This window comes from Streptomyces sp. HB132 (assembly GCF_016909575.1).
Lineage (GTDB): Bacteria > Actinomycetota > Actinomycetes > Streptomycetales > Streptomycetaceae > Streptomyces.
The window spans coordinates 560,205-785,600 of record NZ_JAFBGA010000001.1; the positions used below are offsets into that span (position 1 = coordinate 560,205).

A 225,396-nucleotide genomic window follows, 5' to 3' on the forward strand; every position below is an offset into this window, starting at 1 on the left:
AGCTCGCCAACCCGACCGTCGCCGGGTACGAACGCTACGGCGACACGCAGTTGTACGTCTCGCGCGGTGCGGGGGCCTGGGGGCCGCCCGTGCGCGTCGGTGCCCCCTCCGACATCACCGTGGTGGAGCTCGCTTCCCCGCAGGCCTGAACCGAAACCTGTGAGCCCCATTACCAGCCTTCCAAATGTGAATATCGTGTGATTGGGTGAGGCTCAACATGCGGCGGTGATGTGCCTCTCTGTGCACGCGAGCCGGGGTGGGGTTGGCAAGGGAGCACGGCACATGCGCTTCATCCGTCTGCGGATTCTCGCGATTCTGGCGGTACTGGTCATGGTGGGAGCAGGCGCCTGGCAACTGCTCCCCTCGGATGAGGTGAACGAGTCCCCGATCACGGTCGGCACGTCCGACGAGGTCACCTCGCTCGACCCGGCCGGCGCGTACGACGCCGGTTCCTGGGCGATATACAGCAACCTCTACCAGTCCCTGATGACCTTCAGGCCCGGGGCGGTCGTACCGGAACCGGACGCGGCCGAGAGCTGCGACTTCATCGGCCAGAAGCTCCAGACGTACCAGTGCCGGCTGCGTGACGACCTGACCTTCTCGAACGGCCGCAAGATCACGGCCGCGGACGTCGAGTACTCCTTCGAGCGCATGCTCAGGATCAAGGCGGACGTCGGCCCCGCGGTGCTGTTCCCCGGCCTCGACACCATCGTGTCCGAGGGCCGCACGATCACCTTCAACCTCTCGGCCCGGGACGCGACGTTCCCCCAGAAGCTCGCCACGGGCGCCGGATCCATCGTCGACCCGGACCGGTACCCGAAGGACAGGCTCCGCACGGACGACCAGGTCGACGGCTCGGGCCCGTACACCCTGAAGTCCTACGAGCCCGGGGTCGCCGCCCAACTGGTGCCCAACCCGGCGTACAAGGGCGCGCTGAAGAAGACGGGTGTCGCGGTCGGCATCCGGTACTTCGACGGGTCCGAGGCGCTCCAGGCCGCATGGGCGGCCGGAGGCGTCGATGTCACGCATCGCCAGCTCCCGGCCGCGCAGCTCTCCGAGCTCGACCCCGGCGCCGGTGAACAGCGCGTGACCGAGGCGGACAGCGCCGAGATCCGCAACCTCGTCTTCAACGTCCGCGAGGGCGCGCCGCTCGCGGACAGGAAGGTCCGCCAGGCCGTCGCCTGGATCATCGACCGGGGGCCGCTGGTCACCAAGGTCTACCGGAACACCGTCGAGCCGCTCTACTCGCTGATCCCGCAGGGTTACATCGGGCACAGCACCCCCTTCTTCGACTCGTATCCGCAGTCGGACCCGAAGCGGGCCAGGGCGCTGATGGAGGAGGCGGGTGTGGATCTTCCGATGCGCATCACCTTCGCCCACCGCGACGACGACGCCAACAAGGAGGAGTCCGCCGAACTGGTCCGCCAGCTCGAGAAGGACGGACTGTTCGAGGTCACGGAGAAGGCCGTGGAGTGGCAGGACTTCCAGAAGGGGTACGCGGCCGGGAAGTACGACGTGTACACCATCGGCTGGCTTCCCGACTTCCCGGACCCCGACACCTTCAGCCAGCCGCTGGTCGGCCGTGAGAACTCCCTCCACAACGGCTACACCAGCGAGAAGATGGACGCGCTGATCGCGGCCACCCAGCAGTACAGCGACCGGGGCCGGACCTCCGCCGACTTCAAGGAACTGCAGCGGCTGGTCGGCGAGGACGTTCCGCTGATCCCCCTGTGGCAGAAGAAGGACTACGTCGTCAGCAAGCAGTCGGTGTCCGGATCCCAGTACCTCTCCGACGGCACGGGGATCTGGCGGCTGTGGGAACTCAGCTGGATCTGATGTCCGAGGCGCCGGGCGTGTCCGGGGAGTCGGGCGTGTCCCGGGCGGGGAGCTTGTCCGAGGCGCCGGGCGCACCCTGTTCCGGCCCTTTCGCCGCGCCGGGCATGAATTCCACCAGGACGTCGCTGAGTTGACGTACGAGCGGTCGCAGTACCCGGAAGCGGGAGAGTGCGATCGCCCGTGCGGCGATCGGTGCGGTGCGCTCGACGAGCCGTCGGCTGCGTTCGGTGCCCTCGGTCCGGTCGTAGACCCAGAACAGCACCAGCCCCATCTGCATCAGCCACATCAACTGCGGCAGCAGATCGGCCAGTTCCGGGTCGTGCTTGGTGCTGGATCCGGCCAGGCACCGCTGGTGCACCGAGATCGCGGCCTCGCGGGCGGCCACGGACTCCTCCGAGAAGGGGGAGAGCGGACTGTCCGGGTCGGCGGCGTTCTTGAAGAACTGGGCGGCGAAGCGGTGGTACTGCTCGGCCACGTCCAGCCAGCAGAGCAGCACACCGCGGATGCGGACGCCGAGATCCGCGTCGCCTGCCAGGACCGGCCGGACCGCTGCCTCGTGCTCGGCGGCGATCCGGTCGTAGAACCCCTGGACCAGGTGTTCCTTCGAGGAGAAGTAGTAGTAGGCGTTCCCGACGGAGACGCCGGCCTCCTGGGCGACGGCCCGCATCGTCGTCCGGTCGTACCCCCGCTCCTCGAACAGCCGGAGCGCGGTCTCCAGGATCAGCGTGCGGGTCTGCTCGCTCTTCGGGGCTTTGGCGGACCTTTCGGCTCTGCCTGCTCCGGCCGGCTTCGCCGCGTTCGCGTCAGCCACGTTCTTCTCTTCCTTCACCACGGTCCCCAGGCTATCCGGGAGTTCCGCCCGCAGGATCCGGCAGTCGGCAGGCTCCGTCGGCGGAGCCGCACGGCTCCGCCGTGACGGACCGGTACTTCGCCGCGGCGAGCACCGTCGCACGGGCGAACGGACGGCCCAGGGGAGTGGTCAGCCAGTGGGCCCGGGGCCGGTGTTCGGCCAGGGCCCAGAGGCAGACGATCCAGGCCGCGGTCCCCCGGTAGACCTGCCCGCGGTCCCCGACCACCGTGATCTCCTCCAGTGTCCCCGCGTGGTCGAGCCCGGGGAAGCGGTCCCTCGCCTCCCGGCCACCCGCCGGGACGAGATCGAGCGGTACGAGCTGGCGCTGCTTGCGCAGCCAGTGCCGCAGATGGAGGCAGAGCGGGCACCCGTCGTCGTAGAGCACCGTGAGCCGGGTGACCGGAGGGTACGTGTAGGGGGCGGACGCGCGGTCCTGCGTCAGGCCGGCCGTGTCCTGGGCGTCCCGGGTGCCCTGTGTGCTCTGAGTGCCCTGAGCGGCTTGGGTGCCCTGGGTGTCCGTCACGGCCCGCTCACCTCCCGGTGGCGGGTGCTGCCCAGGGGCCCTGGTTGCCGGGGCCGGTCCAGCCCTGCGGCGGCACGGGCGGGGTCTGCTCGCGCTCCATCAGTCCGCGGCGGCGGATCTTGTTGAGCACGTAGACGTTGCCCAGGTGCATCACGCCGAGGACCAGCAGGACGACCCCGATCTTCACCGACAGTGCCTCGAAGAGCTGCCGGGCGTCGGCCACCCCGTCGGCGTTCTTCAGGTACAGGGTCACGAAGCCCAGGTTGACCAGGTAGAAGCCGACCACCAGCAGGTGGTTCACGGCATCCGCGAGCTTGTCGTTCCCGTGGAGCACGTCGGCGAGGAAGACCTTGCCGTTGCGGCTGAGCGTGCGGGCGACCCAGATGGTGAGCGCGACGCTGATGAGCAGATAGATGACGTAGGCGAGCACAGTGAGGTCCATGCCCCACCCTCCCTTGAACGTGTTCAAAATGCTGATGTCATGACTGTAGGCCTGTCTTTGAACATGTTCAAGTGGCGTCCCGGGGCATGCCGGAACGCTGGATCGCCGCCAGTGCGGGAGAGGGTGACGTGAAATCAGTCCGTGAGGGCCTTGACGAGCTCGGCCCGCAGTTCGTCCGGGTCGGGCAGCGGGGCGGAGGCCAGCGCCTCGTTCCACCCGGCGGCGGCCTGGTCGACGCCGGAGCGGAAGGCGCGCCGCAGCGGAACCCGCCCGAAGAGCAGCGCGAGCGCCGCCACCGGGCGCAGCAGCGACCGCCCGCGCACGGTCAGCGTGACGCCGACCTCCCAGGAGCCGTCGTCGGCCGGGCGCGGCGTGATGGTGAGGCGCGCGCGTCCCAGCCGGTGCTTGGCGCGGGCCGTGAGCGGCGCGCGGGCCGGCGGGAGGGATCCGGCACGGGCCGCCGCGGCCGCCCACCAGGCGGCCAGGTCGAGCCTCGCCCGGCCGGAGGCGCGGTGCAGCGACCCTCCGACGGGACTGCGCACGTCGAAGCCCACGTCCAGCGTCCCGGGCCGGTCCGGGGTACGCAGCCGCCCGGCCAGCCGCACGGCCAGGTCGGCGGAGTCCATGCGGAGCTCGACGGCGATCGCGTTGGAGCGCCGCCATTCCCGCACGGTCATCACGACCGGGTCGTGCACGGGGCTCACGCCGGGGGTGCCGGCCTCCTCGTCGGCGTCCGAGGCGATCTCGTAGCGGGCCCCCGCGCGCAGGTGACGGCCCTTCAGCAGGCGTATGCCGGGGACCAGCGGCCCGCCGTCGCCCAGCACGATGTCGCCGCCGCGGCGCGTCCGTGTGGACTCGGACGTGTCCAGGGCGAACCGCGCGCACTCCTCGAACCAGGCGCGGTCCAGGGGTGTGACGGTGACCGTGTGGTCGAAGCGGGCCATGCGGAGGTCGTGCCCGGTCTCAGACGCTCATCGAACGGGCGGTGTTGACCTGGGACATGACCCAGTGGAACGTCTCCGGTGCCGTCGCGGGGATCATCGTCTGGTGGTGCCGCCCGCCGCTGGTGACCGTGATCTGCACGAAGCCGGTCGTGCGCTTCTCCTTCATCAGGAGGAACAGCAGACCGATCAGGCAGAACAGCGCGAAGACGATCGCCAGCACGATGCCCACGGTCGGGATCTTCTCTTCCGTGCGCGACATGTCGGTCGCCGTCCACACCGCGCCCTTCAGCGGCAGGGTGCCGGACGGGGTCACGATGCTGTCGTTCATCACCGTGATGTCACCGAGCGAGAGCACCGGCATGCTGCCGCCCTGCTGCACCGGCAGGTTGAAGCCGGTCTCCGTCGGCTGACCGGGGCCCGGGTAGCCGTAGCCGGGGCCGGGCTGCGCCGCGCCCTCGGGCAGCGGCTGCGGATAGCCGTACGCGGGCGGGGCGCCGGCTGCCGGATAGCCGTAGCCCGGACCGTCCGGCATGGTGGGCGGATTGCCCTGCGACTGGGGCGGGCCCCACTTGTATGAGTCGTCCGCATACGGATTCGGATCGCTCACGACGTTCCCCGTTCTCCATCAAGCCATCCGCTCCCGTGCTGTGCTGCTGCGGGAGAGGCGAGCCGGTCACCGGCTCCGGATGACCGTACCGTTCCGGCCCGCCCGATGCACGAAGAGGCCCCGCTTCGCGCACGGTCCGTGTGCGAAGCGGGGCCTTTCGGATCAACGCGTGTGTCAGAAGCGGCGGGTGATGAGCGCGCGCTTCACTTCCTGGATCGCCTTGGTGACCTCGATGCCACGAGGGCAGGCGTCCGTGCAGTTGAACGTCGTGCGGCAACGCCACACACCGTCACGGTCGTTGAGGATCTCCAGACGCTGCTCACCGGCCTCGTCACGCGAGTCGAAGATGAAGCGGTGCGCGTTGACGATCGCCGCCGGGCCGAAGTACTGGCCGTCGTTCCAGAACACCGGGCACGAGGACGTGCACGCGGCGCACAGGATGCACTTGGTGGTGTCGTCGAAACGCTCGCGGTCCTCGGGGGACTGCAGGCGCTCACGCGTCGGCTCGTTCCCCTTGGTGACGAGGAACGGCATGACATCGCGGTAGGCCTGGAAGAACGGGTCCATGTCGACCACGAGGTCCTTCAGGACCGTGAGGCCCTTGATGGCCTCGACCGTGATCGGCTTCTCCGGGTTGATGTCCTTGATCAGCGTCTTGCAGGCGAGCCTGTTCTTGCCGTTGATCCGCATCGCGTCGGAGCCGCAGATGCCGTGCGCGCAGGAGCGACGGAACGTCAGGGTGCCGTCCTGCTCCCACTTGATCTTGTGAAGGGCGTCGAGCACACGCTCCTTCGGGTCGATCGAGAGCTGGAAGTCCTGCCACTCGACCTCGTCGGAGACCTCGGGGTTGAAGCGGCGGATCCGGAACGTCGCCGTGATGTACGGGGTGTCGGCGAAGCCGGCCTCGGGCTCGGGGGCCTTGTCCGACTTCTCCAGGGTGGGGGTAGCCATCAGTACTTACGCTCCATCGGCTGGTAGCGGGTCGTGACGACCGGCTTGTAGTCGAGCCGGATCGACTCGGTGCCGTCGTCCGCGACCTCGCGGTACGCCATGGTGTGGCGCATGAAGTTGACGTCGTCGCGGTTCGGGAAGTCCTCGCGGTAGTGACCGCCGCGGGACTCCTTGCGGGCCAGCGCGGAGGTCGCCATGACCTCGGCCAGGTCGAGCAGGTTACCCAGCTCGACGGCCTCCAGCAGGTCGGTGTTGAACCGCTTGCCCTTGTCCTGGATGGACACGTTGAGGTAGCGCGCCCGCAGCTCGGCGATCTTGTCGACCGCCGTCTTGATCGTCTGCTCGGTGCGGAACACCATCACGTTGGCGTCCATGCACTCCTGCAGCTCCGTGCGGAGCGCGTGGACCCGCTCGGTGCCCGTGGAGTTGCGCAGCCGCTCGACCTGGTCGACGACCAGCTGGGCCGGGTTCTCGGGAAGCTCGACGAAGTCGTTCTTCGCGGAGTACTCGGCGGCGGCGATGCCCGAGCGGCGGCCGAAGACGTTGATGTCGAGCAGCGAGTTGGTGCCCAGACGGTTGGCGCCGTGCACGGAGACACAGGCGACCTCGCCGGCGGCGTACAGGCCCGGGACGACGGTGGTGTTGTCGGCCAGCACCTCGCCCTCGACGTTGGTCGGGATGCCGCCCATGGCGTAGTGCGCGGTCGGCTGGATCGGGATCGGGTCCGTGTAGGGCTCGATCCCGAGGTACGTACGCGCGAACTCCGTGATGTCCGGGAGCTTCGCGTCCAGCTGCTCCGGCGGGAGGTGCGTGAGGTCGAGGTAGACGTGGTCGCCCTCGGGACCGCAGCCGCGGCCCTCACGGATCTCCGTGTAGATGGAGCGGGACACGACGTCACGGGACGCGAGGTCCTTCATGACCGGCGCGTACTTCTCCATGAAGCGCTCGCCGTCCTTGTTGCGGAGGATGCCGCCCTCACCGCGGGCGCCCTCCGTCAGCAGGATGCCCATGCGCCAGATGCCCGTCGGGTGGAACTGGAAGAACTCCATGTCCTCCAGCGGCAGACCCCGGCGGTAGCAGGCGGCCTGACCGTCACCGGTCAGGGTGTGCGCGTTCGACGTCACCTTGAAGAACTTGCCGGTGCCGCCCGAGGCGTAGATGACCGACTTCGCCTGGAAGACGTGGATCTCGCCGGTGGCCAGCTCGTAGGCGACGACGCCGGCGGACTTCTTGACGCCGTTCTCCTCGACGACCAGCTGGTCCAGGACGTAGAACTCGTTGAAGAATTCCACGCCCTCCTTGACGCAGTTCTGGTACAGCGTCTGGAGGATCATGTGGCCGGTGCGGTCGCCCGAGTAGCAGGCGCGGCGGACCGGGGCCTCGCCGTGGTTGCGGGAGTGACCGCCGAACCGGCGCTGGTCGATCTTGCCCTCGGGCGTACGGCCGAACGGCAGGCCCATCTTCTCGAGGTCGAGGACCGCGTCGATGGCCTCCTTCGCCAGGATCTCGGCGGCGTCCTGGTCGACCAGGTAGTCGCCGCCCTTGATCGTGTCGAAGGTGTGCCACTCCCAGTTGTCCTCCTCCACGTTGGCGAGCGCGGCGGCCATGCCGCCCTGCGCGGCGCCCGTGTGGGAGCGGGTGGGGTAGAGCTTCGTCAGCACGGCGGTGCGGCTGCGCTTCGTCGACTCGATGGCCGCGCGCATACCGGCGCCGCCGGCGCCGACGATGACGGTGTCGTACTTGTGGATCTGCATGGTTTTCCTCTGGTCCCTCTGTCCCGGCGCCTAGCGGATGTTCGGGTCGAAGGTGAAGATCACCAGCGTGCCCAGCAGGACGGTGAACACCGTGGCGGTGTACAGGAGCATCTTCAGCCAGAAACGGGTGTTGTCCCGTTCGGCGTAGTCGTTGATGACCGTACGGAGGCCGTTGGCGCCGTGCAGCATGGCGAGCCACAGCATCGCCAGGTCCCAGACCTGCCAGAACGGCGAGGCCCAGCGGCCCGCGACGAAGGCGAAGCCGATCTTGGACACGCCGCCGTCGAGCACCAGCTGGATCAGCAGGTGACCGATGACGAGGACGACCAGCACGATGCCCGACAGGCGCATGAAGAGCCAGGCGTACATCTCGAAGTTCGTGCGCGAACCCTTGGGGGTCTTGCCCGTGCGCTTGCGCGGGGGCTCGATCACCGGGGCCGGGTTGTCGACGTCGTAGAGGCTCACGCCCTCGACGTCACCGATCGCGGAAGAAGAAGGTGTCTCGGTGGACATCGGCGTCAGCTCCCGAAGACTTCGCGTACGGCGTGACCGAGGACGGGGTACAGGGCCCCGACCATCAGCACGATCCAGATACCCAGGACGGTCCAGAGCATCTGCTTCTGGTAGCGCGGGCCCTTGGCCCAGAAGTCCACGGCGACGATCCGGAGACCGTTCAGCGCGTGGAAGAGGATTGCGGCCACCAGGCCGTACTCGAGCAGCGCGACGAGCGGGGTCTTGTAGGTGGCCACGACGTCGTCGTACGCCTCGGGGGAGACACGCACGAGAGCGGTGTCCAGGACGTGTACGAACAGGAAGAAGAAAATGAGGACACCGGTGACTCGATGAGCCACCCAGGACCACATGCCTTCCCGGCCGCGGTACAGCGTTCCAGCCGGCACGGAAGAACCCTCCGGGAGCGGGGATTGGGGCCGCCGGCTTGACTGTCGGTCTGACCCGGCCGGGTACGGTCCACCGGCCCCGGCCATCGTAGCGACGCTTTGTCGGTTCCATGGCGGCGGGGGCTCCGGTGTGATCAAAGCGGCAGTCAAACTGGCACGGACGGGCTACCGGGGGTCATATGCCACCGGGGGGAACGGCCCTGGTGCCAGGCCCGCCTCCGTCACCAGGTCGATGATGCGGCCCCGGGCGAGTCGGCGCATCTCCTCCGCGGTCAGGGACCGCTCCTCGTCCGGTTCGTGCGCCAGACGGGTGCGGATGGCGGCCAGGACCTGGTCGACGTGCTGCGAGGGGTGCACGCCGTCGAGGCAGATCACGAAGGCGTGGCCGAACCGGCTCTCGTACGCGGCGTGCGCGGCGCGCAGCGCCAGATGGGCGGCGCGGGGCGCGTCGTGGTGCAGGCAGGGGGCGTACTCGGCGGCGAGCGCCTCGGTGAGATCGGCGGGCCCGAGGTCGTAGCCCGCCTCGTCGGACGCGGCCAGCAGCGTGTCCAGGCCGGGGTAGGGGCGGTGAGCGGCCATCCGGTGCGCCCAGCGGCGACTGCCGCAGCACTCCAGCAGAGCGGCTTCGGCCGCCTCGCGGGACCACGTGTTGAAGCGGGCGAGGCCGCTCGAGTGGGCATTCGGGCGGGTGCTCACGGACACTGGTTGCGGAACGGGGACGGCCACCGGGGCCGCCCGGAGCATCGGGGCGGCGCCCCCGTACTGGACGGGTACGGCCGTCCGCACGGCCTGCTGCGGCGGTTTCGGCAGGTCGGCGTGGGGCTCGCTGGACCTGGACAGCGGGACTCCTCGAATGAATGACATCTGTGACCCTGGAGAGGGATCTGAGAGCCACGAGGTTGCGCGGGGCGGGAGTGAGGACTGTTTCCTGTGTTCCATCACGCTAGCGAGACGGAACGGCGCGCAGGCGAATGATGCGCGAAATTCACCCGCACGGGAGAGTTTCGGAACGCGTGATGGACGAAAAACCGGGGGAAATGCCCGGCTTTCTCATCTTGCTTTGAACTTTTTCTCCCCTGATCCGGAGGTTTCTGACCGATGTCGCCCTCACGTGCACCTCTGGTGGCCGGCGCCGCCGTCGCGGTGGCAGCCGCCGTCACCCTCACCGTCGTTGTCTGGCCCGAGGACTCCGGCCCCGGCTCCGGGAACGGCGCGTCGGCGTCGTCCCGCACCTCCGCCTCACCCTCGCCCAGCCGGAGCTACCCACTCTCCACGACGCCGCGGACGATACCCGCCGTCCGGGAGCACACCGCCGCGCGCGGGCCCGGCTGGAAGCCCGCCAAGGACAGCACCGTCGTCGCCGCCGACCCCGAGCTCGCCGACGAGGCGAAGCTGCTCGCGACGGAGCTGAAGATCGTTTACCGGGGCGAGAAGGCCCCCCGGTCCGGTGACGTCGAACTGGCGATCGCGGCCCCGGGCAAGGGTGACCCGGAGTCGTACACCCTGAAGACGGAGAACAACCAGGTCACGATCAGCGGGCCCGGCCAGGCGGGAGTCTTCTACGGGACCCGGACCCTCAAGCAGTCGTTGAACGCCGACGACACCGTGCCCGAGGGCGTCGTGCGCGACACCCCGGACCGGCCCCAGCGAGGGCTCAACCTCGACATAGCCCGCAAGCACTACTCCGCGGACTGGATCGAGGACCGGCTGCGCGAGATGGGCGACCTCAAGCTCAACCAGCTGGGTCTGCACTTCTCCGACGACCAGGCCTTCCGGATCGAGTCCGACTCGCACCCCGAGGTGGTCTCCGAGGAGCACCTGACCAAGGCGGAGGTCCGCCGGATCCTGAAGCTCGCCCAGAGCCTCCACATCACGGTCGTCGGCGAGATCGACTCCCCCGGACACCTCGGCGCCGTCCTGCGCGCGCACCCTGACCTCCAGCTGCGCAACACGCAGGGCGTGGCCAGGCAGGGCGCGATCGACATCTCGCAGCCGGAGTCGGCGAAGATCGTCGACGACCTGCTGAAGGAGTACGCGGAGCTCTTCCCCGGCGACTGGTTCCACGTGGGGGCGGACGAGTACCAGGCGCTCACGGTCAGCAGCCCGCAGGCCTCCTACCCGCAGCTCGCCGCGGCCGCGCGGGAGAAGTACGGCGCCGACGCCACGGTCCAGGACCTCACGGAGGGCTGGCTGAACGACCGCGCCGCGGTCATCCGCAAGGCGGAGAAGATCCCCAAGGCGTGGAACGACGGCTTCTTCAGCGGCGGGCAGGTCACCGCCCACGAGGGCATCGAGGTCGAGTACTGGACGGGCAAGGAGATCGGCGCCCGGCCGCCCCAGGAGTACCTGGCCGAGGGCCGCAAGGTGGTCAACCTCAACGACGAGTTCCTCTACTACGTGCTCGGTGAGCCCAACGACTTCGTCTACCCGACCGGCGAGCGGATCTACGAGCGGTGGACCCCGTTCGTCCTGCGCGGCACCGAGCCGGTGGCCGAGCGCTACTCGAAGCAGATCCTGGGCGGCCGGTTCGCGGTCTGGGGCGACCTGCCGAACGCGCAGACGCAGGCGCAGGTCGCGGAAGGCATCCGGATGCCGCTCAACGCCGTCTCCCAGAAACTGTGGGACCCGCGGGAGCCGAAGCTGACCTGGGCGCAGTTCCAGGAACTGGCGGACGAGACCCGCTGAACCGCCCCCGGGCACTCCCCGCCCCCTGGGCTCGGAACTGCCGCGTGTCCCTCCCGGGAGGGACACGCGGCAGTCCTCCATCGGGAGGGGCCCGGTGCCGACTCGTTCTCGCGCTCCCGCATCGCCGGGGAGGGAAGAACGGCAGCCCGGACCACGGGGGGAGCACGGCGTGGGTTTCTGGGGCTGTCATCCGGTCGGCCGCAGCGGCGAGCCGCTCATCGGCCACCCCGCGCTGAGGGACTCGCATGAGCGGCTGACGCTGCGGGAGTACCGTGCCGACCGCCGGCAGGTCCGGTCCCGTCCCACGCAGCCCCCGCTCGGCAGCATGACCGCTCTGGCGGACGCCGCGCGGGCTCCGGTCCTCCTCGGCTTCGTCATGGACGGCGCATGCGTGGCCGTCGAGGTGGCGGCTCCGTGCAGCGGGTCCTGGTACGCCTGCCTGGCAGGGCGCCCATGACGGCGCTCCTCGGCCGGGACGGCGTGACGGTCGAGGATCTCTTCCTGCCGCCCGAGGACGCGGCGGCCCGAGCCGTCCACTGGGCGGCCGAAACCGGCCAGGACGTCCGGGAGGGGCCCCTGCTCGAACTGCTGCGGATCGAGCGGCCGGAGCGGTCCGCAGAGGAACTATTCTTCGCTTTCCTGGACCGATTGGGCGTCGAGAGCCTGCCGGCTGAGCCGTGCCGTGATCTCTCATACCGGGAGAGTGACGCTTTTCAGCCATCTGGCGCTGTATGCGGTAAGCGGTGACGGGAGCGGTGTGCTCCGGGGACCGATGGGCCGATATGCCGATGGGGTGGCGTCGATGAGCCTGCTGGAGCTGATCGCTCGTGCCGACGAGAGGGGTCTGGCGGCAAGCGCGGTCGCCTGTCTGGACCGCTGTCTTCCGCCGCCGGACGACAGGGACGATCCGGAGCCGTTGCGCACTCTCTGGGCGGGCTGCGAGAACGGTGCGCAGTGGGCCGGCCGGCTCGACGCCGTGCAGGCGGCGCTGGAGAGCGCCGCCGGGACGGACGCCACGACGGCCCGCGTCCGTGCGCTGCTCGGCGGGGCGCCCAGGGACTTCGCGGCAGGACCGCTGCGCGCGTGGGCGGACGCCTGCTCGCTCCTCGCGGTGGACGTCCACCGCGAGTTCGACTTCCCGGCCGTCGACGGCACCGCGGAGTCCCTGCGCCTCCGGGCCGGCGGGACCGACGAGGCGGGGCCGCTGGTGACGGGAGAACTCCGCCGTCAGGCCGAGATCCTGGAGAGTCTCGCCGGTGCCCCCGGACCCGTGGGCGGCGGAACGGGGCTGCGGCGGGTCCTGGACCTGTCGACCGAGGGCCGTCGGGTGCTGCGCGCGGTGATGTCCCGCCGCGCACGAGGCCGTGGCCGGCCCGGCGACGTGGCCCCGCAGTGACTCAGGGGCAGCCCGGTCCGCCCTGTGCCCCGCTGTCCCGTGCCACCGCGTCGACGGCGGGAGCGCAGCCTCCAGCACTTCGATCCTCGGCATGTCGTCCCTGCGAGGTGCCTTCGGCCGGGCATCCGCCGAGGAGCTCTTGCGTGAGCGTCGCGAAGAGGAGTCGGAGACCGTGGGAGCCTGCGCCCGGCCACGTACGGTCACACGGCGTCGAGGTGGCCCGCGATCAGTTCCCGCAGCCGGTCGCAATCCTGCGGAGCGCTCAATCCCCGTTTGGGCAGGACCATCACGCCGGCCCCCCACACGTCCGGGGTGAGCAGCACGAAGATCCGCCGGCCCTCGACGCAGCGCCCGTAGAACTGCCAGCCGATCTCATTGGTGTTCCGCTCGGTGACGATCCTGAAGCCGGACGCGCCGACCGTCACGCGGTGTTCGCCCATGTGCCGGGCATAGCCCAGCACGGCCAGAGCCATCAGCCAGTGGAAGGCGACCCCGAGGAGGCAGACCGTCAGGAGGAACCTCAACACCCCCCAGCCGGCGGCGCTGACGCCTCCGGTCAGCAGGTCGGCCAGGATCACGAGGCCGAGGAGGGCACCCAGCCCGCACAGGACGCTGTGAGCCCACCGCCCGACCGTGCTGTGGCGGAGCTGCATCCGCAGTCCGTCGGAGACCTCCCGCCAGGTGACGACGTACGTCAGCTGCACCGACACGTCAACAGCCATGCGCTCTCTCCGGATCTGATGGGCGGGTGCGTACCGGTGGGTGATCGGCGGAGGCGGACCTCGACGGGATCGGGTGCCCGTGCACGGCTCCGACCGACCGGGCCCCGTGTCCCCACGGCAGACGCCGAGCCATGGACGGACCCCGCTACCCGGGTACCGGGCGGAGCCGGGAAGAAGAGGGGCGACGGCCGGGGCCGCCACCCCCCACAGGAGAGGCCCCGGCCGTCTTCCACGGGGCCGCGGAGCGACCCCGTACTCATGTCAGCGCCGTGGGTGCGTTTTCTGTCACACCGCTGTACGTCAGGAAACAGTTGCAGGTTGTACAAGTCATGGACGAGGCACAGTCCGACCACGTAGCGTGCTGAGTCGCGCAAAGTGGCGCAGTAGTGGTGACCAGCTACGATTCGGATCAGCAGGACGGGTTGAGGGAGTGCTGGGGGACGACGCGGAGCTGACCGCCGCGGTGCTCGCGGCACAGGACGGGGACGAGGACGCCTTCCGGACTGTGTACCGCGCCGTGCACCCACGGCTGCTGGGCTACATACGGACGCTGGTCGGTGAACCGGACTCCGAGGACGTGGCGTCCGAGTCCTGGCTGCAGATAACGCGTGACCTCGACCGGTTCAGCGGGGACGCCGACCGCTTCCGCGGCTGGGCGGCCCGCATAGCGCGCAACCGCTCGCTCGACCACATACGGATGCGGGGCAGGCGCCCCGCGATCGGCGGTGACGAGACCGAACTGGCCGACGAGGCGGCCGAGTCCGACACGGCGGGAGAGGCGCTGGAATCGCTGGCCACCGGGCGGGCCATGTCCCTCATCGCGCAACTGCCCCAGGACCAGGCCGAGGCGGTCGTGCTCCGCGTGGTGATCGGACTCGACGCGAAGAGCGCGGCCCGGACCCTGGGCAAGCGCCCCGGCGCGGTGCGCACCGCCGCCCACCGGGGGCTGAAGAGGCTGGCGGAGCTGGTCGGAGCCGACCAGGGCCCGGACGGCGGCATTCCGGCGGTCGCCGCGGAGCTCGGCGCCGTACCCCCGCAACGTCCCGGCCGCCAGGGCACGGTGACGCCCGCCGGTGTGACGCATTCGCGTCCTTGGACGCAGAAGGACATGTGATGGCCGACGAGCAGCACGAGTGGCTTGACGCGGACGCGGCGGAGCTGTTGCTCCGTGGCGAGGCCGTCGAGGCCGTCGACGATCACGCGAGGACCGAGGCCCGCCGGCTGGAGGCCGCCCTGCTCGCACTGCGGGCCCCGCGCCCGTCCGGTGACGAACTGCCCGGCGAGGCGGCCGTGCTGGCGGCCTTCCGCGAGACGTCCCGGGGCGCGAGGCGGGCAGGCGCGGTCGGCCGCGGCGGCGAGGGCGAGCAGCAGGACGCGTTGCACACCGTACGGATCGCAACGGAGCACACGGCCCCGCGCCGGCGTCCGCGCTGGACCCGACCGGTGCGCTACGGCCTCGCCGTCTCGCTCGCCGGGTGCGCACTCGGCGGGGTGGCGGTCGCTGGGGGCACCGGAATCCTGCCCGCACCGTTCGGTGGCGTCGGCTCGCCGGTCCCGGCGTCCTCCGTCTCGGCCGCCGCGTCTCCCGACGAGCTGGACGCCGAGGTGCCCGACACCGGTGCGCCCTCGCCGGCGCCCTCCGTCACTCCTGCTCCGCCCAGTCCGCCGGTGGCTCCGGACGTGCCGGACCCGCGGCCCGAGGGGAGCGGTGGGCACACCGGGCAGGGCGGCGGCGGCGCCGAGGAATCCGAGGACGGAGACCGGGAGACCGGGACCGGCGGCGCGCAGGACGGCACGGAGGGGCGCGAGGTTCCCGAACGCTCGGCGGCCGAGGTGTACAAGAGATCGGTCAAGGCCTGCCTCGCCTACCGCAAGGACGCCCTGAGCCAGAAGGACGAGCGCCGGCTCGTCGAACTGGCGGACGGCGAGGACAACCTGGAGCGCTTCTGCGACCGCCTTCTGGATCCGCAGGGCCGTGCCGGCGACAGCGGCGGTGACGGCCCGGTCGGCGACCGGGGCCTCGGCGGCGGGAGCGGGATGGACGGCGGGGGCTCCACTCCCTCGGTCGTCTTCCGTACGCCGTCCGCGGTGAGCACCCGGGCCGGCGCGCCGCAGGTCGGCGCGACCCCGCGGCCGACGGCCGCACCCACGGCGAACCCCTTGTTCGGCCGCTTCCCGGCAACGCGCTGACCTGCGACAACGCGGCAGCTGTAACGTTCCTGTCCGGCTCGGCGCAGTAGTGAGTGCCGACTGGTCATCGGCAGCGCAATGGAGCCGGGGTTCCCCCCGTACCTTCGGCTCCGCGCATCCGGCGCGGGCGGGACACGTTCCCCCGGTCCCGCCCGCGCCCCCGATCCGGCTGGATCCCTACCGGTGGATGACGACCTTGTCGCCGTTTTCCACCTGTGCGAAGAGTGACGCGATCTTCCTCTCGTCCCGCACGTTCACGCAGCCGTGCGAGGCGCCGTCGTAGCCGCGCGCGGCGAAATCCGACGAGTAGTGCACCGCCTGGCCGCCGCTGAAGAACATGGCGTACGGCATGGGGGAGTCGTAGAGCGTCGACACGTGGTGGCGGGACTTCCAGTACACGGAGAAGGTGCCCTCGCGGGTGGGCGTGTACTGCGAGCCGAAGCGCACATCCATCGACGAGACGACGTGGCCGTCGATCATCCAGGACAGGGTGCGGCTGTTCTTGCTGATGCACAGGACCCGTCCCTGCATGCAGCGGGCGTCGGGCTTCGCTGCCGTCGGTCCGGGGGCCGGCGGGTCGAGTTCCCTCGCCGTCGGCTTCCGCGTCATCGCGAGCAGCCGTTCCCAGGTCACCGTGTCGGTCCGCCCCGTGCGGGACAGACCCCGCTTGCCCTGGAAGGACTGCACGGAGGCGACGGTCGCGGTGCCGTAGTACCCCGTGGGGCCGCGGTCGAAGTGGCCGATCTGGCGCAGTCGCGCCTGGAGTTCCCGCACGCGCTCGCTCCGGTCGCCGACGGACATCAGGGTGCTGGGCCGCGGCGAGGGCCGCGCACTCGGCGTCCGCGACGGGGTGGCCGAGGGACTCGGCGGGCCGCTGCCCGGCTTGGCGTCGTCCGTGGGGTCCGGGGACGCCGTCGCCGGGAGGGCGGTCGGCTCCGCCGCCCCGACCGTCTCGACCTTGCAGCCCGCCGACAGCAGAGCCAGTGCGAGGACACCGACAGCCGCCGCGCCCGCCCCGCGCGCGCCGTTCCTCGTGCGTATCCGTCTCATCCCGGCCCCCTGGCTCGCCCGTCGCCGCCCTGCCGCACGAGACCGCTCGCGCGACACGGATAACCCATGGGACGGATTCCCACCCTGCCCGGTTGCCGAATCCTGCGCATGATGAGGGGCACGCGTCCGGGCCTTCGGGCACGTGCTGTGAGGAAGGTCCCAGCGGAGGGGACCCCGCAGGTCGCGGCGTCGCGGATAGTGTCCGTCGCGAGATTTTGTTACCCATAAGTAGCTTGAGTGGGAGGCACAGCGGATGACGCGAGAGTCCGAGTCGGGACTGCCCATCGAGCCGGTGTACGGGCCTGAGGTGCTCGACGGCTGGCGCGCCGAGGAGAAGCTGGGCGACCCGGGCGCCTTTCCCTTCACACGTGGTGTCTATCCCACGATGTACACGGGCAGGCCGTGGACGATGCGGCAGTACGCGGGCTTCGGCACCGCCACCGAGTCCAACGCCCGTTACAAGCAGCTGATCGCCAACGGCACGGCGGGCCTGTCCGTCGCGTTCGACCTGCCCACCCAGATGGGGCACGACTCGGACGCCCCCATCGCCTCCGGCGAGGTCGGCAAGGTCGGCGTGGCGATCGACTCGATCGACGACATGCGCGTGCTCTTCGACGGGATCCCGCTGGACGAGGTCTCCACCTCGATGACCATCAACGCCCCCGCCTCGCTCCTCCTCCTGCTCTACCAACTGGTCGCCGAGGAGCAGGGAGTGCCGGCGGACCGGCTCACGGGCACGATCCAGAACGACGTGCTCAAGGAGTACATCGCCCGGGGCACGTACATCTTCCCGCCGAAGCCCTCGCTGCGGCTGATCGCCGACATCTTCAAGTACTGCCGCGCCGAGATCCCGAAGTGGAACACGATCTCGATCTCCGGCTACCACATGGCCGAGGCGGGAGCCTCTCCCGCGCAGGAGATCGCCTTCACCCTCGCGGACGGCATCGAGTACGTCCGTACCGCCGTGGCCGCGGGGATGGACGTGGACGATTTCGCGCCCAGGCTCTCCTTCTTCTTCGTCGCCCGCACGACGATCCTCGAGGAGGTCGCCAAGTTCCGTGCCGCGCGGCGGATCTGGGCGAAGGTGATGAAGGAGGAGTTCGGCGCGAAGGACCCCAAGTCCCTGATGCTCCGCTTCCACACCCAGACCGCCGGGGTGCAGCTCACCGCACAGCAGCCCGAGGTCAATCTGGTCCGGGTCGCCGTGCAGGGCCTGGGCGCGGTCCTCGGCGGCACGCAGTCGCTGCACACCAACTCCTTCGACGAGGCCATCGCCCTGCCGACGGACAAGTCGGCCCGCCTGGCCCTGCGCACGCAGCAGGTCCTGGCGTACGAGACGGACGTGACGGCGACGGTGGACCCCTTCGCGGGGTCGTACGTCGTCGAGAGGATGACCGATGACGTCGAGGCCGCGGCGCTGGAGCTGATGGGCAAGGTCGAGGACATGGGGGGCGCGGTCGAGGCCATCGAACGCGGTTTCCAGAAGGGCGAGATCGAGCGCAGCGCGTACCGGATCGCCCAGGAGACGGACAGCGGCGAGCGCGTCGTCGTCGGCGTCAACCGCTTCCGCCTCGACGAGGAGGAGCCGTACGAGCCCCTCCGCGTCGATCCGGCGATCGAGGCCCAGCAGGCCGCCCGCCTGGCGAAGCTTCGCGCCGAACGCGACCAGGGCGCGGTGGACGCGGCGCTGGCGGAGCTGAAGGAGGCGGCCGGGGGCACGGCCAACGTGCTCCACCCGATGAAGGACGCGCTCAGGGCGCGGGCGACGGTGGGTGAGGTCTGTAACGCGCTGCGGGAGGTCTGGGGGGCGTACGTGCCGACGGACGCGTTCTGAGGGACGCATCCCCTCGCGGGTGATCTCTCGCCGATCGGCCGCATCCGTGGATAGGCTCGTGAACAGTGGTCTCCGAAAGGAGGATGCCGTGGCTGTGATACAGCACGAGGAGCAGGTGACGACAGTGCAGTCCGAGCTGACGATCGGCGAGGCGGCCGAACAGGCCGCACGCTCGCTGCCTGGGCATCGCGTGGAGATTCTCCAGGGGAGGCTCACTGTGACACCACCGGCCGACGTCGCGCATGCATTGGCGCTGTCCTGGCTCGGCGAGGAATTCGGAGCCGGAGCGCGCAAGGTCGGGCTGAGACTGGTGCAAGCGGTCGGACTCTGGCTGCCCACCGGTCCGGACGATTACGCGATCCCCGATCTGTCGGTCGTCGAGGCCGACATCCGCGACGCCCATGTCATGAAGAACTGCTACGCCCCGCACGTTTTCCGCCTCGTCCTGGAGGTGACCTCGACCAACTGGGCGGACGATCTCGGCCCCAAGGTCGAGGACTACGCGCAGGCGGGCATCCCGGTCTACGTCGTCGCGGACCGCAAGCACGACCAGGTCCTGGTCTGCACCGATCCGCGCGGTGGCGAGTACAGGAACAGGACGCCCCACAAGAGGGGGACGTCCTTCACCGTGCCGGACGTGGTCGGTGTGGAGATGGAGCTCTCCGTGGACCGTCTGCTGGACGGCGACGAGGACTGATCCGGGGCGGCGGCAGGACCGATCCGCCGCATTCCGGACGGCTGAACGGAGTGTCGTATGCGCGTGCGAGACTCCGTTCATGCTGGGTGTCACCGATCTTCCGACCTATCTCGCCGGCCTGGTGCTGATCATTCTTCTGCCGGGGCCGAACTCGCTGTACGTGCTCTCCGTCGCCGCCAGGCGCGGGGTGCGTACCGGCTATGTGGCCGCCGCCGGGGTGTGGACCGGGGACACGGTCCTGATGACACTGTCCGCGCTGGGCGCCGCTTCCCTGCTGCAGACGACGCCGCTGCTGTTCGCCGTCGTCAAGTACGCGGGCGCGGCGTATCTGACCTGGCTCGCGATCGGGATGATGCGGACCGCCGTGTCGATGTGGCGTGAACGGCACCAGCGGGCCGCCGAGCTGACGGAGGGGAGTGCCGCCCCGGCCGCGGGCGTCGAGCACCCCTACCGGCGCGCCCTTGTGGTGAGCCTGATCAATCCCAAGGCCATCCTGTTCCTGATCTCCTTCTTCGTGCAGTTCGTCGACCCCGGCTACGCCTATCCGGCGCTCTCCTTCCTGCTGCTGGGCACGCTGCTGCAGATCGGCAGCTTCCTCTACCTCTCGGCGCTCATATTCGGCGGCACCCGCCTGGCCACCGCCTTCCGCCGCCGCAAGCGGCTGTCGGCGGGGGCCACTTCGGTGGCGGGCGTGCTGTTCCTCGGGTTCGCGGCGAAGCTGTCGCTCAGCGGGGTCTGAACCCGGTGGCGGAGGTCAGTGGTGCCATGCCGTGCCGCCCACGTTGTGGATCATCCGCTGGAGCACCTTGAGGGCGGCGACGAAGTCCTCGTCCGGGATACCGGCGTGGATCTCCGCACTCGCCCTGCTGACCCTTTCGAGCGCCACGGCGTGCAGCGCGTGCCCTTCGGCGGTCAGCCGTAGGCGGGCGGTGGGGTCCTGGGTGGCCAGGCCCCGGTCGATGAGGGTGTCGATCTCGGGCTCCAGCGAGTCGCCGACGTTCAGGTAGCCGCCGAGCAGCGCGACCACCTCGGCGCGCGGACGGCCCTTCTCGTCCGCGCCGCTGAGCTGGTTGAGGACCCACCAGGGGGGCTGGGTCAGGCCGTGTTCGGCCAGTGCGGCCCGGATGTGGGTCACCGTCGCGTCGTGGGCGGCCCAGCTCCAGTAGCCGATGGGCTGCCGTGCCAGTCCTGCGTCGTCATGTGAGTAGTCCATGTCCTGGACCGTAGAACCTCAAGCAAAGTTGAGGTCAAGGGGTCGCGCGTGGAGCCCTGCGCGGCCCTGCGGGACGCCCCGGCGCGGGTCACCTCGACGACGCGCAGAGTTCACCCTTCGTCGGGCCGGGCGACACCCGCCCCTCCATCCGCGTCACTAGCGTGTGCGGACCAAGATCGAAGGCGAGGGCCCGCGTGCCGAAACTGTCCGTTGTCGTTCCGTTCCACAATGTCGGCCCCTTCGCCGACACGACGCTGGGCAGTCTTGCCCGCAACGCGGGCCCGGACATCGAGTTCCTGCTGGTGGACGACTGCTCCACGGACGAGACGCCGGCCGTCGTCGACCGCTGGGCCGACAGACTTCCGCACGCCGAGGTCATCCGGCACGAGAAGAACGTGGGCATCTCGGAGGCCCGCAACAGCGGCATCGACGCGGCCCGGGGCGACTTCGTCACCTTCCTCGACGGGGACGACTGGTACGCCCCGGGGTACCTGAACCGGCTTCTGCACGCCGCCGCGGCACTGGACTGCGACTTCGCCCGCACCGACCACGTCCAGGCCACGGGCACCAGCCGGGTCGTGCGGCGCGCGCCCGCCCGGCTCCGTGACACGGTCCTGGACCCGCGCGAGGGCATCGCGGCTCCCGAGTGGGAGACGATGGTCGACTACCCCTTCGTGTGGGCGGGTGTCTACCACCGACGGCTCTTCGAGGACGGCGGCCACCGTTTCGACGCCCGGCTGCGCACCGCCGAGGACCGGCTGTGGATCTGGCAGCTGCACCTGCGGGCCCGCAGCTACGCGGCGCTGAACCTGTACGGCATCTTCTACCGGCGCGGTGTCACCACGTCCCTGACGCAGATCAAGGACTCCCGCCAGCTGGACTTCTTCCCCGCCTACGACACGCTCGTCGAGGAGATCCGCGAGGACCCGGACGCGGACCTCCTCCTCCCCAAGGCGGTCCGCACCTACTGCGCGATGATCGCCTTCCACAACGAGAAGACGGACGCCTACGAGCCCGCGACCCTCCGGCGCCTGCGCCACGAGTCGGCGGCCGCGCTGCACCGGATGCCGCAGCAGGTGCTCGACCAGACCCTGACGATGATGGACACCAGGCGCAGCACACTGCTCAACCGCCTGCGTGACAAGCAGAAGGCCGCCTGACCCATGCCCTCACGCACCCAGATCTTCCAGGTGTCGACCCTGTACGGGGCGGCCACACTCGCTGCGGCGCTGGACGCAGGACAGTTCGGTCCCGGACAGGACAGCCACCGCGTCCTGCTCGTCTCCAACAACGCGGCGATCCCCGAGACCGCCCTCCGGCTGGAGGAGATGCGGGGCTACGGGGACATCGCCGCCCGCTTCGACTCGGTCGTCGACTGGAACGACGCCATCAGCCCGCACCACCCGAGCGGCTGGGGCCCGCGCGCCGAGGAGACCGAGCTCTGGCAGCGCGCCTTCCGTCTCGCCTGGGGCATCGACCCCGACGGCCCCGTCGACCTCGCCGTCGAATCCATCCAGGTCAACCCCGCCCGCGCGCTGGCCGCGATCTTCTCCGAGAGCGCCGTGCACGTCTACGCGGACGGCCTGATGAGCTACGGACCGACCCGCAACAAGGTGCCCAGGTCCATCGCCTGCCGCATCCAGCGGGTGCTCCACCTCGATCTCGTACCGGGACTTCGCCCGCTCCTCCTCGCCGAGTCCGGCGTCGAGCCCGAGCTCGTACCGAACGACGCCTTCCGCAAGGTCCTCGGCGAGATCGCGGGGGCGGCGGCCGGCGACCGGCGGCTCGCGGATGCCGAGGCCGAGGCCCCCACGGCAGTGCTCCTGGGCCAGTACCTCGCCGCCCTGAACATCCTCACGGCCGAGGAGGAGGAGGACCTGCACCTGCGCATGCTGCGCGGCGCGGCGCGGGCCGGCCACACATCCGTCCTCTTCAAGCCCCACCCCACCGCGCCGGCCCGCTACTCCAGGGCGCTGGACGACGCGGCCGCCGCGCTCGGGGTCCGGCTGACCACGCTGGGCGGTCCGCTGCTCGCCGAGACCCTCTACGAGCGGTGCGCGCCCACGCTCGTCGTCGGCTGCTTCTCGACCGCGATGTTCACCGCAGCCGCCTACTACGGCATCCCCGTCGCCCGGGTCGGCACCCGTCTCGTCCTGGACCGCATCACCCCGTACGAGAACAGCAACCGCATCCCGCTGACGATCGTCGACCACCTCGTGCCCGACCTGGACGAGCAGGCAGGCGGGCCCGTGCCGGAACTGCCGTCCGAGGCGCCTTTGACCCTCGCGCCGCTGGTCCGGACGGTCGGCTACTGCATGCAGTCCGGGCTCCACCCCACGCTGCGCGCCGAGGCCGAGTCCTGGCTGCGGGACCACCTCGACACCAGCACGCAGTACTACTTCAAGCGGCGTCGCCTGCAGAAACTCACCCTGCCCGGCGGGGGCCCGCGCGGAGCGGCGATCCGGCTGCGCCGCACCGTACGGCGCACCCGCAGCAGCCTGGGCCTCTGACCCCGGAGCCGGGGCGGGTGCCCCGGCCGGCACTGATGACAGAACGGCGGAACGAGCATGGGCCAGACCTTCACCGGACTGCTCAGGGCAGTGCGCGCGAGAACCGGGCAGGGCGGTGGCGGCACGCCGAGGCCGGAGCCCACGGCCGCCCTGCGCCTCTGCGGCGACTACCTCGCGGGCCTGGCCGCGAGCAGTCCCATGGGCGACGCCCGGCAGACCCGGCTGGTCTCGGCCATCGGCGGTCTCACCACCGCCTGCGGGACCGACGGGGACGAACTGTTCGAGGCCCTGCTCCGCACCGGGCAGCGCGCACTGGAGGCGGGCGGGGAGACGGAGACCCGCCTCGCGCTGGACATCGCGGACGAGGCCACCGGGCTGCGCCCCAGGTCCAAGGGCGCATGGCGGCTGCGCGGGAGCGCACTGGACGCGCTGGGCCGCCGCGACGAGGCGGTGCAGGCCTTCGAGCGGCATCTGGCGCTCCAGCAGAACCCGGCGGCGGCCGAGGACATCGCGCGCCGGATCGCGACCCTGAAGGACCTCGACGCCTGCCTGCGCGAGGCCGCCGGGCTGCTGCCCGACGAGGACGGCACCCGTCTGAGGGCCCTGCACAACGCCCCCGCCGGGCAGGCCCGTACCGCCTTCGCCGAGGTCGTGCGCAGGCGCACCGCCGAGAGGGACGGCCTGGCCGACCCGGCCGTACGCCGTCTCACCACCCTGTACGCCGCCCACCGCCGGCTGCTGGACCGGGACAGGATGGCCGACCCGCTGCTCGGAGGCGCGGAGCCGGTCGGGGTCACCGCCCTGCGCCGTCTGGTCGCGGGCCGCTCCGTCTGCCTGGTCGCCGGGGCGCCCCGGATCGCCGACGAGGAGCGGGACCCGGACAGCCCGCTCGGCCGGCTGATCGACGGATACGACCTGGTGGTGCGCTGCGACGCCCTCCCGTCCGCCGCCCGGCGCACCGACCTGCACGCGCTCACGCTGCGGGGTGACACCCCGTGGACCGGCCCCGCCTGGGACCGCCGGGCCGGCACCCGGCTGGTCTTCGGCGACCCGCTGCCGCACTGGCGCCGCTCGCTGCGCGCCCGCCTGGTCGCCGGCGCGCAGGAGCGCGTCGCGGACGCCACGCTGCGGCACCCCCTGGATGATCCGGCGCTGCTCGGCGAGGACGGCTGGGGCCCGCGGACCGGCACCGCGTTCACCGTGCTCCGGCTGCTGGACTTCCTGGACGCCGCCGACCGCCTGGACCTCATCGGCTTCGGGCTCCCGGGGCAGCTGCTGCCGCGCGAGCGGGAGTGGGTCACGGCCCGCGCGACACACGAGGACGAAACCGAGATGAGGACCGCGCTCCGATGAACAGCCCCGCCGAGCCCACCGACGGCAGACGCACCGCGCCCGCCGGGGCAGGGCCGTCCCCCGGGTCCGCCCGGCCCGACGCCGACGACCGGCGCGCCGTCACCGGCAAGCGCAGGATCGCCTTCGCCGCGTACGCCGACGAGGACCGCATGCCGGGCCTCCTGGTGCTGCTGCGCAGTCTCGCCCTGACCAACCCGGCCGTCTGCGAGGACTTCCTCGTCCTGCACCCCGGGCTGCCCGACTCCGCGTTCGACGACGTCCGCCGGCTGCACCCGCGCCTCGTGCCGCGTACCGCGGAGAGCCGTCTCGACGTCTTCCGGGAGACCGGTTACGACACGGTCATCGCCCTCGGCCCCGGCATGGTCGTGCTCGGCCCACTCCTGCCGCTGCTGACGCTGCGCACCGGCGTGGCCGCCGTGCCGCAGCCGGGGACCGGCGGCGGACGTACCGTGCGGGACGAAGGGTTGCTGGTGATCCAGCGGCAGGACGTGGCGGACGCCGCGCCCGACCTGTCGGCCGGGGGCGGCGGGGCCGCGTTGGACCGTGCGCTGACGGAGGCCGGGCTCCTCGAACCCCTCGCCTCCCCCTACGACTTCCCGGCCGAGCGGCTGTACGACGACATGCCGGTACCCGAGAGCACCGTCGTCCTGCACTTCGGCGAGGACTCCACCCCCTCCGCCCCGGCGCGCGAGGCGCGCGAGCGGTACGAGCTGGACGACGCGGCGTTCCGCGCCGCCTACTGCGCCCTGCCGGGTCCCAAGCACCCCGAACTCCTCCTGCACTGTGCCCTGCCGTTCCCCGAGGGCGGGCGTGCGCCGGTGGACCTGGTCCGTCAGGTCGCCGAGGTGCACCGGCAGCAGGGCCGCTACGAGGAGGCCGTCACCCTGCTGACCGCGGCCGTCGCGGACCGGCCCGACCTGCCGCGCTGCCACGAGACGCTGGGCATCAGCCTGATGGCCCTGTCCCGCCACGAGGAGGCCGAGGCCCATCTCCTCCTGGCCACCGTGTCACCGGACTTCGCCGCCCGCGCCTACGGCCAGCTCGCCCGGCTCGCCTGGCTGCTGGGCCGCGACGAGGACGCGCACGCCTACGCGCGTGAAGGCCTCGACGCCGACCCCGCCGACGGCAACTGCCACGCGTGGTACGTCCGTACCCGCCCGGCCCCTCCGGCGGCCGATCCGGCACCCGCGGGAGGACAGCTCGCCCATGTCGCCCTGTTCGCCGACGGCCAGGAGAACGCGGGCGACAAGGTGCTCCCCGAAGCCGTACGGATGTGCTTCGGCCCCGACACCGGCCCCGCCCGCTGGCACGAGCGGTCCGTGCACCGGCTGGTCGACGAGCCCGGCCTGGAGGAGCTGAACGCCCGGCGCGGCATCGTCGTCGGCGGTGGCGGGCTGTTCCTGCCGGACACCGCGCCCAACAGCAACAGCGGCTGGCAGTGGAACATCCCCGGTGACGTCCTGGCCCGGATCACCGCGCCGCTCGCCGTCTTCGCGGTCGGCTACAACGTCTTCGACGGCCAGCGCTACCGCCGGGAGCGCTTCGCCGCGAGCCTGCGTGCCCTGGTCGAGAAGTCGGCCTTCTTCGGGCTGCGCAACCAGGGCTCCGTGGACCGGGTCAGGGAACTCCTGCCGGCGGAGCTGCGGGAGAGGGTGCGCTACCAGCCCTGCCCCACGACGGTGGCCCGCCACCTCGACCCCGGCCCGGACGACGACGCGCTCCGGGACGACACCGTGCTGGTCAACTGCGCCTACGACCGTGCGGGTCTGCGCTTCGGCCACGACTACGGGCATTTCCTGGCCGAGACGGCCGCCGCCGTACGCGCCGTCGGCGAGCGCGCCGAGGTCCGTTACGCGGCCCACATGCCGGCCGACGAGAAGTTCGTCCACGACCTTCGCCGGGAACACGGCATCGCCCTCCCGGTGGAGCCGCTGTACCTCTTCTCCAACGACCGCATCCGGGAGCTCTACCGGCGTACGCGCCTGGTGATCGGCATGCGCGGGCACGCGGGAATGATCCCCTTCGGCTGCGGTACGCCGATCATCAGCCTGGTCTCGCACCCCAAACTCGCCTACTTCCTCTCCGACATCGACCGTCCCGACTGGGGGGTCTCCGTCCACGACCGCTCGCTGGGCGCCCGTCTCGCCGAGCGCGCGGCAGCCGTCCTGGACGACCACCGGGCGGCCGTCGCCGACGTGCACGGCCGGCAGGAGCACCTGTGGTCGGTCACCCGTGCCAATCTCGCGGAACTCCGTGACCTCTTCGGGCTGCCGGACCCGCTCCCCGGCGGACCGCGTGTCCCCGGCCCCCGGACCGCCGACGCGGCACGGGGCCTTCACCTGCCGGACACCCGGACGAAGTGACTGTTCACCCGGACGGAGTTCACCCGTGGCCGGAGCGTTCGTAGCCTGCGATGACCATGCCTTCCTCTGTCTCCCAGGCCGGCTCACCTGCACCCGTGCAGTCCCCGCAGCCCGCCCCCGAACCCCGCCCGCACCGTGAACACCGGTACGACATCGATCTGATCCGGCTGCTCTGCTCGGTCGGGGTGATCCTCTGCCACACCGGGTCGGCCTTCGTGAACACCGCGGGCCGCGAGGCCGCGAACGGTCCCGGCACCTACTGGGCGGGGCTGGTCGCGGACTCCGCGGGCCGTTTCGCCGTACCGCTGTTCTTCGCCATCGCCGGATGGGTCGTCCTCGTCGGCGCCCCGGTCCGGGACGGCCGGCGACTGTGGCAGCGGATCGTACGGATCGTGGTGCCGCTCGCCGTGTGGTCGGTGCTCTACGTGGCATGGGGAAGGCTGCGCGGCACCAACGACGCGCCGGCCGGTGAGCTGACGCTGGACGCGGTCTTCGCCTCGGTCCGCCCGGCCTACCACCTCTGGTACCTGTACGCCTACATCCCCGTGATCCTGCTCCTGGCCTTCGCGGCCCTGGTGAAGTCGGGCAAGCGGCCCTGGGGCCTCGGCGTCACCCTCCTCGCCCTGGGGGCCGCTCCGACCCTGTTCGGAGACCTGGCCCGGGTCACGCACCTGGACCTGCCGCGCTTCGGATGGGGTTTCGGCCCGTACCAGCTGATCTACGCGGTCCTCGGTGCCCTGGTGCTCGCGCTGCCCGCCGGCGTGTTCGGGCGGCGGAGCCTGTGGTGGCTGCTCCCGGCCATCCTCTGCCTGGCCGCGGTCATCACCTATCAGCACGAGGTGCACTACGCGATCCCCTACGCCAGCGTCCTGGTGGCCCTGTTCAGCGCCGGCGTGCTGCTCTCGCTGCACCGCCTGCGCGTCCCGGAGCGCCTGCGCCCGGCCCTGGCCCGGCTGGCCGGCGCCTCGTTCGGCGCGTACATGGTCCATGTGCTGGTGCTGGGCGTCCTCACCGACGCGTGGGTGGACGCCGACCTCACCCTGCCCGCGGCGGCGGCCCTGGCTCTCGCCGTCACCGCCGCCACGACGGCCGTCTCCTTCGGCGCGGCGCTCCTCTGGACCCGCCTCGGTCTGACCCGCCTCCTGGGCTGAGCCCTGGTGTTCAGCGCCGCTTGAGGGCGCGGGCGCGGCGGGCCAGCCGGCGCAGTGTCGCGTTCCGCCGGACGAAGGCGAGACGTGCGGGGACGACGCCGGGGAGTGCCAGCGAGCCGAGGCGGCGGCGCTTGAAGTAGCGCCAGGTCCGGGTGTTCAGATGGGCGGAGAGGTAGCGCTCGGCGGCCGGGCGCAGGTCAGGGCGGACGCGTGGCTGCATGGCGAAGGCGACCGCGGGCAGCAGCCCGCCGAGTGCCTCGGCCACCGAGTCCTCGGTCAGTGCCGACCGACCGGACACGGCGTCGGGTTCGGCCAGGTCGGGCAGCAGGGCGTCGACGATGGTGACCGGGATCCTCGCCGGGTTCTCGTACGGGGTGAGGCGCTCCAGCAGGGTCCCGGTCCCGGTCCTGGCCACCGGCAGACCGTAGGACGAGGCCGCGGTGAGCAGCGCCGTCGAGCAGGAGCCGACGACGAGGGCGGGGCGCAGCCGTTCGTAGAGCACCTCGGCCGGGACCGGGACGCCCTGGTCCGGCACCGTCAGCTCGACGCCGAGGCGTCCGGCTTCCGCCCGCAGGGCCGGCACGGACGGCGCGGGACCGCCGGGGTGGGGTCGGACGACGAGATGGGTGTGGCCGAGCGCTGCCGTGCCCCGGACCATCCGCAGGTGGAGTTCCGTCTCCTCCGCGGCGGGGAGCAGCCCCGGTTCGGGGAGGAGCAGGACCGCGGCCCCCCGCGGCGCCCCGACATCCGGCGCGCGGTCCGCCAGCTCACCGAAGACCCGCCGCAGGGCCTCCGCGGCCAGCGGCCGGGGCGCGGCGTCGAACTCGCCCAGCAGCAAGGGCTTCAGGCCGGGGAGCAGGTCGGGGTGGAGCAGCTGCCGGACGCGGGTCCCGATCAGCGGCGGGATCTTGGCCCCGGTCGGGCCGTAGCCGGTCAGGCCGTCCGCGTACACGGTCACCTGCCCGCCGGTGAAGATCTCGGCGACCGCCCGGGCGGGAGCGGTGTGCGGTGACTCCAGAGCCAGTTCGACCTGATCGTCCCCGAGGTCCCACACGCGGCGCAGGTGGCGTTCCCACAGGGGCACGTCGTCGGCGCGGGGGGTCCAGGCGCCAGGGTGCAGGGGGAAGACCGCGTCGTTCCACGAGCGCACCTCGTCGAAGCGGTCGCGCAGCCGGTCGAATCCGGGCGCGGCGTCGACGGGGGCCGCGGCCTCGGGAACCTCCGCGGTCTCGCAGAGCAGCAGGATGCGGCGGCCGGAGGCCCCGAAGCAGCCGGAGTCGAGAGCCGCGGCGAGCACCGCAGTGCCGTGGAGGCCGGTGGCGACGAAGATCTGGGTGGTCACGCGGCAGTCGCTCCCTCGGTGGTGGTGGAGCGGCGGCGCAGCCCGCGCAGCACGGTCGCCCGTTCGGTGTCCATGGAGTCCAGGACGTCGTCGAGCAGGCGCTGGGGCATGCGTGAGAGTGCCGCCGCGGCGAGTGATCTCAGGGTGCGGGCGACCGGCGGTTCGAATTTCCCGATGGATCCGACGTGATGGGAAATGACGGCGCAGTACGTGCGAACCGCTTTCGGCATCAATGTGTCCGCGTCACGGTCCGCGGCGGTTTCGGACAGCACCTGGTCGTAGGCCTTGATGAAATCCAGTTGGCGTTCGTCGCCGATCTGGGTGAGGGACGAAGCGACGCCCCGCCGGTAGAAATGGCCCAGCGTTCCCAGGACCGCGAAGGATTCCGCCTCCCGGTGCAGGCGCCAGATCCACGGCCGGTCCTCGGCGGTGCGCAGCCCGTCGGTGAAATGCAGCAGCCCCCGGTCCAGCAGGCTCCGGTGGTAGAGCCCCGCCCAGGCGAACGCGTAGTCCACCGATGTCGTCCGGCCGGCGGGCAGGATCGCGTCCCGGGGGTTTCCCACCACGTCCCGCAGGCCGTGCGGGACGCGGCGCACCGTGCGGGACGTGCCGGTGACCTGGACGTGGTCCGTACGCACGAACGCGCAGCCCAGGGCCTCGGTCCGGGCGAGCAGTCGCGCGTAGTGGCCCGGTGCGAGCCAGTCGTCGCCGTCCAGGAAGGCGATGTACTGGCCACGGGCGGCGTCCAGACCGGTGTTGCGGGCCGTGGCAAGGCCGGCGTTGCGCTCGTGTCTGCGCAGGACCACCCCCTCGATGCCGTCCCCGGCCCGGCGCAGGAGATCCGCCGTCCCGTCGGTCGAGCAGTCGTCGACGAGGATGAATTCGAAGTCCTCGCGGGTATTGGCCCGCAGGCTTTCGAGGGTGTCGGGGGCGTATGCCTGGACGTTGTAGAACGGCACGATGACGGAGAGCTTAACCACCCGCATCACGTTAGGGCCGGGCCCGGCCTTCACCCTGACCCCCGCCCGTACGGAAAGTGAACGACGCGCGGCAGAAAGGTGAACCGGCCCGGATTCACGGCAGATTTCCGGGTCCGGCGGCCCGAATCCCCAATCGTCGACCGGCTGTTAACCATCTGTTGCCACCACGTTGGGCCGCGCATCCACATGGCTTCCTAGCTTTTACGACGTGCCCCCTCGTACCGATGAAACGGCCGCTCCGGCCAACACCCCAGCAGCCGACCGTGCGGCGCTCCGCATAGCCGTGCTCGCCGACTCCGACACCCGGTGGAAATGGGGCGCGCTCACCGCGCGCCGCCTCGCCGGGTCCCCGGAGGCCGGTGCGGCCGAGCGCCCCGTCGAGATCAGCGGGCTGCTGCTGCGCGGCCGGGCCACACCGACGCCCCGCCAGCTCGCCGAAGTGGGCGAGGTGGGGGTCGACGCCGACCGGGTGCGCGAGGTGACGGCGGTCGAGTTCCTGCACACGGTGCGGGACGAGTCCTACGACGTCGTGGTCCTCGCACTCGTCGGCGGCGCCGTCCAGGCGATGCTGCACGGCCTGGCCGCACTGGACCTGCCCCGTAGGCCCGCTGTCGTCACGGGCTACGTCGGCGTCGTCTACGAGAAGCTCGCCGACGGGCTCCTGCTGCGCCACGGTGCGGACGTCGTCCTCGCCAACTCCCGTCACGACAGCGCGCGTTTCCGTGCCGTCTACGAAGGGGTGGGGGCCGACGCCTCGTCCGTCACGGAGGCCGCGCTGCCGTTCCTCGGCGGGGAGCCGCACCGGGCGGAGGAGGGCCGGGACACCGTCGTGTTCGCCGCCCAGCCCTCCGTGCCGGCGTCCCGCGCCGACCGTATGTACCTGCTGCGCCGGCTCGTCGAGCACGCCCGGCTGCACCCCGGCCGCGAGGTGCTCCTGAAGCTGCGCTCCAAGCCGGGTGAGCACACCACGCACATCGAGGAACTGCCCTACCAGCGCCTCGCGGAGCGCATCCCCGGCGGCCTGCCGCCCAACTTCCGCCTCGTGTACGGGCACATGGGCGAGGTCCTGGACCGCACCGACCTGCTGGTCACCGTGTCCTCGACGGCCGCGCTGGAGTCCCTGCACCGACGGATCCCGACCGCGGTCCTCTCCGACCTCGGGGTCCGTGAGGCCCTCGGCAACCACCACTTCATCGGATCGGGACTGATCACGTCCTGGGACCACCTCGACGGCGGCCTCCGCCCGGAGCCCGACACGGAGTGGCTCGCCGGGCAGGGCGTCGCCGCCGACGGCACGTACGGCGCCGCCTACGACACCGCCCGTGCCCGGGTCGCGGCACTGCTGGCCGCCGGACCGCTTCCCCGCATCGCCCCCTACTACACACCCGCCACCGCACCGGGATACCTCCCCGGCATCCTCGCCCGCTACCACCTGGGCCCCGACGGCCGTCCGCTGCCGGGCGCCGTCACGCCCGACGGGACGGGCCGGGTCCGGGGCGCGGTCCGCGAGACCGTGCGCAACGCGGCGCGCGGCGCCTACCGCCACGGCGTCCAGCGGATCGCCCCCGTGATCCGGCGGATGGGCGAGTTGTGACCACCGATTCAGGAGCAACCATGACCCCGCGCCCCACCGTGCTCGCCGTGATCCCCGCCCGCGGCGGATCCAAGGGCGTACCCGCCAAGAACCTCGCCCGGATAGGCGGCGTCCCGCTCGTCGCCCGCGCCGTCCGCGCCTGCCTCGCCTCGCCCGAGGTGACGGACGTCGTCGTCACCACCGACGACCCGGCCATCGCCGACGCGGCCAGGGCCGCGGGGGAGGCACTGGGGGAGGGCGCCCGGCTGCACTGCGTACAGCGCCCCGCCGCCATCGCCGGTGACAAGGCGACCAGCGAGGACGCGGTCCTGCACGCCCTGCACACCTACGAGGCGACGTCGCACGGCCGGAAGGCCGACGTGGTGCTCCTGGTCCAGTGCACGAGCCCCTTCATCACCCGCGAGGACATCGACGGTGTCGCCGCCGCGGTCGTCCGTGACGGCGCCGACACCGCCGTCACGGTGGCCCCCTTCCACGGCTTCGTGTGGCGCGACGGCAGCCCGGTCGAGGACGGCACCCACGGCGTCAACCACGACAAGTCCGTACGTCCCCGCCGCCAGGACCGGCCCCAGGACTACCTGGAGACCGGCGCCGCGTACGCCATGGACGTCGAGGGCTTCCGTACCCACCGCCACCGCTTCTTCGGTCACACGGCGCTCGTGCACACCGACCCCGCCAGGGTCCTGGAGATCGACGACCCGCACGACCTGGCCCGCGCCCGCGCCCTCGCGCCGCTCCTGGACCCCTCCCCGTTCCCCACCCGGGCGGACGTCGACGCCGTCGTCCTCGACTTCGACGGCACGCAGACCGACGACCGCGTCCTCATCGACTCCGACGGCCGCGAGATCGTCGCCGTGCACCGCGGCGACGGACTCGGTGTCGCCGCCCTGCGCAGGGCCGGCCTGCCGGTCCTGATCCTCTCCACGGAACAGAACCCGGTCGTCGCCGCCCGCGCCCGCAAACTCCAGGTCCCGGTCCTGCACGGCATCGACCGCAAGGACCTGGCGCTCAAGCAGTGGTGCGAGGAGCAGTCCATCGCTCCCGACCGCGTGCTCTACGTCGGCAACGACGTCAACGACCTGGCCTGCTTCGGTCTGGCGGGCTGGCCCGTCGCCGTGGCGAACGCCCACGACTCGGTGCGCGCCGCCGCGCGCGCCGTGACCACCAATCCCGGCGGCTCCGGCGCCATCCGCGAGATCGCGGCCTGGCTCCTGGGCCCCACGCTCACCCGCTCCACCGAAACCCCCGAAGCCCCCACCAAGTAAGGAAGCACCACCATGAGCAACACCTCCCGCCTGCGCACGTTCGGCACCCGCACCGCCGGCCCCGGCCACCCCGTCTACGTCACCGGCGAGATCGGCATCAACCACAACGGCGACCTCGACAACGCCCTCGCGCTGATCGACGCGGCCGCCGAAGCCGGCTGCGACGCCGTGAAGTTCCAGAAGCGCACCCCGGAGATCTGCACCCCGCGCGACCAGTGGGACATCGAGCGCGACACCCCCTGGGGCCGGATGACGTACATCGACTACCGTCACCGCGTCGAGTTCGGCGAGGCCGAGTACACCGCCATCGCCGAGCACTGCGCCAAGCGCGGCATCGACTGGTTCGCCTCCCCGTGGGACACCGAGGCCGTCGCCTTCCTGGAGAAGTTCGACGTGCCCGCGCACAAGGTCGCCTCCGCCTCCCTGACGGACGACGAGCTGCTCCGCGCGCTGCGCGCCACCGGCCGCACCGTCATCCTCTCCACCGGCATGTCGACGCCGAAGCAGATCCGTCACGCGGTCGAGGTCCTCGGCAGCGACAACATCCTGCTCTGCCACGCCACCTCGACGTACCCGGCGAAGGCCGAGGAGCTCAACCTGCGGGTCATCAACACCCTGCAGCAGGAGTTCCCGAACGTCCCGATCGGCTACAGCGGCCACGAGACCGGCCTGCAGACGACCCTCGCCGCCGTCGCCCTGGGCGCCGCGTTCGTCGAGCGTCACATCACCCTGGACCGCGCCATGTGGGGCTCCGACCAGGCCGCGTCCGTGGAGCCGCAGGGCCTCACGCGCCTCGTCCGCGACATCCGCACCATCGAGGCGTCGCTCGGTGACGGTGTCAAGAAGGTGTACGAGTCGGAGCTCGGCCCGATGAAGAAGCTCCGCCGGGTCGCGGGCGTCGTCGCCGAGAACGAGAACGCGCCGGCCGCCGAGCCGGTCGCGGTCTGACGGGCCGACCGGTGAACCTCGCCTTCGTCGAGAGCCCGGTCCAGCTCCTGAACGTCCTGGAGTGGACCCACACCCGGGGAGGAACCGACACCACGATCGTCGTCCTCCCCCCGGTCGACCCGATGTCGCGCGGACAGCTGCGCAGGATGGCGGAGCTGGCCCGCGACGAGGGCATCACCGTCCGCTGGCAGGAGGCGCGCGGGGAGACCGGCGCGCCTCTCAAGGCCCTGCGGGCGCTGACCGGCCTGATCCGCAAGGCCGAGCGCATCGTCATCGGGGACCCGTTCTCCCGGTACGTGCAACTCCTCCTCAGCCTGGTCCGCACCCGCCGGATCACGGTCGTCGACGACGGCACCGCCACCATGGAGTTCGTCGCCCAACTGGCGCGCGGCGAACGCCTGGTGCGCTGGCACCGCCGGGGCGGCGGAGGACCGCGGGAACTGCTCCTGGCCCCCGTCACCTCCCGGGCCCGCCGCAGCTTCACCCCGTCGGCGACCCGCACGGTCGAGGTCTTCACGGCGATGCCGGTCGACGCGCCCGACGGCATCGAGGTCACGGCGAACACCTTCGCCTGGACCCGGGAACGCTTCGGCCCGCCCCTCATCACCAAGGGTGCCGACCTGGTCGGCACCTCCCTGGTGGAGACGGGCGTGGTCGACCCCGTCCCCTACCAGGAGGCGGTCACCGCACTGGCCCGGACCCACGGCGCGACCCGCTACTTCGCCCACCGCCGCGAGTCCGCGGACAAGCTCCACGCCCTGGAGGCCGCCACCGGCCTGGAGATCGTCCGCCCCGACCTTCCCCTGGAACTCATCGCCCGCAGAGGCCCCATCGGTCACACGGTCCTGAGCTTCCCCTCCACCGTCGTCCACACCCTCCCGCTCGCCCTGGTGGGCACGGGCGTGAAGGTCGCGGTGTGCGACATAGCGCCGGAATGGCTCCGCGACACGGCGTCCCCGCGCGCGCAGGGTTTCCTGAGCGGCGTCACCGAGACGGCCAAGGACGTGCAACGGCTGGCGCCCTGGCGCGCCACGGCGGTGGCGGCGACGGAGGGATAGGGCGCCCACGACCGGTGCCGCCGCCCGGCTGCCCGTCCTTCGGAGCCGGGCGGGTTCCGAGGCACGCTCCAGGGGGAGTTCACTCCTTCCGGTGGGCCGACGGATCGCCTGCGGGTCCGCCCGGGGCGCGGAGTCCTGAGGGGCGCAGGCTCCAGACCACATCACGGATCGCGGACGCGTCGCCCGGTCCGTCCTCGTCGTCCTGGTGCCGGTCGACGACGACGCGCCCGCACTGCACGTATCCCGTGCCGCTGCGGGACCGCAGACGGACCACCAGACGGGTGTCCCGCCACCCCGGCGGGACGCCGGATTCCTCGTAGACGCGGGAGAACTCGGAGTCGTCGACGGCGTGGAGTTCGAGGCCCTCGTACCGCTTCACGAGCTGCATGGAGTCGACCGCCTCGAAGTGGAGGTCCAGCCGGCTGTCCTCCACCCCGTCCTTGCGGGACCGGAGCAACAGGTGGGAGTGGCTCACCGCGTAGCCCCAGACACGGAAGGTCCGGTCGAACCGGTGGAGGAGGGTGGACCTCGTGCACGGTCTGCTGGTCAACGAAATGCCGCCTCTGCGTCGGTGGGGACCTTCACGGAAGTGTGCGCGGGAGGGGGCGCGATCGGTTCGCGTTCTCCCGGTGGAACCGGTGGGGGTCGCGCCCCTGCCTTCCCGCACCGCCCGCCGAACGCGGCACCTGTCCCGGCCCCATTGTCCGAGCTCGTCGAGGGCGGTCCGTCCCACCGCGCCCCGAAACCCGAAGCTCGACTCCCCGGCTTCGAGCGCCGGGACCGGTCGGCTCACTCGTTCGGGGGCATGAAGACGGGTGCGTGCCCGGAGCTCGAGCTTCGGGATCCGGGGGTCGGGAGCCGAGCGCCGGGACCCGAGACGTGCAGTCAACCGGTGGGGAAAAGAAGGTCGGTAGGAAACCTCCCCACCCTCCCCGCCCCGTAACGGCCAGCAAGTATGACTAATAGTGACCAGCTTGCGGCGCAACGTCACGCATGCTTACGGTGCCGACAACCAAGCGACCCCGACATGGTGTTGGCACACCGGGCCGGGGTCTCACCCCAAGATCGAACGGACGACGATCTCGTGGCTACCCAGCACATTAGCTCCGCCCTGCGCGCCCCCGCACCCCTCTCCCGCCCGTACGCGAAGGCCAACCCGGGCTACGGAAAGCGCTCCGCACCCGACCAACGCCCGCCCAGGCCGGACGATTTCGCCCTGTTGCCGGAGCGTGAGCGGTACGTCGCCGGATACGTCGACCACCTGCCCGACGGAGCGGCCATGGACATCAAGTCGCTGGCCAAGTCCCTCCCCCTGTACGGGCAGATGGCCATCGGCAGCGCGCTGCGGGCCCTGGGCGTGGCCGGGCACCTGCGCCACGTACGGTGCCCCGCCGACGCGGGCGGCGGTCAGATCCGCTGGATCACCCGCACCTACTGGTCCCGTACGGCCCGCGACAACGAGTGGTGGACCACGTTCCTCGGCGCCGTCCCCGCAGCCCCGTCCGCGCCCGCGGCCGCGTCCCCCGCCGTACCGCAGCAGCGGACCCAGGAGCCGGAGCCCGTCACCGCGTCGGAGGGGGCCCCGCGAGAGGTCCCGGGAGACGTGCCCTCGCCCGCCTACCGCGCCCTGGCCCAGCTCGGCCGGGCCGATGCCCGCCTCGCCCTCTCCGCCACCGACTGCGCCGCGTTGGAGGAGGCTGCCGCCGCCTGGCTCGCGCGCGGCGTGAACGCCGAGTACCTGGTCCGGACACTCACGGCGGGGCTCCCGGCAGCCGTGGACTCGCCGGTCGGGTTCGTCAGGCGCAGGCTCCGCGACAAGCTCCCGCCCCTGCTGCCCGCCTCTCCCACCCCGGACGCACCGGGGGCGCCCGAGCGCCGCCCCATGGTCGAGTGCACGCAGTGCGGAGCGCCCGGCCGCCCCGAGGCGCTTCCCGACGGCCTCTGCCGCTCGTGCCGCACCTGCGCTGCTCCGGCCGGGACCACGACCGTCCCCGAGCCGCCCGCCGAGCGCGACGTGGCGGCGTATGTGGGCACCCTCCGTGAGCTGCTCAGGCTGCCCTGACCGCCGGGACACGGAGGCGCTCGGATCCCGTGCGCCCGGGCGCTTGAGTTTCCAGTGGCTGGAAGGTCCAGGATCTCGCACATGGAAGACGAACGCCCCGACCTGCTCACCATCGGCCGGCTGGCGCACCGCACCGGACTTCCGGTGCGCACCCTGCGTTTCTGGTCGGACGAGGGAGCGGTGCCGCCCGTGGCCCGCTCCGCCGGCGGCTACCGGCTGTACGACGCCGAGTCCGTGGCCCGCGTGGAGCTGGTCCGCACCCTGCGGGAGCTGGGCCTCGGGCTGGACGACGTGTGCCGCGTCCTGAGCGGCCGCACCACGGTCGCCGAGGTCGCCGACGCGCATGTCGCCGCGCTCGACGTGCAGATCCGCTCGCTCAAGCTGAGCCGGGCCGTCCTGTCCACCGTATCGAAACGTGGTTCGACACCTGAGGAGACAGCACTGATGAACCGGTTGGCACGGCTCTCCGCCGCCGAACGCAAGCAGATCATCGACGAGTTCAAGGAGGACGTGTTCGGCGGTCTCGACGTCGAACCGCACCTGCGTGAGCGTATTGGCACCGTGAGCATCGAACTGCCCGACGACCCCACACCCGAGCAGGTCGACGCCTGGATCGAACTGGCCGAGCTGGTGCGGGAGCCCGGTTTCCGCATCCGGATGCGCACCTGGCTGGAGCTGAGCACCCCGTCTCCCGGGCGGAGCCGGCCCCCCGGGGCGTCCATCTGGTGGGCCAGGCAGGTCGTGCAGGTCGTCGCGGAGGTCAGGGGCCGCGGGGTCGCCCCTGAAGGGCCGGCGGCGGCCCGCGTGCTGTCCGAGCTGTTCGGCGACACCGGTCGGGCCGCCGTGCTGCTGTGCCTGGAGGCCGGGATCGAGGCAGGGGCGGAGCACTACCGCGGGCTCGTCGCCCGCGTGCGCGGACAGTACGCGTCTCCCGACGCGACCGAGGAGCTGGAGTGGCTGGCGCTGGCCCTGCGTGCCACTGATCAAGCCTCGCCGGCCGTACCGCGCCCCATGGGGTGAGGCGGCCGCCGTCGCGCGGCGCGGTCAGCCGGCCGTGCCGCTCGAACCGCACCCGCGCAGGGACCGGGGCATCGGCCGGGCAGCCGCTCGAGCGCGTCGGCCACCTGCTCACAGACGTCCCGAGCGGTTGGGTGAGCCCGGTGAGCGGGCGAGTTTACCCACCGCAGCGCGCCGTCACACGCCGCAGCGTCGTCCTATGTTCCTCTAAGCGGCTGAACTTTTGTTGATCTGTGGCCAGTTGTGGGTGCCAGGGGCCTACCCTTGACTAGGTGAACCAGTTGAAGTCCCGTGCGCCCCACGCCGAAGCCGTCCTGCCCGGCGCCCTGCCCGACGACCTGCGTGCCGAGCTCATCGCCTTCCGCCGCGATCTGCACATGCACCCGGAGCTCGGCAACCAGGAGTTCCGTACCACCGCGGCCATCAAGGCCCGGTTGGAGAAGGCGGGGCTGGAGCCTCAGGTGCTCCCCGGTGGCACGGGGCTCGTCTGCGACGTGGGGGAGTGGGACGGCGTGACGCCGATGCTGGCGCTGCGCGGCGACATCGACGCGCTGCCGATCCCTGACACCAAGGCGGGCGTCTCCTACCGGTCCACCGTGCCCGACCGTGCGCACGCCTGCGGACACGACGTCCACACGAGCTGCGTCCTGGGCGCGGGGCTCGTCCTCAGCCAGCTGGACCGGCAGGGCGTGCTGCCCCGCCCGGTGCGGCTGCTGTTCCAGCCCGCCGAGGAGGTCCTGCCCGGGGGTGCCACCGACGCCGTCGCCGCCGGGGTGCTGGAAGGGGTGGGGCGGATCATCGGGGTGCACTGCGACCCCAAGGTCGAGGTGGGCAGGATCGGGCTGCGGATCGGTCCGATCACCTCGGCCTGCGACCGGCTGGAGGTCACCCTCGACGGCCCCGGCGGGCACACCGCCCGGCCGCACCTCACCACGGACCTGGTCACCGCCGCCGCACGGGTCGCCACCGACGTCCCCGCGCTGCTCGCACGCCGCGTGGACGCACGGGCCGGGCTCGCGGTCACCTGGGGGCGGCTCCAGACGGGTCACGCGCCCAACGTCATCCCGCAGCACGCCGAGCTGTCCGGCACGGTGCGCTGCCTCGATCTGGAGAGCTGGCGGCAGGCACCCGATCTGGTGCACGCGGCGATCGACGAAGTGGCCGGAATGCACGGGGCCAAGACGGTGATCGACTACGTCCGTGGTGTGCCGCCCGTCGTGAACGAGGCCGAGACGATCGGTCTCCTCGACGCCGCGATGACCATCCGCCGCGGATCGTATGCGATCGAGGACACCGAACAGAGCCTGGGCGGCGAGGACTTCTCCTGGTACCTGGAGAAGATCCCGGGCGCCATGGCGAGGCTCGGCGTACGGGCCCCCGGTGACACCCGTGGTCTGGACCTGCACCGGGGCGACTTCGACGTGGACGAGGAGGCGATCACGGTGGGCGTGGAGTTGTTCACCGCCGCCGCGCTGCTGGACGTCTGACCAGGGAGGGAACGGGATGTGGAGGTCCCCCGGACCACGTCGCGTTCCCTGCCCGTAACGACTTGTGACCGGACTGGACATCTTCTGTTCGCGACGATCCGATAACGGCTTCCGTACGGGTCCTTATCTGACATCTACGCGCGTTACGATCGCCGCGAAACCAGCGCCGGAAGAGGCGCTTCGGTCAGGTTTGAAGGAGCCTTCCCTTGCGCCGCGTATCCAAGATCGCTGCTGCGTGTACCGTTTCCGCGGCTCTCGCCTTCACCGCTACCGCCTGCGGTGAATCGTCCACCGAGAGCACCGGTTCCGACAAGGACCAGATGAAGATCGGCATGGCCTACGACGTCGGCGGCCGTGGCGACAACTCGTTCAACGACTCCGCCGCCCGTGGCCTGGACAAGGCCAAGGCCGAGTACGACGCCGAGACCAAGGAGCTCACCGCCAAGAGCGGCGAGACCCCGGCCGACCGTGAGCAGCGTCTGGCGTCGCTCGCCGAGGGCGGCTACAACCCGGTGATCGGTGTCGGCTTCGCCTACCAGGCCGCGATCGACAAGGTCGCCAAGTCGCACCCCGACACCACCTTCGGCCTGATCGACTCGGTCTCCGAGGCCAAGAACGTGGCCTCCATCGTCTTCACCGAGGAGCAGGGCTCGTACCTCGCCGGTGTCGCGGCGGCGCTGAAGTCGAAGGACGGTCAGGTCGGCTTCATCGGCGGCGTCGACCTTCCGCTGATCAAGAAGTTCGCGGCCGGCTTCCAGCAGGGCGTCACGGACACGAACCCGAAGGCCAAGGTTCAGATCCAGTACCTGTCCACCGGTTCCGACCTGTCCGGTTTCGGCAGCCCCGACAAGGGCGAGGCCGCTGCCAAGGGCATGCTCGACAAGGGTGCGGACGTGGTCTTCGCCGCGGCGGGCGGCTCCGGCGCCGGCGCGATCGAGGCCGTCGCGGGCAAGAAGGGCGCCTGGTCCATCGGCGTCGACTCCGACCAGGCCAAGGACCCGGCCCTCTCGAAGTACGCCGACACGATCATGACGTCGGTCGTGAAGAACGTCGACAGCGGTGTCTACGACCTGGTGACGTCCGTCAAGGACGGCAAGCCGCTCACCGGCACGCAGACCTTCTCGCTGGCCGAGGACGGTGTCAGCCTGACCACCACGGGTGACCACCTCACGGACGTCCAGGCCAAGATCGACGAGGCGAAGAAGAAGATCGCCGACGGCTCGATCAAGGTCAAGACCACGGTCTGACCGGCCCACTGGAACCGGGGTCCGCAGGCGCGGTTTCCGCCGCGCCTGCGGACCCCGGTTCACGTATACCTCCGGGCCGGGACCCCTCGGCGTGTGTCGGTATCCTGCCCTGGTCCGCCACCCTTCGCAGGGTGGCCAACGATTCGGCGACGCTACGCGCGTAGTGTCCGCCGGGCGCGGTAGTTTTCGCCACCGGTCCCCGCGCTGTGTCCGTGCATCGCCCGCCCTCCGCTCCTGCCAAGGAGAGTGCGCCATCAAAGCGTCAAGCAGTCCTCATGCCGTAGAGCTCCGCGGCATCACCAAACGGTTCCCCGGCGTCGTGGCCAACCACGACATCGACATCACGGTGAGCCGCGGTACCGTCCACGCCCTCGTCGGTGAGAACGGCGCCGGTAAGTCCACCCTGATGAAGATCCTTTACGGGATGCAGAAGCCGGACGAGGGCACCATCTCGGTGGATGGTGAACTGGTCTCGTTCGGCAGCCCGGGCGACGCCATCGGCCGCGGCATCGGCATGGTGCACCAGCACTTCATGCTCGCCGACTACCTCACGGTCCTCGAGAACGTCGTTCTCGGCTCCGAGAAGCTGCACGGCATCGGCGACAGGGCGCGGGCGAAGATCAAGGAGATCTCCGACGCGTACGGCCTCGGTGTCCGCCCCGACGCGGTCGTCGAGGACCTCGGAGTCGCCGACCGCCAGCGGGTGGAGATCCTCAAGGTCCTCTACCGCGGCGCCCGCACCCTGATCCTCGACGAGCCCACGGCGGTCCTCGTGCCGCAGGAGGTCGACGCCCTCTTCGACAACCTGCGCGAGCTGAAGGCCGAGGGCCTCACCGTCATCTTCATCTCCCACAAGCTGGGCGAGGTGCTGTCGGTCGCCGACGAGATCACCGTGATCCGGCGAGGCACGACGGTGGGCACGGCCGACCCCGCGCACACCACCAGCAAGCAGCTCGCGGAGCTGATGGTGGGCAGTGAACTCCCCTCGCCCGAGACCCGGGAGTCCACCGTCACCGACATCCCGATGCTGACGGTGGAGGACCTGCGGCTGACGGCCACCGACCCCGACGGTGTGGTGCGCGCCGTGCTCGACGGCATCACCTTCACGATCCACAAGGGCGAAGTGCTCGGCATCGCGGGCGTCGAGGGCAACGGCCAGTCCGAACTCGTCGACGCCATCATGGGCATGCGCACCCTCGACACCGGATCGCTCACGCTCGACGGCGCCGACATCTCCCAGGCGGCCACCCGCAAGCGCCGCGAGGACGGCATGGCCGTCATCCCCGAGGACCGGCACCGGCACGGCCTCCTCCTGGACGCACCGCTCTGGGAGAACCGCATGCTGGGCCACGTCACCGAGAAGCCCAACAGCAAGGGCGCCTTCCTCGACCTCAAGGCGGCGCGCGCGGACACCGAGCGGATCGTGCGCGAGTACGACGTCCGCACCCCCGGCATCGAGGTCACCGCGGCCTCGCTCTCCGGCGGCAACCAGCAGAAGCTGATCGTCGGCCGCGAGATGAGCCACCACCCCAAGCTGCTGATCGCCGCACATCCCACGCGAGGCGTCGACGTCGGCGCGCAGGCGCAGATCTGGGACCAGATCCGCGAAGCGCGCCACGAAGGCCTCGCCGTCCTGCTGATCTCCGCCGACCTCGACGAGCTCATCGGGCTCTCCGACACGCTGCGCGTCATGTACCGCGGCATGCTCGTGGCCGACGCCGACCCGGCGGCCGTGACCCCCGAGGAGCTGGGCTCCGCGATGACCGGAGCGGCTGCCGGCCACCTGGAATCACCGGGCGGCACGGGCAGCGAGGACTCCGGGGCCGACAGCTCCGAAACCGACCCCCGGCACGGGGGAGAGGACCGATGAAGAAGTTCGACAAGGAGCGGCTGCTCCTGGGGATCGCCGCCCCCCTGCTCGCGATCGTGGTCGCGTTCCTGGTCACCGCTCTGGTGCTCGCCGCCACCGGCAAGGAACCGTTCAGCGCCTTCGGCATCATGTTCGACTACGGGCTGAAGTCGGACAGCCAGGTCTACATCCTCAACAAGGGGACGACCTACTACCTCGCAGGTCTCGCGGTCGCCATCGGCTTCCGCATGAACCTCTTCAACATCGGCGTCGACGGCCAGTACCGCCTCGCCGCCTTCTTCGCCGCCGCGCTCGGCGGCGCGCTGACCCTGCCGGGCGCCCTCCAGATCCCGCTGATCATCCTCACCGCGATGATCGTGGGCGCGATGTGGGCCGGGATCGCCGGTCTCCTGAAGGTCACCCGCGGAGTCAGCGAGGTCGTCTCGACGATCATGCTGAACTCCATCGCCACGGCGATCATCGGCTACCTCCTCCAGCAGGGCCGTCTGGGGCACCTCGACAAGGCGGGTACGAAGGTATCCACCACCCCGATCCCCGAGTCCTCGCACTTCTTCGAGTTCCCGACCACGCCGACGCCCGTCTGGGGCTTCATCGTGGTCGCGGTCGTCGCCGGATTCGCCTACTGGTTCACGCTCGGCCGCACCCGGTTCGGCTTCGACCTCCGTACGGTCGGGCAGTCCGGTTCGGCCGCCGAGGCCAGCGGTGTCGACGTCAAGAAGATGGTCGTCACCTCCATGCTGATCTCCGGCGGCATGGCCGGCCTGATCGGCATGCCGACGCTGCTCAACGACAGCTACGAGTACAGCGGCGACTTCCCGGTCGGCATCGGCTTCACCGGGATCGCCATCGCGCTCCTCGGCCGCAACCACCCCGTCGGCATCGCGCTCGGCGCGCTCCTCTGGGGCTTCCTGGAGCGCGGCACCGGCAAGCTCGAGTTCGAGGGCTACGACAAGGAGATCGTCGGCGTCATCCAGGGCGTCATCGTCCTCTGCGTCGTCATCGCCTACGAAGTCGTCCGCAGGTACGGCCTCAAGCGTCAGCAGAGCAGGGTCGGCGCGGAACTCGCCGCCAAGGCCGCACGTAACTCCGACCAGCAGGAGGTGTCGGCGTGAGCGCCACGGCGACTTCCACCCCGCCGCCCGCGGCCCCCAAGGTCTCCGGCGGCAAGGGCGGCCGCACCCGCTTCAGCTTCCCCGTCGTCCTGCTGATCATCGCGGGTGCCCTGCTCGCGCTGTCCGCCGTACGGTCCATCACCGGGGCCCAGGACGTCACCTCGGCCGGCCAGATCAGCGCCGCCCTCGCGATGGCCGTGCCGATCGGTCTCGCCGGTCTCGGCGGCCTCTGGTCCGAGCGGGCCGGCGTGGTCAACATCGGCCTCGAGGGCATGATGATCCTCGGCACCTTCTTCGGTGCCTGGGCCGGCTGGCAGACCGATCCCTGGATCGGCGTCCTGGCGGGTGTCGTGGGCGGCATGCTCGGCGGCCTGCTGCACGCGTTCGCGACCGTCACGTTCGGCGTGGACCACATCATCTCCGGCATCGCCATCAACATCCTGGCGCTCGGCTTCACGACGTACTTCGCCAAGCTCTGGTTCAACACCGGTGACGCGGCGGAGAAGGGCGGCAGCCCCAAGCAGTCGCCGCCGGCCGACAGCATCACGCAGTTCACGGTGCCCGGCCTCTCGGACTGGCTGCACTCGGTCGAACTGCACCACTGGTTCTTCGTCTCCGACCTCGCGGGCATCCTCGGCGGACTCGTCACCCACGTCTCGCTGCTGACCCTGGTGGCCGCGGGGCTCTTCGTCGGCACCTTCTTCGTCCTGTGGAGGACCGCCTTCGGTCTGCGTCTGCGCTCCTGCGGCGAGAACCCGGTCGCAGCGGAGTCCCTCGGCGTGAACGTGTACCGCTACAAGTACATCGCCGTGATCATCTCCGGAGGCCTGGCCGGTCTCGGTGGCGCCTTCCTCTCCCTGGTCACCTCGCACATCTACAACGAGGGACAGACCGGCGGTCGCGGCTACATCGGTCTCGCCGCGATGATCTTCGGCAACTGGCGGCCCGGCGGACTCGCCATGGGAGCCGGGCTGTTCGGCTTCGCCGACGCCCTCCAGCTGCGCAACGGCGGCGAGTCCGTCCACGCGCTGCTCCTGCTGCTCGTGGTGATGCTGGCCGTCCTCGCGGGCTGGAAGCTCTACCGCAAGCGCTTCGTCCCCGGTGTCATCAGTGCGGTCATCGCGGCCGCGGTGCTGGTCTGGTACCTCTCCACCGACACGGTGCCGACCGAGTTCGTCAGCGCCACCCCCTACGTCGTCACCCTCCTCGTGCTGTCCCTCTCCGCGCAGCGCCTGCGCATGCCGAAGGCGGACGGCATGCGCTACCGGAAGGGGCAGGGGAAGTGACGGCCGACGCGGTACCCGTCGACTGGGCGAAGCTGCGCGAGGCCGCCCGGGACGCGATGTCCCGGGCGTACGCCCCGTACTCGGGCTACCCGGTCGGCGTCGCGGCCCTCGTCGACGACGGCCGCATGATCACCGGATGCAACGTCGAGAACGCCTCGTACGGCATCGGCCTGTGCGCCGAGTGCGGGCTGGTATCGCAGCTGGCCGCCACGGGCGGGGGCCGGCTCACCCACTTCACGTGCGTGGACGGCGCGGGCGCCGTGCTCGTGCCGTGCGGGCGGTGCCGCCAGCTGCTGTACGAGTTCGGCGGTCCGGAACTCGTGCTGGAGACCCCGCAGGGTTTCCGTACGCTCGACGAGATGCTGCCGCAGGCCTTCGGGCCGCAGAACCTGGGGTAGTTCCCCCACCGCCACCCCGTTCGCCGGACCGGCCCACCCGGCCCGCCCGGTGAACGGGGTGGCGGAACGTTTTCTCTCTATGCGCGTAGAGTCAACTGGACTCTCGCCTACCCCTCCGGCCGGAAGGACTCCCCTCCCATGGACGCCATCTCCGTCATCCGCACCAAGCGGGACCGGGGCGAGCTCAGCCCCGAGCAGATCGACTGGGTCATCGACGCGTACACGCGCGGCGAGGTCGCCGACGAGCAGATGTCCGCGCTGGCCATGGCGATCCTGCTCAACGGCATGAACCGCACCGAGATCGCCCGCTGGACCGCCGCGATGATCGCCTCCGGCGAGCGGATGGACTTCGGCGCGCTCTCCCGCCCCACCACCGACAAGCACTCCACCGGCGGCGTCGGCGACAAGATCACCCTGCCGCTCGCCCCGCTGGTCGCCGCCTGCGGCGCCGCGGTGCCGCAGCTGAGCGGGCGGGGCCTCGGCCACACCGGTGGCACCCTCGACAAGCTGGAGTCCATCCCCGGCTGGCGCGCCCACATCTCCAACGCCGAGATGCTCGACGTCCTGGACACCACCGGAGCCGTGATCTGCGCGGCCGGCGACGGCCTCGCCCCCGCCGACAAGAAGCTGTACGCGCTGCGCGACGTCACCGGCACCGTCGAGGCGATCCCGCTCATCGCCAGCTCGATCATGTCCAAGAAGATCGCCGAGGGCACCGGCGCGCTCGTCCTCGACGTGAAGGTCGGCTCCGGCGCCTTCATGAAGACCATCGAGGACGCCCGCGAACTGGCCTCCACCATGGTCGCGCTGGGCACCGACAGCGGCGTACGCACGGTCGCCCTGCTCACCGACATGGCGACCCCGCTCGGCCTGACCGCGGGCAACGCCCTGGAGGTCCGGGAGTCCGTCGAGGTCCTCGCCGGTGGCGGTCCCAAGGACGTCATCGACCTGACCCTGGCGCTCGCCCGCGAGATGCTCGACGCGGCCGGGCTCAAGGACGCCGACCCGGAGAAGGCCCTGGCCGACGGCTCCGCCATGGACGTGTGGCGCCGGATGATCGCGGCCCAGGGCGGCGACCCCGACGCCGCGCTCCCCGTCGCCCGTGAGCAGCACGTGATCAGTGCCCCGTCCTCGGGCGTGCTGACGCGCCTGGACGCCTACGACGTCGGCGTCGCCGCCTGGCGCCTCGGCGCCGGCCGCGCACGCAAGGAGGACCCGGTGCAGGCGGGCGCGGGCGTCGAACTGCACGCCAAGCCCGGCGACACGGTGGCCGAGGGCCAGCCGCTGATGACGCTGCACACGGACACCCCCGAGAAGTTCGAGTACGCCCTGAAGGCGCTGCCCGGCTCGTACGACATCGCCCCGGCCGGCACCCTCTTCACCGCCACGCCGGTGGTGCGGGAACGTATCGCCTGACCTGCGGCTTTCCCTTTCGGGTGAACGGGACCGGTGGACCACCACCGGTCCCGTTCGGCATGCTGGACTCGGTGACGCACCGATAAGAGGAGACCGCCATGAGCGCACTCACCGTCGATCCCGGGCCGGGCCACGGCCAGGACTGGGACGACCTCGTCCGGATCTGGGAGGAGACGGACGCACCCGAGGGCTGCAAGGTGGAGATCATCGAGGGGATCGTCACCGTGTCGCCACCGCCGTCCAAGGACCACAACACCACAGCAGCGCTGCTTCAGCGCAGGCTGTACTCCGTCATCCCGGAGGACTGGGAGATCTACCAGACGCTCGGGGTCTCCGTGCCCGGACGGGCCGGGCTGTACATCCCCGATCTCGTCGTCGTGCCGCGGGCGGTCGCGTCCGGGCCGGGCAATCGCGTCCCGGCGGAAGACGTCCGGCTCGTCGTGGAGATCACCTCACCGGCCAACGCCAACCACGACCGCATCGGCAAGGCGCACGGGTACGCGAAGGCCGGCATCGAGCTGTTCCTCCTGCTCGACCCGTGGCACACCGGGCGTCCGACCGCGACCCTGTACGGGGAACCGAGCGACGGCACCTACCGGCTGCTGGAGGCGGTCGAGTACGGCGAGACGCTGACACTGCCCAAGCCGTTCGAGCTGGACCTGGACACCGGGACGTTCCCGGCCGGCTGAGACACGCGCCCGTCCGGCCGATGAGTTCCGGGCATCCCGGCGGTCTCCCTGGTGTGGATGCCATCACTCCGAACGCCCTCGTCGTCACCGGCCGGGTCACCCGCGCCGAGGTGCCGGGCCTCTGCGCCGAACTCGAGGCGCTGCTGGCCGGCGCCCCCGACCTCGCGGCGATCGACTGCGACGTGGGCGGGGTGACGCACTCCGATCTCGTCCTGGTCGAGGCGATAGCCCGGCTGGGGCTCGTCGCACGCAGAGCCGGGGGCGTGCAGCTGCGCCTGCGTCACGCCCCCGCCGAACTCGCGGCGCTGCTCGACCTCGTGGGCCTGACGGATGTGGTGGGCAACGTGTCGGCCGAGGAGTGACGGACGCTCAGCGGAGCACGGCGTAGTAACAGTCGACCTGCGTCGCGTACCCGTCCCTGTACTCACCCGGCACCTTCGTGAGCAGCGACGGATCGGTGCTCGCCGGAGGCGATGCCGTCGCCCCCGGCGTCGGGCACGACCCCTCCGGCTGCGGCCCCGGCTCGGGGTTGTCCTTACGGACCCCGGAGGCGGGGGCCGGGCCCGGGCCCGCCGTGGCGGACGGCTCGCCCAGCCACAGCGTCGCCGCCCAGCCACCCGCCGCCAGAAGCACCCAGCCCGTCACCACGGGCCGTCTGACTCTCATACGGTGTCGGCCTCCAGGTGGTCCGGCAGCCCGAACAGCGGGAACCAGCGCGGGGTGTCCAGGAAGCAGTGCATCCCGGTGATGGCGCCGTCCGAGATGTCGATGACCTGCACCGCCCACGGCACGAAGCCCGGCCCGTCCGGATTCGGCTTGTAGTGCGCGAAGGCCGGGGTCCCGTTGGCCTCCGTGGCCACCAGTCGGGAACCCGCGCAGCTCGCGCCGATGCTGAGCATGAAGCCGGTGATGTCGTCGTGCCCCTGGAGCCAGAGGTCGAACGGCGGCATGGTCATCACGGCGTCCTCGTGGAGCAGCGCCGTCAGCGCCGCCATGTCGTACCCCTCGAACGCCGCCACATAGCGGTCCAGCAGCTTGCGCTGCTCCTCGTCCAGTGGGTTCGAGGTGTCCGAAGCCGCGGTCTCCGTGTCCGACAGCGTCGCCCGGGCCCGCTGCAGGGCGCTGTTGACCGAGGCGACCGAGGTGTCGAGCAGCTCGGCGACCTCGCTCGCCCTCCACGCCAGGACCTCGCGCAGGATCAGCACCACACGCTGCTTGGGCGGCAGGTGCTGGAGCGCGGCGACGAACGCCAGTCGCACCGACTCGCGGGCCACGGCGGCCTCCGCCGGGTCGGCCACCGACGGCAGGATGCGCCCGTCCGGCATCGGCTCCAGCCAGGTGTTCTCCGGGAGAGGGTTCAGCGCGGCCTGGGCCAGCGGAGTCGGGCCGGTCAGATCCACCGGCCGGGCACGCTTGTTGCCGGCGTTCAGCATGTCCAGGCAGACGTTCGTCGCGATGCGGTACAGCCAGGAGCGCAGGGAGGAACGGCCCTCGAACTTGTCGAAGTTGCGCCAGGCGCGCACCAGCGTGTCCTGGACCGCGTCCTCCGCCTCGAAGGCCGACCCGAGCATCCGGTAGCAGTATCCGGTCAGCTCGACCCGGTGTCCCTCCAGACGGCTGTCGATGTCCGCCGTCGCTGTCTGATCACTCATCGCTCCACCCCTGTTGCGCTGTGACACCGCTCACTCAGCACTGTGGAAGCTACAGCAGGGCACTGACAACAGGGGCGGGAAGCGCGGAAACCGCTGCTCAGGTACCGGGCTTGCGTCCGTAGACGAAGACGTCGTCGCCGTTCTTCAGGAGGTTCCAGTACGACTTCGCGTCCGAGGGGCGCATGTTGACGCAGCCCGCGGATCCCGGGTTGTTGTACATGGACTTGGTGACCGAGTGGAATGCCTGTCCGCCGTCGAAGAACTGGGCGTACGGCATGCTGACGTCGTAGAGCGTCGACCAGTGGTCGATGTTGCGCCAGTAGACCTTCTTGGCGCCGGTCCGCGTCTCGTCGCCGTTGCGGCCCGTGCGCACCGGCACCGGGCCGAACTTCAGCTTGGATCCGTCCTGGATCCAGCTCAGCTGCCTGGTCAGGTCCACACAGGCGATGCGCCCCTTGTTCGTCGGGCACTTCTTCGCCGCGTTGGGGGTCTTCCCCGCCGCCTTCTGGGCGGTGATCGTCTTCATCGTGCGCCAGGTGACCGGCCCCGCGTACCCGGCGGCCGGGGTGATGCCCTTGTCGGCCTGGAACGAGCGGATCGCCTTGCAGTCGGCCACCGACTGCTTACCGTCGGCCGTCCGCTTCAGCCACTTCTCCACCTGCTTCTGGTACGGCCCCTTCGTCGCCGTGCAGGACGCCGCCTGGGCGGCCGTCCCGGTGCCCAGCACCAGGGCCGGCGCCGCCACCAGGCCGGCGACGGACAGCACGGCCCCGCGCCGGATCCGTACTCCGGATGTCTTCCCCATGATTCTCATGTACGCCTGCTCCCCTTCGCGTTCGCCCAGCGGTTGGTCTCCGCTTGTTGGACGTGCGTCGGGGAGCCGTGGTTGTGCCGGGAAGGTCTCAGTTGTGCACCGGTGCCGGGGACGCGGCGCGGAGCCGCTCGGTCCGCGCCGCCCGGGTCCCGAAGAGAGTGATCGACAGGACACCGAGGACCGCCAGGACACCCAGCACGACCGTGCCGGCCCAGCCGCCCGCGTGGAAGGCGACCGCTCCGAGCGTGCCGCCCGCGCTGGAGCCCAGGTAGTACGCGGACTGGTAGAGCGCCGACGCCTGGGCCCTGCCCGACGTCGCCGTACGGCTCACCGACGAGGAGGCGACCGCGTGCCCGGCGAAGAAGCCTGCCGTGATCAGGACGAGGCCCGCCAGGACGGCGGCGAGCTGGTCGGCCAGGGAGAGCAGCAGGCCCGCCGCGGTGGTGGAGACGGCGAGGTAGAGCGCTCCGCGGCGCCCCAGCCGGGCGACCAGCCGGCCCGCGGCGGCGGACGAGAGCGTGCCGACGAGGTAGACCAGGAAGACCGAGCCGACGATGCCCTGAGGGAGGCTGAAAGGCTCCTCGACGAGGCGGTAGCCGATCACGGTGTAGACCGCGCCGAACACCGTCATGAACAGGGCGCCGATCGCGTACAGCCGACGCAGCAGCGGGTTGGACAGGTGCCCCGTGACCGTCTTCGCGAGGGCCTTCGGGTTGAGCGAGGCGGGGCTGAAGTGCCGGGCCTTGGGGATCATGAGGTGGAAGACGACCGCGCAGGCCACGGCGAGCAGCCCGATCGCGCCGAGAGCCATCCGCCAGCCCCACAGCTGGGCGACCCAGCCGGCGAGGATGCGGCCGCTCATACCCCCGATGCTGTTGCCCGCCACGAACAGCCCGATCGCGGCCACCAGCGCCTTGGGCCGCACCTCCTCGGCCAGGTAGGCCATGGCGGAGGCCGGCAGTCCGGCCAGAGCCGCACCCTGGACCGCGCGCAGCGCGATCAGCCAGCCCAGCGACGGGGCGAAGGGGATGAGCAGACCGATCACCACGGCGACCGCCAGGGAGGCCGTCATCATCTGGCGCCGCCCGAACCGCTCGGAGAGCGCGCTCAGCGGCAGGACGCACAGGGCCAGCGCACCGGTCGCCGCGGAGACCGTCCAGCTCGCCTGGCCTGCGGTCGCGCCGAAGGAGGCGGAGACGGCGGGCAGCAGGGCCTGGGTGGAATAGAGGAGGGCGAAGGTCGCGATCCCCGCCGCGAAGAGCGCGAAGCTCATCCGGCGGTAACCGGGACCGCCCGGTGTGAGGCGGTCGGGGGCGACGGGGGAGACGGCGGCGGGAGAGGACGGAACGGCGGCGTCCAGCACGACGGTGGACGCCCCGGTACTGGCAGGAGGCATACGGCGAACGTAGACCGCACGGTTTCATGCGTCCAATGCATGAAACCTTCATAATCGTTCCCATGGCGCATCAATACAGCTCACAGCGGCGGCTGTCACCGAGCAGTTACGAAGAAGACATCCGGGCCGTACTCGCTCCACGCCTCGCGTACTTCGAGGCGGTGGCCCGCCACGAACACGTCACCCGCGCCGCGCACGAGCTCGGAGTCCCCCAGTCGACGCTGTCGCGGGCCATGGTGAGGCTCGAACAGGACCTGGGCGTCGCGCTGTTCGCCCGCCGGGGCCGGACCGTCTCGCTCACCCCCGCGGGGCGCACCTTCCTCGGCTCCGCCGAACGCGCGCTGGCGGAGGTGGAGAAGGCCGCCGACTCGGTACGCGCCGACGCCGACCCCACGGCGGGGAAGGTCGCGTTCGGCTTCCTGCACACCATGGGCTCCGAGACCGTGCCCGCCCTGATCCGCGCCTTCCGGGCCGACCACCCCCGGGTCCGCTTCCAGCTCGTCCAGAACTACGGCGAGGCGATGATCGACCGGCTGCGGGCGGGCGGCCTCGACCTCTGCCTCACCTCGCCCGTCCCCGACGCCCCGGACCTCGTCGCCATGCGCCTGGACGAGCAGCGGCTGCGCCTGGTCGTCCCCGACGACCACCGGCTGGCGGGCCGCCGCCGGATCCGCCTCGCCGAGGCCGCCGACGAAACGTTCGTCACCCTCGAACCCGGTTACGGGCTGCGGCGGATCACCGACGACCTCTGCGCCGAGGCCGGCTTCACCCCGCGGATCGCGTTCGAGGGCGAGGAGGCGGAGACCCTGCGCGGTCTGGTCGCGGCCGGGCTCGGGGTGGCGCTCCTGCCGCCGCCCGCCGTCGCACGCCCCGGCGTGGTCGAGCTGACGGTGACGGCGCCGCGCGCGGCGCGCGAGATCGGGGTCGCCTGGCTGGACGGCCACCCCGACACGCCACCGGTGGCCGCCTTCAAGCGCTTCCTGCTGTCGCGCCGGGGGAGCCTGCTGCCGGACTGATCCGGGAACCGTCGCCTCAGTGCCTCAGTGCCTCAGTGCCTCAGCGACCGGCCGAACCCCGCAGCCAGCGGCATCCGCAGCCCCAGCGGCGGGGGAGCGGCGAACGCGTCGGCGACCGGGCGGGCGTACGGCCGTGCGAACAGCGAACCCCGTATGAAGTCGGAGGCGAGTGCCACCACTTCGGACCGGTGCTGGCGCAGCGCGTTCCCGTCCGAGTGGACCTCGAAGCGGCAGGTGTGGCGGTTGGCCTTCTTCGCCCGCTCGGCCAGCCGGTAGGAGAGCTCCGGATTCGTCCGGGCGTCGTTCGTGCCGTGCACGATCAGCACCCGGCGCCCCGCCAGGTGCTTCACCGGTTCGGGTTCCGGCCGTGTGCCCTCGGGGAGCCAGGGGGCCATCGCCAGTGCGGAGTTGACGGCCTCGTGCCCGGCACCGCGCAGGGCGGCCCGGCCGCCCATGCCGTGCCCGACGAGGCACACGGGGATGTCGCCGTAGCGGCGCTGGACCTCGTCGGCCGCCCAGTGGGCGTCGGCCGCCGGATCCGCGTCGGCGTTCCAGCCCCGGGTGCGGTAGCGCACCACGTGCACCGCGAGCCCGTCCTCCTGGCCCGCGCGGGCCAGAGCCCGTGCGAACGGCAGCTGTGCCGCGTAGGAGAAGGCGGAGGGACGGCGTCGGGAGTCGGTCTCGCCGTCCGGGAGCAGCAGGACGACGCCGCTGACCTCGGGTGCTGCTCCGGCCGTGAGGACGGCCCGTCCCAGCCTGGCTTCAGGCAGGGGAAGTGCGCGCTGTGCCATGACAGAACAGTGTCAGAAGGGCAGGTGTATTCCATCTGGCTTCGCGGTCACTGTTACGTATCGGCACTCGGCAATCTACGCGCGTAGGCGCTAGAGTGCCCGAATGACGAGCCAGACCCCGAATGTCCCCGGTCCCGAACAGATCCGTCGCGCGCCCAAGGTGCTGCTGCACGACCATCTCGACGGCGGCCTGCGCCCCGGCACGATCGTCGAACTGGCCCGGGCGCAGGGCTACGACGCGCTCCCCGAGACCGAGCCGGACAGGCTCGGCAGCTGGTTCCGCGAGGCGGCCGACTCCGGTTCGCTGGAGCGCTACCTGGAGACCTTCGCCCACACCTGCGCGGTCATGCAGACCCGGGACGCGCTGTTCCGGGTGGCGGCGGAGTGCGCCGAGGACCTCGCGGAGGACGGTGTCGTCTACGCCGAGGTGCGCTACGCGCCCGAGCAGCACCTCACGGCGGGTCTTTCACTCGAAGAGGTCGTCGAGGCGGTCAACGAGGGTTTCCGTGAGGGTGAGCGCAGGGCCCGTGCGAACGGCCACCGCATCCGCGTCGGCGCCCTCCTCACGGCGATGCGGCACGCCGCCCGCGCCCTGGAGATCGCCGAACTCGCCAACCGCTACCGCGATCTGGGTGTGGTCGGCTTCGACATCGCGGGTGCCGAGGCGGGCTACCCCCCCACCCGTCACCTCGACGCCTTCGAGTACCTCAAGCGCGAGAACAACCACTTCACCATCCACGCCGGTGAGGCCTTCGGCCTGCCGTCGATCTGGCAGGCCCTGCAGTGGTGCGGCGCGGACCGGCTCGGCCACGGCGTCCGCATCATCGACGACATCGAGGTCGCCGAGGACGGCAGCGTGACGCTGGGGCGTCTCGCCTCCTACGTGCGTGACAAGCGGATCCCGCTGGAACTGTGCCCGACCTCCAACCTCCAGACCGGGGCGGCGGCCTCCTACGCCGAGCACCCCATCGGACTGCTGCGGAAGCTGCATTTCCGTGCCACCGTGAATACGGACAACCGGCTGATGAGCGGTACGAGCATGAGCCGGGAATTCGAGCGGCTGATCGAGACGTTCGGATACACGCTCGACGACATGCAGTGGTTCACAGTCAATGCGATGAAATCAGCGTTCATTCCTTTCGATGAACGTCTGGCGATGATCAACGACGTCGTCAAGCCCGGGTACGCGGAGCTGAAATCCGAGTGGCTCTTCGATCAGATGGCTGTGACCAGCGGCTCTTCGTCCGTCGCGGGCTGATCGAACGTAAAGGGAAACGGCCGGGAGGAGCGGGATCCCGGCCGTTTTCCGTGTCCCGGCATGTTTGCGGGAGTGGTGCGCGGCTGACTACGTTGCAGAGCCGCTCACATCCCTCTCCCCAAGGATGAATTTCACATGAAGCAGTCTGCTGTCAGGACCCTCGGTGTCGCCGCTCTCGGCGCCGCTTTCGCCGCCGCCGGCGCGGGCAGTGCCTCCGCCGTCGCCGTGCCCGTCGACGCCGTGGCCGGTGCCCTGCCCGCCGGCATCGCGCTCGACTCCGTCACCGCCGACGCCCTGCCCGCCGTGCAGAAGGCGGCGGGTGGACTTCTCGACCAGCAGCAGCACCAGCAGCGGGGCAGCAGTGACCTCTCGGCGCCCGGCTCCAACCTGCTCGGCGGCCTGCCGGCCGGCGGCCTGACCGGCGCCCTGCCGCTCGGCGGCTGATCACCGCACACGCATGTGGGGCGCGCACCCGGACCGGGTGCGCGCCCCACAGCTTTCCCCCGTGTGGTCCCGACGGTCACCAGGCCGTGGTGGTCGGGCTCTTCTCCGAAGGCAGCAGCACCCACAGCGCCAGGTAGAGCAGGAACTGCGGGCCGGGGAGCAGGCACGACACCAGGAAGATGACGCGCATCGTCCCTGCGGAGGTGCCGAAGCGCCGTGCCAGCGCCGCGCACACCCCACCGATCATGCGTCCCTCACTGGGGCGGACAAGTGCGGCCATGGTGGGCTCCTTCGCGAACGGTTCCGTGGAGCAGCTCCTCGTGCTCCCTGTCCTTCCATAGTGGATCCGCGAGGGGTACAAAGCATCGCTCTACGGGGCGATACCGACCCTGGTAATCGTCGGGGTCGCCCCCTGGGTGGCCTCACCCCTGTACGAGCGTGCCCCGCTTCCGATCCGCGACAGGTCGCCGGCCCCCGCCCGGTTGCCCCGGCGCAGCCGTGACCGCGACAGCGGGACGACCAGCACATGGGTCAGCGCGACGCCCGCGGTGTTCAGGAGCAGCGAGTCGACGTCGACGACCTGGCCGGGCACTCCCGTCTGCGCCAGCTCGATGGCCATCGAGATCAGCGCTCCGGCCGCGACCGTGCGGGCCAGCGAGGCCCACGGGGAGACCAGCAGCCTGCCGCCCGCCATCGGCAGCAGTATGCCGAGCGGCGCCAGCAGGAGCAGGCCCTCACCGATGCGGCGCACCGCCTCGGCCGGGCCCAGGGCCAGGTCCGCCCTGATCCCGGCGAAAGGCCGCAGGTTCGCGGCCGTCACCCAGGGCACGTCCAGCGGGCGCAGCGTCAGCCAGCTGACGAACAGCAGATGCACGAGGAGGAGGAATACCCCCGCCGCGCGGAAGCGGATGACGGCCGGACCGTCCGAACTGTGACGCACGTGCACCAAGACGCCACGACCGGCAGGATCGGTTCCGTCAGGTTCCGGAGAGGCTCTGTGACGAGCGGCACGGGCCTCAGGACAGCTTGACCGCACCCAGTGTGGGCACCTCGCCGAGCCGGGTCTTCGTCTCCGACGTACAGAGGTAGCCCCGCGGGGTGTAGTTCCCCGGCCCGCCGAGCAGTACCGATCCCCCGGACCCGAGCGACTCGCTCTCCGCGTACGAACACACGACCTGCGCGAGTGCCTCCGCCGGGAGGTCGTCCGGCTGCTCACTGAGGCGAAGGGTGCCCTGCGGGTCCCCTTCGCGGGCTTCGGCGACCCGCAGGCCCGCGGGCACGTCGGTGGAGAAACCGGCCCTCCGCTCGTCGGCGTCCGGGGCGCGTTGCAGCTCGCTCAGGAGCGCCTGGGCGATCAGGAGCGGATCCGGCCCCGACTCGTCGACACCGACCGTCCGCTCCACCGTCACCAGCTGTGAGGCGCAGACCAGGTAGATCCGCACGGAGGCGCTCTCCGGCGGCGGCGCGGTCGCCTGTGCCGACGTCGTCCGGCACGGCATCCGCGACGGCGCCGCACCGGCGTCCACCGGCACCGAGGTGCTGCGGATGCCGCAGCCGGCGGCCAGCGCCGCACAGGCCGCGACGGCCGCCAGCGCGGCGACGGTCCTGCCGGTGCGCCTCCGGTCCCCGCGCGGGGTGCCGTACGCCCGATCGCTGCGCGTCACTTCTCGTCGCCCTTCTCGTTCCGGTCGGGGTCTTCGCTGTCCGGCTCGCCGGTCAGCTTCTCCGCGTCCCGGGGGAGCCGCAGCACGAACACCGCGCCCTCGCCGTCCGGAAGGTTCGAGGCCGTGATGTCACCGCCGTGGATATGGGCGTTCTCCACCGCGATGGACAGCCCGAGACCGCTGCCATCGGAGCGCGGGCGGGAGGCACTCGCCTTGTAGAAGCGGTCGAACACGTGCGGCAGGACCTCCTCGGGGATACCCGGGCCGTGGTCCCGCACCTCGATGACCAGCTCGTCCTCGTCGGTCCGTACGGACACCCGCACCGGTGATCCACCGTGCTTGAGGGCGTTGCCGATCAGATTCGCGAGAATCACGTCGAGCCGGCGCGGATCCAGCCGCACCATGATGCCGCGCTCCGCGTCCAGATCGACCGCGTCCAGCCAGGCACGGGCATCGATGCAGGCGGTCACCTGGTCGGCGACGTCGACCGTGTCCAGGACGAGGCGGGCCGTACCGGCGTCGAAGCGGGTGACCTCCATGAGGTTCTCGACCAGGTCGTTCAGCCGCCGGGTCTCGCTCACCACCAGGTGCACGGCCGGCGCGATCATCGGATCGAGGCTGTCCGCCTCGTCCTCCAGGACCTCGGCCACCGCCGTGATCGCGGTCAGCGGGGTGCGCAGCTCGTGCGACATGTCGGCGACGAACCGGCGGCTCGACTCCTCCCGCGCGCTCATGTCCGCGACCTTCTTCTCCAGGGAGCTCGCGGCCTTGTTGAACGTATGGGAGAGATCGGCGAGTTCATCGGTGCCGGACACCACGAGACGGGTGTCGAGCTTGCCCTCGCCGAGCTTCCGGGCCGCGTCGCCCAGCCGCTGCACCGGCCGCAGCACGGTCGTCGCCGAGGCCTGGGCGAGGAGGGCCGAGCCGACGAGGGCCAGCGCGGTGGCGATGCCCAGGGACCACGCCAGCGAGCTGAGGTCCTCGCGCTCCTGGTCGAGCGACTGCAGCATGTATCCGGCCGGACCACCGCCGATGATCTTCGTGCCGGCCACCAGGTACGGGGTGTTGTCCAGCGTCGTACGCTGCCAGAACAGGTGGTACTCGAACGTGTTCGCCGACGTCAGCGGTTGCTTCTTGTTCACCTGTTTCTGCAGCGAGGCGGGCACGTCGGCCTTGGTGAAGGAGTCGAGGTCGGAGGAGCCCGTGACGGGCTTGCCCTCGTGGGTGCCGATCAGCAGCACGTGGTAGCCCGGGCCGCTGCTGGCCATCTGCTCGGCGGCGTCCCGCAGCTCGACCGCCGTCGGGTGCAGCGGCAGCGAGGCCGCCCGGTTCTGCATCTGGCGACGGAAGTCGCCGAGCGCCGTGTCCTGCGTGCGGGTCAGGACGGCCTCACGGTTGAGCCAGTAAGCGATGCCCGACGCGGACACCGCGGCCGTCAGCGCGACCAGCGCGAACACGATCAGCAGCCGCAGCCGCAGGCTGGTCCAGCGAAGACCCGCGAGTATGGAACGCTTCGCGGAATCGCTCACTGAGGCGAGTCCAGCCGGTAGCCCACACCGCGCACGGTACGGATCAGGGTCGGCGAGGACGGCACGTCCTCCACCTTCGCCCGCAGCCGCTGCACGCAGGCGTCCACCAGCCGTGAGTCACCCAGGTAGTCGTGCTCCCACACGAGGCGCAGCAACTGCTGCCGTGACAGGGCCTGTCCGGGGCGCCGGCTCAGTTCGAGCAGGAGCCGCAGCTCGGTCGGCGTGAGCTGCAGGTCCTCCCCGTTCTTCGTGACGGTCATCGCCGAACGGTCGATGACGACGGTCCCGAACGTCGCCGAGTCGGTGGACTCCCTCTCCCCGCGGCGCAGGACCGCGCGGATGCGGGCATCGAGAACCCGGCCCTGCACGGGTTTCACCACGTAGTCGTCCGCGCCGGACTCCAGTCCCACCACGACGTCGATGTCGTCGCTGCGCGCGGTCAGCAGAATGATCGGCAGCTGGTCGGTACGCCGGATACGCCGGCACACCTCGAAACCGTCGATCCCGGGCAGCATCACATCCAGCACAACCAGGTCCGGCCGCTGCTCCCTGAGCAGCTCCAGACCGTCCTCTCCCGTCGCCGCGGTGGCCACACGGTGGCCCTGGCGTGACAGCGAGAGTTCGAGGGCCGTGCGGATGGCGTCATCGTCCTCGATCAGCAACAGGAAAGGCACAGGGGTCATTCTGGCCCATGGTGGTGCCACGTTTCGACAATCCCCCCGACTTGATCCGCCCGGCCGGTCCTCGGGCCCTCCGGCCCGATCCGCCAGGCCGGTCCGCCGACATGCCCTGTGACAGCCCTGTGACAGTCGGGGGACAGGGCCATGAAACTGCCCCGGCAAGCTCAATGGCACACGGAACGACCGGACTCCACCGATGGGGGGCGCCACATGAACGCACTGCACAGCACCACCTCAAGCGCAGTTGTCACTCGCCTCCACGACATCGGGCGGAGCACGGAGAAGTCCGGCGCCGGAGCGCGGGGGTGTGTTCGCGGCGCCGGGCGTCAGCACTCGTCGTACCTGACGATGGCTGACGCGACCACGGGGGGCAACGGGGGAGACGCGTACAGGGAGGCCACGGGGGCGCGCACGATCCCGGCGCAGGCCGAGGACGCCGAAACGGCGTTCACGGCCTACGTCCAGGAGCGCCGCGCCTCCCTGTACGCGACCGCCTACCACCTGACCGGCGACCGCTTCGAGGCCGAGGACCTGCTGCAGAGCGCCCTCTTCTCGACGTACCGGGCGTGGGACAGGATCAGCGACAAGGCCGCTGTCGGCGGATACCTCCGCCGCACCATGACCAACCTGCACATCAGCGCGTGGCGCAGGCGCAAGCTCAACGAATACCCGACCGAGGAGCTGCCGGAGACGGTCGGCGACACGGACGCGATGCGGGGTACCGAACTGCGGGCGGTGCTCTGGCAGGCGCTCGCGCGGCTGCCGGAACCCCAGCGCACGATGCTGGTGCTCCGCTACTACGAGGGCCGCACGGACCCGGAGATCGCGTCCATCCTCGACATCAGTGTCGGCACGGTGAAGTCGAGCATCTGGCGGTCGCTCCGTCGGCTGCGTGAGGACGAGGTCCTCAGCTTCGGCCGTGACGAGGAGGAGTCCTTCGGCGAGCTGGTGGCCTGAGGCTGGGCCCTTCGTCTCGGGGGAGGCGAGGGCAGCGGGGGAAGTAACGGGGGAGCGGGAGAAACGGGGGCCGAGGGGACTCGGGGGAACAACGGGGGACAGGGTCCATCGCTTCGGGGGAGGCGCGGGCCACGGGGGGAACACAGCGGGGTCGTGCGGGCCGGGGGGTCCCGCACGGCCCCGTTCGCCGTGCGGGCACGTTCCGTTTGCTGTGCAGGTATGTCCTGCCGGCCATTGGGCGTGGCGGAAAAGACACTTGTCGGCCGGAGCGGATCACGTCAACTGTGGGCGTACTCATGGGGGGGCGAGTGAGCAGTCGATCAGGCGATCGGGCAACGACGTCCGCGGAGGGCGGTGCTTCGGCCCCGATGCAGCTCAACGAGTTCCCCACCGCCCGAGTACGGCCCCTTCGTACCCGGACAGGGGCCGAACGCCCCGGCCCAGGTCCCCGGGCAGCAGCTCCGCCCGCCCTCCTCGATCGACGGCTACTGACCGTTGCGGGGCGGAGAGCACCGACTCGGCGCGTTCATCAGACATGCCGCACAACGGGCGTAAGGGCTGCCCACCTATCACGAGATCAAGACCACGGACCTGGCCGCTCTGACCACCGCCGCTGACAAGTGGACCGGCATGGCGGGCGAGTTCAACAAGCGTGAGAAGGACATACGAGAAAGAGGTCCAGGGCATCACGTCGCAGCCGACCTGGATCGGCCGGAGCGCGGACGCCGCCAACGCGCAGTTCCGCGTCACGCTCAACGAGCACAGGCGGCCCAGACCCAGGCCAGGGGGATCGCCTCGCTGCTGCGGGACGCGCACACCCAGTTCACGGAGCTCAAGGGCAAACTGTAGACGCTGCGGACCGATGCCCTGAAGGCTGGCATGAAGGTGTCGGACGGTGGGAGGGTCGCCTTCGACACGACGAGCCTGAGCGCCGGTGCGCGGCGAGGCGAAGCAGAGTTACATCACCGGCCGTGAAGAAGCGTATTCGGCCCTGCGAACCAGGACGTGAGCAAGTGAGCACAGCAGCGGGCCGTACGAGGCCGGCGTGGAAGGTCTGGGCCGTCGTGGCCGTGTCGGTCGTGGTGGTCGCGGGGCTGCTGCACGCCTGGCGCAACACCAACGTGCTGACGGAGGACCGGCTCTGCGGGGGACTGGTCTCCGCGGAGCAGGCGGACGCGGTGCTTCCGGAGTCCGGCCGTCTCGACGCCGAAGGGGCCGGTCTCGACGAGGACCTGACGGATACGGTGTGCCGGGTCGGGAAGTCGTCCGTCGTGCTCGGCTCGGGGGAGGGGGAGCTGACGGTCCGGGTCTGGGCGGAGCAAGGCGACAGGCTCCTCGATGTGGACCGGTCCCCGGAGCTGTCGGAGACGTCGTTCTTCGCCGGAAAGGCGACCGGCGGGGTCGACGGTTACACGGGGTGGGCCCTGTTGCCCGAGGAGTGCTGGGACACCCAGCCCGTGATCGTCAGAGTCAGCTCCACCAGGCCGGTTTCCGACCGCACGGCGTTCGCCACGCTGACCACCGACACCGCACGAGCCGTCGCGGCCGGGGCGAAGTGCGGCGACTTCCCTGAGAAGCCCGGAACGCTCCTGGAACCGCGCTCCGAGGCGGCCCGCCCGGTTTCGGAGGGGCAGGTGTGCGGCCTTGACGGCTTCTCGGTCAGGAGCCAGGTGCCGAGGGGCACCGAGGTGCTCGAAGCGGGTCAGAAGGCGCCCGCGGACCTGTGGTCCTGCAAGCTGACGCTGGACGACGACTCGCGCGGGCCCGTCCGGACGGACGGCTTCATGACGTACACGGCCTCGCGGGCCCCCCTGCTCATCGCCGCCGTGCAGAAGGCACCGGACGTGAGCAAGGGCAGGGCACCGGACGGCCGGGAGGCCGACGTGGTCAAGGCGCAGGCGATGGTGCTGCCCTGTGCTGAGGGAGGATCCCTCTATGTGGCGTCCCGGTCCGGGATGCAGTTCATGGAGTCACGTAACCGTGGCGCGGAGCTCCCGGCCCGGGACGCGTACTTCGAATCCTTCGTGCAGTCCGCGGTCAGGACCTTCGACTGCGCCGCCCCCACCACAGGTTGAGTGGGCGCGGGGCGCCCGTTCCTACTCCGGAACCGGCGCCCCCACCGTCGCCCGTCGGCAGCGCCCCGCCGCCGCGGCCGCCAGCCGGCCCAGCGCCTCCTGCTTGCCGCAGGGATACGCGCCCAGCGCCGTGTGGCGGGCCACGATGCCCCGCTCGGCCCGCATCAGCCGCCATCCGCGCCGGAGCAGGAAGGGCACCGACTTCCGGCCCTCCCGCAGGTCCCTCGCCAGCCGGCGCCGGAACGTCGTGGACGGCCGGCCGCGCAGGCACAGCGCGTCCGCGAGCAGGCCCAGCTCCTGGCAGCGCTCCACGATGTCCGCGGCGAAGATGCCCTCGGCGATGAAGAGGGGCGTGCGTTCGATGTCGAGCGACTCGCGGCCGGTCCGGGAGCTCGTGGCGATGTCGTACAGGGGGACGGACGTACGGCCCGTCCGGCACAGCTCCGCTATGGCCGCGACAGCCCCGTCCGCGTCCCAGGACAGGACGGAGTCCCAGTCGATGTCCGCGCTGCCGGTGACCAGAGGCAGTGTCGGATCGTTTCTCTCCTTGTAGAAGTCGTCCAGGCGCAGCACCGGGAGACCGCTGCGAGCCGCGAGGGAGGACTTGCCGGAGCCGGACGGACCGGCGAGCAGCACGACGCGCGTGGGGATCGGTTGGGAACTCACAGAACAGAAGTGTGAGGCATTGACCCGCGTAGGGGACCCCCGGGAGGTCCTGTTGGTATCGAGCATCACACCTCAACTACTCTGCGCGCACGGATGATTACCCGACACGTCCCGATCAGGTGGGAAAACATGGCACGTCATGCACTGTCCAAGCCCCGGAAGAGCGCTCTGCTGCGCGCCGGTCTGACCCTCACCGCGCTGGGCGCGGCCCTCGGTGCGGGAGGTACGGCGGCCCAGGCCGCGCCGCTGCCGGCTCCGCCCGCGACCGGCTCGGACACCGCGGACAGCACCCTGGGGGCGGTCGGCGAAGCCGCGGCGCCCGCGCTGACCAGCGCGCTCGGCTACGGGCTCGCCGGGGCGGTCAAGCCCGTCACCGACCTCCAGCTCGACCCGCTGGCCGGGACGGGTGTGGACCCCCTGGACAACGCGGTGGGCACCCAGGTCGCCGACTTCAAGCCCGTGACCACCGCAGTGGTCACCGACCCGCTGACCAGCGGTGCCGCGCTCGGCGATCTGCCCGTCGTCGGAGAGGCGACCGGTCTGGTCACCGGCTGATCCCGCCCCGGGCACGCGTGTGGGGCCGCCCGGCAGGCGGCCCCACGGCGTGTCGGTGGTCAGTCGTCAGTACGAGGAGCCGGAGGCTCCCAGGGCGCCCGTCGGGTGCCAGACCGTCTTGGTCTCCAGGAAAGCCGTCAGGCGCCGGGTGCCGGGGCCGGCGGACCAGTCGCCCGTGTCCACAGCCTGTGGACGGAGGGTGCGCTTCAGGTTGTCCGCCGCCGCGACCTCCAGTTCCTTCGCGAGGCCCGCGTCGGCCCCCGTGAGGTCGATCGCGTTGACGTCCTGGTGCGACGCCAGGGGCGCGGCCAGCTCGGCCGTCTTCCCCGACAGGATGTTCACCACGCCGCCCGGCAGGTCCGACGTGGCCAGCACCTCGCCCAGGGAGAGCGCCGGCAGCGGGGCGTCGGCCGAGGCGATGACGACCGCGGTGTTGCCCGTGGCGATCACCGGGGCGATCACGGACACCAGGCCCAGGAACGAGGACTCCTGCGGGGCCAGTACCGCGACGACACCCGTCGGCTCCGGGGTGGACAGGTTGAAGAACGGCCCCGCGACAGGGTTCGCCCCGCCCACGACCTGGCCGATCTTGTCCGTCCACCCCGCGTACCAGACCCAGCGGTCGACCGCCGCGTCGACGACCGCCGCCGCCTCGGACTTCGACAGCCCCTCGGCGTCCGCCACCTCGCGCGCGAACTGCTCCCGGCGGCCCTCCAGCATCTCGGCGACGCGGTACAGGATCTGGCCGCGGTTGTACGCGGTCGCTCCCGACCAGCCGCCGAACGCCTTGCGCGCGGCCACGACCGCGTCACGTGCGTCCTTGCGGGAGGACTGCGGCGCGTGTCCCAGCCACTTGCCCTTGGAGTCGGTCACCTCGTACACCCGGCCGCTCTCGGAGCGGGGGAACTTGCCCCCGACGTACAGCTTGTAGGTCTTGAAGACGCGTCGTCGCCCGTCAGACATCGAGGTAGGCCTCCAGACCGTGACGGCCGCCCTCGCGGCCGAAGCCCGACTCCTTGTATCCGCCGAACGGCGAGGTCGGGTCGAATTTGTTGAACGTGTTGGCCCACACCACGCCGGCGCGGAGCCTGTTCGCCACCGCGAGGATGCGGGAGCCCTTCTCCGTCCAGATGCCGGCCGAGAGGCCGTACTGGGTGTTGTTGGCCTTGGCGACGGCCTCGTCCGGCGTACGGAAGGTCAGCACCGACAGCACCGGGCCGAAGATCTCGTCGCGGGCGACCGTGTGCGCCTGGGTGACACCGGTGAAGAGGGTCGGTGCGAACCAGTATCCGGAGGACGGCAGTTCACACGGTGCGGACCACCGCTCGGCGCCCTCCGCCTCACCGGTCTCGACGAGCGAGCTGATCCTGGCCAGCTGCTCCGCGGAGTTGATCGCGCCGATGTCGGTGTTCTTGTCCAGCGGATCGCCGAGCCGCAGTGTGGACAGCCTGCGCTTGAGCGCGTGCAGCACCTCGTCGTGGACGGACTCCTGTACGAGGAGCCGGGAGCCCGCGCAGCAGACCTGGCCCTGGTTGAAGAAGATCCCGGTGACGATGCCCTCGACGGCCTGGTCGACCGGCGCGTCGTCGAAGACGATGTTGGCGCCCTTGCCGCCCAGTTCGAGCGTGGCCTTCTTGTCCGTACCGGCGATCTGCCGGGCGATGGCCTTGCCGACTGCGGTGGAGCCGGTGAAGGCGACCTTGTTCACGTCGGGGTGCGAGACGAGCGCCTCGCCCGCGTCGCCGTACCCGGTCAGGATGTTGACGACGCCCCTGGGCAGGCCGGCCTGGCGGCAGACGTCGGCGAAGAACAGGGCGGACAGCGGAGTCGTCTCCGCCGGCTTCAGGACCACGGTGTTACCGGTGGCGAGCGCGGGGGCGATCTTCCAGGCCAGCATCAGCAGCGGGAAGTTCCACGGGATGATCTGGCCCGCGACACCCAGCGGACGCGGATTCGCCCCGTACCCCGCGTGGTCCAGCTTGTCCGCCCAGCCCGCGTAGTAGAAGAAGTGCGCGGCGACCAGCGGGAGGTCCGCGTCGCGGGTCTCCCTGATCGGCTTACCGTTGTCCAGGGTCTCCAGGACGGCCAGCTCGCGCGAGCGCTCCTGGATGATCCTGGCGATCCGGAAGAGGTACTTGGCGCGCTCGGAGCCGGGCAGCGCCGACCACTTCTCGAACGCCCTACGGGCCGCCTTCACGGCCCGGTCCACGTCCTCGGTGCCCGCGCGCGCGACCTCGGAGAGCACCTCCTCGGTCGAGGGGCTCACCGTCTTGAAGACCTTGCCGTCGGCGGCCTCGGTGAACTCGCCGTCGATGAACAGGCCGTACGAGGGCGCGATGTCGACGACGGAGCGGGACTCCGGAGCCGGTGCGTAGTCGAATGCAGATGCCATGGGGATCAGTCCACCGTCACGTAATCGGGGCCGGAGTAACGGCCGGTGCTGAGCTTCTGGCGCTGCATCAACAGGTCGTTCAGCAGGCTGGAGGCGCCGAAGCGGAACCAGTGGTTGTCCAGCCAGTCCTCGCCCGCCGTCTCGTTCACCAGCACGAGGAACTTGACCGCGTCCTTGGAGGTGCGGATGCCGCCGGCGGGCTTCACGCCGATCTGCACACCGGTCTGCTCCCGGAAGTCGCGTACGGCCTCCAGCATCAGCAGGGTGTTCGCGGGCGTCGCGTTCGTGCCGACCTTGCCGGTCGAGGTCTTGATGAAGTCCGCGCCGGCCAGCATCCCGAGCCAGGAGGCCCGCCGGATGTTGTCGTACGTGGACAGCTCGCCGGTCTCGAAGATCACCTTGAGCCGTGCGGAGCCGCACTCGGCCTTCACGGCGACGATCTCCTCGTACACCTTGAGATAGCGGCCGGAGAGGAAGGCCCCGCGGTCGATCACCATGTCGATCTCGTCGGCCCCGGCCGCCACGGCGTCACGGACGTCCGCGAGCTTGACGTCCAGCGCGGCGCGTCCGGCGGGGAAGGCCGTCGCGACGGACGCCACCTTCACCCCGGAACCGGCCAGTGCGGCGACGGCGGTGGCCGCCATGTCGGGGTAGACGCAGACCGCGGCGGTGCGCGGGCTGGTGCGGTCGGTCGGGTCGGGGTTGACCGCCTTGGCGGCCAGAGCCCGGACCTTGCCCGGGGTGTCCGCGCCTTCCAGCGTCGTCAGGTCGATCATCGAGATGGCGAGATCGATGGCGTACGCCTTGGCAGTCGTCTTGATCGATCGGGTGCCGAGGGAGGCGGCGCGCGCTTCGAGACCGACGGCGTCGACGCCGGGCAGCCCGTGCAGGAAGCGGCGCAGCGAACTGTCGGACGCCGTCACGTCGGCGATGGGGGTCGTCCCGCCCTGCTCCGCAGCTGAGAGCTCGGGGGAAGGTGCAGTCGTGGGCATGGTCACCACCTGAGCATATCTACGCGCGTAGCGACCTGTACAGGGCCCTCCCCCTTTTCGGGCCTTCCGCACCCCGGCGAGGCCGGGCCCGCACCCCCTGTGCCGCTTCAGGCAGAATCAGGACCATGACGAGCCCCACACCTCCCTCCGAGCCCACCTACGCCGACCGGACCTACCGGTCGGGCGCCGGGCTGGTCAGTGGCGCACTGCTGCTCCTGCTGCTGGTCTGGCTCGGCGTCGACGCGGTTGTCCGGGGCTCGGGGTGGACGCCGTGGCTGGCTCTCGCCGTGATGCTGACGGCGATCCCGCTGATCGTGGCGTTCACGCTGCGGCCCGCCGTGTTCGCCGACGCGGAGCGGATCCGGATCCGCAACCCGCTCCGCACGATCGTGCTGCCCTGGTCGGACGTCGCGGCCGTGCGTGCCAAGTACTCGACCGAGATCCACACCCACAGCGGCACGAAGTACCAGCTGTGGGCTGTCCCCGTCTCGCTGCGCGAGCGCAAGCGCGCGGCCAGGACGGCAGGCCGTCCGGCCCCCGGCGACCCGCGCGGCCGGACGTCCGTGCACACCGACGTCAGTGACTCCCAGGCCCGTATGGCCTCGGCGGACCAGACCGTGGGTGACCTCCGCGAACTCGCGGAGCACGCAGCCGCCGGCCCCGAGAAGGCCACCGCCACGACCACCGCGTCGGTGCGCTGGGCCTACGAACTGATCGCCCCGGCCGCCGCCGGCGCGGTGCTGCTCGTGGTGCTGCTCGCGATCCGCTGATGGACCGGCCGGGCGGGGGGACGGCGGGGGCCGTGCCGGACGACAGGGGCTGCCTGCGCCTCGTTCTGGGCGTACCACTGGTGATCCTGCACCTGCTGGCGGGGTACTGCTGCTACGGGGCGTTGACGATCCGTCCTGCGGGCCCCTGGGACGAAGGCGCCCTGATGGGTATCGAACTGGCCTGCCTGCTGACCGTCGTGCTCAGCGCCGCCGCCCTGCTGATCACCACCGCGTCCTCGGTGCGCCGCGTGATGGCGCCCTGGTGGTTCGTCCCGCCGGCGGTCATGACACTGGTGGCCGTCGTCCGCTGGGTGCTGTTGGACTGAGCGCAACGCACCGTTGTGTCCCCCTGGGCATCGGTCCGCCGAGTCCTGGACGCAGCCGGCTCCCCGGCGTGGATGAGCCGGCGGAGTCGAACTCGCCCTTCCGCGCGCCGTCCGGCGGCCGCGTCCGTGCGGAGTGAGTGGGCGGTCACTCTGCCGAGCGGCCGGCCCCGGACTTCGGGCCGTGAGGTGCCAGGTGGTCGTGGGGCAGGGGCCCGCTCGGAGTAGCATCTCGGCGAGGTTTTCCGGTCGGCGCCCCGCGACGTGACTCTTGTGCACCCACACTTCGGGATCCCGGCGTCCGGTATCGACGCTTCGAACGGTCGCTCCCGTGACGGCGCGCTCGTACGGGGCATCCGGCCAGGGAGGGCAGGGGGAATGAGTGTGGTGGAGAGCTGGTCCCGCGTGATGGATCTTCTTCGGCAGCACGCCCCGGCCGAGCACGCGGATCTGCCTGGGCCCGCTACGGAACAGATGCTCGCGGCCGCCGAGGAACGGATGGGCATCCCCCTCCCCCAGGACCTGCGGGCATGGCTGCTGCGGAACAGCCTGGATCTCCCCGAGGAGGATGTGGACGACGATGTGGCGTGTTGCGGCTTCGCCGGGTTCCCGGATGAGGGCAGCTTCTTCCTGGGCGTACGGGCGGTGGAGAAGCTGTACGCCAACCGTTCCATGCCCGGTGGATTCGACCCTCCGGATCAGCCGGACAATCCGTTCTGGCGCAATGAGTGGATCCCGTTCCTGTCGGACCAGGACGGCTGGTCGGGAAAGTTCATCGACATGCGGGACGGGCGCATCGGCAGGTGGTTCGTGGGTGACATCACGATCACGGGTGAGTACGAATCACTGGCTCACTATTTCGACTCCGTGGCGGAGACGCTGACGAAGATCGCCGATGGAAACCATCCGGTCTGTGAGATCGCCGAAGGGCGACTCGTCTGGTCGTGAGGCGAAGTGCGCCTCGGTTGTTCCCGCGGGCACTCGTCTTCGGGCGTGCGCGGCAGGGGTGCGCGTGCCGGAAAGGGCGGGCGTGCCGGTCGGGTCGGGACGTCGAGGGAGCCGTTCGACGTCCCGACCCGACAACACAGGAGCCCTGTCCCGCCTCACTCGACCCGCCGCACGCCCCGGTCGAGCGGGTGGCGACGCTCATCGTCACCCGTGGGCCGGCAGCCGGTGCGAACTCCCGCCGCACCGGGGTGCGTTCGTCTGCCTCCGCCGTCGTGGCACCCTCGCCGCACCGGCACGCGGCGTCAGATCCCCGCTGCCGCCGCCAGGTCGCGCTTGATGCCCGCCAGGAGTTCCGCGCCCTTCGCCCGGGCCCCGGGCAGTTCCTCCGCCGAACCGACCGGGACCACGGCCTCCAGGTAGCACTTGAGCTTCGGCTCGGTGCCGCTCGGGCGGACGATGACCCGGGCGCCCGTCAGGTGGTAGCGCAGGCCGTCTGTGGGGGGCAGGGACTCCGTGCCCCGGGACAGGTCCTCGGCCGAGGTGACCGGAAGGCCCGCCAGGGTCGTCGGGGGAGTCTCGCGCAGGCGCCGCATGGCGTCGGCGATGACCGTCAGATCCTCCACCCGGACCGACAGCTGGGCCGTGGCGTGCAGACCGTGGTCCAGCGCGAGGTCGTCGAGCAGGTCCAGCAGGGTGCGGTTCTTCTCCTTGAGCACGGAGGCGAGTTCGGCGATCAGCAGGGCGGCCGTGATGCCGTCCTTGTCGCGGACGCCTTCCGGGTCCACGCAGTAGCCCAGCGCCTCCTCGTAGCCGTACCGCAGGCCGTCGACGCGGGCGATCCACTTGAAGCCCGTCAGCGTCTCCTCGTAGCCGAGGCCCGCCTTCTCGGCGATGCGGCCCAGCAGCGACGAGGACACGATCGACTCGGCGAACACGCCCGTCACGCCCCGGTCCACCAGATGGGCGGCGAGCAGTGCGCCGACCTCGTCGCCGCTCAGCATCCGCCAGCCGCCCCCGGCCGAGGGGTCGGGCACGGCGACGGCGCAGCGGTCGGCGTCCGGGTCGTTAGCGATGACGAGGTCCGGCGCGGCCCGGCGCGCGGTCGCGAACGCGAGGTCCATGGCCCCGGGCTCCTCCGGGTTGGGGAAGGCGACGGTGGGGAACGCCGGGTCCGGCTCCGCCTGTTCGGCCACCAGTACGGGCTCGGGGAAGCCCGCCCGGGCGAAGGCGGCCGTCAGTACGGACGTGCCGACACCGTGCATGGCGGTGTGGACGGTGCGCGCGGTACGGGGTGAGGCCGGGTCGAGGACGGCGTCCGTACGGGCGAGGTAGGCGTTCAGGACCTCGTCGCCGAGGATCTCCCAGCCCGACTCGGGGCGGGGTACGCCGTCGAGCGGGCCGACCGCCGCGATCCCGGCGGCGATCTCCACGTCGGCGGGGGAGACGATCTGCGAGCCGTCGCCGAGGTAGACCTTGTAGCCGTTGTCACGCGGCGGGTTGTGGCTGGCCGTGACCTCCACGCCGGCGACCGCCCCGAGGTGCCGTACGGCGTACGCGAGGACGGGCGTGGGCAGCGGGCGGGGGAGTACGGCCGCGCGCAGGCCGGCTCCGGTCATCACCGCGGCGGTGTCGCGGGCGAAGTCGGCCGACTTGTAGCGCGCGTCGTAGCCGATGACGACGAGCCCGTCCGCGCTGCCCCGTGCCTTAAGGTACGCGGCCAGCCCGGCGGCGGCGCGGATCACGACGGAGCGGTTCATGCGCATCGGCCCGGCACCGATCTCACCGCGCAGGCCCGCCGTGCCGAACTGCAGCGTGCCGGCGAAACGGTCCTCCAGCGCGGCGAGGTCCCCGGCGTCGATGAGTCCGGCGAGCTCCGCGCGGGTCTCGGGGTCCGGGTCCTCGGCGAGCCAGGTCCTGGCCCGCGTGATGAGGTCGTCCTGCTGCACGGTGTCCGCCTTTCTGCGGTGCGGTTGTGTGGGGGGCGGGGATTGCGTGGTGCGGGGGCGGGGTGGCTGCGCGGGGCTGTTCCCCACCCGCCCCTTCCCGAAACCGGGGCTCCGCCCCGGACCCCCGCGCCTCGGACGCCGGCGGGGCCGCATGCGCGCGGCCGACGCCCCGAGCGCGTCGGCGGGAGGTGGGTGAACCGGCTCAGATCCGGTCCAGCACCCGCGCCAGCAGCGCGCCCATGCGGGTCGCCGAGTCGCGGCCGGCCTGCAGGACCTCCTCGTGGTTGAGGGGTTCGCCGCTCAGGCCGGCGGCGAGGTTCGTGACCAGGGAGATGCCCAGCACCTCCGCGCCCGCCTCGCGCGCCGCGATGGCCTCCAGGACCGTGGACATGCCGACCAGGTCGCCGCCCATGACGCGGACCATGTTGATCTCGGCCGGAGTCTCGTAGTGCGGGCCGGGGAACTGCACGTAGACGCCCTCTTCGAGCGTCTCGTCGATCTCCTTGCACAGCGCGCGCAGTCGTGGCGAGTACAGGTCGGTCAGGTCGACGAAGTTGGCGCCGATGATCGGCGACACCGCCGTGAGGTTGATGTGGTCGCTGATGAGGACCGGCTGGCCGGGGCGCATGCCCTTGCGCAGCCCGCCGCAGCCGTTGGTCAGGACGACGGTCCCGCAGCCCGCCGCGACGGCCGTGCGCACACCGTGGGCGACGGCGGCGACGCCGCGGCCCTCGTAGTGGTGCGTGCGGCCCAGGAAGACCAGGACGCGCTTCCCGCCGATGCCGTACGAGCGGATCGTGCCGCCGTGCCCCTCCACCGCGGGGGCCGGGAACCCCGGCAGCGCGGTGACCGGGAACTCGGCCTCCGGGATGCCGAGCGCATCGCCGGCGGGGGCCCACCCGGAGCCCATCACGAGGGCGACGTCGTGGGTCTCGACGCCGGTCAGCTCGCGCAGGCGGGCAGCGGCGTCGGCGGCGGCGGCGAGGGGGTCGCCCTGGATGTGGTCCGGAATAACAGATGCGTTCACGCGGATGAGGGTAACCGCTGATTCCCTACGCGCGTAGATGTGTCTGCGCAGAGAGTGGCCGATCGTCTTCGTACGTTCGTACAGAAGCGGGTCGGGACCGGGGTCAGCAGGGGTGCTTGCGGAGGTTCATCACGTAGTCGTGCGGTGCGCCCGCGGACTCGGCGGCGTCCGCCACCTCACCCAGATAGCGTGCCGAGGGCAGTCCGCCCTCGTAACCGTTGAGGACGTACATCCAGGCCGGCTCCTCGCCGTCCAGGGTGTGCACGCGCACCCGCATCCGCCGGTAGATGTCGAGGCCGACACCCTCCCAGCGGTCCATGGAGTCCTCGTCCATCGGGGCCAGGTCGTACAGCGCCACGAAGACCTGCGAACGCGGGGCCTCCACCACCGTGGCGAGTGCGCCCTCCCAGCCCATCTGCTCCCCGCCGAACGTCAGCCGCCAGCCGTTGAGCCAGCCCGTGCTGCGCAGCGGGGAGTGCGGTGCGCGGCGCGTCATCAGCCGCGCGTCGAGGTTGCCGGCGTACGCGGCGTAGAGCGACATGGGGTCGAGGGTACGGGAGGTGGCGGGGGGTGTGCCGGATCCGGCGGCGAAGACCCCCGGTCGTGGGGGGTCCGGGGGGAGCCGGAGACCGTGCCCGGGCCGACCCCGTTCCCGTATGGAGGGCCCCGGGGCGAAGCAGCTTGGCGCGTGCGGGACAATGAATTACGTACTGCATACGCCGGGGCGATCCCCCGGACCCCCGGCCGGGGCGGCAGACGGCCGTGGGATGACACCACGCGAGGCGGACATTTCGTGACCCGGATCGTGATCATCGGCGGCGGCCCCGGCGGCTACGAGGCGGCACTGGTCGGCGCCCAGCTCGGCGCGGAGGTGACCGTCGTCGACTGCGACGGTCTCGGCGGCGCGTCCGTCCTCACCGACTGCGTGCCCTCCAAGACCCTGATCGCGACGGCCGAGGTGATGACCACCTTCGATTCCTCCTACGAGGAACTCGGCATCATCGTCGCCGACGACACCCCGCACGTGGAGCAGGCCGCCCGGGTGGTCGGCGTCGATCTGGGCAAGGTCAACCGACGGGTCAAGCGCCTCGCGCTCGCCCAGTCCCACGACATCACCGCATCCGTCACCCGCGCGGGCGCCAGGGTCATGCGTGGCCGCGGCCGGCTCGACGGCCTCCAGGCCGCCGACGGGTCCCGCCAGGTCGTGGTGACCGCCGCCGACGGGACCGAGGAGCGGCTCACCGCCGACGCGGTGCTGATCGCGACCGGCGGCCACCCCCGGGAGATCCCGGACGCCCTGCCCGACGGCGAGCGCATCCTGAACTGGACCCAGGTGTACGACCTCGACGAGCTCCCGGAGGAGCTCATCGTCGTCGGTTCGGGCGTCACCGGAGCCGAGTTCGCCGGCGCCTACCAGGCGCTCGGCTCGCGTGTGACGCTCGTCTCCTCCCGTGACCGGGTGCTCCCGGGCGAGGACCCGGACGCCGCCGCCGTCCTGGAGGACGTCTTCCGGCGTCGCGGCATGAACGTCATGGCCCGCTCCCGCGCCCAGTCCGCCAAGCGCGTCGGCGACCGCGTCGAGGTCACGCTGGCCGACGGCCGCGTCATCTCCGGCACCCACTGCCTGATGGCGGTCGGCGCGATCCCCAACACCGCAGGCATGGGGCTGGAGGAGTCCGGGGTGCTGCTCAAGGAGTCCGGGCACATCCGGACCGACCGGGTCTCCCGTACCAGCGCCCCCGGCGTCTACGCGGCCGGTGACGTCACCGGGATCTTCGCCCTGGCCTCGGTCGCGGCGATGCAGGGCCGGATCGCGATGTACCACTTCCTCGGGGACGCGGTGACACCGCTGAACCTCAAGACGGTCTCCGCGAACGTCTTCACCGACCCGGAGATCGCCACCGTCGGTTACAGCCAGGCCGATGTCGACTCCGGCAAGATCGACGCCCGTGTCGTGAAGCTGCCGTTGCTGCGCAACCCGCGCGCCAAGATGCAGGGCATCCGGGACGGCTTCGTCAAGATCTTCTGCCGGCCCGGCACCGGCATCGTGGTCGGCGGGTGCGTCGTCGCGCCGAGGGCCAGTGAGCTGATCCACCCGATCTCGCTCGCCGTCGACAACAACCTGACGGTGGAGCAGATCGCCAACGCGTTCACCGTGTATCCGTCCCTGTCCGGCTCGATCGCCGAGGTGGCCCGGCAGTTGCACACCCGTAAGAGCACGGGCGAGGCGTAGCACGAACTGCTCCTGCCGACGGCGGGGCCCCTATACCACCAGGGGGTCCCGCCTGAGTACAACTTCTCTTATTCGGCGCAAACTGCTGAAAAGCAACCCGCGGCCACGTTACTGTCAGTTTCGTGTTCGCTGCAGAACGTCGTCAATTGATCCTCGAAATGGTGCGCGCCAACGGGGCGGTATCGCTCCGTGAGCTCGCCCGCGTCGTCCAGACCTCCGAAGTGACCGTACGGCGGGACGTGCGGGCACTGGAGGCAGAAGGACTCCTCGACCGCCGGCACGGCGGTGCGGTCTTGCCGGGCGGTTTTACGCGGGAGTCCGGCTTTCCGCAGAAATCCCATCTCTCCACCGCGGAGAAGACGGCCATCGCCGACCTGGCCGCCGGACTGGTCGGCGAGGGCGAGGCCATCGTGGTCGGCGCCGGTACGACCACGCAGGAGCTGGCCCGCCGGCTCGCGAGGGTGCCCGGTCTGACCGTGGTCACCAACTCCCTGCTGGTCGCCCAGGCGTTGGCCCATGCCAACCGGGTGGAAGTGGTGATGACGGGCGGCACCCTGCGCGGGAGCAACTACGCGCTCGTCGGCAGCGGTGCCGAACAGTCCCTCCACGGGCTGCGGGTGAGCCGGGCCTTCATCTCCGGGAGCGGTCTGACCGCGGAGCGCGGGCTGTCCACGTCCAACATGCTCTCGGCGAGCGTGGACCGGGCCCTGGTGCAGGCCGCGGCCGAGGTGGTGGTGCTGGCCGACCACACCAAGCTCGGTTCCGACACCATGTTCCAGACGGTGCCCACGGAGCTGATCACCCGTCTGGTGACGGACGAGCCACCGGTCCACGACGAGCGTGCGGCCACGGAGCTGCAGGCACTGGCCGACCAGGGCGTGGAGATCACGGTGGCGGGGCCCGGCGCGGAGTCCGCGGCCGGCGACCCCATGCCGCCGGGGCGGCAACAGCGACCGGACATGCCGTTGCCAGGTCAGCGGCGCACCCAGGGCGGCCACGGTGCTCCGGGAGGGCTCGGGCCACAGCTGCGGAACGCGGCAGCGCTCGCGGAGGGGCCGGTGGGCCGGGTCGCTGACATGCGGCGCCGGTAGGCAGGGCGCGGGGCGCCGTACCGCGCCCTCAGCCGAAGCCGTCCTCAGCCGCCGGGCGGGGGCGACGGTTGCGGGCCGTCGGTCCGGTCGGCCTTCAGGCCGCGGAGCGTCAGACGCAGCAGACGGTCGGCCAGAGCCGGATCCGCCGGTGTCCGCTCCGCGGCGAGCGCGATCGCGTTCGTCAGCTGCAGCAGGTCGTCGATCGACACGTCGGCCCGCACCGAGCCACTCGACTGGGCCCGCGCGAGCAGTTGCGCGCCCGCCTGACGCAGCGGCACGTGGCAGGACGTCAGGGCCGATGTCTCGTCCCCGGAAGCCGACATGAGCGCCTGGGCCAGCCCGCGGTATTCACCCGCGTGGGTGATGATCGCGCCCAGCCACTCCACCAGTGCGGTGCACGGCTGACCGGCGTGCGCCAGTTCGCGGGAGCGGTCGAGCAGAGCGCTCAACGCCTCCTGGAACACCGCGTTCATGAGGGCCTGACGGTTCGGGAAATGCCGGTAGAGCGTGCCGATGCCGACGCCCGCCTTCCGGGCGATGTCCTCCAGAGACGCGTCCGTGCCCTGGGCGGCGAAGGACGTACGCGCCTCACTCAGCAGCCGGTCGTGGTTGCGGCGCGCGTCGGCGCGCATCGGCCTGGCCGGTGTCGGTGCCGTGCTCATCGCCATCGCCCTGTCCTCCTGGTGTCCGCTCCGCGTCCCAAGGATGCCACTGGGGGCCCGGCAGCTGCCGGGCCCCCAGTGACGGGAAGAGCGGGTGCTCAGTCCTTGATCTCGCAGATCGTGGCGCCGGACGACACCGACGTGCCGACCTCCGCCGCGAGGCCCTTCACCGTGCCCGCGCGGTGGGCGTTGAGGGGCTGCTCCATCTTCATGGCCTCGAGGACGACGATCAGGTCGCCCTCCTTGACCTCCTGGCCCTCTTCGACGGCGATCTTCACGATCGTGCCCTGCATCGGGGAGGCGAGGGTGTCACCGGAGGCGGCGGACCCGGCCTTCTTGGCCGCACGCCGCTTGGGCTTCGCGCCGGCCGCGAGACCGGTGCGCGCCAGGCTCATGCCGAGCGAGGAGGGCAGGGAGACCTCGAGGCGCTTGCCGCCGACCTCGACGACGACGGTCTCGCGCCCGGACTCCTCGTCGGCGTCCTGGTCCGCGGGGACCGCGAACGGCGTGATCTCGTTGACGAACTCCGTCTCGATCCACCGGGTGTGGACCCGGAAGGGGTCCGAGGTGAACGCCGGGTCGGCCACCACCGCACGGTGGAAGGGGATGGCGGTTGCCATGCCCTCGACGGTGAACTCGGCCAGCGCACGCCCGGCACGCTGCAGCGCCTGCTCGCGGGTCGCGCCGGTCACGATCAGCTTGGCCAGCAGCGAGTCCCACGCCGGGCCGATCACGCTGCCGCTCTCCACGCCGGCGTCCAGGCGGACACCCGGACCGGCGGGCGGGGCGAACAGGGTGACGGTGCCTGGAGCCGGCAGGAAGCCGCGGCCCGGGTCCTCGCCGTTGATCCGGAACTCGAAGGAGTGCCCGCGCACGGCCGGGTCGCCGTAGCCGAGCTCCTCGCCGTCGGCGATACGGAACATCTCGCGCACGAGGTCGAGGCCGGTGACCTCCTCGGTGACCGGGTGCTCGACCTGCAGACGGGTGTTGACCTCCAGGAAGGAGATCGTGCCGTCCACACCGACGAGGAACTCGACGGTTCCGGCACCGACGTAGCCGGCTTCCTTCAGGATCGCCTTCGACGCCGCGTACAGCTCCGCGTTCTGCGCCTCGGACAGGAAGGGCGCGGGAGCCTCCTCGACCAGCTTCTGGTGGCGGCGCTGCAGCGAGCAGTCACGGGTGGACACCACGACGACGTTGCCGTGCGTGTCGGCCAGGCACTGCGTCTCCACGTGCCGCGGCTTGTCGAGGTAGCGCTCGACGAAGCACTCGCCCCGGCCGAAGGCCGCGACGGCCTCGCGCACCGCCGAGTCGTACAGCTCCGGGATCTCCTCCAGCGTGCGGGCCACCTTCAGCCCGCGCCCGCCACCGCCGAACGCCGCCTTGATCGCGATCGGCAGGCCGTTCTTCTCCGCGAACTCCACGACCTCGGAGGAACCGCTCACCGGGTCCGGCGTGCCGGCCACCAGCGGGGCTCCCGCGCGCTGCGCGATGTGGCGGGCCGCGACCTTGTCGCCCAGGTCCCGGATCGCCTGCGGCGGCGGCCCGATCCATGTCAGACCCGCGTCCAGCACCGCCTGGGCGAACTCCGCGTTCTCCGACAGGAAGCCGTAACCGGGGTGGATCGCGTCCGCCCCCGAATCCTTCGCGGCCTGGAGCACCTTGGCCATGTCCAGATAACTGGCGGCCGGGGTGTCACCGCCCAGAGCGAACGCCTCGTCGGCCGCGCGCACATGCAGAGCATCCCGGTCCGGATCGGCGTAGACGGCTACGCTCCCGATTCCGGCATCCCGGCAAGCCCGAGCAACGCGGACAGCGATTTCGCCACGATTGGCGATGAGCACCTTGCGCACGATGACTCCCTCCTTGAGAACAAGCTGAGTTTAGGGACTACCGACACGGCCGTACGACCCGTCCCCAATAGTGAACTTGCCCACACGGAGTGTGATCCGAGGCTTGCTCGAGTCGCGAAATCCCTTGTCGCACCACGGTACGCCGGGTTCCTGAACGGCACAGTAGCCACGAAGTGTGGCCCAAGTCTCTGTCCGGACGGTCAACGGCGCGCGGCGTTTCTTTGTGGACTCCCTACGAACGGTCGAGGGAATCTTTGCCTCGGCCACGGGGCGGCGCACACTGTGCGCATCCTCTTGTCCGAAGCATTACCGATTAGTAGGGTCCGCGCTGTACCGGACGTACTACAGGTAACAGGGGGTGGCGCAGTGGTGCGCAGACCAGTGGCCTTCGTGACCGCGATCGTTCTGTTCGCGGAAGCCGTGGGCATCGTGCTCGTCAACGGCGTCCTCGCGACGGTCGCGGACAACCAGAGCATGTCCCTGGCCGGAATGGACCCGGACGCCATGGTCACCGGTACGTGGGTGATGGGCGGTGTCTCCGGGGTCCTGCTCGTGGTCTGCGGGCTGATACCGCTGCTCGCCGGGATACGCGACCGGGCCCCGGGCCGCTTCGGCCGGATCACCCTCATCGTGTGCGCCGTCGTCCACGGCGTGCTGGGCGCCCTGGCGGTGGGTCTGATCGGCTGGGCGGCCTTCGCGTTCCTGATGGTCGTCCTGGCGCTGATCGTGCTGACCCTGGTGGCGTACGAGCGGCCCGCCCCGGTGGCCGGGAAGGCCGGCAGCGAAGGGGCTCCGGCGCCGGTGTGACGCCGGGGACGGGCGGACCCGCCCCGCGCCGAACCGGGTCAGACCCACAAGTCGGTCACGGAGAAGCCCAGTTCGCCCAGCAGCCGGCGCAGCAGCGGCAGCGAGAGTCCGATCACGTTGCCGTGGCTGCCCTCGATCGCCTCGACGAAGGGGGCCGAGCGGCCGTCCAGGGTGAACGCTCCGGCGACATGGAGCGGCTCACCCGAAGCGACGTAGGCCGCCACCTCGGCGTCCGTCGGCTCGCCGAACCTGACGACGGTGGACTCGGTCGCCGACGCCGTACGGCCCGTGGCGGTGTCGATGACGCTGTGTCCCGTCTGCAGGATGCCCGACCGGCCGCGCATGGACTTCCAGCGGGCGATGGCCTCCTCGCTGTCGGCGGGCTTGCCGAGCGCCTCGCCGTCCAGCTCCAGCACGGAGTCGCAGCCGATGACGAGCGCGCCCGCGGCCTCGGGGCGGGCGGCCACCGCGGCGGCCTTCGCCTCGGCCAGGACGAGCGCCAGCTCCCCCGGGGTCGGAGCGGTGAGCGCGTGCTCGTCCACACCGCTGACGATCACCTCGGGGGCGAAACCCGCCTGGCGCAGGAGACCGAGACGGGCGGGGGACGCGGAGGCGAGCACGAGACGGCGCTGATCAGTCATACCCGCCATCGTAGGCGCGGCCGGTCACCTCAACGGGTGCCCAGGACGAACATCGCCACGACCATGGCCAGTGCCAGCACCAGCCCCGCGCGGCGCAGCATGTCCTGGGCGTCGCGCAGTTCCTTCGGCGGCTTGTTCTCGGGATCGGACCACAGCATGGTTTTGATGGTGCTCCGGAGAGGGCTGCGGCGCCTGAGTACGCGTACTCAAGCGCCGCCCGGCGGCCTCCCTCAGGACGGCCAGTACGTCCGTGCCCACGAGCGGGGACCCGGCCGCAGGGCGCCCCGGCGGGCGATCCGGCCCGGGTCCGACCACTGCTCGGGCGGCAGCGGAGCACCTGACGGCTCCGCGGCCACCGCCGCCGCGCGCGCCCGGACCACGGCGAGGGCCGCGGCGAGCTCCTCCGGGGTCGGATTGCCCCGTACGACCTTGATCATGGTGGCTCCCGGTGGTTAGAGGGGGATGTTGCCGTGCTTCTTCGGCGGCAGCGACTCGCGCTTCGTCCGGAGCTGGCGCAGGCCCTTCACGAGGTGCGCCCGGGTGTCGGACGGCATGATCACCGCGTCGACGTAACCGCGCTCGGCCGCGACGTACGGGTTCAGCAGGGCGTCCTCGTAGTCCGCCATCAGCTCGGCGCGGGTGGCGTCCTGGTCCTCGGCCGCGGCGATCGTGCGCCGGTGCAGGATGTTCACCGCGCCCTGTGCGCCCATCACCGCGATCTGCGCGGTCGGCCAGGCCAGGTTCAGGTCGGCGCCCAGGTGCTTGGATCCCATGACGTCGTACGCGCCGCCGAACGCCTTGCGCGTGATCACGGTGATCAGCGGGACGGTCGCCTCCGCGTACGCGTAGATCAGCTTGGCGCCGCGACGGATGATGCCGCCGTACTCCTGGTCGACACCGGGCAGGAAGCCGGGCACGTCGACGAAGGTGAGGACCGGCACGTTGAACGCGTCGCACGTGCGGACGAAGCGCGCGGCCTTCTCGCTCGCGTCGATGTCCAGGCAGCCGGCGAACTGCATCGGCTGGTTGGCGACGATGCCGACCGGATAGCCCTCGACGCGCCCGAAGCCGGTGATGATGTTCGGCGCGAACAGTGCCTGCGTCTCCAGGAACTCGTCGTCGTCGAGCACGTGCTCGATGGCGGTGTGCATGTCGTACGGCTGGTTCGCCGAGTCCGGGATGAGGGTGTCGAGTTCGCGGTCCTGGTCCGTGGTCTCCAGGTCGGCCTCCTCCGGGAAGGCCGGCGCCTCGGAGAGGTTGTTCGACGGGAGGTAGGACAGCAGCGACTTGACGTACTCGATGGCGTCCTTCTCGTCACCCGCCATGTGGTGCGCCACGCCTGACGTGGTGTTGTGCGTGCGGGCGCCGCCCAGGTCCTCGAAGCCGACGTCCTCGCCGGTGACCGTCTTGATGACGTCCGGCCCGGTGATGAACATGTGCGAGGTCTGGTCCACCATGACCGTGAAGTCGGTGATCGCGGGGGAGTAGACCGCGCCGCCCGCACACGGCCCGACGATCAGGGAGATCTGCGGGACGACACCCGACGCGTGCACGTTGCGGCGGAAGATCTCGGCGAACAGCCCGAGCGCGGCCACGCCCTCCTGGATGCGCGCGCCGCCCCCGTCGTTGATGCCGATGACCGGACAGCCGGTCTTCATCGCGAAGTCCATGACCTTGACGATCTTCTCGCCGTAGACCTCGCCGAGCGAGCCTCCGAAGATCGTGAAGTCCTGCGAGTAGACGCAGACGGGACGGCCGTCGACCGTGCCGTAACCGGTGACGACGCCGTCCCCGTAGGGGCGGTTCTTCTCGATGCCGAAATTGGTGGACCGGTGCCGTGCGAACTCGTCGAGCTCTACGAACGACCCTTCGTCGAGCAGGAGCTCGACCCGCTCACGGGCGGTCAACTTGCCCTTCGCGTGCTGCTTTTCGACGGCACGGGCGGAACCTGCGTGTGTGGCCTCTTCGATACGGCGCTGCAGGTCCGCGATCTTGCCCGCGGTGGTGTGGATGTCGCTCTGCGGCTCGGACATCGGGTGGCGGCTCCCTGCCTGGTCACGGGGATGGCTGGTACATCCAGTGAGGTGCTGGACCCATGTGTGCTCGACGGCTACCTGCTCGTCGGCTGGTGTTGGCTACTGACCCGTAGCGTATCGGCGCGGATACGGTTCGGCAGTGCGTCGTTGGCCACACCTAATGTGGGTTGCATGACACCTCCCGATGCGCCGCACAACCGTTGGTCGGACCTTGACAGGCCGCCCCTGAACGTCGCCGCGCTGCGCCGCGGGCTGCTGAGGCCCGACGGGCTGTGGACCTCGCTCGACGTCGTGGACGCGACCGGTTCCACCAACTCCGACCTCGCGGCACGGGCCGCCGGCGGCGGCCTGGCGGAGGGCACGGTGCTGGTCGCCGAGGAACAGACCGCGGGCCGCGGACGGCTCGACCGGAGCTGGACGGCTCCGCCCCGTTCGGGCATCTTCCTCTCCGTCTACCTGACCCCCGGCGGCGTGCCCGCCGAACGGTGGGGATGGCTGCCCCTGCTGACCGGTGTGGCGGCCGCCACCGGCCTCGCGCAGTCGGCCGGCGTCGACATGGCACTGAAATGGCCCAACGACCTGCTGGTGACGATCGGCGGAACGGAACGCAAGACCGGCGGCATCCTCGCCGAGCGCGCCGGGGAGGGCGTCGTCATCGGCATCGGCCTCAACGTGTCGCTGCGCGCGGCCGAGCTGCCCGCCCCGCACGCGGGCTCGCTGGCACTCGCCGGAGCCGCCTCCACCGACCGCGAGACCCTGCTCAGGGCCGTCCTGCGTGCACTGGAGCAGTGGTACGGGCGATGGCGCGAAGCGAACGGCGACGCCGCCGCGAGCGGGCTCCAGGCGGCCTACGCGGCCGGCTGCGCCACGCTCGACCGGACGGTGCGGGCCGAACTGCCCGGCGACCGGTCCCTCGTCGGCGAGGCCGTCGCGATCGACGGCGACGGACGGCTGGTGCTGTCCACGGGCGACGGGCTCCAGGAGCCCGTGTCGGCCGGCGACATCGTTCACCTGCGTGGGGAGGAGGGAGGGCTCACCTGATCCCGCGCACCCCGGCATACGGGTGATGTCACGCGGGTGGAGGACGCCGGATCAGCGAGAACCGCGCCACCGGGGACGTGAGCCAGGGCACACCTGCCGTATCGTTGAGGCGATCCAGCGACAGATCGGCAGGGCAGTGCGCAGGGAACGGGCAGGAGGCGGCCGGTGACCGTCGACGACACGAACTCCGACGACGGCGCGGAGCCCTCGTCGGGACCGTCCGTCCACTCGACACCGCATCACGAGGTCGACCACACGGCCGAACCGACGGACGATCCGCTCGCCATCCGGCTGGAAGCCCTGATCCTGGGGGCCGACCGCCGCTACACGCCGTTCCAGGCGGCCAGGACCGCCGGGGTCTCCATGGACCTGGCGTCCCGGTTCTGGCGGGCCATGGGCTTCGCCGACATCGGCCAGGCCAAGGCGCTCACCGAGGCCGACGTCCTGGCACTGCGCCGCCTCGCCGGTCTCGTGGAGGCCGGGCTGCTCAGCGAGCCGATGGCGATCCAGGTGGCCCGGTCGACCGGGCAGACGACAGCCCGGCTCGCGGAGTGGCAGATCGACTCCTTCCTGGAGGGGCTGACCGAGCCCCCCGAGCCCGGTATGACCCGCACCGAGGTCACCTATCCGCTGGTCGAGCTGCTCCTGCCCGAGCTGCAGGAATTCCTGGTCTACGTGTGGCGGCGCCAGCTCGCGGCCGCCACCGGCCGGGTCGTGCAGGCGGCGGACGACGAGGAGATGGTCGACCGGCGGCTCGCCGTGGGCTTCGCGGACCTCGTCGGTTTCACCCGGCTGACCCGGCGGCTGGAGGAGGAGGAGCTCGGCGAGCTCGTCGAGGCCTTCGAGACGACGTCGGCGGACCTGGTCGCCGCCCATGGCGGGCGCCTCATCAAGACGCTGGGCGACGAGGTCCTCTTCGCCGCGGACGACGCGGGCACGGCGGGCGAGATCGCGCTCCGGCTGGTCGAGGCGATGGCCCAGGACACGACCATGCCCGCGCTGCGCGTGGGCATGGCCTTCGGCACGGTCACCACGCGCATGGGCGATGTTTTCGGTACGACGGTCAACCTGGCCAGCAGGCTCACGTCGATAGCGCCCAAGGACGCCGTGCTGGTGGACGGCGCGTTCGCCGCGGAGCTGATCAGGAACGGCGACGCCCCCGCATCCGAGGCGGAGGAGACCGCGGCCGTCGCCGAGCGGGCCCGGCTGGCGGAGAAGGCGGGCCGCCGCCCCGACGAGGAGCCACCGCTGCCGACGTACCGCTACGGGCTGCAGCCGATGTGGCAGCGGCCGGTGCGGGGGCTTGGCGTGGTCGAGCCGTGGCTGCTGGCCCGGCGGGGCAAGCCGGCGTCCTGAGCGGACACGGGACGGGCCGGGCGGACACCCCTAGGATCCCGGTAACGCTCGTTAACCGGAGGGGTGCAGTCATGGGTGTCACGTCCGAGCAGAGGTTCGGGGAGTTCGTCGTCGTACGGCGGCACGAGGGGCAGGACCACGTCGCCGAGCTGGTGCTCGACCGGCCCAAGGCCATGAACGCGGTGAGCACCGCGATGGCGCGCGCCGTCGCGGACGCCTGTGCCGCGCTCGCCGCCGACCAGGGGGTCCGCGCGACGGTGCTCACCTCCAGCCATGAGCGGGCCTTCTGCGTGGGGGCGGACCTCAAGGAGCGGAACTCCTTCACCGACGCCGAGCTGGTGCGGCAGCGGCCCACCGCGCGGGCCGCCTACACCGGCGTCCTGGAGCTGCCGATGCCGGTGATCGCGGCCGTGCACGGCTTCGCCCTCGGCGGCGGCTTCGAGCTCGCGCTCGCCTGCGACGTGATCGTGGCCGACCGTACGGCCGTGGTGGGCCTGCCCGAGGTGTCCGTGGGGGTCATCCCGGGCGGCGGCGGTACGCAGCTGCTGCCCCGCCGGGTCGGCGCGGCGCGCGCCGCCGAGCTGGTCTTCACCGCGCGGCGGCTGGAGGCGGCCGAGGCGCGCGAGCTGGGCCTCGTCGACGAACTGGTCGAGGCGGGCCGGGACCGGGAGGAGGCGCTCGCCCTCGCCGGCCGGATCGCGGCGAACTCCCCGGTGGGCCTCCGGGCAGCCAAGCGGGCGCTGCGGCTGGGGCAGGGGCTGGATCTGCGGGCCGGGCTCGAGGTGGAGGACGCCGCCTGGCGGTCCGTGGCCTTCTCGGGGGACCGGGCCGAGGGTGTCGCAGCGTTCAACGAGAAGCGGAAGCCCGACTGGCCCGGCGAGTGAGCCGGGGGGCGATCTGAGGATCGGAGCCGGGGGCGATCTGAAGATCATCAGCGCCGTCAACTGATCAAATCAACCCAAAAGTCCTTAAGGTGGGGCGATGGGCTGTGATGATGCGCGGCTGCGCGCCGTGGTCGCGCTGGCGCAGACGATGGCGGCGGCCTACACCCCGCGCGAGTCCTGGCATGCCGCGGCGGCGGGGGCGTGCGAGGCGCTGGGCGGCAGCTTCGCCGCCCTCTCCGTGTGGGAGCGGGAGCAGGGCAGGCTGCGGGTGCTGGTGAACGCGGGGGAGAGGGCCGAGGGGGAGGACGAGTTCCCCGAGAGCGAGGCCTACCCGGTGCACCAGTTCCCGGAGATCACCGAGTTCCTGCACGAGCGCTGGGCGGGCGGCGGTGAGCCGGACGCCTGGGTGGAGACCGCCGACGGCGCTCCGGGCGCCGGTGCGCCGGCCCGGGGCGCCCGGCCCTACTGCCACCAGCGGGTGGCGGCGCTGCGCCGGCGCGGACGGGGCTGCTGTGTGGTGGCTCCGATCGTCCTGCACGGGCGGGCCTGGGGGGAGCTGTACGTCGCCCGCCCGGCGGGGGTGCCCGTCTTCGACCGGGACGACGCGGACTTCGCGACCGTGCTGGCCGCCGTCGTCGCGGCGGGCATCGCGCAGACCGAGCGGCTCGAGGAGGTCCGCAAGCTGGCTTTCACCGACCCGCTGACCGGACTCGCCAACCGCCGGGCCGTCGACCTCCACCTCGACGGCGCCGTGGAGCGGCATCGCGCCGAGGGTGCGGTGGTCAGTCTGGTCGTCTGCGATCTGAACGGCCTCAAAGCGGTCAACGACACGCACGGCCACGCGGTCGGCGACCGACTGCTGGAACGTTTCGGCTCCGTGCTCTCCCTCTGTGGCGCGATGCTCCCCGGCGCGCTGTGCGCCCGCCTCGGCGGGGACGAGTTCTGCCTGCTGACCGTCGGCCCGGAGGCGGACGACGTGGTCCGGGTGTCGGAGGAGCTCTGCGCACGGGCTGTCGCCCTGGAGTTCGGTGACGGTGTCGCCTGCGGGGTCGCGTCCACGGGTGACGACATCGGCCCGGTGTCGTCCGCGCGCCGGCTCTTCCGGCTGGCGGACGCCGCCCAGTACCAGGCGAAGGCCGCGCACTCCCGCAGGCCGGTGGTCGCGGGGCGCGACGGGGACGTGATCCGGCTGGCCGACTCCCCGCCCAGGTCCCCGCACGACCGCCGCAGGCTGCGCGGCAATCCCCCCGGCGGCGATCGGTGAGGGGCGGCCGCGCGACTGGTGACATGGCGGCTTTCAGTCCGTAGGCTTCTGAATATGGATATGCATACAGTCGTGGTGGGGACGTCCGGTACGACCGCCGAGGACGTCATCGCCGTGGCCCGTCGGGGCGCCCGGGTCGAGCTCTCCGCGGCAGCGGTCGAGGCGCTCTCCGCCGCACGCGAGATCGTCGACGCTCTCGCCGCCAAGCCCGAGCCGGTCTACGGCGTCTCCACCGGCTTCGGCGCCCTGGCCGGCCGGCACATCAGCCCGGACCTCCGGGCGCAGCTGCAGCGCAACATCGTCCGCTCGCACGCGGCCGGCATGGGCCCGCACGTCGAGCGTGAGGTCGTCCGTGCGCTGATGTTCCTGCGGCTGAAGACGCTCGCCTCCGGCCACACCGGCGTACGCCCCGAGGTCGCCCGGACCATGGCCGACGTGCTCAACGCGGGCATCACACCCGTCGTCCACGAATACGGCTCGCTCGGCTGCTCCGGCGACCTCGCCCCGCTCTCGCACTGCGCCCTGACCCTGATGGGCGAGGGCGAGGCGGAGGGCCCCGACGGCACCGTACGGCCGGCCGGCGAACTCCTCGCGGCGCACGGCATCACCCCCGTCGAACTGCGCGAGAAGGAGGGCCTCGCCCTCCTCAACGGCACCGACGGAATGCTGGGCATGCTCGTGATGGCCCTCGCGGACCTGGGGAACCTCTACACCGCGGCGGACGTCACCGCCGCGCTCTCCCTGGAGGCGCTCCTCGGCACGGACCGTGTCCTCGCCCCGGAACTGCACGCCATCCGTCCGCACCCCGGCCAGGGCGTCTCCGCCGACAACATGCTGCGGGTGCTCGCCGGCTCCGGCCTCACCGGTCACCATCAGGACGCCGCCCCCCGGGTCCAGGACGCCTACTCCGTGCGCTGCGCACCCCAGGTCAACGGCGCCGGACGCGACACCCTCGCGCACGGGCGGCTCGTCGCCGACCGTGAGCTGGCCTCCGCCGTCGACAACCCGGTCGTGCTTCCTGAGGGAGGCCGCGTGGAGTCCAACGGCAACTTCCACGGCGCGCCCGTCGCCTACGTCCTCGACTTCCTGGCGATCGCCGCCGCCGACCTCGGGTCGATCACCGAGCGCCGCACGGACCGGCTGCTGGACAAGAACCGCTCGCACGGCCTGCCGCCGTTCCTCGCCGAGGACGCCGGCGTCGACTCCGGACTCATGATCGCCCAGTACACGCAGGCCGCCCTGGTCAGCGAGCTGAAGCGGCTCGCGGTCCCGGCGTCCGTCGACTCGATCCCCTCCTCCGGCATGCAGGAGGACCACGTCTCCATGGGGTGGTCGGCCGCACGGAAACTCCGCACCGCCGTCCTGGGCCTCGCGCGGATCGTGGCCGTCGAGCTGTACGCCGCCACGCGGGCCGTCGAACTGCGCCAGGCCGAGGGACTGACCCCCGGGCCCGCCGCGCAGGCCGTCATCCGGGCCCTGCGGGCCGCAGGGGTGCAGGGGCCGGGCCCCGACCGCTTCCTCGCCCCGGACCTGGCCGCCACCGACACCTTCGTACGGGAGGGGAAGCTGGTCGAGGCGGTGGAGCCGGTGACCGGCCCGCTGGCCTGAGCGCGTACGCGTCCGGAGAGCCGCCGCACCCGGTGAGGGCTGCGGCGGCAGCGGCGTACCTCAGATCCCGCTGACCCGCATGCCGCCCCGGCGCACGGAGTACGCGACGAAGCCCGCGCCGACGAACAGGGAGGCCGTACCGCCGACGAGGTAGGGCGTCGTGTCGACGCCCGCTCCGGTGTCGGCGAGCCTCTCCTCGGAGGTGGACTCCCCCGTGCCGGAGGCCTGTCGGACCTCGGCGGAGGAACCGGCGGACGAGCCGGTGGATGCGCCCGGCGCGCCTGTCTCGTCGTTCGCGTTGGCGGACGGGACGAACCAGAGGGCGCAGAGCAGGGTGCCTGCCGCTGTCGTGGTCAGCAGCGTGCGACGAGCCATGGACACAGAATCGATCCCCTTGCGACAACCATCGTTCAGCTCTGTGGGCCGATGCTAAGCATGGGAGCGGGTCGGAGGAAAGTCACAGGTCCAGGGGGCCTTACGCTCCGGCGTATGAGCACTTCGGAGACACCCTCATTTGTTCGGCTTCGCGTGGAGATGGTGCTGCAGATCACCGACGCGGACGCACTGACCGGAACGGCGCTGGAGAGCATCGCCGCCGACTTCACCACATCCGGCTCCTCCGCCGACGAGTCCGCCGAGGAACGTACGCATGCCGAGGAGGCCGTCAGGGAAGACGGAGCGGAAGCCCTCGCCTCGCTGATCGACCCGTTCGATCTGGTCAGCCAGGTGCCCGGGGTCGAGCTCGCCCAGGCCTCCTGGAGCAGCGAGACGGTCGACTACGACCCCGACGCCGAGGACTGGGCCGCCGGAGACGACGGGGACGAGGCGTACTACGGGATCGAGGACAATGAGACGGACGACGAGGAAGGCGGCGGGAACACGCAGCGCTGACGCCCGCGGGGCACTCGTCGAAGACGCTGGGAACCGCTGCGGGCCCGGGTGCGTCGATGAGTGGTGTTCCCCACATCTGCAGCGGATGTGGAACGGAAGACCCGGTCGCGGTGTTCTTGGAACATTGACGGGGAACCGCCGTCAGGCGAACCTGTCCGGGGATCTTGGGGAATCGGCAACGATGGAGAAGCGTGTGATGACGGACAGCAAGCGGCGCAAGGGCCTCATGGCCGCGTCCGCACTGCTCGGTGGCGTGATGGTGCTCTCGGCGTGCAGCGACGACGGCGGCAGCGCACCAGGCGCGAGCGCCGACAGCTCGAAGTCGTCACAGTCGCAGGTGGACGAGGCGGCGGCCAAGGACACCTCCGAGGCCCAGATAACGATCGCGCCGAAGAACGGGGCGACCAACGCGAGCATCAACAACGCCGCGATGGTCACCGTCGCCAAGGGCAAGCTGACCGAGGTCACCATGGCCACGGCGGAAGGCGACGCCGTCGAGGGCACCCTCGCGGCCGACGGCTCCAGCTGGAAGCCCGACGGCCAGCTCGAGCGTTCGACGACGTACAAGATCAGCGCCACGGCGTCCGACTCCAAGGACCGCGAGGCGCACGCCAACAGCTCCTTCACCACGGTCTCGCCCGAGAACAGCTTCATCGGCAACTTCACGCCCGAGGACGGTTCCACCGTCGGCGTCGGCATGCCGGTCTCGATCAACTTCAACAAGGCGATCAGCAACAAGAAGGCCGTCCAGGACGGCATCAAGGTGACGTCGAGCAGCGGCCAGGAAGTCGTCGGCCACTGGTTCAACAACCAGCGCCTCGACCTGCGTCCCGAGGACTACTGGCAGGGCGGCTCCACCGTCACGCTGAAGCTGGCCCTGGACGGCGTCGAGGGCGCCGACGGCGTCGTCGGCGTGCAGCAGAAGACGGTCACCTTCAAGGTCGGCCGCAACCAGGTCTCGACCGTGGACGCCAAGGCGCACACGATGACCGTCACCCGTGACGGCAAGACGGTCAAGACCATCCCGATCTCCGCCGGTTCCTCCGAGAACCCGACGTACAACGGCCAGATGGTGATCTCCGAGAAGTTCAAGGAGACCCGCATGGACGGCTCGACGGTCGGCTTCACGGACGACGACGGCAAGGGTGAGTACGACATCAAGGACGTGCCGCACGCCATGCGGCTGTCCACGTCGGGCACCTTCATCCACGGCAACTACTGGGGCGCCAAGTCGATCTTCGGCAGCGCGAACACCAGCCACGGCTGTGTCGGCCTGTCCGACACGAAGGGCGCGGACGACGCCAACACGCCGGCCGCCTGGCTGTACAACAACTCCTTGATCGGCGACGTGGTCGTGGTCACCAACTCCCCGGACAAGACCATCGCCCCCGACAACGGCCTCAACGGCTGGAACATGAGCTGGTCGGAGTGGACGGCGGGCACCGCCGCCTGATCCAGGCCGCGCCCTTTCCCCTCCGAAGGCGGCGGCACCCGGATTCCTCCGGGTGCCGCCGCCTTCGGCGTACGCGCGCCGCCAGGGTTCTCATCCCGCTCTCATCGGAGACTTAACTCCTCATCACGCCCGATCCATATCTTCGCGCCATGTTCTTCACCTACCTCCGGCGCGAGCTGCGCCGCCGCAGAAAGGCGGCGCTCGTCGTCGCCTCGGGGCTCGCCCTCGGCATTGCGCTGGTCATCATCGTCAGCTCGGTCTCCGCCGGCATGAGCAAGGCCCAGGACAAGGTCCTGGAATCGCTGTACGGCCTGGGCACGGACATGACGGTGACCAAGGCCGCGGCCGCCCAGGGATCCGGAGGCACCGGGCGTCCCCGGTTCGAGTTCGACGCCCAGGACGACGACGACGCGACCCAGAGCACGGACCGGGTCATGGTCCAGGGCTTCCAGACGCTGGCGGCCCGCACCGTCGACAAGGTGGGCGAGCAGGACGGTGTCGCGGACGCCGTCGGCGGGCTCAGCCTGACGGTCATGAAGGTCGACGGCCAGTTCCAGCGCGGCGAGTTCAAGCAGGACGAGAGCTCCGGGCAGAGCCAGGGCGGCCCCGGCGGCGGCCAGGCCGGCGGAGGCGGGCCGCAGGGCCGGGTCGAGGGCGGCGGCGCCTCCTTCGACGTCAACTCCTTCACCGTGTACGGCACCGACGTCACCCAGCAGGACCTCGGCCCGCTGACCTCGTCCAAGATCACCAAGGGCCGAACCTTCAAGGCCACCGAGACCGACGCGAAGGTCGCGGTGGTCGACTCCGCCTACGCGAAGGAGAAGGAGCTCGCGGTCGACAAGACCGTCACCGTCTCCGGCACCGCTTACAAGATCGTGGGCGTCTCCACGGCGGACAGCGGTGACGCGGCCGCCAACGTCTACATCCCGCTGAAGCAGGCGCAGACCGTCGCCGGCTCCAAGAACAAGGTCACCACGGTCTACGTCCGGGCCGCCGACTCCCAGCAGATCGACACCGTCAAGGCCGCCATCCAGAAGAACGTCTCCGGTACGACGGTCACCACCTCCGCCGACCTCGCCGACACGGTGTCCGGTTCCCTCTCCACTGCCTCCGACCTGGCCTCCAGTGTCGGCAAGTGGCTCTCGATCGCGGTCCTCGTCGCCGCGTTCCTCGTCGCGGGCCTGCTGACCTCCTCCGCGGTCAGCCGCCGCGTGCGCGAGTTCGGCACCCTCAAGGCCCTCGGCTGGAAGAGCGGACGCGTCACCCGCCAGGTGATCGGCGAAGCCCTGGTCAACGGCCTGATGGGCGGTGTCCTCGGTATCGCCGCAGGCATCGCCGGCGCCTACGCGGTGACCGCCGTCAGCCCCACCCTCACCGCCCAGCTCGGCTCCACAGGCGGCGCAGGCGGCGGCATGGGCGGCGGCCCGATGGGCGGCGGCGGTCCCGGCCGCCAGACCGCGTCCAAGACCCTCGACATCGCGCTGACCGCACCGGTCTCCCTCACCACGATCCTCGTCGCCGTCGCCCTCGCGGTGGCCGGCGGACTCATCGCGGGGGCCTTCGGCGGCTGGCGGGCCTCCCGGCTGCGGCCGGCCGACGCGCTGCGCCGCGTCGCCTGACACCGCCCCGCCTCCCACTCTCCGTACGTACAGCAGGAGTCCACACGTGTACCAGCTCAAGGGCGTCACCAAGCGCTACATGCGCGGCAGGAACCCCGTCGACGCGCTCGCCGGGGTCGATCTGACCATCGAGGACGGTGGCAGGCTCGTCATCCAGGGCCCGACCGGCGGAGGCAAGTCCACCCTCCTGCAGATGCTCGGCGGGCTCGACCGGCCCAGCTCCGGCACCATCGAGCTCGACGGCGTCGACCTGGCCGGGCTCCCCGAGTCCCGGCTCACCAAGGTCCGGGCCGAGTCCATCGGATTCGTCTTCCAGAGCTTCAACCTGATCCCGACGCTCACCGCCCAGGAGAACGTCGAGACCGCGCTCGTGCCCCTCGGCCTCGGGGCGAGGACCCGCCGCGAACGCGCCGCCGAGGCGCTGGAGGCGGTGGGCCTGGGCGACCGTCCCACCCACCTGCCGAGCGAGATGTCCGGCGGCCAGCAGCAGCGCGTCGCCATCGCCCGCGCGCTGGTGAAGCGGCCGAAGGTGCTGCTCGCCGACGAACCGACCGGCAACCTCGACGAATCCATGCGCGACGAGATCATGGACCTGCTCGACGGGCTGTGGAAGGAGCACGGGCTGACCTTCGTGATAGTCACCCACGACAGCTCCCTCGCCCGCAAGGCACCCAGGGTGGCGACCATCCGCAAGGGCAGGGTCACCGTCACGGAGAACGCGGCGGCCTGATCCCGGGCCGCGCGGACCTCACAGCCGCCCTCCTCCGGCTGTGAGGTTCGCCACGCGTGCGGCTCCGTGAGACCTGCGCCCCGCAGGCCCTCCGCCCTGCCGGGGAGCGGGTCCACGGGCCGGAAAGCCCCGTGCCGGGGGTGAACAACCGTGGCCACTATGTGGATGTCGCCCGGGTGGGGCCGTGCCGCGCTGCGAGACTTGCCGGGTGCAACGGCCCCCACGGGCCGGTGGCGCCTCCGGGGACAGGGAGCGCCGGAGCACACGAGCCCACCCACGGAAGGTCTTGATCAGATGCCGGCCAGTTCCGACTCCGTCACCCCGCACACCGCCGAGAACCGCGTCATCGAGCCGCTGTACGCGGAGATCCTGCGGCGCAACCAGGGCGAGGGCGAGTTCCACCAGGCGGTGCGCGAGGTCCTCGAAACCCTGGGCCCCGTGCTGGCACAGCGCCCGGAGTTCGTCGACGCCCGCATCATCGAGCGCGTCTGCGAGCCCGAGCGTCAGCTCATCTTCCGGGTGCCGTGGGCGGACGACTCCGGCGACATCCACGTCAACCGAGGCTTCCGCGTCGAGTTCTCCAGCTCACTCGGCCCGTACAAGGGCGGGCTGCGCTTCCACCCCTCCGTCAACCTCGGCATCGTGAAGTTCCTCGGCTTCGAGCAGATCTTCAAGAACGCCCTCACCGGCATGCCGATCGGCGGCGGGAAGGGCGGCGCGGACTTCGACCCCAAGGGGCGGTCCGACGCCGAGGTCATGCGGTTCTGCCAGTCGTTCATGACGGAACTCCACCGCCACCTGGGCGAGTACACCGACGTACCCGCCGGTGACATCGGCGTCGGCGGCCGGGAGATCGGCTATCTCTTCGGCCAGTACAAGCGGATCACCAACCGCTACGAGTCCGGCGTGCTCACCGGAAAGGGCCTCGGCTGGGGAGGCGCACAGGCCCGCACCGAGGCGACCGGCTACGGCTGCGTCCTGTTCACCGCCGAGATGCTGCGCGTCCGCGGGGAGTCCCTGGACGGCCAGCGCATCTCGGTGTCCGGCTCCGGCAACGTGGCCATCTACGCCATCGAGAAGGCCCAGCAGCTCGGCGCGACCGTCGTGACCTGCTCGGACTCGGGCGGTTACGTCGTCGACGAGAAGGGCATCGACCTCGACCTGCTCAAGGAGATCAAGGAGACGGGCCGCGGCCGGATCTCCGAGTACGCCGAGCGGCGCGGCGAGCACGTGCGGTACGTCGAGGGCACCGGCGTCTGGAGCGTCCCCGTGGACGTCGCCCTGCCCTGCGCCACCCAGAACGAACTCCACGAGGCCGACGCGCTCGCCCTCGTACGCAACGGGGTCAAGGCGGTGGCCGAGGGCGCCAACATGCCCACCACCCCCGAGGCCGTCCACGTCTTCCAGGAGGCGGGCGTCGCCTTCGCCCCCGGCAAGGCGGCCAACGCGGGCGGAGTGGCCACCAGCGCCCTGGAGATGCAGCAGAACGCGTCCCGCGACTCGTGGACCTTCGCCCACACGGAGGAGCGCCTCGCGCAGATCATGCGCCACATCCACGACTCCTGCCACACGACGGCCGAGAAGTACGGCAGCCCGGGCAACTACGTGGTCGGCGCGAACATCGCGGGCTTCGAGATCGTCGCGGAGGCCATGCTGGCGCAGGGCCTGATCTGACCCTGCCGCACCGGGGCCCGGGGGAGACCCCGTGGCCCCGGGGTGCCGGTAGCACTCCGTGTAGCCCGTGTCCGCCACCGGCACCATGGCGAGGACCGCGATGAGCGGCAGCGAGAACCTGACACGGGGGGCGGCGAACAGCCCCCGGCCCCCACAGCACCGGCCGTCGTCGCCCGGTCCCCCCACCCCTCGGCGCCTCGGCAGGTGCGCCGCACACGAACGTCACGCGGACGCCGGAGCCTCGTCGGTCCGCACGGCTTCGAGCGCTTCACGACGCGTCCGCTCGGCCCCCCAGGCGCCGAGCGGCCCCAGGGCCTGATTGAGCGTGCGCCCCTGCTCGGTGAGGGAGTACTCCACCCGCGGTGGCACCTCGGCGTACACCTTCCGGTGCACGAGACCGTCCTCCTCCATCTCACGCAGATGCTGCGTCAGCATCTTCTCGCTCACACCCGGAAGACCGCGGCGCAGCTCGGCGAAGCGACGTACGTGATGGGTGTCGAGCTCCCAGAGGATCAGTCCCTTCCACTTGCCGCTCACCACGTCGAGAGCGGCGTCGATGCCACAGATGTAGGGCCCGCGCCGAGGAGCCTTGGCCATTCGTCGTCCCCTTACTCAAAGGTAAGTACCGCAGTAGTTAGTGGGTACTTCCGAGAGTAGTGACGTGTCCCGAGCATGGAGGGGTGAACGGACAACAGAACCTCACCACCAGGCAGTACAGCGGCGTCACCGTGATCGGACTCGGCCCGATGGGCCAGGCGATGACCCGCACACTCCTCACCGCGGGCCACCCGGTCACCGTCTGGAACCGCACCGCCGGCCGGGCCGACGGCGTCGTCGAGGACGGCGCGACGCTCGCGGCGACACCCCGCGACGCGGTCGAGGCGAGCGACCTCGTGCTCCTCAGCCTCACCGACTACCGGGCGATGTACGACGTCCTGGACGGCGCGGCCGCGTCACTCGCCGGGCGGACCCTGGTCAACCTGAGCTCGGACACCCCCGAGCGCACACGCGAGGCGGCGGCGTGGGCGGCGGACCACGGGGCCGCCTTCCTCACCGGAGGCGTGATGGTCCCCGCGCCGATGGTCGGCACCGACGCCGCCCACGTCTACTACAGCGGCCCCGAAGGGGTGATGCGAACCCGTACGGAGACCCTCGCGCCGCTCGGCACACCCCGATACCTGGGCGAGGACCCGGGCCTCGCCCAGCTGATGTACCAGGCCCAACTCACCGTCTTCCTGACCACCCTGTCCGGCCTTATGCAGGCCACCGCGATGCTGGGCGCCGCCGGGATGAAGGCCGCGGAAGCGCTCCCGGAGCTGCTCTCCAGCGCCGATTCGACCGCCGACATCCTGAGGGCGGGCGAAGAGGACCCCGGCGCCGCGCTGGACGCCGGAGAGCATCCGGGCGACCTCAGCACGGTCACCATGATGGGAGCGACGTCCGACCACATCGTCGAGACCGCCATGTCGCTCGGGCTGGACCTCGCGCTCCCACGGGCCGTGCAGGCCCACTACCGGCGCGCGATCGACGACGGACGCGGCGGCGACAACTGGACGCGCATCATCGACGGCATCCGGTCACCACGTCGACCGGACGAGGTAGGGGACCGCGGCCTCGGGGACCGTTGACGGCCGCGGGACACAGGGGCCTCTGGGCCTCGGGGACTTCGACTCCGGGGACTCCGGGGACTCCGGGGACGTCGGGCAAGGCCGTTCTGCCGACAGCGGATACGCCCGGCGCGGAGAGCGAACCTCTCCCGCGCCGGGCACACCCCTCCTAGGCTCGGACGATGAGCAGCCACACGCCGGACCGCGCCCGTGCCATCCCCCTGCGCCCCGTCCCCGCGCCGCCGGACAGGGAGCCCCTCTGGCGGGACGTCGTGGGTGGCGTCCTGCGCCGCGAGCGCACCGGCCGGCAGCGGACGCTCAAGGACGTGGCCGAGGCCGCGCGGATCTCCGTCCCGTATCTCTCCGAGGTCGAACGCGGGCGCAAGGAGGCCTCGTCCGAGGTGCTCGCGGCGGCGGCCCGTTCGCTCGGTCTGGGACTGGCCGACGTGCTCTCCCTGGCCCAGGACGAGCTCACCCGGCGGAGCGCGCCCTCCCGTACGTCCGCGGCCCGGATGCCCAGGGGAGCGGTGCGGCTGGCAGCCTGACCCCACGTCCGGGCGGGCCGGGCGGTCACTACTTCAGCGTGACCGCGTCACCGGTGGAGACGACCTTCATGGTCGTCGTCGTACCGAGGAACGCCCAGCGCCAGCCGCCCGACGCGGACGCCTTCACGGTCGTCCGGAGATGGCCCTTGCTGTCCGTGGTCGCCGTCTTGACCGTGTGGTACGAACCGCCGGGCTTCTTGTACTGCAGCTTCACCACCTGCCCGGTGAACGCGTGGTACTTGAGATCCGTCCAGTTGGCCCGCGACAGCTTGCCGGTGACGGTGAGCGTGCCGCCCTTCTTCACCGGCTCCGGCGCCGCGTCCGTCGTCAGGGTCGCGGCGCGCTTCATCCTGAAGGTGGCGATGCGGTCGGAGATCCAGTAGTCCTTGTCGTTCGCCCGCACCGTGGCGTTGACCTGCCAGGTCCCGGCCACCGCGTTGGCGTCCCAGCCCTTGTTGCCGCTGCCGTACGAGTCGATCCACGACGGGTCGAACTCCATCGTCGCCGTACACACGGACGTGGTCGAGCTGCTCTTCCTGCACGACGTGCCCAGGTACGACACCGGGCCGTGGCCGTTGGTCGCGTTGAAGGCGGACACGTGCGCCACGTCCTTCACCCCCGAGTCGTCCTTGACCGTCATGACGATCGGGAACCGCTTCACGTTCTTGACGCCGACGATCACACTGCCGCCCGCGTTCACGACGGTCTTCACGACCCGGATGTCGCCCCGGCCCTCCGCGTGTGCGGCCGGTGCCACCACCACCGCGGTGCCCACAGCCCCCACCGCCGCGAGTACGGCTATTCCCCTGCGCATGTCCCACCCCTGTTGTCCCTCCGCCCGCAGTCGGGCGGGGGGACAGAGTAGCGACCGGGGGGACTTGCCGCTCCGCCCGTCCCCATGCCGCCCGGACGGCCTGCCGGGTGCGGCCTCAAGGCGTAGCGCCGGGTGCCCGAAGTACTCGGGAGAGTTCGTGAACGCCGGTGAATTCGCCGATGGCGACCGCGTCCCGCACCCCGACGCTTGTCGGGTCAGGCACCGCATCCGCCGCATCCCCGTCAGGAGTGCTCCATGCCTCGTCGTTCACCCCGCCGCCTTCTCGGTGCCCTCGCGGCCGTCGCGGTCGCGTTCTCCCTGTTCTCCCCGGCTTCGACGGCCGGCGCGGCCCCGACCGCGACGACCACCGCCGCACCGGCGTCGCAGTCCGCCGACACGACCGTCCAGCCCCTGTCGACGAGCACGCCGGTCGTCTTCGTCCACGGCTACACCGGCAACGCCTCGAACTGGGTCACCGCCATGAGCGTCTTCCGGCTCAACGGCTGGTCCAGCTCCAAGCTCTTCGCGTACGAGTACAACTCCTACGGCAACAACATCACCAACGCGCAGGGCCTCGCGTCCTTCGTCGACAACGTGAAGTCACGGACCGGCGCGAGCAAGGTCGCGATCGTCAACCACTCGATGGGCGGCCTCGTCAGCCAGTACTACCTGAAGGTGCTGGGCGGGAACACCAGCGTCAGCCACCTCGCCTCGATCGCGGGGGCGAACCACGGGACCACGTTCGCCGGCGCCTGCCTGATCTACACGACCTGCCGGCAGATGTACCCGGGCTCCTCGTTCATCTCGCAGATCACCTCGGGCGACGAGACCCCCGGTGACACGAAGTACGCCACCTGGTACTCGGCGTGCGACGGCGTCATCCTCCCGTACACCAGCACCAGGCTGAGCGGTGCGACGAACAACGACGTGGCCTGCCAGACCCACATCGGATACCTGGCGGACACGATCGTGCTGGGCCGGATCGCGCGCTTCGTCGCCTCCTGAACCGGACGCGCCCCGTCCCCGGCACCGGGGTGCCGGGGACGGGGCGCGTCGTGCGCGCGGACCCGGGGGAGCCTCAGGCCCCCGGCGCCGGCGCGATGCCCGTCGGGCAGGCACGGCCCCAGTTGGTCTCGGAGGGGGATTCCAGGGTGGCCCCCGTGCCGCCGATGCCGCAGTAGCCGTCGGGGTTCTTGTCGAGGTACTGCTGGTGGTACCCCTCGGCGGGCCAGAAGGTGCGGCCCTCGGCGGGGAGGATCTCCGTGGTGATCGTGCCGAGGCCGGCGCCCGTCAGCACCCGCTGGTACGCCTCACGGGAGGCCTCCGCTGCCTCCGCCTGCGCGGGCGAGTGGGTGTGGATCGCCGAGCGGTACTGCGTGCCGACGTCGTTGCCCTGGCGGAAGCCCTGGGTCGGGTTGTGGGACTCCCAGAAGAGCTTCAGGAGCTCCGCGTAGCTCACGACCCGCGGGTCGAAGACGACGCGGACCGCCTCCGTGTGGCCGGTCCGGCCCGAGCAGGTCTCGTCGTACGACGGGTTCTCGGTGTAACCGCCCTGGTAGCCGACCAGGGTCGTCCAGACGCCCTCCGTCTGCCAGAACTTGCGCTCGGCGCCCCAGAAACAGCCCAGCGCGAAGTCGGCGACCTCCAGGCCCTCCGGGTACGGGCCGGTCAGCGGGTTACCGAGGACCGTGTGGTGGGACGGCACCGAGAATTCGGGGGTGGGGCGGCCGCGCAGGGCCTCCTCCGGGGTGGGGAGCTGCGGGGTGCGGTGGGTCAGGAACATGCGTGGGCTCCTCCGGGGTCGGGGTTCGCTCCGTACAACGCCGCGGGGGCGCCGTGGATTCCGTGGTCTCCGGCTGCGGGAGCGCCTGAGCCGCCGGGGCGGCTCAGGCCGCCGGGGCCGGAGGATCGCGGCGCTCGTCGCCCTCACGGTCCCGGCCCGCGGACGACTCGTAGGAGGCCATGTAAGCGGCAGTCTTCCTGCGCGCCCGCAGCCAGAACCAGACCGCGAGGGCTATCAGGATCAGCGGAATCAGTCGTGCCATGGTGTGTGCCGGTCCAATCCGGGAGGGTGCGGGCGTGCCGGGTCAGTGGAGCAGTGTCGCGGGGGTGCCGCCGTTCGACTCGTACCCGGCGACGGCCAGCGCCCGGTACACCGTGTACTCGGCGGCCGGGTCGGGGTTCTGGGTCCAGGGCAGCGCGCCCACGTGCCCGTCGATGTGGACGAGCTGGTGCATCGCCTCGGACCAGCGTTCCATGCGGACGAGGAAGAGGACCAGCAGGTGTCGGACGTGGGCGAGCACGGGGTCGTCCGAGCGGGCCGCGTGCACAGCGAACATCGCACCCTCGACCGCCTTCGTCACGACGACGCCTCGGTAGAAGCCCTGCACCATATTGACCTCGGGCAGGTGCTCGTAGACCGCGAACAGCGGCAGCGCGGCGAGCAGCGAGCCCTGCGGGGCGCGGGCGGCGGCCGTCGTCGCGAAGCGCTCGGCCTCCTCGCGGGAGCCGTGCCACTTCTCGCACCAGAAGTGCAGGGCGGCGATGTGCGCGCCCATGTGTGCCGGGGCGCGGTCGATGATCTTCGCCCAGAGCTGGTCGAACTCCTCGTGGGAGTAACCCAGTCCACGCGCGACGGCCAGCTCCACGATGTACGGGACGGGGTCGCCCGGAGCCAGCAGGGCAGCCTCGCCGCAGACCGTGCGGGCCTCCTCCAGGATGATCCGGAAGTCGTCGGTGCCCACGGTGCCGGTCCGCCACGCCTGCTGCACCAGGAACTCCGCGTGCACCGCCGCCGCACCCGCGTCCTTCGGGGCCTCGGCCCGCCACGTCCTCAGCCACGCCCCACCGGCACCGGGCCGCTGCGCCAGTTCCAGGGAGGCCGCACCGGCGAACGCCTGCACCCGCTGCCAGCGGACCTCACTCTCCTTGGGAGTGCCCGCGAGCAGTTGGGAGGCGGCCTTCCAGCTCTGGGTGCCCTGGACGACGTCGAGGACGTCGAGCAGGTCCTGGTCGGGCCCGGGCATCCGGACGTCCAGCTCCTCCTGGCGCGCGAAACCGTACGTGTCGGGGTCGGCGGCGTCGGGTGAACCGGGCGCGACCTGGCGGATACCGCCACGGCGCCGCGCCATGATCGGCCCCACGACGGCCACGAGCATGCACAGGGCGAGCAGGAACCACAGAATCTCCATGCGGTCCATTGTCCCCGGACGGGCAGTCGGGCGGCGAGTGGCCTCTGACACCCCTCCCGACGAACTACGCTCGGGCCCCATGAGCGACCAGCACAGCTTCGAGACCCTTGCGATCCACGCCGGCAACACGGCGGATCCCCTCACCGGCGCCGTGGTCCCGCCGATCTACCAGGTGTCCACGTACAAGCAGGACGGCGTCGGCGGACTGCGTGGCGGCTACGAGTACAGCCGCAGCGCCAATCCCACCCGCACCGCACTGGAGGAGAACCTGGCGGCACTGGAGGGCGGTCGCCGCGGGCTCGCCTTCGCGTCGGGACTCGCCGCCGAGGACTGCCTCCTGCGCACGCTGCTGACGCCCGGCGACCACGTGGTCATCCCGAACGACGCCTACGGAGGCACGTTCAGGCTGTTCGCGAAGGTCGCCTCGCGCTGGGGCGTGGAGTTCTCGGTCGCCGACACCTCGGACGTGAACGCGGTGCGTGCCGCGCTCACCCCGCGTACGAAGGCGATCTGGGTGGAGACACCCTCGAACCCGCTGCTCGGCATCACCGACATCGCGGCCGTCGCCGGAGTGGCCCGGCAGGCGGGCGCGCGCCTCGTCGTCGACAACACCTTCGCCAGCCCCTACCTCCAGCAGCCGCTCGCGCTCGGCGCGGACGTCGTGGTGCACTCCACCACCAAGTACATGGGCGGGCACTCTGACGTCGTCGGCGGCGCGCTCGTCACCGGCGACCCGGAGCTGGCCGAGGAACTGGCGTACCACCAGAACGCGATGGGCGCGGTGGCCGGGCCCTTCGACGCATGGCTGGTGCTGCGCGGCATCAAGACCCTCGCGGTCCGCATGGACCGCCACGACGAGAACGCCACCAAGGTCGCCGACCTGCTGACCCGGCACCCCAAAGTGACCCAGGTCCTCTACCCGGGGCTGCCGGAGCACCCGGGCCACGAGGTCGCCGCCAAGCAGATGAAGGCGTTCGGCGGGATGGTGTCGTTCCGGGTCACGGGCGGGGAGGAGGCGGCCGTCGAGGTCTGCAACCGCGCGAAGCTCTTCACGCTCGGGGAGTCCCTCGGCGGCGTCGAGTCGCTCCTGGAGCACCCGGGCAGGATGACGCACGCCTCCGCGGCGGGCTCCCCGCTCGAGGTGCCGGCCGACCTGGTCCGGCTGTCCGTGGGCATCGAGAACGCCGACGACCTGCTGGCCGACCTGACGCAGGCCCTCGGCTGACACGCCGCCGCCCGGCGGCCGGATTCCGGCTGCCGGGCGGCGGTACCGCGGTCAGACAGCGACCTTCTCGTCCTCCAGCGAGGCCCGGATCTGCTCACGCATCTCCGGGCTGTCCGTGTGCTCGTGGACCGAGACCGCGTGTTCGGCGGCGGCCCGGACGACTTCGTCCTCCTCACCGGAAATGGTGAGTGAGCAGTTCGAGACGCTCGGATACTTCCGGCAGTCGGCGATCTTCCGTGTCATGACGGCCTCCTCGACTAGCGAGTGCACGCCCTTCCAGGGTAGATCCGAACAGCGGGACGTACAGGCCGGGACGAACCCCGTCAGCTCTCCTGCGTCGGCTGGCCCGTCCACTGCCGGGCCGCCAGTGAGCCGTTGAACCGGGTCAGCAGGGCGCAGAAGGTGTCACGCTCCTCCTCGGTCCACCCGTCGGTCACCCGGTGCATCAGCTCACGGCGCGAGGCGCGGACCTCCTCCAGGCGGGCCTGGCCGCGCGGCGAGAGCTGCAGCACGACGGCGCGCCCGTCCTCCGGGTGCGAGGTGCGCTTGACCAGACCGGTGTCGACGAGCGGCGCGACCTGCCGGGTCACGGTCGACGAGTCGATGCCCATCCCCGCGGCCAGGGCCTTGACGCCCATGGGGCCTTCCACGTCGAGCCGGTTGAGCAGCAGGTAGGCCGCCCGGTCCATCGAGTTGCGGACCTGGCCGACACCACCGAGGCGGGTCTGCTCGGCACGGCGGGCGAAGACGGCCACCTGGTGCTGGAGTGCGTCGAGAAGGTGGTCCGTTCCCGGATGTCCGGGGGCCGCGCCCCCGGAAGGAGACGCAGCAGTCGTCATGTCCTGAGGGGGCATGGCCGGGGGCTCTCTTCGTGCGGTGTCGGATAGTGGGGGACAGAGTACGCGGCCACGGGGCAACGTGTACCAGCGCTGCACAAACCTGTGGACACCACCGCAGGCCACCATGAGATGCGAGGGCCCCGACCGCTTTGAGCTGCAAGACTTGCTGACATGACCTTCCGTACGTCAGGCCCCTTCCCTCCGCTGATCCTCGACGACGTCCGAGGGGCGCAGAAGATGCTGTCCGGGGTGGCCAGAACGACCGGCATGGAGGGCAGCCGCCACCTCAGCTCCCTCGTCGGTGCGCCGGTCCACTTCAAGTGCGAGAACCTGCAGCGCACCGGTTCGTTCAAACTGCGTGGCGCGTACGTACGGATCGCCGGTCTCAGCCCCGTCGAACGGGCGGCCGGGGTGGTGGCCGCGAGTGCCGGAAACCATGCGCAGGGTGTCGCACTCGCGTCTTCGCTGCTCGGCGTACGCTCCACGGTCTTCATGCCCGTCGGCGCACCCCTGCCGAAGGTCGCGGCGACCCGGGAGTACGGGGCTGAGGTCAGGCTGCAGGGACAGGTCGTCGACGAGACGCTCGCCGCCGCCCAGGAGCACGCCGAGGAGACCGGCGCCGTCTTCATCCACCCCTTCGACCACCCGGACATCATCGCGGGGCAGGGCACCGTGGGCCTGGAGATCCTCGAACAGTGCCCCGAGGTCCGCACGATCGTCGTCGGCGTCGGCGGGGGCGGTCTCGCCGCGGGGATCGCGGTCGCGGTGAAGGCGCTCCGGCCCGACGTGCGGATCGTCGGTGTCCAGGCGGCGGGCGCGGCCGCCTACCCGCCCTCGCTGTCCGCCGGGCACCCGGTGGCGCTCGACTCGGTACAGACCATGGCCGACGGGATCAAGGTGGGCCGGCCCGGCGACCTCACCTTCCCGCTGATCCAGGAGCTGGTGGACGAGGTCCGCACGGTCTCCGAGGACGAGCTCTCCAGCGCGCTGCTGCTGTGCCTGGAGCGGGCGAAGATGGTCGTCGAGCCGGCCGGGGCGAGCCCGGTCGCGGCACTCCTGAGCGATCCGGGGGCGTTCCGGGGACCCGTCGTCGCCGTGCTGTCGGGCGGCAACGTGGACCCCCTGCTCATGCAGCGCGTCCTGACGCACGGCATGGTCGCGGCGGGCCGCTACCTGAGTCTGCGGCTGCGGCTCAGCGACCGGCCGGGGGCGCTGGCCGCGATGCTCGCCACCCTGTCCGTCGCCGACGCCAACGTGCTCGACATCAGCCACGTCCGGACCGATCCCCGGCTCGGTCTCACCGAGGCGGAGGTGGAACTCCAGCTCGAGACCAAGGGGCCCGCGCACTGCGAGGAGGTCGCCGCCGCACTGCGCGCGGCGGGCTACCTGGTGCGGGCCTGAGCGCCCGCCCCCTCCCGCGAAAACCCGTTGTGGGTCGCGATGTATCGCGTTACCGTGCATCGCCGAACACTCCTGTGTTCCCGCCCGTGAGGGTCCGGGAACCCTACGATCCGCTCAGGAACGTACGCGAGAGCAACTGGGGGAATCCCGTATGCCAGGCGCCATCTACGCCGAAGGCCTGGTGAAGACCTTCGGCGATGTACGAGCACTGGGCGGCGTCGATCTCGACGTGCCCGAAGGCACCGTCCTCGGCCTGCTGGGGCCCAACGGCGCCGGCAAGACGACTGCCGTCCGTGTGCTGACGACCCTGCTCCGGCCGGACAGCGGCCGGGCCGTCGTCGCGGGCATCGACGTCCTGAAGAATCCCGACGAGGTACGCCGCTCGATCGGCCTCTCCGGCCAGTTCGCGGCCGTCGACGAATACCTCACCGGCCGCGAGAACCTGCAGATGGTCGGGCAGCTCTACCAGATGAGCTCGCGCGACGCGAAGAAGCGGGCCGGGGAGCTCCTGGAGAAGTTCAACCTGGCCGATGCCGCCGACCGCATCGCGAAGACGTACTCCGGGGGCATGCGCCGCCGCCTCGACCTGGCGGCGGCGCTCGTCGTCTCCCCGCCGGTGATGTTCATGGACGAGCCCACCACCGGGCTCGACCCGCGCAACCGGCAGCAGCTGTGGGAGGTCATCGAGGAGCTCGTCGCGGGCGGTACGACACTGCTGCTGACCACGCAGTACCTGGAGGAGGCAGACCACCTCGCCCACGACATCTGCGTCATCGACCACGGCAAGGTCATCGCCCGCGGCACCTCCGACGCGCTCAAGGCCCGCACCGGCGGGGAGCGCGTCGAGGTCGTCGTCCACCAGCCCGACCAGATCGAACCGGCCCGCTCGGTGCTCGCCACGTACGGCAAGGGCGAGATCTCCGTCGCCGAACACACCCGCAAGCTGACCGTCCCCGTCACCGGCGGGGCCAAGCTGCTCGCCGAGGTCATCCGCGACCTCGACACCCGGGGCGTGGAGATCGACGACATCGGCCTGCGCCGCCCCACCCTCGACGACGTCTTCATCTCGCTCACCGGCCACGCCGCCGAACTGGAGAAGAACGGCGGCACCCCATCGACCGAGGCCGCACAGGGCCGGAAGGAGGGCGTGCGGTGAGCGCCGTCACGGACACACCGAAGCCCGTGTCCCTCAGGTCCAGAGGGGCGATCAGCCGGTCGGTGGCCGACTCCCTCGTCGTCGCCCGCCGAAACCTCATCCGTATGAGCAGGATTCCGGAGATGGTCCTGTTCGGGCTCATCCAGCCGGTCATGTTCGTCGTGCTGTTCAGCTACGTCTTCGGCGGGTCACTCGTCGTCGGCGGCTCGACCAGCGCCGCCGGGTACCGCGAGTTCCTGATGGCCGGGATCTTCGCCCAGACCGTCACCTTCGCCACCGCCGGCGCGGGCGCGGGCATCGCGGACGACATGCACAAGGGACTGATCGACCGGTTCCGGTCGCTGCCCATGGCACGTGGTGCGGTGCTCACCGGCCGGACGCTCGCCGACCTCGTCCAGACCACGCTCACCGTCATCGTGCTCACGATCGTCGCCCTGCTCGTCGGCTGGCGCATCCACGAGGGCGTTCCGAAGGCCCTGGCGGCCTTCGTCCTCCTGCTCCTGCTCGGCTACGCCTTCTCCTGGATCGGCGCGCTGATCGGGCTGTCCGTACGCACCCCGGAGGCGGCCACCTCGGGCGGTCTCATCTGGCTGTTCCCCGTCACGTTCATCTCGAACGCCTTCGTGCCCACCGAGAACATGGCGGGCTGGCTCCAGCCGATCGCCGAATGGAACCCGTTCAGCGCGACGGTGCAGGCGTGCCGCGAGCTGTTCGGGAACCCCGGCGTCTCCCCGTCCGACGCGTGGCCCATGCAGCATCCCGTCTGGGCCTCGATCCTCTGGTCGGTGGTGATCATCGCCGTGTTCCGGACGCTGGCCGTCCGCAAGTACCGCCAGGCGGCTGCCGGATAGCCGGCTCCGGCGACCGCGCCCGACGACGCGCAGGAGCCCCGGCCGCCCATGCGGCCGGGGCTCCCCGCGGTCTCCTGGGGGTCAGCCCTGGTAGGGCTTCGCCGAAACGATCTTCACCGTTGCCTTCTTGCCGTTCGGCAGCTCGTACTCCGCGTCCTCGCCCATCCGCTTGCCGTTCACGCCCGTGCCGAGCGGGGACTGGGGGGAGTAGGTCTCGATGTCGGTGCTCGCGTACTCGCGGGAGGCGAGCAGGAAGGTGACCGTGTCGTCCGGGTCGCCGTCGAAGGCGATGGTCACGACCATGCCGGGCTCGACCACGCCGTCGTCGGCCGGGGCCTCGCCGACCTTCGCGTGCTCCAGGAGCTGGGTCAGCTGACGGACCCGGAGCTCCATCTTGCCCTGCTCCTCCTTGGCCGCGTGGTAGCCGCCGTTCTCGCGGAGGTCACCCTCCTCGCGGGCCGCCGCGATCTTGACGGAGATCTCCGTGCGCGCGGGACCAGACAGGTACTCCAGCTCGGCCTTGAGCTGGTTGTACGCCTCCGGCGTGAGCCAGGTGACGTTATCGCTGGTCTGGGTCACAGGGTGCTCCTCGTCGGTGCTGGGAATACAAAGCAACGCCCTACCCCAAGCATGCGCTGCCACGGGTGGGCGAAACCACGAGCCTAACAATTCCGCGCGAAAAGGGGGAGAAGGTAAAACGTCACGGGCGAATCCGCGCAGGTCGGCCCGGGATCGCGGGGGTCAGGGGCGGCGCGCGCCCCTCGGCGCCGTCAGCCGGCGGACGTGCACGCCGTCAGCTCGACGGCGGTCGCCCTGGAGGTGGTGCGCAGGGAGACGATCTCGTCGATCCGCTCGGTGCGCCCGTCGAACCGGAAGTCCGCCCGCCCGACCTCCCCGCCGTCCTCGCTCAGGGCGCGGAGCGTGCAGTGGCCGTCGGCGTCCCGGTCCTTGCGGACCTCGAGGTGGGCCTCCGCGCGGCTGTCCGAGACGATTCGGGACTTGATGAGCTCGCCGCTGACGTCCTGGCCCGCCACGTAGTCGTAACCGAACCAGCCGATCATGGCGAGGAAGGCGACGCCCAGCACCGAGCCGATGATCTTCAGCTTGCGGTCCGCGCGTTGATCCTGCGACCGGCCGTAGCGCCCCTCGGGCAAGGCCTCGCGCACCGCTGCCATGATCGTTCCTCCCGTACCGGGGATCGAGGAATTTTCCACCCCCCGGTTCAGTCACTATAGAAGCCGACCACCACGACCAATCACTGAGGACCGAGTCTTGACCGAGCAGCTGAGACTGATGGCCGTTCACGCCCACCCCGACGACGAGTCGAGCAAGGGCGCGGCCACCATGGCCAAGTACGTGTCCGAGGGGGTGGACGTCCTGGTCGTCACCTGCACAGGGGGTGAGCGGGGCTCCATCCTCAACCCGAAGCTCCAGGGGGACGCGTACATCGAGGCCAACATCCACGAGGTGCGCAAGAAGGAGATGGACGAGGCCCGGGAGATCCTGGGCGTCGAGCAGGCGTGGCTCGGCTTCGTCGACTCGGGTCTGCCCGAGGGCGACCCGCTGCCTCCGCTGCCCGAGGGCTGCTTCGCACTGGAGGACGACGAGACGGCGGCGGGGCGTCTCGTCGCGAAGATCCGCGCGTTCCGGCCGCAGGTGATCACCACCTACGACGAGAACGGCGGCTACCCGCACCCCGACCACATCAAGACCCACACGATCTCGATGATCGCGTTCGACGGCGCCGCGGACACCGAGAGGTTCCCCGAGACGGAGTTCGGCCCGGCCTGGCAGCCGCAGAAGCTCTACTACAACCAGGGCTTCAACAAGCCGCGCACGGTCGCCCTGCACGAGGCCCTCCTCGCCCGCGGACTGGAGTCCCCGTACGGCGACTGGCTGGAGCGCTGGAAGGAGTTCGAGCGCGCCGAACGCACGCTGACCACGCACATCCCGTGCGACGACTTCTTCGAGATCCGCGACAAGGCGCTCATCGCGCACGCGACGCAGATCGATCCGGACGGCGGCTGGTTCCGCGTGCCGATGGACATCCAGCGCGAGGTCTGGCCGACCGAGGAGTACGAGCTGGCCAAGTCGTCGGTCGCCACATCCCTCCCCGAGAGCGACCTCTTCGCGGGCATCCGCGACAATGCCTGATATGTACGCGACCCAGGCACTGACGCAGCTCGTCCCGTTCGCCGCCGATGAGCTCGACAAGAACAAGGTGACTCCCGGCGTCCTCGGCTTCCTCGTCTTCGCGGCGCTGGCCGTGGGGGTGTGGTTCCTGATGAAGTCGATGAACCGCCACATGGGCAGGGTCGACTTCGAGGAGGCCCCGGACCCGGCGGCACAGCCCGCGGGCTCCGGGGGGAAGGCGGAGGCGGCGGTCGCCGGCTCCGGCACGCCGACGAAGACGCCGGCCCCGGACAAGGGCTGACGCGGCGGGGCCGGGCGGCCCGAACGGCCGCCCCGCCCGCCGGCCGCCCCGCCCGCTGCGACGACGCCCTCGGGGCCTCCCTCAGGGCCGTACGCCCACCGGTACCCCCATCACCTCGCGGGCGTGCCGGGACGGCGTCAGACCGAGGCGCCAGGCCTGCCAGCCGTCGTCCAGGTCGACCCCGCGGTTCAGGACCACCCGGAACGCCTCCGCGCAGTCCTCCAGCTTCGCGTCCCGCAGCGGGTGCGCGGCTGCCAGCAGGTCCGCGAGCTCCTGCTGGGCCACCGCCGTCCCCACCTCGCTGCCGCCCGGCGAGGCGTACGGCAGCAGCGTGCACCGCAGGAACGCCGCCCAGTCGCCGCCCCGGACGTCGCCGTACGAGGCGAACAGCGTGATCGCCTCGCCGCAGAGGTCCAGCGCCTGCGCCGCGCGGTTGTTCCCGCCGTCGACCAGCGCCAGCTCCAGGCAGGTCCATGCCTCGCCGTGGGCCACCCCGATCCGCCTGAAGTCGGCGCGGGCGTCCACCAGGAGCTGCCGGGCGAAACCGGAGTTGCGCAGGTTGCCCGTCTGCGCCGCCCGCTGGTCGCGGGTGACGCGCCCCGAGTGGTGCCGGGCGCACGCCAGGCCGTAGACGTCCCGCATCCGGGAGAACATCGTGCGGGCCCGTTCCAGCTCCCGCACCGCCTGGTCGGTGTCGCCGTCCTCCTCCAGCGCCTGCCCCAGGTAGTAGCGCGTCCAGGCCTCGCCCCGGGCGTCCTCGTTGCCCCGGTGCCGGGCGAGGGCCGCGCGCAGCTGCTCCACCGCGGGGGCGGGGTCACCCTCCAGCAGCCGGGCACGGGCCAGCTGGGTCAGGGCCCAGGCCTCCCCGCGCTCGTCGCGGGTGCGGCCGTACAGGTCCAGCGCGGTGGACAGCTCCTCCTCGGCCCGGGCGACCTCGCCCATGCGCAGGCAGACCTGGCCGAGCTGGAAGTGCGACCAGGCCTCGCCGTGCAGCGACTCGCCCTCGCGGTGCAGGGCCAGCGCCGTGTCCAGCAGGGTCAGGGCCTCGGCCAGGTTGGCCCGGTCGCGTTCGACGGCGGCCAGGGCGTGCAGGGACCAGGCACGGTCCTCGGCCTGCTCCGGCGAGGACTGCAGGGCGAGCGCCTCCCGCAGCCGTGCGGACGCCTCCGTCAGATTGCCCTGGTGGTGCAGGGTGATGCCGAGCGAGCAGAGCGCGAGGGCCGCGCCCGCGTCGTTGTTCGCCTCGCGGTAGAGGCCGACGACGGAGGACAGCGTGGTGCGGGCCTTGTCGAGCTCGCCGAGCTGCCGGGCCGCGATGCCCGTACGCCACTGGACCGACCGCTCCAGGAGCCCCTGGTCGACGGCCTGCGTCAGCTCGCTGATCTCACCCAGCCGGTAGAGGTCGCCGCGCAGCAGGCAGTAGTCGCACAGGGCGCCCAGCAGATGGAGCACGGCCCGCTGGTCGACGCCCTCGGTGTGCCGCAGCGCCGAGGTGATGAAGCTCGACTCGTCGTCCAGCCAGCGCAGGGCGGCGTCCAGCGAGCTGAAGCCGTGCGAGCCGAACTGACCCGCGCGGGTGGACATCTTGCCGTCCACCATGCGGATCACGGCGTCGGCGAGCTCCGCGTAGTTCTGGATCAGGCGTTCCTGCGCGGCCGTACGGTCGGCGGCGGGCTCCTCGTCGAGCAGCCGGGCCAGGGCGAAGTCCCGTACGAGGTCGTGCAGCCGGTAGCGCGCGCCCCGCACATGGACCAGGAGCCCGGCCCGGGCCAGGGACTCCAGCAGGCGGCCCGCCTCCTGCTCGTCGGAGGACAGCAGCGACGCCGCCGCCGCGGCACCCAGGCTGGCGCGTCCGGCGAGGGCGAGGCGGCGCAGCAGCCGGCGGGCCGGTTCGGGCTGATCGGTGTAGCGCAGCCACAGGGCCCGCTCGACGGGCCCGACCGGGCCGTACGCCCCGAGGGCCTCGGCGAGCTCGGACCGGGTACGCGCCCCGAGGGCGGAGCCCACGACGCGCAGGGCGAGCGGCAGTCCGCCGCACAGCTCGACGACGGCGTCCGTCGAGGGGTAGTCGTACGGGCCGCCCTCCTCGTCCTGGGCGGACTCGCGCAGCAGTTCCTCGGCGCCCGCCGCGTCCAGGCCGCCCACCGGCAGGTGGTGCACCCGCGCCGGGATGCCGGCGGGCAGTTCGAGGGGCTCGCGGGCGGTGACGAGGACGAGGCTGTCGGAGCGTTCGGGCAGGAGGGTGCGGATCTGGGCGGCGTCGGTGGCGTCGTCCAGGATGATCGTGACGGGCGTACCCGTCAGGTGCTGGTGGTAGAGCTCGCTCAGCCGCCGCACCTGTTGCTCGGCGGAGGACCTCTCCCGGAAGAGCAGCTGTTCGCGCGGAGCCCCCAGGCGGTTCAGCAGGTGCAGCAGGGCGTCCCGCGTCGGCAGGGGCGCCTCGCCTGCCACGTCGCCGCGCAGATCGACCACACACGCCCCGCGGAACTGGTCCTTGAGCGCGTGCGCGGCCCGTACGGCGAGCGCGGTGCGCCCGGAGCCCGGGGTGCCGTGCAGGACGACGACGGTCGGCCTGGTCTCGGTCGCGGCGCGGGCGGCGTGCACCCACCGGGCGATCTGCGCCAGTTCACCGCGGCGACCCGCGAACGGGCCGTCCACAGCGGGCAGATGACCGAAGGACTGTTCGAGGAGTGAGCGGGTGCGCGCGGCCGCGCTGCGGTCACCCCCGCGGAGTTGCGCCACCACGGACGCCCCGGCCTTCTTCTTCGGGGGGCGGGCGGAGGCGGTCAGCATCCGCTGCTGGTCGAGGAACGGGCGGATGCCCCGTGCCTCCAGGGCCGTCAGCCACTCCAGGCGCAGCTGTTCGGGGCCGCCCGGCTGGTTCCGTTCGCCCGCCCTGCGATGCGCCGCCGGCCAGTGCGAGGCGGTGACCCGAGCCATCGTCGCGGTCGTCCCCGCGACGGCGACGACCGCGCCCGCCCCCAGGGCGAGACCGGTCGCGGTGCCCAGCGCCAGATCCGCGCCGAAGGCCGCCGCGGCGGCAACTCCCGTCACCAGCAGTGGTGTTCCCAGTGTCGCTCTGCTGAATCGCGCGGACAGCGGCTGCTGGCCGGCCCCCGCGGCGTCCAGCGCCTGTGTGTAGGCGGCGTACTCGTCGGCCGCGCCCGACGCCATGGTGTCGAGCGAGCCCCGCGCGCGCGCGAGCAGCGCGCCGGAGTCGGTCCGGCCTCCCGTCCGCCGCGCCTCTTCCTCCACGGCACGTACCAACAGCCTTTCGGCTTCCGCCCGATGGCTGTCCCGCATGCGGCCCCCCTAGGTTCCGGCGACTTCGAATCCTCCGGCTGTCACAAGCATCCAGTGTCCTGCGTACGGGCCGTCAGCGCGAGGGAGCGGGGCGGACTCGGCAGAGCGAAGAGCACCTGCCTGCCCGGCCGCCCTCGCGTGCTCCGGCGCGGTCGCGAGGTCCGGTGCCCCGGCCGCCAGGACGGTCGGCCCTTCGTGGAGGGAGCGGCATGTGGTGGAGGGGTGGGATTGGACTTCCTCACAACGTCGATATCCCGGGCTGCCCTGGCTAGTGTGATGTGGTGCCGAGCGACGAAACCCCTGATCTGATCGTCGAGGTCACCGAGCAGCTCGAGGCCGAACACGTCGAGCTCGGCCGGCAGGCCGCCGCCGCGATCTTTTCGACGCTGCCGAGCTACACGGGCGTGGACGAGAAGTCGGTGCACGCCTCGGTCGGGAAGAACACCGCCCGCGCCATCGCCACGCTGGTCTCGCACAGCGCCCCCGAACCGGGAACCGGCGCCGAAGCGGCGATGACGACCAGTGAGCGGCTGCAGCAGGGAGTCCCGATCGAGGACATCATCCGCGGGTACCGGATCTCCCTGCGGGTGATCCACCATCGGTTCATCGAGCTCGCCAGCGCGAAGGCGATGCCGCCGGACCGGATCCTGGAGTACTCGAACCTGCTGTGGGAGGTCGGCGACTGGTTCACCGCCGGCGCCGCCGCCGAATACCGCGACCACGAGGTCCGCTCGGCGGTCCGGGATTCGGTGCGGCAGGTCGAGCTGTTCCGCGAGTTGCTCGCCGGCGGCCTGAACGAGCCGCAGATCCGGGCGGCGGCGGCCTCGCTGGCGCTCGAACCTTCGGCGCGCTACGCCGTGTTCCGGATGCACGGCCACGCGACGGCCGTCGACGCCGTCCGGGCCCGGATGGATGCGCTGACGCCGCGGCCGGAGCTCGTGACCGTGTCCGGGCGCAGTGGCTGGATCGGCCTCACGTCGGCGCCGGACACCCTGGCCGGGCTGCCGCACCTGGTGGCCGTCGGGCCCGCCGTCCCGCTGGATGAGCTGGCGGCGTCGGAGCGGATCGCCACCCGGATCCTCGACCTGGTCGTCGACGAGGCGCCCCGTGCGTACGCGCTGGAGGACGTGACCTGGCGGCTGGCCACGGTGGGCGAGCCGGCGGTCACGGCCCTTCTGGGTTCCCGGTACGTCGCGCCGGCGAGGGAACTGGGCGAGTTCGGTGAGCTGCTGCTCTCCACCGTCCGCGCTTTCCTCGCGGCTGATCTCAACATCATGCGGGCGTCCGGGGCACTGGCGGTGCACCCCAACACCACGCGCTACCGGCTGGCGCGCTACGAGGAGCTCGTCGGCGTGCGGCTCACCGCCACGAACACGATCATCGAGCTCGCCTGGGTCCTGGATCCCCTGGTGAGCGGGGAGGGCACCGGCTGATCCCGTTGGAGAATTCTCCAACGAGCTGGACGCGAGGTTAGCTGTCGGTCCGTAGGAATCACGACGTGGTGACTGCCACGCTACGGGGCATTCGCGTGACCGGTGACACATCTGGAGGTCCGGTCCTACGCTGCCCACGACGCGCGCTGGAGATCTCCCGTGACAGACAACACCGACGTCGCCCAGGACATCGACCTGGGGGAGGGCCGCACATTCGCCGGCATCTGGTGCGACCGGGTGGAGGCCACCCCGGGCGCCACTTTCCTGGTCTTCCGGGACGACACGGGCAACGTCCGCTCCTGGACCTACGGGCAGTTCGACGCCACGGTCGGGCACACGATGCAGGTCATGCTCGCCCGCGGCGTCACACCGGGCTCATCGGTCCACCTCGTGCTGGGCAGCAGCCCGGCCTTCCTGGCCTTCTGGCTGGCCTGCGCCCGGCTGGGCGCCTGGATGGTACCGGTCGACCCGGCTTCCAGCGAGCGTGACCTGCACCGGCAACTCGAGCGGGCCGGTCCACGCCTCGGGGTGTGCGCGAAGGCGCGGCGAGAGCCCTACGCCGCGGCAGCCGAGAGGGCCGGGCTCGACCAGGTGCTCGAACTCGACGAGACCGCGGTGGACGTCGACCTGCTCGCCGCGGAAGCCGCCGCTCTGCCGGCGCTCCCGCTGCCGGAACGCCCGAGGCCGGAGGACCGGATCGCGGCGATGTTCACCTCCGGCACCACGTCCCAGCCCAAGGGCGTCGTGCTCACCCAGGCCAACTACGCGACGCTGGCCCGGGTCATGTCGGCAGTGGCGAACCTGGAGGCACGGCACCGCTGGTTGGTGACGTTGCCGCTCTTCCACGCCAACGCCCAGTACTACTGCTTCACCCCGGCGATCGCCGTCGGTGCGAGCGTCGCCCTGACCGCGTCCTTCAGCGCCAGTGGATGGGTGAACAGCGCCCACGAGCTGCGGGCCACCCATGCCAGTCTCTTCGCCGCGCCGATCCGGATGATCCTCGCCCGCACCCCCGAGGACGCTCCCCGACTCGCGCTCGAGCACGTGTGGTTCGCGCAGAGCCTGGGGCAGGAACACCACCGCAGGTTCGCCGAGATCACCGGCGTCACGCCACGTCAGCTGTACGGCATGACGGAGACGGTCGCCATCGTGACCGCAGACGTCTCCGAGCCGCCGGCGCACGATGTCATCGGCCGGCCGGTACTCGACCGACGCGTACGGTTGGTCGACCTGGGCACCGGGGGCGAGACGGAGACCGGAAAGCCCGGCGTGATCCAGGTCGCCGGCCGCCGCGGCATCGACCTGTTCCGCGAGTACCTCGACGCCCCGGAGACCACCGGACGCTCTTTCAGCGGACCGATCGACGCCGACAGCACGGTCTGGTTCACCACCGGCGATCTCGCTACTCGCGACGAGACCGGCACGCTCCGCTTCGTCGGTCGCGCCGACGACGTGATCAAGGTGTCGGGCGAAAACGTCAGCCTCACCGAGGTCGAGGCCGTCCTCGCCCAGGCACCAGGCGTGCTCGAAGCCGCCGTCGTGGCGAAGCCGGACCCGGTCCGCGACGTCGTCCCCATCGCCTACCTGGTGCCGCGGGACGCGGCCGAGCCGCCGAGCACGGACGACCTGCGTGCCTGGGCCGAGCGCGAGCTCGCACCCGCGGCGCGGCCGCGGGAGTGGCACCTGATCGACGAACTCCCACGCACCAGCGTCGGCAAGGTGCGGCGCTTCGCCGTCACCGACCAGCCCACGTCCCAGCACTGAAGCCCACCGGCCCCCACCGTCCAGCCAGCGAGGACCACCATGCCCGACACCCACATCACCGTCGACCCGCGTCGGCGCCGCCGGGCCTTCCTCGGGGCCGTCACCGGCCACCTCATCGAGTGGTACGACTACGGCGTCTACGGCTTCGTCGCCCTCTACATCGGACAACTGTTCTTCCCGGCCGACAACGACACGAGCCAGCTGATGAGCAGCTTCGCCGTCTTCGCGCTGAGCTTCTTCATCCGGCCACTCGGTGGGCTCTTCTTCGGCCCGATGGCTGATCGCATAGGCCGCAAACAGACACTCCTCGTAGTCATGCTGCTGATGTTCACCTCGACGTTCGCCATCGGCCTGCTGCCGACGCACGCGGCGATCGGCATCGCCGCACCGTTGCTGCTGGTGCTCACCCGGTGCCTGCAGGGCTTCTCCGCCGGCGGTGAGATCGGTACGACCACCGCGTTCATCGCCGAGTACGCGGGCCCGGGACGTCGCGGCTACTCGACAAGCTGGCTGATGGTCACCGCCGTGCTCGGTCTGCTCCTCGGCGGCGTCGTGGCCAACGGCCTGATCGTGCTGCTGGGAGACGAGGCGATGCTGGCGTGGGGCTGGCGCGTCCCGTTCCTGGTCGCCGGGCCGCTCGGTCTGATCGCGCTCTACATCCGCCTGAAGCTCGAGGACAGCCCCGAGTTCCAGGCTCTGGCCGAGCGCGGCGAGAAGTCCGAGGCACCGATACGGGAGGCCTGGGCATGGAAGCGGGCGATCGCGTTGATCTTCTGCGTGATCACCCTGCACGCCTCGATCTTCTACCTGGTCGTCACCTACGCCTCCACCTACATGTCGACCGAGCTGGGCTTCAGCAGCAACGCCAAGTTCCTGTTGGCCATGATCGCCATGGCCGTGACCGCCGCGGTGATGCCGTTCGGCGGCATGTTCACCGACCGGTTCGGTCGGAAGTACTTCCTGCTCGTGGTCGGCCTGGCCGCCACCGGCGCGGTGATCTGGCTGTTCGAGTCCGCGCCGGGCGCGACCCCGGCGAGCTTCGCCGCACCGTTGCTGGCGGTCTCGGTCTGCCTGGGGCTGTACGCCTCCTCGACGTACGGCACCATGTGCGACCTGTTCCCGACCCGGGTGCGATCGACCGGCATCTCGCTGGCCTACAACGTTCCGGTGGCCCTGTTCGGAGGCAGTGCGCCGCTGATCTCGGCCTGGCTCATCGGGCGGACCGGGGACATCGCGTCACCGTGGTACTTCTACGTCGCCACCTGTGTCCTCTCACTGGTCGCGCTGGTCGTGCTCAAGCAGTCCGACTTCGACCGGGCGAATCAGCACAGCGTGACTCCGCCGTCGCCCTCCAGGACGGATCCGGTCGGGGAGGTGACGGCGTGACCCGCGGCCACTCCACCCCCGATGTCGTCATCGCCGGGTGGGGCCATACCCGTTCGGTAAGCACGAGGGCACGCTCGAGAGCGGCCTGATCATGCCGAGCGGCGACGTGCCGGTGAATGTCCCGGGCGGGCTGAAGATCAAGGGGCGCCCAGTCGGTGCGACCGGCGGACATGCCCCCCGGGGATCGCAGCCGGGTCGGGGTGTTCAGCGCGTTCGCCGTCGCAACGGCTGCCGACACGGACGCCGGAGCCGCAGAAACGCCGCCTTCGTACGGACCTCGCCGACCAGTGCCGCCGGACCGGCCCTGGCGCGAAGGTGGAAAGCGGAGGGCCTGCACCCGCACCGTGCTCGGCGGCTGCCCTCCGCGCAAGGGAACCGGCCGCGTGCGGGACCGGCCTGTGCCGGGTGCCGGTCGGACGGCCCCGGGGGAGGCAGGTCCTCAGAGGACTCCCAGGTCGACGTTGACGGAGAAGGGCGCGGCAGCCTTGATCACCCCGGTGAACACCTCGCCGTCCCTGTAGGTCCGGGTGGCGGGGTCGAGGACGTACGTGTAGACGATCGGTACACCGGTGGCGGCTTGTTCGATACGCCAGTAGAAGGGGATACCCGCCTTGGCGTACTGGTCCACCTTCACAATGCGGTCAGTGGTCTCCGAGCCCGGTGACACGACCTCGGCGACCAGGATCAGGTGTCCGGGGCGGGTGGGCGTGAGATCGATGGTGTCGGCGCGGTAGACGACCACATCGGGGCACCGGCTGGTGAGGGGAACATCCTGCAGGCGGACGTCGAAGTCCTGTCGGCGTTCCAGTCCGCGCCAGCGGCGGTGTCCGGGGCGTTGGCCAGGATGCGGGCCAGCCGGTTGTGCCGCTTGGAGGCGCTCGGGCTCACGGCCACCATTCCGTCCACGATCTCGATGCCGGCGCACTGCTCCTCGGACCAGGAGTCGTACTGCTCCGCGCTGATCTGCGTGTGCATCCACGCGGGCGCCACCATCTCGGCGGTCATGGTGTACCTCCTTCGAGGGGCCCCGACAGTTCAAGCGCTGCTCGGCTCAGCGTACCGGCGGGCGCCTCCCCGTGTCAGGAGCAGTTCCTGTCGAGGCGACCGGCCGCCCCGAGCCGGCCCGGCTGTGCCGTATGCCTAACCGACTGGCCAACGAGACGTCCCCCTACCGCCTCCAGCACGCCGACAACCCCGTCGACTGGTGGCCGTGGTCGCCCGAGGCGTTCGAGGAGGCCCGCCGGCGCGGGGCCCCGGTGCTGCTCAGCGTCGGCTACGCCAGCTGCCACTGGTGCCAGTGCCCTCATTGAACCCATAAGAGCTGACCAGCTGTGACGGCATAGGGCCCCATTAGATTGACGCCTGGACGCAAGAACAGCATGCTGCCTCGCCTGTCTGGTCCATGGAGAAGTGGGGCGCCATCGTGGCGATCTTGGAGCCGGACGACCCTTCTTGAGTAGTTTGACAGCCGTCGGTGCGGCCCAGGAGGGAAGGCTGGAGCGGTTCGGGCTCTGACAGACCGTCCTGTGAGCGCTTCGCCCGCTACCAGGCGGTGGACGCGTGGATGGATGACGACCCGGACACGGTGTGGGACGAGTTCCTGGACCTGATCGGATCGGGCTATCGGTCCGATCGAGCAGAACCGGTCCCGTAGTAACTTTTGCAGAGTTAGTTACGTTTGGATGAGCTAATCTCGCAGAGTTAGTTACATCTAGGCGTAACTAACTCTGCGAGATTTTAGAACCATGTGTAACTATGGTTGCATGGACCGTGGAGAGCAGCTTAGGCGTATCGCGGAGCACGCCGCTGACCAATGGGGCCTTGTAACTGCTGCCCAAGCGAAGCGGGTCGGTCTGAGCGCCGTGCAGATCCTGCGCCTGGCCGAGGCAGGGCTGATCGAGAACGTCGGCAGAGGCGTCTACCTCCTTCAAGCGGCAGGCTTCCCCCTGCACCTGGAGATCAAGGTTGCTTGGCTGCGCCTGCAACCCGCGGCCTTTGCCTCGGAGCGCCCGCTGGGGGGCAGGGACTCCGGTGTCGTTTCCCACGCCTCCGCATGCCAGCTCCACGGTCTGGGGGACATCCCCGCTCCGAGTGCCGAGATCAGCGTGCCCCGACGACGCACGACCACCGAGCCATTCGTCCACCTGCGCACTGTGCAACTAGAACGGGACGACATCACCCTCGTCCAAGGGTTGCCGGTGACTACAGCTCGCCGCACCATTCTCGACCTGCTCCGCACCAAAGCCGACGGCGGCCACCTCGGCGGAGTAATCGCCGACGCGGAACGTCTCGACCTCATCGAGATCCAGGACCTCCAGGAAGCCGCCCAGCCATTTGCCCGCAACTATGGTCTTCCCGCCCAGGCCGCAGGGCAGGACCTCATCGAGCACCTGGTTGATCAAGCCAGCAGGCACCTGAGATCCCAGGAAGTCGCCAGAGCTGGCAGAGAAGGCTTCGCCACCGCCCTCGAACTCATGACTCGAGACGACTACGAACCTAGTCCTGACCTCCGGCAGTCAATCCAGGCCTTGCAGCGGATGAATGAGCAGATGGCGTTGCCGAGCAGTGCTCTGCAGGAGACTGTGCGGCGGCTTGGTGAGCAGCTTGCGGCGACGAACGCTCCTCTACAGGAAGCCATGCGGCGGATGCACGAGCAGGCGGTGCTGCCGAACAGCGCTGTGCGGCAGCTTGGTGAGCAGCTTGCGGCGACGAACGCTCCTCTACAGGAAGCCATGCGGCGGATGAACGAGCAGATGGCGTTGCCGAACAGTGCTCTGCAAGAGACTGTGCGGCGGATTGGTGAGCTTGCGGCGAGGAACGCCCCTCTCCAGGAGGTGCGGCGCTTGCGCCAGCAGACCGCGAATCCCCGAGCTCTCGAATCAGGAAGCCGCGCCGCAACTGCCCGAAGCCGTCCCGCGGTCGAACAACAAGACTCATCAAGCGGCCGGGCGGCTCACGAGACATCTGCCGACCAATCAGCCCAGATCCATGGCGCGGACGATGTTCGGAAAGACACGGGCCGCAAACCGGACCCCGGGTACGATCACTGATCCAACTGACTTCCGGGGATGCCCACTTGGAGAAGACCTATGCCACACCTGGAGCCTTTCGATCGGCTCTGGGCCAGGCGGCGCGCAAAATGTCCCGTGAGACCGGCATGAGCGTCAACGACCTCATGAAGATCTTCTACTTCAACCGGCTAGCTGCCCGTGTGTTCACTAGGGACCCAAGCGGCTGGCTCATCAAAGGCGGGCAAGCCCTTCTCGTCCGCTACCGAGGCGCCGCCCGCCTCAGCCAGGACATCGACCTTCAGAGCACCAACCTAGACCTCACGTCTGATGATGTCCGGCAACTGGTCATCGACGCGGCCACTTTAGACCTCGGCGACTTTCTTCGTTACGCGCCCACCAAGTACACCGATGCCGCAGAGGACGGTCGTGGCGGATCCCAGTACTTCAAGGTGTACCTCGGGTCCGCCGAGGTGATGACTGTCAAGGTCGACCTCGTCGTCGGTCGCCCGCTCACCGGAGCGGTCGAAGTGCGCACGCTTAGGTCTGCCGTCGACCTCGAATGGCCCGTGGATTGGCCCGAGGTTCGCCTGTACCCGGTTGTTGACCACGTCGCCGACAAGATCTGCGCCATGTACGAACGACATGGCGCAAGCGGGCAGCACGGATCCAATCGTTACCGCGACCTCGCGGACCTTCTCCTCATCGGCCAACAGGAGACCGTCCCCAGCCAAGCTGCTCTCCGAGCTCTGCGGCGCGAGGCTGACAGACGCCGCGGCTGCGGCACGCATCTGCCCCTCCCCGACGCCTTCCAGGTACCCGGAACCGACTGGCACGAGGGCTACCCCAAACAGGCCAAATTGGTTCTTGGGCTGAACGGCTGCGCGACCCTTTCCGAGGCAGCTGCTCTTGCTGCCGCCTTCGTCGATCCCCTGCTGAGCGGCGCCGCCAGCGGCAGCTGGAGCCCGAGTGCCACTGCCTGGCTCTAGATCTTGGGTGGGATGCGGATCCCGCCGTCGGCGGCCACCTGGCGGATGGTGTCGAACTGGGAATGGCACCGGACCGGAGTCGACCGGTCCCGAGCAGCCACGATCCAGCGCGTCTGCTCCTACGCACCGTGCCTCGAAGCAGCCGCGTCCATAGGGCTGGCGGGGGCGTTGGTCCGGCTCCACCTCATCCCGGGCATCGGTCCCTGGACCGCGGCCGAGATACTGCGACGCGCCCTCGGTGCCCCCGACGCGCTCACCTTGGGGGATCTCCACCTGCCCGTGCAGATCGGCTACGCCCTCACCGGTGCCCGGGGCGGCACCGACGAACAGATGCTGGAACGGACCACCTCCGCTCGCGCGGAGAGCACCTTCCTGACCTGCAGTGTCAGAGGGGCTTTGTATTCTCTTTGCCAGCGGTCGCGCTTGGCCGTGGGTGGGTGGTATGCGTGGCATGCGCTGTAGGCGGCGTCATCGTTCAAAAGACAGGAGTGGCTGGTCAGCTTGTCCTTGCAGAGCAAGTTGAGCGCTCGTTCTGCGTGATTGAGGCCAGCGCCGGGATCGTTTCGGTGCTGACCGTGGTCGACTCTTGACTCCTCAGAGGGTCCTGAGGCCGGCCGTGACGGAGGATGGGGCGGTGGCTTTCACGGTGCCGGTGAAGATCTCGCCGTCCCGGTAGGATCTGTTGGCTGAGCCGAGGACGTAGGCCCGGCTGTGCCGTGGGCCGGTCCCCTCGTCGTCGTGAGCGAGGATGGCCGCATGCCTAACCGACTGGCCAACGAGACGTCCCCCTACCTCCTCCAGCACGCCGACAACCCCGTCGACTGGTGGCCGTGGTCGCCCGAGGCGTTCGAGGAGGCCCGCCGGCGCGGGGTCCCGGTGCTGCTCAGCGTCGGCTACGCCAGCTGCCACTGGTGCCACGTGATGGCCCACGAGTCCTTCGAGGACGCGTCCGTCGCCGACTACCTCAACGCGCACTTCGTGCCCGTGAAGGTCGACCGCGAGGAGCGGCCCGACGTCGACGCCGTGTACATGGAGGCCGTGCAGGCCGCCACCGGGCAGGGCGGCTGGCCGATGACCGTCTTCCTGACCGCCGACGCCGAGCCCTTCTACTTCGGTACGTACTTCCCGCCCGAGGCCCGGCACGGCATGCCCTCCTTCCACCAGGTGCTGGAAGGGGTCGTGGCCGCCTGGACCGACCGGCGCGAGGAGGTCGCGGAGGTCGCCGGGCGTATCGTCCGCGACCTCGCGGGCCGTTCCCTGACCGCCGGCGAGGGGGGCCTGCCGGGCGAACCCGAGCTGGCGCAGGCCCTGCTGAGGCTCACCCGCGACTACGACGAGAAGCACGGCGGCTTCGGCGGCGCCCCCAAGTTCCCGCCGTCCATGGTCATCGAGTTCCTGCTGCGCCATCACGCGCGCACGGGCGCCGAGGGTGCCCTGCAGATGGCCGCCGACAGCTGCGCTGCCATGGCGCACGGTGGGATCTACGATCAGCTCGGCGGCGGCTTCGCCCGCTACGCGGTGGACCGGGAGTGGGTCGTCCCGCACTTCGAGAAGATGCTCTACGACAACGCGCTGCTGTGCCGCGTCTACGCCCATCTGTGGCGGGCCACCGGCTCCGACCTGGCCCGCCGGGTCGCCCTGGAGACCGCCGACTTCATGGTGCGCGAGCTGCGTACGGCCGAGGGCGGGTTCGCCTCCGCGCTGGACGCCGACAGCGAGGACGCACAGGGCCGCCACGTCGAGGGCGCGTACTACGTCTGGACCCCCGCTCAGCTGCGCGAGGTGCTGGGCGAGGAGGACGCCGCCTTCGCCGCCCAGTACTTCGGGGTGACCGAGGAGGGCACCTTCGAGGAGGGCTCCTCCGTCCTGCGGCTCGCGCGGGCCGGGGACGCGGACGCCGACGACGCGCGGGTCGCCGGTGTACGGGCCCGGCTGCTCGCGGCGCGGGAACTGCGGGCGCGCCCCGAGCGCGACGACAAGATCGTCGCGGCCTGGAACGGGCTGGCGATCGCCGCGCTCGCCGAGACCGGTGCGTACTTCGGCCGGCCGGACCTGGTCGAGCGGGCCACCGAGGCCGCCGACCTGCTGGTGCGGGTGCACATGGGCGACGTCGCCCGGCTCTGCCGCACGTCGAAGGACGGGCGCGCCGGGGACAACTCCGGCGTCCTGGAGGACTACGGCGACGTGGCCGAGGGGTTCCTCGCGCTCGCGTCCGTCACCGGCGAGGGGGCCTGGCTGGAATTCGCGGGCTTCCTGCTCGACATCGTGCTGGAGCGGTTCACCGGCGAGAACGGGCAGATGTTCGATACCGCGGACGACGCGGAGCAGCTGATCAGGCGCCCCCAGGACCCCACCGACAGCGCCACCCCGGCCGGCTGGACCGCCGCCGCCGGTGCGCTGCTCTCCTATGCGGCGCACACCGGCTCCGAGGCGCACCGCACGGCGGCCGAGGGCGCCCTCGGGATCGTCGGGGCGCTCGGCCCGAAGGCACCCCGGTTCATCGGGTGGGGGCTGGCCGTCGCGGAAGCGCTGCTGGACGGCCCGCGGGAGGTGGCGGTGGCCGGTCCGGTCGCCGGGGAACTGCACCGGACCGCGCTGCTGGGACGGGCGCCGGGTGCGGTCGTCGCGGCGGGCGGGGGGCCGGACGCGGGCACCGAGTTCCCGCTGCTGGTGGACCGGCCGTCGGTGGGCGGCGAGCCGACCGCGTACGTGTGCCGGCACTTCGTGTGCGACGCGCCGACGACGGACGCGGGGGAGTTGGCGGAGAAGCTGGGCGGCTGACGCGCACACGGCGAAGGCCCGGCCGCCGCGGCCGGGCCTTCGCCGTACGGGAGGCGGGTTACTGCTGGTAGGCGACCAGTGAGATGCCGACGTAGTGCACGATGAACGCCGCCAGGGTCAGTGAGTGGAACACCTCGTGGAAGCCGAACCAGCGCGGTGACGGGTCAGGGCGCTTGAGGCCGTAGATGATGCCCCCCGCGCTGTACAGCAGCCCCCCGACGACGACGAGGACGAGCACCGTGATCCCCCCGGTGCGCATGAAGTCCGGCAGGAAGAACACCGCGGCCCAGCCCATGGCGATGTAGCACGGGGTGTAGAGCCAGCGCGGGGCGCCGACCCAGAACACGCGGAAGGCGATGCCGGCCGCCGCGGCGCCCCAGATCCCCCACAGGAGCGGGCGGCTGGTGGACTCCGGCAGCAGCAGGAGGGTCAGCGGCGTGTAGGTGCCCGCGATGATCAGGAAGATGTTGGCGTGGTCGAGCCTGCGCAGCACCGCCTCGCCGCGGGGACCCCAGGTGCCCCGGTGGTAGACCCCGCTCACACCGAACAGCATGCAGGCGCTGAGTACGTAGACGGCGCAGGCGATCTGCGCGCGCGTGCTGTCGGCCAGGACGATCAGGGCGATCCCGGCGATGACCACCGCGGGGAACATCCCCGCGTGCAGCCAGCCGCGCATCCGTGGTTTGACCGGGACGGGGTCGGTGAGCTCGACGGGGCCGGACGCGGCGGCGGCAGAAGTCATATCCGCATGCTACCTACGCTTCCGTAGGTAACCGATCCGAGTGGCGATGCTCACGTGTGCGGCCCTCTGGACATATGGGCGAGTTGGTCGGATGATCAAATGAGTGCGGTCGGCACCGGATGAGCGCCAGGGGAATTCGAAGGGGTCAGCATCCGGGTCGCAGCCCCCACGGGGCCTGACAACACAACCCTCTCTACAAGGAGCGATCGTGGCGCGAGACATCGCGGCTCCCCTCTCTGTCCCCACTCGGCACCAGGAGCTCGTCTCCTGGGTGGACGAGATCGCCGCCCTCACCCAGCCGGACCGCGTGGTCTGGTGCGACGGATCCGAGGCCGAGTACGAGCGCCTGTGCGGGGAGCTCGTCGCCAAGGGCACCTTCACGAAACTCGACCCGGTCAAGCGCCCGAACTCGTACTACGCCGCGTCCGACCCGAGCGACGTCGCCCGCGTCGAGGACCGCACCTTCATCTGCTCCGAGAAGGAGGAGGACGCGGGCCCGACCAACCACTGGAAGGCGCCCGCCGAGATGCGGGAGATCTTCGCGGGGGAGAAGGGCGTCTTCCGCGGCTCCATGCGCGGCCGCACGATGTACGTCGTCCCGTTCTGCATGGGCCCCGTCGGCTCGCCGCTCTCCGCGATCGGTGTCGAGATCACCGACTCCGCGTACGTCGCCGTCTCCATGCGCACCATGACGCGCATGGGCCAGGAGGTCCTGGACGAACTCGGCACCGACGGCTTCTTCGTCAAGGCCGTCCACACCCTCGGCGCCCCCCTGGCCGCGGGCGAGGCCGACGTCCCGTGGCCCTGCAACTCCACCAAGTACATCTCGCACTTCCCCGAGGACCGGGAGATCTGGTCCTACGGCTCGGGCTACGGCGGCAACGCCCTGCTCGGCAAGAAGTGCTACGCCCTGCGCATCGCCTCCGTCATGGCCCGGGACGAGGGCTGGCTCGCCGAGCACATGCTGATCCTCAAGCTCACGCCGCCGCGCGGTGAGTCGAAGTACGTCGCGGCCGCCTTCCCGAGCGCCTGCGGCAAGACCAACCTGGCCATGCTGGAGCCCACGATCTCCGGCTGGACCGTCGAGACCATCGGCGACGACATCGCCTGGATGCGGTTCGGCGAGGACGGTCAGCTGTACGCGATCAACCCCGAGGCCGGTTTCTTCGGCGTCGCGCCCGGCACCGGCGAGCACACCAACGCCAACGCCATGAAGACGATGTGGGGCAACTCCGTCTTCACCAACGTCGCGCTCACCGACGACGGCGACGTGTGGTGGGAGGGGATGACCGAGGAGTCCCCCGCGCACCTCACGGACTGGAAGGGCAACGACTGGACCCCCGAGTCCGGCACGCCCGCCGCACACCCCAACGCCCGCTTCACCGTCCCGGCCGGGCAGTGCCCGATCATCGCGCCGGAGTGGGAGGACCCGAAGGGGGTGCCGATCTCGGCGATCCTCTTCGGGGGCCGCCGCGCCTCGGCGGTCCCGCTGGTCACCGAGTCGTTCACCTGGCAGCACGGTGTCTTCCTCGGGGCCAACGTCGCCTCCGAGAAGACCGCCGCCGCCGAGGGCAAGGTCGGCGAGCTGCGCCGCGACCCGTTCGCCATGCTGCCGTTCTGCGGCTACAACATGGGCGACTACATGAAGCACTGGGTCGAGGTCGGCGCCGACAAGGCGGACCAGTCGAAGCTCCCGAAGATCTACTACGTGAACTGGTTCCGCAAGAACGAGGCGGGCAAGTTCGTGTGGCCCGGCTTCGGCGAGAACAGCCGCGTCCTCAAGTGGATCGTCGAGCGGCTCGAGGGCAGGGCCGAGGGCGTCGAGACCCCGATCGGCATCCTGCCGGCCAAGGGGTCCCTGGACACCGAGGGCCTGGAACTCTCCGAGTCCGACCTCGGCTTCCTGCTCGACGTCGACAAGGAGGTCTGGCGCGAGGAGGCCGCGCTGATCCCCGGGCACCTCGACACCTTCGGCGACCACACGCCGAAGGAGCTGTGGGACGAGTACCACGCGCTGGTCCGCCGCCTCGGCTGACCCCTCGTGAACCCCGCGGCCGGGTCTCCACGACGTCCGCCCTGACCTGTGGGGTCGGCGGCCCGCCGCGGCCACGGCACCCGGAGCCCCCTCATGGTTCCGGGTGCCGCTTCTTTCCAGGAGACCTTCTCCTCGGGGACGCCGCCCCGTCACCGGGTGAACGTCCATGCACCGGCGACAACCTGGACACAGGACCTTCACTTCTGTCGGCCCGTGGCCGTGCCGCGTGCGGTCCTCGCGAGGGGTGTGGCACCCGGTCCACGCGTCTTCGCGACCCGTGGACCGGGGCCGTCAGGGGGTGCCGACCAGGACGGTCGGGGCGGTGGGTGCGGACAGGGCCGCGGTGTGCGCGTCCATGGCCTGGGCCGCGAGGATCGCCGCGGCGGTGTCGGCCCGGGACGCGGCCACCACGAGCGCCCGGCCCGCGAGGGCGTGGGCGCGGCGGTGCAGTGCGGCCGGGGACGCCTCGCTCCGCCCGGCGTGCCGGGCGGGCGGGGCGCCACGGAGCCGGGCCACCTGCTGGGCGACGCGGTCGCCCATGGCGGAGAGCCCCAGCTCGTCGGTGACGGCGAGCAGGGCGGCGAGATGTCCGGCGAGCTGGATGTCCAGCTCGTCCTCGCGGCTGCGGTGCGGGAAATCGGCGCTGTCGGCCGATGTGTGTACGGACTTGGTGCGGATCGGCTCGTACATGGATGGCCTCCTGATGATGCAGTAAGGCTATCCTATCTTGGATTTAGTCTAAAGTTGTGTCGGATCTGGAAGAGTCTGGTCACTCAGGGCTGGCTGTAGCCGTCCAGGAAGTTCCCGATACGCGTCACCGCGTCGGTCAGGTCCTTGGCCGGCGGCAGTGTGACCACCCGGAAGTGATCGGGTTCCGGCCAGTTGAAGCCGGTGCCCTGCACCACCATGATCTTCTCGGCCCGCAGCAGGTCGAGAACCATCTGCCGGTCGTCCTTGATCTTGAAGACCTTGGGATCGAGCCTCGGGAAGAGGTACAGCGCACCCTTCGGCTTCACGCAGGTCACCCCGGGGATCTGCGTCAGCAGGTCGTACGCCACGTCCCGTTGCTCGAGGATCCGCCCGCCCGGCAGCACCAGCTCGTTGATCGACTGCCGTCCGCCGAGCGCGGTGGCCACCGCGTGCTGCGCGGGCATGTTCGCGCACAGGCGCATGTTGGCCAGGATCGTCAGGCCCTCGATGTACGAGGAGGCGTGCGCCTTGGGGCCGCAGACCGCCATCCAGCCCGAGCGGTATCCCGCGATCCGGTAGTTCTTGGAGAGCCCGTTGAAGGTGAGCACCATCAGGTCGGGGGCGATCGCCGCGGTCGGGGTGTGCGTGGCGCCGTCGTACAGGATCCGGTCGTAGATCTCGTCGGAGCAGACGACCAGGTCGTGGCGCCGGGCGATCTCCGTCAGCCCGCGCAGCATCTCGTCGTCGTAGACCGCGCCGGTCGGGTTGTTCGGGTTGATGATCACGAGGGCCTTGGTGCGGTCCGTGATCTTCCGCTCGATGTCGGCGAGGTCGGGCATCCAGTCGGCCTGCTCGTCGCAGCGGTAGTGCACGGCCGTGCCGCCGGCCAGGGAGACCGATGCCGTCCACAGCGGATAGTCCGGCGCGGGTACGAGCACCTCGTCGCCGTCGTCGAGCAGCGCCTGCATCGACATCTGGATCAGCTCGGAGACGCCGTTGCCCAGGTAGACGTCCTCGACGTCGAGGTCGATCCCCTTGGTCTGGTAGTGCTGCATCACCGCGCGGCGCGCGGACAGCAGACCCTTCGCGTCGCCGTAGCCGTGCGCGCCCGAGAGGTTGCGCAGGATGTCCTCGAGGATCTCCGGCGGGCACTCGAAGCCGAAGGCCGCCGGGTTGCCCGTGTTCAGCTTGAGGATGCGATGACCCGCGGCCTCGAGCCGCATCGCTTCCTCGAGCACGGGGCCGCGGATCTCGTAACAGACGCCGGAGAGCTTGGTGGACTGGATGACCTGCATGTCAGCGAGCTTACGACCGCGTTTCGAGCGGTGCTCCCGGTTCGCGCGCCGGTTGCTCCCTCCGGGGGCGTACGGCGGCGCGCCGGGACTTCCATCGGCATGCCGCCCCGGCCGTGAACCGTGGGAACGGCCGGTCGGGGCGGCGCCGCGGCTTGGAATGCGGGCGTGAGGCACGGGACCGGGTGAGATGCGCCACGCGGGGGCGCGAGTCCGCCCGGTACGCGCCCCGGCGGCTCCTGGCCCCCGCCGCCCGCGCCCGGCGCGCGGACGGGGTGTACGCACCGGTCAGCCCGGCAGGACGGTCCCCTTGGGGAGGTGTACGCCGAAGTCCTCGGCCAGCACCCGCAGCACCTCGGCGGAGTCGGCCAGCTCCCGCTCCGCGACCGTACCGTCGTCGGCGGTCTCCACCAGCGTCCGCCCGGACAGGGCCCGGTGAAGCCCCGGCAGGGTGCGCTGGGCGTACACCGCCTGCCGGAACGGTGAGCGCGGGTTCGTCGCGATGTGCCAGTTGATGACCTCGTAGTCCGGAGCCTCGAAGGGTTCCAGGGTGAACTCGTACTGCGGCTCCCAGTAGCCGCCCTTCTCCGCCTGCAGCTCCCACATCTCCAGCGGTCCGTCGTGCGGGGCGTGCACCAGCCGGTGGTGGCGCGGGGTGTCGAGCAGCTCGGCGTCCACCACCAGCGGGATCGGCTCCAGCAGCGCGCCGTGCGAGCCGAAGCCGACATCGGCCAGCCAGGAGGCGGACTCCCCTTCCACGTCCACCTGCATCAGCATGTGCGTGCGGGGCCGTACGTCACCGGGCGCGGCGCCCACCACCACCCGCGCGGTCAGCAGTGTCACCCGGAATCCGAGCTGCGTCAGGACGGCGGCCAGGAGGGTGTTGTGCTCGTAGCAGTACCCGCCGCGCCCGCCGCGGACGAGCTTCTTCTCCAGGTCCGGGAGCGCGAGGGACGGGGCGCCGGCGAGGAGGGGCTCCAGATTCTCGAACGGGATGCCCAGCATGTGGGCGCGGTGCACGGACCGCAGCACCTCCACGGTGGGGCGGCGCTCCCCGGACCAGCCGATGCGGGCGAAGTAGGCGTCGAGGTCGAGTGTCATGCCCCGACACTACGCAGACACCTCAGGGGTTTCTCAAATGCCCTGACCGCGCCGGGGGTACGGGTGCCAGGAGTCGGGGGCGGCGGGTCCGGCGGCTTGATTTCGCCCCTTGTAGGACCTCCCTCCGTGCGGCAACATGCGCATGTCAAAAACCGGAAGAACTCCGGTGACAGACGCATCTGGAGGGGACCCTCACATGAACAAGCCTCTCGTCGGCGCACTTCTTTCCGTCCTGCTCCTCGGGGCGGGCGTCGCACCCGCGGCAGCGGCCACCGGCCCGGACACGGCCGAAGTCCGTGCGAAGGCCGTCACCTTCGCCGGCACGGTGGCCCTCAGCAACTGCTCCGGATCCGTCGTCCGGGCGCCCTCGTCGCAGCCGGGTGACCCCGCGCTCGTCATGTCCAACGGGCACTGCCTGGAGACCGGCTTCCCGGGCCCGGGCGAGGTCGTGCTCAACAAGGCGTCGACCCGCAGCTTCACCCTGCTGAACGCCGCGGGCAGCGGGGTCGGCACCCTGCGGGCGTCCAAGATCGCCTACGGGACGATGACGGACACCGACGTCTCGTTGTACCAACTGACGCGCACCTACGCCCAGATCGAGAGCTCCTACGGCATCAAGGCCCTCGAGCTCGACACCGCGCGCCCGGCGCAGGGCAGGGCGATCACCGTCGCCTCCGGGTACTGGAAGCGCACCTACAGCTGCGCCGTGGACGGCTTCGCGTACCGTCTCAAGGAGGGCTCCTGGACCTGGAAGGACTCGGTCCGCTACACCTCCGCCTGCCAGACCATCGGCGGTACGTCGGGGTCCCCGGTGATCGACGACGCGACCGGCAAGGTCGTCGCCGTCAACAACACCGGGAACGAGGACGGACAGCGGTGCACGGACAACAACCCGTGCGAGGTGGCCGCGGACGGCACCGTGACCGTCCGTAAGGGCATCAACTACGCCCAGCAGACGTACAACATGGTGCCGTGCATCGGCGCCGGCAACCAGATCGACCTGAACCGGACGGGCTGCGCGCTGCCCAAGCCGTGACGGTACGGGGCCGCCGTGGCCGGAGGCCGCCGGGCCCCGGCTACGGCGGCCTCCGGCTGTCGCGGGCCGACCCGGGACGGCGCCCCTCGGCCCCTGCAGGATCCTGCCGGGTGGTTGGCAGGAGGCTGCACCGCACCGCGGCCCCGCGCGGGTGCACCCGCTGCCAGACTTGCGGCTGTTGACCCGAGACGCCTCAGCTGTACGGGGACTGGGGTGCCGGGCGGGTTGGGGGGAACATGATGCGTGCGATCTTCGGCGGTACCGGTGGAACCGTCGCGGGAGCCGCCCTCGTGGCGCTCACGCTGGCGGGGGTGTCCTGGCCGGCCACCGGGCAGGAGGGGCGGACGGGCGTCACGGGGCCAGGTGTGCGTCCGCTGGCCGGTGCCGTGGAGTACCCGCCGAAGGACCCCTGCCGGGACCCGATCAACGGCTGGCAGGGAGGACCCGCCTGCACCAAGGGCTGACCGGCCCGGCGCGGAGGCCTGATGCCGGCGGTCCCCCCGGCACGACCGGAGGACCGCCGGCATCTCAGACCCAGCCGCGTTCGCGGGCGAGCAGCGCCGCGTGGGCGCGGTTCTCCGCACCCAGCAACTGCATCAGGTCCGAGATGTGACGGCGGTAGGTGCGCAGGGCGATGCCCGCCTCGCGTGCGCCGATCTCGTCCTTGCCGACCGTGCACATGAGGCGCAGCACCTTTCCCTGGACCGCGGTGAGCCCCGAGTCGCGCAGGCTCTCGCCACGCTGTTCGAGCAGGGCCGTGAGGTCGCCCGCCCCTGCCCAGAGCCTCTCGAAGTTGTTGACCACAGTGGTCACGATGCCCTCCTCCGTGGAACACAGAGCCCCTCTGGACGTGTTGCCGGGGTCGAGCGGCACCAGCGCCGTGCGGCGGTCGTAGACGAGCATGAGTTCGTCCAGCTCGTCCAGGACCCTGATCCGCGCGCCCGCGGCGGTGAGTTCCAGGAGGTAGGCGCGGGTGGGTCCGTCCTCCAGGGCGGTGCGGCGGATGAGACTGCGGCAGTTGACACCGCGGCGTAGGCAGCGCATGTCCAGCGGCCGGGAGTTCTCGATGTTCTCGGGCGTGAGCGCGTCGTAGGGTTCGGCGGCGAGCACTTCCTCCCGGGCGAAGAAGGCCAGCTCGTCGAGGCGTGTGCGGATCGCCTCCAGGCCGGTGAGCCGCTCGACGGGTCTGTGGTCCTCATCCGGTTCCGGCTCGGGGATCTCGCGGCCCAGCGAGTCCACGAGGGGGCGCAGACGGGTCAGCGAGCGGATGTCGTCGTAGAGCTCCTCGAGCCGTTGCTCGGCCAGGCGGGCCACCACCAGTTCCGGCTCGCAGGCCCGGGCCACGCCGTCGACCTCCTGGATGATCTTCAGTTCCCGCAGCCTCCGCACGGACCTGCGGGTCGGTTCGGCCTCGTGGCGGAGCAGGAGGTGGATGTCGTCCACCTCGATACCTGGATTGCGGAGCAGATGCCGGTAGACGTCTTCCTCGATGTGCGACAGTCCGAGTACGAGCATTTCGTGCTCAGCCAATGGGGACACTCCGTGGTGAACCGGTCGGCTCGGCGGGACCGAGTGACCTCCGGGTTTTCGACGGAGTGTAGAAGTGGCTCGACAGCCCGGTAAAGCAGTCCTTGGTGTCGGCGTGGCGATGGTGAACAGGCGCGAACAGCCCTGCGAAACAGTGGTGTTGGTGCCACGGGGCACACCTCGGCCCGCCGGGGGCGGGGCCGGCGGGCCGAGGTCGGTTCAGGTGCGCGGGACCGTTGTGCGACCGCGACCGGGAGCGGTCAGACCGCCCACTTGCTGCAGGCGGAGGCGTTGGCCCACGCGTGGCTGCTGATGTTGTTGTTCGCCGACGCGCCGTTGGAGAGGCGGTCGTCGGAGAGGTTGGAGGCCCAGCCCTCCGACCGGCTGAGGCAGATGTGGCCGCCGCCGTATCCGGTGGCGCCGTAGAACTTGACCTCGGAGTTGTTGCCGTTGTTCAGGATCGATGACGCCTTGTTGTCGTCCCCGCTCCGGAAGCTCAGCGCGGAGTCCCCCCAGTTCGAGTCGTCGCCGGAAGCGTGGCCGAGGTGTCCGTTGCAGTTGGTGCTGTCGTACGCGTACATGTAACCGGACAGGGCACCGGCCATGGCGTCGGAACAGTCCGCCGCCTGGGCGGAGGTGGCGGGGACGAGGGCGCCGAGGGAGGCCACGGCGACGGTCGTCAGAACGGCGAAAGCCTTGCGCATGAGGTGATGCTCCTTCATGTGTCGTTTTCCGAATGGATCCGCGACTGCTGTGCCGCGGAAATCTGGTCGTCGCTGTTGTTCTGCGGGGCGGGCTCAGCTGCTCCGGATATCCCGGGCACGGGTGAGCGCGGTCAGTCGCATGCGCTGGTACGCGGTGTTCTCTTTGTCGTATCTCTTCAGCAGCACGGACAGGTATTCACGCTCAAGGGCCCGCGCCGTCCTGCCGAGAGACGACTTCACGGCACACGTGGCCTCGGAAACCGCCAGATCGACCTCGTAGGTCCGCGCCTCTGTAGAAGTCATCTTCCCGGTGCGGGCGATCCGCTTCTCGCGCAGATCCTCCGGTGAGGAGAAATCAAGACCGGCCTTCTTCATGCAGGCCGACCAGGCGGTCACCGCTTTCTTCAGCCTCTCGTCCGCGAGGATGTCGGGCACATAGAGCGGCGAAAGTCCCGTGACGGTCTTCTTGGCCTCGAACCAGGTCTGCTGGTCTCCGTAGAGCCCGGTCCTGGCCTCGGCCCAGCAACCCTCCCGGGGGGTCTCGATCGTGCCGCCGGTCGGCAGGCCCACGCGCAGCACGTCGTCGTAGTCGCCGTTGAGAGCCGTGTTGTAGCGGATGCGGTCCTTTCGCGGGAGCGCGTTGGGGTACCGGACGTTGGGGTGCTCCCGACGGTCCTTCTCGGCCGCTTCGTCGAAGGGCCGGCCGTAGCCGTACTTCTTCGCCCACGCGACGTCGTCGTTCACGTAGCGGCCCGCTCTGCGGGCGTCCACGCCCGCCACCGGCCCCACCCAGTACGTGAATCCCTTGTTCTCCATGCACTTCTTGACAAGTGCGTACTCGGCGTACTCGATTTCCATCTCCTCCGGAACGGTCAGGTCCCGGAGTTCGCTGTCCGAAATCACGACCGTGCGACTCTTCGGCCGATTCTCCGCGTCCGTCTTCCCGCTTGTGTCGGCACCGCAGCCGGCCACGGCGCAGGCGGCTGCCGCGACGGCAGCGGCTATGGAGATCTTCCGCCTCATGTGAGCGCGCCCCCTACGGCTGATGCGGCGTAAGAGCCGCGTTCAATTGCCCTGGAAGTATCTCGGCCGCGAGTATGCGGAAACAGGGTTTTCGGCTCTGCTTGAAAAGCGCAGGGAAATCGGGGGGACGAGAATGCTTCGCATACATTTCACCGCCGCGGATCTGACGAGGGTCCGGGTGGCGGCATCCCCCGACCCGCTGTGGGAGGTCTGTATGAGCCTCCACCGCCTGCGCACCCGGCAGGCACGCCGGCCCTATGCCCCCTGGTACCGCGCTGCCCGCACCCGGCTGCACGAGGGCGGTCTCTCCGGCGCCGTGCGGAGCCTGCTGCTCCCGCTCGTCCCGCGGACGGGCTACTTCCCCGACTTCCTCACTCCCGCCGAGTCGGCCGAAGGCCTCGACGCCGGGCTCAAAGGGATCCTGGCGACCTCGCCGGACCGTGTGCTGGACGAGGCGCGACGGCTCTCCCGCGCGGGTGGCGGACCCTCCTGGGGTGCCCGCCTCGCCGAGAAGGAGGTCCGGAGCCGTCTGACGCGGACGATCCGCGCCTACCACGACGCTGTCGTCGCCCCGCACGGCGACGAGATCCAGGCCCGGTTCGAAGCCGAACGGGCGGTCCGCGCCCGCACGTTGCTCGACGGCGGACTCGACGGGCTGCTGCGCACCCCGGGCAGCGGAGCGGAGTGGAAGCCGCCCGTGCTGACCGTCGGCTATCCGGTCGACCGTGACCTGTACCTGGAGGGCCGGGGGCTCCGGCTGATTCCCTCGTACTTCTGCCGGGGGAACCCGGTGGCCCTGGCCGACCCGGGGCTGGAGCCGGTCCTGGTGTACCCGCTGGGGCACGAGTCGCCTCGACGGCCGCCTCCCGGGGGCCAGGGCGAACCACTCGCGGCACTCATCGGGCGCACACGCGCCGCCGTTCTGTCCGCCGCCGCATCCGGGACGGGCGCCACGACAGGTGAACTCGCCCTGGCGGCGGGGGTTTCCGCCTCCTCCGCCAGCCAGCACGCCACCGCCCTGCGCAACGCGGGGCTGCTGGTCAGCCGCCGTCACGCCATGTCGGTCCTGCACACGCCGACCCCGCTGGGCTCCACGCTGCTGGCAGCCGACCGGCCCGCTGACAGCAGCCCGGGCCGGCCGCCGGCCGAGGTGGGATGAGGGAAGAGGGTGTCAGGCGGCGCTGTCCGCCTCCGGGACGACGTACTCCCCGAAGCGCGCCCACCCCTCGGCACAGGCGCGGGCGATCAGGTGCAGCGACTCCCGCGAGTGCCCCGCGGTCGACCCCGCGATCGCCTCGGCCTGCTCGGTGAACGCCAGGGTCGCGGACGCGAGCCGCAGCAGAGCCCGGCCCTGGCTGCTGTACCTCAGTGACGGGTCCCGTACCAGGCGGTCCAGCTGCTCCCGGACCGCCGCCGGGGAGACGGGGCCGGAGGGGGCGGCCACGGGCGCGGCCGGCAGCGGGGGCGGCTCGGGGGTGGCGGTGCCGTCCTCCTCGGCCAGCCGTCGCCGCACGTCCAGCGCCGTCCCCACGGAGATGCCGGCCTGCCGCGCGACCGTACGCAGACTCGCCTCGGGCTCCCGCCGCATGATCTCCGCCGCGATCCGCCGCCCGGGCTCCGCGGAGAGGGGGCGACGCCGTCCGTCGCGGCCGGTCCGCATGTCCAACTGCCGCTCGTCACCGGTTGGACGCCGCCGCAGAGCCGCGACCGTGCGGGGCGCCACTCCGCAGACCGACGCGATCCACCGGTCCGACCGGTGCGGATGCGAGGCCAGGATGCGTGCGGCGGCCGTCGAGCGCTCGTGCCCGCCAAGGGGCAGTCCCCGGCCGTTGTTGAGGCGTACGGCGGTCACGAAGGCGTCGGCGTCGGAGCCCTGGAACCAGAGCGCCGGCAGTGTCCGCGCACCGTTCAGCCGGGCGGCCGCCAGGCGGTGCCTCCCGTCCACGATCCGCATGGTCGACCGCTGGACCAGGAGGGGCGGCAGGTCGTCGAAGCTGTCGGCGAGTGACTGGACGTGGGAGAGGTCGAGTCCGCGCAGTCGTGGCGAGTCCCCGATCCCGAGGGCCGTGACCGGAAGCATGACCGTCCCGTCGGGCTGTGCCGTCAAGGGCTCCTCCGAACCGTGCACGGGGGCGTGAGTCCTGAGGGACGACGATTCCACACCGCACGGCCCGCGGGCCGCCTCCGCGTCGGCATCTTCCGGTCCGGCCCTTGCAGGATCCGGCCGCGCCCGGCCGGATTCCCCTCAGCTCCGTGCGCTGCCCGTGCCCCGGACCGCCCGGCCCGCCAGCGTGGAGGTCCGCTTCCCGTCCTCGATGACGAAGCGGCCGTCGATCAGCACGTGCGGGATGCCCACCGGGAGCGTGCGCGGCTCCTCGAACGTCGATCCGGCCGCCACCGTGGCCGGGTCGAAGAGGACCAGGTCCGCGCGGTACCCCTCGCGCACCTGCCCGCGGTCGGGGAGGCGCAGGCGGGCTGCCGGGCGGGAGGTGAGGTGGGCGACGCACTCCTCCAGCGGGAGGATGCCCAGCTCCCGTACGTACCGGCCGAGGTACTGGGGGAACGTGCCGTACGCGCGGGGGTGCGGCTTGTCGCCCTGGAGGATGCCGTCGCTGCCGCCGGTGTGCACCCGGTGGCGCATGATCTGCCGGACGTTCTCCTCGTGGCCGACGTGCTGGAGGATCGTCGTGCCCAGCCGGTCCTCGACGAGCAGCCGACGGGCCGTCACCCAGGGTTCCTCACCGCGCAGCGCGGCGGACTCGGCCACCGTACGGCCGACGTGGTCGGACAGGGCGGGTGAGCCCACGCCGGAGATCTCGATCCTGTCCCATTCGATCGGGACGCCGTGACAGCCGTCGGAGCCGAGGACCTCCACGTGATGACGGATCCGCTCCGCCGTCGCGTCGTCCGCGAGCCGGGTCAGGATCGACTCCGGACCGCCCTCGCTGGACCAGCTCGGCAGCATCGCCACGAGGGTCGTGCAGCCGGGGGTGTACGGATAGGTGTCCAGGGAGATGTCCGCGCCGGCCGCGAGGGCGTCGTCCAGGAGGGAGAGGAGCTCCGGGGCCTTGCCCTTGTTCACGCCGAAGTTCATCGTGGCGTGGGCGAGATGGAGGGCGCAGCCGGCGTCGCGGGTGAGCCGCACCATCTCCTCGTACGCCTGGAGGGCTCCGGCGCCGTACGAGCGGTGGTGGGGGCAGTAGTAGCCGTCGTGCGCCGCCACCACCCGGCACAGCTCGGTGAGTTCGGCGTCCTTCGCGTACATCCCGGGGGTGTAGGTCAGCCCCGAGGACATGCCGACCGCGCCCTCGGCCATGCCCTGGGCGACGAGCTCCTTCATGTGCTCCAGCTCGGCGGCGGTGGCGGGGCGGTCGTCCCAGCCCACCGCGAGCATGCGGACCGTGCCCTGCGGGATGAGGTAGGCGGCGTTGACGGCGATGCCCTGGCCGCCGAAGTTCCGGTCGAGGCGGTCCAGGTAGCCGCCGACGGTGCGCCAGTCGAAGTCGATGTCACTGCCGTCGCCGTTCCAGCCGGCGATGGAGCGGCGGACCTCGGCCAGGGTGCGGTCGTCGGCCGGGGCGTACGACAGTCCGTCCTGGCCGAGGACCTCCAGGGTGACGCCCTGGGCGGCCTTCGCGCTGTGGTCGGGGTCGCGCAGCAGGGCGAGGTCGCTGTGCGCGTGCATGTCGATGAAGCCCGGGGAGAGCGCGAGGCCGTCGGCGTCCAGGGCGCGGGGGGCGGTGGGGCGGGGCCCGTCGCCCTCGCGCCGGATCTCGGAGATCCGGCCGTCCGTGATGCCCACGTCGGCGCGGTAGGAGGGGGCGCCGGTGCCGTCGACGACGCGGGCGTCGCGGATGACCAGGTCCATGAGATGTGGCCTTTCGGGGTGGGGTGCGGCTCCGCCGGGATCAGAAGAAGGTGCGGATGTAGTCGGTGACGGTGCCGTCCGCCTCCACCAGCGGGATGAGCTGCCACTTGTCGAACGAGGTGCAGGGATGCGAGAGGCCCATGCCGATCCAGTCGCCGACCTCCAGCTCGGCGCCCGGCTCCGTGCGCACCCAGCCGTGCTGGTCGGACAGTCCGCTGACGGTGATGCCGGTGGCCGGCCGCACCGAGCCGTCGCGCGCGGAGCGGACGACCTGCGCCTCGGGGAGGTCCAGGTCGTAGGCCGCGTCGCGCTTGCCCGCGTTGACGAAGGCCTGCTCGGGGGTGGGGCGGGAGACGACCTGCGCCCAGAGCCGGAAGGCGGGCTGCAGCGTGCCCTCCTCGGGGATCCGGTTGAAGGGGGTGAGGTGGCGGTAGTGGCCGTCGTCGTGGCTGACGTACGCGCCGGAGCGCAGCAGCTTGAGGACGGGACGGCTCAGCTCGGGGACGTCGGCGAAGACGTCGGCGACCGCGTCGAACCACGCGCTGCCGCCCGCGCTGACCAGGATCTCCTCCCCGTCGGTGAGTGCGGTGAAGCGGCCGGCCGCGTCGAAGTCCGCTGCCAGCGCGACGAGTCGGCGCAGCCACTCCCGTACGCGCTCGGGGGAGGCGTCGGGCACCTCGCCCTCGTAACCGGCGACGCCCACCAGGCGCAGGGTGGCAGCGGCGGCCACCGCCTCGGCGACCGCCGCGCAGTCGGCCTCCGTACGGGCACCGGTGCGGGCGCCCTCACCGGCCCCGAGCTCCACCACGACGTCGACCGGGCGCACGGCGCCGGCCGCGCGCAGGGCCTCGTCCATCAGCTCGACGCCACGTACGGAGTCCACGTAACAGGCGAAGGCGAAGTCCGGGTCCGCGTCCAGTTCCCCGGCCAGCCAGCGCAGTGCCACCGCGTCGACGAGCTCGTTGGCGAGGAAGATCCGCCGGATTCCGTAGGCGCGGTACACGCGGGCCTGGTGGGGGACGGCGGCGGTGATGCCCCACGCGCCGTACTCCAGCTGTCGCGCGAACAGCTGCGGGGACATCGACGTCTTGCCGTGCGGCGCGAAAGCCAGGCCGTGCCGCTCCGCGTACGTCTCGAGCAGGGCGAGGTTGGCCTCGACCGACTCCGCGGACAGGGCCAGCACGGGAGTGGTGAAGCCGCCCGTGAAGAGGTTGCGGCGCTCGGCCGCGAGGGCGCCGACGGTCGTCCCTTCCGCGTCGGGTGGCAGCGCCTTGAAGCGGTGGTCGACCACTTCACCGGTGAGTGCCGTCACGGGCTGTTCGGCGGACTGCTGGGCGGCCAAGGGATCCTCCTCGGAAACGTCATCGTTGCATTCTCTGCAACGACCATTGCGCATATCGCTTAACGCTGTCTAACATCCTGGCCGATGCCGGGTCAATGGTGAACACCGGCGCCCACGGCCGACCAAGAGGAGCCCAGAGTGTCCGGATCCGCAGCCAGGACAGCCACCGCGGACGTCGTCTGCCTCGGCGAGTCCATGGTGACGTTCCTGCCCTCGCAGCCGGGCCGCCTCGCCGACGTCCCCTCCTTCGGCCGGGGCATCGGCGGCGCCGAGTCCAACGTCGCCTGCGCGCTCGCCGCCGCGGGCCACCGGGCGAAGTGGGTGGGCCGGGTCGGTGCCGACGGCTTCGGCGACCACCTCGTCGACACCATCGCCGGCTACGGGGTCGACACCTCGGCCGTGCGACGCGACCCGGGCCGCCCCACCGGCATCTACTTCCGCACCGCGACGGACCGGGCCACCGACACCCATGAGGTGGCCTACTACCGGGCCGGTTCCGCGGCCTCCGCGATGTCCCCGGACAACGCCCCGTACGAGGACCTCCTCGCCGCCCGCATCCTGCACCTGTCCGGCATCACCGCGGCACTCTCCTCCGACTGCCTGGCCCTCCTGGACGACCTCACCGCCCCGCGCGACGCCCGCCCGCTGATCTCCTTCGATGTCAACCACCGCCCCGGCCTGTGGCGCGACGGCGCGGCCGGCCCGGAGGTGCTGCTCGCCCTCGCCCGCCGCTGCGACCTCGTCTTCGTCGGCGAGGACGAGGCGGAGGAGGCCTGGGGGGTACACGGCACCGAGGCGGTCCGCGCGGCCCTGCCGGAGCCCTCCGTCCTCGTCGTGAAGCGGGGCTCGGACGGGGTCACGGTCTTCTCGCGGAGCGACGACGGCACTGAGGGGGACACCGTCACCACCGTGCCCTCCCTCAGCGTCGACGTCGTCGCCGCCGTCGGCGCGGGCGACGCCTTCGCCGCCGGATTCCTCTCCGCCACCCTGCGCGACCTGCCCGTCCGCGACCGGGCGCGGCACGGCCACCTCATGGCCGCCGCCGTCCTCACCGTCCCCGGCGACCTCACCGGGCCCCCGCCCCGCGCGTACGCCGACCGGCTCGCCGCCCTGGACGACGACGCCTGGGGCACACTTCGTCTCGGCCCCGGCTGGACACTCGCCGCCGGGGCGAACGAGGAGGTACGAGTCACATGAGCCAGACCGTCGACCGCGCGCTGAGCATCCTGCCGCTGCTCGCCCAGGGCCCCGCCGACCTCGGCCAGGTCGCCGAGCGGCTCGGCGTCCACAAGTCCACTGCGCTGCGCCTGCTCCGTACGCTCCACGAGCACGGCCTCGTCTACCGGCAGGAGGACCAGCGCTACCGCCTCGGCGCGCGACTGTTCGCCCTCGCGCAGGAAGCCGTCGAGAACCTCGACGTACGCGAGATCGCCCACAGCCACCTCGTCGCGCTCAACGAGCAGTGCGGGCACACCATCCACCTCGCGGTGTACGAGGAGAACGAGGTCCTCTACATCGACAAGGTCGAGAGCCGCTACCCCGTGCGCATGTACTCGCGGATCGGCAAACCCGTCGCGATCACCGTCGCCGCGGTCGCCAAGCTGCTCCTCGCCGACCTCACCGAGCCCGAACGGCGCGCGATCGCCGAACGGCTCGACTACCCCATGTACACGTCCCGTTCGGTCCCGAACGCCGGTTCCTTCCTCAAGGAGCTCGCCGTCGTGCGCGAACAGGGATGGGCCACCGACCTGGGCGGCCACGAGGAGTCCATCAACTGCGTCGGCGCCCCCATCCGGGGCGCGGACGGGCGGGTCGTCGCCGCCATGTCGGTGTCCGCACCGAACGTGGTCGTCACGGCCGAGGAACTCCTCACCCTGCTCCCGCTGGTGCGCCGTACCGCGGACACCATCAGCCGGGAGTACTCCGGCACCACCCCCACCAAGAAAGCCTGAACCACCATGACCGAGAAGACCGCCCTCACCCCCAGCACCCACACCACGCCGCCCGCGAAGTTCTCGCACGGCGTGAAGAAGGGCAACATCCTCCAGGTCGCCGGCCAGGTCGGCTTCCTGCCCGCCGTCGAGGGCCAGGCCCCCACCCCGGCCGGCCCCACGCTGCGCGAGCAGACCCTGCAGACCTTCGCCAACGTCAAGGCGATCCTGGAGGAGGGCGGCGCGAGCTGGGACGACGTCATGATGATGCGCGTCTACCTCACGGACGTGGACCACTTCGCCGAGATGAACGCGATCTACAACGAGTACTTCGAGGAGCAGGGCCTCGCGGCCCCCGCCTCCGCACGTACGACGGTGTACGTCGGCCTGCCCAAGGGACTCCTCATCGAGATCGACGCCCTCGCGGTCCTCGGCTGAGCGTCGGGTCCGCTCACCCCGACGCGCCGAACCGGTGACCCCGGAACTCCCGGGCAGCCGGCTCCCCTGAACCGCTCGCCCCACGGCACGGCGCCCCACACCTTCCGCACACGGGCGCCGTGCCGCGCTCCCTCCTGCCCCGAAGGGCCCCGTCACCAACGGAGTTGACCGCTCATGCTGCTCGCCGCCGCCCCCGCACCCGAAGTGCCACCCCACACCGGTGGACTGCTCCTCCTGATCGGAGGGACTCCCGGTCTGCTGACCGTCGCCGCCCTGGGGATCGCGCTCCTGCTGTACCTGATCATCAAGGTCAGGCTGCAGCCGTTCGTCGCGCTGCTCGCCGTGTCCATAGCCGTCGGCCTGGGTGCCGGTCTCTCCGTCACCGAACTCTTCGGCACGGTCCAGAAGTCCGCCGCCGTCTCCGTCATCGAGTCCGGCATGGGCGGCATCCTCGGGCACGTCGCGATCATCATCGGCCTCGGCACGATGCTCGGCGCGATCCTGGAGGTGTCCGGCGGTGCGGAGGTCCTCAGCGCCCGGCTGCTGAACCTCTTCGGCGAGAAGCGCGCACCGCTCGCCATGGGCCTCACCGGCCTCATCTTCGGTATCCCGGTCTTCTTCGACGTCGGCATCTTCGTCCTCGCGCCGATCGTGTACGCCGCGGCCAAGCGCTCCGGCAAGTCCGTCGTCCTGTACGCGATGCCACTGCTGGCCGGCCTGTCCATGACCCACGCGTTCCTGCCGCCGCACCCCGGACCGGTCGCCGCCGCGGGCCTCTTCAACGTCTCGCTCGGCTGGGTCATCCTGATGGGCGTCCTCGTCGGCATCCCGTCCGTACTCGCCGCCTGGGTCTACGCCGCCTGGATCGGCAAGCGCATCTTCGTCGACGTACCGCAGGACATGGTCGAGGCCGCCGAGGAGTCCAAGGCCGCCGTCGTCGCCGAACAGCGCGCTGCCGGTGTCACCCCGCACGAGAAGCCCGTCCCGCTCGGCACCGTGCTCGCGATCATCGGCACCCCGCTGATCCTCATCCTGGCCGCGACGTTCTCCTCCATCGCGCTGGACCCGTCCACGCCGCGCTCCGTCATCGAGTTCTTCGGCAACCCGTTCGTCGCGCTGACCATCGCCCTGTTCCTCGCCTACTACCTGCTGGGCATCCGGCGCGGCTGGTCCCGCAAGTCCCTCGAGTCCGTCTCGACGTCCTCGCTGAAGCCCGTCGGCAACATCCTGCTGGTCGTCGGCGCGGGCGGGATCTTCGGTGCCGTACTCAAGGGAAGCGGCATCGCCGACGCGCTCGCCGACACCTTCAACGACGTCGGCCTGCCGGTCATCCTGCTCGCCTGGCTGATCTCCGTCGTCCTGCGGGTCGCGCAGGGCTCCGCGACGGTCGCGATCGTCACCACCGCCGGCATCGTCGTCCCGCTGGTCGAGGGCCAGGACATGTCGCAGGCCCACCTCGCGCTGATCATCATGGCGATCTCGGCGGGCTCCATCTTCGCCTCGCACGTCAACGACGGCGGATTCTGGATGGTCTCGAAGTACTTCGGCATCTCCGAGCGGGACACCCTGAAGACCTGGACGGTCCTGGAAACCGTCCTCTCGGTCGCCGGCTTCGTGGTCGCGGCGGCGTTGAGCCTGGTCATCTGAGGGACGTCCCCCTGACGCGCACGTCCCGTGACGGTGAACGGGGCGTGCGCGGACCCTTGTGTGATCCCCTTCTTTACGCTTCGTTGATCGACATGGCGGAGACAAGCGGAACTACAGAGTCAGGGCCCGGGGCAGGCGCCGGGGCAGGGACCGGCACAGCGGCCGGGGAGTCGGGCCCCGGCCCCCGGAAGTCCAGTTGGAAGTACATCGGACCCGGCATCGTCGTCGCGGCCACCGGCGTCGGAGCCGGGGACCTGGTCGCGACGCTCGTCGCGGGAAGCAAGTTCGGCTACACCCTCATGTGGGCGGCCGTCATCGGCTGCCTGGTCAAGATCTCCCTCGCGGAGGCGGTGGGCCGCTGGCACCTCGCCACCGGCCGCACCCTCTTCGACGGCTGGCGCACCCTCGGCGGGTGGACCACCGGCTACTTCGCGGTGTACGTCGTCATCTGGGGCTTCGTCTACGGAGCGACGGCCATGTCCTCCAGCGCCCTGCCCATCGTGGCGCTCTTCCCCGACGGCCCGGGCCTGAAGACCTGGGCGATCATCACCGGGCTGATCGGCCTGGTCTTCGTGTGGTTCAACCAGTACGCCGTCTTCGAGAAGGTCATGACGGTCCTGATCGGCGTCATGTTCGTCGTCGTGGTCTACGTCGCGATCCGCGTCGTACCGGACGTCGGCGCCTCCTTCGCAGGGCTGCTCCCCGTGCTGCCCGACGGATCGCTGGTCTACACCCTCGGGCTGATCGGAGGGGTCGGCGGCACCATCACCATGGCGGCGTACGGGTACTGGGTGAACGCCAAGGGATGGTCCGGACCGTCCTGGATGAAGGTGATGAGGATCGACAACAGGGTCGCCTACATCACGACCGGCATCTTCGTCGTGGCCATGCTCATCGTCGGCGCCGAACTGCTGCACTCCTCGCAGATCGCCCTGACCAAGGGCGACCGCGGGCTGATCGACCTCGGCGTGATCCTGGAGGACCGCTTCGGTGCGGGCACCGCGAAGCTGTTCCTCGTCGGCTTCTTCGCGGCTTCGTTCTCGTCGCTCATCGGCGTGTGGCACGGCGTGAGCCTGATGTTCGCCGACTTCGTGGAGCGGATCCGGGCCGGACGCGGTGACGCCGGCACGGAGAAGGCGGACGAGGGGAAGGCCGGCAGTGCGACGGTCGGCCGGCAGGAACGGTCCGTTCCCTTCCGCGCGTACCTGCTCTGGCTGACGTTCCCCCCGATGACGCTGCTGTGGCTGGACGAGCCCTTCGGCCTGGTCATCGGTTACGGCGTCCTGGGCGCGTTCTTCATGCCGTTCCTGGCCCTGACCCTGATCTGGCTCCTGAACTCCTCGCGTACGCCCAGGGAATGGCGCAACGGCTGGCTCAGCAACGGCATGCTGGGCGCGGCGGGACTGCTGTTCGTCGTGCTGTGCGTCCAGCAGGTGCGTGACCTGCCCTGGTGAACACGGTCCTGAGGTCCGTGACGACGGAGCGGCAGCGCCGGTGGCGGCGCTGCCGCTCCGTCGTCCTACGGGGCGGCGGGGTCTACGGCAGCCCGTGGACGTGCGGGCCGACCGCGTTCGACCAGGCGTTGCCCGCGGTCGCGTCCCAGTTGGTCGACCAGGTCATCGCGCCCCGCAGGTCCGGGTAGGTCCTGGAGGGCTTGAAGGAACCGCAGGAGGTGCCCTTGGCCAGGCAGTCCAGGGCCGCGTTCACGACGGACGGGGCGACGTAGCCGCTGCCCGCGCCGCGGGTCGAGGCGGGGACGCCGAGGCCGACCTGGGAGGGGGCGAGCCCGCCCTCCAGCTGGATGCAGGCGAGCGCGGTGAGGAAGTCCACCGAGCCCTGCGAGTAGACCTTGCCGTCGCAGCCCAGCATCGAACCGCTGTTGTAGTACTGCATGTTGACGACGGTCAGGATGTCCTTGATGTTGAGTGCCGTCTTGAAGTACTCACCGGACGTCGACTGCATGTCGATCGTCTGCGGCGCCATCGTGATGACGAGGCCGGAGCCCGCCTTCGACGACAGGGAACGCAGCGCCTTCGTCATGTAGGTGGAGTTGAGTCCGTTCTCGAGGTCGATGTCGACGCCGTTGAAGCCGTACTCCTGGATGAGCGCGTACACCGAGTCGGCGAACGCGGTGGCCGAGGCGTCGCTGTTGACGGCGACGGCCCCCTTCTCGCCTCCCACGGAGATGATGACGTTCTTGCCGGCGGCCTGCTTGGCCTTGATGTCGGCCTTGAACTGGCTGACGGTGTAACCGTTCAGCCCCGCCGAGTCCAGGTTGAAGGTGACGGCACCGGGCGTGGCCGTGGCGTCCGCGAAGGAGACGGCGATGATGTCGTAGTTCGCGGGGACGTCGCTGAGCTTCTGGACGGCGGCGCCGTTGTCGAAGTTCTGCCAGTAGCCGGTCACCGCGTGCTCGGGCACCGAGGTCACCGGACCGGGGCCCGGGTCGGTCGCCTTCGCCGTGCGCCCGCTGACGGTGGCCGACTTGACGGACTCACCGGCGGAGTTGGTCGCGCTGACGGAGAACTGGTACGCGGTGTCGGCGGCCAGCCCGGTCACCGTGGCGGAGGTGCCGGTGGAGGTGGTCGCCTTCGTGCCGCCCCGGTAGACGGTGTAGCCGGTGGCGCCGGAGACCGCGTTCCAGGACAGGGCCACGGAGGAGGACGTCGTCGCGCCGACCGTCAGCGCGGCGGGAGCGCCGGGGATCGCGGGCTCCGGGTCCGTTCCGCCGCCGCCGTCGGGGCCGGTCACCTGCACGTCGTCGGCGACGTAGGGGGCCTGGCCGTACCAGCCGTGGGTGTAGACGGTCACGGAGGTGGTGGAAGGACCGGTGGTGAAGCCGGTCCTCAGCTGGGTCCAACCGCTGGAGCCGGGCGTCCAGGTGGAGACGTCGGTCGTGCCCGTGCCGCTGACGCCGAGGTAGGCGTAACCGCCCTGCGCCCAGGAGCTGAGCGCGTAGGTGGAGTTCGGCTTCACGGCCACGGTCTGCGTGCACTTGGCGTTGTCCTGCCCGGCCGGGGTGGCCTTGAGCGCCGAGGTGCCGCCGTGCACGGGGGAGGAGACGGTGGTGCCGCTGCCGCCGGAACAGGTCCAGTTGGCGAGCCCGGACTCGAATCCGGCGTTCTTGGCCACGTTGACGTCGGCGGCCTGTGCGGAGCCGGAGAGCCCGGTGACGGCCAGCGCTCCGGCCGCGACGACGGCGACGGCTCCGCCGAGGAGCGGCCGGACCCGGCGTCTTCTGTGCCTGCTGCTGCCTGCGGAGCGTTCCACTTGCTGCCTCCGGTGGGGGAGTTGGGGGTGCTGGCGGGGGAACGGTGGCCACCGTTGGCCGATAAACTGGTCCAGACCAATCAAGTTGTCAAGACCTGTGGCGTTCCGGGTGTGCGGGGCGGGGGGATCCGGGGTGCCGGACCCTCTCGGCGCTCACCTTCGGGTGACCGCTCGGTGGCTCCCGGGTAACACCCGCACGGGTGACACGGTCCGGTGCCGGGAATGTGACGGAGCGGATATCGCGGGGGCCGGGGAATGCGGGCCGGGTCCGCGCTGACCAGCGCGGATGAATTCTCTCGGATTCCAAACCCGAGGGGGCGGGGTAACTCTGCGCAGTGGTGCAGGAGTTAACGGCTCTGCTTTTCGTCCGATTTCGTACGGAGGCGTTGCGAACGCGTGTGCCGTACGACTTCGTACTGGGTTCCGATAACTGTTCTCTGCCTGGTATGACGTGGTTAAAGTGCTGGGGAAGAAGCACGGAGCAGGAGCGAAGTGCGGCCGGAGTCACCCCCGACGACGGCCGGTGCCGAACGGGGAAGAGCGTGCCGACCGCAATAGCAGTGACCAGTGCTGATCTGGTGCTACCGCCGACCGATCAGCAGACGCCCACAGCGGCCCATCTGCAGGCACCCGAAACCCAGCCCCTCGATCTCGCGATCGGCGACATGAACCTGCTCCTGGAGCAGCACGGCCACGTGGTCGCGGTCTACCCCACGGGCATCAGCCCCGCCCACGAACGCAGGCTGCACGCCATCCGGTCCGTGCTGGAGAGCGACCGCATCGCCCTGCTCAAGGTGGACCTGCCGCCGCTGGGTGTGGCCGTACTGGTGCGTCAGCTGCGGCAGTTGTCCGTCTGCGACTTCAGCCCGGGGGTGGTGGCCTCGGCGGCGCGGCTGCTCACCCACTACATCCGCGCCGGGGCCCTGCTGAACTCGGTGGCGAGGCTCGACCGTGTTCCCGTCAGCCTCAAGACGCACGCCAGGTCATGGGTGCCCGGCTCGATGTTCGCCGTCATCGCCGGCCCCGACCCCCAGCTGATCAGGATCGGTCCGGCCGTCGAACCGCCGGCCGGACCTCCGTTCGCCACCCAGCTGCTGATCGCCAGGGGGCAGCTGGCATCCGACTGGGTCCGGGAGACCCTCGCTCCGGCCTGGGGGGTGCAGGCCGTCCAGGAGTGCACGCTGCCCTCCGCCTCGCCCCGCTGGTGGGGCACGGGGAAGGTGGTCGAGTTCGCCTCCTTCCTCCCGGACATCTCCGTGGTCTACCAGCTCGTCGCCTCCGTGCGGCGGGAGAAGTGCCACTGGTGCGGGATGGAACTCATCGGCGACCGCTGCGGGTTCTGTTCCTCCCCGCTGGCTCCGGCGGGGAACCGCGTGCCCTCCCCGCGCGCTCTCAGCCGTGGAGCGCCCGCCCCACCCGGCTCCTAGGGCGCCCGGGGCTCTCCGCAGGCACCGCGCGCCACCCTCCGTCCGCTGCTCCACGCACCCGAATCGAACGAGGTTGTCCGGCCCATGAACTCCCGCCAGCGCCGCGGCGTCATACTCCTGCTCCTCTCGGTCCTGTGTGCCTTCGGCGCCTTCGCCGGGGTGCTCTCGGTGATCAGCGACGTCAACTCGAAGGTCGGGCCCGAGGTCGACGCCTACCGCCTCAAGACGAACGTGGCCCCCTACAAGGCACTGAACGCCGGGCAGTTCGAGAAGGTCTCCATGCCCGAACGCTGGCTGTCGGACAACGCCGTCACGGACATCGACGAGGTCGACGGCAAGATCGCCGTGACCCAGCTGCGGGAGGGCTCCCTGATGCAGTCGGACATGATGGTGAAGAGCCCCGAACTGCGGCCGGGCGAACAGGAGATCGCCATCATGATCGACGCCGCGACGGGAGTGGCGGGCAAGATCCGGCCGAACGACAGGGTGAACATCTACGCCACGTTCGCGGGCGAGCAGGACGGTGCGGCGTCCCAGTCCAAGGTGATCGTCTCCAACGCGAAGGTCCTCGACGTCGGTGAGCTGACGGCGCTGGAGCCGAAGAGGGACGACAGGAACCGGGCGTCCGAGGCCGTGCCGATCACGTTCGCCCTCAACACCCTCGACACCCAGCGCGTCGCCTACGCCGAGTCCTTCGCCCAGCACGTCCGTCTCGCACTGATCGCTCCGGGCAGCGACGGCACCATCAGCCCGGGCGACCGGACCTACACGCTCGACAAGGACAAGTGAGGATGGGATGACCACCAGAATCCTCCCGGCCGTCGGTGACGCCGACGCGGCCAGGTCCGTGACCACCCTGCTGAGCCAGCTGCCCGACGCGGAGCCGGCCGCGCCGGTCGGTGACTCGACGCAGCTCATCGACACCCTCGCCCGCCTCGCCGGCGAGGCCGTCGAGGAGCTGCCCGAAGTCGTGCTGGTCCATGAGCTGATCGGCCCGGTGCCCGCGCTGGAGCTGATCCGGGAGGTCTCCCTCCGCTTCCCCGCCGTAGGGGTCGTGCTGATCACCACCGACGCGAGTCCCGGGCTCTTCGCCGCGTCCATGGACGCGGGAGCACGGGGTCTGGTCACCCTCCCCCTCGGCTACGAGGAACTCGTCAACCGTGTGCAGGCCGCCGCGCAGTGGTCCACGGGTGTACGGCGCCATCTGGGCTCCGGCGGCGATGTGTTCACCGGACCCGGCGGCACGGTCGTCACGGTCACCGGAGCGAAGGGCGGGGTCGGGACGACCGTCACAGCCGTACAGCTGGCCCTCGCCGCACAGGCTTCCGGGCACACGGCCGCGCTCGTCGACCTGGACCTCCAGGCCGGCGACATCGCCGCCTATCTCGACGTGCAGTTCCGGCGTTCCGTGGTCGACCTGGCCGCCATCGCCGACATATCCCCGCGGGTCCTCTCCGACGCCGTCTTCTCGCACGACACCGGCCTGGCCCTGCTGCTGGCGCCGGGGGAGGGCGAACGCGGCGAGGAGGTCAGCGACCGCTCGGCCCGCCAGATCGTCAGCGCCCTGCGCTCGCGCTACGAGGTCGTCGTGATCGACTGCGGCAGCCAGATGAGCGGGGCCAACGCCGCGGCGATCGAGATGGCCGACACCGCGGTGCTGGTGACGACACCGGACGTCGTCGCCGTGCGGGGTGCCAAACGCATCGTACGGATGTGGGACCGGCTCCAGATCCGCAAGGCCGAGGAGACGCTCACACTCGTCAACCGGTTCAACCGCAACACGGAGATCCAGCCGGCCCTGATCCAGCGGATCACCGGGACCCGGATGGCGGGCACGGTGGTACCGGCGAACTTCAAGGAGCTCCAGGGCGCGGTGGACTCCGGCCGGATGCACGAACTGGACCCGCGCTCCAGCGTGAAGCAGGCCCTCTGGGCCCTGGCCGGGGAGATCGGACTCGTGAAGCCCTCCCCGGGAGAGTCGCGCGCGGGCACACCGCGCGGCGACCGGGGCTCGATCGGAGGCCGCAGGCGCAGGGGCGGCACGGCCGGCGGGGGAGGCCGGCAGTGAAGGGACACGGGGGAGAGCCGGGCCGGATACGGGCAAGGCTGCGCGACGAACGCGGCCAGCTGAGCGTCGAGTTCACCGGGATGGTGCCGATCATCCTGGTGACGCTGGTGCTGCTGTGGCAGGCCGTACTGGTGGGCTACACCTTCACCCTGGCGAGCGGCGCGGCGGACGAAGGCGTACGCAGCGCGGTCGCCGCGGACGGCGGCGAACGGTGGAGCAGATGCGAGGCCGCCGTGAACGAGAGGCTCCCCGGGGCCTGGGAGGGATCCGCGGAGATCCGCGACTGCGGGTCCGAAGGAGACGACATGGTGAGCGTCAGCATCACGCTGAAGGCACCCGTCCTGTTCCCGGGCTTCGCCAGTCTCCCCATTCCCGTCACGGCCACGGCCGGCGCTGCCGCGGAAGGGAAGTGACGCGTCATGGAACCCTTACGAACCCCACGCGCGGCCGGTCCGGGCCGGGGCGGGCGCGGGGACCGGGGGTCGACCGCCGTCGAGTACCTGGGCTTCCTCCCCGTCCTCATCCTCATCGGCCTCGCCGGCATCCAGCTCGGCCTGATCGCCTACACCGCGCAGCAGGCGGGCACCGGCGCGAGGGCCGCCGCCCGTACGGCCGCGCAGGAGGACGTGTCCGGCTCGTACGCCCGGGTCGCCAAGGCGTCCATGACCGGCTGGGTCGCCGAGCGGGCCCGGATCTCGGCGCCCTCCGGAGAGGACGCGGTCACGGTCACGGTGACCGTCCCGATCCCGGACGTCCTGCTCGGCCTGCTCGGTGACCGGACCGTCGAGAAGTCCGCCACCATGCCCCGCGACGACTGAGCGCACCCATCTCATCCGAGGAGTACCGCCATGAGCCTGCGGGCACGCATCACCGCCCCCGAGGAGCGCGGAGGGGGACGGGAGGACGGCCACCTGGTCGCCACGTACCGCGCGAAGCTCCTCGAGGAGATCGACCTCGCGGAGATGTCCTCGCTGGCCGCCACCGACCGCCGGGCCCGGCTGGAACGCGTGCTGGGCCACATCATCAGCCGCGAGGGGCCGGTCCTCTCCACCGCCGAGCGCTCCCAGCTCATCAGGCGCGTCGTCGACGAGGCGCTCGGGCTCGGCGTACTGGAACCACTCCTGGAGGACGCCTCCATCACGGAGATCATGGTCAACGGACCCGACCAGATCTTCGTCGAGCGTGCGGGCAGGGTCGAGCAGCTCCCGATGCGCTTCGCCAGCCACGAACAGCTCATGCAGACGATCGAGCGCATCGTCTCCACGGTCAACCGGCGCGTCGACGAGGCCAATCCGATGGTCGACGCCCGTCTTCCCAGCGGCGAGCGCGTCAACGTCATCATCCCGCCGCTCTCGCTCACCGGCGCGACGCTCACCATCCGGCGCTTCCCCAGGTCCTTCACGCTCCAGGAGATGATCGGCTTCGGCTCGCTGGACCAGCAGATGCTGCTGCTGCTCGCCGGGCTCGTCCAGGCCAGGTTCAACGTGATCGTCTCCGGGGCCACGGGCACGGGGAAGACCACCCTGCTCAACGCGCTCTCCGGACTCATCCCCGACGGCGAACGCATCGTCACCATCGAGGACTCGGCCGAACTCCAGCTGCAGCAGAACCACGTGATCCGGCTGGAGTCGCGGCCCGCGAACGTGGAGGGCAAGGGCCAGGTCACCATCCGCGACCTGGTCCGCAACTCCCTGCGCATGCGCCCGGACCGCATCGTCGTCGGTGAGGTCCGAGGCGGAGAGGCACTGGACATGCTCCAGGCGATGTCGACCGGCCACGACGGTTCGCTCGCCACCGTGCACGCCAACAGCGCCGAGGACGCGCTGATGCGACTCCAGACCCTCGCGTCGATGTCCGAGATCAAGATCCCCTTCGAGGCCCTGCACGACCAGATCAACAGCGCCGTGGACGTGATAGTCCAGCTGACCAGGCACGCCGACGGTACCCGGAAGGTCACCGAGATCGCGGTGCTCGACTCGCACGGGCGCGCCCCCTACCGGATCGTCACCGTCGCCCGGTTCGCGGCCCGGCCGATGGACGTCGACGGCGTGGTCCACGGCGAGTTCCAGGCCCTCCCGCTCCCGCGTCGTGTCGCCGACCGGCTCTTCATGGCCGGACAGCCGATCCCCCAGGCCTTCGGGGTCGCTCCGTCAGACGAATACCTCGCCACCCGAGAGGCCGGATAGGTACCCCGACATGGACAATCTCGCACCGCTCACCATCGGTGTCACGCTGCTGTGCTGCGTACTCGGCGTCATGGGCCTGCACGCGTACACCTCGGGCAGGGCCCAGCGCGAGGCCCTCGTCGACCGGCTCTCCTCGACGGGTCAGGCCGAGACGGGTCCGCAGCGCCGGTTCCGGGGGATCGACCGCCGCCTGCGCCGCACGAAACCGGGCAGGAGGATCGAGCTGAAGCTCGCCGCCACCGGCCTCGACGTCACCCCCGGCGAGTACTTCCTCTACGTCATGGCCTCGGTGGCGGCACTGTGGCTGATCGCGGCGTCCGTCCTGGCGGCGTTCTTCGGTCCGCTGGCCGGGCTCGCCGGGATCTGGAGCGCCAACACCTTCCTGAACTGGCACCGCGCCAAGCGCACCGAGGCGTTCATCGGCCAGCTGCCGGAGATCTCACGGGTCCTGGCCAACGCCACCCAGGCAGGTCTCTCCCTGCGCACCTCCATCGCCATGGCCGCCGACGAGCTGGAGGCGCCCGCCGGTGACGAACTCCGTATCGTCGCCGACCAGCTGGGCGTGGGCCGCACCCTCGACGACGCACTGGACGAGCTCGCCACCCGCCTGCCCTCCCGCGAACTGGTCGTCCTCGTCGCCACGCTGATCCTCTCCAACCGGGCCGGAGGCCAGGTCGTCTCCTCGCTGCGCAACCTCACCATCACCCTGGAGGAACGCAAGGAGACCCGGCGCGAGGTCCGCACCCAGCTGTCACAGATCAATGCCACCGCCTACGCCGTCCCGGCCATCGGCGTCGGCGCGATGCTCCTCGTCAACGCGATCCTCCCCGGGGCACTCGACCGTATGACGGGATCGTTCGCCGGCCAGATCGCCGTCATCGTCTCGCTCGGCCTCTACGCCGTCGGCTTCGTCGCCATCCGCCGCATTTCCAAGATCGATATCTGAGGAGGGGACCGGTATGGAACTGCTGCTCGCGCTCGTCGTCGGCCTCAGTGTGCTCGGCGTCTTCAAGGGGGTGCGGATGTACCGCTCCGAGGCCACCCTCCCCGGTGACCTCGCCCTCGCCCTGGAGGTCGGCTCGACCCGCACCACCGCGGTGGGCTCCGGAATCGACCGGCTCGGCATGCGCTGGGCGCCCCTGGTGCTCCGCGCGATGGGACCGAAGCGGGTCAACGAGAAGCGCCGCAAGATCGACATGGCCGGCAACCCCGGCGGCCTCACCATCGACCGTTACGCCGCCCGCCGGGCCGTCTACAGCGCCCTCGGCGGTTTCGCCGCGTTCGTGATGCTCACCGGCGGCCGGATCTTCATGGCGCTCCTCATGGTCGCCTTCGGCCTCTTCTGGGGCGAGGTCGGCATCTGGGCCGCCGTCCGCAAACGCAGGGACGACATCGACCGCACCCTTCCCGACTTCCTGGACGTCCTCGCCGTCGTCGTCTCCGCCGGCCTCGGATTCCGGCAGGCACTGGACCGGGTGTCCGAGAAGTACAAGGGCCCGTGGGCCGACGAGCTCCGCATCACCCTGCGGCAGATGGACATGGGCGTCAGCCGCCGCCAGGCCTTCGACGAACTGCGCAGACGCAACGACTCCGAACAGGTCGCCATGTTCGTCACCGCACTCCAGCAGGGCGAGGAACTCGGCGCCCCGATCGTGGACACCCTCATCGCCATCGCCAACGACATGCGCCGCACCGACGCGCAGAACGCCCGGCGCAAGGCGGCCAAGGCGGTCCCCAAGGCGACCCTGATGGTCACCACCTTCATGATCCCCGCGACCGTGCTCCTCATGGGCGCCGCCATGCTGCTCGGATCCGGCACCGACTTCGGATCCCTGACGGGCGAGTGAGCGACCGGCCGATGCGCATCTCCCTGCAGCCGGAACCCGATCCGGAGCCCACGGACCCCCGCCGCACCCTGTCCACCCCGGCGGGCCCGGCCCCCACGGTGTCCATCCAGGTCAACGCCCTCCAGGCGCTGGCCCGGCAGGTGTTCCTCTTCCGGCTCGCCATGATCACCATCGGCACACCGCAGGCGGCCGGCAACAGCGCCCCAGGTCTCGCCGGCTGGCTCGTGGGATCGGCCGTCGTGGTGACGTTCGTCGGCTCGTACGCCCTCTTCCGCGACTGGGAACGCTTCGGGCCGCTCCTCGTGCGATACCCGCTGCTCCTCGGCGTGGACATGGTGTTCGGCGCGCTGCTCCTGTTCACCGCCACCCCGGAGTCGACCCTCGGCTACGCGGTCGTCTGCACCCCGCTGCTCGCCGGACTGCTCTACGGCTGGCGGGTCGCCGGCATCTTCGCCGCCCTGCAGTGCCTGATCCTGGCAGCGGCCTACGGCGTCGACCACCACCCCCAGTCCAGCCTGGCCGACGTGCTCCTCCTCCCCGGTTTCTGCGTCCTCGCGGGAGCCGCCGGCGTCACTCTGCGGAATCTGATGCTCCGGGTCGGAGCGGCCAGCCAGGCACTGACGGAGGCCCGGGCGCGCCTCGCCGTCAGCGCCGCCGTCGAGGACGAACGCGCCCGCCTCGCCCGCGAGATGCACGACTCCGTCGCGAAGACCCTGCACGGTCTGGCCCTGGCGGCCGACGGTCTGGCCCAGTCCTCGGGGCACACGGACCCGCTCACCGTCAGACACCAGGCGGAACTGGTGGCCCGGTCCGCCCGCCGGGCCGCCGCCGAATCCCGTGAGCTCCTCTCCGACCTGCGCCGCGACTCGGGGCTGGACGGAGGCATCGACCTCATCACCGAACTCCGCGGCAGGACAGAGGACTTCAACCGGCGCCATGGGATGAACACGGTGTTCCGCACCCTCGGCGACACACCGGTGCCCCTGGTCCCCCCGGTCGTCGCCCGACAGTTGCTCACCGTGGCCTCCGAAGCGATGGAGAACGCCAACCGTCACGCCCACCCCACCTATCTCGTCGTACTCGCCGGCATCAAGGGCGACGTCCTGCGCGTCAGCGTGTACGACGACGGCAAGGGGCTGCCCACGGGGCTCGCCCTCGACGACCTGAGGCGGGCCGGCCACTTCGGGCTCGTCGGCATGGTCGAACGCGCGGCCTCGATCGGTGCCCGCATCCGCATCGGCAAGGGGCGGGCCGCCAAGGGGACCGAGGTCCGCGTGGAACTGCCGACCGCGGCTCTCGCCCCACCCGGGACGGCGGCCGCGGACCCGTGACCGCACGTGCACGTCGGCCGAATATCTCCGCTCCGCCCCGCAGCCCCCGTACCTTCGTCACCACGACACCTGAGAGGAGGTCGCAGAATGCCGGACGACGTCTCCCGTATGTCGGGCCAGGACCGGGCGGCACAGAGTCACACCCCCCGGTCCACGTCCTCGCGCGACACCCCGCTCGGCCCGGAGCCCAGCTCCCCCGCGTTCCCGGCCACCCGGATCCCTCCGGACCTTCAGCAGCCGATGCCCGCGTTCCCCGCCGCCCCCGCCGCACCGGCCCCCGGGCCCCTGCGGGTCGTGGTCGCGGACGACAACCCCGTCGTCCGTGCGGGGCTCGGTGTCCTGCTCGGCGGCCGCGCGGACATCGAGGTCGTGGCGGAGGCGGCCGACGGACGCGAGGCCTACGACGCCGCCGTACGCCACCGCCCGGACGTCATCCTGCTCGACGTGCGGATGCCCGGGGTGGACGGCATCTCCGCACTGCCACACCTGGTGCGGGTTGCACCCGTGATGATGCTGACGTACAGCCGCGAGAGCGACATCGTGCACGAGGCGCTGCGCCTGGGCGCGGGCGGCTACCTGGTCCACGGCGAGTTCACCGCCGACGAACTGGTGCAGTCCGTACGCGACACGAAGAGCGGCCGGGCCCCCTTCACCGCCACAGCGGCCAACGCGCTCCTGGCCCAGGTGCGCCAAGGGGCGGGCGGGCATCCGAGGCAGCTCCCGGAGGGGCTCGGGGCAGCACTGGCGGCGTCCGGCCCGTCCGACGGGCCCGGCTCTCCGGCACAGCCCCCGGAGAGCGGCGCCCAGGCAGCACCGGCGCCGGTGCTGCCCTCGGTGCGACCGGCAGGACGTCCGCGAAGCCTTTCGCGACTGCAACCCCGTGTGGCACAGTCTTCGTCCGACAGCGGAAACATCCGGCCGCAGGCGCTCAACAGGCAGCAGTACGACCTGAGTTCACGGGAGGCGGAGGTCATGGAGCTCATCTCCTCGGGCATGAACAACCAGCAGATCGCCGCCACCTGTTTCATCAGCGAGAAGACCGTCAAGAACCACATCAACAGGATCTTCACCAAGCTGCACAGCACCAGCCGCAGCGAGGCGATAGCCCGGTGGCTCGGCACGGCACCGGGCCCGGGTCCTGGACCGAGGGGGACAGACAGCCATGGCTGAACGGGGGAGACGCCCCACGACGGGAGCGGTACGCGCCGGACGCCAGGCGCAACGACCGTTTTGGGCCCGGGCTTGGGCCCTGGGGCCCTCCGCCGGAGGGGCCGCGCGGGCGTACATTTCTCAGGTTGACTCGGGGACCGGCCAGGGGGAAGCCGGTACCCGAGGCGGCACCACAGAGACAGACACGTCGGCCGGCCGTCGGCCGGGCGGATCCGGAGGGGAACACCATGAGCAAGCTGATGCTGAAGGCTTCCGTCAACGCCAAGGTCTGGGCGAACACCTCGGTGGAGCGCATGAAGGCGCGCGGGGACCGGGGGCAGGGCGCGGTGGAGTACCTCGGCATCATCGTGGTGGTCGTGGCGATCATCGGAGTGCTCATGCTGACGAACATCGGTGCAGCGATCGGTGGTGCCATCACCACGCAGATCGCCAAGATCACTGGCGGCAAGTAGCAGGTAGACAGAAGCGAGACGCTGGGCAGGCTTTCCCCATCTACATCATGGTGGTGGCGGGCCTGCTCTTCCTGGCGTTCGCCTACTTCGCCGTCGGCCAGGCCTCGATGAAGAAGAACGAGGCGCAGACGGCCGCGGACGCGGCAGCGCTGGCGGCGGCCACCGATGCCCGCGACCAGCTGAGCTGGCCCGAGGTCTTCGACCTGGACGGGTGGGACGATCTTCTGAGCGGGCGCGGAGCCGGCTCGAATTCGTGTGAAGCCGCCGACTGGCTGGCTGCCGCGAACGACGCCCACGCAATCGACTGCTTCGCGGAGGACCTGCCGGAGACTTCGTACACCGTCACGGTCGAGAGCAACAAGCCCGTCGGCGACTCGGTGATCGCCGTTACGAAGACCACCAAGGCCAAGGCCACCGCGCGAGCAGTGATCGAGCCTCGATGCCGCATCGAAGAGGACGCGCGTCCCGAGCCGAGTCCGGCCGAGGAGAGCGAAGACGACGGCGACACGGGTCAGGACGAGGAGCAGAAGGCATACAAAGTCGTGTGCGATGACGCAGACTTCGACGACTTCGACATCGATCCGAAGCACCTCGATCTCCTGCCGGACCTGGCAGACCTTTTCTCCGTCCACCTGGCCGACAAGTAGATGATCGACACCGAGAGGAACACGCCGATGCGTGCAGCCATGACCCGGATTCGTCTGAAAGGGGCTGTCGTAGCCGCCGCTTCCGTAGCCATGGCTGTCGTCCTGACAGCTTGCGGGGGAGACGACGGCAAGGACAACCAGCCCGAGGGCGGGGAGAAGCAGCCCAATGCTTCGGCGTCACAGCAGTCGAGTTCGCCAGGCACGCAGAAGAGCCCCGACACATCGGAAGTGATCGCCAGCGTGAAGGGGCCGGGCGAGATCGACCTGGTCATCAATTCTGCCGAGCGTGACGCCGGTGGGTTCGTCACCGTCAAGGGCAGTGTCACGAACGGCTCGGAGCAGCAGTTCACTGCTGTGGGCTGGCAGGGGGCCGAGGAGGAGATGGTCGGCAACGGGGCATCAGTTGCCGGCGCCTCTCTGGTGGATCAAACAGGGAAGAAACGATATCTGACCCTGCGGGACACGGACGGCAGGTGCCTGTGCACCCAGTTCACGACGGGCATCGCGCCCGGAGCCACGACACCGTTCTTCGTTCAGTTCCCGGCACCGCCTGCGGGGACCAGCGATGTCGACTTCCAGCTCCCGACCATGCCCAGCGCGACGATCAAGATCTCCGGGTGATGGCCACCGTGCAGCCACCCACCTCCGTCTCCCGCGCACCACGAGGCGCGCTGCGCCGCCGCGTCGGACTCTGCGCCGTCGCGACAGTGGTCGTCGGCACCTCGACGCTCTGGGGCACCGCCTCCGCGACGGCGGACGACAACCCCACAGCCGTTCCCGCTGCCTCCCCGCCCGTCGAGGTCGACGCCAACTCGCCCGGTCTGATGCTCGGTGACGGTGCGACCCTCGGCGATGTCCGCGTCCTCGACATCAAGTCCGTCGTGGAGGACCTGGGGGGCGAGGAGCGCCGCGAGGACACCAACGTCGACATCACCTTCGCTCTCCAGGCCGAGGTCCTCTTCGGCAAGGACAGCGCGAAGCTGAGCGGTGCGGCCAACGCCCGTATCGTCGCGATCGGCGAGGAGATCAGGAACCAGAGCGCCACCAAGGTCCGTGTGTTCGGTTTCACCGACGACCTCGGCTCCTCCGCGCACGGCGACGTGCTCTCGAAGAAGAGGGCCGACGCCGTGTCGGGAGTCCTCTCCCCGGGCCTCCCGAACGTCACCTTCGAGATCCGTGGCTACGGGGAGGAGTACCCGATCGCGAGCAACGAGACCGAAGAGGGCCGTAAGAAGAACCGCCGCGTGGAGGTCACCTTCCAGCGCACCAGCGGTTCGTAGAACCGGCAGAGACCGGCCGGGGCACCGGACTCCGCGCGAGTGGCGGTCCCGGTGCCGGAAGCTAGGAGCGTAATGAAGTCGAGGACCGTGGACGCTGTGACCGCAGCGGCTGCGCTGGCCTGCGTACTGCTGTTGCCGGGGACGGCGGCGGCGCACCCGCGCGCCGACGCCGCTCCGGGCGGAGCCTCCGCGTACCGGCCCGCCGATGGGGCATTGCCCGTCACCGGCACGGCGTCGAGCGCGGACGGACCCCGGCTGGAACGGGCGAAGATCTACTCGGACACCATCAGCCCCGGCCAGAAGAAGTACTACCGGGTCCGGCTGGACGAGACGTCCAACGCGTTCGTCTCCACGGTGCTCGCCCCGCCTCCCGGTACGAGGAGCGGCATCCTCGACGGCATTCAGGTCGCGCTGACCTCGGCCGACGGCACGCCCTGCGGCTCCGGCCCGGCCGTCTATTTCGGGGGCGACACCACCCGCCCGATCGCGGACTACGCTTCTCGTCGCATCAGCGACGACAACACGGCCTGCCGGCAGGCCGGGGACTACCTCTACACCGTTGCCTGGTCGGGGCAGCAGACCAGCGGCGCCGCGAAGTGGCCCATCGAGCTGACCTACATGGCCGAACCCGGCCTCAAGCCCGGTGCCTCCGAGCCGCAGGCACCGAGTTCCTGGAGCTCGAAGGCGCCGTCGCCGGGCAGTGGCACGCCGCATAAGGTGCGCGGTGGCACCGGGTTCAACGACGCCGCGGCCGTTGACGACGGGGCCTGGCGGGATGACATCCGGCCCGGTGACAGCCGGTTCTACAAGGTGCCGGTCGCCTGGGGCCAACAGCTCTTCCTGCGGGCCCAGCTCGCCAACGCCACCTCGGACGACTCGTTCTTCGCCGTCAACGGTCTGCGTCTCGCGCTGTACAACACGGCTCGCGGCCGAGTCGCCGACAAGAGCGCCGGCTACACGGGTGCTCCCGCCGGAGTCGACCTCGGCACGGCCCCGGCCGCCTACGCGAACCGGTTCGTCGGCGAATCGGACGCGGAGTCGGCGATGCGGTTCCAGGGCTGGTACTACATCCAGGTCACCCTCGACCCCAAGGTGCCCAGCAGCGTCCCCCTGACGCTGGACGTCGGACTGGAGGGGAAGACGCAGCCAGGCCCCCCGTACGACGGCGACGCGGCAGCGGCGGGGTTCGGCCTGGGCGATACGGGCCCCGCCACTGGTGACGGGGGCACGATGCGGGCGGTCGGGATCGGCGGGATCGGCCTCGGGGCGGTGCTGGTCCTGGGCCTGGGTGCGTGGCGGCTGCTGGGAGGCCGCCGACACCGGGCCGACGGGCGGGCGGCTTAGAGCAGGTGGTCCGCTTTGCCCGCCTTGATGTCCCGGATCATCTGCTGGAGGGCCTCGCGGCTGTCGGTGAGGTAACGATCCTCCTGGCCGAGGACTGCGATGAACGCGTTGCCTTCGGTGTCCGTCCCCAGCCGGAAACAGTTGTTTCCCTCGCCGCAGTAGGGCTCTTCCCAATTGACTTCGAGCATGACGAAACTCCTCAGAGTTGACGTGAGACGGCCTGGATGAAGTCTCGTGACTCGGCGGAGCCGAGGGCCGTTCGCTCCATCCAATCCAGGTGGGCTCGGTACTTGGTGAGCTGCGCTTCGGCGTGCATGAACTCCGGTCCGTGCGCGGAGTCCAGTTGAACCGTGTCCAGTTGTGGCACGGCGCCGTGCGCGTACAGGAGCGCATGTCCCGCGCCGGGGAACGCGCCGCGGTCGACGGGGACGACGCGTAGCTCGATGTTCTGGCGTTCAGAGGCAATGCACAGGTAGGTGAGCTGTTCCCGTGTGACGTCTCTGCCACCGAACTGCATGCGGAGCGCGGCCTCGTGCACGAAGCCCACGTAGTCGACCGGCGCCGGGCGGTCCAGTACCTGCTGCCGCTCCATGCGGTGGGCCACGCGCAGTTCCACCTCCAGCCGCGAGAGTGCCGGAAGTACGGCACCGAACACCGCCCGCGCGTATTCCTCGGTGTGGAGCAGGCCCGGCAGGTGGACGGTTTGTGCGGTACGGATTCGCGTGGAGTTCCACTCGAGCTCGGCGATGTCCAGCAGGCCCGAGGGCAGGGTGCCCCGGTGCTGTTCCCACCAGCCGCGCTCGCGATGCTCGGCCATGTCCACGAGCGCCTGCACATAGCGGACGTCAGAACACGAGTAATTACAGGCGAGTGTGCGCACGCGCTCTGCTGTCACCGGCCGGACGCCAGCCTCCATGTTGGAGATCTTCGTCCTGTCGACGCCCAGCAGCCCCGCTGCGTACGCGGTCGTGGCTCCGGCGGCCGTACGCATCTTCCGGAGCTCGGCGCCGAGACGCCGTTGGCGCTCGGTAGGTGTGGAACTGCTCGGCATGGGCCCCTTCTTCCGCCGACGGTAGGCACAGTCTGCCGCTGAGCGGGAGACGCGGTCCACTCGCAAGGAGGCAATTGCCTCCAATATGGAGACACGGGTGCCTTTCTCTGTCTACTTTGAGTACCGCACCGCACACGCTGCGTCCGGACCGAAGTGCATCACGCGGCCCTGCCCGCACCTCCTGCCCTGGGAGGGGCGGGTCCGCGTCAGGGAGACAGGCCACAGCTCGGCCGCAGCGACGGTGACCGTCAACTCAGCCCCCGTATCCGGGAGTCGTCATGCACCCGTACTCGCCACCACCCCGACGCACCGCCCTCTGCCCCGCGAGGCCGTCCCTCCCCGCCTCCGGGTCCGCTCCGCAATCCCGCCCGAGACCGCGCCCTCACCCGGGGCTCGTCCTCAGCCTCACCCTTCCCGGCGACCCCCGCAGCGCGGTGGTGGGGCGGCACGCGGTCACGGCCGCGCTGTCCACGTACGGGCTGCGCTCCCACGGGTGGCCGGCCGCGCTCGCCGTCACCGAACTGATCGCCGTCAACGCGGCACTCACGCCCGGCCGTGAGCTCTACCTCTCGCTGCGCCACCGGGACGGCGCCCTCCGCCTCGTCCTCTGGGACCAGCACCCCCGTCACGCCGACCCGGACACCCTCGCGCTCTGCGATGTCCGGCGCCGCCGCGCCCTCTGGCTGCTGGCGGCCGTCGTCGACGACTGGGGCGGCGACTGGGGCACCTGCGAGGCCCGGTCACCCCACCAGGGCACCAAGTCCTGGGCCGTCCTTCCGCAGTGAGGGGCGCCGGGCGGTCGTTGGGACTCTACGGATGATTTCCCGACCTGTATGTCCGACTTGGGCGTCCGTAACTTCCCAACGAGGAAGGGCTCGCACCTGCTAGCGCCGCGCGGATCTCGTCGAGCATGCGGTCGGGGGTCCGGAAGACCGTCGCGGCGGGGAAGCGGAGAACCCGCCGCACTCCGGGGCAGGCGCTCAGCACGTTGAAGCGGGCGAGGTCACGGCGGTGTGCCTCGCGGCTGCCGTGGTAGGCGTAACCCTCGATCTCCACCACCACACCCTCCCGGAGGAAGAGGAAGTCGGGCCGGACCCGCCGGCCGTCCGGTGTCACCAGTTCCGCCTGGCTGAGCGGGTGCAAACCGGCGTCGTGCATCCGTAGCCGGGCGATCGTCTCGGCGGGCGAGCCGCTTTGCCGGTCGGTGAGTGCGAGCCACTGCTTCGCCCTCGGTGTGCCATGGCGTCGGGTGGGGTGCGTCGCGCACGCGGCGGCCAACGTGTCGATGGTGATGACGCGCCTTCGGCGGACTCCGCCCACCACGCGCGTCCCCAGGGCGGAGTCGACGGCTACCAGCGCCTCGTCCCTCGTGCCGGTCAGGAGCAGGTCGTGCAAGGTGCGCAGTGGCGTGGTGACCAGCAGCCCGTCGCGGGTGCAGATCTCGTCCGGTGCGAGGGGCGTACGGTGCACCGTGAAGCCGTGGCGTCGGCCCTTGAGGCCCGAGGGCTCGGTGAACTCGATGGACTCCCGCAGCAGTTCGATCCGGTGGAGTGTGGCTGCGGCGCGATGGCTGAGGATGAGGCCGGGGTGCAGTATCTGCACGACGCGGGCCCGCATCCACGGCGTCAGTTCGACACCCGGCGCGACCCAGGCCCCGCGCGTGACGCGCTGCCAGCGTTCTGCGTTCAGCCGTCGGCTCAACTGCCGCGCCGGCACACCGGCCGCCACGGCCTCCCGGGTGAGCAGAACGCCACCCCGGGCGAATTGGTGAGGTTTCCCCGTCATGGGGAAGAGGATGCCGCGTGGAACGGACCGCTGCGCGGGCCTGTGGACAACCAGGGCCGCTGCGCGGCCGGGGAGCGTGCGTGTTCGTCGGGGCGGGTGCTTCGGGTCGAGGTGGCGCCGGGCTCCCCAACCCGCTTCACGTTCGAAGGGGGTGCAGGCCCCCCCCTGAAAGGCGCCGCTCACTTCACGGTGATGGACCCGACGAACGAATCGAGCTCCGCCGGACTCAGCTCACCCTTCACCGCGTTGATCCGAATGGCGAACGGCACGCCCTTCGAGTCGACACCTGCCACGACGACCCCCGTCATGCGCGTCCCCTTCGCCGGGGTCGACTCCTCGCCCGACGAGGTGAACTCGTAGTCGATCCTGCGTGCTTCACTGGCGCTCTCCTCGCCCGCGAGGCGCACGTCCCGGGTGTCCGTGCGGGTTGCCCCCAGCCCGATCCCGGCGCCCGCCGCGGCGGCGGCCTCACCGGCGTCGCTCACCCCGGTGGCGAAGTCCAGCTGGACCGAGACCATGCCGGTGCGCAGCCCCTCCTCCTGCTTGAGCGCGACCGCCGCGTTGGCCTCGCTGCGCTCGGCGGCCGGCTGCGGGGCGTACCCCGCGGCCTCGGGGTAGCCGACCGACACGCTCTTCGTGTCGAGCGTGCCCCAGCCGTCCGGCACCGCCGCGGCCTCCGTCCCGCCGCAGCCGCTGACCAGCACCAGGCCGAGGGTGGCTACCACGGCCGCGCCGAGCGCCCTGAACTTCGTCGACGTCGACGTCAACGTCATCACCCCTTCGTCGTGCGCGTTCACTGCGCGCAGTAGCTGTACGGGAGGTACGTGCGCCTGTCGCCCTGCGGAGCACCGAGGAACTCCGCGTCCGTCAGGGTCTCCTCCTTCTGATCGCCGGAGATCGAGAATCCGAGGCTCATGCCCAGCGAGACCTCGAATCCGAACTCCTGCGCGTCCGACTCGCCGTGGTAGCGCATCGTGCTGGACAGACCGTCCTGGAACATCAACTGTGCGAAGGGGGCCGCCCCGTCGGGCCTCTTCTCCAGGGCGTGATCGCCGAACATGTACTCGAACGGGGCGGTGTTGTTGCCGGAGCCGTCGAGCCACTCCTCGGCGACGGAGCGCTTCGCCTCGGTGGTCTCGTCGGTCTCCTTGCCGAACACGACGGAGTTCGTGAGTACCTCGATGCCGGTGTCCCCGGAGGAGTCGGTGATGCCGCCCTTGCCGCCGCGCTTGTCCTTGCCGGTCCTGCCGTTGTCGCCGCCGACCTCGCCCTTGTCGGACGTCGATGTCTGGTCGACCGTCTGCGTCATGTCGATCCGCACGATCTTCCCGGTCTTCTGGTCGCGGGTGACGGTGATGGCCCCGGTGCGGGTGTCCTTGGCACCGGCGGTGCCGCCCAGCGGGCCCGCGGTGCCGCTCACCTTGCCCTCGATCTCCAGCTTCGCGGTGTAGGTGTACGACTCGTTGCCGTTGACGTCGTCCTTGGTGATCGTCACGTCCGGCGAGAACTTTGCCTTGCCGCCCAGCTTCGCGCCGAGCCTCGTGTCGTCACCGGCCCTGACGGAGAGGCCGCCGTCCGCGTACGCGTTGATGCCCAGGGTCGAGTAGGAGATCTTCTTGTCGCCGATCTTCTTCTCGATGTCCTCCGTCTTCTCCGCCCACTTCATGCCGGAGTACCAGCCGCCGCCGTAGCCGCCGCTGTGCTTCATCGAGGTCTCCCACATCTTCATCTCCTCGATGTCGTCCCGCATCCTCCGGGCGTCCGCCTCGCTCCTGAACACCCAGGTGTCACCGTTCGTGATCTTGATGCCGCCGCCGATGTCGATGTCCGCCTTGCCCAGGCTGCCGAGCTTGACGCCGGGGGTGCTGGCGTTGAGGCCGGCGGACGCCGCGTCGGTGAACGTCATGTAGACCAGCTTGTCGTCCTCGTCGACCCTTCCGTCCTCGTTCACATCATGGTTGGCCCGGGCCACCTTCTGCTGGAAGCCGTACTCCTCGCCCCATTCGAACCAGCCGATCCTGACCTTGCCGCCCGCGGTGTCGGAGACGTTGGAGATCTGGCAGAGCCTGGGTTCGTAGTCGGCGTCGGTCTTCGGCTTCGCCGTGCCGTCCCCGCCCGTCGTGCAGCCCACGCCGTCCCCGGTGAGCGTGCTGACGGCGCAGCGGATGCCTTCACCGATCCGGCCTCCGAGACCGGCCATGGCCAGCGCGCCGACCAGTGCGACGACCAGGACGACGACGCCGAGGTACTCGGTCGCAGTGGCGCCGCTGTCACGCCAGTCGTACGAGCGTCCGCCCGCCGACGCGTGCGACGGAGGTGCGGAGTGCGTGTCGCGGCCATCGAGGAGCCGGTCCAGGGACAGCCCCACGGCGGCGCCGGTGACCATCGCCACCACCGGCATCAGGAGCCCCTCGGTGTTCACCACGTCCCACGTCACGGCGTAGCCGAAGGCGAGTGCGGCGACGGGCACGACGAGGGCGCCGACGAGACGCAGGGCGCGTGAGCCCCGCTGCCGGCCGGGAAGGGCGCGGGCGGCAGCCAGGACCGCCAGGGCGGTCACGAGAACGTTGGGCAGGTGCAGGAAGGCCAGTCGCCAGCCGAACGAATCGAGCCGCTCGTCGGTGGCGAGCGTCCCGACGAGCGCCCGCGCCACCAGGAACCCGGTGGTGACGTGGACGAGGGCGCCGGCCGCCCAGCCGCGGCTCAGCGGGAAGAACCAGCCGCCACCCGGCGGTATGTGGCCCCCGCCCCGGTCTCCCCAGCCGCCACCGCTCACGGTCCACCCTCTCGCCGACACCCGCCCCGCTGCTCCCGGGCGAATGTATTGCCGGGAATCCAGCCCGACCTGGGCCCCCGGCCCCAAATGCGGACCCAAATGTGTCCGCCGCGGTCCCGGTCGGAGAAGTGGGCGCGCACGGGCGGTCGGCGGACAGCTCACCGGCTTCGTCCGGACGTCGCGCCGTCGTCGTAAAATGCCGTACCGGCACGGCTGTCGGACTGCATCGGACCGTAAGGACGGTGTGCGGTGGGTGCGTTCGGCAGGCGCCTCCGGGTGGCCGGCTCGTCCCTGCGGCGGAGTGGGCCCGTGGTGCCGAGGACGGGCCGGGGACGCCGATGACCTCCTACACCTTCCTGACCGTGCACCGGACCTCACCGGACGCCATGGCTGCCGCCCTGGCGGACGTGGTGGGCGTGACAGCGGCCGAAGTGGACGTGGCAGAAGACTCCGACGGCCACCGTGACTGGACGGCCGCGGTGCTGTGCCACTTCACGGACCTGGACGGCGACCTCGCGCTCGCCTGGGACGTACACGTGTCGGCGGGCGTGGAGCCCGCGCCGCCCGCCGAGGCCGAGGCGGCGCGCCGGCTCGCAGCCCGGCTCGGCACGACCGTGCTCCATCCGGCGGCCGGGGTGCGCCCCTCGGCCTACTGGGCGGCCACGCCCGACGGCACCAGCACGCGGGCGCGGGTCCTGGACGGGGACACGGACGGGAACACCCGGCCGGTCCTGATCGTGCACGCGGTCGAGAAGCCGGTCGGCCCACTCCCCGGGGCGCGGGTGGAACGCATCCGTGAGGCCGGCCAGGACGGTTGAGGCCCCGGGTTGGGCCCCTGGGCCCAAGACGGGCGTCCGCCGCGGCGATTAGCGTCTGCGCCGCAGGTGATCGATGCCCGTCCCGGCGTGCCCCCCCACGGCGCCGGGCCGGGCCGCAATCGGAAGGTGACGGCGCGTGCCCACGGCTGAGCAGCTGGCCCTGAACGACGAGGAGTCCCGTCTCCTCCAGCTAGGACTGATGGAATGGTGCGGTCCGGCCCGCTGCACCGAGGAGTTCGCCGTGGCCATGGGCTTCGACGGTGTTCAGGACCTGAGCGACCGCGGCATGTCGATCCGCAGCGCGCTGGCGGGTGAGGAAGCGCTGGACCCGATGGACTGGGCGCGGGCCCTGCTGGCGACCGAGCTGGCCTTCGCCAGTGACGTGGTCGGCTCGGGCTACGAGTGGTCCACCACGACCGGCTGGCCCGACGACACCACGGTGCGCGTCCTGCGTTCCGTGCAGCTGAAGCTGATCCGCACGGTCGCCCCGCTGATAGGCCGGGGACTCGGCACCCGGCAGGTCCGTCACGCGGAGGTCCTGCGGGCCGGAGGAGGCCCACCGCCGAGCCCGGCGTGGTGAGCAGGTCCCCGCGCTCCTGACGGCCCGGGTCGGTGGCCTCCGCGGCAGCGGGCCCATAATCTGCCGCATGCCCGATCAGCAGACGCGCGCCCGCCCGGTGGCGCCCGAATCCCGCAGCACCCGGCACAGCGCCATGGCCCTGCTCACCGCCGCCGCCCCCGCCCTGGGTGCCTACGCGGCGGTCAGGGCCGTCGGGCTGCTGGTCCTCCAGGTGTCGGCGTCGGCCGCGGGGAAGGACGCCCTGCACCTGCTCGGCGGGCGCTGGGACTCCGTCTGGTACCAGCGGATCGCGGAGAACGGCTACGGCCACACCGTCACCCTCCCCGACGGCGGCGTCCACCCCGACCTGGCCTTCTTCCCGCTCCTGCCGGCCCTGGAACGCGGCCTCGCCGCGGTCACCCCGCTCACGGTGCAGGGCGCGGGCATCGCCGTCGCCTGGCTGGCGGGGCTCCTCGCGGCCTGGGGGATCTTCGCCGTCGGAGCCCGGCTGCACGGGCGGCGGACCGGGGTGGTGCTGGCCGCGCTGTGGGGCGCGTACCCGACGGCGTTCGTGCAGTCGATGGCGTACACCGAGACCCTGTTCACCGCCCTCGCCGCCTGGTCCCTGTACGCCGTGCTCAGGGACCGCTGGATCGTCGCGGGCGCGCTGTGCGTGCTCGCCGGGCTGACGCGGCCCTCGGCCGCCGCCCTCGTCGCGGCGCTCGCGGTCACCGCCGCCGCCGTCCTCGTACGGGAGTGGCGCGCGGGCGACCGGCGGGGCCTGCTGCGCCGGAACGCAACGATGCTGCTGGGAGTGTGCCTCGCACCGCTGGGATGGCTGGGCCACGTGGTGTTCGTCGCCGTACGCGAGGGCGGCGCGTTCGCGTACTTCGACGTCCAGGCGCAGTGGGGCAACAGCATCGACGGCGGCCGGGCGCTGGCCGCCTTCATCGCCGGACTGCCGCTTCCCGCCGCGCTCGGGCTCTGCGCGGCGCTGGGGCTGCTGGGGTGGCTGGTCCTCCTGTGCGTACGGCAGCGGCAGCCGCTGCCCGTCCTGCTGTACGGCATCGCGGTCGTCGTCATCTCACTCATCGGTTCCGGCTACTTCGGCTCCCGGCCGCGCCTGATGATGCCCGCGTTCCCCCTGCTCCTGCCTCCGGCCGTCGCGCTGGCGGGCCTGCGCGCGAGGGCGCGCACGGCGTCGGTCGTCGCCGCGCTGGCCGTCGGCTCCGCCGCGTACGGGGCATGGACGCTGCTGGGCCCGGGGCCGCCGTGAACCGGGCCCGCCGCCATGCCCGTCACCTCGCGGGCGGCGAGCCCTCCGCGGCGGGTACGGAGATCCGAACCCGCGTCCCGGGCCGGAGGCCCCACCGCTCCATCGCCCCGGCCTCCGACTCCACCACGTGGCGGGCGCGGAGCCTGAGCAGGCCGAACCGGCCGGGCCTCATCGTGCGTACCGCCACGACGTCGAACTTCCGGTCCAGGTAGGCCACATCGATGGCGAACCGCATCCGGAAGGTGTGGACGCTCCCGCACGGGGTGATCAGCAGCGCACCGTCGACACCGTCCACGCCGAGCAGTCCACGTGCCCGCGCCCGGTAGGAGGCGGCGATGCGCAGCGGCACCTCCCGCACCCCGGAGCCAGTACCGACCGTCAGTGTCCCGTTGCCGTTGCGCCATTTCCCCATGGGCCCGACCGTAGACCTCGCGGCCGGCGCGTGGGTCCGGTACGAGGGGCGGTGGGCCCCAGGACCCAAGACCCCGCCGTGCCCGCCGGATTAGGGTCGGGACCGTGGACTCCACACTGATTGCGGTCGCCGCGCTCTGGGGCGCCGGTGCCGGGCTGCTGCTCCCGCGTGCCGCGTACCGCTTCTCCGTCGAGCCCGAGGAACCCTGGCGCGACGCGTGCCCGGCCGGGCACGCGCTGCCGGGGCCCGCCCGGGGCTGGCTCGGCCCGGCCAGGTGCGCGGAGTGCGCGGTGGCCGTCCCCGCACCACCCGGAGGCGCGGCCCCGGAGACCCCGGCGGGACAAGGCCGTTACGCACCCGACGTCGCCGCCCCGGTGGTCAGCGTGCTCGCCTGTGCGGCCCTCGCCGCCGCGACCGGCGCCCGGCCCGAAGCCGCCGTCTGGCTGCTGCTGGCCCCCGTCGCCGTGCTCCTCGCCGTCATCGACCGCCGGGTCCACCGGCTCCCCGACATGCTCACGCTGCCCCTGGCCGGTGCCGCCGCGGCGCTCCTGGGCGCAGCGGCCCTGCTGCCCGAGCACGGCGGATCCTGGACCTCCGCCCTGCTCGGCGGAGTGGCACTCGGAGGCTTCTACCTCCTGCTCTTCCGGATCAACCCGGACGGCATGGGCTTCGGCGACGTGAAGCTCGCCCTCGCGCTGGGAGTGGCCCTCGGGTGGTACGGCTGGGCGGTGCTCTTCGCGGGCGGCTTCGCCGGCTTCCTGTTCGGCGCGCTGTACGGGGCGGGTCTGATGCTGATGCGCCGGGCAGGCCGCAGGACGGGCATCCCGTTCGGGCCGTTCATGATCGCGGGAGCGCTCGTCGGGCTGCTGTTCGGGGGCCTCGTCGCGTGAATCCCACCCGTCGTACCCACGTACGTGATATCCGCTCGCGCCAGGTCCTCGCGGACTGGCACCCTCCCCGTATGACCGGATCGTCCGCACCCTTCGTCCCTTCCGCCTCCGACGCGCGCTTCGAGGCCCTCGTCGCGGAGGCCGACACCGTGTCCGTCGACGGCTGGGACTTCTCGTGGCTCGACGGGCGGGCCACCGAGCAGCGCCCTTCCTGGGGGTACGCGCGGGCCATGGCCGACCGGCTGGCACGTGCGGAGGCCGCGCTCGACATCCAGACCGGGGGAGGGGAGGTCCTCGCCTCCGCGCCCGTACTGCCGCCGCTCACCGTGGCCACCGAGTCCTGGCCGCCGAACGTCGCCCGCGCCACCGCCCTGCTCCGCCCGCGCGGTGCCGTGGTCGTCGCGGACTCCGACGAGCCGCCGCTGCCCTTCGCCGACCACGCCTTCGACCTGGTCGTCAGCCGCCATCCGGTGACGACGTGGTGGGACGAGATCGCCCGGGTGCTCGCCCCCGGCGGCACGTACTTCTCCCAGCAGGTGGGCAGGGAGAGCGTGTTCGAGCTCATCGAGTACTTCCTCGGCCCGCTGTCCGCCGAGCAGCGCGGTGCCCGCGACCCGCGACGCGCGCGGGAGGACGCGGAGGCAGCCGGACTCGAAGTGACGGACCTGCGTGCCGAGCGGCTGCGTGTCGAGTTCCTCGACATCGGCGCCGTCGTCTACTTCCTGCGCAAGGTCATCTGGATGGTCCCCGGCTTCACCGTCGGGGCCTACCTACCCCAACTGCGCTCCCTGCACCGGCAGATGGAGGAGGAGGGTCCCTTCGTCGCACACAGCGCCCGCTTCCTCGTCGAGGCACGGAAACCAGCGCGCCGGCCGGTGGTCCCGCAGGGCCCTACCCTGAGGGCGGCTTCACGGACCACGGGTGCAACGGCATCACCCGCCCCTCCGTCCTACCCATGAGTAGTGCGACCCTGTTGGTTGAGCGCACAACGAAGGAGCAGGTCATGTCGGTGGGAAGCGAAATGTCGGGCGGAGAGATCAGCCCGCCGGTCGGCCGGCCGCGCCACGGGAAGGGCGACTGGCTCACGGGCGCGCGGATCACCGCCGTCCACGGCCTCTTCTACCGGCCCGAGGGGCGCGCGGGGGAGCCGGAAGCCGTCGAATTCGTGCTGGAGAGCGGTGAGTCGGTCCTGCTGACCTGTGCCTCCGACCACACGCTGAGCATCACCTCGGGAGCCTGGCCCGGCCTTCCCGACTGGTGCGTGCCCGCGGGCCAGTGGCAGTTCGAACAGCTCGGCCGGCTGCCCTCCCCTCCGCACGGCGGGGCCTGGACGGTCACGGGCACGCAGGAGCGGCGCGACGGGCACGGTGAGGTGCGCGAGGCGATGATCCGGTGCGAGAACGGCGACTTCGTGATCGGCGGCGGCGACACGGTGGCGATCCGCTTCGTACCCCGCTGATCCGGGGCGGGACCCGGCGGGACCCGGCGGGGCCCACCGGGCTCGTCCGGGTCCGCCCTACGCGTGCGGGCCCACGCCCACCTTTCCCACCGTCAGCTCGGTCTCTCCTTCCATCACTTCGCCCAGCCCCGCCACCTGTTCCTCCAGCGCGCGCGTCCGCCGGGCGTCCAGGGGGCTCAGCGGTTCCACGGTGACGGCGATCCGCCTGCCCGAGCGGCGCTGGTGCCACACCCCGGCGACCGTGCCGTCCACCAGCAGCACCGGGAAGTTACCCGCCTGACCGCCTGCCAGCGCACGCTCGTACGCCGCGCCGGGGAAGAGCCGCTCGCGCGGCCGGGAGGCGATGGTGAACGCGTCGAAATAGGGGAGCAGCCGCACGCCGCGCGGCGCCTGTGACGGGAAACGGGTGTCACCCGCCACCACCCAGGCGGCGCCGCACTCCTCGAAGGCCACCTCCTCGATCGCGCCGGCGCCGGCCAGGTCCTCGAACAACTGCCCGGCCCAGCCGCGTGGCGCCGCCAGCCACTGGGCGAAGTGGCCCGGCGTGGCGGGCCCGTACGCCCGCAGATAGCGCCGTACGAGCTCGGCGGTAGCCTCACCGGCGGGCATCGGGACGGTCCCCGGGTTGGTGTACGTGGCCTTGCGGCCCCGGTTCGCCGCGTAGCACAGGGCACCCCGGTGGCCCGCCAGGTGCAGCACCTGGCGCCAGCGGGGCCACATCGCCTGGAACCCGGGCATCACGAGGTCCCCCGCCCACGGGCCGGTGCGGGCGATCACCTCCTCGGAGAGCTCGTCGATCGTGAGCTCTCCGCCCGTCAGGGCGTCGGCGACCGCGGCCACGACCGCCTCGATCTGGTCCGGCGTCATCCTGGCGTCGCTGGGAGACGGACTGCTGCGCCTGGGCAGGGCCGAGAGTGCTCCGGTCCACATCGGCAGCTCGCCGGCCGGCAGCAGATGCACGGTGCCGCGTGGCCCGAAGGTCTTGACGAGGGTCCTGTCCGTCCACAGCGCCGCGCGCACATCTGTGCGTGTCGTCCCCGGCGCGCGCAATCCGACGGAGAGCTCCGCGGCCGACAGCACCTGCGCGTGCGCCCCGAGCATCGTGCCGACGGCGCCGGTCACGCCCTGCGCGGCCTGACCGCCGAAGGAGGCCGCATCGGAGAGGAACTGCCGGTCAAGACGCCGTGCGTTCGCCTGGGACCAGCTCACGGTGATGGTGCGGGCTCGTGTCGTCATGGGCCGAATGTAGGGCGCCTACAGGACGGGAACTGTCCTGTAGGCGTCTCTGGTGCATCTCGCGACACATCTGCGGATATGCCCGCTGCGCAGTCCGATGAATTCGGAGAGTGATAATTCGGTGGCGTGGCACGCATCAGCACTTACGAAGGGTTATGGTGGAAACCCCCCCTCGGGCCGGTCCGTAACCCCCCCCCACGGACCGGCCCGTTTTTTTGTGCCCGCACCTTCCGCCTGTGCGGCCCGTGCGCAGGACGGGCCCGGGCCCCGCGCGGGTCCCCGGCGACGTACGGGAAACCGGGCGCTGGGGCGGCTTCTCGTCAGCGCCGGTTGGCCCAGATGTTGGTGCTCGCGGTGTCCACGGCGAAGGTGTCGATCTCCTTCAGCTCGGCGCCGGTCAGCGGCGGTGCGGCCAGCGCGGCCACGTTCTCCTCCAGCTGCTTCACGCTCGACGCGCCGATCAGGGCCGAGGTCATACGGCTGTCGCGCAGCACCCAGTTGAGCGCGAGCTGCGCGAGGGACTGCCCTCGGCCCCGCGCGATGTCGTTCAGCCCGCGCAGCCGGCGCACCATCTCGTCGGACAGCAGGTCCGGGTCCAGGGACTTGCCCTGGCTGGCGCGGGACCCCTCGGGGATGCCCGCCAGGTACTTGCCGGTGAGCAGGCCCTGGGCGAGCGGCGCGAAGGAGATGCAGCCCATGCCGGCCGTCTCCAGCGCGTCGAGCAGCCCGTCCCCCTCTATCCAGCGGTTCACCATCGAGTAGGACGGCTGGTGGATCAGGGCGGGCACGCCCATCTCGTCGAGGATCCGTGCCGCCTCGGCGGTCTGCTCCGCGTTGTAGGAGGACACACCCGCGTACAGCGCCTTGCCCCGGCTCACGGCGGAGGCGAGTGCCCCCATCGTCTCCTCGAGCGGAGTGGCGGGGTCGAAGCGGTGGGAGTAGAAGATGTCGACGTGGTCGAGGCCCGTCCGCCGCAGGGAGGCGTCGAGCGACGACAGCAGGTACTTGCGGGAACCCCACTCGCCGTACGGGCCCGGGTGCATCCGGTAGCCGGCCTTGGTGGAGACGATGATCTCGTCCCGGTACGGGGCGAAGTCCTGCCTGAAGAGCTTGCCGAAGTTCAGCTCGGCGGAGCCCGGCGGCGGGCCGTAGTTGTTGGCCAGGTCGAAGTGGGTCACACCGAGGTCGAAGGCGCGGCGCAGGATCGCCCGCTGGGTGCCCAGGGCGCGGTCGTCGCCGAAGTTGTGCCAGAGGCCGAGGGAGACGGCGGGCAGCTTGAGCCCGCTGCGGCCGGTGCGGCGGTACTCCATGGAGTCGTAGCGGGACGTGTCGGCTCGGTAGGGGAGGGAATCAGTCACGTTTCACTCCTTATCACGAACTTGTGACAGGCCGGGTTGGGCCCCTGTGACCCGGCCGCAGTAATGTGGCGGCTTCGGGACATGCCGATCCGCGGCGCGAGAGCGCGGTGCGCGGACGCACGGCGATCCCCCGGGGGACGGCCCCGGACCCCCCCTGGTGAGGGGGAGGGCGGGCCGTGAGCCCGTACGGAACCGAGAGGGTGAACTCAGTGAACTTGCGCGACCTGGTGTACGGGCTCTACGCCCGCCGGGTGGGAGGCCGCCTGGACCACGACCAGGTGCCCAAGCACATCGGAGTCATCCTCGACGGCAACCGGCGATGGGCCAAGGCGTCCGGCGGGTCGGCCGTGGAGGGACACCAGGCCGGGGCGGACAAGATCTCCGAGCTGCTCGGATGGTGCAGCGAGACGGATGTCGAGGTCGTCACCCTCTGGCTCCTGTCCACCGACAACTTCGACCGGCCCGAGTCGGAGCTCACCCCTCTGCTCGGCATCATCGAGAACACCGTGCGCCAGCTCGCGTCCGACGGGCGGTGGCGCGTCCACCACGTCGGCACGCTCGACCTGCTTCCGGCGCGGACCCAGACCGTCCTCAAGGAGGCGGAGGAGGCCACGGCCGGCGTCGGCACCTCCCGGGCCGGAGGCTCCGGGGGCGGGATAATCGTCAATGTCGCCGTCGGCTACGGCGGGCGCCAGGAGATCGCGGACGCGGTCCGCTCCCTCCTCCTGGAGCACTCCTCACGGGGCACCACCTTCGAGGAGCTGGCCGAGGTCGTCTCCACGGACCTGATCTCCGAGCACCTCTACACCCGCGGACAACCCGACCCCGACCTCGTGATCCGCACCAGCGGGGAGCAGCGGCTGTCGGGCTTCATGCTCTGGCAGAGCGCCCATTCGGAGTACTACTTCTGCGAGGTCTTCTGGCCGGCCTTCCGCAAGGTCGACTTCCTGCGCGCCCTGCGCGACTACGCGGCGCGCCACCGGCGTTACGGGGCCTGAGAGGCACGGCGCGACCGGAGGGCGCGGGAGAGCACGGAATCCGCTCCGGCGCACCTCGTCGCAGGCCGGGGCATGGCTTCGCGTGTTCGAGGGAATACAGCTCTCAGGTCGATGTCCGGTCAGTAACCAGGCGGACGTCGCAGCCAAGTGAGCGGCACCCAGCCCGCTCGCCCGGGAGGCCCTTTGCACACGAAGGACCGCACCACACGCGGCCGACGCGGAGGGCCGGTGTTCGGCCCGCGCACGGGGCCAGAACCCGGTCCGTCCTCTCCCTTCGGGAAGTTCCGCGACCTCCGTCGCACTCCCCGACCTCGTCCGAGGGGGTACGTCCTTCCGTGGTGACCAGTACCAAGCGCCGCATGCCCGACAGGCGCACCTACGTTCTAGACACCAGCGTCCTGCTGGCCGACCCCAAAGCCATGACCCGCTTCGACGAGCACGAAGTCGTGCTCCCGATCGTCGTGGTCACGGAGCTGGAGGCCAAAAGGCACCACCCCGAGCTCGGATACTTCGCCCGGCAGGCTCTGCGCCTCCTGGACGACTTCCGCATCCGGTACGGCCGGCTGGACGCCCCGATCCCGCTCGGGGATCTGGGCGGGTCGCTCCGTGTCGAACTCAACCACTCCGATCCCGGAGTCCTGCCGGCCGGCTACCGGCTGGGGGACAACGACTCACGGATCCTCGCGGTCGCACGCAACCTGCAGGCCGAGGGGTACGACGTCACCGTCGTCTCCAAGGACCTGCCGCTCCGGATCAAGGCGTCCTCGGTCGGCCTCCTCGCCGAGGAGTACCGCGCCGAGCTCGCCGTCACCGACTCCGGCTTCACCGGGATGGCGGAGCTGTCCCTCGCCGCGGAACAGGTCGACCTGCTGTTCAGTGAGGAGAGCCTGTACGTCCCCGAGGCCACCGAATACCCCGTGCACACCGGACTGGTGCTCCAGTCCGACCGCGGCAAGGCGCTCGGCAGGGTCACGGCCGAGGGCAACGTCCGGCTCGTGCGGGGCGATCGGGAGGCCTTCGGTATCCACGGCCGCAGCGCCGAGCAGCGCATCGCGCTCGACCTGCTCCTGGACCCGGACATCGGGATCATCTCGATGGGCGGCCGGGCGGGCACCGGCAAGTCGGCCCTGGCGCTCTGTGCGGGGCTGGAGGCCGTCCTGGAGCGCCGGCAGCACAAGAAGGTGATGGTCTTCCGGCCGCTGTACGCCGTCGGCGGGCAGGAGCTCGGCTACCTCCCGGGCAGCGAGTCCGAGAAGATGAGCCCCTGGGCGCAGGCCGTCTTCGACACGCTGTCGGCGGTCGCCGGGCGCGAGATCATCGAAGAGGTGCTGGGGCGCGGGATGCTGGAGGTCCTGCCGCTCACCCACATCCGGGGCCGCTCGCTCCACGACGCCTTCGTGATCGTGGACGAGGCGCAGTCGCTGGAGCGCAATGTCCTGTTGACCGTGTTGTCCCGTATCGGGGCGAATTCGCGGGTGGTGCTCACTCACGATGTGGCGCAGCGGGACAACCTCAGGGTCGGCCGCTACGACGGAGTCGTCGCCGTGGTCGAGAAACTGAAGGGGCATCCGCTCTTCGCGCACGTCACGCTCACCCGCTCCGAGCGCTCGCAGATCGCCGCGCTGGTGACCGAAATGCTGGAGGACGGGCACATCTGACCCGGAACACCCCATAGATGCCGCCCGGCGAGCCAAGGAGCTTAGCCGGGCGGCATCGTCCTGCACCGTCATTTCCGAAAAAGTTGTGCGCCAAACGAGGTGTGACCTTTCACACGCAACACAGAATTGCAACGCGCCGTGTCCTTCCGGCAGAGTCTTGCTTCCGTCAGGCCCCGCATACGGCACTTGGGCACCTCCGAAGGCGCCACGCACCACACAACTCAACAATCGCCGTCCGTATGCCGCCCGCGAGCACAACGCGGCGCTCCCGAGAGGGAGTCGCCCACCGGGCCCGTGCCTCCCGTGACCCAAGCAGTAGGGAGGCCAGTGTCAGGGGCACGATTGCGCCCGCGAGGTCACCTAAGCGGGCGATGCTGGAAGGACACCGTGTGAGCCGGATCTCGGTCCGGGGGTTCGCCGTGGCATCTGCCACCGCCGTAACCACCGTAGGCGCCGTCGTAGGCGTTGCGTCGGGCAGCACTCCCGCTGTCGACGACAACAACTTCGAGGCGGCCGCAGCCGACACCACGCTGCTCGCAGACATCCCCGCGGGCCAGCAGGCCCAGGTGCAGACGGCTTCGCTGACGCAGCAGGCCGACGCCCAGGCGTCGGCGGCGGACGCGGCAGCCAAGAAGTCCGCGGAGGAGACGGCCCGCATCCAGGCCGCCAAGGACGCCAAGTCGAAGAAGCAGGCGGCCGAGGACAAGATCGTGGCCGAGCGCGAGGCCAAGGAGAAGGCGAAGAAGGAGGCCGAGCGCGCGAGCCGGTCCTCCGTCCGCGACGCCTCGTCCTTCTCGGCGCAGGGCTCCTACTCGGTGGCCGAAGTGCAGGCGATGGCCCGGCAGATGATGCCGGCTGACCAGTTCCAGTGCTTCAGCAACATCGTGGACCGCGAGTCGGGCTGGAACTACCGGGCGACCAACCCGTCCTCCGGTGCCTACGGCATCATGCAAGCCCTGCCGGGCTCCAAGATGGCGTCGGCGGGTGCGGACTGGCAGACCAACCCGGCGACCCAGATCAAGTGGGGCCTCAGCTACATGAACAGTGACCGCTACGGCAGTCCCTGCGCGGCCTGGTCCTTCTGGCAGGCCAACCACTGGTACTAGAACCCCGCGAGGTTCAGCGACCGACCTCGAGATGCCCCGCACCGATCCACGGTGCGGGGCATCTCGCGTGTACGGTCGACCCGGACAGCTCCGGGGGGCGTGCGGGGAGCAGACGGGGGAAAGGGAAAATCATGTCGAAACTTCCGGGGTGGCTCGGTCGGCTCGGAGCCGAAATCACCGAGATCGGGGCGCGCCTGGAAGAACGCCGCGCCGAGGACGAGCGCCGGGCCGACGCGGTCGCGGCGAGCGGCTCCTCGTCGACGCTCTCCACGTCCGTCGCCGATCAGGTGCCGCGCCCGCCCACGTACGCCCCTTCCGTGTCCGCTCCTTCCACGTCCACCCGACCCGAGCCGGTGACCGCGATCCCCTGGGGGATGCGCGTCGCGGCCGAGGCGGGCTGGCGGCTGCTGGTCCTGGCCGGCACCCTCTGGGTGCTGATGCGGGTCATCAGTGCCGTGCAACTGGTCGTCCTCGCCTTCGTCGCCGCCCTCCTGGTGACCGCGATGCTCCAGCCGACCGTCGTACGCCTGAGGCGCTACGGGCTGCCGCGCGGTCTGGCCACCGCGGTCACGGCGGTGCTCGGCTTCGTCGTCATGGGCCTGGTCGGCTGGTTCGTGGTCTGGCAGGTGATGGACAATCTGGACACCCTCTCGGACCGGGTCCGTGACGGCATCGACGAGCTGAAGCGCTGGCTCCTGGACAGCCCGTTCCACGTCACCGAGTCGCAGATCAACGACATCGCGAAGAACCTCAGCGACACCATCGGCACCAACACCGAGGAGATCACCTCCGCCGGGCTCCAGGGCGTCACGGTGATGGTGGAGTTCCTCACCGGGCTCCTGCTCGCGATGTTCTCGACGCTCTTCCTGCTCCACGACGGCAAGCGCATCTGGCAGTGGGTCCTCAAGCTGGTCCCCGCCCAGGCGCGTCCGGGCGTCGCCGGTGCCGGGCCGCGTGCCTGGCGGACGCTGACCGCCTATGTGCGGGGCACGGTGATCGTGGCCCTGATCGACGCGATCTTCATCGGCCTCGGGATCTACTTCCTCGACGTACCGATGGCGGTCCCGCTCGCCGTCTTCATCTTCCTCTTCGCCTTCATCCCGCTGGTCGGCGCCGTGGTCTCCGGGGCGCTCGCCGTCGTCGTCTCGCTCGTCACCCAGGGCGTGTTCACCGCTCTGATGGTGCTGATCGTGGTGCTCGCCGTGCAGCAGATCGAGGGCCACATCCTGCAGCCCTTCATCCTCGGCCGTGCCGTGCGCGTCCACCCGCTGGCCGTGGTGCTCTCGGTCGCAGCGGGCGGGATGATCGCCGGCATCGGCGGTGCGGTGGTGGCCGTACCCCTGGTGGCGGTGACCAACGCGGTGGTCGGCTACCTGCGCTCGTACGGGCAGGACCCGGCCGCGCTCCAGGGGCCCGGACCGCACGGCGCCACGGCGCTCTCGGCCGTACCGCCGAAGGAGCCGCCCGCCCCCGTGGCCGGGGCCGTGGAGGATCGCGGCGGCGAGAGCGCGGACCGGTCGCCGGACGACCGGAAGGAGTAGGGCGCGGAGGTCCGGGCGCCGAGGAGGCGGCCGGACCGTGCCCGCGCCGGACGCGGACACGAAGAAGGGCCCCGTCGACGGTCGGTCGTCGACGGGGCCCTTCCCGTACAAAGGTACTGCCCGTTACAGCCCGGCGAGTACGGCCTCGGATTCGAGGGTCACGCCGACCGCCTGGATCACCGAAGCGATCTTGACTGCTTCCTGGATCGTCTCACGGTCGACGCCGGCCTTGCGCAGCACCTGCTCGTGCGAGTCCAGGCACTGGCCGCAGCCGTTGATGGCGGAGACGGCGAGCGACCACAGCTCGAAGTCGACCTTCTCCACGCCCGGCTTGCCGATGACGTTCATCCGCAGACCCGCACGGAGGTTGCCGTACTCGGGGTCCGACAGCAGGTGCCGGGTGCGGTAGAAGACGTTGTTCATCGCCATGATCGCCGCTGCCGACTTCGCCGCGGTGTACGCCTCGGCGGAGAGGTTGGCCCTGGCCTCCGGCTCCAGCTCGCTCAGCACCTTCGGCGAGCGCGAGGCGATCGCGCAGGCCAGGACGGTGCCCCACAGCTGCTGCTGGGGGAGCTCGCTGTTGCCGATGACCGAACCGAGGTTCAGCTTCAGGTCCTTGGCGAAGTCCGGTATGGAGGACTTCAGTTCGTCGAGTGCCATGTCGGTATCAGCTCACTCGCCGGAGAGGAGGGCGACCGGGTCGAGGGTGTTCTCGCCCTTGGTCCAGTTGCAGGGGCAGAGCTCGTCGGTCTGCAGGGCGTCGAGGACCCGCAGGACCTCCTTGGGGTTACGGCCCACGGAACCGGCGGTCACCATCGTGAACTGGATCTCGTTGTTCTGGTCGACGATGAAGACGGCGCGCTGGGCGAAGCCGTCCTCGCCCTCGATGCCGAGGTCACGCATGAGCTCGTGCTTCGAGTCGGCCAGCATCGGGAAGGGCAGGTCGGTCAGGTCCGGGTGGTCCTTGCGCCAGGCGTGGTGCACGAACTCGGAGTCACCGGAGAAGCCGAGGACCTGCGCGTCACGGTCGGCGAACTCGTCGTTCAGCTTGCCGAAGGCGGCGATCTCGGTGGGGCACACGAAGGTGAAGTCCTTCGGCCACGCGAAGATCACTTTCCAGCCCTCATACGTCTTGTGGGTGATGGTCTCGAACTCCTCACCCTTCTCCAGGGAGACGCAAGCAGTCAGTTCGAACTCGGGGAACTTGTCACCAACGGTGAGCATGATTCGGGGCACTCCTGTGTTGCTTGGGGTTGGACCCGAGAACAGTCCCACATGCCCTATTGATCACGGAAATCGGTCATGTCGAGGGGATTGATAGAAACGGGTGATCAGTGATAGGGGCCAGGGTGCGCGTTGCCGCGGCAGCGTTGAGTCTTGCCCTCTCGAGGACGGGCGCAGGTGCCGTTCGGGCTTGGTGGCGTCGGGCCGCGTCCTCCACGGCCTCTGCATTCCGTATGAGGTTGGTCCCGCTGAAGGATCGCCCCTTTGGGTGCGTGCGGGGCAAGGGGGGCCGACCGTTTCGCACCGCGAGGATGGATGGGGCACCTCGGGACAAAGTGCTCGACTACGAGGGGTGATCGTCTTCGTTCCAGGCGATCTCGATCAGTTCCGGGTCGAACTTCCGGCCACGCCCCGCGGGGTGAACCATCACGGCCCGGATCAACTCTCGGAGCTGTGCCTTCTTCTGCGGGACCGAGTACCCCATCCACTCTTTCAGGAGGGAGGGGGAGGCGTTCCGTCTGCGCACCTTGGTGGCGACCAGTCGGCGTCGCTGCCGATTCAGTTCGTCTCGCTCGCCTTCGAGTTCCTCCAGCAGGTCGAGTGCAGTGCCCATGCCGATGCGCTTCTCCCTGCGCCGGTCGCTGACCTGCTTGATTTCCTGGTCGATCTCGGAGAGTCGGGCGTCATGTTGCGTCTCGTCGACGCTCCTCTGTTCGACGACCATGCCGAGGCTGCGGCGGACTTCCTGGAGAAAAGCCGTCTCGACCAGGTCCTCCATCGGAGGGCCGACTCTGGTGACGCCGCCGCACCCGCCGAGTGTGGTGAGGCAGGCGTACCGGTATCCATAACGCTCGTAGGACGTGGTTCCCTTCGAGTACTGGTTGGACATCAGGGGAAAGCTGCACTTTCCGCACCGGGCAATCCCGGACAGGAGGTATTTGGCCGAGGTGCTGTGTGGTGCTCGTCCCTCCGCCCGGGCCCTCTGCCGCTCCTCGATCGTGGCCACGCAGGCTTGCCACTCTTCGGGGGAGACGATGGCTTCCCAGTCGCCCATGACGGGCCTGCCGTCCTTGCGGATGACGAATTCTGGCATCCACGGCCTCTTGATGTTGCGTCGCTCGGCCTGAGGTAGGTAGGTCCTGTAACCGCAGATGCGGGGGTTCACGAGGCGCGCCTCGACAGTGCTGTGCTGCAGGCTCTGCGTTCCGGGCTTTCTCTTGTTGCGCGTGGGCTCGTATCCGAGGTTGATCCACTGCTTGCGGATCTCGCCGACCGTGAGGCCGTCAGGAATCGCGAGGACTGCTTGCCGAAGCACTTCGGCTTCGGTGTCATGGAGCGTCCGACGATCTTCGGCCCATCCGAAGGGCCGCGGGGCTCCGTGCATGTGTCCACGCTCGGCCAGGCCCTTGTTTCTTCGGGTGACCCGTCGCTTGGTGCTGTACACCTCCATGCCGCCCATGGCGGCCTGAACGGTGAGCATCGACCGGCCCTCCTGTGTGGCCAGGTCGGTACCGCCCACAACGGCCCGCCCCACGTATCTGGGGTTGAGCTGAAAGAGCCGGTTGATGCGGGCCGCATCGTATTCCTGCCGTACCAATCGGTCTGAGTGGTAGAAGAGGACGCCCCGGATCGTTCCGTTCTCCAGGTCGGCCAGCAGCATCTCGAAGTCGTTGCGGATCACGCGTGGGTCGCCCGCCGGGGTGTGGTTGTCGCTGTAACGGCGAGTGATGGTCAGGTTCAGCTCGGCTGCCAACTCGTCCATGTCCTTGAACTGCTCGGCAACCTGGTCGCCGATCTCGCGCCAGCCGGCAGCGTTCGCCCGGAGCGCCTTGTCCTCCGACGCGCGCGCGTACGCGCCCACAGGAAACATGTCAGGTCCCTCCCTGAAAGGTGACTTCAGCGCCCGCCGAGATGGGTCGGCCCTCTAGGCGCGGCGCGTATTGATCGCAGGGAATGGCTACAATCGGTCATGGTGATCGGAGGTGCCTATCAGTGGCGTCTGCAATTCAGGCGAATAAGCTCAAGCAGCCCAGCCTCTCGCAGCTGCGGGCCTTCGCGGCCGTGGCGGAACATCTGCACTTCCGGGACGCAGCGGCAGCAATCGGGATGAGTCAGCCGGCGCTCTCCGGGGCGGTGTCCGCGCTGGAGGTGGCACTGGGTGTCCAGCTCATCGAGCGTACGACGCGCAAGGTTCTGCTCACGCCCGCGGGGGAGCGCCTCGCGGTGCGGAGCCGGGCGGTGCTGGGAGCGCTCGGCGAGTTGATGGAGGAGGCCGAGGCGGTGCGGGCGCCGTTCACCGGGGTGCTCCGGCTCGGCGTGATCCCGACGGTCGCGCCGTATCTGCTGCCGGCCGTGCTCAGGCTGGTCCACGAGCGCTATCCGGATCTGGATCTCCAGGTCCACGAGGAGCAGACCTCCTCGCTGCTGGAGGGGCTGGCGGCGGGACGACTGGACCTGCTGCTGCTCGCCGTGCCGCTCGGGGTCCCCGGTGTCACGGAACTCCCGCTGTTCGACGAGGACTTCGTGCTCGTCATGGAGAAGGAGCACCACCTCGCCGGGCGCACCGGCCTGCCCCGCGAGACGCTGCGCGATCTGCCGCTGCTGCTGCTCGACGAGGGCCACTGCCTGCGCGACCAGGCGCTGGACATCTGCCGGGAGGCCGGGCGGACCCGGGGTACGCCGGTGACGACGACCGCGGCCGGGCTCTCCACCCTCGTACAGCTCGTCGCGGGCGGGCTCGGGGTGACGCTGCTGCCACGGACTGCGGTGACGGTGGAGACCGGGCGGAACGAGGCCCTGTCCACCGGGTACTTCATGGACCCGGCGCCCTCGCGGCGGGTGGCGTTGGCCGTGCGGACAGGCTCGGCGCGGCACGAGGAGTTCGAGGAACTGGCAGCCGCGCTCCGCGGTGCGATGGGGACGCTGCCGGTGAGGGTGCCCGAAGAGGGGTGAACGCGCCCCCGGCGCGCTCACCCCTGCGTCGTCACTCCGTACGCAGACCGTCCGGACGCATCAGGCGCCACAGCAGGGGCAGCGAGAGCAGGGTCACGGCCACGATGAGGGCCCCGCCCGCACCCGCCATCGGCAGGAACAGCCACCACCGGGTCACGGTCTTGGCCAGCATCCAGGTCATGACGGCACCGAGCCCGAGGCCCCCCGCGATCGCGACCAGGAGGCCGACGACGACCGGCACGGCGGTCTGCCAGAGGACCGACCAGCCGAGGGTGACGCGCCTGGTGCCGAAGGCGATCAGGACCGACAGCAGCCGCTTGCGCTCCCGGAGCTGTTCGAGCTGGGAGATCAGCATCGAGGAGGCGATGAGCAGCAGCGTCGCCACCCCGCCGAACCGCAGGCCCGTCTGCACGCTGGCGTACTGGCGGTCGCGCTCCGTCGAGGCCAGGGTGCCGACCCGCATCCCCGGGTCGATCCTCGCCGCCGTGTTCCGTACGTACTCGGAGACGTCCTTCACGCCCTCGTCGACCTTGATCTGTGCGATCGTCTGGGCGCTCGGCAGGGTGCGCGGGTCGATGGCGCCGACGGTCGCCATGATGCCCCAGTGCTCCTCACCGATCGGGTCACGGCTCGTCGTGACCGTCGGCGTGTCCGCGGGCAGGGTCCAGCGCACCGACCCGGTTCCGGGGTCCCGACCGGAGGAGGAGTTGAGCTCCACCTCCTTGCCCTTGCGCGCGGTCTCGTCGACCCAGTCGCTCATCTCCTTGTCGCCCCTGGGGTGGACGACGAAGGCGTCGCCCTCCTTGCAGGAACGGATCTCGGCGAGCTCCTTCAGGGTGGCGCAGTCGCCGACGGTGAGGGAGGTGGTGGGCGTGACCTCGTCCTCCTCGTACGTCCCCGGCCTGGTCACGTACGTCTCGACGGTGCCGATGACGCGTTCCACCCCCTTCGTGGAGCGGAACTCCTCGATGGTCCGGGCGGCCGCGTCGCCGGCGACCTCTTCCGAGAAGGTGTGGAACTGGGCGCGTGAGGGGTCCTGACCCGTCATCGCCTCGAACTCGTCGCCGACGGCCGCGAACAGCATCTGGAGGGCCACCGCGCCGGCGACCGCCACGGTGATGCCGCTGACGGCGCGGGACGCCGCCCCGCTGTTCAGCTGGAGCCGGCGGACCGCCAGCTGCCAGGGCAGCGGACCGCCGCGCAGCCGGCTCACACAGGCCTCGATCAGCCAGGGCAGGAGCAGCGCGAGTCCGAACAGGACGAGTACGGCGCCGGCCGCGATCGGGTACGGGTCGACGGTGGTGTTTTCCTCGACCCGGCCCGTCAGTCCCAGGACGGCCAGGCCCAGGGCCGGTACCAGCAGGCGCCACCAGAGGCGCCGCCTGCGGCTGCCCGCGTTGCGCATGACGCCCAGCGGCTCGACGGCCACCGAGCGCATGGCGACCAGGGTGACGAGTACGGCGGACAGGGGAACCGTCACGGCGACGAGTGCCGCCTGCCAGACGGACGGGGTGAGGTCGGAGGGGAAGGCGCTGTGGTTCCACAGCTCGACGTCGCCGACGAAGCCGCGGCCCACCAGGAAGAACGCCAGCCCGGCCAGAAGTCCCAGCAGCGAGCCGAACAGCGCCTCGCCCGCCGCGATCCGGCGGGTCGTCGGGATGTCGGTACCGACCAGGCGGAGGGCTGCGAGCCTGCGGTCGCGGCGTTCGCCGCCGAACCGCACGGCGGTGGCGACGAAGATCGCGACCGGCGCCAGCAGTACGACGCAGATCAGGATGACCAGGACGACCAGGACGGGTGTGAGCGGATCACCCGGCCTGTCGTCGCCGTAACCGGCCAGCCGGTGCCCGCCTGTGGCGGGGGTCAGCGAGTCGCTGCCCACGTAGAAGTACAGCTCGTTCGGCGAGCGGAGGCCCGTGTCGGCGATCGTCGAGGTGATGCGGTACGGCAACCGCTCCTTGAGGAGGGCGCCTTCGGGAGAGGCCAGCAGCTCGCGGAGGGCGGGCGAGGCCGCCATCTCGCCGGGCGCGGGGAACGACCGCACTCCGGGCGGCACGGCCGGCTGCGAGCCTTCCGCGCGCATCAGGTAGCCCTCGACCGTGCGGCCGCGGTACTCCGTCGCCGCGCTGACCCGCAGGACCGTGCTGTCCGACTTCGGGACCTCGGCGTTGCGCGACGCCGAGACCTCGCCACGGGCCCGGTCACGCGAGGAACGCTCGTCGAGCAGATGCGGCACGGACGCGGCGGCCAGCAGCAGTGCGACGCCCAGTCCCACCCCGACAGCGGTGAGCGCGGTCCGTGCCCAGCCCTCGCGTCCGCCCGCGGCGGCGAAGCGTATGCCGAGGCCGAGGTCACGCAGCCAGGTCATACGACGTACTCCAGATCACGGCAGCGGCCGTCGCGCACGACGATGTCGCGGTCCGAGTACGCGGCGACGCGCGCCTCGTGGGTCACGAGCACGACGGCCGTACCGGCGGTGCGGGCGGACTCCGTGAGCAGTTCCATGACCCGCTCGCCGTTGAGGGAGTCCAGCGCGCCCGTCGGCTCGTCGGCGAAGACCACCTTGGGGGAGGCGACCAGGGCGCGGGCCACGGCCACGCGCTGGACCTGACCGCCGGACACCTGGCCGGGGCGCTGGGCCGCGAGGGTCTCGACCTCCAGGCGCTCCAACCACTCCAGGGCGGTGCGTTCGGCCTCCTTCCGCCTGACGCCGTTGAGGCGGAGTGGCAGGGCGACGTTCTCCACACAGGTCAGCTCGGGGACGAGCTGGCCGAACTGGAAGACGAAACCGAAGTCGCCGCGGCGCAGCGCGCTGCGTTCGGCGTCCGGCATCGCGGACAGCTCGCGGCCGCCGTAGGTCACGGTGCCGGAGTCGGGGGTGACGATCCCGGCGAGGCAGTGCAGCAGGGTCGACTTGCCGGAGCCGGACGGGCCCATGACGGCGACGACCTCGCCGGGGTGGACGGAGAACGAGGCTCCGTCGAGTGCGGGCGTCGAGCCGTACGTCTTGTGGAGGTCGTGGGCGGCGAGCAGGGAGCCTGCGGGGGTCACGGGGCGATCACCTCGGCGAGCCGGCCGAGGCGTGCGGAGGTCAGTTCCAGCCACCGCAGGTCGGCTTCGAGGTGGAAGAGCGCGTGGTCGCAGATCAGCTGGTCGGCGAGATCGCCCTTGCGCTTGCGGTCGGTGAGGATGCGCATCAGGCGCAGGTGCTCGGAGCGCTGGGCGTCCAGCAGGTCGGCGGCGTCGCGGCCGGTGAGCAGGGCCAGGACGACCTTGGTGTACAGGGTCGACTGGAGGTACGGCTCCGGCTTCTCGGGCTGTGCGAGCCAGGCGGCGACGTCGGTGATGCCGGCGTCGGTGATGGCGTACCGCTTGCGTTCGGGGCCGCCGTCCGTCTCGACCCCGTCGACCTCGACGAGTCCGTTCTTCAGCAGGCGGGACATGGTCGCGTAGACCTGGCCGTAGTGCAGGGGGCGATCGTGACCGAACTTCTCGTCGAATGCCCGCTTGAGGTCGTAGCCGTGGCGGGGGCCGGACTCCAGGAGCCCGAGGAGGGTATGACCGATTGACATGCGGCGCACTGTACACGCTGTGTATACCTCGCATGTATACGGGCCCCGGGTGCTGGGACCGCTCATGGGGGGTGGGCCTTCGGGGCCCACCCCCCACGCTCACTCCGCCGGCTCGGGCGGCTCGGGCGGCTCCGGCGGGGCCTTCGGCGGCCGTCCCCGGCGGGGGATCGGGGCCGCGCCGCCCGGGAGGCGGCCCGCCTCCCCCAGGGCCCGCCGCAGCAGGAACTCGATCTGCGCGTTCGCGCTGCGCAGCTCGTCCGAGGCCCACCGGGCCAGCGCGTCGTGCACCGCGGGATCCAGCCGCAGCAGCATCTGCTTGCGTGCGGGGCCGCGCCGGGGTGTCCGGCCGGGGGGAGGGGCCGCGTCGTCGGTCACTGGTAGAGCGTGCCCGTGTTCAGGACCGGCTGCGCGGCACGGTCACCGCACAGAACCACCATCAGGTTGCTGACCATGGCCGCCTTGCGTTCCGAGTCGAGCTCGACGATGTCCTGCTCCGCGATCCGGGTCAGCGCCATCTCGACCATGCCCACCGCGCCCTCGACGATCTGCTGGCGAGCCGCGACGACCGCCCCCGCCTGCTGTCGCTGGAGCATCGCCGAGGCGATCTCGGGCGCGTACGCGAGGTGGCTGAAGCGGGACTCGATGATGCGCACGCCTGCCGCCTGGACCCGTGCGGTGAGCTCGACCGCGAGCTTCTCGGTGATCTCCTCGGCGTTGCCGCGCAGGGAGAGCCCGCCCTCCTCGTGGGCGTCGTAGGGGTACTCGATCGCGATGTGCCGGACGGCCGCCTCGGTCTGGGTGGCGACGAACTCCAGGAAGTCGTCCACCTCGAAGAGTGCCTGCGCGGTGTCCTCGACCTTCCAGACGACGATCGCCGCGAGCTCGATCGGGTTGCCGTAGGCGTCGTTGACCTTCAGGACGGCCGTCTCGTGGTTGCGGACCCGGGTGGAGATCTTGCGGCTGGACGTCAGCGGGTTGATCCAGCGCAGGCCGTCCGCCCGGATCGTGCCGACGTAGCGGCCGAAGAGCTGGATGACCCGTGCCTCGCCCGGAGCGACCATCTTCACACCGCTCATACAGAAGAAGGAGGCGATGGTGAGGAGCAGGCCGAGGACGAAGAGCGGGATGCCCGCGCCGTTGTGGCCGTTGGAGCCGAGGACGCCCCCCACGATGCACAGGGCCACGCCGAGGAAGACCCCGACGACGGTCAGCAGCAGACCGAGCCCGCCGGGGATGGAATGGGCGGTCGTCTCCCTGACCTGGGGTGCGGGCATCTCCGGGGCGTCCGGTGTCAGGTCGGCGCCGGGGCCGGCCGTGGTGGGAAGGTCGTGCGGTGCGGACATGGATCCCCCGTTTCGTGCGGCATAGCGCCGCGCTAGCAATGTGATTACACATTAACGTCTCTCGCAACCTTGTGCATCCCTCATGAGTCGGTTCCTTCGGGACCGGGTGCTGATTCTCACGCCCGGAAAAGACCGGATCGCTTGCCATTTGTCCGTGTGCGCAGTGTTAGCTGGCAGGTCTGACCGGAGTGGTACGAGCCGAAGAACAGGAGCACCACAGCGATGGGTCGAGCGGATGCGCGGCGAGCCCAGGGGCGCGAAGCGCGCCGGGCCGGGAGCGGCGGCATACGCCGGCTCTTCACCTGGCGCAAGATACTGGGCACGTTCTTCGGACTCTGCCTGCTCGGAATGGGCGCCTTCGCGGCCCTCTACGTGTACGTCGACGTGCCCGAGGCCAACGCCCAGGCCCAGAAGCAGAGCAACGTCTACAAGTACAGCGACGGCACGCTCCTGGCCCGGAGCAACTCCGACGTCAACCGGGAGATCGTCGACCTGGGCGTCGTGCCCAAGAGCGTCCAGCACGCCTTCGTCGCCGCCGAGAACAAGTCCTTCTACCGGGACCAGGGCGTCGACCTGAAGGGCACCGCGCGCGGTGTGATCAACACGCTCTCCGGCAAGGGCAAGCAGGGTGGCTCCACGATCACCCAGCAGTACGTGAAGAACTACTACCTCACGCAGGACCAGACGGTCACCCGCAAGCTCAAGGAACTGGTGATCTCGCTCAAGGTCGACCAGCGCACGAAGAAGGACGACATCCTCGCCGGCTACCTCAACACGGTGTACTACGGGCGCGGTGCGAGCGGAATCCAGGCGGCCGCACAGGCCTACTACGGCGTCGACGCCAAGGATCTCGACACCTCCCAGGGCGCCTATCTCGCGGCCCTGCTCCAGGCCCCCAGCCAGTACGACTGGGCGGTCGCCTCGGCGTCCGGCAAGAAGCTGGTCAAGGAACGCTGGGCCTACACGCTGAACAACATGGTCGACGAGGGCTGGCTCGACCGGGCCGAGCGGGACAAGATGACCTTCCCCGTCCCGGACGCGCCCAAGGCCGCCCCGGGCATGGACGGCCAGACCGGCTACCTCGTCGAGGCCGCGAACGACGAGATGGAGCGGCAGGGCATCACCGAGGAGATGCGTGAGACCGGCGGCTGGACGGTCACGCTGAACATCGACAAGAAGCGGCAGAAGCAGCTCGAGAAGTCGGTCGACCGGCAACTGGAGAACCAGCTCGACCGGGAGAAGAGCAAGGTCGACGCGACCGTCCAGGCCGGCGCCACCTCGGTGGATCCGAAGACCGGGAAGGTCGTCGCGCTGTACGGCGGTGTCGGCGCGACCGAGCACTACATATCCAACGCGACCCGCCAGGACTACCAGCCGGCCTCCACCTTCAAGCCGCTGGTCCTCGCCTCCGCGCTGGAGAACGGGGCGAAGACCCAGAACGGCGACCTGATCGGCCTCAACACGGTCTACGACGGCACCAGCAAGCGCCCGGTCGTCGGCAGCGACACCCCGTTCGCCCCGCAGAACGAGGACGACATCAGCTACGACAGCCCGACGGTCCGGACGGCCATGGACAAGTCGATCAACGCGGTCTTCGCGCAGATGGTCGTCGACGTCACTCCGAGCGCCGTGAAGAAGACCGCGCTCGGCCTGGGCGTACCGGACAAGAACTTCCCCGAGCGCCCGGCGATCACGCTCGGCACCATGAACGCCTCGACGTGGGACATGGCCGGGGTGTACGCCACGCTGGACAACCACGGCAAGAAGGTCACCCCGACCATCGTGAAGTCCGCCGTGCACCGCGACCGCACCATGGAACCGGTGGACGGTGTGGGCGGCCAGGTGATCAGCCGGGCGTCCGCCGACACCGTGACGAAGGCACTGACCGAGGTCGTCGACATCGGCTCCGGCCGCGAGGCCAACACCTCCGCCTACGACGCGGCGGGGAAGACGGGTACGTCCGAGAACAACAAGGCGGCCTGGTTCACGGCCTACACCCCGGAACTCACCACGGCGGTTGCCCTCTTCGGCGAGTCCACCCAGGAGGGCGGCGGCCAGGTCAGCCTCACCGGCACGGCCAACTCCGGCCGGGCCAACGGCGGCGGATTCCCCGCGAAGATCTGGGCGGACTACACCCTGGGCGCGCTCGGGGGAGGCTCGGACGCCACCTTCGACCTCCAGGGAGTCGAACGCGGTGAGACGGCCGTGACCGAGACCCCCTCGGCCACTCCGTCCGAGACCGAGGAACCGTCCGAGACGCCGAGCGAGGAGCCGACACCATCCGAGACGCCGAGCGAGACGCCCAGCGAGGAGCCGACACCCTCCGAGACGCCGAGCGAGACGCCCACCTGGACGCCGAGCGGGACGCCCAGCACCACGAAGGACCCCGAGGACGGAGGGGTCGAGCCGCCGGGTGAGCGGCCGGGCTCCGACACCTTGCCGGGACAGTAGCTGCACGTGAGGGGCGGGTGCCGGCCGGCACCCGCCCCTCACGTGTGTGCGTCCGTCGGCACCCTCAGGGGGTGGCCATCTCGAACCAGACCACCTTGCCCGTCGACAGCCGGGTCGCCCCCCACCGCCGGGCCAGCCGGTTGACCAGGAACAGCCCGCGGCCGCCCTCGTCCGTCTCCCGGGCACGCCGCTGCCGGGGCAACTGCGGAGCGTCGTCGCCGACCTCGCAGCGCAGGATGTCCGTGCGCAGCAGCCGCAGCGTCACCGGACGCTCCGCATAGCGCACCGCGTTGGTCACCACCTCGCTGACCAGCAGCTCCACCTCGTCCGAGAGGTCGTCCAGACCCCACCGGCTCAGCGCCCTGCGGGCCAGCCTGCGGGCCCGGCCCGGCGCCGCGTCCTCCGGTTCCAGCGACCAGTACGCGACATCGCTCGGCGCGATCCCGTCGAACCGGGCGGCCAACAGGGCGATGTCGTCGTCCCGGTCGCCCGGACCGAGCATGTCCAGTACGTCGTCGCAGAGCGCTTCCAGCGGCGGCGAATGGTCCGGCCCGGTCAGCTGGGCGGTGGCGGCGAGCCGCTCCCGCAGGATCTCGATGCCCGTCCAGACATCCCGTATCCGGGACTCGACCAGGCCGTCCGTGTACAGCAGCAGCGTGGCCCCGGCCGGAGCGTCCAGCTCGACGGCCTCGAAATCGACCCCGCCGACCCCGATCGGCGCACCCGGCGGGACCCGCAGCACCTCGGCCCGGCCGCCCAGGTGGAGCAGCACGGGCGGCGGGTGGCCCGCGTTGGCGATGGTGATGCGGTGGGCGACGGGGTCGTACACCGCGTACATGCAGGTCGCCATGCGATCGCTGCCGAGCCGCTGGGCCTGCTCGTCCAGGTGGTGCAGGACCTCCTGAGGGGGCAGGTCGAGGCCGGCCAGGGTCTGCGCGGTGGTCCGCAGCTGACCCATGATCGCCGCGGACGTCATGGAGTGGCCCATCACGTCGCCGACGACCAGGGCGACCCTGCTGCCGGGCAGCGGGATCGCGTCGTACCAGTCCCCTCCCACCCGGGCCGTCTCGGCGGCCGGGAGGTAGCGCGACGCAAGGCGCACGCCGGTGGGCTGGGGCAGTGAGTCGGGCAGCATCGTGCGCTGGAGCTCGTCGGCGATGTACGCCTCACGGCCGTACAGCACGGCCTTGTCGATGCCGAGCGCCGTGTGCGTGGCCAGCTGGGCGGCGACCAGGAGATCGTTCGCCTCGAACGGCGGACGCTCCGGGCCGCGCAGGAAGACGGCGGCGCCGATCACCCGGCGGCGGCCGCGCAACGGGGCCAGGATGGCGCGGTGCCCGGTCGGCACCGTCCGGCCGGCCCCCAGCAGCTCGGGCAGGGCGACACGCGCCGCCGCGGAGTCACCGAAGACGGGCCGCACCCCGCGCAGCACCTCGTCGAGCGCCCCGCCCGACTGGATCTCGCACAGGTCGGCGGCGGGCGGCAACCCGGCCTGCGAGTCGGTGACGGTCAGCCGCAGCCGCTCGCCGTCGGGCCCGCTCTCGCTCTCCTCGTCCGCCGTACGCAGCCTGTCGGTGCGCCGCAGCCGCAGCACGAAGGGGTTGACGGGCCGCTCGTCGCCCACCGGAAGCGGGTCGCGGAGGTAGACGAGTATGGCGTCGGAGAAGGTGGGGACACTCGCCCGGCACAGGCCCAGCACGATCTCGTCCAGGTCTATGCCCCGCGCGATCCGGCGGGTGGCCGCACCGACGAAGCGCAGACGGTCCCCCTCGCGGCGGGTGACCGTCTGGGTGTCGGCGACGGGTGCGTCCGCCGCACCCGGTGCGGCGGGGGCCGGGCCCTTGGCGGTGTCCGGCACCGGGGAGGGGCCGGGGATCGCGGCGGCGCCCGGCTGCGCCTCCTGCTGCCGTGGCCGGGCGCGTTCCTGCGGCCGGGCGGCGAGAGGCTGCCGGCCTTCGTGGGAGGTGGGATGCTCCGTCACGCGTGGGATTCCGTCCGTCCGGGCCGGTTGTATGAGGCGATCACCTCGTGGGGCGCCACTGTGCCCCGGCAAGAGCACCGAGAACAACGGCTGTCACCGGATGCCCTGGGAGAAGGGGCCGAAACCGTGCGCCCGCCAACGGGGCCGGTATGGGTCCTTCCGGTGGCTGGGCAGCGGACAGCGAGCACGTCTCCACCCCTCGTAGTGGTTCATGCGTCCGCACGGTTCACCCGGCTTCGTGGACCGTGTGACTCGCGCGATGCGTTCGGTGACTGGTGGTCAGTCCCTGGGCCGTTGACGCCGGTTGTGGCGCACGGGCCCGGCGGACCTGTTCATGGGGGGCGATCCTACGGCCGCCCCCCTTGGGGTGCGTCAAGGGTCTCACGACGGCGTGGGGGCAGGGGTGCGGTCCCAGTCATCGGGCAGCGGCGGGACCTGCCACCGGGGGTCGGGCCGCCAGTGCTCCCAGCCGTCGCTGAACGGCGCGCCCCAGCCCCGGATCACCTCGACGGCCGCCAGACCCGCCTCGCGTACCCGCCGGGCGGTGGCCTCGTCCATCAGTCCGACCCGCTGCGCCTGCGCGAACTCGTCCTCGTCGAGCCACTCCCAGCTGTGGTCGGGACGCACCGAGATGTCGAGGAAGTGGTCCTGCGAATCGACCCCGCCCGACCAGCGTGAGTGGGGCTCCTCCAGGTTGACGTACCAGTTGCGGAAGAGCCAGCCGCGGTCCCAGAACAGCCAGACCGACCAGGGGTCGCCCGGCCGGGCGAGCTTCAGCACACCCGAGCCGAACCACCGGGCGCGCACCGTCGTGCGGGGGCGTGTGTAGCGGGTGGCGAGCGGCTCGGCGTGCACCTGGGTGCCGTCGGCGAGGACCGGCTTCACGCACTCGGTGCCGGACGCCATCCACACCGCCAGCAGTTCCTCGGTGTCCTCGACGACGGTGACCGGCCGGCAGATGTGGACCGAGCGGCCACCGTCACCGCTGCCGCCGGGCGTTCCGTTGTCCCGGTAGCGCCAGAGGATCCGGTCCCCCGGCGACCAGCGCACGCCGTCCCCCGCACCTGCCCCGGTGCCTGCTCCCGTACCCGCTTCCGTGGCTGTCATGGAGAGATCTTAGAGAGGTGCCCGCCGGCATGGTGCGTTACGCGTCAAGGCCGGGTCATACGCAACACGTCGAGGGCCTCGTCGAGCTGTTCCCGTGTCAGGTCGCCGCGTTCGACGTAGCCCCCGGCCAGTACGGTCTCCCGGATCGTGGTGCCCTCGGCCAGGGACTTCTTGGCGACCTTCGCCGCCTCCTCGTAGCCGATGTACTTGTTCAGCGGGGTCACGACCGACGGCGAGGACTCCGCGTACCGCCGTGCCCGCTCCACGTGGGCGGTGATGCCGTCGACCGTCCGGTCGGCGAGCAGCCGGGAGGCGTTGGCGAGCAGCCGCACCGACTCCAGCAGGTTCTTCCCGATCACCGGAAGCATGACGTTCAGCTCGAAGTTGCCGGCCGCTCCGGCGGCGGCGACCGTGGCGTCGTTGCCCGTCACCTGGGCCGCGACCATCAGCACGGCCTCCGGAATGACCGGATTGACCTTCCCCGGCATGATCGACGACCCCGGCTGCAGGTCCGGCAGACTGATTTCGGCCAACCCGGTGCGGGGGCCCGAGGCCATCCAGCGCAGGTCGTTGGAGATCTTGGTGAGCGACACGGCGATCGTGCGGAGCTGGCCCGAGGCCTCCACGAGTCCGTCCCGGGCGCCCTGCGCCTCGAAGTGGTTCCGGGCCTCGGTGAGCGGCAGCCCGGTGGTGCGGGCGACCTCCGCGATCACGGCGGCGGAGAAGCCGGGCGGCGTGTTGATTCCGGTGCCCACCGCCGTTCCCCCGAGGGGGAGTTCGGCGATACGGGGGAGCGAGGAGTGCAGCCGCTCGACGCCGTGGCGGATCTGCGCCGCGTATCCGCCGAACTCCTGGCCCAGGGTGACGGGGGTGGCGTCCATCAGGTGCGTACGCCCCGATTTGACGACCTCCGCGAATTCGGCCGATTTCCGCTCCAGGGAAGCGGTCAGGTGTTCGAGCGCCGGGATCAGGTCGGCGGTGACGGCCGCGGTCGCGGCGATGTGGACGGACGAGGGGAACACGTCGTTCGACGACTGGGAGGCGTTGACGTGGTCGTTGGGGTGGACCTCGCGTCCGAGGCGCTCGGTGGCCAGGGTGGCCACGACCTCGTTGGTGTTCATGTTGGACGACGTGCCGGAGCCCGTCTGGAACACGTCGACGGGGAAGTGCTCGTCCCAGCGCCCCGCCGCCACCTCGGCGGCGGCCTCCTGGATCGCCCCCGCGATGTCCGGATCCAGCACCCCCGACTCGGCGTTGATCCTGGCCGCCGCCGCCTTGATCCGGGCCAGTGCCTCGATGTGGGCCCGCTCCAGCCGCTGCCCGGAGATGGGGAAGTTCTCCACCGCACGCTGCGTCTGGGCCCGCCACTTGGCGTGCGCGGGCACCCTCACCTCACCCATCGAGTCGTGCTCGACGCGGTACGTCGTTCCCTCGGCCGATCCGTCCATGGTGTCAAAACCTCCTGCTGGAGCGAGCACGGTCCGCGCCCGCCGTATTCCCCCGCTACTCCTGCCCCGGACCGCCGGGCGGATCACGCCCGGCCGCGACGTTCACGCGTACACCGGCGGAGCTCATGCCGGAGGGGCGCACCCGGCCGGGTGCGCCCCTCCGGTACGAGCTGGGTCAGCCGAGGCCGGGACCGCGGACCGGGATGCTGGTGAAGGTCGGTGCCGGGGCCGGCTCGGTGAAGAAGTCGTTGCCCTTGTCGTCGACCACGACGAAGGCGGGGAAGTCCTCGACCTCGATGCGCCAGACCGCCTCCATGCCGAGCTCCTCGTACTCGACGACCTCGACCTTCTTGATGCAGTCCTGCGCGAGGCGCGCGGCGGGGCCGCCGATCGAGCCGAGGTAGAAGCCGCCGTGGGCGTCGCACGCGTCCGTGACCTGCTTGGACCTGTTGCCCTTGGCGAGCATCACCTTGGAGCCGCCCGCCGCCTGGAACTGGGCGACGTAGCTGTCCATGCGGCCGGCCGTCGTGGGCCCGAAGGAACCCGATGCGTAGCCCTCGGGGGTCTTCGCCGGGCCCGCGTAGTACACCGGGTGGTCCTTGAGGTACTGCGGCATCTCCTCGCCCGCGTCGAGCCGCTCCTTGATCTTGGCGTGTGCGATGTCGCGCGCCACGACCAGCGGTCCGGTCAGCGAGAGGCGGGTCTTGACGGGGTACTTGGTCAGCTCGGCGAGGATCTCGTCCATCGGCCGGTTCAGGTCGATGCGGACGACGTCGCCGGACTCGTCCAGGTGCTCGTCGGTGGTGTCCGGGAGGAAGCGCGCCGGGTCCTTCTCCAGCTGTTCCAGGAACACGCCCTCGGCGGTGATCTTCGCGGTCGCCTGGCGGTCGGCCGAGCAGGACACGGCGATCGCGACGGGCAGCGAGGCGCCGTGGCGGGGGAGGCGGACGACCCGGACGTCGTGGCAGAAGTACTTGCCGCCGAACTGTGCGCCGATGCCGATCTTCTGTGTCAGCTCGAAGACCTTCTGCTCCAGGTCCTGGTCGCGGAAGCCGTGACCGGTCGGCGAGCCCTCGGCCGGCAACTCGTCCAGGTAGTGCGCCGAGGCGTACTTGGCGGTCTTCAGCGCGAACTCGGCCGACGTACCGCCGACGACGATCGCCAGGTGGTAGGGCGGGCAGGCCGCCGTACCGAGCGAACGGATCTTCTCCTCCAGGAACTTCATCATGGAGGCCTCGTTGAGGACGGCCTTCGTCTCCTGGTAGAGGAACGACTTGTTGGCCGAGCCCCCGCCCTTCGCCATGAAGAGGAACTTGTAGGCGCCGCCGTCCGTCGCGTACAGCTCGATCTGCGCCGGAAGGTTCGAGCCGGTGTTCTTCTCGTCCCACATGGTCAGCGGGGCCATCTGCGAGTAACGCAGGTTCAGCTTCGTGTACGCGTCGAAGATGCCGTGCGACAGGGCCTCCTCGTCGCCGCCCTCGGTGAGCACGTTCTGGCCGCGCTTGCCCATGACGATCGCCGTACCGGTGTCCTGGCACATCGGCAGGACACCCGCGGCGGCGATGTTCGCGTTCTTCAGGAGGTCCAGCGCGACGAACTTGTCGTTGGACGAGGCCTCGGGGTCGTCCACGATGCGGCGCAGCTGCGCCAGGTGGGCGGGCCGCAGATAGTGCGAGATGTCGTGCATGGCCTCCGCGGCGAGGGTGCGCAGGGCCTCCGGAGCCACCTTGAGGAACGTACGGCCGTCGGCCTCGAAGGTCGAGACGCCCTCGGCGGTCACCAGCCGGTACGGCGTGGTGTCCTCTCCCAGGGGGAGCAGATCGGAGTACGCAAACTCTGGCATTACGGCCATTCCTCACTCGGCGACAGCGGCTGCCCTCCCTTGGGCAGCGCATCCACCAGGGTAGAACCCCGGGGGCGTGCCGAGCCTGTGAGGTAAGGCTCACCCCGGACCGCTCGATCCGTGGGCCGGATCGGGAACGGGGCCGGTGAGGCACTGGTCGCGATCTATCGCGTTTCGGTACGCTTGGCCGGTGGACCTCGAAAAGCAGCCCCAGCAGCCCGACGCTCCGGCCGGTCCCGCGCCCGCCGGACTCCGTGCCTCCGACGCGGACCGTGACCGGACCGCGGACATCCTGCGGGACGCGGTCGCCGAGGGCCGGCTGACCGCCGAGGAGCACGCCGAGCGGGTCGACCTGGTCTACCGGGCCAAGACCGTCGGCGAACTCGAGCCGCTGGTCCAGGACCTGCCGGCGCCGGGCGGCACCGCCAGGCCGTCCGCCCCTGCCTACGGATACGGCCCCGGGGAGGCGGCCGGGCCCCCCGAGAACCTGGTGGCGGTGTTCAGCAGCTCCACCCGCAGGGGCCGTTGGCGCGTCGGTGGCCGTACGAACGCCTTCGCGCTGTTCGGCAGCGTCGAGATCGACCTGACCGAGGCGTTGTTCGGCCAGCGTCTGACGGTCGTCAACGCGACGTCGATCTTCGGCAGTGTCGAGATCAAGGTCCCCGAGAACATCTCGCTGCGTGGCAGCGGAACGGGTATTTTCGGCAGTTTCGAGGTCGACACACTGGAATCCGCGGACCCGGAGGCACCGGTGGTCGTGGTGAACGGCTATTCCGTGTTCGGGAACGTCGAGGCGAAACCCAAGCGTGGCAAGCTCATCGCCAACCTGCACCGGCAGTTGCGCAAACACCTCGGGCACTGAGACGGGCCGGCGGGTCGACGGCGCATTCCGGCCATCCGTCGGTGAGGTGCCCTCGCGGTGGGCGTGGGGCGATGCCACTCAGTGCTTAGGCGTGCGCACAGCGGGTAGGGAGAGCTGCATCGCCTCTCGCTCGCGAAGCCCGAAGCCGTCGTCAGGAGTGGACCGTGCTGCACATGCCGCATCAGCCCCTGCAGGTCGCCGCCGTACCTTCCCAGCGCACGCCCGCGCGGGAGGACCAGGCGGGGCCCTGGCACTCGGAGGCGGTGTGCCGCCGGGACGAAGCCGGACTGTTCTTCGCCCCGTCGAAGGAGCCGACTGCTGCCCGGCTGTCGCGTGAAGACGCTGCGAAGCAGGTCTGCGGGAGGTGTCCGGTGATGGTGGAGTGCCGGGAGCACGCGCTCATACAGCCCGAGCCCTACGGGGTGTGGGGCGGCCTCACCGCCGCCGAACGCCGCGTGGCGCTCGCCCGGCGCCGCAGGCGCGACATGGAGCTCAAGGCGGCGTCCCAGACGGGGCGCATAGCCGCCGCGGGCTGATTCCGGCACGGGCGGACCGGGGGCCGCCCGTTCGGAGCGGCCCCCATGTCCGTTACCCGAGGGTCTACTTGGCTCGGTCGAAGTCGATCGCGCTGTAGGCGCGCAGCTTCGAGAGCCGGTGCGTCGAGTCGATCCTCCGGATCGTGCCCGACTTGGACCGCATCACCAGGGACTCCGTGGTGGCCGTCTCCGCGCGGTACCGCACACCGCGCAGCAGTTCACCGTCGGTGATCCCGGTGGCGACGAAGAACACGTTGTCGCCGCTGACGAGGTCGTCCGTCGACAGCACCCGGTCCAGGTCGTGACCGGCGTCCAGCGCGCGCTGCCGCTCGGCCTCGTCCTTGGGCCAGAGCTTGCCCTGGATGACGCCGCCGAGGCACTTTATGGCGCAGGCCGAGATGATGCCCTCGGGGGTGCCGCCGATCCCCATGAGCAGGTCGACGCCGGTCCCCTCGCGCGCCGCCATGATCGAGCCGGCGACATCGCCGTCGGAGATGAACTTGATCCGGGCGCCCGTCTCCCGGATCTCCCGCACGATGTTCTCGTGCCGGGGGCGGTCCAGGATGACGACGGTGACGTCCTCGGGGGCGGAGTTCTTGGCCTTCGCGACGCGTCGGATGTTCACGGACACGGGTGCGTTGATGTCGACGAAGTCGGCGGCCTCGGGACCGGTGACCAGCTTGTCCATGTAGAAGACCGCGGACGGGTCGAACATCGCGCCGCGGTCCGCGGCGGCGAGTACGGCGATCGCGTTGGGCATGCCCTTGGCGTTGAGCGTGGTGCCGTCGATCGGGTCGACGGCGATGTCGACCTCGGCTCCGGTGCCGTCGCCGACGTGCTCGCCGTTGAAGAGCATGGGGGCTTCGTCCTTCTCGCCCTCACCGATGACGACGACGCCGTTCATCGACACCGTGGAGACGAGCGTGCGCATGGCGTTCACCGCGGCGCCGTCGGCGCCGATCTTGTCGCCGCGGCCGACCCAGCGCCCGGCGGCCATGGCGGCGGCCTCGGTGACCCGCACCAGCTCGAGGGCCAGGTTGCGGTCGGGGGCCTCGGGGGAGACCTCGAGCGGGGACGGCAGATGATGCTCGGACATCGGAGCGCACCTTTCTGTACGACGACGACCGGAAAAGAGGGTGCTGTGACTCTATCGGTAGGTCGATAAAATGAGCAGGGCGGGTCACGTATGAGCAGGCGCCCGCCGACCGGCCGGCGGGGCGCTCATGCCACCATTGAGTCCGTGGCAAGCAAGCGAGGCAAGCAGACCGTCCGGGACATGATCCTGTCGATGCTCGTGATCACCGCAGTGGCGGGCGTCGTCTACATCTTCATCCCGCACGACGACAAGGCCGACCCGATCAAGGCGGTCGACTACCGGGTGGAACTCGCGACGGCCCGCCGGGCCGCGCCGTACCCGGTGGCGGCCCCGGCCGGGCTGCCCGAGGGCTGGAAGCCGACCTCCGTCTCCTACGAGGGGCAGAACGGCGCGGGCTGGCACCTCGGTTACCTCGACCCGGACGACCGGTACGTCGCCGTGGAGCAGTCGACGACCCCGGCGAAGAAGTACGTGCCCGCGGTCAGCCAGGACGCCGAGAACACCGGGCGCACGCGGGACGTCTCCGGTCGGGCCTGGGAGGTCTGGGAGGGGCCGAAGTACGACGCGCTGGTGCTGCACGCCGAGGGTGTGACGACGGTGGTCACCGGATCGGCCCCGGCCGGGCGGCTGGCCGAGATGGCGGCCGCCCTGGAGACGGCCCCGGCCGGCGACGCCCCGTCCGGCGCGCCCGCCGCTTCCTGACGGGATTCGGGTCCCAGTCCTGCCGTGAGCGCACAGGAGCCCCGCGACGCTCGGCGTCGCGGGGCTCCTGTGTCGGTTCCTGGAGAGGAACTCAGACGGTCGTGACGACCTCGTCGTAGGACAGGCGCGGCAGGCGCGGGAACCAGGCGTCCTCGCCCGGCTTGCCGATGTTGACGGCCATGAGCAGCTTGTGGTCGCCGTCCAGGAACTCCTTCTCGATGCCCGTGGCGTCGAAGCCGGTCATCGGGCCGGCGGCCAGGCCGGCGGCGCGGACGCCGATGATGAAGTAGGCGGCCTGCAGCGCGGCGTTCAGGGCGGCGGACTGCTCGCGGACCGGGCGCTCGGAGAAGAACGCGTCCTTGGCCTGCGGGAAGTGCGGCAGGAGTGCCGGGAGCTCCTCGTGGAACTCGTGGTCCGCGACGAGGAGCGCGACCAGCGGGGCGGTCGTGGTCTTCGGGCGGTTGCCCTCGGCCATGTGCTTCACCAGGCGCTCGCGGCCCTCGGCCGAGCGGACCAGGACGACGCGCAGCGGCGACTGGTTGAAGGCGGTGGGGCCGTACTTGACCAGGTCGTAGATCGCCTGGACCTGCTCGTCGGTCACCGGCTCGTCGGTGAACGTGTTCGCAGTGCGGGCCTCACGGAAGAGGAGGTCCTGGGCGGCGGGGTCAAGAACGAGGGACATCTGGGGCGTTACCTTCCGACGGATACGGGTGGGGGCTTCAGGAGCACCGGAAGCACCGTAACCGAATAATAGATTAAAGTTCAACTAAATCACTTCGGCGTGATCCACGGCACACAGGGCTACGGCACACAGATCCACGGTGCACAGGTGCACGGCTCAGAGATCCATGGTGCACGGCGCATAGATCCGCGGCGCGGCGATCCACCACTTCGTGACGGGCCGCGCGCCGCACCCCCACCGCTCAGCGCCCCCCGCACAGGCGCCGTGCCCGAAGTTCCCGCGCCTCGCGCCTCAGCCCGTGGGACCGTCCGCCTCGGAGGGCTCCTCCGGTCGCGCCAGCGCGGCGTCCAGCCGGGCGCGCGCGCCCTCCAGCCAGTGCCGGCACACCTTCGCCAGCTCCTCGCCGCGCTCCCACAGGGCCAGCGACTCCTCCAGCGTCGTGCCGCCCGCCTCCAGGCGGCGTACGACCTCGATCAGCTCGTCCCGCGCCTGCTCGTATCCGAGCGTGCCCGTCGCGGCAGCCGTCGTCGTCCCGTCGTCCGTCATGCCGACCACCCTATGCGCGGGCTCGGACAATCCCCGGCCCTCACTCCGCGACCCGGACGGTGAACTCGCCCTCGAAGACCCGCGCCCGCAGCTGGCCACCGGGCGCCCCGGCGTCCGCGGGGGAGCGCACCACGTGGCCGTCCGGCCGCTGCAGCACGGCGTATCCCCGCTCCAGCGTCGCCGCGGGCGACAGCGCCACGACCCGGGCCCGGGTGTGCGCGAGCTCCGAGTCGGCACGGTCCAGCAGATGCCCGATCACCCTGCGGCTCCGCCCGGTCAGTGCCTCGATCTCCGCCTCCCGCTCGTCGACCATCCGCTGCGGCCGCTCCATGGAGGACCGGCCCAGCGCGTGCGCGAGCCCCCGCTCCTCCCGGTCGACCAGCCCGCGCACGGTCCGCAGCGCCCGGTCCCGGAGCTGCTGGACGCGGTCGAGCTCCTCACCCACGTCCGGCACGACCTTCTTCGCCGCGTCCGTCGGCGTCGACGCCCGCACGTCCGCCACCAGGTCGAGGAGCGGCGAGTCCGGCTCGTGCCCGATGGCGGAGACCACCGGTGTACGGCAGGCGGCCACCGCCCGGATCAGCGCCTCGTCGGAGAACGGCAGCAGATCCTCGACACTGCCGCCGCCGCGGGCGACGACGATCACGTCGACCTCCGGCAGCCCGTCCAGCTCCTGCACCGCCTGGACCACCTGGTTCACGGCGTGCACGCCCTGCACCGCGGTGTTGCGCACCTCGAAGCGCACCGCGGGCCAGCGCCGCCTGGCGTTCTCCAGCACATCGCGCTCGGCCGCCGACGCCCGACCGGACACCAGGCCGATCAGCTGCGGCAGGAAAGGCAGCGGCTTCTTACGGTCAAGGGCGAAGAGCCCCTCGGCCGCCAGCGACTTCTTCAGCTGCTCCAGCCGCACCAGCAGCTCCCCGATGCCCACCGGCCGTATCTCCGTGGCCCGAAGGGACAACTGCCCGCGAGGGGCGTACCACTCCGGCTTGGCGAGGACGACGACCCGGGCGCCCTCCGTCACCACATCGGCGATCCGGTCGAAGACCTGCCGGAAGCAGGTCACGCTCACCGAGATGTCGTGGGACGGATCGCGAAGCGTCAGGAACACCACCCCCGCACCGGGCCGCCGCGACAGCTGGGTGATCTGCCCCTCGACCCAGACCGCGCCGAGCCGGTCGATCCACCCGCCGATCAGCCGCGACACGTCGCCGACGGGCAGCGGGGCTTCCGGGGACGTAGTGAGAGCCATACGGGCGAGCGTATCGGCCGGTGCCGACAATCAGGCGGCCCGCCGCCCCCACTGGAGCGCGAGCACCACCAGGCCGATCCCCAGCCAGCACACGCCCACCAGCTGGGCGGTCGCCGTCGCCTCGAGGATCACCGCGACCAGTACGCCGGCACCCACCACCGGCACCACGACGTGGCGCCACCAGCTCGGCGGCCCCTCCATCCGGCGTACGGCGAACCAGCCGACCACCGACGCGTGCAGCAGCACGAACGCGGTGAGCGCGCCGACGTTCACCACCGACACCAGGTGGTCGAGGCCGTCGTCGCGCCGGGCCGCCCACACCGCCGCCACCAGCGTCACGACCGCGGCGCACGCGATCGCGACGCGCGGCACCCCCGACCTGCCGTCGACCCGGGAGAGGAACGACGGCAGCCGCCCCTCCCTGCCCATCGCGAACACCAGCCGCCCGGCCGCCGCCTGCCCGGCCAGCGCCGCGAAGGCCGCCCCGATCGCCTTGCTGACGGCCACCAGGTCGTGCAGCCAGGTGCCGACCGAGGCGTCCACCGCGTCGTAGAACGCGGACCCCTGCATCACCGGGTCCGCCGCGAGCTCCGCCGAGCTCACCGGTTGCAGCAGGGCCGCCAGATACGACTGGACGACGAACAGCACCCCGGCGAGCAGCAGGCAGAAGAGCACCGCCCTCGCCACCTTCGCCGAACCCCCCGTCACCTCCTCCGCGAACGAGGCGATCGCGTCGAAGCCCAGATAGGAGAGCACGGCGACGGACACCGCCCCCAGCACCGCGGTCGTCGAGAACCCGGTGTCCCCGGTGAGAGGCGTCAGCCAGCCGCGCTGGGCCCCGTCCCTGGCCAGTACGACCACGGCGGACACCACGAACACCAGCAGCACCACGATCTCCATGGCGAGCACCGCGAAGCCCACCCGGGCCGCAGCCCGTACGCCCCAGAGGTTGAGCAGGGTCGTCACCACGACCGCGATCGCCGTCCACACCCACCGCGACACCTCGGGGACCAGGGCGTTCATCGCGATCCCGGAGAAGAGGTAGGCCACGGCAGGGATGAGCAGGTAGTCGAGCATGGCCATCCAGCCGGCGATGAACCCCGGCCCCTCCCCGAGGCCCTTACGGGCGTAGGCGAAGACCGACCCGGCCAGCGGGGCGACACGGACCATCTGGGCGTAGCTGAACGCCGTGAAGGCCATCACCACCGTCGCCACCAGGTACACCAGCGCCACGGCCCCGTCGGACTTCGCGTCGAGCGTGCCGAACACGCCGACCGGGGCCATGGGGGCGATGAACAGCAGCCCGTAGACCACCAGGTCCCGGAACCCGAGTGTGCGCCTCAGCGATCCCTCGTCCGTGCTGCTGCCGCTGTCCGCCATGAAGCCTCCGTCACTGGATTGCGTACGCATCAGTCTCCCGACCCCGCCGATCCGGCGCCTGTTCGGTACGGCCTTACGATGGGACGCATGACTGCAACTCCTGCCCGCCGTGTCCTGCTCGCCGCGCCCCGTGGCTACTGCGCGGGCGTGGACCGCGCCGTGATCGCCGTCGAGAAGGCCCTGGAGCAGTACGGTGCCCCGATCTACGTCCGTCACGAGATCGTGCACAACAAGTACGTCGTGCAAACGCTCGAGAAGAAGGGCGCGATCTTCGTCGACGTGACCGCGGAGGTTCCCGAGGGCTCCATCGTGATGTTCTCCGCGCACGGCGTCGCCCCGACTGTCCACGCGGAGGCCGCCGAGCGCAATCTCGCGACGATCGACGCGACCTGCCCGCTGGTCACCAAGGTCCACAAGGAAGCCGTCCGCTACGCCAAGGAGGACTACGACATCCTCCTGATCGGCCACGAGGGTCACGAGGAGGTCATCGGCACGAGCGGCGAGGCCCCCGACCACATCACGCTGGTCGACGGCCCCGAGGACGTCGCCAACGTCGAGGTCCGCGACGAGTCGAAGGTCGTCTGGCTCTCCCAGACCACGCTCTCCGTCGACGAGACGATGGAGACGGTCGGCGCCCTCAAGAACAAGTTCCCGAACCTCCTCTCCCCGCCCAGCGACGACATCTGCTACGCCACGCAGAACCGCCAGGTCGCGGTGAAGAAGCTGGCCGAGGACGCCGAGCTGGTCATCGTCGTCGGCTCGAAGAACTCCTCCAACTCGATCCGCATGGTCGAGGTGGCCCTGGACGCAGGCGCTCAGGCCGCCCACCTGGTGGACTTCGCCGACGAGATCGACGAGGCATGGCTGGAGGGCGTCACCACGGTCGGCCTCACCTCGGGCGCCTCGGTGCCCGACGTCCTGGTCGACGGGGTGCTGGAGTGGCTGGGCGAGCGGGGCTACGCGGACGTGGAGACGGTCAAGACGGCGGACGAGTCGATCACCTTCTCGCTGCCGAAGGAGCTCCGCCGCGACCTGCGTGCCGAGGCCGCGGCGCTCGCCGCCGAGTAGACCCGGGGTACGCGGCTCTCCCGCGGGTGACCCGCGCGCCCGTGCGGGCGTCGCCGGTTCGCCCGTCGGGGGAGTGATCGGCGCCACCTGGCCGTACCGTGGATCACATGGAGATCTTCGGTGTGGATATCGGCGGTTCAGGGATCAAGGGCGCGCCCGTGGACCTGGATCGCGGAGAGCTGGCGCGGGAGCGCCACAAGGTACTGACACCTCACCCGGCCACGCCCGGCAGTGTGGCCGACGGTGTGGCCGAGGTCGTCGGCCATTTCGACTGGCAGGGGCCGGTCGGCATCACCTTCCCCGGAGTGGTCACCGGCGGCATCACCAGGACCGCGGCCAATGTGGACAAGGGCTGGATCGACACGGACGCGCGGACGCTGCTCAGCGACCGGATCGGACAGCCCGTCACGATCCTCAACGACGCCGACGCGGCGGGTGTCGCCGAGATGACCTTCGGCGCGGGCCGCGGCCGCAAGGGCACGGTGATCATGCTGACCCTCGGTACGGGCATCGGCAGCGCTCTCTTCACCGACGGGCAGCTGGTCCCCAACACCGAGCTCGGCCATCTGGAGCTGCACGGTCACGACGCGGAGAAGCGTGCCTCCACGAAGGCCAAGGAGGACGAGGACCTCAGCTGGCACCACTGGGCGCACCGGGTGCAGAAGTACCTGGTCCACGTGGAGATGCTGTTCTCGCCCGAGCTCTTCATCATCGGCGGCGGCGTCAGCCGCAAGGCCGAGAAGTTCCTGCCGCTCATCGAGCGCGTACGGGCCGAGATGGTCCCCGCCGAGCTGCAGAACAACGCCGGCATCGTCGGCGCGGCCATGGCGGCCGCCGGCAAGTAACCCCTAGGCGCGGGGGCGGCGGGCAGCCCGGTCGGCCCTGACCAGGTGACGCTGCCGCTCCCGCATCTGCCGGACCTTCCGCACGGTGGCGATGAGACCCGCGACGAGCGTGCCCCCGTACAGCCAGCCGGCGTGGACCGCCAGCGCGGTCACCACGGCCATCGTGTGACCGCCGAAGCCGCCCGTGCCCCCGGCGACGGGGATCACGCCGACCGCGAAGGCGATGGGCACGATGATCGGCGCGGTCACCAGGTCGGCGGGCCGCACCCAGAGGGCGGTCAGCGCGCTGACGGGCAGGAACAGCAGGCCGTACACGATCTCGGAACCGCCGAAGAGCAGCCGGTCGACGCAGGCCAGCAGGAACATGACGAGGGCTGCGAAAAGCCCGGCGCCGATCCCGGTCAGCCGGGGGTTGGGGAACCTGCGCAGCGCCTGGGCAAGGGGCCCGGCGCCGCCGGGCCGGGAACCCGCCGCTCGCCCCGCCACCGGCGGGGCGACGGTCACCGTCACCGCGGACCTCCCCTCGCCGAGGCCGCCCGGCGGGGCGGACCGGACCTGCGAGGGCTGCCTGCGCTGCGGGGTATGTGTCCTGTGCTGCTCCACCCGGACAACCTAGGTCGCCGGGTGCACTCTTTCGGGCGTTGGACACGCGTTTTGGACGACCTTGGCGTTGCGTTCGACCCCGCACGGCCGAAACAGGCCCGTCCGGCCCTGACCGGCTCCGTCCCTGCACCCGTGACGGGGCGCCCCGCCCCGCCCGTAAACTGGAGAATCGGTCCACTCCCGGCCCGCCCGCACAGCCCCTCACCTCACTTCAGGAAGTCGCCAAAGTGTCGCTCACGATCGGAATCGTCGGCCTGCCGAATGTCGGCAAGTCGACCCTGTTCAACGCCCTGACCAAGAACGACGTGCTGGCGGCCAACTACCCGTTCGCCACCATCGAGCCGAACGTCGGGGTCGTGGGCGTCCCCGACCCCCGCCTGAACAAGCTCGCCGAGATCTTCAGCTCGCAGAAGCTGCTCCCCGCAACCGTCGACTTCGTCGACATCGCGGGCATCGTGCGCGGCGCGAGCGAGGGCGAGGGCCTGGGCAACAAGTTCCTCGCGAACATCCGCGAGTCCGATGCCATCTGCCAGGTCATCCGCGCCTTCAAGGACGAGAACGTCGTCCACGTCGACGGCAAGGTCTCGCCCAAGGACGACATCGAGACGATCAACACCGAGCTGATCCTGGCCGACCTTCAGTCCGTCGAGAAGGCGGTCCCGCGCCTGACGAAGGAGTCCCGACTCCAGAAGGAGAAGGTCGCGGTCCTCGCGGCCGTCGAGGAGGCCCAGAAGATCCTCGAAGCGGGCGACACCCTCTTCTCCCGGGGCATCACGGCTGGGACCGAGAAGGGCAGGCTCCTCCACGAGCTGCACCTGCTCACGACGAAGCCCTTCCTCTACGTGTTCAACGTCGACGAGGACGAGCTGGTCGACGAGGACTTCAAGAACGAGCAGCGCGCCCTGGTCGCCCCGGCGGAGGCCATCTTCCTGAACGCCAAGATCGAGTCGGAGCTGATCGAGCTCGACGACGAGGAGGCGCTCGAACTCCTCCAGTCCATGGGCCAGGAAGAGCCCGGCCTCGCCACCCTGGGCCGCGTCGGCTTCGCCACCCTGGGCCTCCAGACCTACCTCACGGCAGGCCCGAAGGAAGCCCGCGCCTGGACGATCAAGAAGGGCGCCACGGCCCCGGAGGCGGCCGGTGTGATCCACACCGACTTCCAGAAGGGCTTCATCAAGGCGGAGATCGTCTCCTTCGAGGACCTCGTCGAGATGGGCTCGGTCGCCGAGGCCCGCGCGAAGGGCAAGGCGCGCATGGAGGGCAAGGAGTACGTGATGCAGGACGGCGACGTGGTGGAGTTCCGCTTCAACGTGTGACGAGAAGTCAAGAGATGTGCCCGGCCCGCTTGTCGGTGGGTCGGGCACAGGTGTACGTCCGCGTGGAGTCCTTGTGCCGCGAAGCGCTGAGGTGTTGGTGACGGGTCTGGTTGGTGCGACTGCGGCCGGCGTTCAGACTTTGACGACCTCTACGGCGGAGCCGCACAGGAGCGTCAGGTCCTCGGGATCGGAGGTCAGGACGGTGACCGGCTGGAGTGCGGTGCGGGCGATGACGGCGAAGGCGGCGTCGATGGCGTACTTGTGGCCGTGGAGGCGGTGGCTGCGCAGGAGGGCTGCGGCCTGATCGGTGATCTCCTTGGTGACGTCGTGGACGTCGACGCGGGAGAGGACCCACTTGATCCGGGCGGGGTGAATGCGCTCGTAGTCGGCCTCGAGGGTGGTCATGGCGCTTGTTGCCACGCGGATGCCTTCCTCCGATGCCGCCTGGATCAGGGCCATGACAGTGCGGTCCTTGCGGTAGAGCTTGGAGAGGCCTTCGCTGTCGAGCAGTAGGGTGCCGGGCATCAGGCTGCGGCCCCGCCGACCTGCCGGTGGTCATGGCGCAGCAGCGTGCGGGCGGCTTCGACTTCCTCGCGGGTGAGCTCGTCATTGTCGGTCGCGAAGTCGGCGACGATCTCCCGGAGCTTGTCCATGGCGACCCGTTGTTCGAGGGCTTCGGCGACGTAGGAGGAGAAACCGCCGGGCCCGACGTGGGCGCGTGCGGCTTCGGCGAGGTCCTCGGGCAGGCTGATCGAATACTTCTTGCTACTACTCATGGTCCCCATGCTACCGGTGGTCGTAAGTGTCTGGGCGTAAATGGCCGTAGCCGCGCGGACTGTGCGGACGGGTATCCGTCCGGTCCGCAGAGAGTCTGCAGACACCCGTAAGCGCCCGTCACAGGCCAACGCGAGCCAACGGAGAAATGGCTGGTCAGGGCCCTGGATGGGGCTCCTTCGCAGGCCAGGATCAGACCGCGGACATTCCGCTTCAACGTGACCTGGAGGCGGGAGAGCAGCCGGTGCGCGGCCGGGCCTTGTCCGCCTTCCCGTAGACGGCCTCCACCACGTCAGGGAGGCAGGCACCTGTCCGGCCCGCCGGACTTGGGGAACTCGGCCGCGGAGGCGGGCTCGCGTGCCCCGGTTCGGTATCCCCGAAAGCCCTTGGTGCGGCAGGGTCGGTGCGGCAGACTTGAGGCCGGGAATCTTCGGCGTACGCGCCAAACTCGGGGGAGTGCGAAGGTGAATCGCCGCCTGTCCATGGCGCTGGCCGCATACGGGGCCTGGAGCCAGGCGATCCTGCTGTTCCTGTTCGACCCGATGAAGCGGTGGATCACCGGAACGCTCGTGACCGGAGCGAGCATCGGGGACGTCCGGGTGCTGGGGCTGTCGCTGGACGGCTTCGCGGTGCGCGGCCTCGATCACGTCGGGGGATGGCTGCCGCAGCTCGTCTTCATCGTGTCGAGCGGCATCCTGACGTACTGCGTGTTCCGGGGCGCGCCAGGACTCAAGCCGCAGCTGCGCACGGTCCTCGCCCTGGCCGGGGCCGTACTGCTGGCCGCGGGTGCGGCGACGCTGGTCCGCCCGGCACTGGCACCGGGAGCGGGCCGGGCCCTGCCCACGTACGCAGAGTGGCTCGGCAGCGCCCAGTTGGGCGCGGAACCGGCCGCGGCCGCGCAGTTCGCCCTCTGCACCGTCTGGTTGCCCGTCACCATCTGGTTCGTCGTGTGGCGGTGCCGGGGCCTGCCGTTCGTGCGGGCCTTCTTCGGCCTGCCGGAAGGCGCGGGGGTGAGCGCCGAGGAGCCCGTCCCCCTGCTCGCCGCGCGGGAGCGGCGGGACCTGGTGTACGCCGGGCTGATCCCGCCGGTGCTGCTGGCCGTGGCGGGCGGCCAGTACCTCCGGCACACCGATGTGCGGCCGTCGGGCGTGCCGGACTCCGTCACCTTCGACCCGCAACGCTGGGCCCCGTACAGCCCGCCGGCCCTGGTCGACGAGTGGAGCGGCGTCCTCTATCCGGCACTGCGTCTTCGCCCGCTCGACACGGAGCGGGCCGGCGGCTGGATCGCGACGCTCGCGGTCTGTGTGGTCTTCCTCGTGGCGACGGCGGTCGCTCTCCGCTCCGTCGCCCGGCGCGCGACGGCCACACGAGGGAGCGCGACGGCGCTCCTGCGTCTGTTCATGAAGGGCTGGTACGCGATGTTGCTCGCTGCCGTCGCCGCGGCCCTCGTGGACGGCTGGTTGCTGCAGTGGTTCGCCCCGCGCAGGGCGGATTCCACGTCACCGCTGTGGGTGGCGGTCGGTGACGCCGTGCGGTTCGGGACCGCGTGGGGGTGGGCGACGGGGCTCGCGTGCCTGGGAGCGGTTCTGTTGACGAGACGCCGGGGAGCCCCTGCGGCACCGGGTGCGGACGTGGTCGAGGAGCAGTTGGACGATGCCTAGGAACCGACGTGTTGCCCACAGGACGGACGCGCTCACCCGGGCGAGCGTGCGCAGGGGCGTCGGGCCGCGCCCGGTCCAGCCCGAGGAGACACCGGCTGAGGGGGCGCCGGGCCGGATGCGCTACCTGAGAAGCCCGGCCACCTGGCTGGTGGGCATTCTCCTGGCGGTGGTGACCGTTACCTTCCAGGACGTGCTGGCCGCCTCGGTGAAGACGATCCTGCCGCTGGACCGGGTGCCGGACCGGCTCTCGCCGCAGAACGCCATCGATGTGGTCGAGGTCAGGGACGTCAAGGACTTCGGCTACTACCTTGTCAGGGACGGAGCGGACGGAGAACTGCTCGAAGAGCTGTCCTCGGCCGACTGGTGGCAGAACCGGAAGGCTGTCGACGTCGAAGACGCGTACTGGATGATCACCTTGCAGGGCCGCGCCGCGCAGCAGGTCCGGATCACCGACACCGTCCCCGAGTTGGAGGGGGGCTCGTGCAAGGCGTCCCTCGGCGGAAGCCTCATCAACGCTCCGTCCCAGGGCGTCATGGACGTCATCCCGCTGGAGCTGGCGGTGGACTCACCCCAGCCCCGCCTCAAGGCGTCCACGAAGGACGGGAAGGCGGCGGGGCCTTACTTCACGGGGCCCGGGGCCAAGCACATCACGTTGAACCAGAACGAGACCGAGGCGTTCATCGTCCATGCGACGTCCGAGGACGGCTACTGCCGCTGGCGCTATCGCGTGCGCTACGAAGTCGGAGGCAGCACGGCCGAGATGACGATCGGTGCTCCGGGTGGCAGGCCCTTCGAGCTGACCGGAAGGCTGAGCGACACGTCGGGCTACCGCAACGTCTACTTCCCTCCCCTCGCGTGCAGGTATCAGGGCTCCAACATGCCCGACACGTGGTACAAGCAGACGGGAGCGGAGTACGCCCGCGACCGCAAGGGCAGTGAAGAGCCTCCCTGCCCCACGACCTGATCCACGGCCCCAGGCGACTGCCCCCGTGCGACTACTCGCCCGCGACGACGGTCAGTTCACTCACGCCCGTCGGTTTCTCCGCGTCCGCCGAGTCGACCGTCACCCGGACCTGGCGTGCCACCTCACCCGCCCGGTACGGGTGCCAGGCGCGGCCGTCCAGGGAGGTCTCCAGGGTGTGGGAGGCCGGTGCGACGTCCGTCCAGCGGGGCGTGAGCGCGGCGATCCGGGTCACGTGGCGCAGGGCCACCGTCAGCGTGCCCTTCGCGCCGTCCGGTGACCACGAGGTCGCCGGGCTGCCGTCCACCGCCGCTCCGGCGTACAGGCCCGGGGCCTCGGAGGTCGCCGTCGCGGGACGGCAGCGGGCCCTGTCGGTGGTCGGGGTGAGATCGGGGCGGCGGGTGGGCAGGGTGAGGGTGCCGGAGAGACGGCGCGGGCCCGCCGGGGTGTGGACGGTGAAGGGCGCCCCGTCCGTCAGTCGGACCGTGGTCCTCCGGGGGCCGACGGCGATGTCGTACGTGCGGCCCCGGTGGTGCAGCCCCGTCAGCTCCACGCCCTCGCGGAGCTGCGGGGGCAGGAGCGGGTCGAGACGTACGCCGTCCTCGCGCAGCCGGAGGCCGGTCAGGCCGTGCGTGAAGACCTGGAGGAAGCCGCCCTTCCCGGTGAGGAAGTCCTCGGCGGGGAAGCCCGAGAGCGGGTCCGAGGCACCGGACTTCTCGCCCCGCGCCTCGGAGAAGAGGCTGTACGGCCCCCGGACGAACGGGCGCACGGCGCGCTGGAGGTAGGTGTACGTGGCGCAGCCCGGCTCACCGATCGCGGCGGCGTCGATCGCGTGCACCGAGTCGGTCATCGCGGGGCCGTCCGGATCGGTGCGTGCGGCGTAGTGGTCGAGCGTCGCGGCTGCGGCGCCCTCGGCCATGGGCCACTCCAGCGGGTAGATCAGCAGCACCGTGTCGGCCTGCTTGATGGTCGAACCGTTGTAGCCGGCGTACTGGAGGAACAGCTTCCGCTCGGCGTCGTACGGGATGCGCAGCCCGTCGGCGACCCTGGTCCAGCCGTCGGGAGCCCGGTGGCCGAGGAGCCCGGCGGCTCGGGTGGCGTTGCGCAGGGCGGTGGCGGCGACCGCGTTGGTGAAGACGCCGTCCGTGACGCCGTTGCTGTACTCGTCGGGCCCCGCGACGTTCTTCACCGAGTAACTGCCGTCGGTGTTCGCCGTGGCGCGGGACTTCCAGAAGTCGGCGATGCCCTTCAGCAGTGGCCAGCCCCGTTCCGACAGCCAGGCGCGGTCGCCGGTGGCCAGGTAGTACTGCCAGACGGCGAGGGCGACATCGCCCTGGAGGTGGTTCTGGGTGAGGCAGTGCGGCGGGTCCCAGCTCTGGCACTCGGAGTCCAGGCGCCCGCGGCTCGCGCTCGTCCAGGGGTAGAACAGTCCCGCGTGGCCCAGCTTCTCGGCGTTCGCGCGGGCGGCGCCCCGGGTGCGGTAGCGGTACTCGACGACGGAGCGGGCCAGGTCGGGACGGGTGGCGAGCAGCCCCGGATACATCCACGTCTCGGCGTCCCAGAACACCATGCCCGCGTAGTTGTCGCTGGTCAGACCGGCCGGGGCGATGCTGTCGGACGAACCGGGCCGGGTGTTGGCCAGCAGCCCGTACTGTGCCGCCCGCAGCCAGCTCTGCAGGTCCGGGCTGCCGGGTGTCCTGACGTCCGACGCCCAGGCCCGGCGCCATGCCGTGGCGTTGTCCGCGAGGACACCGGACCAGCCACGCCGGGCCGCGCGTTCCGCCGCCGCCCCCGCGGACGCGAGCGGGGTGCGTGAGGTGAGCGAGGTGTCGACGCCGACGTACTTCTCGAAGGTGTACGAACGTCCGGCCCTGACCCGGGCGGTGCGCGCACCGCCGGTGCCCCGCTGCGCGATCGCGCCCTTCGTGCCCGTGCCGAGCGTGCGGAAGGTGCCGTCGTCGGCCACCGTGACCCGGCGCGCCCCGCGCCCGTCCAGCCGTCCTGTCACCGTCACGGTGCCGGTCCAGCGCGGTGTCATCCGCAGGCGTACGGCGCCGGTGTGCACGTCGGAGCGGTCGGCGAGCACCTCGTAGGTCAGGTCGGTCGCGCGGCCGTCGGCCGTGGTCCACCGCAGGGAGGTGACCACGACGCCGCAGCGCAGATGGAGGGTCTGGCGGTAGCGCGAAATCCGGCCGGCGGGCGTGGCGGAGCCGTACGTCTCGGAGCCGACGCGTACGTCGAGCGTGGTCCAGGACGGCAGCGCGGCGATCACCTCACGGCCCTCGGCGAGGCCCTCGTCGCGGGAGTAGAGCCCGGAGACGAAGGCGCCGTCGTACCGTGGTGTGTAGAGGGGCCAGCCCGTCTTCTCGCCCGTGGCGGCGTATCCCGCGCCGGTGGCGGGCACCCGGTGGCCCAGGTAGCCGTTGCCGACGTAGGGGTCGTATCCCTGGGCCTCGCCGAAGGCGGTGGACGTCGGTGCCCACGAGGCGTCGGAGGGAGTGCCGGTCCTGCCGCACACGGGGGCCGGGGCGGGCCCGGCGGCGTACGAGAGCGGCGGGAGCGGGGCGGCCAGCGCGACCGCGACCAGGGGCACGAGAACGGAGAAGCGCTTGAGTCTCACCGCACGAAGGTAGGCAGGGCGGCGCCGCCGGTGCGGTAACGGCGCGCGGGACGAGCGGACCGGTCCAGGACCGGAGGCAGGGAGAGCGGCATGTCGTATCCGGAACCCGTCTACACGGACGGCGCGGGCGAGATCAACGCGCAGTACCGACCGGCCGGAACCACCCCCGATCTGCTGACGCGCAGCGGCGGCAGCACCCACTACCTGGCCACGACGGAGGCGACGCACGGCGAGTTCGGGCTGTACCGGATCAACATGGGCCCACGGGCGGGAGGCCCGGCCGAGCACTTCCACCGGTCCATCTCGGAGTCCTTCTTCATCCTCGACGGGACGGTGCGGATCTACGACGGCGAGCGCTGGACGGACGCCACGGCCGGCGACTTCCTGTACGTGCCCCAGGGCGGCCTGCACGCATTTCGCAACGACTCCGACGAACCCGCCTCGATGCTGCTGCTCTTCACGCCGGGGGCGCCGCGCGAGGAGTACTTCGAGAAGGTGGGGCAGGTCTCCGACTGGCCGGAGAAGGAGCGGGCGGAGTTCTTCATCAAGCACGACACGTACTGGACGGGCTGACAGCCACCTGGTCTGCGAGGCCCGTCTTGAGGCCGGCCCCGCAGAGCGGGACGACCACGCTCCGGTCCGTCACGTCGCCCACGGCCGCCCAGCAGGCGACGCCGGTCGTCTCGACGAAGAAGCCCCGTGCGGCCAGGTCCCTCTGCGCCGTTCGGATCCGGTCCTCCGTCACCGTCAGGAAGGTGCCGCCCGACTCCCGGACGGCGGCGAGGATCTGCCGGGCGCGCGGCGGCCGGGGGATGGCGATCCCCTCGGCGAGGGTGGGCGCGGCCCGCTCCGGGGCGCCGGACAGTTCGTCGGCCCCCGCCCGGAAGGCGGTGGCCAGTGGGGACACGGCCTCGGCCTGTACGGCGATCAGGGCAGGACGGCGGTCGATCAGGCCGTGGGCAAGCAGCTCCGCCGTGGCCAGGGCCGCGCCCAGGAGCAGGGTCCCGTTGCCGACCGGTACGGCGATGGCATCGGGCAGGGTGCCGCCGAGCTCCTCCCAGATCTCGTAGACGTACGTCTTCGTGCCGTGCAGGAAGTACGGGTTGAAGACGTGCGAGGCGTAGAAGGTGCCGGGTTCACCGGCCGCCGCCCGGGCGGCCGCAGCCGTGGCCTCCCGGCCGCCGGGCACGGTCCGCAGGCGGGCGCCGTGGGCGCGGATCTGCTCGGTCTTCTTGGGGGAGGTCCCCCCGGGGACATAGACCGTGCACGGCAGCCCTGCCCGGGCGCAGTACGCGGCGACGGCCGTCCCCGCGTTGCCGCTGCTGTCCGCGACAACCCGGTCCGGGGAGAGCCTGCGGGCGAGTTCGGCCAGCATCACCGCGCCGCGGTCCTTGAAGGAGAGCGTGGGCATCAGGAAATCGAGCTTGGCCGAGACGTTGCCGGTGAGAGGGACGAGAGGGGTCCGCCCCTCCCCGAGGGAGACGGCCGGAGCGGTCAGGGGGAGCGCCTCCTCGTAACGCCACAGGGAGTTGACGCGTCCGCCCAGGGATGCGAGGCGGACCGGTGGCAGGGCGCCGGTGTCAAGGTCCCACGGACCTGCGCAGGCGGGACAGCACCAGGTCAGCGTGGTGGAGTCCGCCCGGGAACCGTCCTGCGGGCAGATGTACGTCGCTGTAGGCATGCGGGTGTCGGCCATGGGGCGAACCTATTTCCCCGCCGTGTCCGATTCCCAGCCCCGGCGGGGTGACGGTCCTGGCATACCCGGCGCATACCTGGGTCAGGTATGCGCTGGTGAGCGGGAAATCATCACTTCGAGTGAAACTCTGGCCCGCGCTTGCGGGACTCAACCCACGGTTGCAACGCTGTTGCTGTCTGTCAACCTGTTGGGAGTGGCCTGTGCCTTTCGGTGAGCAGCCCGCCTATCTGCGCGTGGCGAGCGATCTCAGGACGAAGATCGTCAACGGCGCGCTGCCGCCCCACACGCGTCTGCCCTCGCAGGCCCGCATCCGCCAGGAGTACGGCGTCTCGGACACCGTGGCGCTGGAGGCGCGCAAGGTGCTGATGGCCGAGGGGCTCGTCGAGGGGCGGTCGGGTTCCGGCACCTATGTGCGCGCGCGTCCGGTCCCGCGCCCGATCGCCCGCTCCGGCTACCGGCCGGGGGCGGGGGCCACCCCGTTCCGGCAGGAGCAGACGGCTGAAGGGGCGCGCGGGACCTGGGAGTCCCGCAGTGAGCAGGAGGGGGCGAGCGCCGAGATCGCCGAGCGGCTCGGCATCGAGCCGGGCGACCGGGTGATGCGTACGGGATACGTCTTCCGGGAGGCGGGCGAGCCGATGATGCTGTCGACGTCCTGGGAGCCCCTGGCCGTTACGGGACGCACGCCGGTGATGCTGCCGGAGGAGGGGCCGCTGGGGGGCTGTGGCGTCGTCGACCGGATGGCGGCGATCGGCGTCGTCGTGGACAACGTGGCGGAGGAGGTCGGCGCCCGCCCGGGGCTCGCGGAGGAACTCCTGGCGCTCGGCGGCGTACCGGGCCATGTGGTCATGGTCATCGGGCGGACGTACTACGCGTCGGGGCTGGCGGTGGAGACCGCCGATGTGGTCGTTCCCGCCGACCGCTACCGGATTGCCTATCATCTCCCGGTCAAATGACCGCCGGCGCGCCGGGCGGTGACAGCCGGGGCAGGCGTGGCGGACGGGGCGGATCCGGTGACCGCCGGGGGTGACGGTCTGTCCGCTTGCGCTGATGTGAGGTCGACCCTCCTGGGCCGCGCGTAGCTCACGGGCAAACGCCGTCGCCCGACCGCGGCCCCTCCCGGTGCCGGCCGCCCTCGCCGGCCACGGGAATGTCGCTCGTACGACGGCCCGGTCCACCAGGAGTCGGTCCGCTCCCGGTGCCGCTCGCCCGGCGGAGTGCGCAGGTGCGGGCCGCGGGCTGTCCGCAGTCGGCCCTGTGGTGACGTCGACGACGGCGACGCGGTCACCGGCCCGCCGACGAGACGGGCGCATTCGGGGGGTGCGCCCCCTTTGGCGTGGCCGGATGCGTATCTCTTTGTGTAAACACGCATCCGCTGAGTGAAGGTCAGGCGTACGCTCGGGCATATGCGTACTGCGGTTTCCTGGGGATCCTTAGAGACGTGCACGCCGGTGGGGAGAGGGGCGAGATGCTGGGGAGGGACGCCATGACGGACAGCGGCGCCGTGCTCCCCTGGCTGGTCATCAGACAGGACGACAACGGCAACAGGTACCGCGTCGGGCGCTACGCGACCCAGGACGAGGCACAGAAGATCGCTGACGGCCTGGACCGTCATGGACACAAGCAGCTCTACTGGGTGGAGCGGACGAGCCGGAGCGCGCGCCCGTAAGGCCTTTCGAATTCATCGGCCCGGATCGCGGTGCGGTGCCAGGGCGTGTGGGCCCCGCCTGATCCGGACGGGCCTCGGGCGAAGGCCCGGAGAGCGATTACGCTCCGGCGCATGAGTGATTCCGTGGTGGTGGCCGGGGCCGTCTGCGACGGCGGGCGGCTCCTCGCCGCCCGCCGGAGCGCGCCGCCGGAGCTGGCCGGGCGATGGGAGCTGCCGGGCGGCAAGCAGGAGCCGGGGGAGAGCGGCGAGCAGGCGCTCGTACGGGAGCTCCGGGAGGAACTCGGCGTGGAGGCGGAGCCTCTGGAACGCATCCCGGGGGAGTGGCCGCTGAAGCCGGGCCTCGTGCTCCAGGTGTGGACCGTCCGGCTGCTGTCGGGTGAGCCCCGCCCGCTGGAGGACCACGACGAGCTGCGCTGGCTCGCTCCCGGGGAGGCGGGCACCGTCGACTGGCTGGACCAGGACCGCCCCGCTGTTGCCGAAGCGGTGCGCCGTCTGCTGGATGCCTCGCAGGTCTGAGTTCCCCCGGCCGCGACAACCCCGTGGTCAGGGCGGGTCCTCGCGTGCCCCCGGTCGGGTCGGTGCGCGGACGTGAGAACGATAGGTCACTGTCTGCGATAGGTTGTTTCGAATATCGGGTATGTGCCGATTAGGCCCTCTGGATAGGGTGCGACCCCGCTGCCGGCCCTGGGAAGTGATCGGCGTGACCGATACCGAAGGTGATTGTGCCGAGTGGAGCTTCCCGGCGGTGCCGGGCTCCGTGCGCAGCGCCAGGCACGCGGTCCGTGACGCACTGCACCAGTGGGGCTTCGACTCGGCGGTGGGCGATGTCGCCGTACTGCTCGTGAGTGAGCTGGTGACCAATTCCCTGCGCCATGCGTCGGGCCCCATCGGGGTCCGGCTGAGGTGGTCGCATCCTCGTGGTGACGGGCCCGACACGGGTTCCGGGGCGCGGGGTCTGCTCGTGGAAGTCTCCGATCCGGTTCCGGATCCGCCCACCGAACGCAGTGCCGGACCCGAGGACGAGGGCGGCCGTGGGCTGCAGCTCGTGGCATGTTCCGCGCGCAGCTGGGGGACCCGGCGCGGAAAGAGTGGCAAGACCGTGTGGTTCGAGCTCGCTCTGCCTGGTTAGGAGTGGAGGGGGACGCACAGCGATCACCGGAGGTCGGGCAGGATCTGGCTGAAAGGGACTGAGACCGTGCTGTGATCGTGAACGCCGTGCCGGTGAGGCCCGTAGTGCTGAATACTGCGGGCAGGACCGGTCCGGTGTGTGAGCTGGAGGGGACGGTCGCGTGAGCGAGATACCTGGGACGGTGGGCGACGTCATGTGGCAGAGCAGCCCGCCCGGCTCGATATATGACCACATCAAGGTCGCCTCATTCTCGATCGGGGCCGACGGTCTGATCGAGCAGTGGAGCCGGCGTGCCGCCGGTCTGTTCGGCATGTCCTCCGCCGAGGTGGTGGGCAAGGACCCGATTGAGGCGTTCATGCCCGCCGAGCTGCGCCCGGACGCCCACAGGCGGGTCGGCGAGATCCTTGACGGCAAGGAGTGGACGGGCCTCGTCCCGTTCCGGATCCCGGGCGAGAACGCGGTGCGCGGGCTGGCCGAGATCTACGTCATGCCGAGCGAGACGGAGACCGGTGAGCGCGCCGCGCTCTGCATCGTCGTCGACGTCGGAGCGCTACGCCGCATCGAGACGGATCTCGCCGCCTCGCAGGCGATTTTCGGCCAATCTCCCTTCGGTTTCGTCCTCTTCGGTACCGACTTCACCGTCGTGCGCGCCAACAAGCGGTTCGCCACCGTCTTCGGGGGTGAGGCCGACGACCACCGCGGCCGCACGGTGGACGACTACCTGGCCCGCGCGGAGGCCGAACGCCTCTCCGCCACGCTCAAGCGCGTTCTCGAGACCGGCGAGGCCGTCACCGATCTCCAGCTCGTCGGCACCCCGCCCGGCTCCGTGGGCCGCCGTCACTGGTCCATGAACCTCTACCGGGTGCACAGCGGTTCCGGGCGTCCCGTCGGTATCGCCGGACTCGCCACCGACGTCACGCAACGGCACATCGCCGCCCGCGAGGCGGCCAGCGCCCGCCGCAACCTCGCCCTGCTCAACGAGGCCAGCGCGCGCATCGGCAACTCCCTCGACCTGGAGACCACCGCCCGCGAACTGCTCGACGTCGCCGTGCCCGGCTTCTGCGACCTCGCCTACGTCGACCTCTACCAAGGGCTGCTCACCGGCGAGGAGGCCTCGCCGGCCAGCTGGGGCAGGCACCACCAGGAGTCGGGCACAGGTTCGGCCCAGCTGCGCCGGGTCGCCCACGCCAGCGCCGTGTCCGACGGGCTCGCGGGAGTCCTCCCCGGCGGCGGCGGTGTCACCGAGGCCGACGGGGACGCGGGCCCGCCCGCCCTCGGCTCGGTCCACCGCTACGCCTTCCACTCGCCCTGCGCCGTCGCCCTGCGCACGGGCCGTGTCGAGGACGTGCCGGGCGACGAACGCGGATTCGTCCACTCCACCCTCGCCGTGCCGATGGTCGCGCACGACGTCGTCGTCGGCCTCGTCCAGTTCTCCCGTACCAAGGGCAGCGAGCCCTTCGGCGAGCGCGACCGGGCCCTTGCCACCGAGCTCGCCGCCCGTGCCGCCGTCTGCATCGACAACGCCCGTCTCTACCGCCGGGAGCACGAGCGGGCGCTCATCCTCCAGCGCAGTCTGCTGCCGCCGGGGGACCCCGAGGCGGCGGGCCTGGACATCGCCTGCCGATACCTGCCGGGCAACACGGCCACCGAGGTCGGCGGTGACTGGTTCGACGTGATCGAACTCCCCGGCCACCGCACGGCCCTGGTCGTCGGCGACGTGATGGGCCGTGGACTGCGGGCGGCCGTCGCCATGGGTGAACTGCGCACCGCCGTGAGGACACTGGCACTCCTGGATCTGGAACCGGCCGAGGTGCTCTCCGCCCTGGACGAGGTCGCCCGTGGCCTCGGCACCCCGGGCGGCGGCGAGCGGAGCGACGGCTTCGGCGCGGGCGGCGGCGCCCAGTGGCCCTCGCGCGCCGCCCACAAGTCACGCGACGCCGACCTCTCCGAGGTCTACCTGGCGACCTGCGTGTACGCGGTGTACGACCCGGTCACCCGCCGGTGCACCTTCGCCAACGCCGGTCATCTGCCGCCTGTGGTGGCCGAGCCGGGTGAGCCCGCCCTGCTGCTCGACGTACCGCCGGGCATGCCGCTCGGAGTCGGCGGCGAACCCTTCGAGGAGGTCGAGGTGGAGCTCAAGGAGGGTGCCCTCCTCGCCCTCTACACCGACGGGCTGGTGGAGTCCCGCGATCATCCGCTGGACGAGGGCCTCGACGCGTTCCGGGAGGCCCTCGCCGAACCGTCGCAGCCCCTCGAAGACGTCTGCGACCACGTGCTGTCGACCCTCGACACCCGGCACGGCGAGGACGACATCGCCTTGCTGATGGCCCGTATCCAGGGACTCGCCCCGGACGCGGTGGGTGACTGGCGGCTGCCGCGTGAGCTCCGCTCCGTCGCCCGCGCACGCGAGCTCGCCCGCACGCAGCTCACCGCCTGGGGCCTGGACGACCTGGTGGACACCACCGAACTGCTCGTCAGCGAACTCGTCACCAACGCACTGCGCTACGGCGAGGGCGAGATCCGTCTCAGGCTGCTCCGCGACCGGACGCTCGTCTGCGAGGTCTGGGACGCGGGGCTCGTCCAGCCGAGGCGCCGACGGGCACGCGACACCGACGAGGGCGGGCGCGGGCTGCAACTGGTCGGACTGCTCAGTGCGGCCTGGGGCTCACGGCGCACCCCGCGTGGCAAGACGGTGTGGTTCGAGCTGGCGCTGCCCGACGGGGCGCCCGCCGCCGAGCTCTCCGTGGAGCAGCTCCTGAGCATGTACTGACGGGGCCCGCCGAGGAGGCGCCGGTGCGCCGACGGTCATGAGGCGGACTTCAGGGCGGCGAGCCGGGCCTCGATCTCCGCGCTGTCGCCGAGGCTGTCCAGCTGTTCGAACTGGGCGTCCAGGGACGACGCGGCGAGTTCCTGCTTGCCGACCGCCTTGGCCTCCTCGCGCCGCACCTTGTCCTCGAAGCGGCCGAGCTCGCTCGTCGGGTCCATGACGTCGATGCTCTTCACCGCGTCCATCATCCGGTTCTGCGCCCGTGCGGAAGCGGCGCGGGCGACCAGCTCGTCGCGCTTGGACTTCAGCTCGGTCAGCTTGTTCCTCATCTGGTCGAGGCCCGACTTCAGCTTGTCCACCACCACCGTCTGCGAGGCGATCGTCGGCTCGGCCGTCTTCGCCTCCTGCTCCGACTGGAGCTGCCGTCCGAGTGCCACCTTCGCGAGGTTGTCGAACTTGTCGGCGTCCACGCCCGACCCGGCGGCCCGCAGCTCGTCGGCCTTCCTGCTGGCGGCGAGCGCCTTCTGCCCCCACTCCCTGGCCGCGTCCACATCCTCCCGGTGGTCCTCCTCCAGCAGCCTGAGATTGCCGATGGTGGTGGCCACCGCCTGTTCGGCCTCCGCGATGTTGTCGGTGTAGTCGCGGATCAGCTGGTCCAGCATCTTCTGCGGGTCCTCCGCCTGGTCGATCAGGGCGTTGATGTTGGCCCGGGCCAGCTGGGTGACGCGGCCGACGACGGTCTGCTTGGTCATGGCACCTCTCCTTGCGCTGAATCCTGTCGTGCTGAAGCCGGTGTGGTGTGCTGCCGTACGGAAGCGGACGTGTTGGCTGCCGTGCCGAAGCCGGTGTGGCGTGCCGCGTCAGAAGCGGCCCCCGCCACCCCGTCGGCCGCGGGTACCGCCGCCGCCGAAGCTGCCCGGGCCGCCGCCGAACCCGCCGGGACCACCCCCCGGCCCCCCGCCCCGCCCGCCGCCGAGCAGCCCGCCGAGGATGATGCCGCCCAGCACGGCGCCGCCCGTTCCGCCGCCGCCGCCGAAACCGCCGCCGAACCCGCTCCGGTCGCGGTAGTCGCCCACGTCCTGCTCGGCGAGGGCCCGGGCCCGCACGGCCAGGGCGTCCGCCTGCTGAGCCTCGGCCAGGGCGCCCTGGGGGTCGTTCGCCCCGGACAGCTGCCCGGCCCTCTCCCACCGCCGCCGGGCCTCCGCGAGCCGGGTACGTGCCTGGCTGCCGACCGCGCCCCGGTTGGTGGTGATGTAGTCCGCGGCGGCACCGATCGACGCCCGCGCGGTGAGCAGTGCCCGGTCGAGCAGCGAACGCGCCCGAAGGCCGCCCTGCTCCTGCTCGCGGGCTCCGGCCAGCGCCTCGTCCAGCGCCGCGTCGGCCTCCTCCACCCGGCGCAGCGCGTCGACGGGGTCGTACGTGCCCGAGTCCAGCTCCCCCTTCACCGCGGCGACGACCGCCACGGCACGGGCCACCCTGCCCCGCAGATCCGCGGTCGGCGCACCCTCCGGGGTGCCGTCGAGCAGCCCTCCGGCGTCGGCCAGGTCCGTCTGTGCCTCGGTGAGCGCGCCCGGCAGCTTGTCCGCGGCCTCGGCCAGCTCCCCGGCCCGCCGGCCTACCGCGTCCACGAGGGTGGACACCTGCTTGATCGCGCCCTCGGCGGCACGGACGTGGACGGCGGCCCGGGCGTTGTCGCCGCTGTCCACGGCCTGGCGTGCCTGGTCGAGTGCGGAGGTGGAGAAGACCAGCCGGTCCTTGGCCTGCGCGACGTCGTCGGCGGCGGGAGCGACCGCCGTCTCCGCGTACCGGTCCCGCATCGCGCGGACGGCCGTCTCCGCGGCGGAGGCACGTGCGAGCAGCTCCCGGTACGTGGCCTCGGCGGTGGCCACCGCCCGCGGAGCGGTCTGTTCGAGGGCGCGCAGCCGGTCGAAGTCCTCGGACACGGCGTCCAGGCGCGCGTTTGCGTCCGCGCAGCGGCTGATGATCTCGTCGAGCATCCGCCGCCGGGTCGCGTCGTCCTCGGGAAAGGCGTCGTCCAGTTGCTGCCGCAGCCGGAACGCCTCGGTCAGTCCGGTCCCGGCGTGCTGGACGGCCGCGGCGAAGGGAGCCGCGGCCTCCTCGCCGAACTGGGCCGTGGCGAAGCCGAGTTCCTCCTCGCTGGTCCGCACGGCGTCGTCCGTGTCGACGAGGTCCTCCTTGGCCCGTGTGTCGAGTTCGGGCAGTGGGACCGGCGGCTCGGCCGCGGCTCCGATCCCGCCGCCCCAGCCGCCCGCAGCCGGTGTCGTCCGGGTCCTCGCGCGTCGCCTGCGGCGGGTGAAGGCGAGGACGGCGGCCGCCCCCGCGACGACGACCACGGCCAGGGGCACGATCAGACCGGCGGAGGCGCCCGCGCCGGAACCGCCCCCGGGGTCCGCGGCGCCCGGGGTGACGGCGGGGGCCGGAACGGGATCGCCGGCCAGCACCGCCGCGTAGCCGTCGGCGGCACCGATCGCGGCTCCCGCCCAGTCGTTCTGCCGGAGAGCCGGCTCGATCGCCGTGCTCGACACGTTCCGGAGCTGGGCGTCGGTGAGGCGTGACCCCTGGTCGACGGAGTAGGCGTACTGCCGGTCGTGCGTGGCCACGGCCAACAGCACGTCCTCCTGGCCGAGGCCGTTGCGGTTCGCGGTCTCGTCGGTCCAGGTCTGCGCGTCCCGCCCGGAGAAATCACGGACGTACGCCACGAAGAGCTGCACCCGCTGCTCTTCGAACAGACGATCGAGTGCGGCCTCGGTCTGCGGCTCGCGATCCCCCAGCGCGTCCACCTCGTCCGTGATCTGCCCTTCACGGGACAGGGTGACGGGGTCCTCGGCCCGGGCGTCCGGGGTGCCCGGCAGGGCGGTCCACAGCACTGCCGTGAGGGCGGCGAGAAGGATCCTGCCGGGTATCGAGAACCGGGACGTCCCGGTACTGCTCGCAGGCGGCGTCACATTTGGGAGGCTATGTCCGCCCGCTGGCGCCCGCGACCCGACACCTGCCCGCGCCGTACGGCGGCCGCTTCCGCCCCGCGCGTGAGCCGCCGGGCCGTGAGCCGCCGGGCCGTGAGTCGCCGGGGCGTTCCCGGGGCCGCGTGGGTGACATCCGCGGCCCCCACCGGCCGCGTCCCCGTCCTCCCGCGCGTACACGTGCGTTCAGTGGATCAGCGAATCAGTCTGATCAACTGCAAATGCCACCAGTACGCATCATCCGGTCCCTTCCGGTACGGGGCGGACCGGGCCGGCCCCGGAGGTAAACAGCCATGGCCCACGTCGGCGTCCCACGCGGGACGGCCCGAAAGCGCCGTTCGGTCGCGCTCCTGGCGACAGGTGTGCTCACGATCCCGGTACTGGCGGGCTGTTCCTCGGACAGCGACGGCCCCACGGCGGTGGCTGTCCCGCAGGACATCGCCCCGGTCTCCCGGGACCGGATCACCGAAGGCTCGAGCGTCACGTGGGCGATCGACGGGGTGCCCGCGACCCTGAACGCCTACCAGGCCGACGCCGACAGTGCGACCACGCGGATCACCGGTGCCCTGCTGCCCTCGCTCTTCCCCATGGACGCCGAGGGGGAGCCCCGGCTCAACCCCGACTACCTGGAGTCGGCCAAGGTCATCGAGCGGGAGCCCAAGCAGGTCGTCCTCTACAAGCTCAGCCAGCAGGCCGTGTGGAGCGACGGCCGGGAGATCGGCGCCCCCGACTTCGTCGCCCAGTGGCGCGCGCTGCGCGGCAAGGACTCGGCCTTCTGGACCGCGCGCAACGCGGGATACGAGCGGATCGAGAAGATCGAACGCGGCAAGGACGATCTGCAGGTCCGGGTCACCTTCTCCAAGCCGTACGCCGACTGGCGCTCGCTGTTCTCGCCGCTCTACCCGAAGGAGGTGACCGGGTCTCCCGGCACCTTCAACGACGGTGCCCGGACCACCCTCAAGAACACCGCCGGGCCGTTCCTGCTGCGCAGCGTGAACAAGCCCGAGGGGACGGTCGTGCTCGACCGGAACCCGCGCTGGTGGGGCGACGAGGCCAAGCTGGAATCCCTGGTCTTCCGCGCGGTCGAGCCCGAGGACCGTACGGAGGCACTGACCGAGGGCAAGGTGGACGTCGCCGACATCGACCCGGCGACGGCCGAAAGCATCGCCCGCGCGGCCCGCTACCGCGGCGGGAACGGCGGGCAGCCGGCCCACGGGCCCGGATCCGACGTCACCCCGGCCTCCGCCCTGCGGTCCTGGGCGCTGGCCCACGGTTCGGACGAGGAGGCCGCTGAGACGGAGCAGGCCGCCCGCGCGGAGAACCGGGAAGCCGTCGCCGTGTACGCCGCCGAGCAGAAGGCGCTGAGCGGATTCGCCGTGCGCAAGTCTCTGGAGCCCGCCTACACGCAGCTCGCACTGAACGGCGAGTCCGGCCCCCTCTCCGACGACCGGGTGCGCCGTGCCATCGCCCGCGCCCTGGACCGGCAGGAGCTCGCCGACACGGTGCTCAAGCCGCTCGGCCTGCCCGCCGAGCTGCCCGGCAGCCACCTGGCCCTGGCCGGGCAGCCGGGCTACAAGGACGGCAGCGGCGCGCTCGGGGAACACGACACCAAGGAAGCCCAGGCGCTGCTGGCCGACGCGGGATGGACCCCGGGCGGGGCCGTCCGCAGTACCGAGGACACGAAGGCGGGCAGCGAGGCCGAAGAAAAGAAGACGGCCGGGGAGAAGGACACGGGCGAGAAGGCCGACAAGGCCGACAAGGCCGACAAGGCCGAGAAGGGCGACAAGGCGGAGAAGGGCGAGAAGGGCGAGAAGGCGGACAAGGCCGACAAGGCGGAGAAGGGCGAGAAGGGCGAGAAAGCAGACAGGAGCGAGAAGGCGGAGAAGGACGACAAGGCATCCCGCGACGAGGGGATGTACGTCGTCGGCGACGACAAGCCGGGCGACCGACCGGCCGACGACGGCGAGGTCACGGCCCAGGACAAGCAGGCCGGTGGCGCCCGGGGCGCCTACGCCCCCGAAGGGACCGCCGCGCCGGCCCCCGTCTCCGCCAAGAAGCGCCTCGGCAAGGCGGGCAAGCCTCTGAGCCTCCGTTTCGTGCTGCCCTCGGGCCCCGGATCGCAGTCGCTGCGCACCGTGGGCGAGAAGATCGTCGAGATGCTGGACTCGGTCGGCATCGGCACGCAGATCATCAAGGTCGAGGACGACAGCTACTTCAAGGACCACATCGCCTCCGGCGACTACGACCTGGCGCTGTACTCCTGGCCCGCGACCGCCTACCCGGCGACCGACGGCCGCCCGATCTTCGCCAAGCCGGAGCCCGCCACCGACGGCTCGCTGCTGGTCGAGCAGAACTACACGCGGGTCGGCTCCGACCACATCGACCAGCTCTTCGACCGGGCGGTCTCAGAGCTCGACGCCAACGCGTCGAGAGACCTGCTGAAGCAGGCCGACGCACGGATCTGGGCAGCCGCTGGATCGATTCCGCTGTTTCAGAGGCCACAGCTGGTCGCCGTCGACAAGAAGCTGGTCAACATCGGCGCCTTCGGCTTCGCCGCACCTCGCTACGAGGACATCGGCTTCACCGGGCGCCAAGCGGCAGGTTCCCCCGCGAACCGGAAGAAGTAGCAGGTCAGGGCCACATTCGAAGCTCAGATACAGCTCAAATCCCTTGCCCGCCGGAAGCCCCGGCGGGCAAGGTGGTGTCCGCCCCGACCCGGGCCACTCTTCTTCTCACACCCCCTGCCGTCCGACCTCGAACCGGCTGGACGATGACGTAATACCGTCTGAATATCGACTGAATTAT

The 225,396-nt window shown here is 71.0% G+C and carries 213 protein-coding genes and 6 pseudogenes (1 of these 219 cut by a window edge); 123 read left to right on the plus strand and 96 right to left on the minus strand.

Features of this window, described 5'->3' with window-relative positions:
* Positions 1-149: the 3' portion of a metallophosphoesterase gene (locus tag JOC24_RS02760; RefSeq protein WP_205018448.1), read on the plus strand. It extends 1,210 nt beyond the left edge of the window; only the last 149 of its 1,359 coding nucleotides appear in the window; its start codon lies beyond the left edge, outside the window; the stop codon is at positions 147-149.
* A 133-nt stretch (positions 150-282) separates the two neighbouring features.
* Positions 283-1,836 (plus strand): ABC transporter substrate-binding protein, encoded by a 1,554-nt coding sequence (locus JOC24_RS02765; protein WP_205018449.1) that lies wholly within the window; start codon positions 283-285, stop codon positions 1,834-1,836.
* On the opposite strand, the gene JOC24_RS02770 is transcribed toward JOC24_RS02765, so the two are convergent.
* From JOC24_RS02770 to JOC24_RS02815, 10 genes are all read right to left on the minus strand, one after another.
* Positions 1,823-2,668: a TetR/AcrR family transcriptional regulator gene (locus JOC24_RS02770; RefSeq protein WP_205018450.1), complete on the minus strand. Its 846-nt coding sequence runs from the start codon at positions 2,666-2,668 to the stop codon at positions 1,823-1,825. The genes JOC24_RS02765 and JOC24_RS02770 overlap by 14 nt on opposite strands.
* 10 nt (positions 2,669-2,678) lie before the next feature.
* Positions 2,679-3,128 carry a thiol-disulfide oxidoreductase DCC family protein gene (locus tag JOC24_RS02775; RefSeq protein WP_205018749.1) on the minus strand — a complete coding sequence of 150 codons (450 nt, stop codon included), beginning with the start codon at positions 3,126-3,128 and terminating at the stop codon, positions 2,679-2,681.
* Positions 3,129-3,216: 88 nt separating this feature from the next.
* The gene (locus JOC24_RS02780) at positions 3,217-3,651 is read right to left on the minus strand and encodes a hypothetical protein (protein ID WP_205018451.1); all 435 of its coding nucleotides are present in this window, start codon (positions 3,649-3,651) and stop codon (positions 3,217-3,219) included.
* 134 nt (positions 3,652-3,785) lie between these two features.
* Positions 3,786-4,595 carry a hypothetical protein gene (locus JOC24_RS02785; protein WP_205018452.1) on the minus strand — a complete coding sequence of 270 codons (810 nt, stop codon included), beginning with the start codon at positions 4,593-4,595 and terminating at the stop codon, positions 3,786-3,788.
* A gap of 19 nt (positions 4,596-4,614) precedes the next feature.
* A complete protein-coding gene (locus tag JOC24_RS02790) occupies positions 4,615-5,202 on the minus strand; it encodes a hypothetical protein (protein WP_205018453.1) in 588 nt (195 codons plus the stop codon).
* Positions 5,203-5,376: 174 nt separating this feature from the next.
* Positions 5,377-6,153 carry a succinate dehydrogenase iron-sulfur subunit gene (locus JOC24_RS02795; RefSeq protein ID WP_205018454.1) on the minus strand — a complete coding sequence of 259 codons (777 nt, stop codon included), beginning with the start codon at positions 6,151-6,153 and terminating at the stop codon, positions 5,377-5,379.
* Positions 6,153-7,907: a succinate dehydrogenase flavoprotein subunit gene (gene sdhA, locus JOC24_RS02800; RefSeq protein ID WP_205018455.1), complete on the minus strand. Its 1,755-nt coding sequence runs from the start codon at positions 7,905-7,907 to the stop codon at positions 6,153-6,155. The genes JOC24_RS02795 and sdhA overlap by 1 nt, the downstream gene beginning before the upstream one ends.
* A 30-nt stretch (positions 7,908-7,937) precedes the next feature.
* Entirely contained in the window at positions 7,938-8,420 is a 483-nt protein-coding gene (locus JOC24_RS02805; RefSeq protein WP_205018456.1) for a succinate dehydrogenase hydrophobic membrane anchor subunit, read from the minus strand.
* Positions 8,421-8,425: 5 nt separating this feature from the next.
* Positions 8,426-8,806, minus strand: coding sequence for a succinate dehydrogenase, cytochrome b556 subunit (sdhC, locus tag JOC24_RS02810; RefSeq protein ID WP_014154475.1), 381 nt, complete (start codon positions 8,804-8,806; stop codon positions 8,426-8,428).
* 165 nt (positions 8,807-8,971) lie between these two features.
* A complete protein-coding gene (locus JOC24_RS02815) occupies positions 8,972-9,550 on the minus strand; it encodes a 2-oxo-4-hydroxy-4-carboxy-5-ureidoimidazoline decarboxylase (RefSeq protein ID WP_205018750.1) in 579 nt (192 codons plus the stop codon).
* A 354-nt stretch (positions 9,551-9,904) separates the two neighbouring features.
* On the opposite strand from JOC24_RS02815, the gene JOC24_RS02820 reads away from it, so the two are divergent.
* The 4 genes from JOC24_RS02820 to JOC24_RS02830 all read left to right on the plus strand — a co-directional run bounded on the left by JOC24_RS02820 (position 9,905) and on the right by JOC24_RS02830 (position 12,887).
* Positions 9,905-11,491, plus strand: coding sequence for a family 20 glycosylhydrolase (locus JOC24_RS02820; RefSeq protein ID WP_205018457.1), 1,587 nt, complete (start codon positions 9,905-9,907; stop codon positions 11,489-11,491).
* Positions 11,492-11,660: 169 nt separating this feature from the next.
* The gene (locus JOC24_RS33015; RefSeq protein ID WP_239579375.1) at positions 11,661-11,948 is read left to right on the plus strand and encodes a hypothetical protein; all 288 of its coding nucleotides are present in this window, start codon (positions 11,661-11,663) and stop codon (positions 11,946-11,948) included.
* The gene (locus JOC24_RS33020; RefSeq protein WP_239579377.1) at positions 11,945-12,238 is read left to right on the plus strand and encodes a hypothetical protein; all 294 of its coding nucleotides are present in this window, start codon (positions 11,945-11,947) and stop codon (positions 12,236-12,238) included. Before JOC24_RS33015 ends, JOC24_RS33020 begins: the two co-directional genes overlap by 4 nt.
* 55 nt (positions 12,239-12,293) lie before the next feature.
* Entirely contained in the window at positions 12,294-12,887 is a 594-nt protein-coding gene (locus JOC24_RS02830) for a hypothetical protein (protein ID WP_205018458.1), read from the plus strand.
* Between the two features lie 200 nt (positions 12,888-13,087).
* On the opposite strand, the gene JOC24_RS02835 is transcribed toward JOC24_RS02830, so the two are convergent.
* Positions 13,088-13,609 (minus strand): YcxB family protein, encoded by a 522-nt coding sequence (locus JOC24_RS02835; RefSeq protein ID WP_205018459.1) that lies wholly within the window; start codon positions 13,607-13,609, stop codon positions 13,088-13,090.
* Between the two features lie 430 nt (positions 13,610-14,039).
* Between JOC24_RS02835 and JOC24_RS02840 the strand changes: the two genes are divergently transcribed.
* Both JOC24_RS02840 and JOC24_RS02845 read left to right on the plus strand, forming a co-directional pair.
* Entirely contained in the window at positions 14,040-14,723 is a 684-nt protein-coding gene (locus JOC24_RS02840) for an RNA polymerase sigma factor (protein WP_205018460.1), read from the plus strand.
* Positions 14,723-15,799, plus strand: a complete 1,077-nt coding sequence (locus tag JOC24_RS02845) for a hypothetical protein (protein WP_205018461.1) — start codon at positions 14,723-14,725, stop codon at positions 15,797-15,799. The genes JOC24_RS02840 and JOC24_RS02845 overlap by 1 nt, the downstream gene beginning before the upstream one ends.
* A gap of 177 nt (positions 15,800-15,976) precedes the next feature.
* On the opposite strand, the gene JOC24_RS02850 is transcribed toward JOC24_RS02845, so the two are convergent.
* Positions 15,977-16,849, minus strand: a complete 873-nt coding sequence (locus tag JOC24_RS02850; protein WP_205018462.1) for a L,D-transpeptidase family protein — start codon at positions 16,847-16,849, stop codon at positions 15,977-15,979.
* 253 nt (positions 16,850-17,102) lie between these two features.
* Between JOC24_RS02850 and JOC24_RS02855 the strand changes: the two genes are divergently transcribed.
* The 3 genes from JOC24_RS02855 (at position 17,103) to leuE (ending at position 20,119) form a co-directional block, all read left to right on the plus strand.
* Positions 17,103-18,683, plus strand: coding sequence for an acyl-CoA mutase large subunit family protein (locus tag JOC24_RS02855; protein ID WP_205018463.1), 1,581 nt, complete (start codon positions 17,103-17,105; stop codon positions 18,681-18,683).
* An 88-nt stretch (positions 18,684-18,771) separates the two neighbouring features.
* On the plus strand, positions 18,772-19,380 hold the full coding sequence (locus JOC24_RS02860; protein WP_205018464.1) for a Uma2 family endonuclease: 609 nt from the start codon (positions 18,772-18,774) through the stop codon (positions 19,378-19,380).
* A gap of 79 nt (positions 19,381-19,459) precedes the next feature.
* Positions 19,460-20,119 (plus strand): leucine efflux protein LeuE, encoded by a 660-nt coding sequence (gene leuE / locus JOC24_RS02865; protein WP_205018465.1) that lies wholly within the window; start codon positions 19,460-19,462, stop codon positions 20,117-20,119.
* A 15-nt stretch (positions 20,120-20,134) separates the two neighbouring features.
* On the opposite strand, the gene JOC24_RS02870 is transcribed toward leuE, so the two are convergent.
* Positions 20,135-20,593, minus strand: a complete 459-nt coding sequence (locus JOC24_RS02870; RefSeq protein ID WP_205018466.1) for a MarR family winged helix-turn-helix transcriptional regulator — start codon at positions 20,591-20,593, stop codon at positions 20,135-20,137.
* A gap of 194 nt (positions 20,594-20,787) precedes the next feature.
* On the opposite strand from JOC24_RS02870, the gene JOC24_RS02875 reads away from it, so the two are divergent.
* Genes JOC24_RS02875 through JOC24_RS02895 form a run of 5 tightly spaced genes read left to right on the plus strand, consistent with a single transcriptional unit; the run spans position 20,788 to position 27,970 of the window.
* Positions 20,788-21,753, plus strand: coding sequence for a glycosyltransferase family 2 protein (locus JOC24_RS02875; RefSeq protein ID WP_205018467.1), 966 nt, complete (start codon positions 20,788-20,790; stop codon positions 21,751-21,753).
* 3 nt (positions 21,754-21,756) lie between these two features.
* Positions 21,757-23,103, plus strand: coding sequence for a polysialyltransferase family glycosyltransferase (locus tag JOC24_RS02880; protein WP_205018468.1), 1,347 nt, complete (start codon positions 21,757-21,759; stop codon positions 23,101-23,103).
* A gap of 57 nt (positions 23,104-23,160) precedes the next feature.
* Positions 23,161-24,456, plus strand: a complete 1,296-nt coding sequence (locus JOC24_RS02885; RefSeq protein WP_205018469.1) for a hypothetical protein — start codon at positions 23,161-23,163, stop codon at positions 24,454-24,456.
* A complete protein-coding gene (locus JOC24_RS02890; RefSeq protein ID WP_205018470.1) occupies positions 24,453-26,819 on the plus strand; it encodes a polysaccharide pyruvyl transferase family protein in 2,367 nt (788 codons plus the stop codon). Before JOC24_RS02885 ends, JOC24_RS02890 begins: the two co-directional genes overlap by 4 nt.
* Before the next feature lie 50 nt (positions 26,820-26,869).
* A complete protein-coding gene (locus JOC24_RS02895) occupies positions 26,870-27,970 on the plus strand; it encodes an acyltransferase (RefSeq protein WP_374104469.1) in 1,101 nt (366 codons plus the stop codon).
* 10 nt (positions 27,971-27,980) lie between these two features.
* On the opposite strand, the gene JOC24_RS02900 is transcribed toward JOC24_RS02895, so the two are convergent.
* Entirely contained in the window at positions 27,981-29,312 is a 1,332-nt protein-coding gene (locus JOC24_RS02900; protein WP_205018472.1) for a polysialyltransferase family glycosyltransferase, read from the minus strand.
* The gene (locus JOC24_RS02905) at positions 29,309-30,298 is read right to left on the minus strand and encodes a glycosyltransferase family 2 protein (protein WP_205018473.1); all 990 of its coding nucleotides are present in this window, start codon (positions 30,296-30,298) and stop codon (positions 29,309-29,311) included. Before JOC24_RS02905 ends, JOC24_RS02900 begins: the two co-directional genes overlap by 4 nt.
* Positions 30,299-30,500: 202 nt before the next feature.
* On the opposite strand from JOC24_RS02905, the gene JOC24_RS02910 reads away from it, so the two are divergent.
* From JOC24_RS02910 to JOC24_RS02925, 4 genes are read left to right on the plus strand one after another with little or no spacing between them, the layout of a single operon-like run.
* The gene (locus tag JOC24_RS02910; protein WP_205018474.1) at positions 30,501-31,886 is read left to right on the plus strand and encodes a DUF6716 putative glycosyltransferase; all 1,386 of its coding nucleotides are present in this window, start codon (positions 30,501-30,503) and stop codon (positions 31,884-31,886) included.
* 20 nt (positions 31,887-31,906) lie between these two features.
* Positions 31,907-33,151 carry an acylneuraminate cytidylyltransferase gene (locus JOC24_RS02915; RefSeq protein ID WP_205018475.1) on the plus strand — a complete coding sequence of 415 codons (1,245 nt, stop codon included), beginning with the start codon at positions 31,907-31,909 and terminating at the stop codon, positions 33,149-33,151.
* Between the two features lie 12 nt (positions 33,152-33,163).
* Positions 33,164-34,099, plus strand: coding sequence for an N-acetylneuraminate synthase family protein (locus JOC24_RS02920; protein WP_205018476.1), 936 nt, complete (start codon positions 33,164-33,166; stop codon positions 34,097-34,099).
* Between the two features lie 11 nt (positions 34,100-34,110).
* Entirely contained in the window at positions 34,111-35,157 is a 1,047-nt protein-coding gene (locus tag JOC24_RS02925; protein ID WP_205018477.1) for a hypothetical protein, read from the plus strand.
* 79 nt (positions 35,158-35,236) lie between these two features.
* Here the strand turns inward: JOC24_RS02925 and JOC24_RS02930 are convergent, their stop codons facing one another.
* Positions 35,237-35,707 (minus strand): hypothetical protein, encoded by a 471-nt coding sequence (locus JOC24_RS02930; RefSeq protein WP_205018478.1) that lies wholly within the window; start codon positions 35,705-35,707, stop codon positions 35,237-35,239.
* Between the two features lie 534 nt (positions 35,708-36,241).
* On the opposite strand from JOC24_RS02930, the gene JOC24_RS02935 reads away from it, so the two are divergent.
* The 11 genes from JOC24_RS02935 to JOC24_RS02985 all read left to right on the plus strand — a co-directional run bounded on the left by JOC24_RS02935 (position 36,242) and on the right by JOC24_RS02985 (position 48,103).
* Positions 36,242-37,219 (plus strand): MarR family transcriptional regulator, encoded by a 978-nt coding sequence (locus tag JOC24_RS02935; RefSeq protein ID WP_205018479.1) that lies wholly within the window; start codon positions 36,242-36,244, stop codon positions 37,217-37,219.
* An 81-nt stretch (positions 37,220-37,300) separates the two neighbouring features.
* On the plus strand, positions 37,301-38,239 hold the full coding sequence (locus tag JOC24_RS02940) for a helix-turn-helix domain-containing protein (protein WP_205018480.1): 939 nt from the start codon (positions 37,301-37,303) through the stop codon (positions 38,237-38,239).
* Positions 38,240-38,508: 269 nt separating this feature from the next.
* Positions 38,509-39,723: an amidohydrolase gene (locus JOC24_RS02945; protein WP_205018481.1), complete on the plus strand. Its 1,215-nt coding sequence runs from the start codon at positions 38,509-38,511 to the stop codon at positions 39,721-39,723.
* 206 nt (positions 39,724-39,929) lie between these two features.
* Entirely contained in the window at positions 39,930-40,970 is a 1,041-nt protein-coding gene (locus JOC24_RS02950) for a BMP family lipoprotein (protein WP_205018482.1), read from the plus strand.
* A 253-nt stretch (positions 40,971-41,223) separates the two neighbouring features.
* Complete coding sequence (locus JOC24_RS02955) at positions 41,224-42,840, plus strand: ABC transporter ATP-binding protein (RefSeq protein ID WP_205018751.1); 1,617 nt, start codon at positions 41,224-41,226, stop codon at positions 42,838-42,840.
* On the plus strand, positions 42,837-43,952 hold the full coding sequence (locus JOC24_RS02960) for an ABC transporter permease (protein WP_205018483.1): 1,116 nt from the start codon (positions 42,837-42,839) through the stop codon (positions 43,950-43,952). Before JOC24_RS02955 ends, JOC24_RS02960 begins: the two co-directional genes overlap by 4 nt.
* Complete coding sequence (locus JOC24_RS02965) at positions 43,949-45,238, plus strand: ABC transporter permease (RefSeq protein ID WP_205018484.1); 1,290 nt, start codon at positions 43,949-43,951, stop codon at positions 45,236-45,238. Before JOC24_RS02960 ends, JOC24_RS02965 begins: the two co-directional genes overlap by 4 nt.
* Positions 45,235-45,636, plus strand: coding sequence for a cytidine deaminase (locus JOC24_RS02970; protein WP_205018485.1), 402 nt, complete (start codon positions 45,235-45,237; stop codon positions 45,634-45,636). The genes JOC24_RS02965 and JOC24_RS02970 overlap by 4 nt, the downstream gene beginning before the upstream one ends.
* Before the next feature lie 138 nt (positions 45,637-45,774).
* Positions 45,775-47,052, plus strand: coding sequence for a thymidine phosphorylase (locus tag JOC24_RS02975; protein WP_205018486.1), 1,278 nt, complete (start codon positions 45,775-45,777; stop codon positions 47,050-47,052).
* 98 nt (positions 47,053-47,150) lie between these two features.
* Positions 47,151-47,741: a Uma2 family endonuclease gene (locus tag JOC24_RS02980; RefSeq protein ID WP_205018487.1), complete on the plus strand. Its 591-nt coding sequence runs from the start codon at positions 47,151-47,153 to the stop codon at positions 47,739-47,741.
* 20 nt (positions 47,742-47,761) lie between these two features.
* Positions 47,762-48,103, plus strand: coding sequence for an STAS domain-containing protein (locus tag JOC24_RS02985; protein WP_205018488.1), 342 nt, complete (start codon positions 47,762-47,764; stop codon positions 48,101-48,103).
* A gap of 7 nt (positions 48,104-48,110) precedes the next feature.
* On the opposite strand, the gene JOC24_RS02990 is transcribed toward JOC24_RS02985, so the two are convergent.
* The 4 genes from JOC24_RS02990 to JOC24_RS03005 all read right to left on the minus strand — a co-directional run bounded on the left by JOC24_RS02990 (position 48,111) and on the right by JOC24_RS03005 (position 51,603).
* The gene (locus tag JOC24_RS02990; RefSeq protein WP_205018489.1) at positions 48,111-48,407 is read right to left on the minus strand and encodes a hypothetical protein; all 297 of its coding nucleotides are present in this window, start codon (positions 48,405-48,407) and stop codon (positions 48,111-48,113) included.
* Entirely contained in the window at positions 48,404-49,393 is a 990-nt protein-coding gene (locus JOC24_RS02995; protein WP_205018490.1) for a sigma-70 family RNA polymerase sigma factor, read from the minus strand. Before JOC24_RS02995 ends, JOC24_RS02990 begins: the two co-directional genes overlap by 4 nt.
* A gap of 97 nt (positions 49,394-49,490) precedes the next feature.
* Positions 49,491-50,207 (minus strand): L,D-transpeptidase family protein, encoded by a 717-nt coding sequence (locus JOC24_RS03000; protein ID WP_205018491.1) that lies wholly within the window; start codon positions 50,205-50,207, stop codon positions 49,491-49,493.
* 88 nt (positions 50,208-50,295) lie between these two features.
* Complete coding sequence (locus tag JOC24_RS03005) at positions 50,296-51,603, minus strand: MFS transporter (protein ID WP_205018492.1); 1,308 nt, start codon at positions 51,601-51,603, stop codon at positions 50,296-50,298.
* Between the two features lie 62 nt (positions 51,604-51,665).
* Between JOC24_RS03005 and JOC24_RS03010 the strand changes: the two genes are divergently transcribed.
* Positions 51,666-52,619 (plus strand): LysR family transcriptional regulator, encoded by a 954-nt coding sequence (locus JOC24_RS03010; RefSeq protein WP_205018493.1) that lies wholly within the window; start codon positions 51,666-51,668, stop codon positions 52,617-52,619.
* Between the two features lie 32 nt (positions 52,620-52,651).
* Here JOC24_RS03010 and JOC24_RS03015 read toward each other — a convergent pair whose 3' ends face one another.
* Complete coding sequence (locus JOC24_RS03015) at positions 52,652-53,410, minus strand: alpha/beta hydrolase (protein ID WP_205018494.1); 759 nt, start codon at positions 53,408-53,410, stop codon at positions 52,652-52,654.
* 103 nt (positions 53,411-53,513) lie between these two features.
* On the opposite strand from JOC24_RS03015, the gene JOC24_RS03020 reads away from it, so the two are divergent.
* Positions 53,514-54,668 carry an adenosine deaminase gene (locus tag JOC24_RS03020; RefSeq protein WP_205018495.1) on the plus strand — a complete coding sequence of 385 codons (1,155 nt, stop codon included), beginning with the start codon at positions 53,514-53,516 and terminating at the stop codon, positions 54,666-54,668.
* Positions 54,669-54,803: 135 nt separating this feature from the next.
* On the plus strand, positions 54,804-55,112 hold the full coding sequence (locus JOC24_RS03025) for a hypothetical protein (RefSeq protein WP_205018496.1): 309 nt from the start codon (positions 54,804-54,806) through the stop codon (positions 55,110-55,112).
* A gap of 76 nt (positions 55,113-55,188) precedes the next feature.
* Here JOC24_RS03025 and JOC24_RS03030 read toward each other — a convergent pair whose 3' ends face one another.
* From JOC24_RS03030 to afsQ1, 5 genes are all read right to left on the minus strand, one after another.
* Entirely contained in the window at positions 55,189-55,392 is a 204-nt protein-coding gene (locus JOC24_RS03030) for a PspC domain-containing protein (RefSeq protein ID WP_205018497.1), read from the minus strand.
* A 90-nt stretch (positions 55,393-55,482) separates the two neighbouring features.
* A complete protein-coding gene (locus tag JOC24_RS03035) occupies positions 55,483-56,058 on the minus strand; it encodes a VanZ family protein (protein ID WP_205018752.1) in 576 nt (191 codons plus the stop codon).
* A 70-nt stretch (positions 56,059-56,128) separates the two neighbouring features.
* Complete coding sequence (locus JOC24_RS03040; RefSeq protein ID WP_205018498.1) at positions 56,129-56,776, minus strand: hypothetical protein; 648 nt, start codon at positions 56,774-56,776, stop codon at positions 56,129-56,131.
* On the minus strand, positions 56,773-58,305 hold the full coding sequence (locus JOC24_RS03045) for a sensor histidine kinase (protein ID WP_205018499.1): 1,533 nt from the start codon (positions 58,303-58,305) through the stop codon (positions 56,773-56,775). The genes JOC24_RS03040 and JOC24_RS03045 overlap by 4 nt, the downstream gene beginning before the upstream one ends.
* Positions 58,302-58,979 (minus strand): two-component system response regulator AfsQ1, encoded by a 678-nt coding sequence (gene afsQ1, locus JOC24_RS03050; protein ID WP_205018753.1) that lies wholly within the window; start codon positions 58,977-58,979, stop codon positions 58,302-58,304. The genes JOC24_RS03045 and afsQ1 overlap by 4 nt, the downstream gene beginning before the upstream one ends.
* A 216-nt stretch (positions 58,980-59,195) precedes the next feature.
* On the opposite strand from afsQ1, the gene JOC24_RS03055 reads away from it, so the two are divergent.
* The 3 genes and pseudogenes from JOC24_RS03055 to JOC24_RS03060 all read left to right on the plus strand — a co-directional run bounded on the left by JOC24_RS03055 (position 59,196) and on the right by JOC24_RS03060 (position 62,017).
* Positions 59,196-59,942 (plus strand): SigE family RNA polymerase sigma factor, encoded by a 747-nt coding sequence (locus JOC24_RS03055; RefSeq protein WP_205018500.1) that lies wholly within the window; start codon positions 59,196-59,198, stop codon positions 59,940-59,942.
* Between the two features lie 558 nt (positions 59,943-60,500).
* Positions 60,501-60,914: pseudogene (locus JOC24_RS33025) on the plus strand (hypothetical protein); the annotation flags it as partial.
* Between the two features lie 41 nt (positions 60,915-60,955).
* Positions 60,956-62,017 (plus strand): hypothetical protein, encoded by a 1,062-nt coding sequence (locus JOC24_RS03060; RefSeq protein ID WP_307792617.1) that lies wholly within the window; start codon positions 60,956-60,958, stop codon positions 62,015-62,017.
* A gap of 21 nt (positions 62,018-62,038) precedes the next feature.
* On the opposite strand, the gene JOC24_RS03065 is transcribed toward JOC24_RS03060, so the two are convergent.
* Positions 62,039-62,749: a uridine kinase family protein gene (locus JOC24_RS03065; protein WP_205018501.1), complete on the minus strand. Its 711-nt coding sequence runs from the start codon at positions 62,747-62,749 to the stop codon at positions 62,039-62,041.
* A 63-nt stretch (positions 62,750-62,812) separates the two neighbouring features.
* On the opposite strand from JOC24_RS03065, the gene JOC24_RS03070 reads away from it, so the two are divergent.
* Positions 62,813-63,238, plus strand: coding sequence for a hypothetical protein (locus JOC24_RS03070; protein ID WP_205018502.1), 426 nt, complete (start codon positions 62,813-62,815; stop codon positions 63,236-63,238).
* Between the two features lie 66 nt (positions 63,239-63,304).
* On the opposite strand, the gene JOC24_RS03075 is transcribed toward JOC24_RS03070, so the two are convergent.
* From JOC24_RS03075 to deoC, 3 genes are read right to left on the minus strand one after another with little or no spacing between them, the layout of a single operon-like run.
* Positions 63,305-64,201, minus strand: coding sequence for an aldehyde dehydrogenase family protein (locus JOC24_RS03075; RefSeq protein ID WP_205018503.1), 897 nt, complete (start codon positions 64,199-64,201; stop codon positions 63,305-63,307).
* Positions 64,194-65,630: an aldehyde dehydrogenase family protein gene (locus tag JOC24_RS03080; RefSeq protein WP_205018504.1), complete on the minus strand. Its 1,437-nt coding sequence runs from the start codon at positions 65,628-65,630 to the stop codon at positions 64,194-64,196. Before JOC24_RS03080 ends, JOC24_RS03075 begins: the two co-directional genes overlap by 8 nt.
* Before the next feature lie 5 nt (positions 65,631-65,635).
* On the minus strand, positions 65,636-66,622 hold the full coding sequence (gene deoC / locus JOC24_RS03085) for a deoxyribose-phosphate aldolase (RefSeq protein WP_239579387.1): 987 nt from the start codon (positions 66,620-66,622) through the stop codon (positions 65,636-65,638).
* A gap of 125 nt (positions 66,623-66,747) precedes the next feature.
* On the opposite strand from deoC, the gene JOC24_RS03090 reads away from it, so the two are divergent.
* From JOC24_RS03090 to JOC24_RS03100, 3 genes are all read left to right on the plus strand, one after another.
* Positions 66,748-67,392, plus strand: a complete 645-nt coding sequence (locus JOC24_RS03090; RefSeq protein WP_205018505.1) for a PH domain-containing protein — start codon at positions 66,748-66,750, stop codon at positions 67,390-67,392.
* A gap of 32 nt (positions 67,393-67,424) precedes the next feature.
* Entirely contained in the window at positions 67,425-67,718 is a 294-nt protein-coding gene (locus tag JOC24_RS03095) for a hypothetical protein (RefSeq protein ID WP_307792618.1), read from the plus strand.
* 375 nt (positions 67,719-68,093) lie between these two features.
* Positions 68,094-68,663 carry an SMI1/KNR4 family protein gene (locus JOC24_RS03100; protein ID WP_205018507.1) on the plus strand — a complete coding sequence of 190 codons (570 nt, stop codon included), beginning with the start codon at positions 68,094-68,096 and terminating at the stop codon, positions 68,661-68,663.
* Positions 68,664-68,965: 302 nt separating this feature from the next.
* Here JOC24_RS03100 and JOC24_RS03105 read toward each other — a convergent pair whose 3' ends face one another.
* The 3 genes from JOC24_RS03105 to JOC24_RS03115 form a co-directional block, all read right to left on the minus strand.
* Positions 68,966-70,609, minus strand: a complete 1,644-nt coding sequence (locus tag JOC24_RS03105; RefSeq protein ID WP_205018508.1) for a phospho-sugar mutase — start codon at positions 70,607-70,609, stop codon at positions 68,966-68,968.
* A 202-nt stretch (positions 70,610-70,811) separates the two neighbouring features.
* Positions 70,812-71,636 carry a purine-nucleoside phosphorylase gene (locus tag JOC24_RS03110; protein ID WP_205018509.1) on the minus strand — a complete coding sequence of 275 codons (825 nt, stop codon included), beginning with the start codon at positions 71,634-71,636 and terminating at the stop codon, positions 70,812-70,814.
* Between the two features lie 103 nt (positions 71,637-71,739).
* Positions 71,740-72,177, minus strand: a complete 438-nt coding sequence (locus JOC24_RS03115) for a gamma-glutamylcyclotransferase (protein ID WP_031096722.1) — start codon at positions 72,175-72,177, stop codon at positions 71,740-71,742.
* 252 nt (positions 72,178-72,429) lie between these two features.
* Between JOC24_RS03115 and JOC24_RS03120 the strand changes: the two genes are divergently transcribed.
* Together JOC24_RS03120 and JOC24_RS03125 are read left to right on the plus strand one after the other, a co-directional pair.
* Positions 72,430-73,869, plus strand: coding sequence for an NAD(P)H-quinone dehydrogenase (locus tag JOC24_RS03120; protein ID WP_205018510.1), 1,440 nt, complete (start codon positions 72,430-72,432; stop codon positions 73,867-73,869).
* A 122-nt stretch (positions 73,870-73,991) separates the two neighbouring features.
* Positions 73,992-74,960 (plus strand): DeoR/GlpR family DNA-binding transcription regulator, encoded by a 969-nt coding sequence (locus tag JOC24_RS03125; RefSeq protein ID WP_205018511.1) that lies wholly within the window; start codon positions 73,992-73,994, stop codon positions 74,958-74,960.
* Positions 74,961-75,004: 44 nt separating this feature from the next.
* Here JOC24_RS03125 and JOC24_RS03130 read toward each other — a convergent pair whose 3' ends face one another.
* A complete protein-coding gene (locus JOC24_RS03130; RefSeq protein WP_205018512.1) occupies positions 75,005-75,628 on the minus strand; it encodes a TetR/AcrR family transcriptional regulator in 624 nt (207 codons plus the stop codon).
* Between the two features lie 92 nt (positions 75,629-75,720).
* Positions 75,721-77,475 carry an acetyl/propionyl/methylcrotonyl-CoA carboxylase subunit alpha gene (locus JOC24_RS03135; RefSeq protein WP_205018513.1) on the minus strand — a complete coding sequence of 585 codons (1,755 nt, stop codon included), beginning with the start codon at positions 77,473-77,475 and terminating at the stop codon, positions 75,721-75,723.
* A gap of 369 nt (positions 77,476-77,844) precedes the next feature.
* Here JOC24_RS03135 and JOC24_RS03140 point away from each other — a divergent pair, with 369 nt between their 5' ends.
* Positions 77,845-78,282, plus strand: a complete 438-nt coding sequence (locus JOC24_RS03140) for a hypothetical protein (RefSeq protein WP_205018756.1) — start codon at positions 77,845-77,847, stop codon at positions 78,280-78,282.
* A gap of 38 nt (positions 78,283-78,320) precedes the next feature.
* Here JOC24_RS03140 and JOC24_RS03145 read toward each other — a convergent pair whose 3' ends face one another.
* The 4 genes from JOC24_RS03145 to JOC24_RS03155 all read right to left on the minus strand — a co-directional run bounded on the left by JOC24_RS03145 (position 78,321) and on the right by JOC24_RS03155 (position 80,956).
* Positions 78,321-78,932 carry a nucleoside triphosphate pyrophosphatase gene (locus JOC24_RS03145; protein WP_205018514.1) on the minus strand — a complete coding sequence of 204 codons (612 nt, stop codon included), beginning with the start codon at positions 78,930-78,932 and terminating at the stop codon, positions 78,321-78,323.
* Between the two features lie 20 nt (positions 78,933-78,952).
* Complete coding sequence (gene mmpB, locus JOC24_RS33760; RefSeq protein WP_275588306.1) at positions 78,953-79,081, minus strand: morphogenic membrane protein MmpB; 129 nt, start codon at positions 79,079-79,081, stop codon at positions 78,953-78,955.
* Between the two features lie 72 nt (positions 79,082-79,153).
* Positions 79,154-79,360 (minus strand): acyl-CoA carboxylase epsilon subunit, encoded by a 207-nt coding sequence (locus tag JOC24_RS03150; protein WP_031092852.1) that lies wholly within the window; start codon positions 79,358-79,360, stop codon positions 79,154-79,156.
* A 15-nt stretch (positions 79,361-79,375) separates the two neighbouring features.
* Positions 79,376-80,956, minus strand: a complete 1,581-nt coding sequence (locus JOC24_RS03155) for an acyl-CoA carboxylase subunit beta (RefSeq protein ID WP_205018515.1) — start codon at positions 80,954-80,956, stop codon at positions 79,376-79,378.
* 174 nt (positions 80,957-81,130) lie between these two features.
* On the opposite strand from JOC24_RS03155, the gene JOC24_RS03160 reads away from it, so the two are divergent.
* The 5 genes from JOC24_RS03160 (at position 81,131) to hutH (ending at position 87,112) form a co-directional block, all read left to right on the plus strand.
* Positions 81,131-82,000, plus strand: a complete 870-nt coding sequence (locus tag JOC24_RS03160) for a biotin--[acetyl-CoA-carboxylase] ligase (protein WP_205018516.1) — start codon at positions 81,131-81,133, stop codon at positions 81,998-82,000.
* A gap of 165 nt (positions 82,001-82,165) precedes the next feature.
* Positions 82,166-83,356, plus strand: coding sequence for an adenylate/guanylate cyclase domain-containing protein (locus JOC24_RS03165; protein ID WP_205018517.1), 1,191 nt, complete (start codon positions 82,166-82,168; stop codon positions 83,354-83,356).
* A gap of 71 nt (positions 83,357-83,427) precedes the next feature.
* Positions 83,428-84,240 carry an enoyl-CoA hydratase/isomerase family protein gene (locus JOC24_RS03170; RefSeq protein ID WP_205018518.1) on the plus strand — a complete coding sequence of 271 codons (813 nt, stop codon included), beginning with the start codon at positions 83,428-83,430 and terminating at the stop codon, positions 84,238-84,240.
* A 97-nt stretch (positions 84,241-84,337) separates the two neighbouring features.
* Positions 84,338-85,504: a GGDEF domain-containing protein gene (locus JOC24_RS03175; RefSeq protein ID WP_205018519.1), complete on the plus strand. Its 1,167-nt coding sequence runs from the start codon at positions 84,338-84,340 to the stop codon at positions 85,502-85,504.
* A gap of 54 nt (positions 85,505-85,558) precedes the next feature.
* Positions 85,559-87,112: a histidine ammonia-lyase gene (gene hutH / locus JOC24_RS03180; RefSeq protein WP_205018520.1), complete on the plus strand. Its 1,554-nt coding sequence runs from the start codon at positions 85,559-85,561 to the stop codon at positions 87,110-87,112.
* A 60-nt stretch (positions 87,113-87,172) separates the two neighbouring features.
* Here hutH and JOC24_RS03185 read toward each other — a convergent pair whose 3' ends face one another.
* On the minus strand, positions 87,173-87,493 hold the full coding sequence (locus JOC24_RS03185) for a hypothetical protein (protein WP_205018521.1): 321 nt from the start codon (positions 87,491-87,493) through the stop codon (positions 87,173-87,175).
* A 108-nt stretch (positions 87,494-87,601) separates the two neighbouring features.
* Between JOC24_RS03185 and JOC24_RS03190 the strand changes: the two genes are divergently transcribed.
* The 5 genes from JOC24_RS03190 (at position 87,602) to gdhA (ending at position 93,479) form a co-directional block, all read left to right on the plus strand.
* Positions 87,602-88,003 (plus strand): hypothetical protein, encoded by a 402-nt coding sequence (locus JOC24_RS03190; RefSeq protein WP_205018522.1) that lies wholly within the window; start codon positions 87,602-87,604, stop codon positions 88,001-88,003.
* A 181-nt stretch (positions 88,004-88,184) separates the two neighbouring features.
* Positions 88,185-89,456 carry a L,D-transpeptidase gene (locus tag JOC24_RS03195; RefSeq protein ID WP_205018523.1) on the plus strand — a complete coding sequence of 424 codons (1,272 nt, stop codon included), beginning with the start codon at positions 88,185-88,187 and terminating at the stop codon, positions 89,454-89,456.
* 149 nt (positions 89,457-89,605) lie between these two features.
* Positions 89,606-91,075, plus strand: coding sequence for an ABC transporter permease (locus JOC24_RS03200; protein WP_205018524.1), 1,470 nt, complete (start codon positions 89,606-89,608; stop codon positions 91,073-91,075).
* Between the two features lie 46 nt (positions 91,076-91,121).
* Positions 91,122-91,805 carry an ABC transporter ATP-binding protein gene (locus JOC24_RS03205; protein ID WP_205018525.1) on the plus strand — a complete coding sequence of 228 codons (684 nt, stop codon included), beginning with the start codon at positions 91,122-91,124 and terminating at the stop codon, positions 91,803-91,805.
* A gap of 294 nt (positions 91,806-92,099) precedes the next feature.
* Positions 92,100-93,479 (plus strand): NADP-specific glutamate dehydrogenase, encoded by a 1,380-nt coding sequence (gene gdhA, locus JOC24_RS03210; protein WP_205018526.1) that lies wholly within the window; start codon positions 92,100-92,102, stop codon positions 93,477-93,479.
* 222 nt (positions 93,480-93,701) lie between these two features.
* Here gdhA and JOC24_RS03215 read toward each other — a convergent pair whose 3' ends face one another.
* Positions 93,702-94,076: a winged helix-turn-helix transcriptional regulator gene (locus tag JOC24_RS03215; protein ID WP_205018527.1), complete on the minus strand. Its 375-nt coding sequence runs from the start codon at positions 94,074-94,076 to the stop codon at positions 93,702-93,704.
* Positions 94,077-94,159: 83 nt separating this feature from the next.
* Here JOC24_RS03215 and JOC24_RS03220 point away from each other — a divergent pair, with 83 nt between their 5' ends.
* The gene (locus JOC24_RS03220) at positions 94,160-95,107 is read left to right on the plus strand and encodes an NAD(P)-dependent oxidoreductase (protein WP_205018528.1); all 948 of its coding nucleotides are present in this window, start codon (positions 94,160-94,162) and stop codon (positions 95,105-95,107) included.
* A gap of 161 nt (positions 95,108-95,268) precedes the next feature.
* Positions 95,269-95,631: a helix-turn-helix domain-containing protein gene (locus JOC24_RS03225; RefSeq protein ID WP_205018529.1), complete on the plus strand. Its 363-nt coding sequence runs from the start codon at positions 95,269-95,271 to the stop codon at positions 95,629-95,631.
* Between the two features lie 28 nt (positions 95,632-95,659).
* Here the strand turns inward: JOC24_RS03225 and JOC24_RS03230 are convergent, their stop codons facing one another.
* Positions 95,660-96,445, minus strand: coding sequence for a hypothetical protein (locus tag JOC24_RS03230; RefSeq protein ID WP_205018530.1), 786 nt, complete (start codon positions 96,443-96,445; stop codon positions 95,660-95,662).
* 255 nt (positions 96,446-96,700) lie between these two features.
* Here JOC24_RS03230 and JOC24_RS03235 point away from each other — a divergent pair, with 255 nt between their 5' ends.
* Entirely contained in the window at positions 96,701-97,450 is a 750-nt protein-coding gene (locus tag JOC24_RS03235) for an esterase/lipase family protein (protein ID WP_205018531.1), read from the plus strand.
* A gap of 73 nt (positions 97,451-97,523) precedes the next feature.
* On the opposite strand, the gene msrA is transcribed toward JOC24_RS03235, so the two are convergent.
* The 3 genes from msrA to JOC24_RS03250 all read right to left on the minus strand — a co-directional run bounded on the left by msrA (position 97,524) and on the right by JOC24_RS03250 (position 99,636).
* Positions 97,524-98,228, minus strand: coding sequence for a peptide-methionine (S)-S-oxide reductase MsrA (msrA, locus tag JOC24_RS03240; protein WP_205018532.1), 705 nt, complete (start codon positions 98,226-98,228; stop codon positions 97,524-97,526).
* Between the two features lie 103 nt (positions 98,229-98,331).
* A complete protein-coding gene (locus tag JOC24_RS03245; protein ID WP_205018533.1) occupies positions 98,332-98,490 on the minus strand; it encodes a hypothetical protein in 159 nt (52 codons plus the stop codon).
* A 42-nt stretch (positions 98,491-98,532) separates the two neighbouring features.
* Positions 98,533-99,636, minus strand: a complete 1,104-nt coding sequence (locus tag JOC24_RS03250) for a hypothetical protein (RefSeq protein WP_205018534.1) — start codon at positions 99,634-99,636, stop codon at positions 98,533-98,535.
* A 79-nt stretch (positions 99,637-99,715) separates the two neighbouring features.
* Between JOC24_RS03250 and JOC24_RS03255 the strand changes: the two genes are divergently transcribed.
* The gene (locus tag JOC24_RS03255; RefSeq protein WP_205018535.1) at positions 99,716-100,861 is read left to right on the plus strand and encodes a cystathionine gamma-synthase; all 1,146 of its coding nucleotides are present in this window, start codon (positions 99,716-99,718) and stop codon (positions 100,859-100,861) included.
* Positions 100,862-100,912: 51 nt separating this feature from the next.
* Here the strand turns inward: JOC24_RS03255 and JOC24_RS03260 are convergent, their stop codons facing one another.
* Together JOC24_RS03260 and JOC24_RS03265 are read right to left on the minus strand one after the other, a co-directional pair.
* Entirely contained in the window at positions 100,913-101,104 is a 192-nt protein-coding gene (locus JOC24_RS03260; protein WP_205018536.1) for a DUF1059 domain-containing protein, read from the minus strand.
* An 80-nt stretch (positions 101,105-101,184) separates the two neighbouring features.
* Entirely contained in the window at positions 101,185-101,715 is a 531-nt protein-coding gene (locus JOC24_RS03265; protein WP_205018537.1) for a MarR family winged helix-turn-helix transcriptional regulator, read from the minus strand.
* Between the two features lie 156 nt (positions 101,716-101,871).
* On the opposite strand from JOC24_RS03265, the gene ilvA reads away from it, so the two are divergent.
* The 3 genes from ilvA to JOC24_RS03280 all read left to right on the plus strand — a co-directional run bounded on the left by ilvA (position 101,872) and on the right by JOC24_RS03280 (position 105,108).
* A complete protein-coding gene (ilvA, locus tag JOC24_RS03270; RefSeq protein WP_205018538.1) occupies positions 101,872-103,101 on the plus strand; it encodes a threonine ammonia-lyase in 1,230 nt (409 codons plus the stop codon).
* A gap of 151 nt (positions 103,102-103,252) precedes the next feature.
* A complete protein-coding gene (locus tag JOC24_RS03275) occupies positions 103,253-104,257 on the plus strand; it encodes an ATP-binding cassette domain-containing protein (RefSeq protein WP_205018539.1) in 1,005 nt (334 codons plus the stop codon).
* Positions 104,254-105,108 (plus strand): ABC transporter permease, encoded by an 855-nt coding sequence (locus tag JOC24_RS03280; protein WP_205018540.1) that lies wholly within the window; start codon positions 104,254-104,256, stop codon positions 105,106-105,108. The genes JOC24_RS03275 and JOC24_RS03280 overlap by 4 nt, the downstream gene beginning before the upstream one ends.
* 81 nt (positions 105,109-105,189) lie before the next feature.
* Here the strand turns inward: JOC24_RS03280 and greA are convergent, their stop codons facing one another.
* Both greA and JOC24_RS03290 read right to left on the minus strand, forming a co-directional pair.
* Entirely contained in the window at positions 105,190-105,687 is a 498-nt protein-coding gene (greA, locus tag JOC24_RS03285; protein ID WP_205018541.1) for a transcription elongation factor GreA, read from the minus strand.
* 191 nt (positions 105,688-105,878) lie between these two features.
* Positions 105,879-106,283, minus strand: coding sequence for a DUF4307 domain-containing protein (locus JOC24_RS03290; RefSeq protein WP_205018542.1), 405 nt, complete (start codon positions 106,281-106,283; stop codon positions 105,879-105,881).
* Between the two features lie 97 nt (positions 106,284-106,380).
* Here JOC24_RS03290 and mca point away from each other — a divergent pair, with 97 nt between their 5' ends.
* Both mca and JOC24_RS03300 read left to right on the plus strand, forming a co-directional pair.
* Entirely contained in the window at positions 106,381-107,262 is an 882-nt protein-coding gene (gene mca / locus JOC24_RS03295) for a mycothiol conjugate amidase Mca (protein ID WP_205018543.1), read from the plus strand.
* Between the two features lies 1 nt (position 107,263).
* A complete protein-coding gene (locus JOC24_RS03300) occupies positions 107,264-107,542 on the plus strand; it encodes a hypothetical protein (protein ID WP_205018544.1) in 279 nt (92 codons plus the stop codon).
* Between the two features lie 81 nt (positions 107,543-107,623).
* On the opposite strand, the gene JOC24_RS03305 is transcribed toward JOC24_RS03300, so the two are convergent.
* On the minus strand, positions 107,624-110,845 hold the full coding sequence (locus JOC24_RS03305; RefSeq protein ID WP_205018545.1) for a tetratricopeptide repeat protein: 3,222 nt from the start codon (positions 110,843-110,845) through the stop codon (positions 107,624-107,626).
* Positions 110,846-110,968: 123 nt separating this feature from the next.
* Positions 110,969-111,064 (minus strand): annotated as a pseudogene (locus JOC24_RS03310) (IS5/IS1182 family transposase); the annotation flags it as partial.
* Between the two features lie 62 nt (positions 111,065-111,126).
* Here JOC24_RS03310 and JOC24_RS33940 point away from each other — a divergent pair.
* The 3 genes from JOC24_RS33940 (at position 111,127) to JOC24_RS03325 (ending at position 115,428) form a co-directional block, all read left to right on the plus strand.
* The gene (locus JOC24_RS33940) at positions 111,127-112,278 is read left to right on the plus strand and encodes a helix-turn-helix domain-containing protein (RefSeq protein WP_205018546.1); all 1,152 of its coding nucleotides are present in this window, start codon (positions 111,127-111,129) and stop codon (positions 112,276-112,278) included.
* Between the two features lie 159 nt (positions 112,279-112,437).
* Positions 112,438-114,042 (plus strand): class I adenylate-forming enzyme family protein, encoded by a 1,605-nt coding sequence (locus JOC24_RS03320; RefSeq protein WP_205018547.1) that lies wholly within the window; start codon positions 112,438-112,440, stop codon positions 114,040-114,042.
* Between the two features lie 39 nt (positions 114,043-114,081).
* Positions 114,082-115,428, plus strand: coding sequence for an MFS transporter (locus JOC24_RS03325; protein WP_205018548.1), 1,347 nt, complete (start codon positions 114,082-114,084; stop codon positions 115,426-115,428).
* Between the two features lie 439 nt (positions 115,429-115,867).
* Here the strand turns inward: JOC24_RS03325 and JOC24_RS03330 are convergent.
* Positions 115,868-116,433 (minus strand): annotated as a pseudogene (locus JOC24_RS03330) (Uma2 family endonuclease).
* 131 nt (positions 116,434-116,564) lie between these two features.
* Between JOC24_RS03330 and JOC24_RS03335 the strand changes: the two are divergent.
* From JOC24_RS03335 to JOC24_RS03350, 4 genes and pseudogenes are all read left to right on the plus strand, one after another.
* Positions 116,565-116,723 (plus strand): annotated as a pseudogene (locus tag JOC24_RS03335) (DUF255 domain-containing protein); the annotation flags it as partial.
* 468 nt (positions 116,724-117,191) lie between these two features.
* On the plus strand, positions 117,192-118,478 hold the full coding sequence (locus tag JOC24_RS03340; RefSeq protein ID WP_205018549.1) for a type IV toxin-antitoxin system AbiEi family antitoxin domain-containing protein: 1,287 nt from the start codon (positions 117,192-117,194) through the stop codon (positions 118,476-118,478).
* 26 nt (positions 118,479-118,504) lie between these two features.
* Positions 118,505-119,425: a nucleotidyl transferase AbiEii/AbiGii toxin family protein gene (locus JOC24_RS03345; protein WP_239579391.1), complete on the plus strand. Its 921-nt coding sequence runs from the start codon at positions 118,505-118,507 to the stop codon at positions 119,423-119,425.
* A gap of 12 nt (positions 119,426-119,437) precedes the next feature.
* Positions 119,438-119,887, plus strand: a complete 450-nt coding sequence (locus tag JOC24_RS03350) for a DNA glycosylase family protein (protein WP_205018550.1) — start codon at positions 119,438-119,440, stop codon at positions 119,885-119,887.
* 132 nt (positions 119,888-120,019) lie between these two features.
* Here the strand turns inward: JOC24_RS03350 and JOC24_RS33035 are convergent.
* Positions 120,020-120,130, minus strand: a pseudogene (locus JOC24_RS33035) (Uma2 family endonuclease); the annotation flags it as partial.
* A gap of 51 nt (positions 120,131-120,181) precedes the next feature.
* Here JOC24_RS33035 and JOC24_RS03355 point away from each other — a divergent pair.
* On the plus strand, positions 120,182-122,206 hold the full coding sequence (locus JOC24_RS03355; protein ID WP_205018551.1) for a thioredoxin domain-containing protein: 2,025 nt from the start codon (positions 120,182-120,184) through the stop codon (positions 122,204-122,206).
* Between the two features lie 58 nt (positions 122,207-122,264).
* Here JOC24_RS03355 and JOC24_RS03360 read toward each other — a convergent pair whose 3' ends face one another.
* On the minus strand, positions 122,265-122,948 hold the full coding sequence (locus tag JOC24_RS03360) for a PAQR family membrane homeostasis protein TrhA (RefSeq protein WP_205018552.1): 684 nt from the start codon (positions 122,946-122,948) through the stop codon (positions 122,265-122,267).
* A gap of 208 nt (positions 122,949-123,156) precedes the next feature.
* On the opposite strand from JOC24_RS03360, the gene JOC24_RS03365 reads away from it, so the two are divergent.
* Positions 123,157-124,983: a phosphoenolpyruvate carboxykinase (GTP) gene (locus JOC24_RS03365; protein WP_205018553.1), complete on the plus strand. Its 1,827-nt coding sequence runs from the start codon at positions 123,157-123,159 to the stop codon at positions 124,981-124,983.
* Positions 124,984-125,274: 291 nt separating this feature from the next.
* Here the strand turns inward: JOC24_RS03365 and JOC24_RS03370 are convergent, their stop codons facing one another.
* The 3 genes from JOC24_RS03370 to JOC24_RS03380 all read right to left on the minus strand — a co-directional run bounded on the left by JOC24_RS03370 (position 125,275) and on the right by JOC24_RS03380 (position 128,066).
* Positions 125,275-125,673, minus strand: coding sequence for an SCO4983 family protein (locus tag JOC24_RS03370; RefSeq protein ID WP_205018554.1), 399 nt, complete (start codon positions 125,671-125,673; stop codon positions 125,275-125,277).
* Between the two features lie 83 nt (positions 125,674-125,756).
* Positions 125,757-126,968: a pyridoxal phosphate-dependent aminotransferase gene (locus tag JOC24_RS03375; RefSeq protein ID WP_205018555.1), complete on the minus strand. Its 1,212-nt coding sequence runs from the start codon at positions 126,966-126,968 to the stop codon at positions 125,757-125,759.
* A gap of 285 nt (positions 126,969-127,253) precedes the next feature.
* The gene (locus tag JOC24_RS03380) at positions 127,254-128,066 is read right to left on the minus strand and encodes an arylamine N-acetyltransferase family protein (protein WP_205018556.1); all 813 of its coding nucleotides are present in this window, start codon (positions 128,064-128,066) and stop codon (positions 127,254-127,256) included.
* Positions 128,067-128,262: 196 nt separating this feature from the next.
* Here JOC24_RS03380 and JOC24_RS03385 point away from each other — a divergent pair, with 196 nt between their 5' ends.
* Positions 128,263-129,102, plus strand: coding sequence for a S1 family peptidase (locus tag JOC24_RS03385; protein ID WP_205018557.1), 840 nt, complete (start codon positions 128,263-128,265; stop codon positions 129,100-129,102).
* A gap of 236 nt (positions 129,103-129,338) precedes the next feature.
* A complete protein-coding gene (locus JOC24_RS03390; protein WP_205018558.1) occupies positions 129,339-129,566 on the plus strand; it encodes a hypothetical protein in 228 nt (75 codons plus the stop codon).
* 64 nt (positions 129,567-129,630) lie between these two features.
* Here JOC24_RS03390 and JOC24_RS03395 read toward each other — a convergent pair whose 3' ends face one another.
* The 3 genes from JOC24_RS03395 to JOC24_RS03405 all read right to left on the minus strand — a co-directional run bounded on the left by JOC24_RS03395 (position 129,631) and on the right by JOC24_RS03405 (position 132,236).
* On the minus strand, positions 129,631-130,632 hold the full coding sequence (locus JOC24_RS03395; protein ID WP_205018559.1) for a helix-turn-helix domain-containing protein: 1,002 nt from the start codon (positions 130,630-130,632) through the stop codon (positions 129,631-129,633).
* 257 nt (positions 130,633-130,889) lie between these two features.
* Positions 130,890-131,333 carry a peptidase inhibitor family I36 protein gene (locus JOC24_RS03400; protein WP_205018560.1) on the minus strand — a complete coding sequence of 148 codons (444 nt, stop codon included), beginning with the start codon at positions 131,331-131,333 and terminating at the stop codon, positions 130,890-130,892.
* A gap of 93 nt (positions 131,334-131,426) precedes the next feature.
* Positions 131,427-132,236, minus strand: a complete 810-nt coding sequence (locus JOC24_RS03405) for a hypothetical protein (RefSeq protein WP_205018561.1) — start codon at positions 132,234-132,236, stop codon at positions 131,427-131,429.
* A gap of 334 nt (positions 132,237-132,570) precedes the next feature.
* On the opposite strand from JOC24_RS03405, the gene JOC24_RS03410 reads away from it, so the two are divergent.
* Positions 132,571-133,515, plus strand: coding sequence for an ArsR family transcriptional regulator (locus JOC24_RS03410; protein WP_307792619.1), 945 nt, complete (start codon positions 132,571-132,573; stop codon positions 133,513-133,515).
* A 12-nt stretch (positions 133,516-133,527) separates the two neighbouring features.
* Here the strand turns inward: JOC24_RS03410 and JOC24_RS03415 are convergent, their stop codons facing one another.
* The 3 genes from JOC24_RS03415 to JOC24_RS03425 form a co-directional block, all read right to left on the minus strand.
* The gene (locus JOC24_RS03415; protein ID WP_205018563.1) at positions 133,528-134,463 is read right to left on the minus strand and encodes a ParB/RepB/Spo0J family partition protein; all 936 of its coding nucleotides are present in this window, start codon (positions 134,461-134,463) and stop codon (positions 133,528-133,530) included.
* A 138-nt stretch (positions 134,464-134,601) separates the two neighbouring features.
* A complete protein-coding gene (locus JOC24_RS03420) occupies positions 134,602-136,224 on the minus strand; it encodes an N-acyl-D-amino-acid deacylase family protein (RefSeq protein WP_205018564.1) in 1,623 nt (540 codons plus the stop codon).
* 40 nt (positions 136,225-136,264) lie between these two features.
* The gene (locus tag JOC24_RS03425) at positions 136,265-137,566 is read right to left on the minus strand and encodes an alanine racemase (RefSeq protein ID WP_205018565.1); all 1,302 of its coding nucleotides are present in this window, start codon (positions 137,564-137,566) and stop codon (positions 136,265-136,267) included.
* Positions 137,567-137,704: 138 nt separating this feature from the next.
* Here JOC24_RS03425 and JOC24_RS03430 point away from each other — a divergent pair, with 138 nt between their 5' ends.
* The 5 genes from JOC24_RS03430 (at position 137,705) to JOC24_RS03450 (ending at position 143,036) form a co-directional block, all read left to right on the plus strand.
* The gene (locus JOC24_RS03430) at positions 137,705-138,763 is read left to right on the plus strand and encodes a sugar kinase (protein WP_205018566.1); all 1,059 of its coding nucleotides are present in this window, start codon (positions 137,705-137,707) and stop codon (positions 138,761-138,763) included.
* Positions 138,760-139,518: an IclR family transcriptional regulator gene (locus tag JOC24_RS03435; protein ID WP_205018567.1), complete on the plus strand. Its 759-nt coding sequence runs from the start codon at positions 138,760-138,762 to the stop codon at positions 139,516-139,518. The genes JOC24_RS03430 and JOC24_RS03435 overlap by 4 nt, the downstream gene beginning before the upstream one ends.
* Positions 139,519-139,524: 6 nt before the next feature.
* Entirely contained in the window at positions 139,525-139,935 is a 411-nt protein-coding gene (locus JOC24_RS03440; RefSeq protein WP_205018568.1) for a RidA family protein, read from the plus strand.
* Between the two features lie 174 nt (positions 139,936-140,109).
* On the plus strand, positions 140,110-141,582 hold the full coding sequence (locus JOC24_RS03445; protein WP_205018569.1) for a GntP family permease: 1,473 nt from the start codon (positions 140,110-140,112) through the stop codon (positions 141,580-141,582).
* A gap of 92 nt (positions 141,583-141,674) precedes the next feature.
* Positions 141,675-143,036, plus strand: coding sequence for an Nramp family divalent metal transporter (locus tag JOC24_RS03450; protein WP_205018570.1), 1,362 nt, complete (start codon positions 141,675-141,677; stop codon positions 143,034-143,036).
* An 82-nt stretch (positions 143,037-143,118) separates the two neighbouring features.
* Here JOC24_RS03450 and JOC24_RS03455 read toward each other — a convergent pair whose 3' ends face one another.
* On the minus strand, positions 143,119-144,852 hold the full coding sequence (locus tag JOC24_RS03455) for a chitinase (RefSeq protein WP_205018571.1): 1,734 nt from the start codon (positions 144,850-144,852) through the stop codon (positions 143,119-143,121).
* A gap of 560 nt (positions 144,853-145,412) precedes the next feature.
* Here JOC24_RS03455 and JOC24_RS03460 point away from each other — a divergent pair.
* The 15 genes and pseudogenes from JOC24_RS03460 to JOC24_RS03530 all read left to right on the plus strand — a co-directional run bounded on the left by JOC24_RS03460 (position 145,413) and on the right by JOC24_RS03530 (position 158,604).
* The gene (locus tag JOC24_RS03460; RefSeq protein ID WP_205018572.1) at positions 145,413-146,279 is read left to right on the plus strand and encodes a hypothetical protein; all 867 of its coding nucleotides are present in this window, start codon (positions 145,413-145,415) and stop codon (positions 146,277-146,279) included.
* Positions 146,280-146,363: 84 nt separating this feature from the next.
* Complete coding sequence (cpaB, locus tag JOC24_RS03465; RefSeq protein ID WP_205018573.1) at positions 146,364-147,068, plus strand: Flp pilus assembly protein CpaB; 705 nt, start codon at positions 146,364-146,366, stop codon at positions 147,066-147,068.
* A gap of 7 nt (positions 147,069-147,075) precedes the next feature.
* The gene (locus JOC24_RS03470) at positions 147,076-148,347 is read left to right on the plus strand and encodes an AAA family ATPase (RefSeq protein ID WP_205018574.1); all 1,272 of its coding nucleotides are present in this window, start codon (positions 147,076-147,078) and stop codon (positions 148,345-148,347) included.
* Positions 148,344-148,760 (plus strand): TadE/TadG family type IV pilus assembly protein, encoded by a 417-nt coding sequence (locus JOC24_RS03475; RefSeq protein WP_205018575.1) that lies wholly within the window; start codon positions 148,344-148,346, stop codon positions 148,758-148,760. The genes JOC24_RS03470 and JOC24_RS03475 overlap by 4 nt, the downstream gene beginning before the upstream one ends.
* 6 nt (positions 148,761-148,766) lie before the next feature.
* On the plus strand, positions 148,767-149,165 hold the full coding sequence (locus JOC24_RS03480) for a TadE/TadG family type IV pilus assembly protein (RefSeq protein ID WP_205018576.1): 399 nt from the start codon (positions 148,767-148,769) through the stop codon (positions 149,163-149,165).
* Positions 149,166-149,195: 30 nt separating this feature from the next.
* Positions 149,196-150,533, plus strand: a complete 1,338-nt coding sequence (locus JOC24_RS03485) for a CpaF family protein (protein ID WP_205018577.1) — start codon at positions 149,196-149,198, stop codon at positions 150,531-150,533.
* Positions 150,534-150,543: 10 nt separating this feature from the next.
* Complete coding sequence (locus tag JOC24_RS03490) at positions 150,544-151,479, plus strand: type II secretion system F family protein (RefSeq protein WP_205018578.1); 936 nt, start codon at positions 150,544-150,546, stop codon at positions 151,477-151,479.
* Between the two features lie 13 nt (positions 151,480-151,492).
* Positions 151,493-152,380 (plus strand): DUF5936 domain-containing protein, encoded by an 888-nt coding sequence (locus tag JOC24_RS03495; RefSeq protein ID WP_205018579.1) that lies wholly within the window; start codon positions 151,493-151,495, stop codon positions 152,378-152,380.
* Between the two features lie 11 nt (positions 152,381-152,391).
* On the plus strand, positions 152,392-153,711 hold the full coding sequence (locus tag JOC24_RS03500; RefSeq protein WP_205018580.1) for a sensor histidine kinase: 1,320 nt from the start codon (positions 152,392-152,394) through the stop codon (positions 153,709-153,711).
* An 87-nt stretch (positions 153,712-153,798) separates the two neighbouring features.
* Entirely contained in the window at positions 153,799-154,881 is a 1,083-nt protein-coding gene (locus tag JOC24_RS03505) for a response regulator transcription factor (RefSeq protein WP_205018581.1), read from the plus strand.
* Between the two features lie 227 nt (positions 154,882-155,108).
* A complete protein-coding gene (locus JOC24_RS03510; protein WP_205018582.1) occupies positions 155,109-155,333 on the plus strand; it encodes a hypothetical protein in 225 nt (74 codons plus the stop codon).
* A 35-nt stretch (positions 155,334-155,368) separates the two neighbouring features.
* Positions 155,369-155,980 (plus strand): annotated as a pseudogene (locus JOC24_RS03515) (pilus assembly protein TadG-related protein); the annotation flags it as partial.
* Positions 155,981-156,601, plus strand: a complete 621-nt coding sequence (locus JOC24_RS03520) for a hypothetical protein (protein ID WP_239579395.1) — start codon at positions 155,981-155,983, stop codon at positions 156,599-156,601.
* Positions 156,601-157,260, plus strand: a complete 660-nt coding sequence (locus JOC24_RS03525; protein WP_205018584.1) for an OmpA family protein — start codon at positions 156,601-156,603, stop codon at positions 157,258-157,260. The genes JOC24_RS03520 and JOC24_RS03525 overlap by 1 nt, the downstream gene beginning before the upstream one ends.
* A 96-nt stretch (positions 157,261-157,356) precedes the next feature.
* Positions 157,357-158,604, plus strand: a complete 1,248-nt coding sequence (locus JOC24_RS03530) for a hypothetical protein (protein ID WP_307792620.1) — start codon at positions 157,357-157,359, stop codon at positions 158,602-158,604.
* Here the strand turns inward: JOC24_RS03530 and JOC24_RS03535 are convergent.
* On the minus strand, positions 158,601-158,792 hold the full coding sequence (locus JOC24_RS03535; RefSeq protein ID WP_205018586.1) for a hypothetical protein: 192 nt from the start codon (positions 158,790-158,792) through the stop codon (positions 158,601-158,603). The two genes, JOC24_RS03530 and JOC24_RS03535, sit on opposite strands and share 4 nt — an antisense overlap.
* A gap of 11 nt (positions 158,793-158,803) precedes the next feature.
* Positions 158,804-159,655 (minus strand): DUF5753 domain-containing protein, encoded by an 852-nt coding sequence (locus tag JOC24_RS03540; protein WP_205018587.1) that lies wholly within the window; start codon positions 159,653-159,655, stop codon positions 158,804-158,806.
* Positions 159,656-160,089: 434 nt separating this feature from the next.
* Here JOC24_RS03540 and JOC24_RS03545 point away from each other — a divergent pair, with 434 nt between their 5' ends.
* Entirely contained in the window at positions 160,090-160,440 is a 351-nt protein-coding gene (locus JOC24_RS03545) for an ATP-binding protein (RefSeq protein ID WP_205018588.1), read from the plus strand.
* A gap of 25 nt (positions 160,441-160,465) precedes the next feature.
* Here JOC24_RS03545 and JOC24_RS03550 read toward each other — a convergent pair whose 3' ends face one another.
* From JOC24_RS03550 to JOC24_RS03560, 3 genes are all read right to left on the minus strand, one after another.
* Positions 160,466-161,440, minus strand: a complete 975-nt coding sequence (locus JOC24_RS03550; RefSeq protein ID WP_205018589.1) for a type IV toxin-antitoxin system AbiEi family antitoxin domain-containing protein — start codon at positions 161,438-161,440, stop codon at positions 160,466-160,468.
* A gap of 179 nt (positions 161,441-161,619) precedes the next feature.
* Entirely contained in the window at positions 161,620-162,213 is a 594-nt protein-coding gene (locus JOC24_RS03555; protein ID WP_205018590.1) for a hypothetical protein, read from the minus strand.
* A gap of 20 nt (positions 162,214-162,233) precedes the next feature.
* Positions 162,234-164,216 carry a hypothetical protein gene (locus JOC24_RS03560; protein WP_205018591.1) on the minus strand — a complete coding sequence of 661 codons (1,983 nt, stop codon included), beginning with the start codon at positions 164,214-164,216 and terminating at the stop codon, positions 162,234-162,236.
* A 338-nt stretch (positions 164,217-164,554) separates the two neighbouring features.
* On the opposite strand from JOC24_RS03560, the gene JOC24_RS03565 reads away from it, so the two are divergent.
* The 3 genes from JOC24_RS03565 (at position 164,555) to JOC24_RS03575 (ending at position 166,869) form a co-directional block, all read left to right on the plus strand.
* Positions 164,555-165,034 carry a hypothetical protein gene (locus JOC24_RS03565; RefSeq protein ID WP_239579397.1) on the plus strand — a complete coding sequence of 160 codons (480 nt, stop codon included), beginning with the start codon at positions 164,555-164,557 and terminating at the stop codon, positions 165,032-165,034.
* A gap of 136 nt (positions 165,035-165,170) precedes the next feature.
* Positions 165,171-165,614 (plus strand): hypothetical protein, encoded by a 444-nt coding sequence (locus tag JOC24_RS03570; protein WP_307792621.1) that lies wholly within the window; start codon positions 165,171-165,173, stop codon positions 165,612-165,614.
* A gap of 67 nt (positions 165,615-165,681) precedes the next feature.
* On the plus strand, positions 165,682-166,869 hold the full coding sequence (locus JOC24_RS03575) for a glycosyltransferase family 39 protein (RefSeq protein WP_205018592.1): 1,188 nt from the start codon (positions 165,682-165,684) through the stop codon (positions 166,867-166,869).
* Positions 166,870-166,891: 22 nt separating this feature from the next.
* Here JOC24_RS03575 and JOC24_RS03580 read toward each other — a convergent pair whose 3' ends face one another.
* Complete coding sequence (locus JOC24_RS03580) at positions 166,892-167,281, minus strand: DUF192 domain-containing protein (protein WP_205018593.1); 390 nt, start codon at positions 167,279-167,281, stop codon at positions 166,892-166,894.
* A 104-nt stretch (positions 167,282-167,385) separates the two neighbouring features.
* On the opposite strand from JOC24_RS03580, the gene JOC24_RS03585 reads away from it, so the two are divergent.
* The 3 genes from JOC24_RS03585 (at position 167,386) to JOC24_RS03595 (ending at position 169,630) form a co-directional block, all read left to right on the plus strand.
* Entirely contained in the window at positions 167,386-168,171 is a 786-nt protein-coding gene (locus tag JOC24_RS03585) for a prepilin peptidase (protein ID WP_205018594.1), read from the plus strand.
* Between the two features lie 71 nt (positions 168,172-168,242).
* The gene (locus JOC24_RS03590) at positions 168,243-169,130 is read left to right on the plus strand and encodes a class I SAM-dependent methyltransferase (protein ID WP_205018595.1); all 888 of its coding nucleotides are present in this window, start codon (positions 168,243-168,245) and stop codon (positions 169,128-169,130) included.
* Between the two features lie 44 nt (positions 169,131-169,174).
* Positions 169,175-169,630 (plus strand): hypothetical protein, encoded by a 456-nt coding sequence (locus JOC24_RS03595; protein ID WP_205018596.1) that lies wholly within the window; start codon positions 169,175-169,177, stop codon positions 169,628-169,630.
* A 57-nt stretch (positions 169,631-169,687) separates the two neighbouring features.
* Here JOC24_RS03595 and JOC24_RS03600 read toward each other — a convergent pair whose 3' ends face one another.
* Together JOC24_RS03600 and mgrA are read right to left on the minus strand one after the other, a co-directional pair.
* Complete coding sequence (locus tag JOC24_RS03600) at positions 169,688-170,866, minus strand: winged helix DNA-binding domain-containing protein (protein ID WP_205018597.1); 1,179 nt, start codon at positions 170,864-170,866, stop codon at positions 169,688-169,690.
* A 320-nt stretch (positions 170,867-171,186) separates the two neighbouring features.
* Positions 171,187-172,224, minus strand: a complete 1,038-nt coding sequence (mgrA, locus tag JOC24_RS03605) for an L-glyceraldehyde 3-phosphate reductase (RefSeq protein WP_205018598.1) — start codon at positions 172,222-172,224, stop codon at positions 171,187-171,189.
* A gap of 209 nt (positions 172,225-172,433) precedes the next feature.
* On the opposite strand from mgrA, the gene JOC24_RS03610 reads away from it, so the two are divergent.
* The 4 genes from JOC24_RS03610 to JOC24_RS03625 all read left to right on the plus strand — a co-directional run bounded on the left by JOC24_RS03610 (position 172,434) and on the right by JOC24_RS03625 (position 177,527).
* Complete coding sequence (locus tag JOC24_RS03610; RefSeq protein WP_205018760.1) at positions 172,434-173,222, plus strand: isoprenyl transferase; 789 nt, start codon at positions 172,434-172,436, stop codon at positions 173,220-173,222.
* Between the two features lie 335 nt (positions 173,223-173,557).
* Positions 173,558-174,880, plus strand: a complete 1,323-nt coding sequence (locus JOC24_RS03615; protein ID WP_205018599.1) for a PhoH family protein — start codon at positions 173,558-173,560, stop codon at positions 174,878-174,880.
* Between the two features lie 389 nt (positions 174,881-175,269).
* The gene (locus tag JOC24_RS03620; protein WP_205018600.1) at positions 175,270-175,986 is read left to right on the plus strand and encodes an aggregation-promoting factor C-terminal-like domain-containing protein; all 717 of its coding nucleotides are present in this window, start codon (positions 175,270-175,272) and stop codon (positions 175,984-175,986) included.
* Between the two features lie 131 nt (positions 175,987-176,117).
* Positions 176,118-177,527, plus strand: coding sequence for an AI-2E family transporter (locus JOC24_RS03625; RefSeq protein ID WP_205018601.1), 1,410 nt, complete (start codon positions 176,118-176,120; stop codon positions 177,525-177,527).
* 123 nt (positions 177,528-177,650) lie between these two features.
* On the opposite strand, the gene JOC24_RS03630 is transcribed toward JOC24_RS03625, so the two are convergent.
* The 3 genes from JOC24_RS03630 to JOC24_RS03640 all read right to left on the minus strand — a co-directional run bounded on the left by JOC24_RS03630 (position 177,651) and on the right by JOC24_RS03640 (position 180,621).
* Positions 177,651-178,187, minus strand: coding sequence for an alkyl hydroperoxide reductase (locus tag JOC24_RS03630; RefSeq protein ID WP_205018602.1), 537 nt, complete (start codon positions 178,185-178,187; stop codon positions 177,651-177,653).
* Between the two features lie 12 nt (positions 178,188-178,199).
* A complete protein-coding gene (locus tag JOC24_RS03635) occupies positions 178,200-178,751 on the minus strand; it encodes a peroxiredoxin (RefSeq protein WP_205018603.1) in 552 nt (183 codons plus the stop codon).
* Between the two features lie 343 nt (positions 178,752-179,094).
* Complete coding sequence (locus JOC24_RS03640; protein WP_205018604.1) at positions 179,095-180,621, minus strand: recombinase family protein; 1,527 nt, start codon at positions 180,619-180,621, stop codon at positions 179,095-179,097.
* An 83-nt stretch (positions 180,622-180,704) separates the two neighbouring features.
* On the opposite strand from JOC24_RS03640, the gene JOC24_RS03645 reads away from it, so the two are divergent.
* Positions 180,705-181,703 carry a hydrogen peroxide-inducible genes activator gene (locus JOC24_RS03645; protein WP_239579403.1) on the plus strand — a complete coding sequence of 333 codons (999 nt, stop codon included), beginning with the start codon at positions 180,705-180,707 and terminating at the stop codon, positions 181,701-181,703.
* A 31-nt stretch (positions 181,704-181,734) separates the two neighbouring features.
* Here JOC24_RS03645 and JOC24_RS03650 read toward each other — a convergent pair whose 3' ends face one another.
* The 5 genes from JOC24_RS03650 to JOC24_RS03670 form a co-directional block, all read right to left on the minus strand.
* Positions 181,735-184,071 carry an ABC transporter permease gene (locus JOC24_RS03650; protein ID WP_205018606.1) on the minus strand — a complete coding sequence of 779 codons (2,337 nt, stop codon included), beginning with the start codon at positions 184,069-184,071 and terminating at the stop codon, positions 181,735-181,737.
* Positions 184,068-184,754, minus strand: a complete 687-nt coding sequence (locus tag JOC24_RS03655) for an ABC transporter ATP-binding protein (RefSeq protein ID WP_205018607.1) — start codon at positions 184,752-184,754, stop codon at positions 184,068-184,070. Before JOC24_RS03655 ends, JOC24_RS03650 begins: the two co-directional genes overlap by 4 nt.
* Positions 184,751-185,275: a PadR family transcriptional regulator gene (locus tag JOC24_RS03660; protein WP_205018608.1), complete on the minus strand. Its 525-nt coding sequence runs from the start codon at positions 185,273-185,275 to the stop codon at positions 184,751-184,753. The genes JOC24_RS03655 and JOC24_RS03660 overlap by 4 nt, the downstream gene beginning before the upstream one ends.
* A gap of 99 nt (positions 185,276-185,374) precedes the next feature.
* Complete coding sequence (locus JOC24_RS03665; protein WP_239579696.1) at positions 185,375-185,587, minus strand: type II toxin-antitoxin system antitoxin; 213 nt, start codon at positions 185,585-185,587, stop codon at positions 185,375-185,377.
* A 59-nt stretch (positions 185,588-185,646) separates the two neighbouring features.
* On the minus strand, positions 185,647-186,618 hold the full coding sequence (locus tag JOC24_RS03670; RefSeq protein WP_205018610.1) for an SPFH domain-containing protein: 972 nt from the start codon (positions 186,616-186,618) through the stop codon (positions 185,647-185,649).
* 222 nt (positions 186,619-186,840) lie between these two features.
* Between JOC24_RS03670 and JOC24_RS03675 the strand changes: the two genes are divergently transcribed.
* Positions 186,841-189,069 (plus strand): transglycosylase domain-containing protein, encoded by a 2,229-nt coding sequence (locus JOC24_RS03675; RefSeq protein WP_205018611.1) that lies wholly within the window; start codon positions 186,841-186,843, stop codon positions 189,067-189,069.
* Positions 189,070-189,133: 64 nt separating this feature from the next.
* Here the strand turns inward: JOC24_RS03675 and JOC24_RS03680 are convergent, their stop codons facing one another.
* From JOC24_RS03680 to JOC24_RS03695, 4 genes are all read right to left on the minus strand, one after another.
* Entirely contained in the window at positions 189,134-191,050 is a 1,917-nt protein-coding gene (locus JOC24_RS03680; protein ID WP_205018612.1) for an ATP-binding SpoIIE family protein phosphatase, read from the minus strand.
* A gap of 381 nt (positions 191,051-191,431) precedes the next feature.
* The gene (locus JOC24_RS03685; protein ID WP_205018613.1) at positions 191,432-192,157 is read right to left on the minus strand and encodes a cytidylyl-2-hydroxypropylphosphonate hydrolase; all 726 of its coding nucleotides are present in this window, start codon (positions 192,155-192,157) and stop codon (positions 191,432-191,434) included.
* 44 nt (positions 192,158-192,201) lie between these two features.
* Positions 192,202-193,605 (minus strand): class II fumarate hydratase, encoded by a 1,404-nt coding sequence (locus JOC24_RS03690; protein ID WP_205018614.1) that lies wholly within the window; start codon positions 193,603-193,605, stop codon positions 192,202-192,204.
* A 175-nt stretch (positions 193,606-193,780) separates the two neighbouring features.
* On the minus strand, positions 193,781-195,448 hold the full coding sequence (locus JOC24_RS03695) for a fumarate hydratase (RefSeq protein WP_205018615.1): 1,668 nt from the start codon (positions 195,446-195,448) through the stop codon (positions 193,781-193,783).
* Positions 195,449-195,638: 190 nt separating this feature from the next.
* Between JOC24_RS03695 and JOC24_RS03700 the strand changes: the two genes are divergently transcribed.
* Both JOC24_RS03700 and JOC24_RS03705 read left to right on the plus strand, forming a co-directional pair.
* A complete protein-coding gene (locus JOC24_RS03700; RefSeq protein WP_205018616.1) occupies positions 195,639-196,310 on the plus strand; it encodes a DUF1707 SHOCT-like domain-containing protein in 672 nt (223 codons plus the stop codon).
* A gap of 164 nt (positions 196,311-196,474) precedes the next feature.
* Positions 196,475-196,846: a WhiB family transcriptional regulator gene (locus JOC24_RS03705; protein WP_205018617.1), complete on the plus strand. Its 372-nt coding sequence runs from the start codon at positions 196,475-196,477 to the stop codon at positions 196,844-196,846.
* A gap of 64 nt (positions 196,847-196,910) precedes the next feature.
* Here JOC24_RS03705 and glpX read toward each other — a convergent pair whose 3' ends face one another.
* Entirely contained in the window at positions 196,911-197,942 is a 1,032-nt protein-coding gene (gene glpX / locus JOC24_RS03710; RefSeq protein ID WP_205018618.1) for a class II fructose-bisphosphatase, read from the minus strand.
* 144 nt (positions 197,943-198,086) lie between these two features.
* Between glpX and JOC24_RS03715 the strand changes: the two genes are divergently transcribed.
* Entirely contained in the window at positions 198,087-198,644 is a 558-nt protein-coding gene (locus tag JOC24_RS03715; RefSeq protein ID WP_307792622.1) for a DUF4245 domain-containing protein, read from the plus strand.
* A 91-nt stretch (positions 198,645-198,735) separates the two neighbouring features.
* Here the strand turns inward: JOC24_RS03715 and JOC24_RS03720 are convergent, their stop codons facing one another.
* From JOC24_RS03720 to JOC24_RS03735, 4 genes are all read right to left on the minus strand, one after another.
* Positions 198,736-199,326, minus strand: coding sequence for a malonic semialdehyde reductase (locus tag JOC24_RS03720; protein ID WP_205018620.1), 591 nt, complete (start codon positions 199,324-199,326; stop codon positions 198,736-198,738).
* Between the two features lie 291 nt (positions 199,327-199,617).
* The gene (locus JOC24_RS03725; protein ID WP_205018621.1) at positions 199,618-199,872 is read right to left on the minus strand and encodes an exodeoxyribonuclease VII small subunit; all 255 of its coding nucleotides are present in this window, start codon (positions 199,870-199,872) and stop codon (positions 199,618-199,620) included.
* 40 nt (positions 199,873-199,912) lie between these two features.
* Positions 199,913-201,124, minus strand: a complete 1,212-nt coding sequence (gene xseA / locus JOC24_RS03730) for an exodeoxyribonuclease VII large subunit (RefSeq protein WP_205018622.1) — start codon at positions 201,122-201,124, stop codon at positions 199,913-199,915.
* 30 nt (positions 201,125-201,154) lie between these two features.
* Positions 201,155-202,504, minus strand: coding sequence for an APC family permease (locus JOC24_RS03735; RefSeq protein ID WP_205018761.1), 1,350 nt, complete (start codon positions 202,502-202,504; stop codon positions 201,155-201,157).
* Between the two features lie 78 nt (positions 202,505-202,582).
* On the opposite strand from JOC24_RS03735, the gene JOC24_RS03740 reads away from it, so the two are divergent.
* Both JOC24_RS03740 and ppgK read left to right on the plus strand, forming a co-directional pair.
* On the plus strand, positions 202,583-203,572 hold the full coding sequence (locus JOC24_RS03740) for a 4-hydroxy-3-methylbut-2-enyl diphosphate reductase (protein ID WP_205018623.1): 990 nt from the start codon (positions 202,583-202,585) through the stop codon (positions 203,570-203,572).
* A 107-nt stretch (positions 203,573-203,679) separates the two neighbouring features.
* The gene (ppgK, locus tag JOC24_RS03745; RefSeq protein ID WP_205018624.1) at positions 203,680-204,417 is read left to right on the plus strand and encodes a polyphosphate--glucose phosphotransferase; all 738 of its coding nucleotides are present in this window, start codon (positions 203,680-203,682) and stop codon (positions 204,415-204,417) included.
* A 3-nt stretch (positions 204,418-204,420) separates the two neighbouring features.
* Here ppgK and JOC24_RS03750 read toward each other — a convergent pair whose 3' ends face one another.
* Positions 204,421-205,020 (minus strand): DUF6542 domain-containing protein, encoded by a 600-nt coding sequence (locus JOC24_RS03750; RefSeq protein ID WP_205018625.1) that lies wholly within the window; start codon positions 205,018-205,020, stop codon positions 204,421-204,423.
* A gap of 227 nt (positions 205,021-205,247) precedes the next feature.
* Between JOC24_RS03750 and ychF the strand changes: the two genes are divergently transcribed.
* On the plus strand, positions 205,248-206,336 hold the full coding sequence (gene ychF / locus JOC24_RS03755) for a redox-regulated ATPase YchF (RefSeq protein WP_205018626.1): 1,089 nt from the start codon (positions 205,248-205,250) through the stop codon (positions 206,334-206,336).
* 132 nt (positions 206,337-206,468) lie between these two features.
* Here ychF and JOC24_RS03760 read toward each other — a convergent pair whose 3' ends face one another.
* Together JOC24_RS03760 and JOC24_RS03765 are read right to left on the minus strand one after the other, a co-directional pair.
* Positions 206,469-206,861 (minus strand): cupin domain-containing protein, encoded by a 393-nt coding sequence (locus JOC24_RS03760; protein WP_205018627.1) that lies wholly within the window; start codon positions 206,859-206,861, stop codon positions 206,469-206,471.
* Positions 206,861-207,112, minus strand: a complete 252-nt coding sequence (locus JOC24_RS03765; protein WP_205018628.1) for a hypothetical protein — start codon at positions 207,110-207,112, stop codon at positions 206,861-206,863. The genes JOC24_RS03760 and JOC24_RS03765 overlap by 1 nt, the downstream gene beginning before the upstream one ends.
* A gap of 462 nt (positions 207,113-207,574) precedes the next feature.
* On the opposite strand from JOC24_RS03765, the gene JOC24_RS03770 reads away from it, so the two are divergent.
* Both JOC24_RS03770 and JOC24_RS03775 read left to right on the plus strand, forming a co-directional pair.
* Complete coding sequence (locus JOC24_RS03770) at positions 207,575-208,771, plus strand: hypothetical protein (protein WP_205018629.1); 1,197 nt, start codon at positions 207,575-207,577, stop codon at positions 208,769-208,771.
* A complete protein-coding gene (locus tag JOC24_RS03775) occupies positions 208,764-209,735 on the plus strand; it encodes a hypothetical protein (RefSeq protein ID WP_205018630.1) in 972 nt (323 codons plus the stop codon). The genes JOC24_RS03770 and JOC24_RS03775 overlap by 8 nt, the downstream gene beginning before the upstream one ends.
* Positions 209,736-209,766: 31 nt before the next feature.
* Here the strand turns inward: JOC24_RS03775 and JOC24_RS03780 are convergent, their stop codons facing one another.
* Positions 209,767-212,352: a glycosyl hydrolase family 65 protein gene (locus JOC24_RS03780; RefSeq protein WP_205018631.1), complete on the minus strand. Its 2,586-nt coding sequence runs from the start codon at positions 212,350-212,352 to the stop codon at positions 209,767-209,769.
* Between the two features lie 90 nt (positions 212,353-212,442).
* Between JOC24_RS03780 and JOC24_RS03785 the strand changes: the two genes are divergently transcribed.
* Complete coding sequence (locus JOC24_RS03785; protein WP_205018632.1) at positions 212,443-212,925, plus strand: cupin domain-containing protein; 483 nt, start codon at positions 212,443-212,445, stop codon at positions 212,923-212,925.
* Here the strand turns inward: JOC24_RS03785 and JOC24_RS03790 are convergent.
* Positions 212,897-214,048 carry a threonine synthase gene (locus JOC24_RS03790; protein ID WP_205018633.1) on the minus strand — a complete coding sequence of 384 codons (1,152 nt, stop codon included), beginning with the start codon at positions 214,046-214,048 and terminating at the stop codon, positions 212,897-212,899. The two genes, JOC24_RS03785 and JOC24_RS03790, sit on opposite strands and share 29 nt — an antisense overlap.
* A gap of 200 nt (positions 214,049-214,248) precedes the next feature.
* Here JOC24_RS03790 and JOC24_RS03795 point away from each other — a divergent pair, with 200 nt between their 5' ends.
* The 5 genes from JOC24_RS03795 (at position 214,249) to JOC24_RS03815 (ending at position 219,613) form a co-directional block, all read left to right on the plus strand.
* Positions 214,249-215,001 carry a GntR family transcriptional regulator gene (locus tag JOC24_RS03795; RefSeq protein WP_205018634.1) on the plus strand — a complete coding sequence of 251 codons (753 nt, stop codon included), beginning with the start codon at positions 214,249-214,251 and terminating at the stop codon, positions 214,999-215,001.
* Positions 215,002-215,531: 530 nt separating this feature from the next.
* The gene (locus JOC24_RS03800; RefSeq protein ID WP_033298025.1) at positions 215,532-215,714 is read left to right on the plus strand and encodes a hypothetical protein; all 183 of its coding nucleotides are present in this window, start codon (positions 215,532-215,534) and stop codon (positions 215,712-215,714) included.
* A 111-nt stretch (positions 215,715-215,825) separates the two neighbouring features.
* Positions 215,826-216,230 carry a (deoxy)nucleoside triphosphate pyrophosphohydrolase gene (locus JOC24_RS03805; protein ID WP_205018635.1) on the plus strand — a complete coding sequence of 135 codons (405 nt, stop codon included), beginning with the start codon at positions 215,826-215,828 and terminating at the stop codon, positions 216,228-216,230.
* A 175-nt stretch (positions 216,231-216,405) separates the two neighbouring features.
* Positions 216,406-216,843 (plus strand): ATP-binding protein, encoded by a 438-nt coding sequence (locus JOC24_RS03810; RefSeq protein WP_205018636.1) that lies wholly within the window; start codon positions 216,406-216,408, stop codon positions 216,841-216,843.
* Between the two features lie 193 nt (positions 216,844-217,036).
* Positions 217,037-219,613 carry a SpoIIE family protein phosphatase gene (locus JOC24_RS03815; protein ID WP_205018763.1) on the plus strand — a complete coding sequence of 859 codons (2,577 nt, stop codon included), beginning with the start codon at positions 217,037-217,039 and terminating at the stop codon, positions 219,611-219,613.
* Between the two features lie 35 nt (positions 219,614-219,648).
* On the opposite strand, the gene JOC24_RS03820 is transcribed toward JOC24_RS03815, so the two are convergent.
* Positions 219,649-220,362 (minus strand): PspA/IM30 family protein, encoded by a 714-nt coding sequence (locus JOC24_RS03820; protein ID WP_205018637.1) that lies wholly within the window; start codon positions 220,360-220,362, stop codon positions 219,649-219,651.
* A 108-nt stretch (positions 220,363-220,470) separates the two neighbouring features.
* Positions 220,471-222,576, minus strand: coding sequence for a TPM domain-containing protein (locus JOC24_RS03825; protein WP_205018638.1), 2,106 nt, complete (start codon positions 222,574-222,576; stop codon positions 220,471-220,473).
* A 308-nt stretch (positions 222,577-222,884) separates the two neighbouring features.
* Here JOC24_RS03825 and JOC24_RS03830 point away from each other — a divergent pair, with 308 nt between their 5' ends.
* Positions 222,885-225,218, plus strand: a complete 2,334-nt coding sequence (locus tag JOC24_RS03830) for an ABC transporter family substrate-binding protein (protein WP_205018639.1) — start codon at positions 222,885-222,887, stop codon at positions 225,216-225,218.
* The last annotated feature ends 178 nt before the right edge of the window (positions 225,219-225,396 follow it).

What these genes read in the sequence shown, in the direction of transcription:
- JOC24_RS03255 (WP_205018535.1), top strand. Translation starts at nt 99,716, where the DNA reads ATGAGCGACCAGCACAGCTTCGAGACCCTTGCGATCCACGCCGGCAAC.
- JOC24_RS03305 (WP_205018545.1), bottom strand. Translation starts at nt 110,845, where the DNA reads ATGCGGGACAGCCATCGGGCGGAAGCCGAAAGGCTGTTGGTACGTGCC.
- JOC24_RS02850 (WP_205018462.1), bottom strand. Translation starts at nt 16,849, where the DNA reads ATGAGACGGATACGCACGAGGAACGGCGCGCGCGGGGCGGGCGCGGCG.
- JOC24_RS03200 (WP_205018524.1), top strand. Translation starts at nt 89,606, where the DNA reads ATGTTCTTCACCTACCTCCGGCGCGAGCTGCGCCGCCGCAGAAAGGCG.
- JOC24_RS02885 (WP_205018469.1), top strand. Translation starts at nt 23,161, where the DNA reads ATGGGCCAGACCTTCACCGGACTGCTCAGGGCAGTGCGCGCGAGAACC.
- JOC24_RS03450 (WP_205018570.1), top strand. Translation starts at nt 141,675, where the DNA reads ATGGCGGAGACAAGCGGAACTACAGAGTCAGGGCCCGGGGCAGGCGCC.
- JOC24_RS02915 (WP_205018475.1), top strand. Translation starts at nt 31,907, where the DNA reads ATGACCCCGCGCCCCACCGTGCTCGCCGTGATCCCCGCCCGCGGCGGA.
- JOC24_RS03325 (WP_205018548.1), top strand. Translation starts at nt 114,082, where the DNA reads ATGCCCGACACCCACATCACCGTCGACCCGCGTCGGCGCCGCCGGGCC.
- JOC24_RS03410 (WP_307792619.1), top strand. Translation starts at nt 132,571, where the DNA reads ATGAGCCTCCACCGCCTGCGCACCCGGCAGGCACGCCGGCCCTATGCC.
- JOC24_RS02940 (WP_205018480.1), top strand. Translation starts at nt 37,301, where the DNA reads ATGGAAGACGAACGCCCCGACCTGCTCACCATCGGCCGGCTGGCGCAC.
- JOC24_RS03775 (WP_205018630.1), top strand. Translation starts at nt 208,764, where the DNA reads ATGCCTAGGAACCGACGTGTTGCCCACAGGACGGACGCGCTCACCCGG.
- JOC24_RS03375 (WP_205018555.1), bottom strand. Translation starts at nt 126,968, where the DNA reads ATGCAGGTCATCCAGTCCACCAAGCTCTCCGGCGTCTGTTACGAGATC.
- JOC24_RS03685 (WP_205018613.1), bottom strand. Translation starts at nt 192,157, where the DNA reads ATGACAGCCACGGAAGCGGGTACGGGAGCAGGCACCGGGGCAGGTGCG.
- JOC24_RS03020 (WP_205018495.1), top strand. Translation starts at nt 53,514, where the DNA reads ATGACGAGCCAGACCCCGAATGTCCCCGGTCCCGAACAGATCCGTCGC.
- JOC24_RS03470 (WP_205018574.1), top strand. Translation starts at nt 147,076, where the DNA reads ATGACCACCAGAATCCTCCCGGCCGTCGGTGACGCCGACGCGGCCAGG.
- JOC24_RS03155 (WP_205018515.1), bottom strand. Translation starts at nt 80,956, where the DNA reads ATGTCCGAGCCGCAGAGCGACATCCACACCACCGCGGGCAAGATCGCG.
- JOC24_RS02905 (WP_205018473.1), bottom strand. Translation starts at nt 30,298, where the DNA reads ATGCGGGTGGTTAAGCTCTCCGTCATCGTGCCGTTCTACAACGTCCAG.
- JOC24_RS03225 (WP_205018529.1), top strand. Translation starts at nt 95,269, where the DNA reads ATGAGCAGCCACACGCCGGACCGCGCCCGTGCCATCCCCCTGCGCCCC.
- JOC24_RS03805 (WP_205018635.1), top strand. Translation starts at nt 215,826, where the DNA reads ATGAGTGATTCCGTGGTGGTGGCCGGGGCCGTCTGCGACGGCGGGCGG.
- JOC24_RS03370 (WP_205018554.1), bottom strand. Translation starts at nt 125,673, where the DNA reads ATGTACGAGCCGATCCGCACCAAGTCCGTACACACATCGGCCGACAGC.
- JOC24_RS03290 (WP_205018542.1), bottom strand. Translation starts at nt 106,283, where the DNA reads ATGGCAGCGGTGCGCGAGGCCTTGCCCGAGGGGCGCTACGGCCGGTCG.
- glpX (WP_205018618.1), bottom strand. Translation starts at nt 197,942, where the DNA reads ATGTCCGAGCATCATCTGCCGTCCCCGCTCGAGGTCTCCCCCGAGGCC.
- JOC24_RS02980 (WP_205018487.1), top strand. Translation starts at nt 47,151, where the DNA reads ATGAGCGCACTCACCGTCGATCCCGGGCCGGGCCACGGCCAGGACTGG.
- JOC24_RS02795 (WP_205018454.1), bottom strand. Translation starts at nt 6,153, where the DNA reads ATGGCTACCCCCACCCTGGAGAAGTCGGACAAGGCCCCCGAGCCCGAG.
- JOC24_RS03555 (WP_205018590.1), bottom strand. Translation starts at nt 162,213, where the DNA reads ATGACGTTGACGTCGACGTCGACGAAGTTCAGGGCGCTCGGCGCGGCC.
- JOC24_RS03535 (WP_205018586.1), bottom strand. Translation starts at nt 158,792, where the DNA reads ATGCTCGAAGTCAATTGGGAAGAGCCCTACTGCGGCGAGGGAAACAAC.
- JOC24_RS03340 (WP_205018549.1), top strand. Translation starts at nt 117,192, where the DNA reads ATGGACCGTGGAGAGCAGCTTAGGCGTATCGCGGAGCACGCCGCTGAC.
- JOC24_RS03100 (WP_205018507.1), top strand. Translation starts at nt 68,094, where the DNA reads ATGAGTGTGGTGGAGAGCTGGTCCCGCGTGATGGATCTTCTTCGGCAG.
- JOC24_RS03170 (WP_205018518.1), top strand. Translation starts at nt 83,428, where the DNA reads ATGGGTGTCACGTCCGAGCAGAGGTTCGGGGAGTTCGTCGTCGTACGG.
- JOC24_RS03495 (WP_205018579.1), top strand. Translation starts at nt 151,493, where the DNA reads ATGGAACTGCTGCTCGCGCTCGTCGTCGGCCTCAGTGTGCTCGGCGTC.
- JOC24_RS02895 (WP_374104469.1), top strand. Translation starts at nt 26,870, where the DNA reads ATGACCATGCCTTCCTCTGTCTCCCAGGCCGGCTCACCTGCACCCGTG.
- JOC24_RS03075 (WP_205018503.1), bottom strand. Translation starts at nt 64,201, where the DNA reads ATGTCTGACGGGCGACGACGCGTCTTCAAGACCTACAAGCTGTACGTC.
- JOC24_RS03490 (WP_205018578.1), top strand. Translation starts at nt 150,544, where the DNA reads ATGGACAATCTCGCACCGCTCACCATCGGTGTCACGCTGCTGTGCTGC.
- JOC24_RS03235 (WP_205018531.1), top strand. Translation starts at nt 96,701, where the DNA reads ATGCCTCGTCGTTCACCCCGCCGCCTTCTCGGTGCCCTCGCGGCCGTC.
- hutH (WP_205018520.1), top strand. Translation starts at nt 85,559, where the DNA reads ATGGATATGCATACAGTCGTGGTGGGGACGTCCGGTACGACCGCCGAG.
- JOC24_RS03150 (WP_031092852.1), bottom strand. Translation starts at nt 79,360, where the DNA reads ATGATCAAGGTCGTACGGGGCAATCCGACCCCGGAGGAGCTCGCCGCG.
- JOC24_RS03735 (WP_205018761.1), bottom strand. Translation starts at nt 202,504, where the DNA reads ATGGCGGACAGCGGCAGCAGCACGGACGAGGGATCGCTGAGGCGCACA.
- JOC24_RS03510 (WP_205018582.1), top strand. Translation starts at nt 155,109, where the DNA reads ATGAGCAAGCTGATGCTGAAGGCTTCCGTCAACGCCAAGGTCTGGGCG.
- JOC24_RS03595 (WP_205018596.1), top strand. Translation starts at nt 169,175, where the DNA reads ATGTCGGTGGGAAGCGAAATGTCGGGCGGAGAGATCAGCCCGCCGGTC.
- JOC24_RS03385 (WP_205018557.1), top strand. Translation starts at nt 128,263, where the DNA reads ATGAACAAGCCTCTCGTCGGCGCACTTCTTTCCGTCCTGCTCCTCGGG.
- JOC24_RS03065 (WP_205018501.1), bottom strand. Translation starts at nt 62,749, where the DNA reads ATGCTCGATACCAACAGGACCTCCCGGGGGTCCCCTACGCGGGTCAAT.
- JOC24_RS03030 (WP_205018497.1), bottom strand. Translation starts at nt 55,392, where the DNA reads ATGGCCGCACTTGTCCGCCCCAGTGAGGGACGCATGATCGGTGGGGTG.
- JOC24_RS03600 (WP_205018597.1), bottom strand. Translation starts at nt 170,866, where the DNA reads ATGACGACACGAGCCCGCACCATCACCGTGAGCTGGTCCCAGGCGAAC.
- JOC24_RS03505 (WP_205018581.1), top strand. Translation starts at nt 153,799, where the DNA reads ATGCCGGACGACGTCTCCCGTATGTCGGGCCAGGACCGGGCGGCACAG.
- JOC24_RS02765 (WP_205018449.1), top strand. Translation starts at nt 283, where the DNA reads ATGCGCTTCATCCGTCTGCGGATTCTCGCGATTCTGGCGGTACTGGTC.
- JOC24_RS03660 (WP_205018608.1), bottom strand. Translation starts at nt 185,275, where the DNA reads ATGTCAATCGGTCATACCCTCCTCGGGCTCCTGGAGTCCGGCCCCCGC.
- JOC24_RS03790 (WP_205018633.1), bottom strand. Translation starts at nt 214,048, where the DNA reads ATGGCCGACACCCGCATGCCTACAGCGACGTACATCTGCCCGCAGGAC.
- JOC24_RS03115 (WP_031096722.1), bottom strand. Translation starts at nt 72,177, where the DNA reads ATGTCGCTCTACGCCGCGTACGCCGGCAACCTCGACGCGCGGCTGATG.
- JOC24_RS02975 (WP_205018486.1), top strand. Translation starts at nt 45,775, where the DNA reads ATGGACGCCATCTCCGTCATCCGCACCAAGCGGGACCGGGGCGAGCTC.
- JOC24_RS03265 (WP_205018537.1), bottom strand. Translation starts at nt 101,715, where the DNA reads ATGCCCCCTCAGGACATGACGACTGCTGCGTCTCCTTCCGGGGGCGCG.
- JOC24_RS03005 (WP_205018492.1), bottom strand. Translation starts at nt 51,603, where the DNA reads ATGCCTCCTGCCAGTACCGGGGCGTCCACCGTCGTGCTGGACGCCGCC.
- JOC24_RS03480 (WP_205018576.1), top strand. Translation starts at nt 148,767, where the DNA reads ATGGAACCCTTACGAACCCCACGCGCGGCCGGTCCGGGCCGGGGCGGG.
- JOC24_RS03625 (WP_205018601.1), top strand. Translation starts at nt 176,118, where the DNA reads ATGTCGAAACTTCCGGGGTGGCTCGGTCGGCTCGGAGCCGAAATCACC.
- JOC24_RS03650 (WP_205018606.1), bottom strand. Translation starts at nt 184,071, where the DNA reads ATGACCTGGCTGCGTGACCTCGGCCTCGGCATACGCTTCGCCGCCGCG.
- JOC24_RS03080 (WP_205018504.1), bottom strand. Translation starts at nt 65,630, where the DNA reads ATGGCATCTGCATTCGACTACGCACCGGCTCCGGAGTCCCGCTCCGTC.
- JOC24_RS03820 (WP_205018637.1), bottom strand. Translation starts at nt 220,362, where the DNA reads ATGACCAAGCAGACCGTCGTCGGCCGCGTCACCCAGCTGGCCCGGGCC.
- cpaB (WP_205018573.1), top strand. Translation starts at nt 146,364, where the DNA reads ATGAACTCCCGCCAGCGCCGCGGCGTCATACTCCTGCTCCTCTCGGTC.
- JOC24_RS03720 (WP_205018620.1), bottom strand. Translation starts at nt 199,326, where the DNA reads ATGTCCCTCGTTCTTGACCCCGCCGCCCAGGACCTCCTCTTCCGTGAG.
- sdhA (WP_205018455.1), bottom strand. Translation starts at nt 7,907, where the DNA reads ATGCAGATCCACAAGTACGACACCGTCATCGTCGGCGCCGGCGGCGCC.
- JOC24_RS03025 (WP_205018496.1), top strand. Translation starts at nt 54,804, where the DNA reads ATGAAGCAGTCTGCTGTCAGGACCCTCGGTGTCGCCGCTCTCGGCGCC.
- JOC24_RS03670 (WP_205018610.1), bottom strand. Translation starts at nt 186,618, where the DNA reads ATGTCCGCACCGCACGACCTTCCCACCACGGCCGGCCCCGGCGCCGAC.
- JOC24_RS02880 (WP_205018468.1), top strand. Translation starts at nt 21,757, where the DNA reads ATGCCCTCACGCACCCAGATCTTCCAGGTGTCGACCCTGTACGGGGCG.
- JOC24_RS03350 (WP_205018550.1), top strand. Translation starts at nt 119,438, where the DNA reads ATGCGGATCCCGCCGTCGGCGGCCACCTGGCGGATGGTGTCGAACTGG.
- JOC24_RS03815 (WP_205018763.1), top strand. Translation starts at nt 217,037, where the DNA reads ATGTGGCAGAGCAGCCCGCCCGGCTCGATATATGACCACATCAAGGTC.
- JOC24_RS03445 (WP_205018569.1), top strand. Translation starts at nt 140,110, where the DNA reads ATGCTGCTCGCCGCCGCCCCCGCACCCGAAGTGCCACCCCACACCGGT.
- JOC24_RS03195 (WP_205018523.1), top strand. Translation starts at nt 88,185, where the DNA reads ATGGAGAAGCGTGTGATGACGGACAGCAAGCGGCGCAAGGGCCTCATG.
- JOC24_RS03520 (WP_239579395.1), top strand. Translation starts at nt 155,981, where the DNA reads ATGATCGACACCGAGAGGAACACGCCGATGCGTGCAGCCATGACCCGG.
- JOC24_RS03250 (WP_205018534.1), bottom strand. Translation starts at nt 99,636, where the DNA reads ATGGAGATTCTGTGGTTCCTGCTCGCCCTGTGCATGCTCGTGGCCGTC.
- JOC24_RS03695 (WP_205018615.1), bottom strand. Translation starts at nt 195,448, where the DNA reads ATGCCAGAGTTTGCGTACTCCGATCTGCTCCCCCTGGGAGAGGACACC.
- JOC24_RS03360 (WP_205018552.1), bottom strand. Translation starts at nt 122,948, where the DNA reads ATGACTTCTGCCGCCGCCGCGTCCGGCCCCGTCGAGCTCACCGACCCC.
- JOC24_RS03665 (WP_239579696.1), bottom strand. Translation starts at nt 185,587, where the DNA reads ATGCTGCTGCGGCTGGATCCCGCGGTGCACGACGCGCTGGCCCGGTGG.
- JOC24_RS03420 (WP_205018564.1), bottom strand. Translation starts at nt 136,224, where the DNA reads ATGGACCTGGTCATCCGCGACGCCCGCGTCGTCGACGGCACCGGCGCC.
- JOC24_RS03015 (WP_205018494.1), bottom strand. Translation starts at nt 53,410, where the DNA reads ATGGCACAGCGCGCACTTCCCCTGCCTGAAGCCAGGCTGGGACGGGCC.
- JOC24_RS02890 (WP_205018470.1), top strand. Translation starts at nt 24,453, where the DNA reads ATGAACAGCCCCGCCGAGCCCACCGACGGCAGACGCACCGCGCCCGCC.
- JOC24_RS02830 (WP_205018458.1), top strand. Translation starts at nt 12,294, where the DNA reads ATGAGCCTGCTGGAGCTGATCGCTCGTGCCGACGAGAGGGGTCTGGCG.
- JOC24_RS02820 (WP_205018457.1), top strand. Translation starts at nt 9,905, where the DNA reads ATGTCGCCCTCACGTGCACCTCTGGTGGCCGGCGCCGCCGTCGCGGTG.
- ilvA (WP_205018538.1), top strand. Translation starts at nt 101,872, where the DNA reads ATGACCTTCCGTACGTCAGGCCCCTTCCCTCCGCTGATCCTCGACGAC.
- JOC24_RS03725 (WP_205018621.1), bottom strand. Translation starts at nt 199,872, where the DNA reads ATGACGGACGACGGGACGACGACGGCTGCCGCGACGGGCACGCTCGGA.
- JOC24_RS03580 (WP_205018593.1), bottom strand. Translation starts at nt 167,281, where the DNA reads ATGGGGAAATGGCGCAACGGCAACGGGACACTGACGGTCGGTACTGGC.
- mmpB (WP_275588306.1), bottom strand. Translation starts at nt 79,081, where the DNA reads ATGCTGTGGTCCGATCCCGAGAACAAGCCGCCGAAGGAACTGCGCGAC.
- JOC24_RS03435 (WP_205018567.1), top strand. Translation starts at nt 138,760, where the DNA reads ATGAGCCAGACCGTCGACCGCGCGCTGAGCATCCTGCCGCTGCTCGCC.
- JOC24_RS03760 (WP_205018627.1), bottom strand. Translation starts at nt 206,861, where the DNA reads ATGCCCGGCACCCTACTGCTCGACAGCGAAGGCCTCTCCAAGCTCTAC.
- JOC24_RS03400 (WP_205018560.1), bottom strand. Translation starts at nt 131,333, where the DNA reads ATGCGCAAGGCTTTCGCCGTTCTGACGACCGTCGCCGTGGCCTCCCTC.
- JOC24_RS03565 (WP_239579397.1), top strand. Translation starts at nt 164,555, where the DNA reads ATGACCTCCTACACCTTCCTGACCGTGCACCGGACCTCACCGGACGCC.
- JOC24_RS03010 (WP_205018493.1), top strand. Translation starts at nt 51,666, where the DNA reads ATGGCGCATCAATACAGCTCACAGCGGCGGCTGTCACCGAGCAGTTAC.
- JOC24_RS03090 (WP_205018505.1), top strand. Translation starts at nt 66,748, where the DNA reads ATGACGAGCCCCACACCTCCCTCCGAGCCCACCTACGCCGACCGGACC.
- deoC (WP_239579387.1), bottom strand. Translation starts at nt 66,622, where the DNA reads ATGCCCACGACTGCACCTTCCCCCGAGCTCTCAGCTGCGGAGCAGGGC.
- JOC24_RS03300 (WP_205018544.1), top strand. Translation starts at nt 107,264, where the DNA reads ATGTACGCGACCCAGGCACTGACGCAGCTCGTCCCGTTCGCCGCCGAT.
- JOC24_RS03275 (WP_205018539.1), top strand. Translation starts at nt 103,253, where the DNA reads ATGCCAGGCGCCATCTACGCCGAAGGCCTGGTGAAGACCTTCGGCGAT.
- JOC24_RS02780 (WP_205018451.1), bottom strand. Translation starts at nt 3,651, where the DNA reads ATGGACCTCACTGTGCTCGCCTACGTCATCTATCTGCTCATCAGCGTC.
- JOC24_RS02835 (WP_205018459.1), bottom strand. Translation starts at nt 13,609, where the DNA reads ATGGCTGTTGACGTGTCGGTGCAGCTGACGTACGTCGTCACCTGGCGG.
- JOC24_RS03130 (WP_205018512.1), bottom strand. Translation starts at nt 75,628, where the DNA reads ATGGCGATGAGCACGGCACCGACACCGGCCAGGCCGATGCGCGCCGAC.
- leuE (WP_205018465.1), top strand. Translation starts at nt 19,460, where the DNA reads ATGCTGGGTGTCACCGATCTTCCGACCTATCTCGCCGGCCTGGTGCTG.
- JOC24_RS02815 (WP_205018750.1), bottom strand. Translation starts at nt 9,550, where the DNA reads ATGCTCCGGGCGGCCCCGGTGGCCGTCCCCGTTCCGCAACCAGTGTCC.
- JOC24_RS02845 (WP_205018461.1), top strand. Translation starts at nt 14,723, where the DNA reads ATGGCCGACGAGCAGCACGAGTGGCTTGACGCGGACGCGGCGGAGCTG.
- JOC24_RS03215 (WP_205018527.1), bottom strand. Translation starts at nt 94,076, where the DNA reads ATGGCCAAGGCTCCTCGGCGCGGGCCCTACATCTGTGGCATCGACGCC.
- JOC24_RS03675 (WP_205018611.1), top strand. Translation starts at nt 186,841, where the DNA reads ATGGGTCGAGCGGATGCGCGGCGAGCCCAGGGGCGCGAAGCGCGCCGG.
- JOC24_RS02960 (WP_205018483.1), top strand. Translation starts at nt 42,837, where the DNA reads ATGAAGAAGTTCGACAAGGAGCGGCTGCTCCTGGGGATCGCCGCCCCC.
- JOC24_RS03000 (WP_205018491.1), bottom strand. Translation starts at nt 50,207, where the DNA reads ATGAGAATCATGGGGAAGACATCCGGAGTACGGATCCGGCGCGGGGCC.
- JOC24_RS03630 (WP_205018602.1), bottom strand. Translation starts at nt 178,187, where the DNA reads ATGGCACTCGACGAACTGAAGTCCTCCATACCGGACTTCGCCAAGGAC.
- JOC24_RS03785 (WP_205018632.1), top strand. Translation starts at nt 212,443, where the DNA reads ATGTCGTATCCGGAACCCGTCTACACGGACGGCGCGGGCGAGATCAAC.
- JOC24_RS02870 (WP_205018466.1), bottom strand. Translation starts at nt 20,593, where the DNA reads ATGGACTACTCACATGACGACGCAGGACTGGCACGGCAGCCCATCGGC.
- msrA (WP_205018532.1), bottom strand. Translation starts at nt 98,228, where the DNA reads ATGTTCCTGACCCACCGCACCCCGCAGCTCCCCACCCCGGAGGAGGCC.
- JOC24_RS03230 (WP_205018530.1), bottom strand. Translation starts at nt 96,445, where the DNA reads ATGCGCAGGGGAATAGCCGTACTCGCGGCGGTGGGGGCTGTGGGCACC.
- JOC24_RS03070 (WP_205018502.1), top strand. Translation starts at nt 62,813, where the DNA reads ATGGCACGTCATGCACTGTCCAAGCCCCGGAAGAGCGCTCTGCTGCGC.
- xseA (WP_205018622.1), bottom strand. Translation starts at nt 201,124, where the DNA reads ATGGCTCTCACTACGTCCCCGGAAGCCCCGCTGCCCGTCGGCGACGTG.
- JOC24_RS02985 (WP_205018488.1), top strand. Translation starts at nt 47,762, where the DNA reads ATGAGTTCCGGGCATCCCGGCGGTCTCCCTGGTGTGGATGCCATCACT.
- JOC24_RS03190 (WP_205018522.1), top strand. Translation starts at nt 87,602, where the DNA reads ATGAGCACTTCGGAGACACCCTCATTTGTTCGGCTTCGCGTGGAGATG.
- JOC24_RS03590 (WP_205018595.1), top strand. Translation starts at nt 168,243, where the DNA reads ATGACCGGATCGTCCGCACCCTTCGTCCCTTCCGCCTCCGACGCGCGC.
- JOC24_RS03690 (WP_205018614.1), bottom strand. Translation starts at nt 193,605, where the DNA reads ATGGACGGATCGGCCGAGGGAACGACGTACCGCGTCGAGCACGACTCG.
- JOC24_RS03355 (WP_205018551.1), top strand. Translation starts at nt 120,182, where the DNA reads ATGCCTAACCGACTGGCCAACGAGACGTCCCCCTACCTCCTCCAGCAC.
- JOC24_RS02805 (WP_205018456.1), bottom strand. Translation starts at nt 8,420, where the DNA reads ATGTCCACCGAGACACCTTCTTCTTCCGCGATCGGTGACGTCGAGGGC.
- JOC24_RS03500 (WP_205018580.1), top strand. Translation starts at nt 152,392, where the DNA reads ATGCGCATCTCCCTGCAGCCGGAACCCGATCCGGAGCCCACGGACCCC.
- JOC24_RS03440 (WP_205018568.1), top strand. Translation starts at nt 139,525, where the DNA reads ATGACCGAGAAGACCGCCCTCACCCCCAGCACCCACACCACGCCGCCC.
- JOC24_RS03525 (WP_205018584.1), top strand. Translation starts at nt 156,601, where the DNA reads ATGGCCACCGTGCAGCCACCCACCTCCGTCTCCCGCGCACCACGAGGC.
- JOC24_RS03800 (WP_033298025.1), top strand. Translation starts at nt 215,532, where the DNA reads ATGACGGACAGCGGCGCCGTGCTCCCCTGGCTGGTCATCAGACAGGAC.
- JOC24_RS03830 (WP_205018639.1), top strand. Translation starts at nt 222,885, where the DNA reads ATGGCCCACGTCGGCGTCCCACGCGGGACGGCCCGAAAGCGCCGTTCG.
- JOC24_RS03160 (WP_205018516.1), top strand. Translation starts at nt 81,131, where the DNA reads ATGACACCTCCCGATGCGCCGCACAACCGTTGGTCGGACCTTGACAGG.
- JOC24_RS03145 (WP_205018514.1), bottom strand. Translation starts at nt 78,932, where the DNA reads ATGGCGGGTATGACTGATCAGCGCCGTCTCGTGCTCGCCTCCGCGTCC.
- JOC24_RS03245 (WP_205018533.1), bottom strand. Translation starts at nt 98,490, where the DNA reads ATGGCACGACTGATTCCGCTGATCCTGATAGCCCTCGCGGTCTGGTTC.
- JOC24_RS03550 (WP_205018589.1), bottom strand. Translation starts at nt 161,440, where the DNA reads ATGACGGGGAAACCTCACCAATTCGCCCGGGGTGGCGTTCTGCTCACC.
- JOC24_RS03055 (WP_205018500.1), top strand. Translation starts at nt 59,196, where the DNA reads ATGAACGCACTGCACAGCACCACCTCAAGCGCAGTTGTCACTCGCCTC.
- JOC24_RS03640 (WP_205018604.1), bottom strand. Translation starts at nt 180,621, where the DNA reads ATGTTTCCTGTGGGCGCGTACGCGCGCGCGTCGGAGGACAAGGCGCTC.
- JOC24_RS33020 (WP_239579377.1), top strand. Translation starts at nt 11,945, where the DNA reads ATGACGGCGCTCCTCGGCCGGGACGGCGTGACGGTCGAGGATCTCTTC.
- JOC24_RS03260 (WP_205018536.1), bottom strand. Translation starts at nt 101,104, where the DNA reads ATGACACGGAAGATCGCCGACTGCCGGAAGTATCCGAGCGTCTCGAAC.
- JOC24_RS02995 (WP_205018490.1), bottom strand. Translation starts at nt 49,393, where the DNA reads ATGAGTGATCAGACAGCGACGGCGGACATCGACAGCCGTCTGGAGGGA.
- gdhA (WP_205018526.1), top strand. Translation starts at nt 92,100, where the DNA reads ATGCCGGCCAGTTCCGACTCCGTCACCCCGCACACCGCCGAGAACCGC.
- JOC24_RS03485 (WP_205018577.1), top strand. Translation starts at nt 149,196, where the DNA reads ATGAGCCTGCGGGCACGCATCACCGCCCCCGAGGAGCGCGGAGGGGGA.
- JOC24_RS03390 (WP_205018558.1), top strand. Translation starts at nt 129,339, where the DNA reads ATGATGCGTGCGATCTTCGGCGGTACCGGTGGAACCGTCGCGGGAGCC.
- JOC24_RS03540 (WP_205018587.1), bottom strand. Translation starts at nt 159,655, where the DNA reads ATGCCGAGCAGTTCCACACCTACCGAGCGCCAACGGCGTCTCGGCGCC.
- JOC24_RS03635 (WP_205018603.1), bottom strand. Translation starts at nt 178,751, where the DNA reads ATGCTCACCGTTGGTGACAAGTTCCCCGAGTTCGAACTGACTGCTTGC.
- JOC24_RS02920 (WP_205018476.1), top strand. Translation starts at nt 33,164, where the DNA reads ATGAGCAACACCTCCCGCCTGCGCACGTTCGGCACCCGCACCGCCGGC.
- JOC24_RS02855 (WP_205018463.1), top strand. Translation starts at nt 17,103, where the DNA reads ATGACGCGAGAGTCCGAGTCGGGACTGCCCATCGAGCCGGTGTACGGG.
- JOC24_RS03645 (WP_239579403.1), top strand. Translation starts at nt 180,705, where the DNA reads ATGGCTACAATCGGTCATGGTGATCGGAGGTGCCTATCAGTGGCGTCT.
- JOC24_RS02785 (WP_205018452.1), bottom strand. Translation starts at nt 4,595, where the DNA reads ATGGCCCGCTTCGACCACACGGTCACCGTCACACCCCTGGACCGCGCC.
- JOC24_RS03765 (WP_205018628.1), bottom strand. Translation starts at nt 207,112, where the DNA reads ATGAGTAGTAGCAAGAAGTATTCGATCAGCCTGCCCGAGGACCTCGCC.
- JOC24_RS03380 (WP_205018556.1), bottom strand. Translation starts at nt 128,066, where the DNA reads ATGACACTCGACCTCGACGCCTACTTCGCCCGCATCGGCTGGTCCGGG.
- JOC24_RS03740 (WP_205018623.1), top strand. Translation starts at nt 202,583, where the DNA reads ATGGGACGCATGACTGCAACTCCTGCCCGCCGTGTCCTGCTCGCCGCG.
- JOC24_RS03575 (WP_205018592.1), top strand. Translation starts at nt 165,682, where the DNA reads ATGCCCGATCAGCAGACGCGCGCCCGCCCGGTGGCGCCCGAATCCCGC.
- ppgK (WP_205018624.1), top strand. Translation starts at nt 203,680, where the DNA reads ATGGAGATCTTCGGTGTGGATATCGGCGGTTCAGGGATCAAGGGCGCG.
- JOC24_RS03175 (WP_205018519.1), top strand. Translation starts at nt 84,338, where the DNA reads ATGGGCTGTGATGATGCGCGGCTGCGCGCCGTGGTCGCGCTGGCGCAG.
- JOC24_RS02990 (WP_205018489.1), bottom strand. Translation starts at nt 48,407, where the DNA reads ATGAGAGTCAGACGGCCCGTGGTGACGGGCTGGGTGCTTCTGGCGGCG.